General features: G+C 45.5%; 190 protein-coding genes, 5 pseudogenes and 1 riboswitch (1 of these 196 cut by a window edge). Of the genes and pseudogenes, 113 read left to right on the top strand and 82 right to left on the bottom strand.

Annotated features, from left to right (window positions below):
* Positions 1 to 452: the beginning of an OmpA family protein gene (locus ACWYVB_RS07980; RefSeq protein WP_457528635.1), read on the bottom strand. It extends 568 nt beyond the left edge of the window; the window shows 452 of its 1,020 coding nt (coding positions 1-452); the start codon lies at positions 450 to 452; its stop codon lies off the left edge, out of view.
* Between the two features lie 383 nt (positions 453 to 835).
* Between ACWYVB_RS07980 and ACWYVB_RS07975 the strand changes: the two genes are divergently transcribed.
* The 9 genes from ACWYVB_RS07975 (at position 836) to lafA (ending at position 9,071) form a co-directional block, all read left to right on the top strand.
* On the top strand, positions 836 to 1,654 hold the full coding sequence (locus ACWYVB_RS07975) for a FliM/FliN family flagellar motor switch protein (protein WP_005398043.1): 819 nt from the start codon (positions 836 to 838) through the stop codon (positions 1,652 to 1,654).
* Complete coding sequence (gene fliN / locus ACWYVB_RS07970) at positions 1,651 to 2,022, top strand: flagellar motor switch protein FliN (RefSeq protein WP_005398044.1); 372 nt, start codon at positions 1,651 to 1,653, stop codon at positions 2,020 to 2,022. Before ACWYVB_RS07975 ends, fliN begins: the two co-directional genes overlap by 4 nt.
* Before the next feature lie 18 nt (positions 2,023 to 2,040).
* Positions 2,041 to 2,799 carry a flagellar type III secretion system pore protein FliP gene (gene fliP / locus ACWYVB_RS07965; RefSeq protein ID WP_005398045.1) on the top strand — a complete coding sequence of 253 codons (759 nt, stop codon included), beginning with the start codon at positions 2,041 to 2,043 and terminating at the stop codon, positions 2,797 to 2,799.
* A gap of 13 nt (positions 2,800 to 2,812) precedes the next feature.
* Positions 2,813 to 3,082, top strand: coding sequence for a flagellar biosynthesis protein FliQ (gene fliQ, locus ACWYVB_RS07960; RefSeq protein ID WP_005375036.1), 270 nt, complete (start codon positions 2,813 to 2,815; stop codon positions 3,080 to 3,082).
* Positions 3,082 to 3,858 (top strand): flagellar biosynthetic protein FliR, encoded by a 777-nt coding sequence (gene fliR, locus ACWYVB_RS07955; protein ID WP_006741982.1) that lies wholly within the window; start codon positions 3,082 to 3,084, stop codon positions 3,856 to 3,858. Before fliQ ends, fliR begins: the two co-directional genes overlap by 1 nt.
* Positions 3,855 to 4,982, top strand: coding sequence for a flagellar biosynthesis protein FlhB (gene flhB / locus ACWYVB_RS07950; protein WP_006741983.1), 1,128 nt, complete (start codon positions 3,855 to 3,857; stop codon positions 4,980 to 4,982). Before fliR ends, flhB begins: the two co-directional genes overlap by 4 nt.
* Positions 4,983 to 5,013: 31 nt before the next feature.
* Positions 5,014 to 7,104 (top strand): flagellar biosynthesis protein FlhA, encoded by a 2,091-nt coding sequence (flhA, locus tag ACWYVB_RS07945; RefSeq protein ID WP_006741984.1) that lies wholly within the window; start codon positions 5,014 to 5,016, stop codon positions 7,102 to 7,104.
* A 19-nt stretch (positions 7,105 to 7,123) separates the two neighbouring features.
* Complete coding sequence (locus ACWYVB_RS07940; RefSeq protein WP_457528693.1) at positions 7,124 to 7,894, top strand: EAL domain-containing protein; 771 nt, start codon at positions 7,124 to 7,126, stop codon at positions 7,892 to 7,894.
* A 304-nt stretch (positions 7,895 to 8,198) separates the two neighbouring features.
* Positions 8,199 to 9,071, top strand: a complete 873-nt coding sequence (gene lafA / locus ACWYVB_RS07935) for a lateral flagellin LafA (RefSeq protein ID WP_046875749.1) — start codon at positions 8,199 to 8,201, stop codon at positions 9,069 to 9,071.
* Between the two features lie 70 nt (positions 9,072 to 9,141).
* Here lafA and ACWYVB_RS07930 read toward each other — a convergent pair whose 3' ends face one another.
* Positions 9,142 to 9,429 (bottom strand): hypothetical protein, encoded by a 288-nt coding sequence (locus tag ACWYVB_RS07930; protein ID WP_457528630.1) that lies wholly within the window; start codon positions 9,427 to 9,429, stop codon positions 9,142 to 9,144.
* A 416-nt stretch (positions 9,430 to 9,845) separates the two neighbouring features.
* On the opposite strand from ACWYVB_RS07930, the gene fliD reads away from it, so the two are divergent.
* The 9 genes from fliD (at position 9,846) to ACWYVB_RS07885 (ending at position 16,454) form a co-directional block, all read left to right on the top strand.
* Positions 9,846 to 11,183 carry a flagellar filament capping protein FliD gene (gene fliD, locus ACWYVB_RS07925; RefSeq protein WP_457528628.1) on the top strand — a complete coding sequence of 446 codons (1,338 nt, stop codon included), beginning with the start codon at positions 9,846 to 9,848 and terminating at the stop codon, positions 11,181 to 11,183.
* Between the two features lie 20 nt (positions 11,184 to 11,203).
* On the top strand, positions 11,204 to 11,590 hold the full coding sequence (gene fliS / locus ACWYVB_RS07920) for a flagellar export chaperone FliS (protein WP_005398523.1): 387 nt from the start codon (positions 11,204 to 11,206) through the stop codon (positions 11,588 to 11,590).
* A complete protein-coding gene (locus ACWYVB_RS07915; RefSeq protein WP_005398525.1) occupies positions 11,574 to 11,894 on the top strand; it encodes a hypothetical protein in 321 nt (106 codons plus the stop codon). The genes fliS and ACWYVB_RS07915 overlap by 17 nt, the downstream gene beginning before the upstream one ends.
* A complete protein-coding gene (locus ACWYVB_RS07910; protein WP_457528626.1) occupies positions 11,891 to 12,964 on the top strand; it encodes a flagellar hook-length control protein FliK in 1,074 nt (357 codons plus the stop codon). The genes ACWYVB_RS07915 and ACWYVB_RS07910 overlap by 4 nt, the downstream gene beginning before the upstream one ends.
* Positions 12,965 to 12,986: 22 nt before the next feature.
* Positions 12,987 to 13,487, top strand: coding sequence for a flagellar basal body-associated FliL family protein (locus ACWYVB_RS07905; RefSeq protein ID WP_457528624.1), 501 nt, complete (start codon positions 12,987 to 12,989; stop codon positions 13,485 to 13,487).
* A gap of 12 nt (positions 13,488 to 13,499) precedes the next feature.
* On the top strand, positions 13,500 to 14,228 hold the full coding sequence (locus ACWYVB_RS07900) for a FliA/WhiG family RNA polymerase sigma factor (protein WP_005396579.1): 729 nt from the start codon (positions 13,500 to 13,502) through the stop codon (positions 14,226 to 14,228).
* Positions 14,229 to 14,238: 10 nt separating this feature from the next.
* Positions 14,239 to 15,096, top strand: coding sequence for a flagellar motor stator protein MotA (gene motA / locus ACWYVB_RS07895; RefSeq protein WP_005396580.1), 858 nt, complete (start codon positions 14,239 to 14,241; stop codon positions 15,094 to 15,096).
* Positions 15,096 to 16,088: a flagellar motor protein MotB gene (locus ACWYVB_RS07890; protein ID WP_005396581.1), complete on the top strand. Its 993-nt coding sequence runs from the start codon at positions 15,096 to 15,098 to the stop codon at positions 16,086 to 16,088. Before motA ends, ACWYVB_RS07890 begins: the two co-directional genes overlap by 1 nt.
* Before the next feature lie 78 nt (positions 16,089 to 16,166).
* The gene (locus ACWYVB_RS07885) at positions 16,167 to 16,454 is read left to right on the top strand and encodes a hypothetical protein (protein ID WP_031780567.1); all 288 of its coding nucleotides are present in this window, start codon (positions 16,167 to 16,169) and stop codon (positions 16,452 to 16,454) included.
* Here the strand turns inward: ACWYVB_RS07885 and ACWYVB_RS07880 are convergent.
* From ACWYVB_RS07880 to ACWYVB_RS07865, 4 genes are all read right to left on the bottom strand, one after another.
* Positions 16,451 to 16,669 carry a DUF6500 family protein gene (locus tag ACWYVB_RS07880; protein ID WP_225461354.1) on the bottom strand — a complete coding sequence of 73 codons (219 nt, stop codon included), beginning with the start codon at positions 16,667 to 16,669 and terminating at the stop codon, positions 16,451 to 16,453. The genes ACWYVB_RS07885 and ACWYVB_RS07880 overlap by 4 nt on opposite strands.
* 10 nt (positions 16,670 to 16,679) lie before the next feature.
* A complete protein-coding gene (locus tag ACWYVB_RS07875) occupies positions 16,680 to 17,057 on the bottom strand; it encodes a PH domain-containing protein (protein WP_005396583.1) in 378 nt (125 codons plus the stop codon).
* Between the two features lie 118 nt (positions 17,058 to 17,175).
* Positions 17,176 to 17,391 (bottom strand): TIGR02450 family Trp-rich protein, encoded by a 216-nt coding sequence (locus ACWYVB_RS07870; RefSeq protein WP_047009614.1) that lies wholly within the window; start codon positions 17,389 to 17,391, stop codon positions 17,176 to 17,178.
* A 139-nt stretch (positions 17,392 to 17,530) separates the two neighbouring features.
* Positions 17,531 to 18,004, bottom strand: a complete 474-nt coding sequence (locus ACWYVB_RS07865; RefSeq protein WP_457528620.1) for an HPP family protein — start codon at positions 18,002 to 18,004, stop codon at positions 17,531 to 17,533.
* Between the two features lie 98 nt (positions 18,005 to 18,102).
* Between ACWYVB_RS07865 and ACWYVB_RS07860 the strand changes: the two genes are divergently transcribed.
* From ACWYVB_RS07860 to ACWYVB_RS07845, 4 genes are all read left to right on the top strand, one after another.
* Positions 18,103 to 18,648 (top strand): TetR/AcrR family transcriptional regulator, encoded by a 546-nt coding sequence (locus ACWYVB_RS07860; RefSeq protein WP_257897656.1) that lies wholly within the window; start codon positions 18,103 to 18,105, stop codon positions 18,646 to 18,648.
* 104 nt (positions 18,649 to 18,752) lie between these two features.
* Positions 18,753 to 19,217, top strand: coding sequence for a MerR family DNA-binding transcriptional regulator (locus ACWYVB_RS07855; protein WP_257897655.1), 465 nt, complete (start codon positions 18,753 to 18,755; stop codon positions 19,215 to 19,217).
* Positions 19,218 to 19,440: 223 nt separating this feature from the next.
* Positions 19,441 to 20,385: an SDR family oxidoreductase gene (locus tag ACWYVB_RS07850; protein ID WP_457528617.1), complete on the top strand. Its 945-nt coding sequence runs from the start codon at positions 19,441 to 19,443 to the stop codon at positions 20,383 to 20,385.
* Positions 20,386 to 20,409: 24 nt separating this feature from the next.
* Positions 20,410 to 21,492, top strand: coding sequence for a saccharopine dehydrogenase family protein (locus ACWYVB_RS07845; RefSeq protein ID WP_256953149.1), 1,083 nt, complete (start codon positions 20,410 to 20,412; stop codon positions 21,490 to 21,492).
* Positions 21,493 to 21,541: 49 nt separating this feature from the next.
* On the opposite strand, the gene ACWYVB_RS07840 is transcribed toward ACWYVB_RS07845, so the two are convergent.
* Both ACWYVB_RS07840 and ACWYVB_RS07835 read right to left on the bottom strand, forming a co-directional pair.
* Entirely contained in the window at positions 21,542 to 23,965 is a 2,424-nt protein-coding gene (locus ACWYVB_RS07840) for a formate C-acetyltransferase/glycerol dehydratase family glycyl radical enzyme (protein WP_457528615.1), read from the bottom strand.
* A gap of 2 nt (positions 23,966 to 23,967) precedes the next feature.
* Positions 23,968 to 24,897, bottom strand: coding sequence for a glycyl-radical enzyme activating protein (locus tag ACWYVB_RS07835; RefSeq protein ID WP_457528614.1), 930 nt, complete (start codon positions 24,895 to 24,897; stop codon positions 23,968 to 23,970).
* Between the two features lie 214 nt (positions 24,898 to 25,111).
* Here ACWYVB_RS07835 and ACWYVB_RS07830 point away from each other — a divergent pair, with 214 nt between their 5' ends.
* A complete protein-coding gene (locus ACWYVB_RS07830) occupies positions 25,112 to 25,786 on the top strand; it encodes a fructose-6-phosphate aldolase (RefSeq protein WP_025499057.1) in 675 nt (224 codons plus the stop codon).
* A 343-nt stretch (positions 25,787 to 26,129) separates the two neighbouring features.
* Positions 26,130 to 26,642 carry a DUF2799 domain-containing protein gene (locus ACWYVB_RS07825; protein WP_005484189.1) on the top strand — a complete coding sequence of 171 codons (513 nt, stop codon included), beginning with the start codon at positions 26,130 to 26,132 and terminating at the stop codon, positions 26,640 to 26,642.
* A gap of 10 nt (positions 26,643 to 26,652) precedes the next feature.
* Here ACWYVB_RS07825 and ACWYVB_RS07820 read toward each other — a convergent pair.
* Together ACWYVB_RS07820 and ACWYVB_RS07815 are read right to left on the bottom strand one after the other, a co-directional pair.
* Positions 26,653 to 27,072, bottom strand: a pseudogene (locus ACWYVB_RS07820) (GNAT family N-acetyltransferase).
* A gap of 61 nt (positions 27,073 to 27,133) precedes the next feature.
* On the bottom strand, positions 27,134 to 27,604 hold the full coding sequence (locus ACWYVB_RS07815) for a GNAT family N-acetyltransferase (protein WP_005499894.1): 471 nt from the start codon (positions 27,602 to 27,604) through the stop codon (positions 27,134 to 27,136).
* A gap of 132 nt (positions 27,605 to 27,736) precedes the next feature.
* Here ACWYVB_RS07815 and ACWYVB_RS07810 point away from each other — a divergent pair, with 132 nt between their 5' ends.
* The 10 genes from ACWYVB_RS07810 (at position 27,737) to ACWYVB_RS07765 (ending at position 38,935) form a co-directional block, all read left to right on the top strand.
* Entirely contained in the window at positions 27,737 to 28,927 is a 1,191-nt protein-coding gene (locus ACWYVB_RS07810; protein ID WP_301641116.1) for an MFS transporter, read from the top strand.
* The gene (gene yidZ / locus ACWYVB_RS07805) at positions 28,902 to 29,870 is read left to right on the top strand and encodes an HTH-type transcriptional regulator YidZ (RefSeq protein ID WP_045545547.1); all 969 of its coding nucleotides are present in this window, start codon (positions 28,902 to 28,904) and stop codon (positions 29,868 to 29,870) included. Before ACWYVB_RS07810 ends, yidZ begins: the two co-directional genes overlap by 26 nt.
* Before the next feature lie 141 nt (positions 29,871 to 30,011).
* The gene (locus ACWYVB_RS07800; protein WP_457528610.1) at positions 30,012 to 30,881 is read left to right on the top strand and encodes a DMT family transporter; all 870 of its coding nucleotides are present in this window, start codon (positions 30,012 to 30,014) and stop codon (positions 30,879 to 30,881) included.
* A 387-nt stretch (positions 30,882 to 31,268) separates the two neighbouring features.
* Complete coding sequence (locus ACWYVB_RS07795; RefSeq protein ID WP_394625941.1) at positions 31,269 to 33,443, top strand: FUSC family protein; 2,175 nt, start codon at positions 31,269 to 31,271, stop codon at positions 33,441 to 33,443.
* 10 nt (positions 33,444 to 33,453) lie between these two features.
* A complete protein-coding gene (locus tag ACWYVB_RS07790; protein WP_301661380.1) occupies positions 33,454 to 35,097 on the top strand; it encodes a TolC family protein in 1,644 nt (547 codons plus the stop codon).
* Positions 35,097 to 35,300 (top strand): DUF1656 domain-containing protein, encoded by a 204-nt coding sequence (locus ACWYVB_RS07785; RefSeq protein WP_005462724.1) that lies wholly within the window; start codon positions 35,097 to 35,099, stop codon positions 35,298 to 35,300. Before ACWYVB_RS07790 ends, ACWYVB_RS07785 begins: the two co-directional genes overlap by 1 nt.
* Positions 35,301 to 35,312: 12 nt before the next feature.
* Positions 35,313 to 36,203: an efflux RND transporter periplasmic adaptor subunit gene (locus ACWYVB_RS07780; protein ID WP_457528607.1), complete on the top strand. Its 891-nt coding sequence runs from the start codon at positions 35,313 to 35,315 to the stop codon at positions 36,201 to 36,203.
* A gap of 16 nt (positions 36,204 to 36,219) precedes the next feature.
* Positions 36,220 to 36,906 carry a potassium channel family protein gene (locus ACWYVB_RS07775; RefSeq protein WP_168187734.1) on the top strand — a complete coding sequence of 229 codons (687 nt, stop codon included), beginning with the start codon at positions 36,220 to 36,222 and terminating at the stop codon, positions 36,904 to 36,906.
* The gene (locus tag ACWYVB_RS07770; protein WP_005396613.1) at positions 36,899 to 38,047 is read left to right on the top strand and encodes an AI-2E family transporter; all 1,149 of its coding nucleotides are present in this window, start codon (positions 36,899 to 36,901) and stop codon (positions 38,045 to 38,047) included. The genes ACWYVB_RS07775 and ACWYVB_RS07770 overlap by 8 nt, the downstream gene beginning before the upstream one ends.
* Positions 38,048 to 38,263: 216 nt before the next feature.
* Positions 38,264 to 38,935, top strand: a complete 672-nt coding sequence (locus ACWYVB_RS07765; protein ID WP_054866817.1) for a DUF2057 domain-containing protein — start codon at positions 38,264 to 38,266, stop codon at positions 38,933 to 38,935.
* A 134-nt stretch (positions 38,936 to 39,069) separates the two neighbouring features.
* Here the strand turns inward: ACWYVB_RS07765 and ACWYVB_RS07760 are convergent, their stop codons facing one another.
* Positions 39,070 to 39,834 carry a ferredoxin--NADP reductase gene (locus tag ACWYVB_RS07760; RefSeq protein WP_047009626.1) on the bottom strand — a complete coding sequence of 255 codons (765 nt, stop codon included), beginning with the start codon at positions 39,832 to 39,834 and terminating at the stop codon, positions 39,070 to 39,072.
* 210 nt (positions 39,835 to 40,044) lie between these two features.
* Here ACWYVB_RS07760 and ACWYVB_RS07755 point away from each other — a divergent pair, with 210 nt between their 5' ends.
* On the top strand, positions 40,045 to 40,497 hold the full coding sequence (locus tag ACWYVB_RS07755) for an acyl-CoA thioesterase (RefSeq protein ID WP_258658025.1): 453 nt from the start codon (positions 40,045 to 40,047) through the stop codon (positions 40,495 to 40,497).
* Between the two features lie 596 nt (positions 40,498 to 41,093).
* On the opposite strand, the gene ACWYVB_RS07750 is transcribed toward ACWYVB_RS07755, so the two are convergent.
* Positions 41,094 to 41,312 carry a VF530 family protein gene (locus tag ACWYVB_RS07750; RefSeq protein ID WP_005396617.1) on the bottom strand — a complete coding sequence of 73 codons (219 nt, stop codon included), beginning with the start codon at positions 41,310 to 41,312 and terminating at the stop codon, positions 41,094 to 41,096.
* A gap of 150 nt (positions 41,313 to 41,462) precedes the next feature.
* Here ACWYVB_RS07750 and ACWYVB_RS07745 point away from each other — a divergent pair, with 150 nt between their 5' ends.
* On the top strand, positions 41,463 to 42,386 hold the full coding sequence (locus ACWYVB_RS07745; RefSeq protein ID WP_005484216.1) for a LysR family transcriptional regulator: 924 nt from the start codon (positions 41,463 to 41,465) through the stop codon (positions 42,384 to 42,386).
* On the opposite strand, the gene ACWYVB_RS07740 is transcribed toward ACWYVB_RS07745, so the two are convergent.
* Together ACWYVB_RS07740 and ACWYVB_RS07735 are read right to left on the bottom strand one after the other, a co-directional pair.
* Positions 42,383 to 42,673, bottom strand: a complete 291-nt coding sequence (locus ACWYVB_RS07740; RefSeq protein ID WP_021822050.1) for a putative quinol monooxygenase — start codon at positions 42,671 to 42,673, stop codon at positions 42,383 to 42,385. The two genes, ACWYVB_RS07745 and ACWYVB_RS07740, sit on opposite strands and share 4 nt — an antisense overlap.
* Positions 42,674 to 42,742: 69 nt before the next feature.
* Entirely contained in the window at positions 42,743 to 43,396 is a 654-nt protein-coding gene (locus ACWYVB_RS07735; protein WP_005480118.1) for an oxygen-insensitive NAD(P)H-dependent nitroreductase NfsB, read from the bottom strand.
* A 167-nt stretch (positions 43,397 to 43,563) separates the two neighbouring features.
* Between ACWYVB_RS07735 and ACWYVB_RS07730 the strand changes: the two genes are divergently transcribed.
* Positions 43,564 to 45,039, top strand: a complete 1,476-nt coding sequence (locus ACWYVB_RS07730) for a helix-turn-helix transcriptional regulator (RefSeq protein ID WP_457528602.1) — start codon at positions 43,564 to 43,566, stop codon at positions 45,037 to 45,039.
* A 129-nt stretch (positions 45,040 to 45,168) separates the two neighbouring features.
* Positions 45,169 to 47,826 (top strand): alpha-amylase family glycosyl hydrolase, encoded by a 2,658-nt coding sequence (locus tag ACWYVB_RS07725; protein ID WP_457528601.1) that lies wholly within the window; start codon positions 45,169 to 45,171, stop codon positions 47,824 to 47,826.
* A gap of 84 nt (positions 47,827 to 47,910) precedes the next feature.
* On the opposite strand, the gene ACWYVB_RS07720 is transcribed toward ACWYVB_RS07725, so the two are convergent.
* A complete protein-coding gene (locus tag ACWYVB_RS07720; RefSeq protein ID WP_457528599.1) occupies positions 47,911 to 49,068 on the bottom strand; it encodes a D-alanyl-D-alanine carboxypeptidase family protein in 1,158 nt (385 codons plus the stop codon).
* A gap of 210 nt (positions 49,069 to 49,278) precedes the next feature.
* On the opposite strand from ACWYVB_RS07720, the gene ACWYVB_RS07715 reads away from it, so the two are divergent.
* Positions 49,279 to 50,574, top strand: coding sequence for an alpha/beta fold hydrolase (locus ACWYVB_RS07715; RefSeq protein ID WP_457528598.1), 1,296 nt, complete (start codon positions 49,279 to 49,281; stop codon positions 50,572 to 50,574).
* 58 nt (positions 50,575 to 50,632) lie between these two features.
* On the opposite strand, the gene ACWYVB_RS07710 is transcribed toward ACWYVB_RS07715, so the two are convergent.
* Positions 50,633 to 51,124, bottom strand: a complete 492-nt coding sequence (locus ACWYVB_RS07710) for a GNAT family N-acetyltransferase (protein ID WP_104972944.1) — start codon at positions 51,122 to 51,124, stop codon at positions 50,633 to 50,635.
* 323 nt (positions 51,125 to 51,447) lie between these two features.
* Between ACWYVB_RS07710 and trhO the strand changes: the two genes are divergently transcribed.
* Positions 51,448 to 52,428, top strand: a complete 981-nt coding sequence (trhO, locus tag ACWYVB_RS07705) for an oxygen-dependent tRNA uridine(34) hydroxylase TrhO (protein ID WP_085342522.1) — start codon at positions 51,448 to 51,450, stop codon at positions 52,426 to 52,428.
* Positions 52,429 to 52,498: 70 nt separating this feature from the next.
* Here trhO and ACWYVB_RS07700 read toward each other — a convergent pair whose 3' ends face one another.
* Complete coding sequence (locus tag ACWYVB_RS07700) at positions 52,499 to 52,804, bottom strand: DUF6482 family protein (RefSeq protein WP_006740792.1); 306 nt, start codon at positions 52,802 to 52,804, stop codon at positions 52,499 to 52,501.
* Between the two features lie 108 nt (positions 52,805 to 52,912).
* On the opposite strand from ACWYVB_RS07700, the gene ACWYVB_RS07695 reads away from it, so the two are divergent.
* The 3 genes from ACWYVB_RS07695 (at position 52,913) to gbpA (ending at position 56,918) form a co-directional block, all read left to right on the top strand.
* Positions 52,913 to 54,394 carry a cryptochrome/deoxyribodipyrimidine photo-lyase family protein gene (locus ACWYVB_RS07695; protein WP_193447800.1) on the top strand — a complete coding sequence of 494 codons (1,482 nt, stop codon included), beginning with the start codon at positions 52,913 to 52,915 and terminating at the stop codon, positions 54,392 to 54,394.
* Positions 54,395 to 54,474: 80 nt separating this feature from the next.
* Entirely contained in the window at positions 54,475 to 54,975 is a 501-nt protein-coding gene (locus tag ACWYVB_RS07690; RefSeq protein ID WP_317410550.1) for a fasciclin domain-containing protein, read from the top strand.
* 272 nt (positions 54,976 to 55,247) lie between these two features.
* Positions 55,248 to 55,348: riboswitch (cyclic di-GMP riboswitch) on the top strand.
* A gap of 106 nt (positions 55,349 to 55,454) precedes the next feature.
* Entirely contained in the window at positions 55,455 to 56,918 is a 1,464-nt protein-coding gene (gene gbpA / locus ACWYVB_RS07685; protein WP_317410552.1) for an N-acetylglucosamine-binding protein GbpA, read from the top strand.
* Between the two features lie 53 nt (positions 56,919 to 56,971).
* On the opposite strand, the gene ACWYVB_RS07680 is transcribed toward gbpA, so the two are convergent.
* Together ACWYVB_RS07680 and ACWYVB_RS07675 are read right to left on the bottom strand one after the other, a co-directional pair.
* Entirely contained in the window at positions 56,972 to 57,844 is an 873-nt protein-coding gene (locus ACWYVB_RS07680) for a patatin-like phospholipase family protein (RefSeq protein ID WP_317410553.1), read from the bottom strand.
* A gap of 179 nt (positions 57,845 to 58,023) precedes the next feature.
* Entirely contained in the window at positions 58,024 to 58,665 is a 642-nt protein-coding gene (locus ACWYVB_RS07675; protein WP_046875716.1) for a MarC family protein, read from the bottom strand.
* Between the two features lie 195 nt (positions 58,666 to 58,860).
* On the opposite strand from ACWYVB_RS07675, the gene nfsA reads away from it, so the two are divergent.
* Positions 58,861 to 59,583, top strand: a complete 723-nt coding sequence (gene nfsA / locus ACWYVB_RS07670) for an oxygen-insensitive NADPH nitroreductase (RefSeq protein WP_006740796.1) — start codon at positions 58,861 to 58,863, stop codon at positions 59,581 to 59,583.
* A 69-nt stretch (positions 59,584 to 59,652) separates the two neighbouring features.
* Here nfsA and ACWYVB_RS07665 read toward each other — a convergent pair whose 3' ends face one another.
* Positions 59,653 to 60,552 carry a hypothetical protein gene (locus ACWYVB_RS07665; protein ID WP_268978587.1) on the bottom strand — a complete coding sequence of 300 codons (900 nt, stop codon included), beginning with the start codon at positions 60,550 to 60,552 and terminating at the stop codon, positions 59,653 to 59,655.
* Positions 60,553 to 61,010: 458 nt separating this feature from the next.
* Between ACWYVB_RS07665 and ACWYVB_RS07660 the strand changes: the two genes are divergently transcribed.
* The 5 genes from ACWYVB_RS07660 (at position 61,011) to ACWYVB_RS07640 (ending at position 68,259) form a co-directional block, all read left to right on the top strand.
* Complete coding sequence (locus tag ACWYVB_RS07660; protein WP_258662022.1) at positions 61,011 to 62,129, top strand: polysaccharide export protein; 1,119 nt, start codon at positions 61,011 to 61,013, stop codon at positions 62,127 to 62,129.
* Positions 62,130 to 62,259: 130 nt separating this feature from the next.
* A complete protein-coding gene (locus tag ACWYVB_RS07655; protein ID WP_031780663.1) occupies positions 62,260 to 62,700 on the top strand; it encodes an arsenate reductase/protein-tyrosine-phosphatase family protein in 441 nt (146 codons plus the stop codon).
* Positions 62,701 to 62,755: 55 nt separating this feature from the next.
* Positions 62,756 to 64,921 carry a polysaccharide biosynthesis tyrosine autokinase gene (locus tag ACWYVB_RS07650; protein WP_257897633.1) on the top strand — a complete coding sequence of 722 codons (2,166 nt, stop codon included), beginning with the start codon at positions 62,756 to 62,758 and terminating at the stop codon, positions 64,919 to 64,921.
* 365 nt (positions 64,922 to 65,286) lie between these two features.
* Positions 65,287 to 66,552 carry a DUF1835 domain-containing protein gene (locus ACWYVB_RS07645; RefSeq protein WP_182034846.1) on the top strand — a complete coding sequence of 422 codons (1,266 nt, stop codon included), beginning with the start codon at positions 65,287 to 65,289 and terminating at the stop codon, positions 66,550 to 66,552.
* A 402-nt stretch (positions 66,553 to 66,954) separates the two neighbouring features.
* Positions 66,955 to 68,259 (top strand): dicarboxylate/amino acid:cation symporter, encoded by a 1,305-nt coding sequence (locus tag ACWYVB_RS07640; RefSeq protein ID WP_005397791.1) that lies wholly within the window; start codon positions 66,955 to 66,957, stop codon positions 68,257 to 68,259.
* A 104-nt stretch (positions 68,260 to 68,363) separates the two neighbouring features.
* Here ACWYVB_RS07640 and ACWYVB_RS07635 read toward each other — a convergent pair whose 3' ends face one another.
* The 4 genes from ACWYVB_RS07635 to ACWYVB_RS07620 all read right to left on the bottom strand — a co-directional run bounded on the left by ACWYVB_RS07635 (position 68,364) and on the right by ACWYVB_RS07620 (position 71,242).
* Positions 68,364 to 68,738: a YkvA family protein gene (locus ACWYVB_RS07635; protein ID WP_301579159.1), complete on the bottom strand. Its 375-nt coding sequence runs from the start codon at positions 68,736 to 68,738 to the stop codon at positions 68,364 to 68,366.
* 165 nt (positions 68,739 to 68,903) lie between these two features.
* Positions 68,904 to 70,028 (bottom strand): M20 family metallopeptidase, encoded by a 1,125-nt coding sequence (locus ACWYVB_RS07630; protein ID WP_025546037.1) that lies wholly within the window; start codon positions 70,026 to 70,028, stop codon positions 68,904 to 68,906.
* Positions 70,029 to 70,037: 9 nt separating this feature from the next.
* A complete protein-coding gene (locus tag ACWYVB_RS07625; RefSeq protein WP_005458317.1) occupies positions 70,038 to 70,505 on the bottom strand; it encodes a YjiG family protein in 468 nt (155 codons plus the stop codon).
* Positions 70,505 to 71,242: a nucleoside recognition domain-containing protein gene (locus tag ACWYVB_RS07620; RefSeq protein ID WP_317410556.1), complete on the bottom strand. Its 738-nt coding sequence runs from the start codon at positions 71,240 to 71,242 to the stop codon at positions 70,505 to 70,507. The genes ACWYVB_RS07625 and ACWYVB_RS07620 overlap by 1 nt, the downstream gene beginning before the upstream one ends.
* Before the next feature lie 448 nt (positions 71,243 to 71,690).
* On the opposite strand from ACWYVB_RS07620, the gene ACWYVB_RS07615 reads away from it, so the two are divergent.
* Both ACWYVB_RS07615 and ACWYVB_RS07610 read left to right on the top strand, forming a co-directional pair.
* Positions 71,691 to 71,978, top strand: a complete 288-nt coding sequence (locus ACWYVB_RS07615) for a hypothetical protein (protein ID WP_317410657.1) — start codon at positions 71,691 to 71,693, stop codon at positions 71,976 to 71,978.
* A 96-nt stretch (positions 71,979 to 72,074) separates the two neighbouring features.
* A complete protein-coding gene (locus ACWYVB_RS07610; RefSeq protein WP_258665037.1) occupies positions 72,075 to 72,791 on the top strand; it encodes a DsbA family protein in 717 nt (238 codons plus the stop codon).
* Between the two features lie 67 nt (positions 72,792 to 72,858).
* Here the strand turns inward: ACWYVB_RS07610 and ACWYVB_RS07605 are convergent, their stop codons facing one another.
* The 5 genes from ACWYVB_RS07605 to ACWYVB_RS07585 form a co-directional block, all read right to left on the bottom strand.
* Entirely contained in the window at positions 72,859 to 74,919 is a 2,061-nt protein-coding gene (locus tag ACWYVB_RS07605) for an alpha-amylase (protein WP_317410559.1), read from the bottom strand.
* A gap of 180 nt (positions 74,920 to 75,099) precedes the next feature.
* Positions 75,100 to 75,777 (bottom strand): monofunctional biosynthetic peptidoglycan transglycosylase, encoded by a 678-nt coding sequence (gene mtgA, locus ACWYVB_RS07600; protein ID WP_182019579.1) that lies wholly within the window; start codon positions 75,775 to 75,777, stop codon positions 75,100 to 75,102.
* 151 nt (positions 75,778 to 75,928) lie between these two features.
* Positions 75,929 to 78,124: a 1,4-alpha-glucan branching protein GlgB gene (glgB, locus tag ACWYVB_RS07595; protein WP_317410561.1), complete on the bottom strand. Its 2,196-nt coding sequence runs from the start codon at positions 78,122 to 78,124 to the stop codon at positions 75,929 to 75,931.
* Between the two features lie 282 nt (positions 78,125 to 78,406).
* Positions 78,407 to 80,587 carry a 4-alpha-glucanotransferase gene (malQ, locus tag ACWYVB_RS07590; protein WP_257888572.1) on the bottom strand — a complete coding sequence of 727 codons (2,181 nt, stop codon included), beginning with the start codon at positions 80,585 to 80,587 and terminating at the stop codon, positions 78,407 to 78,409.
* A gap of 117 nt (positions 80,588 to 80,704) precedes the next feature.
* The gene (locus ACWYVB_RS07585; RefSeq protein WP_182019584.1) at positions 80,705 to 83,158 is read right to left on the bottom strand and encodes a glycogen/starch/alpha-glucan phosphorylase; all 2,454 of its coding nucleotides are present in this window, start codon (positions 83,156 to 83,158) and stop codon (positions 80,705 to 80,707) included.
* A gap of 735 nt (positions 83,159 to 83,893) precedes the next feature.
* Here ACWYVB_RS07585 and malT point away from each other — a divergent pair.
* From malT to sstT, 7 genes are all read left to right on the top strand, one after another.
* Positions 83,894 to 86,602: an HTH-type transcriptional regulator MalT gene (gene malT / locus ACWYVB_RS07580; protein WP_182019586.1), complete on the top strand. Its 2,709-nt coding sequence runs from the start codon at positions 83,894 to 83,896 to the stop codon at positions 86,600 to 86,602.
* A gap of 580 nt (positions 86,603 to 87,182) precedes the next feature.
* Complete coding sequence (locus ACWYVB_RS07575) at positions 87,183 to 88,100, top strand: polyprenyl-phosphate transporter (protein WP_041853110.1); 918 nt, start codon at positions 87,183 to 87,185, stop codon at positions 88,098 to 88,100.
* 250 nt (positions 88,101 to 88,350) lie between these two features.
* Positions 88,351 to 88,776, top strand: a complete 426-nt coding sequence (locus tag ACWYVB_RS07570; RefSeq protein WP_046875701.1) for a hypothetical protein — start codon at positions 88,351 to 88,353, stop codon at positions 88,774 to 88,776.
* 9 nt (positions 88,777 to 88,785) lie between these two features.
* Entirely contained in the window at positions 88,786 to 89,400 is a 615-nt protein-coding gene (locus ACWYVB_RS07565; RefSeq protein ID WP_006740812.1) for an SCO family protein, read from the top strand.
* Positions 89,390 to 89,698: a PTS transporter subunit EIIB gene (locus tag ACWYVB_RS07560; RefSeq protein ID WP_046875700.1), complete on the top strand. Its 309-nt coding sequence runs from the start codon at positions 89,390 to 89,392 to the stop codon at positions 89,696 to 89,698. Before ACWYVB_RS07565 ends, ACWYVB_RS07560 begins: the two co-directional genes overlap by 11 nt.
* Before the next feature lie 275 nt (positions 89,699 to 89,973).
* Complete coding sequence (gene rsgA, locus ACWYVB_RS07555; RefSeq protein ID WP_046875699.1) at positions 89,974 to 91,050, top strand: ribosome small subunit-dependent GTPase A; 1,077 nt, start codon at positions 89,974 to 89,976, stop codon at positions 91,048 to 91,050.
* 357 nt (positions 91,051 to 91,407) lie between these two features.
* Positions 91,408 to 92,625 carry a serine/threonine transporter SstT gene (sstT, locus tag ACWYVB_RS07550; RefSeq protein ID WP_005396770.1) on the top strand — a complete coding sequence of 406 codons (1,218 nt, stop codon included), beginning with the start codon at positions 91,408 to 91,410 and terminating at the stop codon, positions 92,623 to 92,625.
* A 73-nt stretch (positions 92,626 to 92,698) separates the two neighbouring features.
* Here the strand turns inward: sstT and pdxY are convergent, their stop codons facing one another.
* The 6 genes from pdxY to ACWYVB_RS07520 all read right to left on the bottom strand — a co-directional run bounded on the left by pdxY (position 92,699) and on the right by ACWYVB_RS07520 (position 100,151).
* Positions 92,699 to 93,568 (bottom strand): pyridoxal kinase PdxY, encoded by an 870-nt coding sequence (gene pdxY, locus ACWYVB_RS07545; RefSeq protein ID WP_046875698.1) that lies wholly within the window; start codon positions 93,566 to 93,568, stop codon positions 92,699 to 92,701.
* A 101-nt stretch (positions 93,569 to 93,669) separates the two neighbouring features.
* Positions 93,670 to 93,858 (bottom strand): AbrB/MazE/SpoVT family DNA-binding domain-containing protein, encoded by a 189-nt coding sequence (locus ACWYVB_RS07540; protein WP_005396772.1) that lies wholly within the window; start codon positions 93,856 to 93,858, stop codon positions 93,670 to 93,672.
* A 147-nt stretch (positions 93,859 to 94,005) separates the two neighbouring features.
* On the bottom strand, positions 94,006 to 95,316 hold the full coding sequence (gene potE / locus ACWYVB_RS07535) for a putrescine-ornithine antiporter (protein WP_046875697.1): 1,311 nt from the start codon (positions 95,314 to 95,316) through the stop codon (positions 94,006 to 94,008).
* 61 nt (positions 95,317 to 95,377) lie between these two features.
* The gene (gene speF / locus ACWYVB_RS07530) at positions 95,378 to 97,558 is read right to left on the bottom strand and encodes an ornithine decarboxylase SpeF (protein WP_457528584.1); all 2,181 of its coding nucleotides are present in this window, start codon (positions 97,556 to 97,558) and stop codon (positions 95,378 to 95,380) included.
* 409 nt (positions 97,559 to 97,967) lie between these two features.
* On the bottom strand, positions 97,968 to 98,414 hold the full coding sequence (locus tag ACWYVB_RS07525) for an XRE family transcriptional regulator (RefSeq protein WP_457528582.1): 447 nt from the start codon (positions 98,412 to 98,414) through the stop codon (positions 97,968 to 97,970).
* A gap of 540 nt (positions 98,415 to 98,954) precedes the next feature.
* The gene (locus ACWYVB_RS07520) at positions 98,955 to 100,151 is read right to left on the bottom strand and encodes a tetratricopeptide repeat protein (protein ID WP_046875696.1); all 1,197 of its coding nucleotides are present in this window, start codon (positions 100,149 to 100,151) and stop codon (positions 98,955 to 98,957) included.
* A 546-nt stretch (positions 100,152 to 100,697) separates the two neighbouring features.
* Between ACWYVB_RS07520 and pulA the strand changes: the two genes are divergently transcribed.
* On the top strand, positions 100,698 to 104,687 hold the full coding sequence (gene pulA / locus ACWYVB_RS07515) for a pullulanase-type alpha-1,6-glucosidase (protein WP_457528579.1): 3,990 nt from the start codon (positions 100,698 to 100,700) through the stop codon (positions 104,685 to 104,687).
* Between the two features lie 99 nt (positions 104,688 to 104,786).
* Here pulA and ACWYVB_RS07510 read toward each other — a convergent pair whose 3' ends face one another.
* From ACWYVB_RS07510 to lamB, 5 genes are all read right to left on the bottom strand, one after another.
* Entirely contained in the window at positions 104,787 to 106,403 is a 1,617-nt protein-coding gene (locus ACWYVB_RS07510; protein ID WP_457528578.1) for an endonuclease, read from the bottom strand.
* A 331-nt stretch (positions 106,404 to 106,734) separates the two neighbouring features.
* Entirely contained in the window at positions 106,735 to 108,348 is a 1,614-nt protein-coding gene (locus tag ACWYVB_RS07505; protein WP_457528576.1) for an alpha-amylase family glycosyl hydrolase, read from the bottom strand.
* A 120-nt stretch (positions 108,349 to 108,468) separates the two neighbouring features.
* Positions 108,469 to 108,987, bottom strand: a complete 519-nt coding sequence (locus ACWYVB_RS07500; RefSeq protein ID WP_258622353.1) for a glycosidase — start codon at positions 108,985 to 108,987, stop codon at positions 108,469 to 108,471.
* Positions 108,988 to 109,150: 163 nt separating this feature from the next.
* Positions 109,151 to 109,981, bottom strand: a complete 831-nt coding sequence (locus ACWYVB_RS07495; RefSeq protein ID WP_457528574.1) for a MalM family protein — start codon at positions 109,979 to 109,981, stop codon at positions 109,151 to 109,153.
* Between the two features lie 157 nt (positions 109,982 to 110,138).
* Positions 110,139 to 111,323, bottom strand: coding sequence for a maltoporin LamB (gene lamB / locus ACWYVB_RS07490; RefSeq protein ID WP_182019598.1), 1,185 nt, complete (start codon positions 111,321 to 111,323; stop codon positions 110,139 to 110,141).
* A gap of 446 nt (positions 111,324 to 111,769) precedes the next feature.
* On the opposite strand from lamB, the gene glgX reads away from it, so the two are divergent.
* A complete protein-coding gene (gene glgX, locus ACWYVB_RS07485; RefSeq protein ID WP_457528571.1) occupies positions 111,770 to 113,761 on the top strand; it encodes a glycogen debranching protein GlgX in 1,992 nt (663 codons plus the stop codon).
* A gap of 78 nt (positions 113,762 to 113,839) precedes the next feature.
* Here glgX and ACWYVB_RS07480 read toward each other — a convergent pair whose 3' ends face one another.
* On the bottom strand, positions 113,840 to 115,210 hold the full coding sequence (locus ACWYVB_RS07480; RefSeq protein WP_086047207.1) for an L-serine ammonia-lyase: 1,371 nt from the start codon (positions 115,208 to 115,210) through the stop codon (positions 113,840 to 113,842).
* Positions 115,211 to 115,221: 11 nt separating this feature from the next.
* Positions 115,222 to 116,763, bottom strand: a complete 1,542-nt coding sequence (locus ACWYVB_RS07475; protein WP_457528569.1) for a sodium:solute symporter — start codon at positions 116,761 to 116,763, stop codon at positions 115,222 to 115,224.
* 339 nt (positions 116,764 to 117,102) lie between these two features.
* Between ACWYVB_RS07475 and ACWYVB_RS07470 the strand changes: the two genes are divergently transcribed.
* From ACWYVB_RS07470 to ACWYVB_RS07440, 7 genes are all read left to right on the top strand, one after another.
* Positions 117,103 to 118,398, top strand: coding sequence for an MFS transporter (locus ACWYVB_RS07470; protein ID WP_005374774.1), 1,296 nt, complete (start codon positions 117,103 to 117,105; stop codon positions 118,396 to 118,398).
* Between the two features lie 101 nt (positions 118,399 to 118,499).
* Positions 118,500 to 119,516, top strand: coding sequence for a nuclear transport factor 2 family protein (locus ACWYVB_RS07465; protein ID WP_457528567.1), 1,017 nt, complete (start codon positions 118,500 to 118,502; stop codon positions 119,514 to 119,516).
* A 177-nt stretch (positions 119,517 to 119,693) separates the two neighbouring features.
* Complete coding sequence (locus tag ACWYVB_RS07460) at positions 119,694 to 120,779, top strand: porin (protein WP_457528566.1); 1,086 nt, start codon at positions 119,694 to 119,696, stop codon at positions 120,777 to 120,779.
* Between the two features lie 257 nt (positions 120,780 to 121,036).
* Positions 121,037 to 122,044, top strand: a complete 1,008-nt coding sequence (locus ACWYVB_RS07455; RefSeq protein ID WP_301658926.1) for a LacI family DNA-binding transcriptional regulator — start codon at positions 121,037 to 121,039, stop codon at positions 122,042 to 122,044.
* 147 nt (positions 122,045 to 122,191) lie between these two features.
* Positions 122,192 to 122,836 (top strand): recombinase family protein, encoded by a 645-nt coding sequence (locus ACWYVB_RS07450; protein WP_124008131.1) that lies wholly within the window; start codon positions 122,192 to 122,194, stop codon positions 122,834 to 122,836.
* Positions 122,833 to 124,017, top strand: coding sequence for a multidrug effflux MFS transporter (locus tag ACWYVB_RS07445; protein ID WP_048625450.1), 1,185 nt, complete (start codon positions 122,833 to 122,835; stop codon positions 124,015 to 124,017). The genes ACWYVB_RS07450 and ACWYVB_RS07445 overlap by 4 nt, the downstream gene beginning before the upstream one ends.
* A gap of 79 nt (positions 124,018 to 124,096) precedes the next feature.
* Positions 124,097 to 124,741 (top strand): START domain-containing protein, encoded by a 645-nt coding sequence (locus tag ACWYVB_RS07440; RefSeq protein ID WP_193387711.1) that lies wholly within the window; start codon positions 124,097 to 124,099, stop codon positions 124,739 to 124,741.
* A gap of 16 nt (positions 124,742 to 124,757) precedes the next feature.
* Here ACWYVB_RS07440 and ACWYVB_RS07435 read toward each other — a convergent pair whose 3' ends face one another.
* Positions 124,758 to 124,967: a DUF3955 domain-containing protein gene (locus ACWYVB_RS07435; protein ID WP_005395601.1), complete on the bottom strand. Its 210-nt coding sequence runs from the start codon at positions 124,965 to 124,967 to the stop codon at positions 124,758 to 124,760.
* A gap of 504 nt (positions 124,968 to 125,471) precedes the next feature.
* On the opposite strand from ACWYVB_RS07435, the gene ACWYVB_RS07430 reads away from it, so the two are divergent.
* Complete coding sequence (locus ACWYVB_RS07430; RefSeq protein WP_048625451.1) at positions 125,472 to 127,718, top strand: CehA/McbA family metallohydrolase; 2,247 nt, start codon at positions 125,472 to 125,474, stop codon at positions 127,716 to 127,718.
* A 90-nt stretch (positions 127,719 to 127,808) separates the two neighbouring features.
* Here the strand turns inward: ACWYVB_RS07430 and ACWYVB_RS07425 are convergent, their stop codons facing one another.
* A complete protein-coding gene (locus tag ACWYVB_RS07425; protein WP_457528562.1) occupies positions 127,809 to 129,563 on the bottom strand; it encodes a hypothetical protein in 1,755 nt (584 codons plus the stop codon).
* 428 nt (positions 129,564 to 129,991) lie between these two features.
* Here ACWYVB_RS07425 and ACWYVB_RS07420 point away from each other — a divergent pair, with 428 nt between their 5' ends.
* A complete protein-coding gene (locus ACWYVB_RS07420; RefSeq protein ID WP_005395595.1) occupies positions 129,992 to 130,945 on the top strand; it encodes a M23 family metallopeptidase in 954 nt (317 codons plus the stop codon).
* Positions 130,849 to 131,301 carry a bactofilin family protein gene (locus ACWYVB_RS07415; protein ID WP_080619267.1) on the top strand — a complete coding sequence of 151 codons (453 nt, stop codon included), beginning with the start codon at positions 130,849 to 130,851 and terminating at the stop codon, positions 131,299 to 131,301. The genes ACWYVB_RS07420 and ACWYVB_RS07415 overlap by 97 nt, the downstream gene beginning before the upstream one ends.
* A gap of 88 nt (positions 131,302 to 131,389) precedes the next feature.
* Here ACWYVB_RS07415 and ACWYVB_RS07410 read toward each other — a convergent pair whose 3' ends face one another.
* A complete protein-coding gene (locus ACWYVB_RS07410; RefSeq protein ID WP_457528560.1) occupies positions 131,390 to 134,140 on the bottom strand; it encodes a M16 family metallopeptidase in 2,751 nt (916 codons plus the stop codon).
* 364 nt (positions 134,141 to 134,504) lie between these two features.
* Here ACWYVB_RS07410 and ACWYVB_RS07405 point away from each other — a divergent pair, with 364 nt between their 5' ends.
* Positions 134,505 to 136,391, top strand: coding sequence for a methyl-accepting chemotaxis protein (locus ACWYVB_RS07405; RefSeq protein ID WP_053808230.1), 1,887 nt, complete (start codon positions 134,505 to 134,507; stop codon positions 136,389 to 136,391).
* Positions 136,392 to 136,508: 117 nt separating this feature from the next.
* On the opposite strand, the gene fecE is transcribed toward ACWYVB_RS07405, so the two are convergent.
* The 6 genes from fecE to ACWYVB_RS07375 all read right to left on the bottom strand — a co-directional run bounded on the left by fecE (position 136,509) and on the right by ACWYVB_RS07375 (position 144,598).
* Entirely contained in the window at positions 136,509 to 137,273 is a 765-nt protein-coding gene (gene fecE / locus ACWYVB_RS07400; protein WP_005477430.1) for a Fe(3+) dicitrate ABC transporter ATP-binding protein FecE, read from the bottom strand.
* A gap of 2 nt (positions 137,274 to 137,275) precedes the next feature.
* Positions 137,276 to 138,247 carry a FecCD family ABC transporter permease gene (locus ACWYVB_RS07395; RefSeq protein ID WP_457528558.1) on the bottom strand — a complete coding sequence of 324 codons (972 nt, stop codon included), beginning with the start codon at positions 138,245 to 138,247 and terminating at the stop codon, positions 137,276 to 137,278.
* Positions 138,244 to 139,203, bottom strand: coding sequence for a FecCD family ABC transporter permease (locus ACWYVB_RS07390; protein WP_457528691.1), 960 nt, complete (start codon positions 139,201 to 139,203; stop codon positions 138,244 to 138,246). Before ACWYVB_RS07390 ends, ACWYVB_RS07395 begins: the two co-directional genes overlap by 4 nt.
* A gap of 74 nt (positions 139,204 to 139,277) precedes the next feature.
* Positions 139,278 to 140,201 carry a Fe(3+) dicitrate ABC transporter substrate-binding protein FecB gene (locus tag ACWYVB_RS07385; protein WP_457528556.1) on the bottom strand — a complete coding sequence of 308 codons (924 nt, stop codon included), beginning with the start codon at positions 140,199 to 140,201 and terminating at the stop codon, positions 139,278 to 139,280.
* A 101-nt stretch (positions 140,202 to 140,302) separates the two neighbouring features.
* The gene (gene pvuA, locus ACWYVB_RS07380; RefSeq protein WP_457528554.1) at positions 140,303 to 142,441 is read right to left on the bottom strand and encodes a TonB-dependent siderophore vibrioferrin receptor PvuA; all 2,139 of its coding nucleotides are present in this window, start codon (positions 142,439 to 142,441) and stop codon (positions 140,303 to 140,305) included.
* A gap of 120 nt (positions 142,442 to 142,561) precedes the next feature.
* A complete protein-coding gene (locus ACWYVB_RS07375; RefSeq protein ID WP_301660145.1) occupies positions 142,562 to 144,598 on the bottom strand; it encodes a TonB-dependent receptor in 2,037 nt (678 codons plus the stop codon).
* 250 nt (positions 144,599 to 144,848) lie between these two features.
* Between ACWYVB_RS07375 and ACWYVB_RS07370 the strand changes: the two genes are divergently transcribed.
* From ACWYVB_RS07370 to ACWYVB_RS07350, 5 genes are read left to right on the top strand one after another with little or no spacing between them, the layout of a single operon-like run.
* The gene (locus ACWYVB_RS07370; protein ID WP_301660146.1) at positions 144,849 to 146,060 is read left to right on the top strand and encodes an ATP-grasp domain-containing protein; all 1,212 of its coding nucleotides are present in this window, start codon (positions 144,849 to 144,851) and stop codon (positions 146,058 to 146,060) included.
* Positions 146,057 to 147,889: an IucA/IucC family protein gene (locus tag ACWYVB_RS07365; RefSeq protein ID WP_457528551.1), complete on the top strand. Its 1,833-nt coding sequence runs from the start codon at positions 146,057 to 146,059 to the stop codon at positions 147,887 to 147,889. Before ACWYVB_RS07370 ends, ACWYVB_RS07365 begins: the two co-directional genes overlap by 4 nt.
* A gap of 6 nt (positions 147,890 to 147,895) precedes the next feature.
* A complete protein-coding gene (locus ACWYVB_RS07360) occupies positions 147,896 to 149,101 on the top strand; it encodes an MFS transporter (protein ID WP_253657868.1) in 1,206 nt (401 codons plus the stop codon).
* The gene (locus ACWYVB_RS07355; RefSeq protein ID WP_114322715.1) at positions 149,073 to 150,902 is read left to right on the top strand and encodes an IucA/IucC family protein; all 1,830 of its coding nucleotides are present in this window, start codon (positions 149,073 to 149,075) and stop codon (positions 150,900 to 150,902) included. The genes ACWYVB_RS07360 and ACWYVB_RS07355 overlap by 29 nt, the downstream gene beginning before the upstream one ends.
* Entirely contained in the window at positions 150,895 to 152,097 is a 1,203-nt protein-coding gene (locus ACWYVB_RS07350; RefSeq protein WP_114322714.1) for a type III PLP-dependent enzyme, read from the top strand. The genes ACWYVB_RS07355 and ACWYVB_RS07350 overlap by 8 nt, the downstream gene beginning before the upstream one ends.
* A gap of 73 nt (positions 152,098 to 152,170) precedes the next feature.
* Here ACWYVB_RS07350 and ACWYVB_RS07345 read toward each other — a convergent pair.
* Positions 152,171 to 152,440 (bottom strand): annotated as a pseudogene (locus ACWYVB_RS07345) (ABC transporter substrate-binding protein); the annotation flags it as partial.
* Here ACWYVB_RS07345 and ACWYVB_RS07340 point away from each other — a divergent pair.
* Positions 152,437 to 152,691, top strand: a pseudogene (locus ACWYVB_RS07340) (PTS transporter subunit EIIB); the annotation flags it as partial. The pseudogenes ACWYVB_RS07345 and ACWYVB_RS07340 overlap by 4 nt on opposite strands.
* A 95-nt stretch (positions 152,692 to 152,786) precedes the next feature.
* Here the strand turns inward: ACWYVB_RS07340 and ACWYVB_RS07335 are convergent.
* Positions 152,787 to 153,086 (bottom strand): annotated as a pseudogene (locus ACWYVB_RS07335) (DUF302 domain-containing protein); the annotation flags it as partial.
* Between the two features lie 307 nt (positions 153,087 to 153,393).
* Here ACWYVB_RS07335 and ACWYVB_RS07330 point away from each other — a divergent pair.
* From ACWYVB_RS07330 to ACWYVB_RS07320, 3 genes are all read left to right on the top strand, one after another.
* Positions 153,394 to 155,385, top strand: coding sequence for a U32 family peptidase (locus tag ACWYVB_RS07330; protein ID WP_457528549.1), 1,992 nt, complete (start codon positions 153,394 to 153,396; stop codon positions 155,383 to 155,385).
* Positions 155,386 to 155,537: 152 nt separating this feature from the next.
* Complete coding sequence (locus tag ACWYVB_RS07325) at positions 155,538 to 156,182, top strand: class I SAM-dependent methyltransferase (RefSeq protein WP_053808213.1); 645 nt, start codon at positions 155,538 to 155,540, stop codon at positions 156,180 to 156,182.
* Positions 156,172 to 157,056, top strand: coding sequence for a hypothetical protein (locus tag ACWYVB_RS07320; RefSeq protein WP_395188785.1), 885 nt, complete (start codon positions 156,172 to 156,174; stop codon positions 157,054 to 157,056). The genes ACWYVB_RS07325 and ACWYVB_RS07320 overlap by 11 nt, the downstream gene beginning before the upstream one ends.
* Before the next feature lie 102 nt (positions 157,057 to 157,158).
* Here ACWYVB_RS07320 and ACWYVB_RS07315 read toward each other — a convergent pair whose 3' ends face one another.
* Both ACWYVB_RS07315 and ACWYVB_RS07310 read right to left on the bottom strand, forming a co-directional pair.
* On the bottom strand, positions 157,159 to 158,076 hold the full coding sequence (locus tag ACWYVB_RS07315; RefSeq protein ID WP_457528546.1) for a glycosyltransferase family 2 protein: 918 nt from the start codon (positions 158,074 to 158,076) through the stop codon (positions 157,159 to 157,161).
* A 39-nt stretch (positions 158,077 to 158,115) separates the two neighbouring features.
* Positions 158,116 to 159,837 carry an ArnT family glycosyltransferase gene (locus ACWYVB_RS07310; protein WP_457528544.1) on the bottom strand — a complete coding sequence of 574 codons (1,722 nt, stop codon included), beginning with the start codon at positions 159,835 to 159,837 and terminating at the stop codon, positions 158,116 to 158,118.
* Between the two features lie 304 nt (positions 159,838 to 160,141).
* Between ACWYVB_RS07310 and ACWYVB_RS07305 the strand changes: the two genes are divergently transcribed.
* The 5 genes and pseudogenes from ACWYVB_RS07305 (at position 160,142) to ACWYVB_RS07285 (ending at position 165,613) form a co-directional block, all read left to right on the top strand.
* Positions 160,142 to 160,387: a DUF3297 family protein gene (locus ACWYVB_RS07305; RefSeq protein ID WP_005374689.1), complete on the top strand. Its 246-nt coding sequence runs from the start codon at positions 160,142 to 160,144 to the stop codon at positions 160,385 to 160,387.
* A gap of 226 nt (positions 160,388 to 160,613) precedes the next feature.
* Positions 160,614 to 161,337, top strand: a pseudogene (locus ACWYVB_RS07300) (ABC transporter ATP-binding protein).
* On the top strand, positions 161,324 to 163,834 hold the full coding sequence (locus ACWYVB_RS07295) for an FtsX-like permease family protein (RefSeq protein ID WP_457528541.1): 2,511 nt from the start codon (positions 161,324 to 161,326) through the stop codon (positions 163,832 to 163,834). The pseudogene ACWYVB_RS07300 and the gene ACWYVB_RS07295 overlap by 14 nt, the downstream one beginning before the upstream one ends.
* Positions 163,834 to 164,958, top strand: a complete 1,125-nt coding sequence (locus tag ACWYVB_RS07290) for a lipocalin-like domain-containing protein (RefSeq protein ID WP_457528539.1) — start codon at positions 163,834 to 163,836, stop codon at positions 164,956 to 164,958. The genes ACWYVB_RS07295 and ACWYVB_RS07290 overlap by 1 nt, the downstream gene beginning before the upstream one ends.
* Positions 164,959 to 165,136: 178 nt before the next feature.
* A complete protein-coding gene (locus ACWYVB_RS07285; RefSeq protein ID WP_457528537.1) occupies positions 165,137 to 165,613 on the top strand; it encodes a helix-turn-helix domain-containing protein in 477 nt (158 codons plus the stop codon).
* Positions 165,614 to 165,672: 59 nt separating this feature from the next.
* Here the strand turns inward: ACWYVB_RS07285 and ACWYVB_RS07280 are convergent, their stop codons facing one another.
* Positions 165,673 to 166,095, bottom strand: coding sequence for an organic hydroperoxide resistance protein (locus ACWYVB_RS07280; RefSeq protein WP_005374640.1), 423 nt, complete (start codon positions 166,093 to 166,095; stop codon positions 165,673 to 165,675).
* Positions 166,096 to 166,232: 137 nt separating this feature from the next.
* On the opposite strand from ACWYVB_RS07280, the gene ACWYVB_RS07275 reads away from it, so the two are divergent.
* From ACWYVB_RS07275 to ACWYVB_RS07260, 4 genes are all read left to right on the top strand, one after another.
* Positions 166,233 to 166,691 carry a MarR family winged helix-turn-helix transcriptional regulator gene (locus tag ACWYVB_RS07275; protein WP_005395543.1) on the top strand — a complete coding sequence of 153 codons (459 nt, stop codon included), beginning with the start codon at positions 166,233 to 166,235 and terminating at the stop codon, positions 166,689 to 166,691.
* 303 nt (positions 166,692 to 166,994) lie between these two features.
* Positions 166,995 to 167,552 carry an alkyl hydroperoxide reductase subunit C gene (gene ahpC / locus ACWYVB_RS07270; protein ID WP_005395542.1) on the top strand — a complete coding sequence of 186 codons (558 nt, stop codon included), beginning with the start codon at positions 166,995 to 166,997 and terminating at the stop codon, positions 167,550 to 167,552.
* Positions 167,553 to 167,709: 157 nt separating this feature from the next.
* Positions 167,710 to 169,278 carry an alkyl hydroperoxide reductase subunit F gene (gene ahpF, locus ACWYVB_RS07265; protein WP_457528527.1) on the top strand — a complete coding sequence of 523 codons (1,569 nt, stop codon included), beginning with the start codon at positions 167,710 to 167,712 and terminating at the stop codon, positions 169,276 to 169,278.
* Between the two features lie 923 nt (positions 169,279 to 170,201).
* The gene (locus ACWYVB_RS07260) at positions 170,202 to 170,621 is read left to right on the top strand and encodes a VOC family protein (protein ID WP_457528525.1); all 420 of its coding nucleotides are present in this window, start codon (positions 170,202 to 170,204) and stop codon (positions 170,619 to 170,621) included.
* Positions 170,622 to 170,698: 77 nt separating this feature from the next.
* Here ACWYVB_RS07260 and ACWYVB_RS07255 read toward each other — a convergent pair whose 3' ends face one another.
* Both ACWYVB_RS07255 and ACWYVB_RS07250 read right to left on the bottom strand, forming a co-directional pair.
* Positions 170,699 to 171,238, bottom strand: coding sequence for a CAP domain-containing protein (locus ACWYVB_RS07255; RefSeq protein WP_065764614.1), 540 nt, complete (start codon positions 171,236 to 171,238; stop codon positions 170,699 to 170,701).
* A 127-nt stretch (positions 171,239 to 171,365) separates the two neighbouring features.
* Positions 171,366 to 172,322, bottom strand: a complete 957-nt coding sequence (locus tag ACWYVB_RS07250) for a LysR family transcriptional regulator (protein WP_457528523.1) — start codon at positions 172,320 to 172,322, stop codon at positions 171,366 to 171,368.
* 126 nt (positions 172,323 to 172,448) lie between these two features.
* On the opposite strand from ACWYVB_RS07250, the gene ACWYVB_RS07245 reads away from it, so the two are divergent.
* The 3 genes from ACWYVB_RS07245 (at position 172,449) to ACWYVB_RS07235 (ending at position 174,568) form a co-directional block, all read left to right on the top strand.
* Positions 172,449 to 173,135 carry a DJ-1/PfpI family protein gene (locus ACWYVB_RS07245; RefSeq protein ID WP_046875663.1) on the top strand — a complete coding sequence of 229 codons (687 nt, stop codon included), beginning with the start codon at positions 172,449 to 172,451 and terminating at the stop codon, positions 173,133 to 173,135.
* Between the two features lie 83 nt (positions 173,136 to 173,218).
* Positions 173,219 to 173,704: a sigma-70 family RNA polymerase sigma factor gene (locus ACWYVB_RS07240; protein ID WP_012842407.1), complete on the top strand. Its 486-nt coding sequence runs from the start codon at positions 173,219 to 173,221 to the stop codon at positions 173,702 to 173,704.
* Between the two features lie 168 nt (positions 173,705 to 173,872).
* A complete protein-coding gene (locus tag ACWYVB_RS07235; RefSeq protein ID WP_457528521.1) occupies positions 173,873 to 174,568 on the top strand; it encodes a VC0807 family protein in 696 nt (231 codons plus the stop codon).
* Between the two features lie 73 nt (positions 174,569 to 174,641).
* On the opposite strand, the gene ACWYVB_RS07230 is transcribed toward ACWYVB_RS07235, so the two are convergent.
* Entirely contained in the window at positions 174,642 to 175,634 is a 993-nt protein-coding gene (locus tag ACWYVB_RS07230) for a zinc-dependent alcohol dehydrogenase family protein (protein ID WP_457528519.1), read from the bottom strand.
* A gap of 88 nt (positions 175,635 to 175,722) precedes the next feature.
* Positions 175,723 to 176,538 carry an AraC family transcriptional regulator gene (locus ACWYVB_RS07225; protein WP_085342603.1) on the bottom strand — a complete coding sequence of 272 codons (816 nt, stop codon included), beginning with the start codon at positions 176,536 to 176,538 and terminating at the stop codon, positions 175,723 to 175,725.
* Between the two features lie 111 nt (positions 176,539 to 176,649).
* Here ACWYVB_RS07225 and ACWYVB_RS07220 point away from each other — a divergent pair, with 111 nt between their 5' ends.
* Positions 176,650 to 177,342, top strand: a complete 693-nt coding sequence (locus ACWYVB_RS07220) for an MOSC domain-containing protein (protein ID WP_085342456.1) — start codon at positions 176,650 to 176,652, stop codon at positions 177,340 to 177,342.
* A gap of 51 nt (positions 177,343 to 177,393) precedes the next feature.
* Here ACWYVB_RS07220 and ACWYVB_RS07215 read toward each other — a convergent pair whose 3' ends face one another.
* From ACWYVB_RS07215 to ACWYVB_RS07200, 4 genes are all read right to left on the bottom strand, one after another.
* The gene (locus tag ACWYVB_RS07215) at positions 177,394 to 177,891 is read right to left on the bottom strand and encodes a (R)-mandelonitrile lyase (RefSeq protein WP_085342455.1); all 498 of its coding nucleotides are present in this window, start codon (positions 177,889 to 177,891) and stop codon (positions 177,394 to 177,396) included.
* 42 nt (positions 177,892 to 177,933) lie between these two features.
* Entirely contained in the window at positions 177,934 to 178,599 is a 666-nt protein-coding gene (locus ACWYVB_RS07210) for a carboxymuconolactone decarboxylase family protein (RefSeq protein WP_248380418.1), read from the bottom strand.
* Positions 178,600 to 178,756: 157 nt separating this feature from the next.
* Complete coding sequence (locus ACWYVB_RS07205; protein WP_254048107.1) at positions 178,757 to 179,110, bottom strand: cyclophilin-like fold protein; 354 nt, start codon at positions 179,108 to 179,110, stop codon at positions 178,757 to 178,759.
* Positions 179,111 to 179,260: 150 nt separating this feature from the next.
* Positions 179,261 to 179,710, bottom strand: coding sequence for a cupin domain-containing protein (locus tag ACWYVB_RS07200; protein ID WP_457528516.1), 450 nt, complete (start codon positions 179,708 to 179,710; stop codon positions 179,261 to 179,263).
* A 436-nt stretch (positions 179,711 to 180,146) separates the two neighbouring features.
* Between ACWYVB_RS07200 and ACWYVB_RS07195 the strand changes: the two genes are divergently transcribed.
* A complete protein-coding gene (locus ACWYVB_RS07195) occupies positions 180,147 to 181,070 on the top strand; it encodes an AraC family transcriptional regulator N-terminal domain-containing protein (RefSeq protein WP_457528514.1) in 924 nt (307 codons plus the stop codon).
* Positions 181,071 to 181,200: 130 nt separating this feature from the next.
* Here the strand turns inward: ACWYVB_RS07195 and ACWYVB_RS07190 are convergent, their stop codons facing one another.
* A complete protein-coding gene (locus tag ACWYVB_RS07190) occupies positions 181,201 to 182,202 on the bottom strand; it encodes an arginine deiminase-related protein (RefSeq protein WP_457528512.1) in 1,002 nt (333 codons plus the stop codon).
* Between the two features lie 403 nt (positions 182,203 to 182,605).
* On the opposite strand from ACWYVB_RS07190, the gene ACWYVB_RS07185 reads away from it, so the two are divergent.
* Together ACWYVB_RS07185 and ACWYVB_RS07180 are read left to right on the top strand one after the other, a co-directional pair.
* The gene (locus ACWYVB_RS07185) at positions 182,606 to 184,456 is read left to right on the top strand and encodes an ABC transporter ATP-binding protein (protein ID WP_281190272.1); all 1,851 of its coding nucleotides are present in this window, start codon (positions 182,606 to 182,608) and stop codon (positions 184,454 to 184,456) included.
* Between the two features lie 591 nt (positions 184,457 to 185,047).
* Positions 185,048 to 185,755 (top strand): DUF445 domain-containing protein, encoded by a 708-nt coding sequence (locus tag ACWYVB_RS07180; RefSeq protein WP_005392172.1) that lies wholly within the window; start codon positions 185,048 to 185,050, stop codon positions 185,753 to 185,755.
* A gap of 123 nt (positions 185,756 to 185,878) precedes the next feature.
* Here the strand turns inward: ACWYVB_RS07180 and ACWYVB_RS07175 are convergent, their stop codons facing one another.
* Complete coding sequence (locus tag ACWYVB_RS07175; RefSeq protein ID WP_006740877.1) at positions 185,879 to 186,355, bottom strand: Lrp/AsnC family transcriptional regulator; 477 nt, start codon at positions 186,353 to 186,355, stop codon at positions 185,879 to 185,881.
* Between the two features lie 290 nt (positions 186,356 to 186,645).
* The gene (locus ACWYVB_RS07170; protein WP_012842405.1) at positions 186,646 to 186,894 is read right to left on the bottom strand and encodes a hypothetical protein; all 249 of its coding nucleotides are present in this window, start codon (positions 186,892 to 186,894) and stop codon (positions 186,646 to 186,648) included.
* A gap of 384 nt (positions 186,895 to 187,278) precedes the next feature.
* Between ACWYVB_RS07170 and ACWYVB_RS07165 the strand changes: the two genes are divergently transcribed.
* Positions 187,279 to 187,833 (top strand): GNAT family N-acetyltransferase, encoded by a 555-nt coding sequence (locus tag ACWYVB_RS07165; protein ID WP_317342002.1) that lies wholly within the window; start codon positions 187,279 to 187,281, stop codon positions 187,831 to 187,833.
* A 58-nt stretch (positions 187,834 to 187,891) separates the two neighbouring features.
* Here ACWYVB_RS07165 and ACWYVB_RS07160 read toward each other — a convergent pair whose 3' ends face one another.
* Positions 187,892 to 188,131 carry an RNA recognition motif domain-containing protein gene (locus tag ACWYVB_RS07160; protein ID WP_005392166.1) on the bottom strand — a complete coding sequence of 80 codons (240 nt, stop codon included), beginning with the start codon at positions 188,129 to 188,131 and terminating at the stop codon, positions 187,892 to 187,894.
* 182 nt (positions 188,132 to 188,313) lie between these two features.
* On the opposite strand from ACWYVB_RS07160, the gene ACWYVB_RS07155 reads away from it, so the two are divergent.
* Entirely contained in the window at positions 188,314 to 188,847 is a 534-nt protein-coding gene (locus ACWYVB_RS07155; RefSeq protein WP_006740879.1) for a GNAT family N-acetyltransferase, read from the top strand.
* Positions 188,848 to 188,971: 124 nt separating this feature from the next.
* Here the strand turns inward: ACWYVB_RS07155 and putP are convergent, their stop codons facing one another.
* From putP to ACWYVB_RS07135, 4 genes are all read right to left on the bottom strand, one after another.
* Complete coding sequence (putP, locus tag ACWYVB_RS07150) at positions 188,972 to 190,465, bottom strand: sodium/proline symporter PutP (protein WP_005392162.1); 1,494 nt, start codon at positions 190,463 to 190,465, stop codon at positions 188,972 to 188,974.
* Positions 190,466 to 190,601: 136 nt separating this feature from the next.
* The gene (locus tag ACWYVB_RS07145; protein ID WP_006740880.1) at positions 190,602 to 191,309 is read right to left on the bottom strand and encodes a 1-pyrroline-5-carboxylate dehydrogenase; all 708 of its coding nucleotides are present in this window, start codon (positions 191,307 to 191,309) and stop codon (positions 190,602 to 190,604) included.
* Between the two features lie 11 nt (positions 191,310 to 191,320).
* On the bottom strand, positions 191,321 to 194,452 hold the full coding sequence (gene putA, locus ACWYVB_RS07140) for a bifunctional proline dehydrogenase/L-glutamate gamma-semialdehyde dehydrogenase PutA (RefSeq protein ID WP_457528509.1): 3,132 nt from the start codon (positions 194,450 to 194,452) through the stop codon (positions 191,321 to 191,323).
* Between the two features lie 406 nt (positions 194,453 to 194,858).
* Positions 194,859 to 195,671: an AraC family transcriptional regulator gene (locus ACWYVB_RS07135; RefSeq protein ID WP_005392148.1), complete on the bottom strand. Its 813-nt coding sequence runs from the start codon at positions 195,669 to 195,671 to the stop codon at positions 194,859 to 194,861.
* Between the two features lie 974 nt (positions 195,672 to 196,645).
* On the opposite strand from ACWYVB_RS07135, the gene ACWYVB_RS07130 reads away from it, so the two are divergent.
* Positions 196,646 to 197,365, top strand: coding sequence for a helix-turn-helix transcriptional regulator (locus ACWYVB_RS07130; protein ID WP_005392144.1), 720 nt, complete (start codon positions 196,646 to 196,648; stop codon positions 197,363 to 197,365).
* Positions 197,366 to 197,437: 72 nt separating this feature from the next.
* Here ACWYVB_RS07130 and pdxH read toward each other — a convergent pair whose 3' ends face one another.
* Positions 197,438 to 198,073, bottom strand: a complete 636-nt coding sequence (pdxH, locus tag ACWYVB_RS07125; RefSeq protein ID WP_005392142.1) for a pyridoxamine 5'-phosphate oxidase — start codon at positions 198,071 to 198,073, stop codon at positions 197,438 to 197,440.
* Positions 198,074 to 198,188: 115 nt separating this feature from the next.
* On the opposite strand from pdxH, the gene ACWYVB_RS07120 reads away from it, so the two are divergent.
* The 7 genes from ACWYVB_RS07120 to ACWYVB_RS07090 all read left to right on the top strand — a co-directional run bounded on the left by ACWYVB_RS07120 (position 198,189) and on the right by ACWYVB_RS07090 (position 208,797).
* A complete protein-coding gene (locus ACWYVB_RS07120; protein WP_225461521.1) occupies positions 198,189 to 200,063 on the top strand; it encodes a sensor histidine kinase in 1,875 nt (624 codons plus the stop codon).
* A complete protein-coding gene (locus ACWYVB_RS07115; RefSeq protein WP_457528506.1) occupies positions 200,056 to 201,282 on the top strand; it encodes a sigma-54-dependent transcriptional regulator in 1,227 nt (408 codons plus the stop codon). Before ACWYVB_RS07120 ends, ACWYVB_RS07115 begins: the two co-directional genes overlap by 8 nt.
* A 172-nt stretch (positions 201,283 to 201,454) precedes the next feature.
* Positions 201,455 to 202,846 carry an HlyD family type I secretion periplasmic adaptor subunit gene (locus ACWYVB_RS07110; protein ID WP_203347777.1) on the top strand — a complete coding sequence of 464 codons (1,392 nt, stop codon included), beginning with the start codon at positions 201,455 to 201,457 and terminating at the stop codon, positions 202,844 to 202,846.
* A 114-nt stretch (positions 202,847 to 202,960) separates the two neighbouring features.
* Positions 202,961 to 203,644, top strand: a complete 684-nt coding sequence (locus ACWYVB_RS07105; protein WP_005392134.1) for a transglutaminase-like cysteine peptidase — start codon at positions 202,961 to 202,963, stop codon at positions 203,642 to 203,644.
* 5 nt (positions 203,645 to 203,649) lie between these two features.
* A complete protein-coding gene (locus ACWYVB_RS07100) occupies positions 203,650 to 205,563 on the top strand; it encodes a bifunctional diguanylate cyclase/phosphodiesterase (protein ID WP_031780239.1) in 1,914 nt (637 codons plus the stop codon).
* Between the two features lie 15 nt (positions 205,564 to 205,578).
* On the top strand, positions 205,579 to 207,693 hold the full coding sequence (locus ACWYVB_RS07095) for a type I secretion system permease/ATPase (protein ID WP_006740888.1): 2,115 nt from the start codon (positions 205,579 to 205,581) through the stop codon (positions 207,691 to 207,693).
* 510 nt (positions 207,694 to 208,203) lie between these two features.
* Positions 208,204 to 208,797 carry a mechanosensitive ion channel family protein gene (locus tag ACWYVB_RS07090; protein WP_054866762.1) on the top strand — a complete coding sequence of 198 codons (594 nt, stop codon included), beginning with the start codon at positions 208,204 to 208,206 and terminating at the stop codon, positions 208,795 to 208,797.
* Positions 208,798 to 209,098: 301 nt separating this feature from the next.
* On the opposite strand, the gene ACWYVB_RS07085 is transcribed toward ACWYVB_RS07090, so the two are convergent.
* Positions 209,099 to 209,437 carry a hypothetical protein gene (locus ACWYVB_RS07085; protein ID WP_457528689.1) on the bottom strand — a complete coding sequence of 113 codons (339 nt, stop codon included), beginning with the start codon at positions 209,435 to 209,437 and terminating at the stop codon, positions 209,099 to 209,101.
* Positions 209,438 to 209,668: 231 nt separating this feature from the next.
* Here ACWYVB_RS07085 and ACWYVB_RS07080 point away from each other — a divergent pair, with 231 nt between their 5' ends.
* On the top strand, positions 209,669 to 210,253 hold the full coding sequence (locus ACWYVB_RS07080; protein WP_457528502.1) for a flavodoxin family protein: 585 nt from the start codon (positions 209,669 to 209,671) through the stop codon (positions 210,251 to 210,253).
* A gap of 62 nt (positions 210,254 to 210,315) precedes the next feature.
* Here the strand turns inward: ACWYVB_RS07080 and ACWYVB_RS07075 are convergent, their stop codons facing one another.
* Positions 210,316 to 211,941: an ABC transporter substrate-binding protein gene (locus ACWYVB_RS07075; RefSeq protein WP_457528500.1), complete on the bottom strand. Its 1,626-nt coding sequence runs from the start codon at positions 211,939 to 211,941 to the stop codon at positions 210,316 to 210,318.
* 141 nt (positions 211,942 to 212,082) lie between these two features.
* On the opposite strand from ACWYVB_RS07075, the gene mpaA reads away from it, so the two are divergent.
* Positions 212,083 to 212,793, top strand: a complete 711-nt coding sequence (mpaA, locus tag ACWYVB_RS07070) for a murein tripeptide amidase MpaA (protein ID WP_053808187.1) — start codon at positions 212,083 to 212,085, stop codon at positions 212,791 to 212,793.
* A gap of 19 nt (positions 212,794 to 212,812) precedes the next feature.
* Here the strand turns inward: mpaA and ACWYVB_RS07065 are convergent, their stop codons facing one another.
* The gene (locus ACWYVB_RS07065; RefSeq protein ID WP_248380431.1) at positions 212,813 to 213,664 is read right to left on the bottom strand and encodes a MurR/RpiR family transcriptional regulator; all 852 of its coding nucleotides are present in this window, start codon (positions 213,662 to 213,664) and stop codon (positions 212,813 to 212,815) included.
* Between the two features lie 242 nt (positions 213,665 to 213,906).
* On the opposite strand from ACWYVB_RS07065, the gene murQ reads away from it, so the two are divergent.
* From murQ to ACWYVB_RS07050, 3 genes are all read left to right on the top strand, one after another.
* The gene (gene murQ, locus ACWYVB_RS07060; protein WP_188010499.1) at positions 213,907 to 214,809 is read left to right on the top strand and encodes an N-acetylmuramic acid 6-phosphate etherase; all 903 of its coding nucleotides are present in this window, start codon (positions 213,907 to 213,909) and stop codon (positions 214,807 to 214,809) included.
* A 28-nt stretch (positions 214,810 to 214,837) separates the two neighbouring features.
* On the top strand, positions 214,838 to 216,292 hold the full coding sequence (gene murP, locus ACWYVB_RS07055; protein ID WP_457528497.1) for a PTS N-acetylmuramic acid transporter subunit IIBC: 1,455 nt from the start codon (positions 214,838 to 214,840) through the stop codon (positions 216,290 to 216,292).
* A gap of 148 nt (positions 216,293 to 216,440) precedes the next feature.
* Positions 216,441 to 217,496: a porin gene (locus ACWYVB_RS07050; protein ID WP_408680830.1), complete on the top strand. Its 1,056-nt coding sequence runs from the start codon at positions 216,441 to 216,443 to the stop codon at positions 217,494 to 217,496.
* Between the two features lie 89 nt (positions 217,497 to 217,585).
* Here the strand turns inward: ACWYVB_RS07050 and ACWYVB_RS07045 are convergent, their stop codons facing one another.
* Together ACWYVB_RS07045 and ACWYVB_RS07040 are read right to left on the bottom strand one after the other, a co-directional pair.
* Positions 217,586 to 218,251 carry a Type 1 glutamine amidotransferase-like domain-containing protein gene (locus tag ACWYVB_RS07045; RefSeq protein WP_457528494.1) on the bottom strand — a complete coding sequence of 222 codons (666 nt, stop codon included), beginning with the start codon at positions 218,249 to 218,251 and terminating at the stop codon, positions 217,586 to 217,588.
* A 37-nt stretch (positions 218,252 to 218,288) separates the two neighbouring features.
* The gene (locus tag ACWYVB_RS07040) at positions 218,289 to 219,200 is read right to left on the bottom strand and encodes a LysR family transcriptional regulator (RefSeq protein ID WP_301660167.1); all 912 of its coding nucleotides are present in this window, start codon (positions 219,198 to 219,200) and stop codon (positions 218,289 to 218,291) included.
* A gap of 88 nt (positions 219,201 to 219,288) precedes the next feature.
* Between ACWYVB_RS07040 and catC the strand changes: the two genes are divergently transcribed.
* Positions 219,289 to 219,948, top strand: a complete 660-nt coding sequence (gene catC, locus ACWYVB_RS07035; RefSeq protein ID WP_457528492.1) for a type C chloramphenicol O-acetyltransferase — start codon at positions 219,289 to 219,291, stop codon at positions 219,946 to 219,948.
* A gap of 56 nt (positions 219,949 to 220,004) precedes the next feature.
* Here catC and ACWYVB_RS07030 read toward each other — a convergent pair whose 3' ends face one another.
* The 4 genes from ACWYVB_RS07030 to ACWYVB_RS07015 form a co-directional block, all read right to left on the bottom strand.
* The gene (locus ACWYVB_RS07030) at positions 220,005 to 221,684 is read right to left on the bottom strand and encodes a DUF342 domain-containing protein (protein WP_457528491.1); all 1,680 of its coding nucleotides are present in this window, start codon (positions 221,682 to 221,684) and stop codon (positions 220,005 to 220,007) included.
* A 251-nt stretch (positions 221,685 to 221,935) separates the two neighbouring features.
* Positions 221,936 to 223,963 carry a tRNA(Met) cytidine acetyltransferase TmcA gene (locus ACWYVB_RS07025; protein WP_457528490.1) on the bottom strand — a complete coding sequence of 676 codons (2,028 nt, stop codon included), beginning with the start codon at positions 223,961 to 223,963 and terminating at the stop codon, positions 221,936 to 221,938.
* Between the two features lie 105 nt (positions 223,964 to 224,068).
* Positions 224,069 to 225,043: a ParB/RepB/Spo0J family partition protein gene (locus ACWYVB_RS07020; protein ID WP_006740903.1), complete on the bottom strand. Its 975-nt coding sequence runs from the start codon at positions 225,041 to 225,043 to the stop codon at positions 224,069 to 224,071.
* Between the two features lie 7 nt (positions 225,044 to 225,050).
* Complete coding sequence (locus ACWYVB_RS07015) at positions 225,051 to 226,268, bottom strand: AAA family ATPase (RefSeq protein ID WP_005374503.1); 1,218 nt, start codon at positions 226,266 to 226,268, stop codon at positions 225,051 to 225,053.
* A gap of 1,240 nt (positions 226,269 to 227,508) precedes the next feature.
* On the opposite strand from ACWYVB_RS07015, the gene ACWYVB_RS07010 reads away from it, so the two are divergent.
* Entirely contained in the window at positions 227,509 to 229,479 is a 1,971-nt protein-coding gene (locus ACWYVB_RS07010; protein WP_005392102.1) for a replication initiator protein RctB domain-containing protein, read from the top strand.
* Positions 229,480 to 230,686 lie beyond the last annotated feature (1,207 nt).

Genomic DNA, 230,686 nt, shown 5'->3' with positions numbered 1-230,686 from the left:
ATGAGTTCATCAGCACCTTTGCTGAAGACAAATCGTTGGGATGGCTTAGTAAAATCAAGGGTGGCAAACTCTTTTCTATAAAGCTCACTAGACCAAGGGGCACTTTGACTTATTAGAGCAATCGTTTTCCATTTATTATTTTCATAATGTATATCGGAAATAAAATAATTTTTATTGTTAGGTTCCGAACGGAAATAAAACTTCCCATACAATCTATTTGATTGCAATAAGTTGCACTCAAATAGATTTCCTTTATATATCCATTTTGAAAGATCCATTGGTATTGTTAAGACCTCTCCAGAATATGTTAGTTTAGAAAAAATAAAACTCACAAAAATAAGTGTGTTACAAATTATCAAACGGATAGAGTCCATGTATATCTTACAATTCCATGACCTTATCAATTTAATTAAATATGCCACTAAGCCGTGATAACTGGCATAGCTAATCATGTTAATTACCTATTCTGAATATTGAAACTGGTTACAAAATGCTCACAAGAGCATGGCCAAACCTTTAAAATCAATATTTAAGCTTTAAAAACAATGTTTTATAATTTTATTATCTAAATTAGCCGTTACACCATGAAGATGGTTTTAAAAAGTTAATAACAACTAAAACGCTTAATATTTTTATATTTTCTTATTAAGCAATTTATAAAGGAAACTAACCCTTTTTAAATTTTATTAAAAGATTAAGACTATATGCTCAAGGCAACATGTGAACTAAAGTCACAATCTTAGAGTTTGAAACTAAAAGATCATTAAAATTTCTGTGTAGACTACACGCCATTAAGTTAAAACAGTTTCGATTGTTAAAGCACGGTAAAATATAAATGGAAAATAGAGTTAGCGAGCCTATTTCTGATATTCAACTACTTGATGTAGAATTATTAGGCAAACCTATTCATATCATTCGTGAAAAGCTTGAAGGCTTGATTTCAGAGTCTTGTTCCAGCCTTACGATTGAATTACAAAATTGGCTCAGTACGAGTAAAGTGGAAGCTAGCTTAACCTCTGTAGACTTGCATCGCTTTACACCGATAAAAATGGATAAAGACCAAACGTCAACCTATCAACACCAAGAGGGCGGCATGGTATTTGTTCATGGAGATGCTCACACGTTAATAAAACTGGCGGATCGGTTCTATGGTGCCAGCACTGAGCGTTCAGCAACAACACTGACAGCAAGTGATCTCCGCCTACAAGAGCGAATCAGTCGTATCATTATTGGTTGGCTTGCACCAGGTGAGATGTGGGAAATGGGTGAGTACGAAGCACCCCGAGGGATTGGAATTAACGTGCAATTAAACATCGCGTTTGACGATCACCAAGGCTCAATTCATCTCAAACTAGATAGCCACCTTATTCAAACACTGATCGAGCAGCTTGAACTGCAGCCCGATACTGATTTGTACCAACCATTCTGTCGCTCTTTAGAGGCAACGCCTGTTCGACTGAATGTTGTTTTAAGTAAAAAGAAGATGCCGTTGAGCGACGTTGTTGGCTTACAACCTAACGATATTTTACCAATTGAGCTTCTTAATACGGTTCCAGTCAGCATTGGTAACCAATCTTTATTTACAGGTCGTATTGCTGAGCAAGACGGCCAACTTGTTTTGATCTTTAACCCTGATAAGGAACCGCAGCGATGAGCGAAGCGCCAGAAACGAATGCATTCGACGCAGAAGAATTGAACTTTGACGACTTTCAATTAGAAGACTTTGAAGCTGAAAGTACGCTCCAACAAGAACCAGCAACTGCGGAACGTGATCTTAGCTTTTTCAAAAGTATTCCCGTCACTGTCACGCTGGAAGTTGCAAGCAAAGAAATCCCACTTGGGGACTTAATGAAAGCCGGAGAAGGCACGGTTATCGAACTTGAAAAGCTCAATGGTGAGCCTTTAGACGTAAAGGTAAACGGCTCTCTAATGGGTCACGCTGAAGTCGTCGTTGTTAATGATAAGTACGGACTTCGTCTGATCGATGTACATGACTCTGCATTGAGTGGCGTTGGTCAATAATCTTAGGTAGGCATCACAATGAAAAATCTGAGCGCTTGGCACCGTTGGTTACCTCTTTTGGTACTGGTGTCACTTTTGTTTGCTTTCCCAACCATGGCGGCAGACAACGGCTTAACTATCCTGTCCGTTTCTGATGGCGACACACAGCAAGAATACAGCGTTAAATTGCAAATTCTGTTGTTGATGACGGCGCTCAGTTTTCTTCCAGCATTCATTCTGATGGCAACGAGCTTTACTCGGATTATCGTCGTCCTCGCGATTTTGCGCCAAGCCCTTGGTCTTCAACAAAGTCCTCCTAACCGCGTATTGGTTGGGATTGCTTTGGCATTGACCTTGCTGATCATGCGACCTGTTTGGAGCGATATTCATGAAAATGCATTTCAACCGTATGACAATGGTGAAATCACGCTAATACAAGCGTTCTCTGTAGCAGAGAAACCAGTGAGAGAGTTCATGCTGGCACAAACTCATCAAAGCTCTCTTGAGCAAATGCTGCGCATTGCCAATGAACCACTCGACCAAAACGTTGAAGATATTTCTTTTGCGGTTGTCTTGCCTGCGTTTGTCATCAGTGAACTAAAAACCGCCTTTCAAATTGGCTTTATGCTCTTCATCCCCTTCTTGGTTATCGACTTGGTTGTCGCCAGTGTGCTCATGGCAATGGGTATGATGATGCTATCGCCTTTGATTGTTTCACTCCCTTTTAAACTGGTGGTGTTTGTACTCGTGGATGGCTGGGCAATGACGGTTGGCACATTATCTGCCAGTTTCGGTTAAATAGGAGCATGCTATGACCCCTGAACTAACCGTAACGTTATTTTCCGATGCAGTATGGCTGATCATTTTGATGGTTGCGGTACTGGTTGTTCCTGGCTTAATTGTCGGTTTGTGTATCGCCGTTTTCCAGGCCGCCACACAAATCAACGAGCAAACACTCAGCTTTTTACCACGTTTGCTCGTTACGCTATTGATGGTGATTTTTGCGGGTCATTGGATGCTCCGAAAAATCATGGAACTGTTTGATTTCTTATTCCACAACATACCGGGGATGATTGGCTAATGGCCATCACATTTGCAGAGCTCTCAGCGATACTCGGTCAACTCTGGTGGCCGTTTTTTCGTGTGGGAGCTGTATTTATTTCGATGCCCTTCTTTGGTGATGCAATCATTCCCGTTTGGATCCGTACCTTACTGGCACTTTCGATCGTCGTGATTACCGCACCATTGATGCCACCAATGCCACAAGTCGAATTATTCTCCATGACGTCTCTATTCCTTGCTTTTGAGCAAGCGATTTGGGGCGTGATGTTTGGGCTAATTTTGCACATGCTCTTTAACGTTTTCACCATGCTTGGTCAGGTCGTTTCTCTGCAAATGGGATTGGGTATGGCAATGATGAATGATCCTATCAACGGACTTTCTGTCGCCATTTTGGGCCGCATATTTCTTATATTTTCAACCTTGTTATTTCTCGCGCTAGAAGGACACTTGCTCGTCATTGATATCGTGATTCAAAGTTTTGTCGTGTGGCCGGTCGGTTCTGGCATCACATCGCTTTCTCTGCAAGGCGTTGTAAATATTTTCGGCTGGATGTTTGCCTCTGCTTTAGCACTAGCGTTGCCTGCTATTGTTTCAATGCTCTTAGCCAACATAAGTTTTGGTGTGATGAATCGCGCCGCTCCCTCACTCAACGTGTATGCATTAGGTTTTCCAATGACGATGCTTCTTGGCCTGTTCAGCGTATTAATTTCAGTATCTGGTGTGCCGGGTCGCTACACCGCGCTTGTGCACGACACCATCAGACACTTGAGTAACTTTATGTTGGGGGGCGCATGAGCGATCAATCGTCTCAGGACAAAACTGAAAAAGCCTCGCCGCAGAAAGTAAAAAAAGCACGTCAGGAAGGACAAATTCCTCGTGCAAAAGAGTTTACTACTGCGGTGATATTTCTAGCGGTAGCGCTCTACTTTTACTCTCAGCTCAATAGCATTTGGGAAAGTATGTCAGGTATTTTTCGCTACAACATGATGCTGACGCGAGCCGACCTAGAAAACCCTAAACAGCTTGTCGAGCAATTAGGACAAAGTTTAGCGGTAATCATCGACATGTTATTACCGTTGTTTACCGTCATTATTATCGTGACCTGTGGTAGCAGCCTTGTACTAGGCGGTTGGATGTTCCGTCCGGCGAACGTGATGCCAAAGCTGAGCAAAATTAATCCTTTAAGTGGGATAAAGCGCATTTTTTCGACACGCTCAGTGGTTGAGCTCTTAAAGTCCACGTTCAAAGTAGCCGTGATCTTCGGCATCTTATATGGCTATTTAGACAACCACTTACAGCCTCTGCTAGGTATGCAAAACTTACCTTTAAGCCAAGGCTTTTCCCTGGTGATGTCTATTCTCTTTGAAGGCTTACTGTTGATGGGGTTTGCGTTGTTGTTATTTGGTGTTGTAGACATTCCCTACCAACGTTGGGAGCACCTAAAAGAGCTGCGTATGACCAAACAAGAGCTGAAGGAAGAATTCAAGAACAACGAAGGCCGCCCAGAAGTAAAGCAGCGAATCCGTCAAATTCAACAGCAGTTTGCACGCCGTAAAATCGATAAGATGGTACCAACGGCTGACGTGATCATCACTAACCCAACTCACTACGCTGTCGCTCTGAAGTACGAACCTTCACTTTCTGATGCTCCATTTGTGGTTGCAAAAGGCGTAGACGAAACAGCCATGCACATTCAACGAATCGCCCGAGAAAACAAGGTGGAGATCATCAACTCACCACCGTTGACTCGTTCGATCTATCACACCACAGCGATTGAACAAGCAATCCCAAGCCAACTGTACATTGCCGTGGCACATATTCTTACTTACGTTTTGCAATTGAAAGCCTTCCGTAAAGGTGAAGGAAAAGAGCCAACTCCTTTGCCTCATTTTTCGATTCCAAAACATTTGCAGCACTGATTAACCCGCGTTTATCCAAGGACACGAAAGTATGCTTAACCGGTTAAAACAACTTCAAACATCAACCAAAGGCTACATTGGCATTCCAATTGTCTTGCTAATGATTTTGGCAATGGTGATTTTACCTTTGCCTCCCCTGCTATTGGATGCGTTGTTTACCTTCAATATCGTCTTGGCAATCCTAGTATTGCTGGTCAGCACTACCGCAAAGCGACCATTAGACTTCTCAGTTTTTCCAACGATTTTGTTAGTCGCGACATTATTACGTCTTACACTGAACGTCGCTTCGACACGAATCGTACTCCTAGAAGGACATAATGGGGGGGATGCGGCAGGTAAAGTCATCCAAGCGTTCGGTGAAGTCGTTATTGGCGGTAACTACGTCGTTGGTATGGTGGTGTTTGTTATCTTGATGATCATCAACTTCGTCGTAATTACCAAAGGTGGCGAACGTATCTCTGAGGTGTCAGCGCGCTTTACTTTGGATGCCTTACCGGGCAAACAGATGGCGATTGATGCCGACTTAAATGCCGGTCTTATCGATCAGGAAACCGCTCGATTGCGTCGTAAAGAAGTCGCTAACGAAGCCGATTTCCATGGCTCGATGGACGGTGCCTCAAAGTTTGTGCGAGGCGATGCTATCGCTGGTTTGCTGATTCTGTTTATCAACATCATTGGTGGTATCAGCATCGGCGTCTTTGAGCATGGACTCGCAGCATCTGACGCCTTTAAAACATACGCACTACTTACAATCGGTGATGGCTTAGTCGCTCAAATTCCGTCACTTCTATTGGCAACGGCTGCAGCGATTATCGTTACGCGAATTAATGATAGCGATAATGGCATGTCGGAAACCATGCAAAAACAATTGCTGGCAACCCCAGCGACACTGTTTACCGTCGCAGGTATCATGGCTGTGATAGGCATGGTGCCAGGCATGCCACATTTGGCCTTTTTTGCTTTCGCGGGTGCTTTAGCTTTCGCGGGTTGGCGTCAAACGAAAAAGCCCGTGCAAGACTCCCAAATCGAGGAGGTCGAAGCACTTTCACAAGCCATGCAAGAGGACGATACACCACTTACGTGGGAAGATATTCCTCATGTTCAAACGTTGTCGCTTTCCCTAGGTTACCGTCTCGTTCACCTAGTCAACAAAGAACAAGGTGCACCTTTATCACAGCGTATTCGCGGTGTGCGCCGTAACCTATCTGAACAAGTCGGCTTTTTATTACCAGAGGTGCGTATTCGAGACAACCTAAGCCTTAAACCGAATCAGTATACAATTTCTCTCAATGGCGAAGTGATCGAACAAGGCTTTATCGAGCCAGAACGTTTGATGGCGATTGCAGTCGGAGAAACGTACGGTGAGGTAGATGGTATTTTGGGCAGTGATCCTGCCTACCAATTACCAGCAGTGTGGATTGAACATCAAGACAAAGCGAAAGCGCTGAACATGGGTTATCAAGTGGTCGATGATGGCACGGTCATCGCGACTCATATTAGCAAGATAATGAAAACAAACCTTGCTGAGTTGTTTACGCACGACGATGTTGAAGCCATGACGCAACGTTTGACACAGCAAGCACCGAAGTTAGCCGAAGCCCTAGCCGCGGCACTTAACCCTGCGCAGCAACTCAAAGTATATCGCCAGTTGTTACTAGACCAAGTGCCACTAAAAGATATTCGCACGATTGCTAACACGATGTTGGAATCCGCAGAAAACACTAAAGACCCGATTTTACTGGCATCTGATGTGCGTTGCGCACTAAAACGCACGCTCGTAAACCTGATTGCGGGACAGAAAAACGAATTAAATGTCTATGCTCTCTCTGATGAACTAGAACAAATGCTACTGACTTCGCTACAACAAGCACAATCTTCTGGTACAGTAATGTTAGACAGCTTCCCAATTGAGCCAAATATTCTTGGTCAGTTCCAACAAAACTTGCCACTGATAAGACAACAGCTCAAACAACAGGGATTACCTCCGATTCTTCTCGTTATGCCACAGTTGCGTCCACTTCTGGCTCGTTACGCACGCACATTTACGCAAGGACTGGCAGTATTGTCTTACAACGAAATTCCAGAAAACAAACAAATCAATGTGGTAGGAAACCTTGGTTAATCTTATTTCAACACATGCGATGTACGAACATTTGGTTGGTCTCGCAGTACAACATATCGTCACGGATGACGATCAATTAGTATTTGATGCTTTAAAGCACAATGACATTCAACACGCGTGCCAAGCCATTCGCGAGACTCAATCAGGCGAGGTAGAATTCCAACACCTGACGTTGAGATTTGGCACGCGTGGCGAACAAAGCGTCTATCAATTCGAACTCTCTGAACAAATGCAGTACTGCCTAGATTTGTTCAGCCTTTATCTCGCATTGCGACAAACACAGTTTCAGCTAGAAGCCTTTCACCCCGACTTAATCAGTAACGTCGTCGTGCCGATAAGAATTGACGCATTACTATGGGAACCAGGCATATACTTTCTCGAACAGATGATTCAGTTTCACTCTTGCGCTTTTCAACATGTGATTCCTTCTCTTCAAGCAGACAAAACGCTATGCGCCTATGATAAAGTCTCAGCGCTGATAGAGAAGTTAAAAGAAAACGCCTACTCACTTTGGTTTGAAGTCGCGACATCACAAGTGAACTTCGAACGAGTCGCTGACTTTAGCCCCGATATGATCAAACTATCGGTCACATTAGAGGATAAAGAAGAAAGACATGCTTTCCTACCGATTGCTAAGTTCTTAAGAAAGCACAAATACCCTTGGGTAGCCGGGCGGGTAGCGAGCCAAACAGAGCTAAACCGCTATCGCTTGTTAGGGGCTAATTATTACTTTGGTTATTTCAGTGACATCCCGACCTCCCTCTCTTTTCAATCTTTTGGTGAGGAATGACAGAATCCTAACTATTAATCTTTATAAAACAGCGCGAATTATTCGCGCTGTTTTTTTATTTATAACGAAGAACGACAATATTGATAGATGACTGCTTCCCTGATTAAGTCAGGCTTATTCAGGTTATTTGATGTTATATCTGTATTTTCATGGAATACAAGTCACTAAAAATCATCAATTTTGATCTTTTTTAGGAATTTTTTAATTTTCAAATTAATCATTAAAGCTGACCGACCGCCTCTAGTTAGTGACTAGGGAATATCCCGAGGCCTGAAAGATATAGTGACTAACTAAGGAGACTAAGATGGCTTTATCAATGCACACTAACTACGCATCGCTTGTAACTCAAAACACTCTGAACAACACAAGCGGCCTTCTAAACACTGCGATGGAGCGTCTAAGCACGGGTTACCGCATCAACTCAGCAGCAGATGACGCTGCGGGTCTACAAATTGCTACTCGTCTTGAATCTCAAACTCGTGGCATGAACGTAGCGATGCGTAACGCACAGGACGGCATCTCTATGATGCAAACTGCGGAAGGCGCAATGGATGAGATGACAAACATCACATACCGTATGAACGACCTTGCAACACAAGCTTCAAACGGCTCTCTATCTGCAAACGACCGTACAGCACTAAACGCAGAATACCAACAACTAGGTTCAGAACTTGCTAACATCATGTCTTCTACTAGCTTTGGTGGTAACAAGCTTCTATTAGATGGTGCTGGTCAATTTGAGCAAGCTGCTGTTACTTTCCAAATCGGTACGCAAGCTGGTGAACAACTATCAGTCGACGTTTCTGGTCAAGTTCAAGCAATCAACACTGCTGTTGGTACTGCTGGTGCCCTAGCAGTAGGTGACCTAACGTCTGCAGCAAACGCGCAAACTGCAATGACAGCACTAACTGGTGCGACTGGTGAAGCTGGTCTTCTAGGTGCAATCGGTACTGCACGTTCTGCGTTAGGTGCAAACATCAACCGTCTAGAGCACACAATGACTAACCTAGGTAACATGGTTGAAAACACTTCTGCAGCGAAAGGCCGTATCACAGATGCAGACTTCGCAGTTGAATCTTCAAACATGACTAAGAACCAAATGCTAATGCAAGCTGGTACGACCGTTCTTTCTAAGACTAGTCAGCTTCCTGGTATGGCAATGTCACTACTACGCTAATTATTTAGTTAATAGTGCGCTCAATTTAAATCGTCCTAATGATAAAGCCTTCCCGCGGAAGGCTTTATTTTTATTTACGAATATAAATAGCGCTAGTATTACCAGTCAGGTGCTCTGGAATTCGAAAGCCTATTTTTAACATTATATTGTGTAGTATTTTATTAAATAGTTCTAGCTCTACAGGTTCAACTCTGTTTTCTAATTGGCTAAGTCTAAGCTCCGGGAATTTAGACATTGCTTCCTGTTGAATACTAGCGATTTCATCAGAATTAATACTCTGTTTGCTAAGTAGCTTTGTGCTAATAAAACCCTCATATGCACGAGCACATTTCATTAATCGTAAAGCAAATTCATTCATAACAGACATTCTTTTTAAGTGGTGGTCTAATTAATACAAGATCACTTGCATATGTAACCTCTTCAAAATAATACCAAAACACAATTAAAATACCGTATCAGAATTATCTGAATTGAATAGAGGGAAACACTTAATACAACTACGTCCTATTCAGCTCACCCTATCTAACATCATAACTACAATTAAATATTTTCTGCCTCTAGGTCGCCTTTTCTATTAGGGAAAAGTAATTATCCCTTTAGAGGAATGCGGAATATCCAAGGTGGAAACATAGCTTCCTCTCAACAAAAAACATCAACTTAAGTTATTGTTTTGTAAAAACTTAAACATACGGCACGCATCTTGCGATGAAAAGTTAAACCAGACTTAAAAGAACACTATTTAAGTCGACTAAATATGAGAGAGGGAGCGACCTCATGAGTTCGTTAGATCCAATCACTATGGCAACGCAGTTCGCCACTTTAGATGTTCAACCATTCCAACAGCGCTATCAGCTACAAACGAACAAGTATCAGGCTCAACTTTCCGCATTAGGCAAAGTTGAAACCGCGCTACGAGACTTTCGTACTGCAATCAATGAGATGAATAGCAATACAAACAGTATTGTTAAGAACAGCGCTACGCTGTCTCAAGAAGGCAACTTTACAGCCAGTGCAGATGCCAAGGCTCTTACAGGAAATTACCAAATCTTCGTAGAGCAAGTAGCAACTTCACATCAAGTTTCAACCGGCATGCCCGCAGACCTTGAAGCAACAACGGAGATTCCAACAACCGGCTCACTTGAGTTCACTATAAACGGTGAATCAATGACGCTGGATTTATCAACCGTCGATAGTGACGGAGACGGAGTCGCTACCGTTAGCGACCTTGCAAGCGCAATCAACAACAATGTGGATAATCCTGGCGTCAGCGCAACACTAGTTCGCTCAAACGGTCAAACACATTTTATGCTATCGAGCACAGAAACTGGTGTTGCCAATAAAATCAACGTATCAGCCTCTGGTACAGGTCAAGCGTGGTTTGAAGATGCATTCACTAACCTAAACCAAATTAGCGCCCCGCAAGATGCCGTTATGTGGTTGGGATCTAAAGACTCAGGTCTCGAACTGACGAACGCAAGCAACACTTTTGAAGGCGTAATTGACGGTGTTGATATTACGGTCTCAAAAGCGCAGTCAGCAGGCGACGCACCTATTAGCTTGAAGGTCGGTGCGGATAGTGAGGGAACAAAAGAGCAATTGGATAAGTTTGTTGAAGCATATAACACTCTTATTGGCGCAATGAACCAACACACCCAAATAGGTGGTGAAGACAAAAAACGCGGCGTATTGGCAAGCGACCCTACACTGCGCTCTATTGAAAGCCAATTAACAAGCTTAGTCCGAGGTGAGCATGGCGGCATGCGTTTAAGCGAGATCGGTATCAGTCTAGATCGCAACGGCAAAATGAAAGTTGACCAAGAAAAGTTTAAAAACGCACAACAAAACAACAGTGCTGGTTTAGAAGCAATCTTTAATGGTGATGGTGCGTTACTTGATTCCATTGATGACATGGTGGAACCGTTTTTGAAGTTTTCATCAGGTACTTTCAAATCTAGAAAAGACGCTTTGCAAGCAAATCTAGACCGAGTCGAAGATAAACAGACCACATTAGAGCGCAAGTACGAGATGTCGTACAACCGCTACCTAAAACAATTCACTCAAATGAACTCAATTATGACCCAAATGAGCCAAACCATGACAATGTTTGGCTAAGCCTTTAGGAGAAAAAACTCATGCTTATGGACTCTGGCTATGACTCGTACCAGCAAGTAGACCTCAACGCGCAAGCGGCAGCAGCAAATCCACACCAATTAGTCATTATGTTGATCGATGGCTTACTTGATGAAGTTGAACGTATTCGTGGCCATTTGGCTGCGAATCGCTTGGCTGAGAAAGGTAACGGAATCAACAAATGCATGAACATCTTGATTGGGCTCACAAGCGCTCTAGATGATGAGAATGGTGGCGAAATTGCTGAAAACTTACGCCAGCTGTATGACTTCTGCCAAGTTGAGCTTTATTACGCCAGCGTGCAGAACGATGCGAATCGCTTGGTTAATGTCGAGCGTGTAATGGGTAACATTCGTGAAGGTTGGATGAATTTTGGACAACAAGCATAAAGTGTCGCCAGAGCGATTTCGTCATTTATCTCAGCTCATCCAATTCGCTACAAAAACAGCAGATTGGCATGCGCTTAAGCGCTATGACTTGCAGTTGCGAGAGCTATTGATCAGTCACAAACCTTTTTTGAAGGATCCTAAGCTTGCACCTGAAATTCAACGTGCCAAAACCGTTCATGCAGATGCATTCGCTAGATTAGAAAAGTCGAAGAACGAGTTAGAAAAAGAGATGAATATGGTCAATGACCATCAAGAGCGCGCTATGGCCTATCAATTAGCGATGACCATGGAGCTAACTCAATGATCGTATCTCCTTCAACTCAAATATCCGGCAATTCATCACCTGGCCATGAAGGCAACATAAAACAAGCAAGAGCTGTACACGGTTTTTCTCATAACCCTATGTCTGAGCATCGCCAGTATGACGGCCAAGGTTTCGCCTCAGCTTCAACCGTGCCGAGTTTTCATCTTACCGCTCCAGCTTTGGACAGCGAAGAAAAGGCGCATGCTCGTGGTTCGGATACTGACGAACACTCGGCTTCTGAAGCAGATGCTCACCTGACAAGTACACTGGGTTCAACAGAATCACCTGATCTTGCTATGCAAGCTCAGGCTCTAACCCAGAGTATGCTCACTATGGCCGAAAAGCAGCCGGGTCAGTTCGGAAAAACTCCGCCTTTAGCGGTAGCTAACGACGTTAAGTCTACAACACAAGACTCAAATAACGCCTTGCTAAACACCTCTCCAAAGCAACAAGAGGTGCAACAAAGCCAACCGATGTCATCGAACTCGCGTCTATCAATCTCCAGTGCCGACTTTCAGACCCTATTGAGTCAACCAGCTCAAGGGCAACCAACGGCCTCACCACTCCAAGGACAAACACCAACACCACAAGCCCCGAACACCGCCGTTGCCACGAGTCATATTCAAACTCAAGGCTCTGAGTGGGCGGATGTGCGCGTTGACACCAGTGCTGGGAAATGGGGAGAGCAAATGATGCAAGTTCTGCATGACCGTGTGACTCTTCAAGCGCAACAAAATGTACAAGAAGCCAAAATCCGCCTCGACCCACCGGATTTAGGTAAGCTGGATTTACTTGTACGTGTTGAAGGCGACCGACTAAGCGTGCACATCAATGCCAATGCAGCCGCAACACGAGAAGCTTTAATGCAAGTGTCTGAGCGTCTACGCACAGAACTGCAAGAGCAGAACTTCGTCCATGTCGATGTCAACGTGGGCTCTGATCAAAGCCAGAGTCGCAATGACCAACATACAAATGAAGAAGACGCCACTATTTTCGCAGCACGAGAATCTGGTGCATTCCAAACTACAACAACAAACTATTCAGAACACTGGCTGAACACTCAAGCCTAGTTAATCCTCGAGGAAAAAGGTTATGACCAAACAACAAATGATCGCCCTGTTTATCGCCATGATCATCACCAGCTCCCTCGTTTCGGCCGCCACGATTATGGGCGGAATCTGGTACTTAAACAAACACGCTCAAGAGTCACCTGACTCTGGTTCCTTGATCGATGATTCTCCATTGTCATTTTTAGTCACAGAAGAACCAACAAGCAAAGGTCCTAGCTTCCATCCTTTAGACAAAGTCGTTTTAACCGTGAAAGGTAAAAAACAGACTCACTTTGTCATGCTAGAACTAGCAATTGAAACACGCCGTCCTGAGCGCATCAAAGACATTGATGAGTACATGCCAATGGTACAAAACTCATTATTAAAATTGTTTAGCGACAAAACATTTGATGAGTTACAGCAAGCGGGTGCCATCGATATTCTGCAAAACGAAGTAAAACAAACGCTTTTACTGGCTTTTGCTAAGACAGACATCGTTCGCGAAATCGACGATGTTTTGTTGACTAAATATGTTGTGCAATAACGGAGCACAACCATGTTAGACATGAATATACAAGACACCTATACCACAGAAGAGGAAGTGACGACGCCATCACGCCCAATTGACGAAAATGCACTGCTGCAACGTCATCAAGTTATGGTGAAACGCGTCGTTAACCAGCTACGTGTTCATGCCACTTCTCACTGTAGTATTGAAGATATGCAGCAAATTGGCCTTATCGCTCTAGTTGAAGCTGGACGCCGATACGGCGATGTTGACGATCCTCATTTCCCTGCCTTTGCCGTGTGTCGCGTTCGAGGTGCAATTTTAGACGAATTACGCCGGTTAGATTGGCGCTCACGTAAAACTCGCCAACAGGCTCACGAACTCAACGACGTGACTCGAGATCTCACACGCTCTTTAGGTCGGATGCCTACGGATGCAGAAATCATCCAAGCCTTGGGGACGAATGAGCAGGACTATTACAACCGCCAAAATGCCGCCCTTGCGGGAGAGATGCAAAGCCTTGACCAACTGATGGAAAGCAGTGGTGATAGCTATATTGGCGGGCAATATGATGGCATGGAACATGAGCATATTCGTCGCAGTTTAGATAGCGCTTTAGGCAAATTGCCGAAGCGTGATCAATTGCTGCTTACTCTGTTCTATCAACATGAACTCAACTTACACGAAATAGCTCTGGTATTGGATCTGACACCACCTCGTATATGTCAGCTTCACAAACAAGCGCTGAAACAACTCAACCAATTAATGTCCTCTTAGGAGTCACAAGATGCAAAAGTTTTTTGGAGTCCTCACTATCCTGGTGTGCGTCTTCGGTGGATACATGTGGGCCGGCGGTAACTTAGGCGCTATCTGGCAACCAGCCGAATTCCTTATCATCATTGGCGCTGCTGCTGGTTCTTTGATCATCGGTAACCCACCTCACGTACTGAAAGAAATGCGTCGCCAAGTGCCTGCGACCATCAAAGGCCCGACAGAAGAGCATGAGTACTACATGGAATTAATGGCGCTGCTCAATAACTTGCTCGAGACAGCGCGCAACCGTGGTTATAAGTTTCTCGACTCTCACATTGAGTCGCCAGAACAGAGCTCTATGTTTCTCGCTTACCCGACGATTGCTGAGGATCATCGCCTAATTTCTTTCATTACTGATAATTTACGTTTAATGGCAATGGGACAAATGTCGCCTCATGAATTAGAGGGACTGCTAGAGCAAGAAATTGAAGCTATCCAAAACGAAATGCTTTTGCCTTCACGCTCACTACAGCGTACAGCAGAAGCACTACCTGGCTTCGGTATTCTTGCAGCAGTTGGTGGCATCATTATCACCATGCAGGCCATTGATGGCTCAATCGCTATGATTGGTTATCACGTTGCAGCAGCTCTCGTAGGTACATTCATTGGTATTTTCGGTTGTTACTGTGGTTTAGACCCACTAAGTAACGCCATGGCTCAGCGAGTAAAACGTAATATGACTGCTTTTGAATGCGTACGCGCAACCTTGGTTGCCTACGTAGCGAAGAAGCCGACATTGCTCGCCATTGACGCTGGTCGTAAACATATTCAGCTAGACATCAAACCAACATTCAACCAAATGGAGAAGTGGTTAGCTGAACAGGAGGGATAATGCAAAAACAAGAGCATGTAGTGTTCAAACGTGCCAAAGCACACAGCCATGATGAACCTCATGGCGGCGCGTGGAAAGTCGCGTTTGCTGACTTCATGATCGCCCTAATGGCGCTGTTTCTTGTGCTTTGGGTTATGCAGGTGGTAGACAAAGAAGAGCGTAAAGCAATTGTCGCCCACTTACATAGCTCAAGCGTATTCGACAAGAGTTACGGTAATCCATTTGATACTTCACAAAGTATCTCTCCTATTGACTTGGCACAGGACTCTTCTGTGCCAAGTAAACACAATTCCAACCACGTGGTAAGCTCATACTTTCGAGGTGACGGCGATGGGCCAGAAATCGACTCGTTGATTCCTGGTAACTTCGATACTCAGGAGCAACTTGCAGCGTTGGCGAAAGTCATTGAACGAATGACCGCTCAGATTAACGCACAAGGAAATGTCAACGTCACCGTGACCCCACAAGGCCTACGTATCGTCCTTCAAGATGATTACAAACAGCATATGTTCAGTCGTGGTGGCGCAGAGCTGACCCCTTTCTTCGAAGACTTATTACTTGCACTTGCGCCTGTATTTCAGCGTGTGAACAACCCACTGATCATCAGCGGACATACGGATGCGATTCCATTTAAAAAACGCTTTGGTCGTCAATCAAACTGGGCGCTATCTGCATCTCGAGCTGATGTCGCAAGAAATACGCTGGTTGAAGGTGGCATGCCGGATGATCGCGTCATGCAGGTCACAGGCATGTCGGATAGAGCACTGCTTAACCCTGATGAACCAGATTCAAGCGAAAACCGCCGTATCGAGCTGTTCGTTTTAACGACGCCAGCAGCCAAAGTACTCGAAACTCTTTTTGGTAACCACCAAGAAAGTGAACTGCAAAAAGCGAAAGATAAAGCCGAATTTAACCAACCAGTCATTCGACAAGAAGTCATCAATTACTCGGGTGATACGGCCACCAACGAAGTAAATATTCAAGAATTATAACCTCAAAAGGTCACCTCGCCTGATGGTGACCTTTCTAACTGAAACCTCTGTTACTGTGACTTTTTAGTTGAGTTCTATATGCACATAACACCTTCCGAAAACAAAAAACGCGATCTGTTGAAGAAAGCCTTTTTATGGTTAATTGTCTTCGACTACCTTTTATTGGCGTTTTTCTTAACTCAGCTGTCCAGTTTAACGCTTAACAGTGGGACCATGATTAGTATGCTGCTCGTCGTCTACAACGTCTTACTCGTTTCTCTGTGCTTTCAAAGAACCAATAAACAGGACTCTTATATTATCTACCCTGTTTTATCCGCGACGTTGTTGGCATTTGTCTGCTTTCTTTATTTCTTTTTTTTAATTTAGATACCAGACTCCACCATTGATTTGATTTTTACTGCTTTTTCGAAGTGGTCGAGCCGATGGGTCTGAATCCACCACGTAGCCGCCTCCATCAACCGTTCTGGATCATCATTTTTGTTGGCGAAAAACGCATAAAATGAGAGCCCAACCTGCTCACCTTTGCTTTCGATCTTTTTTTCACAGACCTCTATTATTTTGTCTCTCAATGAAGCTCTCATTTCTATTCCCTTACGCTAGTACATACTCACTAACCATACGGTTGAAAGAAATCAGATCAAACGAACCTTTAATTTCAAAACGTACTCTTCCCACCTCACTCATGAAGAACTCAATTTCACAATCTAAGTCAAAAGTACCAGACGTCTCGATAGAAAATGCATTGATCTTGCTATAAGGCAGCGACGTGTAATCCACTTTTGAGCCCGTAATCCCTTGCACATTCGCCGCAATCACTCGCTTGTTGGTAAACACCACTTGGTCGCGAACCGTTTTAAAGCCCGCAAATACCGACTCGCCATCAATAAGAAACTTGTGAAAATCTTCCCTAACTTTTGATACCTCAATGGGTTTAAGCTTAAACACTGATGAATTGTCGAAATCGATCATAGTCATTCCTTTTTAGTTGATAGCGAACAAACTCAACGTAGCAGATACACAGACCGTTGCCTATCAGTTAAGTATCATCTTTCGATTTCAAACCCAGAAAAAAATTCAACAAAGTGCGTTACTTCCACCCTTGCCGCCATAGCTCTGGGTCTTTCAGATCTTGCCAGTTCATCTCTTGCTCACGTTTACTCATAACGGCTTCAATAACACATTTCACAACATTGCCTTCTTCATCCAGCTCCATTTCTGTTACGACAAAGTGCTTCTCTTTATTTTTAGGTGACGTCGCCGTCCATTTGCTGTGCAATAGCTTCTTGGGATGAATTTTATTCATAGTGGTATACCAATTTAACTAACACCTTTATGTATACGACTGAATACCAAGAGAGAATCAGATTTTATTTTTAAGCATCCACGCAAAGAAAAAGCCGCAAAAGAGGTCATCCCCTAATGCGGCCTTACTTGCAACCCTATTAGGTCTTTTGACCGTTCAAACGAGGGTTTAAGTACTGACTCTGTAGCAACTGCAACGCCTTACCAACCAGCACAATCACCACCGCGCCGATCAGTACTGGCGTGAACAGAAAGCTCCACCCCTGCCCAGATGCCATGATCAAGATAGGATTTGCACCCGCAGGTGGATGCGTTGTCTTCGTAATCAGCATCGCTGACACACCTAACCCAGTCGCAATCGCAAGGGTGATTGGCGTGATCTCAACGTATTGGCTAAACGCAATACCGATATATGCCGTAATGAAGTGACCAATGATCACGTTTTTTGGTTGAGCGAGAGGGCTGCTAGGCACCCCAAACACCAACACCGCAGTAGCACCAAATGGCGCCATGAGAAGTACAACCTCAGTAAGAGATACCTCGGCGTAAGACAACACACCAATAGCCAATGTCGCACCAAGCCCCGCGACCAACGATAAAATTAAATTATTCATAAACACCTCAAAGTAGACCGAATTGTCTACAAATTAAAATAGACAAACCTGTCTACCTTTGTCAATATGTGTTTGTAGAACTTTTTGAGGACGTAGTTATGAACAAAAAGAAACAGTTATTGATCGATACCGCGTTGTCGCTGTTTTACAAACAGGGCATCAACTCCATTGGCATCAATGAAGTCCTTAAAGTATCTGGCGTGGCTAAACGCACGCTGTACAGCCATTTTGAAAGCAAAGAAGCGCTCATCCTTGCCGCACTAGAACAACGCCACCAAATCTTCATGGCGTGGCTAGAGGAGAAACTGTCACCAGCACTATCGAGTACAGACGTGATCGACCAGTTGTTTACCGCGCTTAACGGCTGGTTTCATGGTTCTGAGGAAAAATTGGGCGAGTTTCGCGGCTGTTTTTTCATCAACACGTCCGCCGAATTCAGTGACGACAGCGGCGAGATTGCAACGTATTGCCGCCACCATAAACAACAGGTTCGTGAGCTAATTCAACGCTATCTCAAATCAGACAACACATCATTACTCGATGCCATTTGCATCATGAAAGAAGGTGCCATTACCACCGCTTACATGACAAAAGAGTACGACGACGTCACAAAGAAATGCGTAGAAATTTTGCGCAGACTGTAACCGCAACTGTAAGAAAGCAAGCAACGAATCGACCGAGATCCAAACTGGCAAGAATGTTCAGAAATGGTAAGGTTATTTTATCCACCTAATGAGACACGCTTGATATGAAAATTGGCGAACTGGCGCAAAAAACGGGCCTTGCTCCCTCGCGTATTCGATTTTACGAGCGCATCGGGCTGCTAAAAACCGTGACCCGTAAAGCCAACGGGTACCGCGAGTATCCGCAAGAAGCACTAATGATTCTGGACATAATCACAACGGGTCAGCAAGCTGGCTTCAGTTTGGATGAACTAAGTGCGTTACTGCCATCCGACCTTTCTAACTGGGATCATCATCAGTTGTTGACAACCTTGCAGCAAAAAGTCCAAGAGCTAGACGAACTTGAACGAAAAATTGCGCAGAGTAAAAGCAAGTTAAAAGAAGTACTTAAAGAGATTGAAGCTAAGCCAGATGACATGGACTGTGCAATGAATGCAAAACGCGTCATGTCTCAGCTTGGTCAAACGATTCTGACCAAAGAAAACCCTTCAAATAAAAATAAAGCCGTCACCAAAGCAAAGCAACGTTAACAAGCGAAGCTTTACTCTTGATGTTGAGTTAAAGATTCGCAAGTTCCCTACCTGCCACTAAATTGAGTTTGTCAAAACCATTCGCTCTTAGCTCAGGTCTGCCATCTCCTTATTTCTATATTCAATAAAAATTAATCTGATTTATCTTCAAAATGCGGGTTGACCTTAAACCTAACTTTAATCTTAGGATGAATATCAAAGCAACACAGCAGGAGATTGGTGAATGCAAACGATATTGGGTGCAAGTGGGCAAATTGGCCGTGAGCTGGCATTAAGCCTAAAACGAGACTTTACGAGCGACATCCGATTGGTGAGCCGCAATCCACATCGAGTCAACGAGACGGATCAACTGGTAAAAGCGGACTTGCTCGACGCGAAACAAACATCAGATGCCGTAAAAGGTTCTAGTATCGTTTACCTTACTGCAGGGCTACCAATGGATACCCAACTGTGGGTGGAACAGTGGCCAACAATGATACGTAATGTCATCGCCGCATGTAAAACTCATCAAGCAAAGCTTGTTTACTTTGATAATACCTACATGTACCCGCAAACGGATACGCCTCAACAAGAAGATGCGCCATTTCAGCCCAATGGAGAAAAAGGTCGAATTCGTGCGGTCATTACTGACATGCTGCTAGAATCGATGAATAAAGGAGAAATCGAAGCCGTTATCTGTCGCGCTCCGGAATTTTACGGGCCGGGAAAAACGCAAAGCATCACTAATTCCGCCATTATCGATAATCTACTTAACCAAAAGAGCGCAAAAGTGTTTTTACGTGATGACACCAAACGCAGCTTAATTTATACGCCAGACGCAAGCCGAGCCATGGCGCTAATTGGGAATACGCCCGATGCTTACGGACAAACTTGGCATTTGCCTTGCGATGATCGTCGACTGACGTATCGGGAGTTTATCGCTGTTGCGGCAAAGGTTTTTAACGTTCAGCCGAAATACAAAGTCATCAAGCGCTGGCAATTGTGGCTAGCTGGGCGATTTAATCAAACCATTCGAGATGCAGCCGAGCTTTTGCCTCGCTACGAATCTGACAACCTTTTTGTTTCAGATAAGTTTCAGACTCGTTTTCCAGATTTTCAAATCACCACATTCGAACAAGGCTTGACCACAATTCAACAAGAAAAAGCCAATGACCAGAAACCTCTTTAAGCAGGCATTGATAGGAGCTTTTTGATGAAAGATAACACACCGGCACCATCCCCAGATCGTTGGATCATCTACGGAGCCAATGGTTATACAGGCGAGCTGATTGCGAGAGAGGCCGTAAAACGGGGTCACCACCCAATCCTTGCAGGTAGAAGTTTAGAGAAAGTACAAAGCCTAGCGGCTGAACTAGGGCTGCAAAGTCTTGCTTTTTCTCTTGAGGATAAAAGCAGCGCGGTCCAACATATTTCGGGTTCATCACTGGTATTAAACTGCGCAGGACCCTTTTCTTCGACGGCAAAACCGATGATGAAAGCGTGCCTAGAAGCAGGCGCACATTATCTCGATATTACAGGTGAGATCTCTGTATTTGAGTTTGCACAAACGCTGCAATCACAAGCAAAGGAAGCTGGTGTCGTATTGTGCTCCGGTGTTGGTTTTGATGTTATTCCAACGGATTGCATTGCAGCCACATTGAAAGCTGCGCTACCAGATGCAACACACTTGTCTCTCGGTTTTGACTCTCGCTCTGGTTTTTCTCCGGGCACGGCGAAAACGTCTGTCGAAGGTTTGGCTCAAGGCGGTAAAGTGCGGCTTAACGGAAAAATCACCACCGTTCCGCTAGCGTATAAAGTTCGCAACATTGATTTTGGTGACGGTGAAAAACTTGCTATGACCATTCCGTGGGGCGATGTTTCAACCGCCTATTACACCACGGGGATTGAGAATATTGATGTTTTTATTCCCGGATCGCCGAACATGATAAAAAACGCTAAACGAGCGAATTGGGTTCGCCCTCTTCTCGGCATAACCTGGGTACAAAACCTCATAAAAAGCCGTATTGAAAGAACCGTAAAAGGACCGAATGAGGAGCAAAGAAACCAATTACCCACATATGTGTGGGGTAAAGCAAGCAACAAACTCGGACAAAGCAAAACAGCACGAGTACAAACGGCCAATGGCTACAGCTTAACCGTAACGGGATCTCTGGCGATTGCAGAACACCTGCTACATACAAAGCCTGAAGCCGGTGTATACACACCCTCTAAGCTCATGGGCTCCAGTTTTGTGTCGCAGCTTCCCGGTTCTAGTGACATAACCATTGAAGAGTAAACCAAAAGGCACCAATCGGTGCCTTCTGCATTAACCGGGGTTGAGACCATCACAACTCGTGTTCGGTACGGGCGATGATGTCATCCTGCGCGTCTGGTGACAGCGCGGTAAAGAAGGCTGAATAGCCCGCAACTCGTACGACAAGGTCACGATATTGCTCAGGGTTCTTCTTCGCTGCCAGCAAGGTTTCACGAGAGACGATGTTGTACTGCACGTGCCAACCTTTATGGTGATTAAAGAAGGTGCGAATCAACATTGAAAGCTTGAGCTTATCTCCTTCTGAAGCGACAGCCGCTGGGCTTAACTTCTGGTTAAGCAGCACACCACCCAAGATTTTATTGGCTTGAATTTTACCGACTGAGTTGTACACCGCCGTTGGTCCCAAACGGTCAGAGCCCGATGCTGGACTTGCGCCTTCCGCCAGTGGCGTTTTCGCTTTTCGACCATCTGGTGTTGCCATCGTGGATGCGCCAAATGGCACGTTGGCAGAGATGCTCGATGTTCCCGCGTAGTAGCCACCACCAATTGGTCCGCGCCCATGACGTGTGTTGACAAATTGCGCCAACTCATCGATATAAACTTGGTAAGCATCGGCCAGCAGTTGGTCGACATAATCGTCGTCATTGCCGTATTTTGGCGCGAAGTTGATTAAGCGTTGGCGAAGTTGTTCGTTCTCAATACCATCGAAGTCTTCTTCTAATGCTTTTGCCAATTCCGTTTGGCTGATTTGTGCTTCTTCAAACACCAAATGTTTGATCGCCGCCAAACTGTTACCTAAATTGGCGATGCCCACTTGCAGGCCAGATACCCAATCGTATTTCGCTCCGCCTTCTTTTACTGTTTTACCACGCGCCAAACAGTCATCCACCAGCGATGAGCAGAAAATATCTTGCGCTTGCTGCTCAAGCACACTGTCGACTACGGTATCGATCTCAATCGATTTACGTGTGTAGTAGCGAATTTGCTTCGCCCAAGAAGCGGTGACTTGATCAAAACTCTCGAAGTTGCCTTTTGACAACGACTTATCATGCGGCAAGAAGGCTTTACCCGTCGTTGCATCCACACCTTCGTTAAGCGCAGCCAGTAAAATACGCGCAAAATTAATAAAGCTCATGCCCGTGCAACGGTAACCCCATTTGCCTGGAACAGCGGTTTCAATACAGCCAATAGACGCGTAGTTGTAAGCGTCTTCTTTATCAACGCCAAGCTTGATGAACTCTGGAATGACAATTTCATCGTTGTTGAATGCAGGCATACCGAATCCGCATTTGATCACTTCAATACAGCCCATCAAGAACGCTTGATTCAGACCTTCATGATAGCGAACACTCAAGTTCGGCTGTGTGGAACGTAGCTGACCGCAAGACTCTAAAATCGCCCAAGATAGCGGGTTTACGGCGTCTTCAGGTTCTCCATTCTCATTCAGCTTTTGGCCACCGATACAGACATTTTGATACAGAGGAGAACCTGCCGATGCTTTTGAGTGCGCGCCAGAGCGAATCTTGTTTACTTCAAGCAATTTCAACCAACAGCTTTGCAATAACTCAAGGGCGAACGCTTTGTTCATCGCACCACTTTCAAGATCACGCACATAGTAGTCGTTTAGGAACTGGTCCATCCGACCGAATGAAACAGAGTGGCCATTCGATTCAATTTGCAACATCAACTGCACAAAATAGCTCAGTTGCAGAGCTTGCCAGAAGTTGGTTGGCGCATGGAAAGCCACATGACGACAGTTTTCTGCGATTGTCTCCAGTTCCGCTTTCCTCTCTGGTCGAGTTTCGTTTTGTGCCATTTCCAGAGCGAGATCGGCGTAACTCACAATGTGCTCCTGAATCGCAAGCAAGACAATTTCGACGGACTTATAAAACTGCTCTTTCTTCAACCCTTCATACGTCGACACGTCGTTATTAGCGCGATGCTGACGAACCTCATCCAGCAGACCGTTCATACCGATCTTCAGGATTTTTTCGTTATCCACTGCAAGGTGCGCGTCGCCCGAAGTCATGTTGCCCTCGGCTTTAATGATGGTGCTGGCTAAGATCTCTTGCTGCTCGTCGGTAAAGAGTCCATAGCAGCGATCTTGAACCGTTTTACCACGCCAGTATGGCGTAATGGCGTGAATGCTTTGTTTGTCTTCTTCACTTACCGCAAAACCAGCCCCAGGTCGGTCGGCCAGTTCGTCGATTTCCGCTTCAATCCAACGCACCGTGTATTCAGGGAAGATCGGCGCAGCGCGTACTTTGCTCGCTTGGTTACCGACAATCAGCTCGTCGTGCTTAATCCAAATGGTACGAGTGCGTAAGTGCTCTTGTAACGCCAACGCTCGTTGCACAATCACAGGTTTGTCTTCATTTGCCTGATACGCTCGAGTATAAGCCTCTGCGCGCTCAGTACAGATAGGCGGCGTTACGATGTTGACCAGTGCCGATTTGTGGGCTTTGATTCGCTCTGGAAGGGTATGTAGGTCCATGGTTAACCTCTAACAATCACGTTAAGTTGAGTATGTTCGCTTGCGTATTGCATTGCGTTTTCTAGCAGTTCTGGATTATTTAATGGTTTGTCAGAACACTCGTAAGGCATATCGAGCAAACGGTATTTATTGATGCCGAGGGTGTGATACGGCAACAAGTGAAGTTCTTGACAGCTTTCTAATGAAGCTGCGAAATCAATGATCGCTTTGAGATCATCAATGGTGTCATTGAAGCCCGGCACAACCGGCACGCGAATCACAATGCGTTTGGCAATTGGTGCCAATTTTCTAAAATTGTCTTTGATGCGTTTTAACGATCCCTTCGCCCAGCAGAGAAACTTTTCTTCGTCGGTGTGTTTAAGATCCGCTAACCAGCAATCAATATATGGCGCGACTTTTTCTACGTTTTTCCACGGAACATGCATGCACGACTCCACCGCCGTAGACACGTGGTTTTGATGCAAACGTTCGGCAAGTTCTGCCACAAGATTTGGCTGCATCAGCGGCTCGCCACCAGAAAACGTCACGCCACCTTGGCTTTGATCGTAAAAAGGCTTGTCTTTCATCAACACTTCAAACAAGTCGTCCGATTTCGCCGCTTCTCCACATATGCTGAGCGCTTGTGTTGGACATACGTTTCGCAGCGCTATGATCTGCGCTTCGCTCATGGCTTTTCGATTGATGATGATTTGATCGTCAATGCGTCGGATACCATCGCTCGCCATGTCGCCGTTTACGGTTTGTTTATAAGCCGACACACAAAGCTGGCAGTCCGCCATACAACTGCGCTCATCAAACAGCAGAGAGTGCTTTTCACTGCGGCTTTCTGGGTTTTGGCACCAAGGACAGGACAGACTGCATCCCTTCAGAAACAGAATGGTGCGAATACCATCACCATCGTGGGTCGAGAACCTCTGAATATTGAAATACATTGCTGTCCGCCTCTTGGTTTGCTCTTCTACTTTTCACGCTTTTCTTTTGTTGAAAGCTTCATTTGATAATGAAATATTGGCACTTAACTTTCACTTTGTGAAATTATTATAGCTTCAATTGAAATTACAATTGATCAAAATCAAGATCTCAGCGGATTGTCAGATCTATAGTGATCACATCATCAAAACGAAGATTTTGTATAAGGTAGAACCCATGATCGAACTCTATTTAGATACTGCTGACGTGGCAGAAGTAAAACGCTTTAACCAATGCCTACCTCTGAAAGGGGTAACCACAAATCCAAGTATTTTGGCGAAGTCAAAACAAGGCTTGAACCAAACCTTAGCTGGCATGCAAGAAGCGTTAGGGGGCACACCCCGTTTCCATGCTCAAGTGGTGAGCACAACTGTAGAAGGCATGGTGGAAGAAGCGCGCCAAATCCATGAATTACCTTATGATATGGTCGTCAAAGTGCCAGCAACCGAAACAGGCCTATCGGCAATTAAGTTAATGAAAAAAGAGGGAATTCAAGTACTCGCCACTGCTATTTACTCTGCTCAGCAAGGTTTCCTTGCGGCATTGTGCGGCGCTGACTATCTTGCGCCTTATGTGAACCGTATTGATGCGATGAACGGAAACGGTGTAGAAGTGGTCGCAGACCTGCAATTGCTACTGGATCAAAACCAACTGCCTACTAAAATTTTGGCAGCGAGTTTTAAAAATACCCAACAAGCGATGGAAGTGATGAAGTTAGGCATTGAAGCGATCACCTTGCCTGTCGATGTGGCCGCGCAGATGTTTTCTCATCCATCAGTTCAGCCGGCTGTCGATCAATTTGATAAAGACTGGAAATCCGCATTTGGCAACAAACTTTCATTTGAAAGTTAAGCATAAAATTATCGAAAGTCCCGTTCCTCCTCGATCGAGGGGCTTTTGATATGGGAATCTCTGAGAAAAAGTAACATTCGCGCAGGCAACTGTTTATAGATACGGCTTACGAAGAGATTCCCACCTCACTAATCTCGCCTCTACCTTCACGCAAACTACTCTATTCGTAACATCACTACTGACGAACAACGCTCGTTCCACAAGCAAAAAATTTTTGCTTCAAGCCGACAAACTCACAATCGCAACGCATCAATAAGTCGGTAATTATTAATTTTATCTATTGGAAATGAACACTGTTCATTTATAATCAGCGAACCTAACGCAGTAACAAGGAATCCACTTCATGAAACGCATTGCGCTTCTCTTTGCCATGTTTGCATTACTTTCTGGTTGTAGCAGCATGTCGCCAGAACAATGCCAAACCGCAGATTGGTATCGCGTCGGCTACCAAGATGGCCGCTCAGGCAACAACCCAAACATTTTGTACGAATACATTAAAGACTGTCGCGAAGCAGGCGTAACGCCAAATCACGTTGAGTGGCAAGACGGTTTTGATAAAGGCACCATTCTTTACTGTTCGCCAGACAATGGTTACACGGTGGGTGTAGAAGGAAAAACCTACTATGGCGTTTGCTCTAACGATCTTTTCCTTAAAAACTATCAGTTAGGCCATCAAGAATATCAGCGTCAACAACGCATTAATGCGTTAGATGCGGAGATATCACGCCTTGATCATCAATTGGATGCAAACTTAGATAAAGACAACGCGAAGCGTATTAGAGAGAGAAGAAAACAACTGGCGCGTGAGCGTGCATCACTCATCTCGCCAGGAGCTAATTACTACTTTAACTTTTAGTCACGATGGGCTACAACGTTAGGGTCATAAAGCGGCTGTTTGGATCAGGTTGATAGTCGCCAAACGGCTCGCAGTGCGCGAAGCCATGTTTTTCATATAGGCGATGCGCGGGTTCAAAAAATGCCATCGACCCAGTTTCCAAACTTAGACGTTGTATCCCCTGATGTTTCGCTTGCTCAATCACGTGATTGAGTAAGCGGGATGCCACGCCCTGTTTTCTCGCCGACGGCGTCGTACGCATCGATTTCAACTCTGCGTGACCATCTTCTAGTTAGCTCATTGCCACACATCCCAATAGCTGCTCACCATCCCAACCCGTCCAAAACGTGATTGAAGGCAACTTCAACTTGCTTACATCTAACGCATGCACGCTCTCTGGTGGCGATGTAGCGTACATGTCCTGTAAATGCTCTTCCAACAACGCAATCACCTGCGGCCGTTATAAATTGTCGATTTCAATTCTCATATTTCCATCCTTGGTGTTTTTCTAGTTAAAGCGGTTGTCTCATAATGTGCTGCGGTCCAACGGGGCCGCCGTGGTAAAGCTCATTGGTATCTTCAAACCCTGATTTTAAGTAACACTGATAAGCGGGTATGTTGCGGCAATTCACGGTGAGATAAAGCGCATCAAACTCGGGATAATGGCGTTTGGCGAAATCGGCAAACTGTTGAATGGCTTGCTTGGCGATGCCTTTGCCTTGATGACGGTGATCCACCAGCAAAGCACGCACGCCTAAACTGTTTTTCGGGCAAAAATCGTATTTCTCGCTGTAAGCTGCATCAAATAGAAAAAAGCCAACCACATCATCGTCCGCCAGAATCAGATGCGGAAGCTCTGTGGGTTCAAGACGTGTAAGCATTTCACCCACATCCGCGACCGTAAACTGCGATTGCTCTTCTAGCACGCTAAGTTCGCAAGTTTGTTCATGTCGCTCAGGCGAATACTTTTCAATGGTAATCATAATCTTCCTTGTTGTTTTTATGCTCAATTCATACAGGGTATGTCGTAAATAGAAATACCTAGTGTCGTATTTCCCACTCGCAGGCAAACGTTTAGCACTCTATTATCCTCGCCATTCGATAGAGAGGTTTCCATGTCCCGTTTTTTACTTTGTAGTTTTGCACTCGTTTTACTCTACCCTACTGCCATTGATTTGTATCTTGTTGGTTTGCCTCAAATTGCGTCAGATCTCAACGCCAGTGAATCTCAGTTGCATATTGCGTTTTCGATCTATTTAGCTGGCATGGCTACCACCATGTTATTCGCGGGGAAAATTGCAGACTCTGTGGGACGAAAGCCTGTTGCCGTCGTCGGCGCGATGATCTTCGTGCTCGCGTCTTTTCTCGGCGGGATGGCTGAGCAACCAAACACTTTTTTGATTGCTCGCTTTTGCCAAGGCATCGGAGCTGGATCTTGCTATGTCGTCGCATTCGCGATTTTACGCGACACGTTAGACGATGAACGCCGCGCGAAAGTATTGTCGATGCTCAATGGCATCACCTGTATCATTCCAGTGATCGCCCCCGTGATTGGTCACTTGATTATGCTGAAGTTTCCTTGGCCAAGTTTGTTTACCACAATGGCAGGAATGGGCATTCTCGTCAGTGTATTGGCCATTTTTGTTCTCAAGGAATCACTACCCAGCCAACAAGGTGAAGAACAGACAACGCCAGAGAGCCATCAAGAGACTTTCTTCGAGCGATTTTTTATCAGTAGGCTGATCATTACTGCACTTGGAGTGATCACCATTCTGACCTTTGTTAACGCTTCACCAATTGTCGTGATGAGCATGCTTGGTTTTGATCGCGGTGGCTATTCTTCCATCATGGCAGGGACTGCGACGATCAGTATGTTGATTTCGTTCTCGGCGCCATTGGCATTGGGGATTTTTAAACAGCGAACCTTAATGATCACCTCTCAAGTATTGCTCGCTTGTGCAGGCATCGTGCTCAGTGCTGCCCATTTCCATGATGGGCAATCTCATTACTATGTATTCGGACTTGGGCTGATTTGCGCTGGTTTCGCTTGTGGCTTTGGCGTGGCCATGAGCCAAGCGCTCAGCCCATTCTCTCAACAAGCTGGCGTGGCGAGCTCACTACTGGGCATTGCTCAAGTTTGTAGTTCAGCGTTCTATATTTGGTTTATGGGTTTCATCGGCGTTAGTGCTCTGAATATGTTGGTGTTTATCTTAGTGTTAGGTAGCGTAATCAGCCTTGCTCTAATACTATTGATTCCAAAGCCTGTTCACGATACCCATTATGAAGAAATCCCTAGCGCGACTTGATTTAAACTTATTGTTCACTCTGCAATTATTGCTGCAAGAACAAAGCGTCTCGAAAGCCTCGAAAAAGCTGAACGTTACGCCCTCTACCGTAAGTAAGTCGCTCAACAAACTTCGTCATTGGTTCGATGATCCTTTGTTTGTCAAAACACCTAAAGGTCTTGCGCCAACGCCTTTGGCGCAAAGCATGGAGCAAGATCTAGCAGAATGGCTGCAAATTGGCAGCCAGATTGCAGAAAAACGCAGCGATATTACGCCTAAAGGAGTGCGTTTTGATATCACGATTGAGTCGCCATTAGTGCTCACGGTGCTGGACAGGCTCATCGTCGCTATCCACCAGCGATACCCTGAAGCGAAAGTAAAAACCAGTAACTGGGATTACGATTCACTCGACGCCATCATTCGAGGCGAGGCGGATATCGGTTTTACCGGCCGAGAAAGTCACCCGAGATCGAAAGAGTCGTTGGATCTTCTGCCATATTTCTTGGATTTTGAGATTCTATTTTATGACCTGCCGATGGTGTATTTACATAAAAATCATCCGGCATTACAGCAAGAGTGGAATCTCGAGACCTTTCTGAGCTACCAACACATCAATATTGTTTGGGAAAAAAGTGAAACTTGGGCGTTGGATGAAGTGTTAACGGAACTAGGGCTACAGCGCTCTATCGGGCTGACGATGTCCAACTTTGAGCAATCCCTTTTTATGGCAGCGCAGCCGACGCATGGCATGATCACCACCGCGCCGCACTATTGCAAAAGCTACACAGAAAAGCTGCATCTCGATTTGGTGTGCTTGCCAATTCCGTTAGACCAAACTCAACAAGACAAGTTACTGATTCCATTTACCATGATTTGGCATAAACGCAATGCGTACAATCCCAAATTGCTATGGTTGAAAAACACCATCAAGTCATTGTACGAACAACCATCCCTACCACAGTAACACTCAGGCTAAGGTCAGGTTTTCTTTGGTGATTTTTGATGGTTTTCTCGCTCTGACAGCTATAACTAATCACTTTATCAACTAATGAAAAAGGTCGTTTGACGCTACACTCAATCCATATTTCTGCGTTAAGGGGCAAGGATGTCGACCTTTTTACTCACTGCTATTACGATGCTGGCGTTCGCCGCCAATTCATTATTGTGCCGACTTGCATTGGCCGAAGGGTTAATTGATGCAGGAAGCTTCACTCTCGTCCGATTGATATCTGGCGCGTTTACCTTAATCGCATTGCTTGTCGTGAGAGGTCAGTGGAAAACCGATCGGCCAACTTCTCGCTTTCGCTTTTTTGCTGGCATGGCGTTATTTGGTTACGCTGCCCTTTTCTCTTTCGCGTACTTACAACTGGCGACAGGAACCGGTGCTTTGCTTTTGTTTGGTGCCGTACAACTGACGTTACTGGCAATCTATTGGTGGCAAGGTGAGCGCTTTCAGTTTCTCGAAATCATCGGTATCGGTCTTTCGATTGTTGGCTTTGTTTGGTTAATGATGCCATCAGCCACTCGCCCCGATATCAGTTCTGCACTTCTCATGTTGATTTCTGGCGTTTGTTGGGCTGCGTTTACTGCGCTCGGCAAACAAGCGCCTTCTCCAAGTAGTGGCATCACGTGGGGATTTATCGCTGCATCTATAATTGGCATACTGCTATCGCCGTTGATGCTGTCCTCAATCCATCTCTCTCTGAGTGGAATCTTGCTCGCTATCACGTCTGGCGCCATTGCATCTGGCCTTGGTTATACGCTTTGGTATCAAGTAATGCGTAAGCTCTCTTTACTTCAGGCCGCCGTCAGCCAACTTTCCGTGCCAGCCATTGCTTTGCTGCTAGGTACCGTCGTACTCCACGAGCCTCTGTCACTACACACTATTTTAACCAGTGGCATCATTCTTGGTGGTATCGCTTTGGTTTTTTTATCTCGATCCAAAAAAGCAAGCGAACAATCGGCAAGCCGATAAAAAATAATAACTTTCCCTCTCAAATACCCATTCATCATCTATGCTTTTTAAAGCAGCAAAGCTCATTGCAGATGGTACGAGTGGCCTGCTTTAGTATCAGGCGAAGGATATAAGGTGAGAATTGGCTCACACAACACGACGTTTTTGTTTCAAAAGTGAGAATCGTCACAGATCGCGATTTTGCTCGTTTAGGCGTTTCGTCAATAACGCCAAGGGCTAGCGCGAGATCGAGCCAAATACGTACTTTGTGTTTTGACAAAGGGTTTACAAAGCACACTTTTTCACCCGCTATATTCCGCCCCCCGAATTTATTCAGAACAAGATTCTGATTATTCATATAAGAAATTCATCAACTTATAACGATAAGCCTGAGCAAACTTTGACACTATTAACGACAAAATAAAATTCGCTATTAAAGTATCGCTTAGCCTGACTCTGGCTTATCTGATCCCGTTTGCCATGGGTTGGCCGCAAGCATCGACGGCCGCAACCACAGTGATGCTGATTGCATCCACAGGCAGTCGTCGTGAATCACTCGCAAAAGGTACCTTACGCGTGTTCGGTACGTTGGTTGGCGCCGTCGTTGGCTTGTTACTGGTGGGGTTGTTTGCTCAAGACCGCTTGCTGTACATGCTGAGCGTGTCGGTTGTGGTCTCTTTCATTTTTTACTTCCGTAATGCCTATCAAAAAGATCCAACGCTACTCATGCTGACCGGTGTGATGACGCTGATGATGTCCAATGGCGGTGACGCAGAAGGTGCATTTCTTTATGGCGTTGACCGCGCTTATATGACGGTGTTTGGGGTGGTGGTTTACACACTCGTGGGGACTTTCTTATTCCCGACCAAAACAGAACAAAACCTAAGACAGCTCATCGAACAACTCAACCAAGCACAACGCGCGCTGTTCACCGCTATCTTGCAAAATTTCGAGCAAAAATCGGCAGGGCAAGTCTCTCCTCAAGAAGAGGGAGAAGAAAATCCAGAAGCAGAAGAGCCACAACCTAGCGTGGATTCTCTTATCGAACAGATGTTTGCCGCCCAAAATGCGCTCGAACAGCGTTTTGCCACAGTCAGTGTGGAATGCAGCGACGTGTCGGCCTACATGAAAGAGTGGCGCTTGGCGGTTCATTTGAACAAGCAAGTAACGCAACAATTGACCGTTGCGGCGCACAGCCACTTTAGCCACCAGCAAGACCGTGAAAGCATCAGCAACTTTGATCAAGCCGTGGCGGAAATTGACGCGCTATTTGATACCTGCCAACAAGTCTGGGACGAAAAAGAGCCCGCTTTTCGTGCTCAAGAGTTCAAAGTCGAATACAACCAGGCGTTGCTTGAAGACGCGGCGCACCTAGAGAAAGGCTCTGCGCTTATGCTGGGGCACCTCTTGGGGCTCATGCATCAAAACTTGTCGCGTTTAGCGGAGAGCATTAGCTGCATTGACTCTGTGACGAACAATGTCTCCTTTGACGTGCCGCTGCCGAAACCGAAAGGCAAGTTTCTATGGTGGGACGCAGAAAACTTTAAAACCGCGGTCAAAACCTTTGTCACTTATTGGGTTGCTGGACTGATTTGGATTTATTTCAATCCACCAGGCGGCTATTCGTTCGTGGTCTTCTCGACCATGTTTATGTCTTTGCTGTCGTTCGTGCCTGTGCACCCAATTTTGTTGCTTGTGCTGTTCACTTTCGGCTTCTTGTTCGCGGTGCCTTCTTACGTCTTCATTCTTCCGCAATTGGATCTCGGGTTAGAACTTGGCCTGTTCATCTTTATCTACACCTTTATCGGCTTTTATCTGTTTAACGGGCCAGTGACGATTTTCTACATGGTGGGCTTGTTTGTTCTCGGTTTAGACAACAACATGTTCTATCACTTCGGGATCCTCATGACGATCATGCTGTTGTTCTACATGGTGGTGTTCATGATTATTTTCGCGCACTACTTCCCGTTTAGCTCACGACCAGAACACCTCTTTTTGACCATAAAAGAACGCTACTTCCGACATACCCGAGAGCTGTTCACTACCTATCAACAGCAGTCTAGCTCGGTTATTACGCCGCTCAAACGGGCCTTGCACTTGGTGACGCTCAATGTCTCATCGAAAAAGCTCAAAGTCTGGGGTTCGAAAATCAACCACAAACACTTTGACAAAACCACGCCAGAAGCGATTGGCGCGTTTAGCAAAGCGTGTGATGTACTCAGTAATCACATCAACATCTTAATGGCCGCCGAGAAAAAGTTGATGACCAATCCGCTGATTACTCAGCTTCGCCAACAACACCGCGATTCCATCATTCCTTTGATGGCGGGCGCTTTAGCCAGCCATCAAGCAACACAAGAACTCGATTCCGTATTCGACCAATACAGTCAGGATTACCAATCATTCGAAGATAAACTGGAAGATTTTTTTAGTGAGTTAGATTTATCTGACTACGCTTATTCAGAGATAGCCGGTTTTTATATCTTGCTGAATTTAAAACGGAACGTGTTCGAAGCAATCAAGCATTGCAAGCAAACCTACGAGGATATCGATTGGGTGAACTTACAACAGAAGCGTTTTTAAAGGTGGGGATATGATGCTTCCAAAACTAACCAAACCAAGCCTCGCCATACTTTCTTTGCTCGGACTCAGTGCGTGTACCGCTGTGGGGCCAGACTATGTTCATCCAAAGCAGGCGCCAATGCCAAGTGACTGGTCGGTGCAAAAAGCAGCCAAAGATACGCAGCAATCCGAGCAACAGCTACAACAATGGTGGCAGCAATTTAATGACTCAACTCTCAATCAGCTGGTTGAGTTGGCGAGCAAACAAAACCTCGATTTAGAAGCCGCAGGGCTACGAATTGTACAAGCACGTTCATTGCTCGGCATTTCGACCGGCTTGCAATACCCGCAAGTTCAAACCGTGTCAGGAAATCTAGCGCGTGCCTACGTGAATGATCAGGGTGTAAACAACGCCGCTCTGTCGTTTGATGCTGCGTGGGAAATGGATATTTGGGGCAAATACGCTCGTGGCATCGAATCAGCAGAAGCGGGTTATTACGCATCCATCGCGTCGTATCACGACATCATGGTCACCATCACCGCAGAAGTGGCGCGTAACTACATTAACTATCGCACGTTCCAAGAGCGCATTTTGCTGTCTCGTCGCAACATCGAAATTCAAGAGCGTGTCGTCCGCATTACACAGGTTCAGTTCGACTCTGGCAACGTTACAGAATTGGACGTTCAACAGGCGAAAAACCAACTCTATACTACCAAAGCGGCATTACCGAGTCTCGAAGTCGCGATGAAACAATCACGTACCGCGTTGGCGTTATTGCTAGGTGCATTACCGGAAGAAGTAGACGAGCTGCTGCAATCAGATGGAATGCATAAGCAAATTGCTGACTACGAAAAACAGTTCAAATCGACAGGCAGAAAATCGGCGTTATCGGGCACCGACGAGCGCTCCATTGTGCCGCGTCCACCGCTGTTGGATACCCAAGTGGATGCGAACTTAGTGATACGCCGTCCGGATTTACAAGTCTCTGAGATGCAAGCTCGCGCGCAGAGTGCGCAAATTGGCGTGGCGGAAACCGCTCTTTACCCAAGCTTTTCACTATTCGGTTCCATCGGTATCGACAGTACGGTTCCCGATGGCAGCAGTTTCAGTTTTAGCGATTCACTCACCATGGTGGTCGGCCCAACGTTCAGTTGGAATATTTTCCAATACGGACGCGTGAAAAATAACATTCGTTTCGAAGATGCTCGCTTCCAAGAAACGCTGACGAACTACAACAAAAAAGTGCTGCAAGCCGTTAATGAAGTGACCAATGCAATCGAAGCGTATGACCTGTATTTGCAGCAAAAAGATTTACGTTTGCAATCAGTCAACTCTTCCATTCGTGCATTCAACATCTCCATGACGCAGTACGAAAATGGCCAAATCTCTTTTGAACGTCTGCTCAACTCGGTAGAGAAAATGACCCGTGCAGAAGACAGCTACGCAACGATCAAAGGGAACGTCGCGAACCAAGTTGTCGCGCTCTACAAAGCCCTAGGTGGAGGCTGGCAAACCCAAACAGGCAAACCCTTCCTCAGTGAATCTATTGCCAAGCAAATGACAGAACGAACTGACTGGGATGGTTATTTAAATGAAGAAAACCGCGTATTGCCGCCTTTGCGCCTCGAAACTCCGGATGAGACCAGTGATGAGAACAAAACGGAGGATCTCTAATGCCTCATGAACTCTCTTGGGGAGACATTTACTTTTCTCCCACGTTACTGGTGCTCTTTCTCGCCGTCACGGCAACGTGGATAACGGTGATGATATTGAACAAGACACGTCTGTCTCGCTTCATTGCTTTTCCGTCTCTGACGTTTATTGCCATCATGGTCGGTTATGTGGTGGCCATCGACAGCTTTTATATTCAATTTTAGGTGCCAAACAAGATGAAAAAACTATTCGTAATCGCACTCAATCTTGTCATTCTTGGTGGCGCAGCTTGGCTCGGCTATCAAAAATTTGAAGAGTATTTTAATAACCCTTGGACACGCGACGGCCAAGTGCGCGCCAACGTCATCAAAGTAGCTCCTCGTGTATCAGGCCCAATTGTAAATGTTGCGGTGCAAGACAACCAAGAAGTGAAAACAGGCGATTTACTGTTTGAAATCGACCCTGCGACTTACGAAGTTGCTTTGTCTCAAGCCGAAGTGGCACTAGAACGCGCCATTGTTAGCTCTCGCGGTAAAAAAATCGAATACGACCGCCTTAAAGATATTCGCGCGAAAGACCGCGGCGCGGTTTCTCACAAGGATCTGATTCGTCGTGAAATCGCTTACGAAGAATCGCTACTGCAAATCAAATCTGCAGAAGAGCAATTAAAATCAGCGCGCCTTAACCTCAGCTTTACCAAAGTTTATGCGACCGTCGATGGTTTTGTGTCTAACCTCGATATTCGAAACGGTACGCAAGCGGTCGCAAACCAGCCACTGCTGGCGCTGATCGACAAGAACAGTTTCTGGGTGTTTGGTTTCTTCCGTGAAAACCAACTCGCGCAAATCGAACCGGGTAGCCAAGCACGTGTCACTTTGATGTCTCACCCAGACACGCCAATTGACGCAACGGTTGACTCTATCGGTTGGGGTATTGCGCCGAAAGACGGCACGGTCGGCTACAACCTTCTTCCAAACGTGAACCCTGTATTTCAGTGGATTCGCTTGGCACAACGTATTCCGGTGCGAATCTCAATCCAAGAACTTCCAGAAGATGTTGCTCTTCGATTCGGGCTTTCTGCGTCCATCATGGTGATGAAAGATTCATCGGCAGAAAATGAACAGTAACTAAGTGAGAAGAACCATGGTCATTGGTAAAAAACTCAAAAACATTAATGAAGAAAACAATTTCTTCTATCTAACTTTAGCGCTGGTGATTTTGTTGCTAGGGAGTGCGATGGCACAAGTGGTGGGTGAAGGGACTATTGAACACATACTACAGGCGTTCACGGTTCTCACGTTCATTGTCTGTTTTGCCAGCCTTCGCTTCGACAAAATGTGGTCTCGTTTCCTCTATACCCTGTTTGGCGTTTGGGTTTTTGTGATTGTGATCAAGACCGTTTTCAACATCCGAGAGATGAATGTAGTGATGCTTGCCCTCACCTTCGCGTTCTTTTTCGGCACTTTTAAATCCATCGCAAGGCAGATTCTTTTCACTGGCCACGTCAATAGCAACAAAGTCATTGGCTCAGTCGCGCTTTTCTTGCTGCTTGGTCTGATGTGGGCAATTGCCTATCTCATTCTTCTAGAGTTCTCGCCAACCTCATTCACTGGGATGGAAGCCATTTCTTGGGGGCAGAATTTCTCTAATGCGGCGTATTTTAGTTTCGTCACCTTAACCACGCTTGGTTATGGCGATATCAGCCCTCTAACGCCATTGGCTCAAGTCGTGGTGTATTTAGAGGCCATTACAGGTGTGTTCTATATGGCGATTGTTGTTTCAAGTCTCGTCAGTTCTAACATTGATCATCAGGTAAACAAAAATGGATAAACAATCGGTAAAAATCGACAGTAAGCTTTTCATCAGTAATATGGTGGAGTCAGCAATACGCATTGGCTTGATCTTCGTCTTGCTGATGTTTACGTACGACATCATCAAACCCTTCATTCTTCCCGTTATTTGGGGTGCAATTATAGCCGTCGCTTTAATGCCACTTACAAAAAAGCTGGAGCGTGCATATGGCGGTCGCAGAGGCCTGGCAGCCACGACGATTGCTTTACTTGGTATTGCACTCTTAGTCACACCACTTGTTATGGTGTCAGGCTCCATTGTAGATGGTGCAACGCATGCGCTTGAAGTATTGCAAAACGGACAAGTGAAGATCCCAGGTCCAAAACCTTCCGTTGCGGATTGGCCTGTCGTAGGTGATAAGCTCTATGAGGTGTGGACCCTATTCGCGACTAACCTTGAACAAGCGATTCAAACCTTTATGCCGCAGATAAAGTCCGCGCTCACTTCTTTGCTAGGCACACTTGGCGGTGTATTGGGCAGTTTACTGCTTTCAATCTTGTCACTTGCGATTGCAGCAGGTTTTATGACGTACTCTGAATCTGCAGCATCAGGGCTAAGAACCATCGCTATTCGTACCGCTGGTGAAAACGCTAAAAGCTGGACCACGCTTATCGCAGCAACCATTAAAAGCGTACTGCTTGGCGTAGTCGGTGTGGCGGCGATTCAAGCGCTACTGATCGGTGCTGGTTTCTTTGTATTTGGCGTTCCGGCAGCTGGTTTGCTCACTCTGATTCTGATGATCTTGTGTATCGCTCAGCTACCAGCGCTGCTTGCCGTACTACCAGTGATTGGCTTCATGTACATGACTCAAGATACAACGACAGCCACCATGTTTACTGTCTGGGTAGTAGTTGCAGCTCTTTCTGAAAACCTGTTCAAACCAATGTTAATGGGACGTGGCGTCGACGTGCCAATGCCTGTGATTCTGCTCGGTGCCATCGGTGGTATGCTTTTCTACGGCATCGTTGGTCTGTTCTTAGGTGCCGTTATCCTGGCGATTTGGTATGAGTTATTTGTTTGGTGGTTGAGCATTGAGAAAGCACAACAGCAAGAAGAAATGGCAGAACAACAAGACGCTTCTGATGACCAATCGGAGCCTGGACACGGTGCAGGCATATAATAAATCAATAAGTTAGAAAGAAATTTAATCTATAATTTATGATATCAAACCGCTCTATTGCAGCGGTTTGATTCTATTTGGATCACAGTTTCCCCGTAATAAATGCGATAAAAATGACGTTCTTGTTAAATTTTCATACTTCTTACACTTGGGAGTTGCAATCGGGCAATGAACGATGCACTCTCGATGACCACTAATTTGCTTAGGATAAAAACAATGAAATTGATCAAGCCTTTAACTTGTGCGCTTGCTCTCGCAATGAGTGGCATGGCATTCGCAGATGTAACCGTGAGTGTTCCTGACAACGTTTCAGTATTAGCGGCTAACGGTGAAAAAGCAGACCTTTCGGGTGGTTTTTTCGCCTCGGAAAGAACACTAACGTTACCTGATGGCGTTAACCAAGTCGTATTTCGCTTCGCCCCTTACTTTAACCAAGGCAATGACCGTTTAAGTGTTGAAAGCGATGTTATCGTTACACGATTTGACGCTGCCAATGCCGAGCTGACGCTACAAATGCCAGAATACCGCAACCTTCGCGACGCGGAAGAAAAGATCAAGGACTTAGATTGGAAACTGGTTGATGATTCAGGCAACACCGTCGCTGTTGAGCAAGACAAATTGATCAAACCGGGTATGCAAATCGGTCGTGATTACGTGCGTGAAGTGGAAAGCTACAACAAAACAGGTGGCGTTGCTGCTATCGCTGTTGCTGGTGCAGCCGTTGCTCAACCAGTCACACTACCAGCAAAGATTCCTGAAGATATGAAACAAGCGAGAGCGACTGCGGTTAAATCAGATTCGACAGCAGAAGAGATGCTGCACTTCTGGTACCAAAAAGCAGACGCAGAAACCAAAGCTCGCTTTAAAGCGTACGTTAATCAACAATAAGTCTGATTAACTCTATCGATATTAAAAAAGCCACTTCATGTGGCTTTTTTGATCGAACAAGCTAGGACGCTTGAGCGACTTTGTTATTGGTGATCATCATGTCTTCAATATGGTTATATCAATTTAACCAAACGCTACCAGTAACGCTCATAGATGATATTGCCTCCTGTTTTAGGACGATACTTTTCCAACCCAAGCCCTTGTAAGACTGGCAAGGTATCTTTGATCATCTGCGGGTTCCCACACATCATGACAAAACTACTTTGAGCAGAGAATGGCACATCAGCAGCGTTGGACAGTCTACCCGATTCGATGAGTTCGGGAATTCGACCTTGTAACTGACCATCCACCACTTCCCTACTGACTATCGGGATGTACTTTAATCTGCCTTCATATCGTTGCTGTAGTTGCTCAATCAGATATTTATAGACCAGATCTTTTTCGTAGCGAACCGCATGAACAAGCACAATTCGCTCATTATGAGGTGGTAAGTTTATATCATCCAGTAGCGATAAAAACGGTCCAATACCTGTACCTGTAGATAGCAGCCACAGATCATGAGCCTGTTTAGGAATAGAGTCGTGGATTAAGTCACCATGTGCGGTCTCACCAACATAAATACTATCACCAGATTTAAGCTTTTGGAGCCTTGGGGAAAGTTGTCCTTGAGGGTCGGCTACTATTAGGAACTCCAACCAATCGAACTGTTCGCTTGGCGCATTAACCACAGAATAAGCACGGCTGATCGGCTTGCCCTCATCATCTAGCAAAGCAAGCTTGGTGAACTGGCCGGCTTTAAAGGTAAGAGGCGCGCCTGAGACCCTTAAACTGAACAGCTCGCCAGTCCAGTCAATGCGTTTTTCCACCTTGGCTAGATTGAAACCTTTCAGCTCAGTCATGAGACACCTCCTATTTGGTTACTCTTAGTTAAACTTACGCCTTCAACTCGATTATGTAAAGTTTCTAGTTTACATAATAAGATTGCCATTTCATTTCACATTTTAAAAACAATTTTATTACATATTAAATGATTACATCTAGAATAAATGCTCAAAGTGATAAGTCGCGTCGCAATTTGTGGCAATGCAGATAAAAAAGGAGCACTAAAAATGGACACACTGTTAAAAGACTTTCCCGTTATCACAGAGATCAAAGTCGCATGGGGTGAAATGGATGCTCTGCAACACGTCAATAACGTGGTCTATTTTCGCTACTTCGAGACGGCGCGTTTAGATTACTTCAACAAAATTAATCTGCTAGTCGACCTGCAAACCTCGCAAATTGGGCCAGTACTGAGCGAGACGCAATGCCGCTACAAGCTTCCTGTCACTTACCCAGACACGTTATTAGTCGGCTCGCGCGTGATCGACATGCAAGAAGATCGCATCACGATGGAATACCAAGTGCTGAGTAAGAAGTGGGGTAAGATTGCGACCATCGCGACCGCTATTGGTGTGATGTTTGATTTTAAGAACAACGTAAAAGCGGCGATTCCAGACCACGTTCGCCAGTCGATTTTAGACTTGGAAGGAACTGTGGGTAGCACGCATCATTTAGAGTAGCAAGAAACAAGAGATTAAAGGCGAGGTTACCGACAGCGATTCTTCATCGCTGTCGGGAATAACGTATGGCTAATCTTCTAGACTACGCGATAAGAAAACTAGCGTCATTCTAGCGAGCCAAAGCGAGACTAAGAATCTACTTACCGCTTGCTGCAGACCCTAGAGCGATGAATAAACTCAATACAATCTGAGAGTAGATTCTGAATCACGCTCGTTCCTCGCTGTTCAGAATGACGGTTCGAGTTTAGCTCTGACCTCTATAAAACCATCTAAAAAGCTATTCCAGACAAGCCTAAGTGACCATCCGGAATCTCTCCTTAAATGTAACAGCAGAGCGACTCTTCCAGCCTACGCGATAAGAAAAGCACGTCATTCTAGCGAGCCAAAGTGAGACTAAGAATCTACCTACCGCTTGCTGCGAGCCCATAGAGCTATAAATAGACTCAATACAATCCTGAGGGTAGATTCTGAATCACGCTTTAAACGTAACAACAGAGCGACTCTTCTAACCTACGCGATAAGAAAAACTGCGTCATTCTAGCGAGCCATAGCGAGACTAAGAATCTACTTACGGCTAGCTGCAGGCCATAGAGCGATTAGCAAAACGTCTCGATATACAGCGCTTCGACTTTGTCTCTTGCCCATTGCGTTTTACGCAAAAACTTCAGAGAAGATTTGATCGACGGATCTTTCTTAAAACAGTTCACTCGAACGCGCTCATACAGGCCATTCCAACCAAAGTGTTCAACAAGTCGGGTGACGATTTTTTCTAAACTCAACCCATGCAGAGGGTTATTCGGCTGTTCGTTGCTCATGTTGTTGATCCAGTAGCGATGTAAGTGGCGGGCTAATCTAACTCAAAGTGACCACTTAACCTAATGTTTTCACCTTCAAAGGCGTTTAGCTTGAATTACTTTGCTCATCTCCCCTATAGTAGCTCAAACTTCACAAACATCCTTTTCACGATGAAAGCCCTCAACGACCTCAATATTTTTGTCGAAACAGCGCGCCAAGGCAGCTTTTCAAAAGCCGCTAACAGCATGGACATGACACCTGCTGCCATTAGCGCATCGATTAAGCGTCTTGAAGGGCAAATCGGTTTCCCGCTGTTTGTGCGTTCTACCCGAAGCCTGCGTTTAACCTCAGAGGGCGAACTGTTTTTAGACAAAACCACGCAAGCGTTAGCAACATTGCAAGAGGGGTTGGATCAGATCTCAAGTGCGCGTGGCGAGTTATCTGGTCAACTGCACATTACTGCGCCCTCCGATTTTGGTCGCAATATGTTGCTCGATTGGGTGGATGAGTTCATCGATCTCTACCCAAATGTTTCCATCAAACTAGAGCTGTCCGATAGCTTGACGGATATGTACACCAAGCCTGTCGATATTGCGATTCGCTACGGCGAGCCGGCCGACTCCAATCTGGTCGTGTTGGCTTTGTGTGGGTCAAACGAGCGGATCTTATGTGCATCGCCAGAGTACGTCGCCACACATCCAGAACTCACCTCTCCTGCCGATTTAACGCAACACAACTGTTTGTGCTATATGGTCGCGGATTCGGTCTACAACAAATGGACGCTCACGCGTGACGGCGAGAAAGAACAAGTCGTGGTCAGCGGTAACTTGATGAGCAACGATAGTGACTTGCCACATCGGTTAGCGATCAAAGGCAAAGGCATTGCGAATAAATCGTTGATGGACATCAGCCGAGACTTAATCGAGGGAAGATTGGTGCGAGTGTTACCAGAGTGGGATTGCGGCCCAGTACCGCTCTACATGGTGTGCGCCGATCGTCGCTTACTGACGCCAACGATTCGGACTTTCCGCGACTTTATCCAACAAAAATGCTGCCAGCAACGCGCCAACGTGCTGGCAACCTTCTGTCATTAGGCGATAAATCGAAGAGGACGAATCTGGGTATATTCAACCCAATCGTTCTCTTCCAATGTTTCAAGAAACGTCGCCATGTGCGGGCTTTGCAAATGCTTATCCAAGGCCTCTTGCGATGCCCAAATTTCTTGGAACATAAATAGGCCTTCAACTTTTTCGTCGAGATACAACTCGTATTGGCAACAGCCTTCTTCTTTGCGAGTTGGCTCTAGCAAACCAGCAAGCAAATTCACCACCTGATCCTTACTGTCTGGATAGGCTTTCACTTCTGCAACTAAGTGGATCATCGTTTTTTCACTCTTTTGCGATTTATATATTGATTACAGGGTTCTACGTCACCTGTAAGTAAGCTCGAATTAGATCTCGGTGAATACGGTTTCTGCGTCCCAGCGAGACTTTGGCGTTTTCGCGTTGAAGTCATCTTCCGCGTGGTAGCCAAGCGGCACGATCACAACGCTGGTGTAACCTTTTTCACGCAAGCCAAATTCTTCATCCAGCACTTTTGGATCAAACCCTTCAATTGGCACTGCATCGATTTCTAGCGTCGAAGCACCCAACAGCAACGTACCCACGTTGAGGTAAACTTGTTTCTCCATCCAATGGTTTGCATCTTTCAGATCAAAACGGTGCATGTTTACAAAGTAGCTACGCCCACCGCGCACAGCCGCTTTCGCTTCTTCAGTTGGGAATCGGCCATCTTTTTCTTCTTGCGCCATTAGCGCTTCAATGTAGTCGTTATCAATGCCTGTTTTCGCACAAAACACCAATACGTGAGAAGCGTTGAGAATCTTCGCCGCGTTAAACGCGTAGTTCTCTTGCGCCGCTTTAGCGATGCGCTGTTTGCCTTCTTCTGTGCTTGCCAGAATGAAATGCCAAGGTTGAGAGTTCACACTCGATGGACTAAAACGAATCAGCTCTTTAACTGCATCGATTTTTTCTTGAGGTAGCTTGCGCGTTGGGTCAAACACTTTCGTTGAGTAACGAGATTTTGCAGCTTGTACGATATCCATGAGGTTCTCCAATTAATGAATTTAAGCTGTGTAACAGCATAACCTCATGAGATAAAGGGAAAAACCGATTTCGATTAAAAACATTTTCAAAATAAATTTGAAAATAAAACGATAAGAAAGGCTTTGAGCGTTCTCACTGAACTTCTTCATCCTTTCAGCAATAATGCATGTTTGCTCGCAACCGAACTCAACTCATGCTGCCTCAAGATAACGTTATTACATCCTTTCTGTGCAAAAAGCTCGGTCACAATCATCTGCGAATTGCCGGCGAATATTGGCACATTGAGAAGTTGGTTGCCTTGCAATGCATGATGTTGAAAGAAGCGCCTAACCTCCAAGAAGGGCTGCTTTGGTGGAGTAAAAGTGTCTCATTATTCGACCGCCGTTTGTACGTCACATTGCAACATGGTGATGCCCAAATCCATCTGCAAGTCGAATGCAGAACGGGCGATATGCCAAATTGGGCGGAGTCGGTATTTGGCTTGCTCAAAATGCAGTTGGAAATGCTTGAGTTAAGCGAATCAATACAGGTACAGGTACAGGTACAAGTTCACGCCAACAATCCACTCGCGGCCGATATTTTTCTAGAGGAAACGCGAGATTCTAAAACGAGTTCAAGCGTGTTTGAACTGGTGAAACATGTTTATTTGCTGCTTTCCCACCAACCAATTGAACAACCCGAATTGCTGAGTGTTTTGAACGCCTTGTTCATCAAAAACAGTAATTACGCGCTCAAGTTAGAGCAAGCGGCAAGGCAACTGGGCGTCTCCAAACGCACCTTGCAACGTCGACTGCAAGAAAAGCAAATGAGCTACTCTCAATGCGTTGATTTCGCTAAAAGAAAGCAAGCACTCACTTTGCTTGCCGACACTCAACTCACAACGCAGCAAATCGCCTATCAACTCGGTTATGAAGAACCATCGAACTTTCACCGCACTTTTCGTCGTTGGTATCCGTTTTCACCCATGCAGTATCGCCAACAATGTTTGGATAACCGAACTCAGCTAAATCAGCAACCGATCCGCTTGTACTACGCCAAAGCCAATACCTTCGACGATAACCACATCGACCAACCTGTCGGCAAAATCTGGATGGAAGTGGACAATATTGCGTTTGAAAAAGTGGTCTCGGTAGAATGCCGTGACCGTGATGGCGCATGGCGGCGCTACCCCGCCTTCTTCGAGCGTTTTTTAAGTCATGGCACCGAACTCTGGGCAACGACCGAACTTCCGGTGGCGCATCCCCTGACCTTTCGCCTGTGTTATGAAGTCGATGGGGAGCGTTACATTGAGAATAACCACCAGCGTGATTATGTGGTCTCTAAGGGGCTTTTAATTGGCGCAACGGAATATATTGTCCCGACTCGGCAGCTTATTAATATTGGGGCGCAATACACGCTCTTTATCGAACTGGCATGCCGACTTGAAAACGTTGCGAGGATTGACTGTTACGTCGATGATGACCCCACACCTCACACAATGCGCTTGACCCAACACTCGCTACATTATGCTTGTTGGGTGCTGCAATTATCGCTCATTCAAACTGCAAAGCAGTGCCGTTTCCGCCTTTATGATGAATCCGGTAACGAGCTCGCGAAAGAGCATTACCCGATACAATATCCTATTGTGCAACCGCTCAATTAAAACTGTCGGTCAGATCAAAATCGTCTCTTCGTGACATCATTTCACGTCTTTTTTGGCGTGAAATGACACTCTCAATTTCAAACCTTTGCTTTATCGTTTCTGCATTGCTGCATAACGGAGGCAAAAACCGTGTTTGAAACTCTACCTAACCCAATGAATAAAATAAAAATACTTCCTTTCGCGATCGCTCTTGCCCTTTCTGGCTGTGGAAGCGACGAAACCACACCAATCGATACAGGCAGCCACGTGGCATCTCCTGATTGGCAAGATCAAATCATTTACTTCCTGATGATCGACCGTTTTAACGACGGCGACAGCGCTCTTAATGATCAAGGGCAAAACGAGTTCGATCCGACGTCGGATAAAAAATTCAGCGGCGGCGACCTCGTTGGTGTGAGCGATAAGTTAAGCTACATCGAAGATCTCGGTGCCACATCGATCTGGATTACTCCGCCAGTTGCAAACCAATGGTGGGATGCAGAGCAAAACTACGGCGGCTACCACGGGTACTGGGCGCGCGATTTCCAAAAAGTGGATGAACACTTTGGTGACATGGAAAGCTACCAAGCGTTAGCACGCGAAGTGCATGCGCGTAGCATGTTCTTAATTCAGGACATCGTGACCAACCATGTAGGCAACTTCTTTACCTACGATGATCCTTACAGTTATGATCCAAGCCTACCTTGCCAAGGCTTCCGTTTGATTAAAAATGCACTACCCGCCGGACAAGAGCTGCCGTACCCACTCAACATGAACGAGTGTAAAACAGACGGCACAGGCAGCTACCACTGGACGCCAACCATCACCGACCACAACGATCCGGTACAAGAAAAAACCTGGCAGCTCTCTGATTTGGATGACCTTAATACGTCCGACCCTGAAGTACGCGCTTATCTAAAAGAGAGCTACCGAAAATGGATTCGCGAAGTCGGCGTCGACGGGTTCCGTATCGATACGGTGAAGTTTGTTGAACACGATTTCTGGAACGATTTCCTACACGCCGACGATGGTGTGATGACGCAAGCGGTTGATACCGGTCGTGACAACTTCCTCACTTTTGGTGAAGTATTCGAAACATCTACGCCATACAACACCGAAGGCGAAGAGAAGATGCTGACTTACATCGGTGAAAGTGGCTCGCCGAAACAGCTAACCTCGGTACTGAACTTCCCATTGCAAGCGACCATGACGCGCGTATTTGCATCAGGGCAACCGACCGACTATTTACGTTTCCGTCTTGAGAAAATGATGGAGATGTTCCCGAATCCATACATCATGCCGAACTTCATTGATAATCACGACATGCCGCGTTTTCTGTCGCAAGGTAGCGTCAATGATATGAAACAAGCACTGATCACCATGATGAGCGTACCGGGTATTCCTGTGATTTACCAAGGTACAGAGCAAGCAATGTCAGCAGCGCGCGATGCGATGTTCGCCGGAGGGTATCGTGAAGATGGCAACTACGTAGACTCGTTCGACCAAAACAGTGAGATGTACTTGTTTATTCAAGAACTTGCCAAGCTACGCACTGAAAACAAAGTCATGACACGTGGCGAAATGAAAGTGATTGGCAGCGATAAAGCGGGCGCGGGCGTCTTCGCCTTTACCCGAACGTTGGATAACGACGAAGTCTTGGTTATGATGAATACATCCAACTCGCCAATGTTGATGAACCAACTCGATGTAGAGCAAGTTGGTGGCACCGTCTTCCAACAACAAATCATGTCTAACTGGGCAGAAGCTCCAGAACAGTTAATCGCAGATGAAAATGGTCACGTAACCCTTGAGTTGCCAGCCAAGTCAGCAGTGATTTACTCAAAAACAAGCAGCAATCAATCTGTAGATATCCCAGACCTCAATATCCGACTTGCTCAAGATTGGGAAGGACAAACCATCACAGGTGATATTGTTATCGCGGGTAGTGCGAACGCCAACGAGAAGTTGAACCTCGTCGTCGATGGTAACTTGGAAACAGCGCAAGCCATTACTGTAGGCGATGATGGTCAGTTTAGCGTCACGCTGTCGACTCGTCACTTTGCAATTGGCGAACAACAGCACCGCTTCGCGATTTATTCCACCGAGAAAAAAGCAGGCATCGAGGACGTGAATTTTGTTTCGAACCTAAGCTGGTCAAACACGCCGGATGACACCATTGATGATGCTGGTGATGCGCAAGACGGCACAGGCGGTCCTAACGGTAACTACTCGCTACCAACTGATCCAACGTTCGACAAAGACAGCAGCCAGCTCGCGATCAATAAAGCAGAAGTGTTTACCGTTGGCAGTAACGTACGTTTGACCTTCACCATGGACAAAATCACCGACACTTGGTTGCCACCAAACGGCTTCGACCACGTGGGTTTCACCATCTTTATTGATTTACCGGAAGAAGCCGCAACTAACTTGTCTGAGCTACCGAAGATCAACGCTTCTATGCCAAGCGGAACCTGGAGTCGTAATGCGGTTGTTTTTGGCTGGCAAAGCTCGATTTACAACACCAAAGGAGCAAATGCGACGACATGGGGAGAAGCGGTCACGCCAGCACCAACAGTGACAGTAGACAAAGCCAATAACACTATTTCGATGGACTTTGCGAGTGACGCGCTGGGTCGACCTGATTCACTGGATGGCATTCGATTCTATGTGACAACTTGGGACTTGGATGGATTGTCTGCCACTTACCGTCCACTAGAACAAAACAAAGGCCCTTGGAACTTCTCCGGTGGCGCATCGGATGAGAGCAAGATTTGGGATGACTTACCAATCATCACCTTGTCTGAATAAACCGTTAAATAAGACACCGTCCAGCGTTTAGCTGGGCGGCCATCAACAAAAGAATGCAGAAAGACACTTCTGCTCGTTTTTATTCTAGTTAAAGAACGATTTCACCCACAGCACCAGACTGTCCCAAAGCTGACCGAACCACGAGCCCTCTTCTACCGCTTGGCTGCTGACCAGGGGATAACTCGCCACGGTACTGTCATCGCTTTTCCAAACGACCTTACCAATTTCATCTCCTTGCGCGAGCGGCGCAATCAACGGTTCATTTAACACCACACTCTTATCAAGCCCAGCCGTCATAGAACGAGGCAGAGTGAGATAGGCATCTTTGGCGAAGATCGCCTCAACTTGATTGTCATTTCCCTTCCAAACGCGAACTTTAGACTCAACCTGCCCTTGTTTGGCAACTTGTTTGGTGTCATAAAAACGAAAACCATAACTGAGTAAATTCTTGGATTGGCTCGTTCGAGCCTGTTTACTTGGCGTGCCCATCACTACCGAAATCAACCGCATTTTCCCTTCTTTGGCGGAGCTCACCAAACTGTATCCCGCATTGCTGGTGTAACCGGTTTTGCCCCCGTCGACATCAATGGAATTGTCCCACAGTAATTTATTGCGGTTGTACTGCGTAATGTCGTTCCACTTGAAGACTTTCTCACTATATAGCGCATACACAGCGGGAACGTCGTTGATGATCGACTGCATGAGTTTTGCCATATCGTTGGGTGAGGTTTGGATGCCTTCACTATCGAGACCATGGGAGTTTACAAAATAAGTGTCTTGCAGCCCTAACTTCTCAGCCCAACCATTCATCAAGGCGACAAAGCCGCGTTCACTGCCAGCAACGTGCTCAGCCAGTGCAACGCACGCGTCATTACCCGATTGGATGATCACGCCGCGCATTAAGTTCGCAACACTAATTTCATCTTTCGGTTTGATGAACATTTTAGAAGAACCGGGAAACTTGGCCGACCACGCGTTTTCGCTCACGGTGACAACATCATCCCATTTTAAACGCCCCGCTTCGATTTCTTGTCCAACGACGTAAGCGGTCATCAACTTGGTTAAACTAGCCGGAGCAAGGCCTGCTCGCCCGTTATGCTCGGCAATAATGGCACCGGATTGAAAGTCCATTAATACGTAGCCTTTTGCCTGTAACTGAGGTGGGTTGGGCGTAACAACGGCAAAAGTAGGTACGCTTATTAAACAAGTCACAATTGTCCATCGAGCCAGTGACACTTTCATCCGACTTCCTCCATGCTCTTACTTTGTCGCAACTCTATTGAGCATAGCTCACTCAACCAGTTGCACCAGTCGCTAATCGTTTCATTTTCTTGAACTTACATTGATTTGACCAAGGTATAGAACTGACGAAGCGATTTGGAAATAGCATTGGTTCTTCACGCCATTCGCAGTAAAGTAGCGCTACCCCTCAATAAGGAAATAAAGATAACAATGAACGCTCAATCATTTATCGACGCAGGATTGCATTACACTCCCCACAGTTTTACCGTTCCTCTGGATTACCAAGACGTGAGTAAAGGCACCATTGAAGTCTTCGCTCGTGCGGTTTGCCTAGTTGGCGATGAAGAATCGACCAAACCTTGGTTGGTTTACTTTCAGGGCGGGCCAGGCTTTCCCTCTCCGCGTCAAAACGGCAATAACGGCTGGGTAAAACGCGCGCTGCAAGAGTACCGAGTTTTGCTTCTCGACCAGCGCGGTACGGGCAATAGTTCGGTGATTAATCATCAGACTCTGGCTCATTTCACGCCGCAGAAGCAGGCCGAGTACTTGAGCCACTTCCGAGCGGATAACATCGTGCGCGACGCGGAGTACATTCGTGAGCAATTTGGCGTCGAAAAATGGGCGATCTTAGGTCAAAGCTTTGGGGGGTTTTGCTCCCTCACCTATTTGTCTTTGTTCCCAGACAGCTTGCTGCAAAGCTACATTACGGGTGGCGTGCCATCAGTCTCGCGTCATGCCGACGATGTGTATGAAGCCACCTTCAAACGCACCATGGAGAAAAACCAAGCGTTCTTCCAACAATTTCCCAATGCACAGCAACTTTGCCAAAACATTGCCAATCACTTATTGGAGCAAGAAGAGTTTCTGCCAAATGGTCAGCGTTTTACTGTCGAACAGTTCCAACAAATTGGGATTAACTTTGGTGTCAGTGATACCTTCTTGCCAACTTATTACTGGCTAGAAAGTGCCTTGATTGAAGTGAACGGTAAGCCTCAGCTTCGTTATGAATTCCTCAACGACATGCTGGCGCAGCAAAACTTCCAGACCAACCCGATTTACGCCATTTTGCATGAATCGATTTATTGCCAAGGCTTTGCGTCGAATTGGAGTGCTCACCGTGTTCGCCAAAGCCGTTCAGAGTTTAATTATGAACCTGGCAAGCCATTTTACTTTACGGGGGAAATGGTCTTCCCATGGATGTTCGATCAATACGTCAACCTCAAGCCACTAAAAGATGCCGCTGAAATATTGGCCGCGAAAGAAGATTGGACTGCGCTGTACGATCAAACACAACTGGCTCAAAACAAAGTGCCTGTCAGTTGCGCCGTTTACGCCGATGATATGTTTGTGGAAATGGATATCAGCCGAGAAACGCTCGCGTTAATCCCAAACTCAAAAGCGTGGATCACTAACGAGTACGAGCACAACGGTTTACGTGCCGACGGTGAGCGCGTTTTAGATAAGTTAATTGCGATGGGGAATCAAACCGCCGCTAATTTGAAATAAATACTATAAAAACGCCTCTTCTAGAGGTAAGAGGCGTTTCATTCCTACCATCTTGTTTTTACGAATCTCTTACGCGCTTGGTCATACGTTTCGTCATCACCCGGTAGCCCATTTTATGATAGAAATCCTCACCTTCATGGTTAAATGACGCCACGGTTAAGCCGATTTCTTCTATTCCTTGAGCACACAAATCACTTTCCATCTTGTCCATCAGCGATAAACCTATTCCTAGGTTTCGATGGCTCTCTGAAACAATAAGCTCATTAATAAAGCCAACGCGTTTTTCTGGTGAAATCAGCGACTGAACGTTACGAACCGAGCCAGAGATAAAACCGACGACCTTTCTTTGCGAACAAGCAATAAAAGCGCTCACGCTCCCGTCAAAATACTTTTCGAAGGTCCCATATGATTCTCTTAGTTGCGCCAATTCCTTGGGTGGACGATAGAAGTTCGGTTCAGCTTCATAGTGCGATGTATCGAGTTCAACGAGTAATTGTTTGAGCAAGGGAGCATCTTCTTCCCTCAGCCGCCTGATATAAAACTGCTGCATGTCCTTTCCTTGCCAACTGATACGATTATTATTTTGTAGCTCTTGCGCACAACTTTAATGAAGAGCCGAAGAAGGAATCACAGTACAAATTTAAACCAAAAGTGTCGAGTTCAACTTACCTTGTTCTCTACAATTTATGCTTATAATTTGAACACATAGCGATTTTACCCGCGTGACGCTTTGCCGCATCAAAACACCGCTACATCCTGCCTAGCCATAATATCCGCATAATTTGTCCGTATTTCCGACTAATTTAGTCAGGTATACTTCGTGCCGCTAAAATTTTAAGGTCGTTGACCACCTGTATTTTTAAAGGAAACCTCATGAGTCAGTATGTAGTTTGTGCGCTGTACAAGTTTGTTGAGCTGAATAACTATCAAGAACTACGCGAGCCATTACTTGCGTTGATGGAAAAACACCATATTCGCGGGACATTACTGCTGGCAAGTGAAGGCATCAACGGCACTGTTGCCTCTGATCGTGCAGGTATTGATACGCTACTGGAGTGGCTAAACAACGAGCCTCGTTTGACAGGCACCGTATACAAAGAGTCGTACTCTGAGACCCAGCCATTCAATCGCACCAAAGTGAAACTGAAAAAAGAGATCGTAACATTAGGTGTTGAAGGCATCGACCCTCGCCACGTAGTGGGTACTTACGTGAAACCTCAAGAGTGGAACGATCTTATTGCTGATCCTGAAGTGTTTGTTGTCGATACACGTAATGATTACGAAATCGAGATCGGCACATTCAAAGGCGCTGTAAACCCAAATACTGAAACCTTTCGTGAATTCCCAGACTATGTAAAAGAAAACATGGACCCGGAAAAGCATAAGAAAGTGGCGATGTTCTGTACCGGTGGTATCCGCTGTGAGAAATCAACTGCTTACATGAAAGAACAGGGCTTTGATGAGGTCTACCACTTAGAAGGCGGCATTCTTAAATATCTTGAAGAAGTTCCTCAAGAAGAGAGCATGTGGGAAGGTGACTGCTACGTTTTCGATGGCCGTGTTGCAGTAAATCACCAGCTAGAAAAAGCAGATTACGATTTATGTAACGCTTGTCGTCTACCGATCACTGAAGAAGACAAACAGTCAGAATTGTTCGAGCAAGGCGTGAGCTGCCCGAAATGTCACGGCACACACTCAGAAGAACAAATTGCTCGATTCCGCGAACGTGAAAAACAAATTGTTCTTGCAGAACAACGAGGCGAGCAGCATGTTGGTGGCGAAAGTGCCAAGCAAAGAGAAGCTCGACGTGCCGCTAAGTACGCACAAAAAGAAGCTCAGCGCAAACAAGACTAAGCTCAACTCTAATTCTATTTTAAGCGAGCTGCCGTAAGGTGGCTCGCTTTTACTATGCACCAACACTCTTTCAATACAATTTTGTATCCCTCACCAAAACCTCTAGTTGATTGTCTCTTTTGCCTTCGGGTAGCCCCACCATCTCATCATAAGCACTTTGATGTACTAAAACCTGCTTATTTGCTTTGATATTCTTGCACTTCTTTTGCATCTCGATAAGGGAATGAGCCCTCAAAAAGATACCGTTGTCATCAGTGATGAATTGCGCTTTCCCATCAACTACGACAGATGCTTGATACAATGCGAGATCAAGCGAGTGAATGATCAATTTATCTACGTAGAAGAACTTTTCTAACTTACTCAGTGGTATCGACATATCTCACCTCCTTGTGAGCAACCTCTACGTTTTAATGAACAAAACCGATCATTAGGTGAGGTCTCTTCGGATCATTTGCGTACAACATCGGAAACAAAGAGGATTCCGATGCAAACAATTAATGTCGTGTGGTTAAAACGAGATTTAAGACTGACTGACCACCAGCCCTTAACACAAGCATTGTCGTCAAAGCACCCAACGGTACTTTTATATATTGTTGAACCGTTGCTGTTAAACAACCCTCACTATTCTGAGCGTCACTGGCGATTTGTTTGGCAATCATTGCAAGACATGAATGAGATGCTCAAAGCCTATGGACACCGCATCACGGTTCTGTTTGGCGATGCCTTAGCATGTTTTCAATCAATTCAAATGCAATATCAAATCAACGCTGTGTTTTCTCATCAGGAAATAGGGCTCAACTGCACATTTGAACGCGATAAGCAAATTGCCGACTGGCTGCATGAGCAGAACATCACGTGGTTTGAGTTCGAGCACGGTGCTGTTATTAGAGGAGCAAAAGACCGGCAGGGTTGGGACAAACATTGGGATTTGGTCATGAGAGCCTCCATAAGCCCTCTTGATCTGCAAACCAACTTGTTGCATTCATTGGATGCAGAATCTCTCGGCTACGCGTTTTCGCCACCGTCATCTTGGTTAACAAAATGCAAAGGAATGCAAACGGGAGGAAGCCAACTCGCTTGGAAAACACTGGAGGACTTTTTCAATCGTCGAGGTCGTGATTACTATCGAAGCATTTCTAGTCCCACAGCCTCTCGTACAGCCTGTACTCGCCTTTCTCCATACCTCGCTTGGGGTAATATATCCTTGCGTGAAGTTTATCAATACCTATTGAAACACTGGCAAGTAGCTGGGTTTCGTCGCAGCTTAATTGCGTTGTCTTCACGGCTGCATTGGCACTGTCACTTCATCCAAAAATTCGAGTCGGAATACGACATGGAGTTTTACTGTGTTAACCGGGCTTACGAACCGTTGATTAAACAAAGTAGCACTTTCGATGAAGAAAAGTTAGTAGCATGGAAATCTGGATATACAGGCATACCTTTGATCGATGCCTGTATGCGCTGTTTGCATCAGACTGGCTATATAAACTTTCGCATGCGTGCCATGCTGGTTAGTTTTCTCACTCATCACATGAACATGGATTGGCGAACTGGCGTGACGCATTTAGCGCAACTATTCCTCGACTTTGAGCCTGGTATTCATTACCCACAATTCCAAATGCAAGCCGGGGTAACTGGGACCAATACAATCCGGATTTACAACCCGGTTAAGCAAGCCCAAGAACATGACCCTGATGGCGCATTCATCTATAAATGGGTGCCTGAATTGCAAATGGTCCCCACCCCACTATTGTTCGAGCCCTGGAAAATGACACAGATGGAAACCGTCATGTACCACTTGAAACCGGATAGCCGTTACCTAGCGCCTATTGTCGACCTAAATAGCGCAGCTAAAGACGCAAGGGAGCGTCTATGGGCATGGCGCAAACGGGCCGATGTAAAACAAGAAGGCAAACGAATTTTAACGCGACACGTGAGACCATCGAAAGAAAGCAGGGCTCGTTGATCATCTCTTCATTTAGATGCGTACAAACAAAGACATTCTCTAGGGAAACCGTTGTACCCTCAACTCGTAAGGAACACATTATGTTTAAACGTATCTTGGTTATCACGGCTACATTGATGGCGACTTTATCTTTTATGCTTCCCGTCAAGGCTCATGAGCATGGCATGATGAAGGCTGATATTGTCGACGTTGCCACTGAAAACGGCTCTTTCAATACACTTGTCGCTGCAGTGAAAGCGGCTGATCTAGTCGATACACTCAAAGGAGAAGGCCCATTTACTGTTTTTGCACCAACGGATGACGCTTTTGCAAAACTGCCTGACGGTACAATCGATATGCTCTTAATGCCGGAAAACAAAGACAAGTTAGTATCCATTTTGAGTTATCACGTCGTCCCAGGGAAAGTAATGGCTGCCGATGTTGTTAAGCTGGACAAAGCGACTACGGTTCAGGGGCAAGACGTGATGATTAAAACCATGGGTGATAAAGTCATGGTCAACGATGCAAATGTAATGGCAACCGATGTGAAAGCTAAAAACGGCATCATTCATGTTATTGATACCGTCATTATGCCTAAATAAAATGATTCAGAGGGCGGTATATTCCGCCCTTTAAACGGTGCGTCTTCTATCCTTAATACTGCCCCTTCCCACCTTCAACCCAACAACTAGCAAACCATTCACTCCAACTATAAAAAAGACAAAAACAACATCAAAACCAATACCTTAGAAACAAAAAAGCACAATATCAATGAGGTTGGCGTACCGTTACCTTTCAATTTGAGAACATGATTCCATGTCAGTGTCGTTTACTTTTCCACATGTAAATTCTTGAGCTAAATTTTGGCTGCTCAATCACATTTCGGCAAACCATTCGAAAGGGTGGGACGCAAAGCTTCCGGTCTGCCAGCATTCCATCATCAAAAGTAATGCTCATGATAGCGGGGTTGCCATGTTGCAACACTACATTATCCAAATGTATGGATTCATGCAGCGTTGCTTCGTGCTCAGCATGCGCCGAGGTGTGACATTAATTTGTCAGCCATAACAGAGGACATGTGATGAAATCCTTTCCAACCAAATCCGTACTTACGTTAGCACTTGCAAGCATTAGCTCAGGTGCTGCGGCTCACGGCTACGTATCAGAAACCAATGATGGTGTCGCTGCAAGTCGCGCGGCACTATGTAAGTATCCAACACCTGATACTAACGAAAAAAATAATAACTGCGGTGCTATTCAATACGAGCCACAAAGTGTTGAAGGTCCTGATGGTTTTCCACAAATAGGGCCTCGCGATGGAAAAATAGCAAGTGCCGAAACCGCTCTAGCTGCCGCTCTTGATGAACAAACTGTCGACCGCTGGGTGAAACGTCCTATTCAATCAGGTACACAGACTTTTGAATGGACATTTACAGCCAACCATGTGACGCGTGACTGGAAATATTACATCACCAAACCTGATTGGAACCCAAATGCCTCACTATCACGCGACTCGTTTGATCTGACTCCTTTCTGTGTAGTCGATGGCAATATGGTTCAACCTCCAAAACAGGTGAGCCATCAATGTAATGTGCCTACGCGAGAGGGGTATCACGTCATTCTGGCGGTATGGGATGTTGGCGACACAGCGGCTTCATTTTATAACGTGATCGATGTGAAATTTGATGGTGACAGTCCAGTCATTCCAGATTGGACGCAAGGCGGTCAAATTATTCCGACGATGGATTTAAATGTTGGAGATTCGGTTTATACACGCGTATTTGATCAGGCGGGTGAAAACATAGCTTATCGAACCGAGCTAGAAATTACCGATGCAGTCATGGGCAAAGCGAAAAATTGGTCTTACGCTCTAGCAACGAAGATCAACCAAGAGCAAACTAAACTGCAAGCTGGACAGTATGCCGAGGATAAATTCACTCCTGTTTATGGTACTAACCCGGTGTATCTGCAAGCTAATAGCGGCCTTGAGCGTGTAGAAATCGGCTACAAGATAGAAACTCCCGCTCCAGAGTACTCACTCACAGTAGATGGCTTAGCAGACGAATATATTATTGAGTCAACACCGACGACGTTGGATCTGACACTCACTGCTGAAGGCGATTTAAACGCAGAACTCACCGTGTACAATCACCACCGTGAGCCACTTGCAAGCTGGGCAGATGAAATGAAAGACGGTTCGGTGGAGGCTGTATCGCTCGCTTTAACCAAATCAGAGCCTGGTCACCATATGCTCGTGACTCGTATTAAAGACAAAGATGGCAACTTGGTGGATCAGCAAACGCTCGACTTTCACTTAAAAGAAGAGTCAGTAACGCCACCACCATCTGGCGAGTACGATTTTGTCTTTCCTGAAGGGCTATCTAGCTACACGGCGGGCACAAAAGTGCTTGCAAGCGACGGTGCCATTTACCAATGTAAACCTTTCCCATACTCTGGTTACTGTGTACAGTGGAAAGAAAGCGCAAACCAATACGAACCAGGAACTGGTTCACACTGGGAAATGGCTTGGGATAAAGTCAACTAAATCGCCCTTTGAACGTTAAGTAAAAAGAGCCTCGCTATGAGGCTCTTTCATTATCAAACGCAAAAATGGCAGTTTTCCCGATCTAAACCGTGAACACCTGACAAATTGGCCAAATGAGCCCGCCCTTCAATCAGCCCCATTTCATAACCTTCCAATAGAACGGTTTGTCGCATTGATAAGCGCTGAACAGGAAAATTATCTGGTGGTGCAATCACTCTGACATGCGTTCCCGGTGGAGGGTTACGAATAAATTCCAACGATTGATTGTAGTTATCTGCACGTCTTAACATCGCGTCCGCCATTTTAGGATGTTCGGCAAATAACTTCTTCATCAGCCATGTGGTTTTTACTGGCTTCTTGGCATAATTTAGCGGGTGAGAAAGCACAACGGTTATGTCTCGAGCTCCGCGACGATAAGCCTCACGCACCGGGATGGAATCTGCCACCCCGCCATCGGTATAGCAGCCTCCAGAAAAGCAAGGGGTATGCTTGTATGCAATGGGTAACGCTGTTGTCGCTTCAATCGCATGGTGAAAATTATCACGCGTCACGCGATAATAATCTGCCTGTCCTGTATCTACATTCGTCGTCGCTGCCAGAAAAGGAATGCCATCAAACAGTTTATTTTCATCGACGGGATACAAACGATTAGACTCTTCAAACAGCCACTTCACATCAATGAGGTCCCCACCTTTAACGAATCGAGTCGGATCAAAAAAGCGTTTACTCGTTGCCAGCTTAGTAATGACATTAATGCTGCGATGCGGATAGTCGGTCAAATAACCAATCAAGTTTGATGCGCCAGCAGATACACCGATGGCAAAGTCAAACGGTTTATAACTTTGCTCTAAAAACGCATCTAGCACTCCGCTTGCGAAGACACCTCGCATCGCGCCACCTTCCACTACAATTGCTTTTGTTGCCATATTTCCCCCATTATTCTTGCCAAAAGAGTAATGAAATTCGTGCAATCAAAACAATTGAATATTCTTATTATTGAAATAGGTGAAGTCTATTTATTTCTTTCTTAGAAAGTGAAAACTAAAGTTCAAAAAATCCACACCAGCTAGAAATGTAGGTGTGGATTTAGACGAGATGGAGACGCCTATGAGAAAACAGTTTTATAGGCTTCGCCCGCGCCATCAATAAACATTTGAGTACCAATAACCGCTAGGATTAAGCCCATCATTTTCGTCACGACGTTCAGAGCACTCGGTCCAACTGCTTTGACCAATTTGTCTCCAAATAAAAACAGTATATAGGTAATAACACACAACACAGCAAAAGAAACGATGGTAATGATGGTTTGATCAAAACCACCCGCCGTAGCAAAGTTCATCGCGGTAGCAATCGTTCCAGGCCCTGCTAATATCGGCATTGCAAGTGGAGAAACGGCAATGCTCAACGCCGCCTGCTGCTGCGCTGGAGAATACGCTTTCTCTTTAGTTTTCTGATGCGTCGAATCACCTTGAAGCATATTAAAACCGATCAAAAACACCAAGATACCGCCCGTTATTCGCAAGGCGTACAGCGTGATACCAAACAAATCAAAAATTAATTTACCGGCGATCGAAAATATCGCAATGATGACAAATGCAATAAAAACCGAACGAAGCGCCATGGAACGTACGGTTTCCCTATCCTCATCAGCCGTTAAACTCAAAAAGATAGGAATATTGGCGATGGGGTTCATGATCGCAAAGAAGCCCATAAACACCGTGACTGTATGAACGATGAGTTCTTTCATATTTTCCACTGCAGTTAAATTGTTGATTCTAAAAACAGTATATACGCTCTCAAGCAGAACGAGTGATGTATTCTCTATTCATCTTCACACTTATGCGCTAAGCATTGTTTTTCTTTTGAGATAGTTTACCGACTCATCAAATATCGCTAAGGTGAGGCTTCAGCCTTTACATGTAACAGGGGATGTTAAGTCACCATGAACAGTACGATACAAACAATTCTCAATCACCGCTCAATTCGAAAGTTCACCTCGCAACCTATTGAAAGCGAACAATTAGAAACGATTCTACAAGCTGGCCTTGCGGCGTCTTCATCAAGTATGTTGCAAGTCGTCTCAATTATCCGCGTGACCGATAAAGAAAAGCGTACGCTATTGGCACAATATGCGGGGAATCAAGGGTACGTTGAAAGCGCTGCTGAGTTTTTGGTGTTTTGCATTGATTACCAGCGCCACGCAAGTATCAATCCTGATGTGCAAGCTGATTTCACCGAGTTAACACTTATCGGTGCTGTTGATTCTGGCATCATGGCACAAAACTGCTTACTTGCGGCAGAGTCTATGGGACTAGGAGGCGTGTATATTGGTGGCTTACGAAACAATGCTCAAAAAGTCGACGAGTTACTAGGCTTACCTAAAAATACAGCCATTTTATTTGGTATGTGTCTTGGTCATCCAGATCAAGCCCCTGAAGTTAAGCCACGTCTACCTGCTCATGTCGTGGTGCATGAGAATCAATATCAAGACCTAAATTTGGATGATATTCAGGCTTATGACCAAACCATGCAAAACTACTATGCAAACCGTTCGAGCAATCAAAAACAAAGCACTTGGTCACAAGAAGTCACCAGTAAACTAGCTGGCGAATCACGTCCGCACATCCTGCCTTACTTAAACAGTAAAGGACTCACTAAAAGGTGATGACCACAGTACGATAGGATCAAAAAAGGCCTCTGAAGAGGCCTTTAGAATTTATCAGCAAAAACTCGCTTAGTTACCGCCTGTCGCGCCAGTACCATCGCCTGGTTGTGGTTCTGGTTTAATTGGCTTACCAGGTTTCGCTTCAGGAATGGTAGGAACAGTTGGTTTAATTTGATCTACAGGTTTACCTTCAGCGATATCTTTTTCAACCTGCTCAACAACGTTCTTTGTATCTTCTTCAGAAATCTCTACGTAAATCACGTCATCAGAACCCGCACTAGCTTTAGGGTAATGTGGATTTTTCGCAATCACTTCTTCGGTAATCGATTTTGCAGCAACTGCTACAGCTTCAGGTGCAGCTGTTGGGTTTGCTTTAATGATATCCGATACAACGTTCGCTGTAGCAACTAACTTCGTAGCAAGTGCACTATTACCGCCTTCACCTTGAAGATCTTCAACTACTGACTCTGTATCACGAAGGATTTCATCAACCGTTTTACCACTTGCATTGATATCAATACCTAAGTTCTCGAATACTTTTTCGGCGATATCAGAAGAGTAAACCTCACCTTCTTTCAAAGAGTTAGAAACCAAAGTCGTAAATGGAGAGCCTGTTACTAATGAATCCGCCTGCGCTAAGCCTTGAGGGATTTTGTAGTCAGATGTAATAGGTTTGCCATTTGATGCGTCTTTACTCTCATCAGTATGCGTCAATACGAAAGCACAGTCACCTGGCGCATTTACGACATTGATATTTTCAAAACGCGCTTCACCAACCATACCTTCATAGTTTGTTGTATTTTCAATCGCGTCGTATGTTTCACCACCACATACAGCTTGAACCTTCATGCCGATAACAGCTGGGTCATAAGCCTGAACCGAGTATCTTTTTACCTCAGGGTCGCTGTCACTACCACAACCTGCTAGTAGGACTGCTGCCACACTTGCCGTTAAAAGTTTGATTTTCAAAATTAGCTCCAATATTTGTTGTTATATCCGACCGCAACAGGAAGCATAACGGCAGTTGCATATGGTGTAAATAGTATACATACAACTTTGGCATGAGTTTTTTCACATTCCCGCCTGTTTACTTGTGCAAAACCATGCATTCATCTCAATAACGTTAAATAGACACAATTTTGTCATGTATTCGTCAGTATTTTTTTAAGTATCTTGTTGCCTTTATTGCAACCAGATGGATAATAGTTGACTATTTTTTGTGGGTCAGATTTTTACACCTTCATTAATGAAACTAAGAGCTCTAAGTCGCTAGCAGCCATTTGGAGTGTTTATTACACAAATAATTCTGAATGGACTCGCTTTCTAAAGGCTTAAAACTGCAGTAAATCGTCAACATTGATGAAATGCAGTTCAATTAGAATGAACCAATTTCAGTCGGCAAACTTTCTTTCGGTAGTTATAAACCAATGAACACATTTAATAAATTTTTGGGGATATCAGTACTTCCTATCCTTCTTACAGGGTGTACTCTGCCTGGTAGCCACCTTTCGGTCAGTGACAAAACAGTAATGAGCACTGAATCGAGTGATATAGAATCGCAGGTTACGGTTTATCCTTTAACTTTGGAGCGAGTGACCTCTTTAAATTCAATAGATCCTTTTTCAAAGCCAAATCCAAAGTTAGATATTGAAATCGCCAAGTATGAATACGAAGTAGGACCTGGCGATATCTTAAATATTACTATTTGGGACCACCCAGAGCTCACGATCCCAGCTGGCTCATATCGTAGTTCAGCCGAAGCAGGTAACTGGGTGCACTCAGATGGCACGATCTTCTACCCTTACATTGGCGTTGTACACGTTGAAGGTAAAAACGTTCGCCAAATTCGTGCAGACATTGCCAACCGTCTTGCAAAATACATTGAGAGCCCACAAGTCGATGTAAGCGTTGCAGCTTTTCGTTCTAAAAAGACTTATGTGACTGGCGAAGTGAACAAGCCAGGGCAACAACCAATCACAAACATTCCTCTTACACTTCTTGATGCCGTAAATAGAGCAGGCGGACTGGCAGCCGAAGCCGATTGGCGTAATGCAACACTGACGCGAAACGGTGTGGTTGAAAATGTCTCTTTATACGCTCTGATGCAACAAGGCGACTTAACTCAAAACCGTCTTCTAAAGCCAGGTGATATTGTTCATATTCCCCGTAACGATGCGCAAAAAGTATTTGTTATGGGCGAAGTTAACGATCCGAAGCTACTCAAAATTGATCGCAGCGGTATGAGCCTTACTGAAGCTCTAAGTAGCGTTGGTGGTATTAATGAAATCTCCGCCGATGCTACTGGCGTCTTCGTCATCAGACGTTCAAAAGAAGAAGCTAAAATGGCGGACATTTATCAGTTGGATGTTTCTGATGCTTCTGCTTTGGTGATTGGAACAGAGTTTGATCTCAACCCATACGACATAGTCTATGTAACAGCCGCGCCTGTTAGCCGTTGGAACCGCGTTATTGCTCAACTTGTTCCAACCATTTCCGGCTTTAACGAATTAACCGAAGGTGTACTACGAGTACGCACTTGGCCGTAAAAACGACGTGCCGCAAGAAAGTTATCTCTTGCGGCATGCATTCAATAGTTACGTAGCTCAATTGTGCAATATAAAGAAGCAAGCAATTCAGTTGGGATCATAGGCATACAATTTAAAGTAGGGTAAGCATTTGTTTTCTAATATTCTTGTCGTCTGTGTAGGTAATATTTGCCGCTCTCCAACAGGAGAGCGGCTTTTGCAGTCTTTACTACCAAACAAACATGTCGCGTCAGCGGGAATCGCGGTGGATAAAAGTCATTTAACAGGAAAAGCTGCTGATGATATGGCAACCACCATCGCGAATGAACATGGCGTAAGCTTAGATGGACACGAAGCACGACAATTAACACCTGAGCTTTGCGCTCAATACGATCTGATATTGGTTATGGAAAAAGGTCATTTAGAAGCCTTAACCAAAGTCGCTCCTGAGGCACGAGGCAAAACGATGCTGTTTGGACAATGGATAAGTGAAAAAAACATTCCTGATCCATACAGACAAAGTAGAGAAGCCTTCGAACATGCTTATACGCTTATAGAAAAAGCAGCAAAAGCGTGGTCTCAAAAACTATAAGCCGCAAGGCTAAATAAATAAACGCCAATGGCAAGGTATTTAAGAAGTTAAAGTAATGACAACACAAACTATTAAGCAATCACGTCAAGCCGACGATGAGATCGACTTGGGAAAGTTATTTGGGATCATTCTTGATGCCAAATGGCTCATTCTATGTACCGTAGTCCTATTTTCAATTATAGGCGTCGGCGTTGCCATTCTATCAACACCTATCTACAAAGCTGACGCTCTTATCCAAATTGAAAGTAAGAGCTCCGGTGGTATTTCAGCGATGGTTGGTGATATGGGAGAGCTGTTTTCAGCAGAGTCATCAGCGACAACAGAAATTGAGATCATTAAATCTCGTATGATTTTGGGTGGTACAGTTGATAAGTTCAACTTAACCACGGTCGTCTCTCCGAATTACATGCCTATCATCGGTAAGGGCTTAGCTCGACTGCAAGGCGAACAAATCAGTCTGAGCGTTTCACGATTTAATACCCCTTCTTACGCAGTTGGAATTCCTCTAACTCTCGAAGTTATTGATTCTGAAAAACAGACGTTCAAACTTATAGAAGATGACAATAACGTCATTTTAGAAGGTAAGGTTGGCGAGCTCATTGAAAAGAACGGCTATCAATTCTTAGCTACAGAAATGATAGCGCAAGACGGCGCATCGTTTACCGTGAGTAAAGTCAGCAAATTAGATGCAATCAATGCACTGCAACAAAACTTATCGATTAGCGAACGTGGTAAGCAAACCGGGATTATTTCTTTAAGCTTCTCTGGTGAAGATCGCGCTAAGATTCAAGCTATCTTGAACGACATTAGCCAGAACTACTTCTTGCAAAACGTTCAAAGAAACTCAGCAGAGGCAGAGCAAAGTCTCGAGTTCTTGAAAGGCCACCTTCCAGACATCAAAACAAAACTGACCGCTTCTGAAGACGTTTTAAATCGATTCCGTCAAGAAAATGAATCTATCGACTTAGGCCTTGAAGCTCAATCAACGCTGAAAGTGATGGTTGAATTAGAAGCGCAGTTAAATGAGCTTACATTCAAAGAGAGTGAAATCAGCCAGCGCTTTACACAAGATCACCCGGCTTATAAGTCTCTGCTTGATAAACGTGAGACGCTACTCAAAGAGAAAGAGCGTCTTAATAAACAAGTTCAAAAGTTACCGAAAACACAGCGTGAAGTTCTACGCATGACGCGCGATGTAGAAGTAAACCAACAAATCTACATCCAGCTATTGAACAAGGTTCAAGAGCTCAACATCATTAAAGCAGGAACCGTTGGCAACGTTCGAATCTTAGATAACGCTCAATCGTTCTCTAAGCCAATCAAGCCGAAAAAAGCGCTTATCGTTGTGCTAGCAACACTGCTTGGCGGCATGACAGGCGTGGCTTTCGTATTAATTCGTGCGGCATTCCACCGTGGTGTAGAAACACCAGATCAAATTGAGCAGATTGGTATGCCTGTTTACGCTAGCGTTCCAAAATCTATTCAACAACTGGAATTTGCAAACAAGCTTAAACGAAACAAAGGCAGCAACGATGAGCTAGTCCTTCTTGCTGAAGCTAACCCGGCCGATCTTTCCATCGAGGCCCTGCGTAGTCTTCGTACTAGCCTGCACTTTGCGATGATGGAAGCGAAGAACAATGTTCTTATGATTTCAGGTCCAGCACCATCTATCGGTAAAACGTTCGTATCGACAAACTTTGCAGCCGTCGCTGCGAAAACAGGTCAGAAAGTACTGCTTATCGATGCGGATATGCGTAAAGGTTATTTGCAGCAATGTTTTGGTTTACGTTGGGATAACGGTCTTTCTGATTATTTGAGCGGCAAGACATCCCATAGCAATATCATTAAATCAACATCCATCGACAATCTAGATGTGGTTACTCGTGGCCAAGTACCACCAAACCCGTCAGAGCTTTTGATGCATCCTCGCTTTAAGAGCTTTGTTGACGAAATGTCGGCGCAGTACGATCTTGTGATCATCGATACGCCGCCTGTACTCGCGGTTACCGACCCAAGCATTGTTGGTGCAATCGCAGGAACAACACTGATGGTAGCTCGTTTTGATCAAACGACTTTGAAGGAAATTGAAGTCGCACAAGGCCGCTTTGAACAATCCGGCGTGGAAGTAAAAGGCGTAATTCTAAACGCCGTAGAGAAGAAAGCGTCAAACTCATACGGATATGGTTACGGTTACTATAACTACGCTTACAAGAGCGAGTAATTAATATCTACATGTATTACAAAGCCCTGCTAGACCTAGCAGGGCTTTTTTATTACTGGATCCTGTAATGCATATCTACTAGAAAACGGATGGTCGTTAACATCTACATAGGCATTGGCTGTCAAACTATTCAGCACTTCTTTAATGGGGCTGATATTTTGTGATGCGGCTCTCTCATGAATGGTTGCATGATGGATTGTGAAACTCTACTATCAGTCTGCTCACGCCTAAAGCCCCCAACACTCGCGGAAAGAACTTGGTTCACGGCAACTCTTCTACCCTGCTCTGTGTAGCAGGCACAATCTGTTTTTACCTTCTTTTAGCTTCTATTTAGGCGAGTGTGGAAGAGATAAGAAAGGTGAAAAATGAACTCTACAAATAGCTTCTTAATCAACATTAACCAACAAAAATCCGTTGCTAAAAAAAGGCTCAAAGCTATACGTCAACACGATGATGAGATGTTGGATCGAGTTAAGCGATTTCACTCCAAACCAGAATCATTAGCTCCCAATACAATTCAATTAGCTGACGTTCAACATTCGCTAGCCAGAGAATTAGGTTTACCAAGTTGGAGTAAATTAAAAGCGCATGTCGAAGAGTTAGAAGCTCACAAAGACGCCATCAAAAAACACTTCCCTCCTCTTGATAGCGAGCTAAAAACGCTCCATGTCCGCTGTGGGCATGATATTCAGCAACGGCTTAAAGACAGCGGATTCGAGGGAACATTTTTAGCCCTAATAGATCCGCTTTGTATTGGCCCCATACCAGCAACACCACAAAACTTCCTTGCCATTCGTGCCCAATATGTCGTAGAGACTCTGCTGCCCGTGATGAAGCGTGAAGATTCAGTGCAGGATATTGTCAAATTTGAGCAAGCTAATATTGATACGCTGCTCAGTGATACATTTGAACGAATCGTCTTTTGGGTCGAACATGACAGCTATGACCAATTAATGCTGCTTCGTGCCCTAACCTTGTTAGAGAATGTAGAAAACAAGGTGATAGAGATCATTGAGTTGAACCAGTTCCCTGGCACTGAGCGATTCATGGGTTTGGGGCAGTTGCCTAAAGAGGCTATTCGCGCTTGTTGGCAATACCGTAAACCCGTGACAGCCAAATTATTCAGTCAGGCTAAACATTCCTGGCACGCTGTCACATCACCGACACCCATCTCTATGGTTAATTTGATCGAGCAGCATGATCTAGATTGCTTACCCAATATGCTCAACGTGCTAATACGCCATATGCAAGAGTTACCTCATTTACAAACAGGATTAAGCTTGACTCAGCAGATTGCATTAAAGGTCCTAAGTTCTCAAAATCATTCAATTCTCATCAAAGATTGGTTTGAGCAATATCAACAATGTGAACCTCTACCTTACCTGGGCGATGTGATGTTTTACGCCTTACTCCTCCCTCTAGCACAATGTCAAAAGCCTTTAATCACGATTGAGTCACGTGAAAGGGACTGGTGGGAACAGAGCGTCCATATCACTGAGGCTGGTCAGCATTGTTTGGAAGGCTTCATGCTAGCGAAGCAATGCTATTGGGTTGGGGGTATTAGCAATACCAATCAGAATTATTGGAGTTGGGATCACCTCCAATTATCTACATTGACCAACCATCATTGATTCAGCGGATAGGTAACATAAGCAGGGGCATAGACGGCTCGTTAGCCCCTTGTGTTCAGCCCAATACAAAAACAGTCAAAAAGAGACGGCTTCTAGCCTGAATAAAATCTAGATAGTTATGCAAGAGCAACATTCCTTAGAGATAATATGCACTCCATTTACTACTAAAAATAAATGTAAACACTCCTTCTTATCGGTTGTATGTTCGATAAAAGTGTTAAAATACAAACTTTTCGACCAGTCAAATAGTTAAGGTTTGGTTAAAACTCTATTTTTATTAGTGATAAAGTTCACATCTATTAACCATTTAGAGGATTATTCTTTCGTATTTTCTCACTCCACTGCTACTCTGCTCGCCGCTTTGAAGTGAACTCAAGGTGCATAACTATAAGGAGTGTTCTCATGAATACCAAGAAACCGATGTCGCTAACCAGCCGCGTAATTTTGGGTATGGTAGCGGGTATCTTGACAGGATTTGCAATTCGCACACTTTTTGCCGGCAACGGATTTGTCGACGCATACATTGTTAATGGATTATTTGAAGTTGGTGGACAGATCTTCGTCGCCAGCTTAAAAATGCTCGTAGTCCCTCTAGTGTTTGTTTCACTAGTTTGTGGTACTAGCTCCCTCAAAGACCTTTCTACACTGGGTCGCATGGGTGGTAAAACCCTCGCTTTCTACGTTACAACAACGGCTATCGCGATTACGCTTGCTCTAACTATGGGTACTCTGTTCCAGCCAGGTGCTGGCGCTGACCTAACCGCAGCAAGTTCATTCAAATCAGCAGAAGCACCATCTTTGGGTCAGGTGATCATCGATATGTTCCCAACCAACCCTATCAGTGCGATGGCTGAAGGTAAAACCCTGCAAGTTATTGTGTTTGCGGTGCTATTTGGTATCGCGATCAGCGCAGCAGGCAAACCTGGTGAACGTATTGCAGCGTTCTTCTCTGATCTGAATGAAGTGATCATGAAACTGGTAGCGATTTTGATGAACTTAGCGCCTTATGGTGTGTTCTTCTTAATGGCGAAGCTATTTACTGGTCTTGGTCTGGGCGCAATCGTCAATCTGGCAGAGTACTTCTTAGTACTGGCGGGTACGCTTGTCCTGCACGGCCTAGTCACTTACAGCTTAATGTTAAAAGGTTTCACTGGTCTAAATCCAATTACGTTCCTACGTAAGATGGAAGATGCGATCATGTTTGCTTTCTCGACCGCATCATCAAACGCGACGATTCCAGTGACAATGGAAACGGCTAAGCACCGTATGGGGGTTGAGAACCGCGTATCATCGTTCACAGTACCACTTGGTGCAACCGTGAACATGGACGGCACGGCGATCATGCAAGGTGTAGCAACCGCCTTTATTGCTCAAGCCTTCAATATTGATTTAACTATGGGCGATTACCTAATGGTAATCATGACAGCTACATTAGCATCTATCGGTACTGCGGGTGTCCCTGGTGTTGGCCTTGTAATGCTAGCCATGGTATTGAATCAAGTTGGTCTGCCTCTTGAAGGTATCGCGCTCATCATGGGTGTTGACCGTCTTCTTGATATGATTCGTACCGCGGTAAACATCACTGGTGACAGTGCAGTAACCGTCATTGTCGCAAAATCAGAAGGCGCATTGGATGAAGCTCGCTTCAACGATCCAATGGCAGGCGTAGCCGAAGAAGAAGTGCACCTGAAACGTGCTGACGCCTAAATCGTTCTACGATTACCATTCTGAAATTATATAGTCCTGTCTAAAAGAAAGCCCCGATGGAAACATCGGGGCTTTTGTTTTCTCCGCGTCTAGAAACGCTCTTTCTAATCTGCCATCGAATTCAGTTTTTCTCTAGCTTGTGCTTCGTGTTCTTCAGTAATGGCATTGCCGACTGAGTTAGCGGCTAAGGTAAGCGCTGCCATGTCATCGGTAAAGCCGACGCCTGCTAACACATCTGGCACCATATCAGTTGGTAATACAAAGTAAGCCAACGCGCCACCTAAAATCGCCTTATGGCGAACGGCGGTGTTGGAATCTGTCATCGCGAGCCATGATTTGATACCCATAACGGCAATTTCTTCACCCGCTTTCTTAACCGACCCTTTCATTTTGCGCCAGAATGTTTTCTCATCTGGCGCTTGCATCGTTTGATCTTTGGCGTCTTTCGGCGCCGATTTTACAGACATTGTTGTGCTCATCGTTGCCTCCGAAATTTATGACTGTGGCCAACATATTAATAAATCGAACCTGAACGCAAGATTAATAACAAGAAATGATAGTAAAGTGAAACAAAAACACAGATAGAAAAATCCCCAAACCGAAGTCTGGGGATCGTGATGTTGGTAACTAAGTTGTCGAGTGCGCTACTGAGCTATCTTCTCCAGTACACGCATCAGCATTTTGATACGTGGTTCGATAGACTCAAGCAATAAATACTCTTGATCGCTATGGAAACCTGCACCGATAGGTCCTAGACCATCCAAAGTTGGAACGCCAAGAATTGCCGTATTGTTTGCATCAGAGCCGCCACCCACTTCTTTCCAGTTGATGTCGATAGACAGTTCACTTGCTGCTTCTTCAACTAATGCCATCAAGCTTTCAGTTTGCGCGCTTGGCACCATAGAAGGTTTGTAAGCTTCACGAACCAACTCGATGCTAACGCCATCAACGAATGGTGTTTCCAGCATGCCGTTTAGCTTGCTATCGACATCATCGTATTCTTCATTACTCCAGAAACGCACATCCACGATCGCTTCAGCGTGCTCAGGGACGATGTTTGCGCCGTTACCGCCAGACACAATACCCACGTTTAATGTGGTGCCAGATTCGAAGTTCGTCATAGCATTGATTGCGAGAATCCAGTTCGCCATCTCGGTAATTGCACTGCGGCCATTTTCTGGCTCGTTGCCAGCGTGGGCTGCAATGCCATTAAACGTGATTTTGTAACGCGCCATGCCTTTGCGCGCTTTGACTAAACCTCCGTCTGCGCGTGCTGCTTCTGCCACCAATACGTTTTTCGCGTTTTTTGCAACAGATTGAATCCAGTCGACCGAATCTAACGATCCGGTTTCTTCGTCTGGGTTCATGCAGATACAAATCGACAGTTTATCCAACACCGCTTGGTCGAGGTTACGCATCGCGTACACAATATTCAGCAAGCCAGATTTCATATCCGACACACCCGGACCGTACGCTTTGTCAGCGTCTTGAGACATAGGACGTAATCCGGCGGTGCCGACAGGGAACACGGTATCCATGTGACCAATCAGCATCACGTCAACTTGCTCAGCCTCAGGCTTGTTTCGAACTTCAAGACCGATACCCGCTCTGCCACAGTCGATGCGTTTTACGCTCCAACCTGACATCGCTTGGTACTTCTCTTCAAATTGAGAAGCGATGAACTCAATGCCATCAGTGGTGTACGTACCACAATCGACATTGATGAGAGGACGAAGTTCTTCGAGATATTCATTGAGAGAAAACTGCATGATTGCCCCCTAAACAAACAAGTTCATGACTAGCATTGCGCCAAATGCGTTCAATACGGAAATCGCAATCATAATTGGGATATAACGACCTTCAGTACCGATAGGTCCCATAATTCGACCCATGTACTGAACCTGTGAGCCCATTAGATAAATTGCAGGTGCAAGAATCGCGATGTGCGTTCCGTTCAAGATGCCTTGGTCAAACAATGTGATAACCACGCCAACTGCGCCGCCCATCGACATCCAAGCACCAATCAGCACCGCAGCCGCTTCACCTGGCAAACCAAAAACTGCCATTACTGGAGAAAATACCGAGCCCATCAAATCCAACGCGCCAGTAATCTGCAACGCTTTAATGATGACAAACGCCATAAGAACGTTAGGCACAGTTGATGTTGTCGCAATAACCCAGCCTTTTTTAGCGCCTTCAACGAAAATATCTGTCACCATCGGCTTACTTACTTTTACGTCACTCATTACGCCGTCTCCTCTTTTAAGTTCTCAGATTTGTTTTGCTCTTGCTTGTCTTCTTTACCTTCTGTGATGTTCAGGTAGATACGGAATAAGTTCGCACCCACAATTTTAAACAAGAACATCACCACAACCGCCAAACCAATAGAAGACGTTACGGCAAGCGAGCCATCCGCCATCGTCAGCGTAAACAGCACCGCACCTGAGGAAAAAAAGTTAACAATGGTGGCACCAGCGGTGAACTGGAACATAGTGAACACATCGGTTTCGCGTTTGGTAAGATGGCCTTCATCTTTAAGCTGACGAGTCATCGCCGCACCTGCATCGGTACTTTGCAGCGAAGCGATAAGAGCCAAACCAGAATTACCCGGAATACCCATAATTGGACGAAGAAGCGGCGTTAACAGTTTGCGTGCTGCTTCTAGTGCGCCATAGTGCTCAAGTACATTGATCATACCCAATGCGAACATAACGGTAGGAATCAAAGTAAGTGCAAAAATGAAACCGTCACGTGCACCGCTACCACCAGTACCACGAAGCGACGTTGTTGCAACTTGCACACCGTCAGCCGTTTCGGTGACACCATAAGCCACCTTGCCGAAAGAGCCATTCAACGTGGTGAAATCAAATACGCCATACCATTCGTTCGATTGCATGAGACCAGAAAAGAAGACGACCGCAAACGCCAGTGCAACGTAGCACCCCAGCGTAACCTCGCGCTCGGTTTGAACAGGATTTTTCATAACATTACCTACACATGTGGGACAGGACACATATGTTTACCCGAATAATGTGCTAGAGAGATGATCAAAATCAATCCGCCTGCCGAACATTCTGGCGACTCAGTTATGAAGTTTTGTTTTATGATTTTAATCACATTTGAAAGATAATAAAAATTTGTGCTAACAATTAGGTATATTAATCTATATCGATACCTCAGGACCTCTTCATCAATCCGAGCAATGATTCCAACGAATATTGCTTTCTACAACATTCATGACGTACTTCATACTTTGGCATTGAGGCGATATCGATTAACTCGAAAGTAACATTCCATAATGAAATTTAGGTTAGGATTGTCCGGTCATATGCAAACGGCATAAACCAGAATCAACAGGACTAGGCAGCCCATTGTTACGCTCACAACCTAAAATAGCCAAGTGGACACTCGCCCTCGTGTTTTGGGTGGTGATGGTATGTTTAAGCCAAAACTCCGGCTTCTCGAAAAGCTGCCCTAAGGCTCACCAAATACAGAGTCAGCAAGATGAAAGCGTGAATTTATCACCATCTTGCGACCTTTCAGAGAAGCTGGTTCAAGCGTACCAACACCAGTTTGATCATATTCTTATTCCATTTTTTCTGTTTGCTTTGATTGTGGCGCTGCCGATGGCATCCACAGCAATTCATTATCTGGAATACACAGAACCGATACCGGAAAAGTGTCGGGTTCACCTAAAACTTTGTGTGTTTAGAGAATAAACCTAGCAAGGCGAGAGACCTTCTCGCCTGACTTTTGTACGTATTTTATTCACTTCACATAACAAACAACGAAATCTAAAAGTTTTAGGAAATATTATGACATTCACTCGTACACTTTTGACGTTAATGATGGCTATCGTACCTGCCGTATCTTTCGCATCAGAAAAGACCGCAGAACAAAAGCTAGAGGAAGTTACTCAGATACTAAAAGAGAATCCTCAAATTCTTGATTCATTACACCAAAACCTTCAAGAGTACATTGCGTATCAACAGTCATTTGGAGATACCTTGAAGGAGGTTCGTCACTATCTAAGTGATGGCAAACATTCCTCTTTTGGTGCTGAAAACCCTGAGTTAACCATTATTAACGTAACGGACTACAGTTGCCCTTTTTGTAAACGTTTAGAAGGAGAACTGGTCAAAGTTGGCAAAGAATATCCGCAGATAAAAGTGCTTAACCTCAATGTCTCTTTTAAAGAACAATACGAGAAAAACGGCTACAACTCGGCAAGTTACGCATTAAATGTTTGGCAAAACCAGCGAGATAAGTACGAACAAGTGCATGCGTTATTGGTGAAAAAACCGGGCGCACATGATGCACGTTCGTTAAAGCAAATCGCGAAGAAAACGGGGACAGAAGCGCAGCTTGTCGACGACAAAGAGACCAAAGCGCTGCTTGATAAAAACTATCAGTATTTCACGCAACTTGGTTTACGCGGCACGCCTGCGTTGATCATTAATGATCAAGTCATTCCTGGCTATGTGCCGTTTGACGAGCTAGAAAAAGTCATCGACCAAGAACTGGCGAACTAAAACAACAAAGCCCTTCCTTGATAACTCAAGGAAGGGCTTTTTATTTATCGACATAAAGAGCGTTTAGTTACTTATCGCGCCCAACAAACGCCACGACGACTTTGTCATTGCCAAGCGAACGAGAGAACACATACGCGCCTTCTTGTTCAATCACTCGATGCTGACCTGCGCCAATGGCAGGGTGTGCTTGACGGAACTGACCAAGGGTTTGCCAATGTTTGAGCAGCGCTTGCTTCTCATCCGATAGTTTCCAAACCATGTCTGAACGTGTGCCTTGGTGGAAATCATCCGCGTAAGGGCCAATGTTACGACCTACTTCATCACCATAATAAACCTGAACCGCACCTGGGCTAAGAAGCAATGCGTTCGCCGCGTTACGTTGCATGCCGTAATCTTTAAAACGTGAGAAAAACAACTCCGTATCGTGAGAAGACATGTAACTGACTGGGTTGAAGTCTTTCTCGTTCGCGATAGTTTCCGCATAGCTTTGGTAAGTGTCTGCCATTTGGCTAAAGCACGCCGCGCCTTTGTCTAGCTTCTTCTGCATATCGAAGTTGATCAACGCGTCAAAACCATCATCGAAATAAGGGCTGCGATACGCGGTGTGTCCCCAGACTTCGCCCATCATCCAGAACGGCTGACCTGATTTGCCATTTTCTTTACGCCACTGCTCAAGACTGCTTGATGCCTCTTCTTTCAAGCGTTTCCAAACTTCACCTTCGACGTGTTTCACCGTATCGACGCGATAACCATCAATGCCGAAGCGTTTCACCCAGTCAGTTTGCCACTCAATCAAGTAATCCGAGACGGTGTAATTGTCACGCGCCTTTACGCGAGTACCAGGGTTATCTAATAGCCACTGAGCTGGTTTTACAGCTTTGCCTTGTTCAGTGATAAAGTCAGGCAGCCCCGCCAATGACATGGTGATGTCGCTACTGCCCGGAGCTGGGTAACCTGGCAAGCCGGTTCTTACCCAATCGCCGCCCCACCATTTAGCCCAGTTCGGACTCTGATAATCAATATTCTGGTGATAGCTATGCCAATTTTCACCCGCTTTTGGTTGCCAGTCGCGCCATTTCTTGGGCAGATCGGCATTAGGCTTTAACACATCGATACCGTCGAACTGTAGATCCGCCAATGTTGAGTAACCAGAATGGTTGATAACCGCATCCATCAAGACTTTGAGGCCTCGTTTGTGCGCCTCTTCCACCAGCGTTTTTAAATCTTCTTCGTTACCGAAGTTCTCATCAATCTTGGTGAAATCGCGCGTCCAGTAGCCGTGGTATGCATAAAACGGAAATGAACCACTATCGCCACCACCGACAAAGCCGTGCACTTGCTCAACGATTGGCGACAACCAAATCGCGTCTGTACCTAAGCTCTTAATGTAATCCAGTTTCTCAATCACGCCTTTAAGGTCACCGCCGTGGAAAGTACCTATCTCTTCTTTGCCGTCTTTTTTGCGACCATAACTGTTGTCGTTACTTGCGTCTGCGTTGTTGAAACGGTCAACCATCACGAAGTAAATGTTCGCGTTTCGGTAATCAAATAGCACCGCTTCTTTGGTTTTCTGTACAGGCTCTAAAAGCACTATGCCGCCAGAGTCTTTGCTTGGCGTCAGCGATACTTGCTGATCTTTTACTTCGACCATTTGACCAGAATAGGCATCACGCAACTTGGTACCATCTGGGAAGCTATCACCCAACGCAATGGTGACTTCTCCGCCTTGGTAAACCTCACATTGCACTTGTGGAATTGGGCGTTTGAACTCACTCTTGGCGGCTTTCTTAGGTTCACGCTTAAAACGCAGTGTTTTCGCTTCTGCATCAAAAGCAAAAGAGTAATCGCCGGTAAAGCGGATTTTTAATGGCAGCTCCGTTGGCTTACCGCAGTTCAGCGCAAGAGGTTTGTTGAACTTCACTTTCTGACCATCGGGTGCAACGCAGTCACCTTCAACGCCCGTGATTTTTAGCGTGTATCCGTCTTTGGTTAGAGGCACAACCAAAGGCTGTTCTGCACTTAATGGGAAGTCACGGCTGTTGGTCGTGGTAGAAATGGTGATGTTAGGCTCGGCGATGGCACTTGCCGACGCAAGCAGTAAAGTAGTGGTAATCAGGTTCAGTTTCATCGTTCAGTCCATTGGTAGCACATGGTAACCATGCACATTTATTAGTTTTATTCACACTAATTGTGCCTAGATAAGAAACTGAACACATCATTCTAACTGCCTACGCCCCAAAGGGTGTGACGCTTCACATTTTATTGATATAGGGGCGTAGTTCTATTTAAACACAATGGATTTAGGAACTTAAAGTTGCACGCTGCCAAGATTGCTCATTTGATTCATTGCCCATCTTGTGCGGCGAGCAGTGTAATCACTTTGTGGATAGACTTTGATTCGATATGGGTTTGGCAACACCACGGCTAAACGCGCTGCTTGCCACTTCGAGAGTTGCTTTGCACTGACACCAAAATAATTCTGCGCCGCCGCTTCAGCACCGTAAATACCGGGACCAAATTCAGCCACATTTAGATACACTTCGAGAATGCGCTCTTTACTCCACATCAGCTCCATCAGCAAAGCAAAGTAAAGCTCGTAAGCCTTGCGAGCGTAGGAGCGAGAAGGAAACAAAAACACATTTTTCGCAGCTTGTTGGGTAATCGTGCTCGCGCCTCTCGACGGGCCATTGTCACCTGCTTCAGCAATCACGTCGAATAGCGATTCGAAGTCCAATCCATAGTGATGAGGGAATTTTTGGTCTTCGGTCGCAATCACCGCTAACTGCATATTTTTTGAAATACGCGACAAGGGTACCCATTCGTGTTGGCTGCTATTTGGATAGTTCTTTGGTGGCGCAACAATGCGGCTTAACTTCCATCCCCATATTGGCGGATCGACATATTTCACCACACCAATCAAAACGACTGGGGCGATCAGTAATATCAACACCATTTTAAATAGAAATGACTTAAGCCTTTTCAACATGTGTGGCTCCCCAATGCATTAGCGATTGATGATAAACAAACCAGCGAGCTTGCCTGATTCAATCAGGAACAACAAGTTTTCGAGGTAAAAAATAGGTCAAAAAAAGCCCGATTTACATTGTAAAACGGGCTTAGAATTTGATTAGGTTGAATTATTTGTTCAGCTTGTAGAACACGGTTGAAAGAGGTGGTAAACGAAGCTCAAGTGATTGAGGCAGTGATTCACTTTCGACTTTTTCCGTTTTCACACTGGTCTGCACTTTAAAATCGCTGCCGCCGTATTTGCTGTCGTCCGTGTTCAGCAGTAGTTCGTATTGACCTGCATTTGGAACACCTAAACGAAAACGCTCGTGTGGTACGGGCGTAAAGTTGGTGATGATCAGAATGCGCTCACCATCTTTACTGATACGCTCGTGCGCTAGGATGCTCGCATCCGCTTCGTCTTGTAGACGCCACTCAAAACCAGCAGGAACACAATCTTGATCGTGCATCGCCGCTTCATTTCGGTACAAGTGGTTCAAATCGCGCATCAGCTTTTGAACGCCTTGATGACGTTCGTATTCCAGCAAGAACCATTGCAACTGATCATCGTGGTTCCACTCCGCCGTTTGGCCGATTTCCGCGCCCATGAAGTTCAGCTTTTTGCCCGGTTGACCATACATATAACCGTAGTATGCACGTAGGTTTGCGGTTTGCTGCCATTCATCACCTGGCATCTTGTTATGGATAGAGCCTTTTCCGTACACCACCTCATCGTGAGAGAGAGACAAGACGTAGTTTTCGCTGTGCGCATAAACCAGCGGGAATGTGATGGTATTGTGGTGGTATTTGCGGTGAACAGGATCTTCTTTGATGTATGAAAGACTGTCGTGCATCCACCCCATATTCCACTTGAAGCCAAAACCTAAACCACCCATAAAGGTTGGCGCAGACACCCCCGGAAACGCCGTTGACTCTTCCGCAATCGTCATCGCATTCGGGAAGTGCTTGTACACTTCTTCGTTCATCCATTTTAAGGTTGCGATTGCGTCGTAGTTTTCGTTGCCACCGTCGACGTTCGGTACCCACTGATCGTGGCTACGTGAATAATCGAGATAGAGCATCGACGCGACAGCGTCCACGCGAATGCCATCAATATGGAATTGTTCAAACCAGTACAGCGCGTTCGATACAAGGAAGCGACGCACATGTTCACGGCCTAAATCGTAGATGTATGAGTTCCAATCTTGGTGCCAACCGCGACGCGGATCCGGGTCGTGGAACAGAGGCGTACCATCAAAGTTCGCTAAGCCATGATCATCCGATGGGAAATGCGCCGGAACCCAATCCAGCACTACACCGATACCAGCTTGGTGACACGCATCCACGAAGAATTTGAAATCATCAGGTGAGCCAAAACGGCTGGTTGGCGCAAACAAGCCAACGGGTTGATAGCCCCATGAACCATAGAATGGATGCTCAGACACAGGCATCAGCTCAACGTGGGTGTAGCCCATATCCACAAGGTATGGAACCAACTGCTCCGCGAGTTCGCGGTAGTTGAGGAAATCGCCTTTCTCGTTGCGCTTCCATGACCCAGCATGCAGCTCATAAAACGATAACGCTTCATCACGCTTTTGCGTCACTGCGCGGTTTTGCCATTTCGCATCTTGCCATTGGTAACGCTTGTGATCGTAAGTAATGGACGCGAACGATGGGTACTGCTCAGAGTAAAAACCCCAAGGGTCTTGTTTGTGTGGCAGCCCTTCCCCATTTGGCCCTTTGAGCTCAAATTTGTACTGAACGCCTTCTTCTAAGCCAGGAATGAACAAACCCCAAATGCCATAATCTAAACGTTGCATTGGGTGACGACGACCGTCCCATTGGTTGAAGCACCCCACAAGGCTAACAGCCGATGCATGCGGTGCGTAGACAAGGAAGCGAACACCGGAGATGTTTTCACCGCCACGTTCTAGCGTGACAAAGTGTGCGCCCATATAGTGATACATGTCTTTGGGCGTATGCAGATGCTCGTACTCTTGGTAAATATTGTGGTACTGGTACGGGTCATCAATAATTTGTTCAACACCATTCCAATCGACCGCCAAACGGTAGTGGGTCAGGTGTAAATCGCGTTGCTCTTTTAAGATGAAACCGCTGTCACCATCACGCTCAAGCACCACGCGAGGTTCGCCATTAACAAGCAGTTCAACCTTGTTTGCGCCCGGCATCCACACTCGCAGCGATCCTTCGCCATCATCAATGAATGGCCCCAACGCCGAAAATGGGTCTGAGTAAGCCGCCTCAGCAAGCAGTTCATATGCGCGTTCGTGTTGTTTCTTTATTTTCTTGGTTTTGGTGGTTTTCAAATCTTTCTCCCTAGAGCCAATATCCTTTTCAAGACCAGAAATCTGAATCAAACATCGGTTTCTCCACAGCCAACGTTGTGAACTCACAAAAGACTTCGCTTAAAACATGTATGCATCAAGCGATGTCAAAAACAAAAAATGCCCGCTATTGTCGCGGGCATAATAACGGTACTTCATCCTAACGGATTGTGTTTTCGGAATGAGTGACCTAGACGGAACTTTCGTACCTCTGAGCTAACAAAATTGGTAATCCGCTCATTCATCTACGTCACTCTACGCATCTTATTTGCTCGCCTGTGCGCGAACTTCAGTGAGGCGTTTAGAAATGCGATTCACATCTTCACGGCTGAAGATTTCATCTAGGTTCATCGACAGCTTACGACGCCAGTTTGGATACTCATCCACCGTGCCAGGAATGTTGACCGGTTGATCCATTTCTAGCCAGTCTTCAAGCTGAACGCTAAGCAATGCAGAGTCACCCGCTGCTACGTGCAGTTGCAGCGCTTCGCTTAGGTACGAGTCCATCGGTACGTACTGAGCATCATGACCAATGCCTTCTGGCAAATAGCCGTGCCAACGAACGCTGTCTAAGATGCCTTGCTTGCACTTCAAGCGATCAGCAAATAATCCTTCCAACTGTTTTTCATCTGGGTAAAGGCCAATCTCACGACCCATTTTCAAATCATCGCAGTGCCAGAAACCACGCAGGGTTGGCATGTCATGCGTACACAGTGCCGCCATCGATTGCTCTGCGTAGTGCTTCGGAGAAATGAACCCACCGTCTTCTTTCGAAGTTTCGAAGAAGAATACTTTGTATGAGTGCACACCTGCATCGCGTAGGATATCGACGATTTCATCTGGCACAGTACCCAAGTCTTCACCAATCACTGAACACTGATGACGGTGTGACTCAAGCGCTAGGATTGCGAGCATGTCTTCCACTGGGTAGTACAGATACGCACCTTCTGTCGCCTTCTCACCTTTTGGAATCCACCATAAACGAAGTAGACCAAGTACGTGGTCGATACGCAATGCACCACAGTGCTTCATGTTGGCACGTAACAACTTGATGTATGCGTCGTAGCCAGTCGCTTCTAAAACTTGAGGGTTAAGCGGTGGCAGACCCCAGTTTTGACCCAGAGGACCAAGTACATCCGGCGGCGCACCGATACTTGCGTCTAACACTAAGTTACCGTCGTCGGCCCAAGTTTCACTGCCTGAGTCGGCAACACCGACAGCAAGGTCACGGTACAAGCCCACAGCCATGCCTTTTTCTTCTGCCAGTGACTGCGCTTCTTTGATTTGATCGTCTGCGATCCACTGTAGGTACATGTACAAGTGAACGCGGTCTTGGTTGTCTTTGATGTATTTCTGAGTACCGGCTGCGTCGAATGTGCGGTATTTCTCAGGGAATACAGGCCAACCCCACATGTTTGAATCTTCTGCGTGTAAATCAGCATGAAGCGCATCGAATGCAGCTTGGTGTAACAAGCTGTCGCCACCTTTTTCTACAAAGTCCAAGAATGCACGAGCGCGGTCGGTGTTTTTGTCTAAATGGCGAGCTTTAAACTCACTAAACAGCAGCGGAAGAACGCTCATTTTCAGTTGCGAAACTTCTGTGTAGTTCACCCAATGAGAGTCACGTGCTTTTTGTAGACGCTGTTGAAACTCTGCACTGCCAACACGTTGCTGAGCTTCAGCACTCAGTGCGAATTCAGGTACAGAACTTACGTCGATGTACATGATATTCAACCAACGACGAGAAGACGGGCTGTATGGGCTCGCGCCTTCTGGGTTCGCTGGGAACAGTGAGTGAATCGGGTTCAAACCAATGAAGTCACCGCCACGAGAAGCGATATCGCTCACCAACTGTTTTAGGTCACCAAAATCACCGATACCCCAGTTGTGCTGAGTACGCAGTGTGTAAAGCTGGATACTAGGACCCCATAGCTTTTTATGTTGGTTTAGATCGTCTTGTTTGAAACACGCTTTCGGCGTGATGATCAATGACATCTCGTAAGGCGTTTTACGACGCTTACGGCTGACAATCAATTTGTGATAACCCCAAGCCAAGTTCCTTGGCAATGCAAACACTAGAGGGCCACCCTCAGCACGCTCATCACGAACAATTTGGGACTGAAGATAGCCTTCAAGTACCTCTCCTTGTTCTGTTTCTAAACGCCAGCTGAATTCACTCTCACGAGCACTCGTACCTAGGTTTAGTTCCACTTCGACTGGTTCGCCGTCGCGTAAAACAAGAACAGGGGCTAGTACGTCTTTTTTATGTTTCTTTTCAGCAGAAGCCAATAGTTTTTCATCGCTGCTAGTATCGTAGCCAAGCGAAGCGAGCAAGCGGCGTAGCGTCTCCTCAGACACTTTTGCCTCATCTCCCCAAGCACTGACATAGCTATCAGCCAATCTCGCCATTTCCGCGACTTTCTTTAATGCTGTTTGTTCTTTCATCGCTTTCTCCGAAGGTAATACCAACACCTTCCATGTAGGGTTTTATTGTTATCAATAACTTCTTTTGGAAAATGACCAAAGGTAGCGCTTGGCTACCTTGGTCTTAACTCTGTTCTATTAACGGTGAACCGCTTTTAGTTTCCAGATGTTGTTCACATAGTCGCGAATTGAGCGATCTGAGGTGAACTTGCCGACAAGGGCGGTATTAAGAATGGCTTTCTTCGCCCAACCAGCTTGGTCTTTGTATTGTTCGCTCATGTCTTCGTGCGCTTTCACGTAAGATGCGAAGTCCGCAAGACATAAGTACGGGTCACCGCCGTCTAGTAGGCTGTCGTACGTTGCACGCAGTAAGCCTGGTTGACCTGGAGTGAATTCTTCACCCAGTAGTAGGTCCATAGACGCTTTGAGTAGGTGATCCGCATTGTAGTAATCAAATGGGTTGTAACCTTGAGCTTTCAGCGCTTTCACACCTTCAACGTCTAGACCGAAGATGTAGATGTTCTCATCGCCTACTTCTTCACGAATCTCAACGTTAGCACCATCCATCGTACCGATCGTTAGGGCACCGTTAAGCGCCATCTTCATGTTACCAGTACCTGATGCTTCTTTACCCGCAAGTGAAATTTGTTGTGATACGTCCGCCGCAGGAATAATAATTTCAGCCATGCTCACACGGTAATCAGGAATGAAGACCACTTTCAGCTTGTTGCCGATGCGAGGGTCGTTGTTCACTTTCTCAGCAATCTTGTTAATAGCGAAAATGATTTCTTTCGCTAGGTGGTAACCCGGTGCCGCTTTCGCTGCGAAGAACACAACGCGAGGCACACATTCGAAGCCTGGTTCGTTAATAATGCGATGGTACAGAGACAGTACGTGTAGAAGGTCTAAGTGCTGACGCTTGTACTCGTGCAGACGCTTGATTTGAACATCGAAGATCGCATTAGTATCGAGTTCGATACCCATGTTCTCTTTCACCCAGTTAGCTAGGCGTTCTTTGTTCTCTTTCTTCACTGCCATGAATTCTTTCTGGAATTTCTCGTCAGTGGCGTACTTAGCGATGCCTTCTAGTTGCTCTAGTTTCGCTGGCCATTCTGGACCGACTTTCTCTGTGATTAGCTTAGAAAGACCTGGGTTACAGAACTTCAACCAACGACGTGGCGTAATACCGTTCGTTACGTTGTGTAGACGTGTTGGGTACATTTCGTGGAACTCTGGGAATAGGTCTTTCTTAACCAATTCAGAGTGAAGTGCCGCTACACCGTTTACTGCGTAAGAGCCAATTACACATAGGTTTGCCATGCGAACCATGCGGTGGAAACCTTCTTCGATGATAGAAAGCTTCTGTTGTTTCGCGATATCACCCGGCCACATTGCACGTACGTCTTGTAGGAAGCGGTGGTTGATCTCGTAAATGATCTCCATGTGACGTGGTAGTAGGTGCTGAATTAGCGACTCTGGCCATGTCTCTAGTGCTTCTGGAAGTAGCGTGTGGTTTGTGTACGCGAATGTTTGAGAGCTGATTTCCCAAGCCGCTTCCCAAGTTAGACCTTTTTCGTCCATCAGGATGCGCATTAGCTCAGGAATCGCAATCGTTGGGTGCGTATCGTTAAGCTGGATAGTCTCTTGCTTCGGTAGATCCGCTAGCGAGTAGCCAGCTGCTTCGTGGCGACGTAGGATGTCACGTACAGACGCAGCTGAGTGGAAGTACTGTTGCATTAGACGCAGTGTTTTACCTTTCTCGTGGTTGTCGTTCGGGTAAAGCACTTTAGTGATGTTGCCCGCGTCGATCAGTGCGTGCTGCGCTTCGAAGTAGTCACCGTTGTTAAAACTTGCTAGCGAGAATGGTGCAATTGCCTGACATTCCCAAAGACGTAGCGGGTAAACCGTGTCTGATTCGTAACCCACGATTGGTAGATCCCAAGGCATTGCTCTTACAGACATGCCAGGAACCCATTTGCGAACTTCTTTACCGTTCTCGTTAACCACTTCAACGTGACCGTAGAAACCGATCTCTTGTGCAAGTTCTGGACGAGCAATTTCCCAAGGGTAGCCTTCTACACCACGCCATGCGTCAGGTGCTTCTTGCTGGCGACCATCTTTAAAAGACTGTTTGAACAAACCGTATTCGTAGTGCAAGCCGTAACCGACGGTTGGGAATTCTTGTGCCGCACATGAATCCATGAAACATGCCGCTAGACGACCAAGACCACCGTTACCCAATGATGGGTCACGTTCTTCTTCTAGCAGGTCAGTTAGGTTGTAACCCAGTTCAGCCATTGCTTCTGTTACTTGTTCGTACAGACCCATGCTGATTAGGTTGTTACCCGTCAAACGACCGATAAGGAACTCTAGAGAAAGGTAGTTAACGCTCTTCGCACTTTTAATGCGTGGATCTTCTTCAGTAGCAAGCAAATCTAAAGTAGTGAACTCAGCCAGTGCATGACCCATTGCTAGGTACCAAGCGCGGCTGTCTGCGTTTTCAATCGTGTGAGCGTAAGTTACAGATAGGTGTTTCTTTACGCTTTCTTGGAACGACTTCTTGTCAAATTGTTTTTGTTGAGTAGGTTTCATTACGAAATTCTCATGTCTTTTGGTAATTCATCTGCCATACATCGTGCATTTACCTCTGTGAATAAACATCCTCCTAATTCTCCTCCTTTGAAGGAGGAGGGCTGAGGGCGTAGAGGGGGTACTATTGCTAGGTTAGTGATCCAAATCTCAACAAAGTGAACTTTGCTCCAGTTCTTAGTGATTTTGATCACAATGGAATATGAGAAAGGTTAAAACCCGTTTATGACGCTTTTTATAGCCCGCTCATCTGATGATGTGAAAATTGCAATATTGGTCACATTAACTTGGTTAACATGGAAAGATTTTTCATAATCGATGTGCAACGAGATCTTAATACACTCGACACAAAAGATATTTAAGTGACGAGAATCACAAATAAAGGGCGTAGTTGATGGTAAATCCATCAACCCTTGAGAATTAGGAAGTGGATCAAAGTAACGGACATTTCTGATGTCGTAACATCCCACACGGCTCACAGGATTGTACGCTTTTTATACAAACTAGAATTAGGTGGTGTGAGTTATTTCTAGTTTTCGCTAGCTTTTATATCTAAGTGACCGTATGGAATGGTTTTTCAGACGGATGCAAGCCCCAACAAGAGGCGACATCAACCGGCATTCAAGCAGTTTTTGATGCTGATGGCATCATTCAGTAAGACGAAGCTTTCGAGGGGGCCTTACTGAAATGATCACGTCGCAATCACTTGGGTATACATAAATAAGGACATAATTACTAATGTGGATTCCATCTAAGCTTACTCGACCAGGACGCCTGCACAATGCCATCGTGCGCCCACGAGTGTTGGACTTACTACAGCAAGCGTCTTACTACAAATTGGTTTTATTCCGCTCCCCAGCAGGTTACGGAAAAACCACCATGGCAGCGCAGTGGCTATCCGATAAACCAAACGTCGGTTGGTACAGCATTGATGACAGCGATAACGACGGCTTTCGCTTTGTAAATTACCTGCTTCAAGCATTAAACAAAGCCACCAACTTCAGTTGCTCTAACGCACAAAAACTGGCGGAAAAACGCCAGATCTCTTCTCTACGTTCTTTATTCAGCGAAGTATTCGCGGAAATGGCTGATTTTCATCAAGAGTGCTACGTGGTGCTTGATGACTATCACTTGATCACCAACGATGAAATTCATGAATCCATGCGTTTCTTCTTAAAACACATGCCAGACAACCTCACCGTTGTGGTAACAAGTCGTGCAGCGCCGCCTCTGGGTACTGCAAACTTACGTGTTCGTGATTTAATGATCGAAATCGGTAACGAGATGTTGGCGTTCGATACCGAAGAAACAACTCGCTTCTTTAATCAACGTATTGCCGATGGCATCGACGAAGACATGGCAAACAGCCTCAGAACCTATGTGGAAGGTTGGCCATCGGCGATGCAGTTGATCGCGTTGCAAGCGCAACATCAAAACCGTACATTGGCACAAACCGTAGAGTCGGTATCTCAGTTCAATCACGCGCATTTGTGGGATTATCTGGTCGAAGAAGTATTTGACCTACTCGATCACGAAACTCGTCATTTCTTGATGCAAGTTTCCGTGCTTGACCACTTCAATGATGAGTTGGTGTTTGCCCTCACCCAACGCGAAGATGCACTTGGTTTGATCGAATCATTAAACCGCTACGGCTTATTCATCTACCCACTCGAAGGGGAGCAAAACTGGTTCCGATTCCATAACTTATTTGGCGAGTTTTTGTCTCATGAGCGCCAAGCGCGTATTCCTCAGCAAGAAAAAGATCTCCACCGCAATGCAGCTGTTGCCTGGTTACAACAAAAAGCACCGCACCAAGCGATTCACCATGCACAAAAATCGAACGATAAAGACTTGGTGGTAGAAATTCTAAACGAATTCGGCTGGAAGATATTTAACCAAGGCGAGCTCAGCACACTGGAAAACTCAATTAATAAGTTGGATGCTGAGCTTCTGTTCAGCCACCCAAAACTTACGATGCTCCGAGCTTGGTTGGCTCAAAGTCAGCACCGTTATAACCAAGTAGGCCACCTGCTTGAAGAAGCGGAAGATGAGCATAAAAAGCGTAACATTGAGTTAGATATTCATTATCAAGGTCAAGCAAACGCGCTGCTTGCTCAAGTGGCTATCAACAGCAACCAGCCAGAGAAAGCACTCGAATTAGCGGAGCTAGCACTTAGCCAACTTGATAACACGATTTACCGTAGCCGCATTGTGGCAACTTCGGTTGTTGGCGAAGTTAACCACGTGCTAGGTAAACTCGACCGCGCGTTACCGATGATGCAACAAACCGAGAAACTGGCTCGTCAGTACCAAGTTTACCACCAAGCGTTATGGGCGATTTTACAACAAAGCGAGATTTTGATTGCGCAAGGTTACGTACAAGCCGCCTTTGAGCTGCAAGATTCCGCATTCCGTTTGATTGAAGATCAGCAACTTCAACATGTTCCTCTGCACGAGTTTTTGCTGCGTATTCGTGCGCAAGTGCTTTGGTGCTGGAACCGACTTGATGAAGCAGAAGAATGTGCCTACCGAGGTCTACAAATTCTCGAAAACCATTCGCCAAGTAAGCACTTACACAGCTACTCGATGCTGGCGCGTATTGCGGTTGGCCGTGGCGAGCTAGACAAAGCCGGTAAATTCATTGAGCACATTCAACACTTGATGAAGCAGTCGACTTACCACGTAGATTGGACAGCAAACGCCTCACTATCGTTGATCCTGTTTTGGCAAGCGCGCGGGAATACCGATGCAATGCAAGAATGGCTCAACACTGCAGTTCGTCCTGAATCGGCATGCAACCACTTTTCACAATTGCAATGGCGCAACATTGCACGAGCGCACATCAACTTAGGTCAATATACCGAAGCGCGCGCAGCATTGGATTTCCTCCAAAGTGAAGCTCGTCGAACCAACCTGATCACAGATACTAATCGCAACTTAGTGGTCGAAGCGGTGTTTGCTGCTCGTCAAAAAGACGAAGAGCAAGCAAAAGCTTTGCTAAAAGAAGCGTTAGTGATGACAAACCAGACGGGGATGGTAGGTAATTTCCTCATTGATGGCGCCACCATTGGCGGGCTACTGGAGAAGTTAAGCCTACGCCATGAGCTAGGCGATCTAGAACGTCACCGCGCTCAACAATTGATGAAGGATATTTCGTCCAATCAGCGCAGCCGCTCTATTCACTTTGATGAAGACTTCATTGAGAAGCTGGTAAACCACCCTAACGTACCGGAACTGGTTCGCACAAGCCCACTGACTCAACGTGAGTGGCAGGTGCTTGGTTTGATTTATTCTGGTTTCAGTAATGAGCAAATCGCGCAAGAGCTTGATGTGGCAGGCACCACGATTAAAACCCACATTCGCAACTTGTACCAAAAGCTCAATATCGCCAATCGTAAAGAGGCCATTGTGACAGCTGAAAATTTACTCCAGTTGATGGGGTACTGATCAGCTCAAGAAAACAGATTAAAACCTAAAGTGAAATACAAGGGGTTGGCGTGATGCGTCAGCCCTTTTTTATGAGTCTAGAACGAGGGAAGTGCAATTTGCAAAGCACGTAAGTAACGTTGTTCATATAAAAAAATAGCCAACCGCAATAATCGCGATTGGCTTATATTTAGTGTGAACAAATTGTATTCACTAACAACGTCAGTTGGCTAGGTGACCCTCGGCTTAAGAAGGGTCGAGCAGTATTATGCATTAATCATGCCAAAATGCAAAGACTTATTTTTGGGCACAGGATCTCATATAAAGTGAATTTGTCTATATAAAATATAGCAAAACGCAAATTTAATTATCAAATTTCATTTGCATAATGCAACAAACGTGGCCATTGATAGTACAGTTAATCATCTCAATAATGTAAACCAAATATTAAGATATCGTTGTATTTGAATCACCTCATAACCTGTAACAAAAATAAGCAATTACTTGGATATAAAACCCAGTAGCTACAGCACTATTTCATACTTTTTTCGTCGCAATGTTTGTATACTCTGTGCCATCGAAACGACTTAGCATTAGAGCAATGAACTACTTAATTACTTTCTTCAAAGGAATCGCCATGGGCGCAGCAGATGTTGTTCCTGGCGTATCAGGCGGCACCATCGCGTTTATCACCGGCATTTACGATACGCTGCTTGAGAGCATTCGACGCATTAACCCATCACTTTTCTCTATTTGGCGAAAAAAAGGGGTTAAAGCCGCCTTTAATCACATCAACGGTTTCTTCCTTATCGCTCTGTTTGCCGGTATTTTCACCAGCATTGCTACGCTAGCAAAGTTGATCACTTGGCTTCTTGACACACACCCGATCCCACTTTGGTCATTTTTCTTTGGTCTGATTTTGGTATCGGTCTATCACATTATTCGTCAGGTTGAGCAACGTGATCTTATCCGTTTTGTGACTCTACTTGTTGGTGTCGGGTTTGCTTACAGCATCACCGTGCTTAAACCTCTGCACATGGAACCAACGGCCATTAACACCTTATTCGCTGGTGCTATCGCGATTTGTGCGATGATCTTGCCGGGTATCTCTGGCAGTTTTATTTTGCTGCTGATTGGCATGTATGCTCCTGTATTAGCCGCAGTGAAAGGTTTTCAAGTCGATACATTAGCGCTATTTTTGTCTGGCTGCGTGATCGGTTTACTGTCCTTCTCTCACTTATTGTCGTGGTTACTACGCAAGTTCCGTGATTTCACCCTGATGTTTTTGACTGGATTAATGATTGGTACGTTGCCAAAGATTTGGCCATGGAAAGAAACTATCACTTGGCGCACCAATTCAAAGGGTGAGCAAGTGCCCTTGCTACAGCACAACCTATCACCATTTGAATTTGAACACGTGACGTCACAACCTTCTCAGTTAGTGCTTGCCGTTGTGATGATGCTTGCTGCCATTGCGCTGGTTTTGAGTCTCGAAAAGTTCGCAGATTCAGACAAGTAACTGCGGTATCAAATAAATACGGAATCAACAAACAATAACGGAGCCAATTGGCTTCGTTTTTGTTTGTTGGCTAAGAGAAAATCATCGCAATTGAAAATCTTTATAGGCTGATTCAACAGCCCCTAAGCCGCGCGGTTATTTTGCTCTCTGTCATCGAGGCACAACGCACAATTTATCTAGGCCACGAGTTGGCTAATGACGCTTCTGTGCTACGATGCAGGTAATGTTAAGTGATAAATGCTGAACCTTAATGAAAGTGTTACAAATCGCCGCTGTTTCAGCCGCACTGGTTGCGGGATTTTATGCCCCGACTTTACTAAAAAGCTTTTCTTCATCCACTCCGATCAAACCGATAGATGAGTATTGCTTTCTCTCTACTGCCTCGTGCGTTCAAGAGAATGTTACGATGACGCTCAACGCAGATACTGCTCAACCCTTGGTCCCTACTACTCTGAATGTTGAGTGGCACACAAGCGATGCTGAGCAACTCGTCCTAAGCCTTTCAGGAAGAGAAATGGAGATGGGAGAACCCAAGTTTTTACTGAAGCAAGTCACTCCCGGTCAATATCAAGGTGACATCATTCTGCCGGTTTGCACTCAAGACGCCATGACCTGGGTTGGTGAACTCAGTGATGGAGAGAGTACCGTTTACCCTGCTATAAAAATGCAAAGATAAGGAATCGTTATGAGCCGCAATTGGTCCCTATTTCTCGTAGTTGCTTTCGCCCTCGGGTTTGGCGTAAAAAGCTATTTAGATAATCAGAAAACGAAGCCAGAGCAAGTGGATAGTTCCACGTCTCAACAAACGGTATTGTTTGGGGAAAATAACCAAGCCGTCAATATCTTCGATGTGAATGACCCTCGTATTCGAGTCGTCTATTTTGGTTTTACTCGCTGCCCGGATGTTTGCCCAACTTCGCTTGCTATGCTAGCAGGAGCCCTAAATCAGATCGATGAAGCGCAAAAAGCGCAACTGCGCCCAATGTTCATTTCTTTAGATCCAGAGCGTGATGAGGCCGATGCCTCGGCGAAATATGCCCATTACTTCCATCCAATGATTGAAGGCCTATCGGCACCGCTTGATGTAACCACACCTCTGGCACACAACTATGGCGTAATTTTCCGCAAGACAGAATTGGAAGGCTCGGAGCTCAAATACACGCTTGATCACAGCTCTTACTTTTACTTCTTGAAGCCGGATGGCACGTTAATCACCAAGGTACCGCATACACTCTCGCCGGCACCGATTGTTGAAGCCATTTCAAAACTGACGACTGAAGGCTCTTCAAATGACAGTTAAGTCAGTGCTGAAACAGTTTTTCAGTTTCCTAACTCAAACCAACCCCAATGTCGAACAAGACGTCGATACGATCATTGACGCCATTGGGGGGATAGAAAACCTGCTAGAAACTGGAGCATGCGCGACTCGGCTGCGTCTTACCCTTAGAACGACGTCCATCATCGATAAAAATGCACTCAAAAATCATGGCGCGCATGGCGTCGTGATACTGGATGAGCGTCATGTCCAAATCATATACGGCTTAAAAGCCAACACGTATTCGCAGATAATGGAAGAGCGCATCAACAAACAAAGCTAATATTTTCGCAGTATAGCTACCCTCTAAGAAAAAGGGCGGCTATACTCTCTTGGCTTAATTAATTCACTTACTTATTAACCAACGAAGAGGACACATGATGATTGTATTGAATAACACTAACTGGGCATCGCAAGGGTAACCCTAACCGCACCAATTACGTGGCATAGCCACAACTCCCCTTCTCTGCCCGGTCTTCACCGGGGTCAACTCTATCCGAATTAGACCCTAATGCGATTTGTATTAAGGCGCTATTTTGCGTCTGGGATAATTCAACAATGAATCAAACACATACTTTTTGTGACACGTTAATTTCAACTTCAAACCCACTAAAACGATTGGGTTGGAAACCATTTTTTCAGCAACAACTGACACTAGACGATTACGACGACACTATCTTTGCACGTGTGATTGCGCATCACCGAAGTGGTTACCTATTGGCGACAGAAACGGGGCAAGTCCACCTCAATGCCCACCACTCTCTACCCAATATGACCGTCGGAGACTGGGTTATCTTAAATGACGATCAGCAATTTGTTCGCTTACTGGATCGCTTGAGCCTCTTTAGCCGCAAAGCAGCAGGTAGCAAAGTGGCAGAGCAACTCATCGCCGCAAATGTGGATACCGTTTTTATCGTCTGTTCCCTTAACGACGACTTCAATTTAAGTCGTATTGAACGCTATCTCGCCTTGGCTCATGAAGCCGAAGTCGAACCCGTCATCGTGCTTTCCAAAGCCGATTTGTGTGACAATACTGATGAACTAAAAAGCCAAGTACAGAAGCTCGACCCTCTATTAGTCATAGAGACAGTCAACGGCTTAGAAACAGAGAGTGCTTCTAAACTCATGAGCTGGTGCGAAGAAGGACAAACCGTCGCTTTTATCGGTTCTTCAGGCGTTGGCAAATCAACTCTTGTGAATGCATTACTCGGGCAGCAAGAACAGGCGACTGGACATATTCGTGAAGACGATAGCAAAGGGCGACATACAACCACATCGCGCTCTATCCATCTATTACCTGATGGCGGCATCTTGATTGATACTCCGGGAATGCGCGAGCTTCAACTAGCAGACTGCGAACTGGGCGTCAGTGAGGCATTTTCTGACATTGAGGGGCTCGCTCAACGTTGTCGCTTTGGTGATTGCCAGCATCAAACTGAGCCGGGTTGTGCAGTTCAAGCTGCGATTGAAAATGGCACACTGGAGGTTCGTCGTTTCAATAACTATCAAAAACTATTGCGAGAACAAGCCTTTAACGGCGCGACTTTGGCAGAGCAACGAGCTCAAAGTCGACAGTTCGGGAAACTCACTCGAAATGCCATGAGTGATAAGCGCAGGCGCCAACAAAGTTATTGATTTGTTACGTTTGAGTTGTCAATAAAATCAAAGGAGACGAAAGTCTCCTTTTTAACAACTTTATTAAAAACCATTACTCATAACTAATGATAATTTTCAACATAAAAATCTTATTTAAATAACATTGAGTAAACATTTAATCCAAAAACAAACTAAAACTAGACACAAAATATTACCAAGCTAAGATATGTGATATTCAGCAAGAAAATGGCTGAATTTATAAAAACAGGATAATTGATAATCATGTGTCTTAGTGACCAGAAGCAATGCTCACCCCTTGCAATACAAGGGCATTATCGCCGTGTAATGATGGACTATTGCCCTGCTCGCTCTGGCATAAAATTGCAGGAATGATGTATGCAACACAACAGCCTCGTTGCCCGATTTGCTCGTGGTAACCTCGTCGTCCAGATCCTTGTCGGTATTGTCTTTGGTATTTTGCTCGCCACAATTTCCCCAAGCCATGCCGAAAGTGCAGGATTAATTGGTAGCCTTTTTGTTGGTGCTCTTAAAGCGATCGCGCCAATCCTTGTGTTTATTTTGGTTGCCGCTTCAATTGCGAACCAAAAGAAAAACCAGCACACGTACATGCGTCCAATCGTTGTACTGTACCTGATGGGTACGTTCTTCGCGGCTCTATCAGCAGTGGTTCTAAGCTTCCTTTTCCCGACCAATTTAACGCTTGTCACCGGCGCTGAAGGTGCAACGCCGCCTCAAGGTATTGCTGAAATTCTACGCACACTGTTGTTTAAACTGGTCGACAACCCAGTAAACGCACTGGTAGAAGCAAACTACATCGGCATTCTTGCTTGGGGTGTGGGTCTGGGTCTTGCGCTACACCACGCATCTGCAACAACGAAAGCCGTGTTTGAAGATCTCAGCCACAGCGTGTCTCACATTGTTCGCTTTATCATTCGTCTTGCACCATTTGGTATCTTTGGTCTGGTTGCTTCAACGTTCGCAACAACAGGCTTTAGCGCACTAGCAAGCTACGCACACCTTCTGGCGGTGCTTCTTGGCGCTATGATGATCATCGCACTCGTTGTAAACCCGGCGATCGTGTTCGTTAAAACTAAGCAAAACCCTTACCCACTTGTATTCCGTTGCCTACGTGAAAGTGGTGTAACCGCGTTCTTCACTCGTTCAAGTGCGGCGAATATCCCAGTAAACATGGCGCTATGTGAGAAGCTAAAACTGGACGAAGATACGTACTCAGTATCTATCCCACTAGGTGCGACCATTAACATGGCTGGTGCTGCAATCACTATCACAACGCTAACGCTTGCAGCTGTGCACACTATGGGTATTGAAGTTGATCTACTGACTGCGCTACTGCTAAGTATTGTGGCTGCGGTTTCTGCATGTGGCGCATCAGGTGTTGCAGGTGGCTCGCTACTACTTATCCCACTTGCGTGTGGTCTGTTTGGTATCTCAAACGACGTAGCAATGCAGGTTGTAGCGGTTGGCTTCATCATCGGCGTGATTCAAGACTCTGCTGAAACAGCACTAAACAGTTCAACAGACGTTGTCTTCACAGCAGCAGTTTGTAAATCAGAACAGCAAAAAGCTCAGTAAGACTGACAGAATAAATAGAAAGGGGAGCCGATGATGGCTCCCCTTTTTTTATATACTAATTATTTGCGCTCAATTACGCGGTGGCCAGAGCCACCTCTTCAATTGAGAAATGCTTACTTGGCTCAACAAACTCTTGCTGTGCCGCGATAGTTTGCAGCTCCCACTCCCCGGCATGGTAAGTGGCGCTTAATACCCCGTAACACGCGTCATGGCAGTGTTGGAAAGCTTGTTTAGGAGACCAACCCTTCAATAATCCAGCGGTGAAGATAGCCGAGATAAGATCACCCACACCCACAGGTTGTTTGACAAACTCAAACTGAGGGCGCTTCGCTAAGTAAATGCCTTCTTGCGTTGCCAGTAACATGTTGAAGCAGCCATTCTCTAGGCAGTAAAGGTGCTTCACTAGCACTATTTTTGGACCTTTCGCTAGTGCACGTTGGCATGCCGTGATCGCATCGTCTAACGAGTGGATTTCCATCTCTGCAAATTGGCTTAGCTCGAACTGGTTAGGCACGATCACATCTGCCATTGGCATCAGACGGTTTAACAAGTTTTCTGCAATACCCGGCGCCACAATACAGCCTTTGTCTGGCGCGCCCATCACAGGGTCGCAAACATAAAGTGCCTTCGGGTTCGCTTGCTTCACCTTCGTCACGGTTTCTTCGACAGCAAGGCACTGCTCTGCGCTGCCTTGGTAGCCCGTCAACACCGCTTGGCACTTTTCCAATGCACCGATGTTACTAAGACCACGAACTAACTCGCTGATGTCTTCAGCCGCAAACGCTCGCCCAGTCCAGCCTTCTTGATACTGCGTGTGGTTAGAAAATTGAACGGTATGAATCGGCCATACTTCGAAGCCCATGCGTTGCATTGGGAAAACGGCACTGCTGTTACCAGCATGACCAAAAGAAACATGAGATTGTATAGAGAGGATACCTTGCATAGTACCTTACCTCTTATTGTTGTTATCGATAGTTCAAAGACAGCGGCAAGCGCCAGTTTTGCGAAACCAGTAGTGTATCCGACAAACCAAGATTCTCTAACTCAATTCTCGTTAACTTCTTCAGAGTAAGTTGGAGCGCTGGTTTTCAACACCATCTTCTTGATTTCCATTTTGTCTTTATTCAGTGCGATTTCTAGGGTATCTCCTTCCCTTATCCCGAGTTGAGTCAGGATTACGCTTGGAATGACTACGGCGGTATCGTCACCGATTTTAACAGGTTGACTTATCATCTTTCGTCCTCCAAATGTCGAAAATGAGTTTTCACATCATTGGATATTTATTCCCAAGAGCCTTGTTCTGACTTGGGCTTGGCATAAGCGCCTAAAAACAAAGAGCCTTCCACACCGCGTTTGGGAAGGCTCTTTCATTATTATTTTTTAATTTGCTAAAGGCTCATGCTTGGCAGCAATCAGACCGTAAGCACTCCAGCCTAGGAAGGTGACGATTGAGCCCCACATCATCGCTTCGTAGCCAGAACCATATAGCGCGTAGAAGCTGTATAGAGAACCAATCAGAGCGATAATGTTGGTGGTTTTCATCTCGCGCTCTGGCACGTGCGCCACTTGCTGCATGATGAAAATTGCGCCCATACATAGGATGTAAGGAATTACGTTCGTTACTACCGCTAGGTTAACCAGCGCTTCGAACTGCTCGTTCAGCGTTGGAGAAATAGTCATTAAAGACAGCACCGATTGGATAACCGTGATGGCCACCATACCTTTGATTGGCGTACCACGTTTGTCCACTTGAGAGAACAATTTAGGGAAGAAGCCCGCATCAGAAGATGATTTGAACACTGACGCGATAGTGAACTGCCAACCTAATAGAGAACCCGCACAAGCCATTACCGCCATACCAGCAACCGCTTTACCTGCTGCTGAGCCAAGCATCACAGACCATACGGTTGAGAATGGTGCGGTAGAAGCGGCAAGCTCAGAGTTTGCAACGATACCAGAACAGATGTTTGTCGATACAATGTAAACCACCGCAGCAATCAACGTACCGCCCAATACTGCGATTGGTACATTCTTCTCTGGGTTTTCTACCGCTTCTGAGTTCGCACAGGCCGATTCAAGACCAAGAAACGCCCATAGTGTCATGGCAATAGAAGCACTCACAGCTTCACCAAATGGTAGGTGGTGTGGGTTCCAAGCTTCTATGTACATGGTTGGGTTAAACCAGAACCAACCAACAATACCTAGCGAACATACCGGTAGGATCACACCCCATACCGTGAAGGTACCGATTTGACCTGTGATTTTCGCACCACCGAAGTTAGCGAAAGTACAAATCCAAAGAATGGCGATGGTGTACAAACAGGTTTCGACCGGAGATAGGGTCACTTCAAAAAATGCGGAGCCGTAACCCACACAGGTAATCGCGATCGCAATATTCGCAATAAGGAGCGACAAACCGTAAGTCCAGCCCGCCATAAACGCACCCGATTTACCGAATGCGTAAGACGCGTAACCGTTCATACCGCCGTCACGTTTACTAAAGCGACCACATTTTGCAAACACATAAGCCAACGCCAAAGAGCCCGCTGCCGTGATCAGCCAAGACAACACAGAAATGGTGCCCACTTGCGCCAGTTTACTTGGCAGCATGATAATACCGGAGCCAGCCATATTGATGAACGTCAGAATGGTTAACTGCACCACCGACATTTTTTTAGTTTCAGTACTCATAAATTATTCTCCACGAATAAGCGGTTCGCACCGACGCCGGAGCGTGGTGCGAACGGGTAGATTAATCTTTTAGGACATAGCAATGTGCGGTAGTGCGACCGTCGACATCTTCAAGGTACACACCTTGAATTTCTGGCGCGAAGCCTGGGAATCGGTTGATGCCTTCTTCTAGAGATAAGAAGTAATCCACCACCTGTTGAGTCCAGATTTCACCAGTGATCACACAGATAATGCCTGGAGGGTAAGGCAGTGCACCTTCGGCGGCTACGCGGCCGACGGCCTCTTTAAGTGGTAGGTAATCGCATTCACCGCGGAAGTATTTACGTGTTGCCACGTCTGGTTTGTGAACCATTTGTGGGAAGTATTCACTGCGGAACATCGCTTTTTGTAGCTGTTTCACGTTCAGCTCTTTGTACATGTCATGCATTTCCTGACATAGCTGACGGATGGTGTAACCACGGTAGCGCTCTTTGTTCGCTTCGTAGACGCCTGGTAGCACGATACTGAGAGGTGCATCATCACGAATGAATTTTTCAAATCGGTTGATTTGCGCGACAAGGTGACGGATCTTACCCATATCTTCTGCAGGAGTGAGTAGGAACAAGATGGAGTTCAAGTCACACTTCTCAGGAATGATGCCGTTTTCGCGAAGGAAGTTCGCCAATAGCGTTGCCGGAATACCGAAATCAGCGTAGCTGCCGTCTTCGGCAATGCCTGCCGTGGTTAGCAACAATTTACATGGGTCAACAAAGTATTGACCTTCGCCATAACCTTCAAACTTGTGCCAGTTTGCATCTGGCTCGAACATGAAGAACTTCTTGTTGGTCGCGATCACATCAGTGTCGTAACTGCCCCAAGGTTGACCTTCAATTTCATTTGGAATGAACGGACGAATTAACTCACAACTTTTGAGAATTTCTTTACGCGCTTCGATACCTGTCTTAACTGCGTCGCTCCATAAACGTAAGCCTGCTTCACCATCGTGGATCTTCGCGTTCACATCCAATGCAGCAAACAACGCATAGAACGGAGATGTCGATGCGTGCATCATAAACGCGTTGTTAAAGCGTTTGTGATTGCAGTAACGAGCTTGGCCTTTGATATGGCGGTCTTTTTTGTGGATTTGCGACGTTTGAGAGAAGCCAGCTTGTTGCTTGTGAACTGACTGAGTCACGATCACACCCGCATCTTCTGGTTTCAGATCCAGTAGCAGTGGCGAACAATCTTTCATCATAGGGATGAACTGCTCGTAGCCTACCCATGCCGAGTCAAACAAGATGTAGTCACAAAGGTGGCCAATCTTATCCATGACGTAACGAGCATTATAAATTGTACCGTCGTAAGTCCCCAACTGGATGATGGCCAGGCGGAACGGACGTTCATCTCGTGCACGCTCTGGAGATACTTTCGCGATTTGAGCACGAATATACTCTTCATCGAAACAGTGCTCATCCATACCACCAATGAAGCCCCAAGGGTTACGCGCCGTTTCTAGATAAACTGGCATACCACCCGCTTGGATTAACGCGCCGTGGTGATTCGACTTGTGGTTATTGCGGTCGAACAATACCAAATCACCTTCAGTTACTAGCGCATTACACACCACTTTATTTGAAGCAGAAGTACCGTTAAGTACGAAGTAAGTTTTGTCAGCGTTAAATACTTTTGCAGCGTGTGCTTGCGCTTGGTGTGCAGAACCTTCGTGGATCAGTAAGTCACCTAAGTCCACGTCCGCGTTACACAAGTCGCTACGGAATAGGCTTTCGCCAAAGAAATCGTAGAATTGTTTACCAGCAGGGTGTTTTTTGAAGAACTGACCACCTTGGTGCCCTGGACAGTCAAACGCCGAGTTACCCATCTCAACGTAGTGCGTTAATTGCTTGAAGAAAGGAGGGAGCAGACGACACTCATATTTAGTCACGGCTTCATTAATTTGACGGCAGTAGTAATCGATAGATTGTCTTTCTAAATCAATAACCCCTGTTAACCAAACGTAATCTTCTGCCGAAACTGGAGTTTCATCGGTCACTAAGAAAACAGGAATTCCGTACCCTGTTTCCGAAATCATTCTGTGCAGACCCGCTTTAATGTCTGCTGACGTAATAATAGCTGCACCAACGTCGGTTAATTCAACTTGTTCTAAAGGCAGTAAGTGACGGTTAAATTGTTCATCTAAAGATTCAGCTAATAAGCTAAAGTCTTCAGGCATGTAATTACTAACACCTATAATTAAACGTTTCATTTGAAATATCTCTTTTTTGTTCTTTAAAAATGACAAGGACAGATATTACAAACGAAATATTTATTTAAAATTCAAATTACAAATTTCGTGATTAAATTTTCATATTTAAAAGACTTATTTTATCGAATTAAAATTTAGAGACTTTCATCACTTTCCAATTTCTATCTCAATGATATTGAAACGCACCTAAAAGGAAAGATCCTTCAATAATTATGTGACAACGCCCATTATTAAAAAGAAGGTTATTATAATAAAATAAAGTTTTGAGATTTACATCACTATATAATAAGTTAAATTATATTATTGCAGTTTAAAACACCTCGCTTTTAACCAAATTTAAACACATAATAAAAGAGCCATCAACACATGTATTGATGGCTCTTTACTTTGGATATAAAGAAAAAACAACTTAATTGAATAAATGACTATCTAGCTTGACTCCACCATTCGACCATTGCTGATAACGCTTTACAGACATGCCTGACGAGTACATGGTATGTTTACAATCCATACACTCAACAAAATACAGCCCACTCATTCCTGCCATAACGTGCAGCCTTCGGCTATCGCAGCGCTTGCAGGACAGGCGCTTTACTTTGGTGTTGACGTCAATACGCCAAGCAAAGTTTAACGTTTCGTGAGAGCATAAAGCGTCAACAGCACTATCTTTAAAAGGATGCTCACTAAGTAAATAATTAATGGCGTAATCGTACACCGGGGGGATTGAAGATTTTCCACTTTCAATATTACTTATCTTAGCAACGGAAACGCCTAATAAAGAAGCGAACTCAGCCTTACTGTACTCTAAGATAAATCTTGAAGAGATGAATTTATCTGCACTAATGATTCTCAACATACACAAATCTCTAATAGAAATAAAAACAGAGCAAACTAATTCGCTCCATTTCTGCTGAAACATGTAATGAAAAAGTTACTTCCTAGTGTAATTCTGCATATTATCTATGCTATTTTATTTTGCACGTCATCTTGCGCCTAATTAATTATAAAATCAATAATCCATGCCTAAATATAAAAACACAATTTAAGATTTATAATACAATTTTTAATTTACATTATTAGATAAAGTAATGAATACTATTCACCTATTACTCTGGGCATCAAGTATTGCTCTTCAATCATTATTACTATCAATTGAAGAGACTTGATTTGAGCCCAACAGGAGAAGTAGATAAAGAGGGAAATCCCTCTATTTGAAGATAAACATATCCCATCTTAGCGAAGCACTAAAAATGTGTTGAAAAATCGAATAAATAGTATGCAGCCCAGTAAATGAATCGCTTAGATAAGTTTACAGTCTGTAATTGTGATCGACAGAGATACTGAGACAGAAAGGCAAAAGAAAAGCCTCAATTATGAGGCTTATGGATAAGATAAATTATGGTTGAAGGAAATTCTGCGTGAAATCGAGCGCCTCTTTAGAGAGCTTTTTTTCGGTGGACGATGTGGTTGTCTGTCCCTCCGTCGTTGCGGTCGTCATGTCAGGCTGGAAGTTCGGCGCCGATGCTTCATCCCATGCGTTAGCATCGTCTTTATTTTCGTCACTCAACACCGCGTTAAGCTCCTCCTCTGCAGGAAAATACGCTTCGCGTTTGTACACCTTGTTCAGCGCCCGAATAATGGAATGCTTTCTCACCATCCCTGACGCAAGCTTTCTTTGCAACGGTTTCGCTATGGATTGCAATCCAACGACGACATCAACACCAATATTGGTTGCCACTTCGTCACGCAACGTACGCGCTGGCTGATACCCCATATTGGCAGCAAGAAACAACCAAACATAAGCAATCGCATTGCCTGTTTTACCTTTGTCCTTCCACGCTTCGCCAGCATGATACATCGCCTCGGCGCTACCACCTTCTGCGGCTCTTTCAAGCCAATAGCAGCCTTTGACCATGCTTTTTTCTGTACCAACACCATTTAGGTAACATAAGCCAACTTGGATCTTTCCGTCCGCACTGTCTTTTTCAGCCGCTTTCATAAACCAATAAAGCGCATCTGCACTGCGCCCTGCACTATTGTCTGGTGAAAGTTGCCATTCACCCATGTAAAGCATGGCATCAATGCAGCCTTCTTCGGCTGCAGTTTCAATCAGTTGGTTACCTTTGGGAATATTTTTTTCCGTTCCGCGACCAAAAACCAACGCTTTGCCTGTCGCAAATTTCGCTTCGGTATCCCCTTCCATTCCGGCAATGGCGGTACGCCAAAAGTTTGCCTGCTCTTTTAAAATCACATCTTCACGCATGCGCTCACTCAAGCGAACAATACCGTACATTCCCGTCACGTTGTCCAACTTAGCGGCTTTATCATACCAATACAGCGCTTGACGAATGTTGTCCTTCTCGGCTTCTTTCGCTAGAAATAAAATGGTGGGGATATGCCCGGTTTCTGCTTTGAACTCACGCTCTTTACGCTCTTGCTCTCGCGCTTTTTGCATCGCCTTTCGATAAGCGGCTTCGCGAGCTTTCCTCTCTGCCTCGAGTCTCTGTTTCCGCATCGACAACGAGATCATCCACACAAATATCAGGACGAGTGAAAGGCCAGTTGCCGCAATGGCAATGCCCATACTACTCATAAATAGCCTCTTTTGGTTTCAGGGCCCAATTCATCTCCCTCTCAGGGAAATATTAAGATTACGCGCCGACATAACGCCGACTACCTTCATTATATAACGACCACTTAGCGAAAATCTGAAGCTTGCCAAGACTTAATGGCGGTATTTTATTCAATATCAATGCAACTTATTTTTAATTAAAAAATATCACTGCGATTTTTATAGAACTTAATCACGGTTTTGGGGCTGAGATATTCTCCTCCCCTATCATCCCCCCTTGCTCCTCCTATAAAAATTTACATTTTAATGATGTGCAGAAGCTCTCACTATGCGTCTGTTTTATTATTTAATTTGTGAACAAAATCGACTGTGACAGAAAATTTTCACTTGTAAAAAACTTAACTGCCTGCTCTCACATTTTGCTGATGATTCAGTGTATTAGCATCTAGTTGAACATTTCCTTTTTCGGCATCTGCCTTTCTAGCGTGTGCGAAACCTTCTTGATGACTGAGTCAGCGAAGGCAGCGCGCAGCTCAATATCAATTCAATAACAATGGATTTGTAAACGTGGACAATAAGACATTTAAATTATCAACAATTGCCAAAACCGTACTGCCTTTGATTTCCGTCGCAGTCATCAGCGGTTGTGGTAGTGATAGCACGAACGAAGATACGACGAACCCAGACTCAGGCTTGTACCCTGCGGGAGAGAACGAGGTCGTCATTTATTACAAACGCGATGTGGCGTCCGCTTCAACGGCCAGCGACTACGAAGGTTGGGGCTTGCACCTGTGGAACGGTGAGGGCTGTACCAGCACAGATTTAGACGCAATGGGCATTCCTGGCACAGGAACGGATTGGTCGGCACCGCATCCATTCGATGGCATCAACGACACCTACGGTGCTTACTACGTACTGAAAGTGAACCCAGATGCCTCTGACCCACACGAATGCATGAACTTCATTCTGCACAAAGGTGATGAGAAAGCATTCGGCAGTGCAAACTCAAAAGTGGAGCTGACGAAAATCGGCGAATCTAAAGGGTTGTTTGGCTTCCACGGCAGCAGTGAGCTTTACTACGAGCCAATCGAAGAACGCCCTGTTGATATTGATGGTCAAAAAGCGCATTGGCTAGATGCCAACACCATCGCGTGGGAAGCGGCGGCCAATGCGGATTCCATGAAGCTGTTCTACAGCCTCAGCAACGACATTAAAATGGATGAAGACAAGCAAATCTCCGGTGGCACGGCGGTTGAGTTGACGAAAGCAGGTGATTTATCTGATGGTCTGAAATCACGCTTCCGTCACCTTGCTAGCCTCCAAGCTGCAGGCATTGATGTCGATGACGCGACTCTACGCACGATCCTGAAATCACAAATCGTTATGGTAGCTTACAACGCAAATGGTGACGTCATTTCTGCAACTGAAGTGCAAAAGCCGGGCGTTCTCGATGCAGTATTTGCCGATTCCAAGGCAGGTAACGCGATTGGTCAAGAACTCGGCGCAATTGTGGAAGGCGGTGCCGCAACCTTCAAACTATGGGCACCAACTGCCCAAGATGTTGATCTGATAATCTACGATGAAAACTTAGCAGAAGAAGCGACCGTTGCCATGACGGAAGACCCAGCAACAGGTATCTGGGTTTCTGAGGCACAAAGCAACGTTGTCAACAAATACTATCGCTACCAAGTTAAGGTATACCACCCAACAACTGGCGTCGTTGAAACGCGTTTGGTAACAGACCCATATTCAATGAGCTTGTCTAAGAACTCACGATACTCGCAAGTGGTTGATTTAGATGATCCAAGCTTAATGCCTCAAGATTGGAAAAACTACGCACGCCCAACGGTTAAAAAAGACGAAGACCACGTCCTTTACGAGTCACACATTCGTGATTTCAGCTTTAACGACAGCAAAGGCACACCAAGTCTTGATGGCAAATATCTGGCGCTTACAGAACCTGAGCGTGAGTCTGTATCTCACTTACAAGCTTTAAAAGATGCTGGCCTAACAACGCTACATATCCTGCCAGCATTTGATATTGCAACCGTGGATGAAGACGCTGACAAACGAGTCGATATCACCGACACCGTGGGTAAACTTTGTGGCATCAAGCCAGAAGCCTCCATTTGTGAGACCGAAGATGACGGCAAAGTGATTGAAGAGGTATTAAATAGCTACGACCCAACAACGGGCAAAGCACAAGCGTTGATGAACGATCTTCGCATGCTAGACAGCTTCAACTGGGGTTACGACCCATACCACTACACTGTACCAGAAGGCAGTTATGCGACCGATCCTAACGGGTCTAAACGTATCCTTGAGTTCCGCGAAATGGTGCAAGCGACGCATAAAATGGATCTGAAACTGGTCATGGACGTCGTGTACAACCACACGAATGCATCTGGTGTGAACGAAAAATCAGTACTGGATAAGATTGTCCCTGGGTACTACCACCGCCTAAACGTCAACACTGGCGGCGTAGAAAACTCAACCTGTTGTGATAACACCGCCACCGAAAACCTAATGATGGGTAAACTGATGGTTGACTCATTGATGGTGTGGGCGGATGACTATAAAGTCGATGGTTTCCGTTTTGACCTTATGGGCCACCAGCCGAAAGATGTCATGGTTTACGCACTTGAAAAAGTCCGTGAAATTGATCCGAATACTTTATTCTACGGCGAAGGCTGGGACTTCGGTGAAGTCGCGCAAAACGCTCGCTTCGATCAAGCAACACAAGTCAACATGGCGGGGACAGAAATCGGTACTTTCTCTGATCGTCTGCGTGACGCAGTTCGTGGCGGAAGCCCGTTTGATGGCGGTGTAGATTCAGAAGGTAAGCACCCACTTCGCTTCAACCAAGGCTTTGGTAACGCTGCTTACCCGAACGAAGAAACCAAAACTGACGCAGAATCTGTGAATGGCCGTCTACACAACCAAGATCTGGTTCGTCTAGGTATGGCTGGTAACTTAGCTGACTACGTCCTTCTGGATTACAAAGGCGAAACCAAACTTGGTAAGAATGTTGATTACAATGGTGCTCCAGCAGGCTACACAAAAGTGCCATCAGAGAACATTTCCTACGTGTCTAAGCACGATAACCAAACGCTGTGGGACAACAACGCTTACAAGATTGCGACAGGTACTTCATCTGCTGAGCGAGCACGAATGCAGTCTGTATCACTATCAACGGTGATGCTAGGTCAAGGTATTCCGTTCATTCACATGGGTTCTGAGCTATTGCGCTCTAAGTCAATGCAGCGTGACTCGTACGATTCTGGTGACTGGTTCAACCGTGTATTCTTCGATGGAAGCGACAATAACTGGAACGTTGGTCTACCACGTGAAGACAAAGACGGTGCAAACTGGGAGTTGATCAAAACCATCGTCGGTGACAGCACGGCGAAACCAGACTCAACGGACATCGAGCTGACGAAGCAACAATTCCTAGAGCTACTAAAAATCCGCAGTACAAGCGAACTGTTCCGCTTAGACACCGCGCAAGAAGTGATGAATCGTGTTGATTTCCGCAACGTGGGCCAAGACCAAGTAGAAGGCTTGATTGTGATGTCTATCGACGATGGCACATCAGCAGGTGCCGATTTGGATTCGAACTACGATGCAATCGTGGCCGTTGTGAACTCAACATCAACTGAAAAATCTTTCAAAGTTGCTGGCGCAACTGGTTTCGAGCTGCATGAAGTTCAACAAAACTCTGCGGATGACATCGTGAAAGGTGCAAGCTTCGCCAATGAAACGTTCACAGTTCCAGCACTGACAACAGCGGTATTCGTACAGCCACAAGACGGCGCGCAAGGTGCAGGCCTACCAGTAAACACGGACAATAAAGACGTATCGAGCATTCCTCCTTACGGCGAAACTGTGGTTTACGTCAAAGGCACCATGAACGAGTGGTCAGATAGCAGTGACTGGGCGATGACCTTTATTGGCAATGGCATGTACTCTGTAACTGGCGTTCTTGAAGCTGGTGAACACGAGTTCAAATTTGCGGATTCAGGATGGGCAAATCCAAACATCGGTTGTGATGCTGCGGATTTGGCTTCTGGCTCACTAGACTTAGGCTCTGCGGGAAACTGTACGTTGTCTGTCGCTGAAACTGGTAAGTACAACTTCACTCTGAACGCGTTACATGTTCAAGATGAAAGCGTAGAAAAACCTGTCGTTTCAGTAACGAAGTCAGCAGATGCACCAACGTTCGGTGAAACAGCACTTTACCTACGTGGCACTATCACCACATGGGATACTCCAGCGCAAGACTCCACTGCGAAGTTCAGCTATGTAGCAAATGACGTTTACTCGCTAGACATTGACCTAGCGGCGGGCAACTACGAGATGAAAGTTGCGAGCGCAGACTGGGCAGCAGACACCAACTTCGGTGGCGAAGGCAGTGTTGAGCTTGGTAAAGCGCTAACGATGGAAGTCGGTGGCGGTAGTGCAAACCTCAAAATTGCGATTGCAGAAGCGGGAAATTACAACTTCCACTTCAACGCGGCTGACAAGTCGGCGCCAATCGTGACGGTAACGAAAAACTAGTTTCATTTAAAAACATCCGTAATGAAAAAGGGGAAGCATCGCGCTTCCCCTTTGTTTTGTTGGCGTCACTAAATGGTGGATACCAAAATCAAGAAGGTGTTAGTTTCCCCAAATCTGTTCAACAAACTCAGGGTGATCAATGAATGGATTACGATTGCCCTGAAACTCAAACACTTGTTGATTGCGGTTTTGTTCTTTTTCACTAACCGGATCATTTTTGTGCCAACGTTTCAGCATGTTTAACATCCAAGGTTCAAAAACCGTTGAACTTGAACCATCAAGGACAGCATCCGCATTACTTGAGTTACCTTCCCAGTTACCTACAACATTTTCATAGCGGGTTGCCATGTAGAAATAGGCACGAGCAAAGTCGCCTTTGAACTCATCGATCGGCTCAAACACCGTACCGGAATAACCTAGGCTAGTACTTGCTTGACCAAGTTTAGAACCATTACTAGACACGTACGTCGCGGTGGCAACTTCACCAAATGGCCAGTTACTGCGCTTCGCATTCACATAGCCATCGGTCGCAAACAAATGGTGACCATCTGAGTTCATCGGCTCAACTTTGCCGCCAAACCAGCTTTTCGGGAACGAGTGTTCACGGTTGTAGCAATCCCCTTCTTGGCTATATTGACCACATTGGTCTGTCACTTTCGTGAAGCTGATAGCATCACTGCCCGCAGGTTTCTCTGAATACATATCGAGAATAGAGCCATCATTTTCGTAATAGCGATCAATATCAGCATCTTTTACCAAGGTCCACACCGCAGAATAACCTCGGCTAGTGTGGTTGTTGATGATGTTAAACAGCGCCGTTTTTAGAGCGTAGCCCGTCTTGCCAGACGCCGCTTGGTAGTAACCATCAACTACTGGTGGGGTCGTGGTTGAGTCACCTAACGTAAAGTCAGTGGTTTCGCTTTTCGCAAATTCAGCGCCAGAGGCAAGTGTATTATCCCCCACCTTCAACGCGTAAGACCCCGAACCATTGCCACAGCAAATGCCGTCGCCATAGCTGTCTTGAATCGTAAATTGGTAGCTACCATCGGCTAAACACATGGTCTTTTCAACAGTGGTTGACGACTCATACCCCTGACCAGAGAAAAGCACTTGCGCTTGGCTATTTTTCAACTCCCAGCTAGTTTCTGAGCCATAGTTGTCCGTCGTGAGTGTAAGAACCACTTCATGATCGCTACAATTTTCTACAGGAGGTTGTGTACTTGTCTCGGTCGGTTGAAAATTATCGACGTAGACAACTTCTGAGCCATCAAAACCGGCCTCATCGTAAAAACGCAGACCGACGTTGATGGTCTTGTTCGAGCTCGCTGTGTAGTTGTGCGCCAGCTCTTGCCACTGGTTTACCTGCTGCGGATCTGAGTAATTGTGATAACCATCAACCACCAGACGTGCTTTTACATTTCCTTCGGTGTGATAAACCGAGACAGAAAACGGATAGGTTTTCCCTTGCTCCACATTAATGGTTTGCAAAAGGTCAGTGTTGCTTTGGGTACCTGTATTCACGACGACTTGAGCAGCCAGGCCGCCCGATTTGATTTGTTCGCTGCTTGGCGACACCGCGATGCCAGCGTCAATCACTGACCACTGCGTAGGCGCACTGCCATTCCATTGTTCAAAGTCACCATTGAGAATTTGGCTATATGCAAGCGGAGAGCTAATAACAGCAAGAAGACAGAGGGGTTTCGTTATGGATTTCATTATACTTTTCCATTAGTTATGTAAATCCCAAACACGATAAACATATTAGTAAGGCATAAGTAATCCTTCGGTCACACTTTTACGTTGCACAAGTGTTAATTTACTTTTTAATGTGCAGCTTATCTCACAAATATCTACCGGCTGAAAACAAACGCCAATGCAAAAAGCGAAGCGACCTGTTGGCCACATCGTTGGAAAACCATTAAGGGAAAAGTAAAACGGACGGAAAAAAGCCAAGTGTGCGCCTATGGGGGTCAGCAACAACACTTGGCTTGTTTATAAGAAAGCTTGTGGTCAGCTCAACTGGTGAGCATCAATTCTGGATAATTCCTTAAGGTTTTACCGCAAAGAATCGCCCTTGTAATGGCGACATCAGAATCTGATATTGACCATTGCTCGAAGTAATTTTTTCATTCGTGAGCAAATCCACCAACTCACCAGTACCAACACTCTCCTGAGTAAGAGTGACGCTTCTAGCGCTCTCTAAGGTATTTAGCGCAAACAAGACTTTGTCCGAACCAGATTGTTTCAAGTCCACATAACTGCCGTTACTCGCAACTAAATTCGTGCGTGACCCCTGATACAATGCTGGGTGCGCACTGCGCATCGTCATCAGCGATTTCACGTAAGCTTTGAGATCGGCTTGGTTTGCATCAAGCGTCGCCGTCACGCCTTCAATTTTCGCACTGCTGCGCGCAACGTGATCATCGCACAAACCTTGAATGGCACAGATGTTGTTGTCTTCTTTTGCGGCAAAACCATCCACTTGATCCCCGATTTCATCACCGTAGTACAACGTGATTGGCCCGGTGTACGCCGCTTGGAAAGCAAACGCGGCTTTATGGCGTAACCAATATTCTGCATCATTCACATCCGCCAAGTTTCCGCGCTGTAACAAGTCACCAAAGCGCACTAAATCATGGTTGCCGATCATCAAATTCGGCTGCGCATGTGTTGGATATTGGTTGTGTGTGCTGTAACCGTTGTCTAGCCAATCCACACCGCGACCACCCACGCCGCTCTCATTCACGGCCAAAGTTTCAACGATGCGATAGCGCATAGGAAAATCAAATGCAGAGCACAGTGCCGGATCGCTGTTCGATCCATACGCCTCATTCGCGATCTCAGACTCCCCTTTCCAAATCTCTGCCACCATGTAACCCAACGGATTCACTTGTTCACCTTTGCTATTGGTGTACGTCACACTTTGTGAGGCTTCATCGACAGCTTTACGAAGTTGTGTCCAAGCGTCTGTCGGAACTTGATAGGCTTGATCTAAACGCCAGCCGTCAATCTTGAGTTCTTTGATCCAATACGTTGCTACCTCTTTGTAGAAATCGAGACTGGCCGGGTAATCAACGGGATTGTTTGAGCCAGAAGGCAACAAGCCGGAAGGTGAGGGTTTGATCAAGCCATCTTTGTGATGACCAAATACGCCATCAAAAAACACGTATAAACCGCGTTTGTGTGCTTCTTCAACTAGAGTTTTCGCGGTCGCTAAATCACCAAATTTTGGGTCGATCTTAAAGTAATCTGTAGCAAAATAGCCCGTGGCATCCAAACGATCGGCCCAGTGATCTTGTCCTGCGATCGCTTCAGACTCAAAAACTGGCGTCAACCAAATCGCGTTCATCCCTAAATCTTGGATGTAATCAAGTGAATCAATCACCCCTTGCAAATCGCCATTATGATGACTGGTGCCATAGCCCGTACCGTGACCAATGCTTGCATCGCCATCCACAAAACTCTCGACCATGATTTGATAAGTACGAAGTTGGTTACTTTGCGCCATGACATTGGCTTGGCAAGCATAACTGGTATCCGGTAGCGGAGTGCTGCTATTAGTATCGCCACCACCAGAAGAATTACACGCAGATAAAGCACCAATCACACTTAACGCAAGCAGCGATCGATACAGGCGATGGTTACGTCGGACGTTACGCATTTTACTCTCCCTAACTTACTCAAATTAAGTAAAAACATTTGAGTAATAAAATTAACCCCAACATGCTTCCCATGTAGGGGTTAATAAATAAAAATAGATTTTAAATAACTGAATGGAATATTATTGGCACTTATTAACCATAATTGAATAAGGTGAGCCATCATCTTTAAATTCTAAACTCCAAAGATATTTACCAGGCTCTTTAATTTCTAGTTTTGTATCTGTACCGTAACCACCGTAAGTCAGTTCATTTAATTGTCCTACCGATAGTTTTTTACCTTTGGCAGTGAACTGCGGTTTCCATTGTTCAGCGGCATACTGCATTTTGTAATTACCTGAAACCTCATCGGTAATCACTTGATATACATTATTCCCCTTATAGGTCAGCTTGCGCTCGGCAGTGTGCTTCCAATCTGCATTTGGGAAACTACCTACAACAAAAATGTCTTTAGACAATGGGCCTGATTCTGCCGAATCCGGCAAACTACAATTTGTCATCATATCAATCTGAGTGCTCGTAAATGCAACCGCATTATGTACTTCATCTTGGGTTGTATTTTCTGATGATGTGGACGAGCAAGCAGACAAGATAGACACAGCAGCTAACGTACATGCTGTATTTATAATTAATTTTTTCACGTTATATCCTTATTTTTATTATACCAAGTACTAATTAAATTAGAACATATATATTATGACTCTAAGTAAAATAAACTTTAAATAGAAATAATATAATGTGTGAAAAAGATAACTAAATGCGCAATAAAAAAGCCGACTATCTTAGCCGGCTTTTTGAAATTACCTATTTGCTATTCACTGCTTTTACAAATACTTCTTGCGCACCTTCAATTCCTAACGCTTTTGCTTCATCAAGTAAGCTCAGAGCTTTAGGGATATCATCTGCTTTTACCGCCGCTTTAATTGCGTTGTGGTAGTAAGTTTGTGTTTCAGGCTGTACTGATTCAACCGCCTTGACCGCAACTGGAGCCGCTGTTGGTCCACTACTTGATGTTCCGATTGAGAAGAAACTCACACGGTCAATCGAGACTTCAATCTTACCTGTATCACTGTTTGGAATTGGAATATCTTTTACTTCTGGCAAGTAATTGCCTCGTCCCTCTGCATCCAATCGCGCAGGGTGAATCACATCCGTAAATCCACCTAGATCCGATTGTTCAGTGTAAACAATTAGGTAAACAGAATCTAAACCCACTGGTGGGAAGAAGTCTTTTTCAGCGACTAGACGGTTTCCAAGATGAAGACGAGGTTTTGTGTACTCAAACTCCGCTTTGCCGTAGTTTTCAATTTCTTTACCGTTTTTATCTACGATAATCGCTCTTGGTACGAAAGCAGTGTCTTCGATAAAACTAGTGATTTTAATGGCAAACTCGCCACGGTCAGCAGGCAACTCAAACACCGCAACACGGCTGTCGATATCTTTGTATTTCAGCACTTGGCTCTGAGTAGTGATATCTACAATTGCAGAACTAGGAAGCTTCATTTTTACAGCTTGAAGCTCAGAGATAACATCAACTTGCTGTGCTTGAGCAACTTGAACTTGTTCGATTACTTCAGTGGATTGACAGCCAGCAAGCGCGACACATCCACTTAACATAAGGGCACGGAAGTACATACTTTTTCCTTCTAGTTATTTTTCTAAAGGTTTTTTGCACTAAAGCATCTTAGAGTGACTTTGGTGAAACGTCTAACTTTTCGAAAACCCTTAGAAAAATAGCCGACAGATGTCGGCTATTTGACTAGGACTGCTAGATAACTAAGAGATTACTCGATTACCACCAAGCTTCAGCTTGGATACCGAATACGAAGTCTGAGTCACCTTTATCACCGAAAGTAGTGCCTTCTTCATCAGTGATGTAAGAACCGTATACGCGTAGCTCTGGACGTGCCCAGAAGCTGTCACCCATTGCCCAAGCTTGAGCAACTGTAAATTTATGACCGCCAAAGTCTTCGCCTTTCTCGTTTTCACCAGCATTGTAACCTGCTTCGAAAACAGTACGCATTGTGTCGTTCCACTTGTACATTGGACGAACTACAACAGAGAACTGATCTGAATCACCTTGACCACCACTGTAACCGATGTCAGAACCTGCTAGGTAAGCTAGTTGGTGACCCATTTCCCAGCTTTCGCCCAAGTTCATTACACCCCAGTTGATCAAGCGATAACCTGTTGCGTCGTTTTGAAGGCCAGAACGGTCGTAGTATGCACCAGCCCCCCAGAAGTTAGCAGCTTGAACACCGTAACCTGCTGTACCGTATTGAAGAACAGTTTGGTTGAAACCGTTGCTTAGACCTTGGTGAACGATTGCTGTAGCAAGAATGCCGTCATCACCATCAACTGATTTGTCATCTTTTTCAGTAGAAAAGTTGTACGCAGCTGCTAGTTCAAGTGTTGCGTTTTCCCACAGACCGATATTTGCTAGACGAGCATCAAAAATGTAGCCGCTACCGTTGTCATCTTCCCCATCTTGGATAAGAGCAAGAGATAGTTTTTGGTTACCTACTGAAAGGTTTTCGATACCACCACCAGTACCAGAAGTGTTTAAGAAGTAGAAGTCAGTGATGTGGATATCTTTACGTTGGTAGTAAGTTTTACCAGCCCACATGGTTGCGTCTTTATCAGAAGCAATCAGACCTTTCGCTTTAACTGCGAATTGCGCAACGTTGAAATCGCCATCTTCCCAGCCAGCTGCTCCGTCGTTACCTTGAGCAATCATAGACTCAATACGCCAAGTTTGGTCGCCAGTTTTAAGGTCTTCAGCAAGGCCGATCTCGTAGTAGTTGTCGTTTTCGTTACCTAGACGACCAATACCATTCTTCATGAAAGACACATCAGCTTCACCGTTGCCACTAATACCAGTACCAGCGCGCATGTAACCATTAAAGTCCACTGCGAAAGCAGAACCAGCAGCTAAAGTTGCAGCAACAGCCGCTGCAATTATACTTACTTTTTTCATTCTTAACTCCATTAAGGGTATTTATAATTCTGTCTTCCCTGCTCACTCTTTTAGGTGAATATAGGCAGTAAAAACACACCTAAAGAAAGAGAGGTAAGATGGGAACGAATCCCCGTTTGTTTCAACAGTTATGAGATTACCCGAGGCGTACAAGGATGACTTCCTCCGCCCCAAACTAATTTAGGGGGGATGAGAAGGGAGTAGAAAATTTACCGAATGGTGTTTTTTCGAGTCAGATCACCAATCTAGGGAGGAATTAGTAAGTTTATTCGGTTTTGAGCCGCTACAAAGTGATAGCCATTTCATATTTTTGACTCTAAGCCGTCACATAAAGTAATTAAATTACATGAATATTTTTATATTTAGGGTGGTTGACCTTAGTAAGACAAAGTTTTTAACTTATAGTTTCCTAAAGGTAGCAATAAATATTAAATAAAGTATCTCCGATGACACGACTTCTCTCTCGCCCATACCCCTTGGGTGCAACTGTAAATAAAGAAGGTTGTAACTTCTCTATTCACGCACCAGGGAATAAAGACATAAAACTCGCCCTGTTTGCAGACGATGGCAGTTACGCGCTTCATGATTTACCGAATGAATACGCTGGCATACGTCATACTTTTATTCCGGATATTAAGCCGGGGCAAAAATACGGTTACCTTGTCTCCCACAAGGAAGAGCCACTATTAATTTCTGACCCTTACGCAAAGTCAATTGATAAGGCCCTCCACTACCACCCTCCCTACTCTCCAGCCAAAAGTTTCGATATGCCGAAGTGCATCGTTATCGAAGATAATTTTGACTGGCAAGATACGGATCATCCGCGTATACCAAGAGAAGAGATGGTGTTGTTTGAGACACACGTCAAAGGGCTTACCCAACTTCACCCAGAAGTTGAGGACAAGCTGAAGGGGCGCTATTTAGGTCTTGCATCACCTAAAATGCTGGCCTTTTATGAACAGCAAAACATCAACACGCTGCAATTGCTACCTGTCGCAGCGTGTATGCATGAGCCTCACCTACTAGAGATGGAAAAGGTCAATTATTGGGGATACAACCCTTATCTCTTTATGGTACCCGATCCGCGCTACGCAGAAAAAGACGCCGTCACAGAGCTCAAAACAACGATTCGAGAACTGCACAAAAACGGCATCGAAGTGATTCTCGACGTGGTTTACAACCACACCGCAGAGGGTGGTGAAGGGCCTACAATTTTCAACCTGAAAGCGCTCGATTCCCGTTTTTACATCAAACATGGCAACCACTTCGCAAATTACACTGGCTGCGGAAACACGGTCGATCTCACCTATCAACCCGCTTTAAACCTTGTGATGGATACATTGCGCTACTGGGTTAGCGAATTTAAAATCGATGGCTTCCGTTTTGACTTGGCTGCAACGTTAGGTCGACAGGGCGATGATTACAACCCAGAAGCAGCTTTCTTTAAAGCCGTCGCGCAAGACCCAATTTTGCGTGAAACCAAATTGATTGCCGAACCTTGGGATATTGGTCCAAATGGCTACCAAGTGGGTAACTTTCCATTTGGTTGGAACGAGTGTAATGACAAACTGCGTGATATTTCCCGCAGTTTTTGGCGCGGTGATCAAGGCTATTTAAAAGAGTTTGCCACTCGATTAATGGGCTCTCGTGATATTTATAGTGCAGCGAACTGGCCATACAAACTCACGGTGAATTACATCACGTATCACGATGGCTTCACACTGCAAGATTTAGTGTCTTACAAGCATAAACACAATGAAGCTAATGGCGAAGAAAATCGCGACGGCCACGGTGACAATCGCTCAGAAAACTACGGTGTCGAAGGCGAGACGGAAAATCTGATGATCATCGCCACGCGTGAGAAGCAAAAACGCAACCTTATTGCCAGCTTGCTGTTTGCTTTTGGAATCCCACACATCCTCACTGCTGACGTGCTGTCTCACACCCAAGGCGGTAACAATAATGCCTATTGCCAAGATAACGAAACCAGTTGGCTTAACTGGGGAGAAACGGAGCGTAAGCAACATTTCAAAGCATGGATGTCACAAATGGTCGCCAACCGAAATCAATACATGGTGCCATTTATCCGAGCTTTCAGTGGCGAAAACCGCAATAACAACCGCATTTTCTGGCGCCGAACAGACGGTCGCTTAATGGAGCATGATGATTGGAACCGTTTAAGCTCTGTCGCACTTCACCTTGGCATCGGTAAAGAAGGACAAGAGCTGGTCTATCTCATCAACCAAACTAACGCTACAGCGCGCTTTAAGCTCCCCAATGAGCGAAAGCAAGAATGGGTAACGATCTGCGACACAAACGTACGTAACCTTAACCCAGGGCATGTTGAAGGCGAGGTTTTGCTATCACCTACTTCGATGGTGATTTTGCACTATCAACCAAACCAACGCACACCAAAAGGTGAGCAAACGCATAGCTAAGTTATAAACGTTCCAAAAAAGGAAAGCCGATGCATCTCAGTGCTTCGGCTTTTTTGTTGGTTAGATTTGCCTAACTCATTATTCGCAAGGCGGTGCTAGGTGAATCAAAGCCAATCCACCTAGTGACGTTTCGCGGTATTTCTTGTTCATGTCCTTGCCCGTTTGGTACATGGTTTCAATCACCTTATCCAATGAGATCAAACATTTACTATTGCGCTTTAATGCCATACGAGATGCATTGATCGCTTTCATTGCACCCATCGCATTACGCTCAATACACGGAACTTGCACTAAGCCCCCAATTGGGTCACAAGTCATGCCTAGTGAGTGCTCCATGGCAATCTCGGCCGCAATACAAATTTGTTCATTGCTACCACCACGCAGCGCCGTCAAGCCAGCTGCCGCCATGGAAGAAGACACGCCAACTTCGCCCTGACAACCCACTTCGGCACCCGAGATAGACGCATTAGTTTTGTACAAAATGCCAATCGCACCGGATACAGCAAGGAAGTCTTTAAGCTGTTTAGTATCGAGCTCTTTGATGAAACGATGGTAGTACATCAATACCGCAGGAATCACACCCGCCGCACCATTGGTTGGTGACGTTACGACTTGTCCACCAGCGGCGTTTTCTTCACTCACAGAAAAAGCAAACAGGTTAATCCAATCCATGATTTCCATTGGATCGTTTTCGATTGCTGCATTTGCTTCAAGCTTCTTCAACAAGTTTGGCGCACGGCGGGTCACGTTCAAGCCACCATCCAAGATACCTTCTGTCTCAAAACCGCGCTCCATGCAACGCGTCATCACACGCCAGATCTGTTCTGCGCGTTGATTGATGGCTTCCATATCCTGAAACGCTTGTTCGTTTTTCAGAATCATGCCGCCAAGGCTCATGCCGTTCTTCTCTGCCTGTGCCAACATTTCGTCCGCACTGGAGAATGGAAACTCAACTTCTACGGGAGCAGTCGCACTGCCATTTTGCAGTTCATCCGCCGTTGCGATGAAACCACCACCGATAGAGTAGTAAGTTTCAAACCCAACCTGATTGCCATGCGCATCGAGCGCAGTAATCGTCATGCCATTCTCATGCAGAGGAAGATTCTCTTCATGGAACAACATATCCGTTTTGTAGTTGAATTCGATTTCATGACGGCCATCGACAGACATCATGCCCTCTTCAATCGCCTTGCGCATCGCTTTGTTCGCAGAAGCGATTTTGATGGTATCTGGTTTGTTACCCAACAGACCCAAAATCGTTGCACGGTCAGTATGGTGACCAATCCCTGTTAACGAGAGTGAGCCGTATAAATCGACTTGAATACGAACCACTTTTGCCAAGTTCGATTCAATCAAACGAGTGAAGTGGTAGCCCGCGATCATTGGGCCATTGGTGTGAGAGCTAGAAGGGCCCACACCAATCTTGTAAATATCAAAGATGGACAGCATAAACTTACCTATTACGACAATGCAGCATAAAGCCAATCAGGGAGAACCATACAAGCGGCGATGGTCGCCACAGCGAACACCAAAAGCCCGTAATGGCTTGCGGTTGGCTTTGCAAAAAGATGTTTTTGATTATTAATAAAGATTTGTTGTTCGGCAGTCACAGCGCCCCAACGACGACTCACTAACACACCAAACAAAAGGAAGACGAACGTACCAATTGGCGCGAACCACGGCCAAGCCACGTCGAGATACATCGCAGTAAACACCGCAATCACACTCATGATACTGCCAACGATCACGCCTTTTTCGTTGGCTTTCGCCCAGAATAAGCCAAGCACGAATGACCCCAGGCGGATACCAACGAAGATAGAAGTCAGACTAGCGATGGTTTTGAGTACCGATTCATTCGATACCGCCAGTAGCGCTGGCACTACCACCATGGCCGCAGCGAGCAAACTCATCTTTCTTGCGACTTTTTCGTAGTGCTCATCATCGGCACTCTTGCGAACGAAACGCTTGTAGATATCGAACGTCGCGACGGTCGCCATCGAGTTGTAGGTCGAGTCCAAGGTCGACATTGCGGCCGCTGCCAATGCGGAAATGATCAAACCAACGACGGTTGGGTTAGTGTGGTTGAAAACGAAATCCAAAATCACTTCGTTGCTGTTTTCAAACGATTGATCTTGATAGAAAACACTTAGAAGCACACCGAGTACCGCGAAGAATAAGTACACGAAAAACGCACCGTAACCACACAACAACATTGACTTCTGCGCCGTCTTTTCACATCTCGTCGCTAACGTGCGTTGGATGATCAATTGGTTGGTGCCGTACACACTCAAATGCAAAAAGCTCACGGCAACCACACCTGCCCAGAGTGTAGTATCTACGCCTAAATCAAAGTCTAAATTGATGATATTCAGGTGATCACGAGAAAGGTAATCTGCCGCATTAATCTCTGTCATTAGAATGGCAAAGATAGCGATGCTGCCCGCAACCAATACTGCAGATTGCAACATATCGGTCCAGATAACCGTGGAAATCCCGCCCGCATAGGTATAGCAAGCGGTGAAAATACTAATGTAGATAATAGCTTCAGAAATACTGATAGGCAGAACTTGCACTAAGATCAGCGCCACAGCATACAAAATCACCCCCGCAGAGATACATTGAACCACGATGAACACAATCGAGTTGATGGTTCTTGCATACACCCCAAAGCGGTGCTCAAGGTATTCATAAATCGAAGTCAGGCCCAGCTTATAGAAGACAGGCACAAAGAAAATGACGGTGAAAAAGATAACGATGGGATAGTTAAGGTGAATACTCATCGCTTCCATGCCAGAGCTATAAACCCAACCAGGCATCCCTACAAACGTCATCGCACTAATGTAAGTCGCAAGTATCGAAACACCCGCCGTAAACCAGCCAAATTGCTTTCCACCCGTGGAAAAGTCGCCACCATTGCTGTAGCGCTTATTCACTAAATAGCTGATTAGTATAGTGATTAACGCGTATAACGCAATCACCACAAAACTTGAGTACGTAACCATTTCAGGGTTTCCATAATTCTGGGTGCTAATTATTTGTGCTTGGATATTACTTTAAAAAAGCATATCTAAACGATAATCCCGCCATAACTGTGACTATAATCACCAATATAGACGGTTATATATTCAAAACTGCCAAAAAGACCGATTTAATGAGACTCCCATCACTAAAAATCACTAATTGGGTACGCATTCATTTTAAAATTGATATTGATCACGGATCTAATGACCTTAAAAAAACTATGATTCACCACGACACGAAATCGAAGATGATCCCAATAAGATCGTGTTCTTTAAGTTTGAATAGCAACAAATCCTAAGTGAAATAGAGGTTTATCGGTCATGAATGCCAAAAGACACATGAGCGAAGTTCCTATGATTCAAAGGGTAGCTGCCTATCTAGCGATACTGGTTGGTTACTTTTTTTATTGTTATAACTTTGTAATTATTGACTACGTACGCCCATACATTGTTGAAGCGTATGATGGTATTAGCCTGTCAGACACTGCCCAGTTCTATACATGGCAGTCGGTTGGTGCACTCATCGGTGCATTGAGCTGTGCTTGGTTCGCAACAAAATTTGGTAAGAAATCCACTCTTATTACCATCACAGCCCTAAACGGTGGCGCAACGATCATCAATATGATGTTCACCGACTACACAACATGGGCAGCGATGCGTTTCATCATTGGTTTGTCACTGGGTGGTTACTTCACCGTGGCAGTAAGCCTAATGATCGGCCTATTTACGCCAACGGTACGTGGTAAGTTGACGGCATTCGCGTCTTCTATGTTCTCTGTAGCACTGATGGTAATGGGTGCGTATGCAGCATTTATTGCAAGCATCGATGCACCTTGGGAAAGCCTAATGCTTGTTGGTGGTATCCCACCATTGGCAGCAGCTGTTGTCATGATCTTTGTACTACCTAGCGACAGCAAAGTGATCGCTTACGGTGAAGAAGAGCAAGCAAAAGCGGAAGAATCAGATGCACCAGCGAAAAAAGGCTCTTGGGGCGAAATGCTAAGCAAGCCTTACCGTAAGATCACACTAACGTGTCTATTACTGGCTGGCCTTAACTTCTACGGTTTCCAATTCTTTGGTGGCTTCGTAACCACTTACCTACGTGATGTACGTATGTTCGACGGTGCAACCATCGGTCTCATCTTCTCTATCTCAGCATTTGGTTCACTGTTTGGTGCGTGGTTCTGGGGTTGGGTAGCTGATAAATTCGGTCGTAAGGTGAACGCATTTGGCTTCATCCTAGCGGGCATCATGGTTTCAATCTTCTTTGTTGCACCTGGCGACATGGTGATTGGCGGCCTAAATATGCTGGCTCTACTTGGTCTGATTTACAACTTCGGTCTGTCTTCTTCAGCGGTATGGGGTGGTTACTTCTCAGAACTGTTCCCAGCACACCTACGTAGCTACGGCGCGGCGCTATTCCACGGCGGTCGTATCCTCGGTATGTGGGCACCAATGGTACTTATCTTCATCCAAGAACGTACCGACCTACAAACCGCAATGTGGGGTTCACCAATCGTATGGATCCTTGCTGGTCTTCTATGGCTATCACTGCCAGAGACACTAAAAGGCGGCGTGTTTGATAAGAGCAAAAAAGCCGAAGCAGCAAAAGCGTAACTGAATTTCAAAAACTCCGGCTGGCTCCCCGGCCGGATGAAAAAACTTAATTTCGAGTCCTGTTCCCAAAGCCGACTCGACAGCAAATAAGAGAGTTTATTATGTCTAAATATCAAGAAGCGAAACGCGTTGTACGTGAATACTTCAGCGCAATGGAAAACGCAACTCACGAGAACGTGGCAGAAGTACTAAAAGCACACACTTCAGAAGATTACCTATGGCGTGGTGTTTACCCATTCCGTGAGCAACATGGCGCTCAAGCAGCGGCTGACGTTTTCTGGGCTCCTTTGATGAAATCAATGACTCGCATGCAGCGTCGTCAAGACATCTTCATCGGTGGTGAGAACGAAGTAACATCAGGTGAAATCTGGGTAATGAGCATGGGTCATTTCATGGGTCTATTCGACGCTGAATACCTAGGCATGCGCCCAACTGGCAAAATCATGAACATCCGTTACGCAGAATTCAACTGTGTTGAAAACGGCAAGATCACTAAGACGGGCCTATTCCTAGACCTTCTAGGTGCAATGGACCAAGCGGGTTGTTACCCACTACCACCATCAACAGGTAAGCACTTCGTGTACCCTGGTCCTCGTAACCACGACGGCCTACTATTCGAAGACGCAGCACCAGAAGAAGGCGTAGCAACACTAGCACTAGTAAACAAGATGGTTGATGACCTATCTGCACTAAACGACAGCGGCGCTATGGGTTGCCCACCAGAAGTTCTTGAGAAGAGCTGGTCTAAAGACATGATCTGGTACGGTCCATGTGGTATCGGTGCGTCTTACACAATCCCTCGTTACCAACAGCAGCACCAATTGCCGTTCCGTAACAACCTGAAAGACAAGAAGTTTAACGGCCACGTATGTCGTTTCGCAGAAGGTAACTTCTCTTGTTTCTTCGGCTGGCCAAACCTATCTAACACGCCAATCGGTGGTTTCCTAGGTATGACAGGTGGTGAAGTACGCGCAGACATGCAAGTGGTTGACGTTTACTACCGTGACGGCGACAAGCTATCTGAGAACTGGGTACTGATCGACCTTCCTTACTGGCTAAAACAGCAAGGTCTAGACGTGTTCGAGCGTACTCAACAGATCCTAAACCCTTCTCTATAAGAAGTCCTAGGGGCGGATTGTCAACCCGCCTTTATGTTGCCTGAATCCCCTCTCGGTTCAGGCGACATGCTCCCAACTCGTGCCTCAAGGATGGGGCACAACCTCAAGATAGAACCCTTATTCACAACGGGCATGAACGCACGGTGGCTTTCTGCGCCCTGAATAATGAGATTGATAATGAAAAAGTCGACCTTTTCTACAGTGATTTTAGCAGCGCTTACTTCTAGCTCAGCCTTTGCTGCACACACTTTTGTTAATGACGCTGGCGACAGCCTAACCATCGATGGCCGTTTCGATCTTCGCTACCAAGACCGTGGCGGTGATGATAACGGAGAATGGAACAGCGGCAGCTCACGTTTCGGTTTGAAAGGCCAAATGGGTCTTGATAACGGCTGGACTGGTTTCGGTCACGCGGAATGGGGCTACAACTCTGGCGCGAACGGCGACAACATTTACGACCGCTTACTATACGCAGGTGTCGATCACGAAAAATACGGCAAGATTGCTGCAGGTACTAAGCAGTGGTCTACCTTCTACGACGTAGCATGGTACACCGATTTAGGTCGTGTATTCGGTACTCGTGGCTCCGGTGTTTACAACCTAGCTGACTGGGGTATCGCATCCGGTGCAGGTCGTGCAGAAAACTCAGTTACGTACCGTAATTCAATTAATGAAAAAGTGAGCTACGGCTTTACTTACCAAACCACGCGTGAAGATGTTGCTCTAGCAAGCAATGCGACAGCCTCATTGAAAAACGGCATGGGTGCGTCTATCACTTACAAACCCGTTGATGGCGTAACACTTGGTGCGGCTTACCATCAAAATGAAGTTACGGATCTGGATGCAAGCGTGGTTGGCGTAGAAAACGGCGACAACATGCGCATCATGCTATTGGGCGCGAACTACAGCAACGGTGGCTTCTACGCGGGTGCGACTTTCCACGTTGGCGAAAACTGGGAAGCAGCGAGCCAAGGTGGTACGGACGTAATGTTCGATACCCTAGGTGGCGAAATCTACACTTACTACCACTTCGACAACGGCCTACGCCCAACGTTGAACTACAACTACATGGAAGATCGCGGTGACGAGACACAAGGTTACGAGCGTAACTTGCTGATTCCTGGTCTTGAATACCACTTCCAGAAGAACAAATTCCTAGTTTGGACTGAATACCAGTTCGACCTAGGTAAAGATCAGTACGATGGCAGCAAATTCGAAAACCGTGATGATCAATTCGCGGCAGGTATTCGCTACTACTTCTGATAACCACGAGATAAGTTATTCCGGTTACGTAACTTATTCGATTTAGTGGAAATGGGAAATAAGAGCAAGCCTTACCTTTCTTGGGTAAGGCTTTTTTCGTATGCAAAACATGAAATGTGACTTGGGTACTACCCAAATTGCGCCACCAAAGACAATCCAATCCTTTATTTGCCTAAATCTTACTTATTTCTCTTTATGAGTACGTACCTATTTGTGTTAACCTAGTCACAGTTAAACTGACTTATGAATCAACTCACATGAATCCTGCAAAACAAACCGTAACATCGAAGGACGTTGCCAAACTGGCTGGCGTTTCTCAATCTACTGTATCGCGTGTGTTTGTTCCGGGCAGCTCAGTGTCAGAGAAGACCAAGCAAAAGGTCTTTGAAGCTGCGAAAGCCCTAAACTACCGTCCAAATGCTTTTGCACGTAGCTTGACCACCAACGAATCTAAGTTGATCGGTTTGGTATTCCCCGATGCGGATTACCCTATCCACATGAAAACACTCCAATTGATTTCAAGTGAATTGCAGAAGCAAGGCTACTCAGCAGTGTTGATTCCATGGCAAGTGGATGATGAAGACAACCACTCAATCCCGAACATCTTCCAATACCGTGTAGATGGTGTCATTGCCGCTTCCGCTACCTTCAACAAATCACTGTATGAAGAGTGTGAAGAGTTCAATATCCCTATCGTTCAGTATGCACGCGTCGTAGAAGGCACTAAGAGCAGTTACGTTATCAGTGACAACTACGAAGCTGGCCAACAAGCCGCGCAACTTCTGCACAAAAGTGGCGTGAAGAATGCGGTTTACCTGACGGGTGAAGTGCCAACCTTTACCAACGACGAGCGCCAAATCGGCTTCTGCTCTGAATTTGAAGACCTAACTAGTAATACGCCACGCATCGTTGAAGCCACTTATGATTACGCTAGCTCACTCGACAAAATCCGCGAAATACTCGCTGATAAAAACCGACCAGAAGCCGTGTTCTGTGCGACCGACAACCTTGCAATGGCTGTTATGGATATTGCGCGTATCGAATGCGGATTGAGTATCCCGCAAGACTTACAAGTCATTGGTTTCGACAATATTCCGCAGACAGAGTGGTTGAGTTATCAGTTAACCACATTCCGCCAAGATTTTCGTCGTCTCGCTCGCGAATGCGTGAAGATCATTGTTGATCAAATCAATACTAAAAACGGTAGCTTGGTCAAAATGATGGTACCAGTGAAACTAATCGAGCGGCAGACAACGAAAGCTTGAATGACTAAAGCCAACCATTCGGTTGGCTTTTTTATTTGCTTTTGCTCAACCTCAATGGTCCATTTAGTGTTGTAAGCATTAATGAACCTCTGTATATTTATGAGCCATTACAGCATATGAACCAAACTTAAAAGGCGTATAGTCCATATGGCTACTTATCTTTACACACGTTACTCGCCAAAGAATCGAGCTTATCAAGAGCACCTTAATACTCTAAAAGCTTTTGCGCCCGAAGCTCAGCATTTTGAGGATAAGGTTCGTGGTTGCATGCCTCCAACCGAGAGAGAGGCATTCTTACAACTGCTCGATTCCGTCAGAGCAGGTGATACGATTGTGCTCTGGTGGCTAACGGCATTTGGTCGAGATTTTAGTCAGGCGTTAAATACAATCAAAGTGTTACTAGCAAAAGGGGTCACACTGAAAACCGTTTGTGAACCACTCACATTTGAACCGGATTCTGTTCAAACTCAAACGCTACTCACCGTGTTATCTGGATATGGAAAAGTGCAGACTGAACATCGCCTGTTTGCCGCAGAGCAAGGACGGCAAGCCATTAAAGATCAACCAGATTTGTGGAAACAGAAATTTCGCGGACGCCCAGCAGACAAAACTAAACACCAACAGATCGCAACGTTGCTGTTAGAAGGCTATACGTTGAAGAGTGTTTCGGAGCAGTGTGATGTCAGCCTATCTACCGTAAAACGCGTCAAATCTAAGTTAAATGAAGTGGATGATGAAGGCTGCCTCAGAACACGAAAGCAAAGAGGTTATTCTGATGGTGATCCATCATGAGTCGCCCAATCAACTTTCGCACTATCTTACTCGCCTGTCTTATTATCAGTGTTGGCCAATTGAGCATGGGGCTTGTTATGCCCTCTTTGCCATGGATCGCAAAAGACTTTTCTATCTCCCTTGATCAAGCCCAACTGCTCGTGAGTATTTACTTACTCGGTTTTGGTCCCTCTCAGTTCATTTACGGTCCGGTATCGGATGCTTTGGGTCGAAAAAAAGTGCTGCTGACGGGCTTGCTCATCGCGATGTCTGGTCTATTAATGATCATTTTCCTCAGTGACACCTTCACAGGCATGGTGATGGGGCGTTTTCTACAAGGCTTAGGAACTGGGTGCTGCGCGGTACTTGCGAGAGCATCGACTCGAGATAGATTTAGCGGTGATGAGCTCCCTGTCGCCATGTCTTATATCGCTATGGCAGCTTCGATCACGCCACTCATTGCGCCTGTGATTGGCGGCTTTATCAACTTCCACTTTGGTTGGAGTATGGTGTTCATTTCACTGTTAGGTTATGTCTCACTCGCTTGGGTAATCATCGCCTTTAAGTTTACAGAAACCATTGCAAAACGATCTGTTATTCCGTCACCACGCAACATGCTTTTCCAGTATCGAGACTTGGTGACGTCACGTTACTTTATGAGTTTTGCCAGCATCAGTTGGTTAAACTTCAGCCTGATGATAACGACCGTGTCCGTGATGCCATTTATCATGCAAGACCAAATTGGCATGACATCCGATCAATACGCAATGTGGGCACTCATTCCCGCTTTAGGTATGTTAGGCGGTACCACGATTTGTAACCGAGTAAGGCCAATTATCGGCAACAAAAGAATGCTACTTTGTAGTCCATTCTTGCATCTCAGTGCTGCAATATGGTTGTTCTTCTGCCCGGTAGAACCGCTGTATTTAATGTTGGGGCAACTATTAATGATCTTAGGTAACGGCATTGCCCTACCTTGCGCGCAAGCCATGGTAATGCAACCCTACAAAAAGCAGGCTGGTGCTGCAGCAGCCATGTCTGGAGGTGGACAAATGATCGTATCCTCATTGGTCAGCTTAACATTGGTACAGCTTGGTTTAAGCCAAGCCTGGCATCTATCAATCGTTATTGTGGTGTTTGCAGCCATAACGCTAACCAATATTCAACGAGGTTTTGGAGCAGATCAACCTTCAGAACAGTAACGAAAAGACTGACTATTGTCCTTATAATTAAGAACACATCGTATAAGCTTTAACTAAGGATAAGTTGGCGGGTACTAACATGATGTTGCATTTACGAATTGGCGCGCTACTACTCGCCACTTTTATATCCGCTGGCACCGCCGCGAAAGCCAACGAGTACTGGCAATTTGATAGTGACGATAACGGAATCACTATCTACTCTCGAGAGCATACCGGCGGTTTAGTTGAGATTCGTGCTCGGATGTTCACACCCACCAGCTATGGCGCATTTTTAACGCTATTAGAAGATAGTGACAATATCCCGAACTGGATTGACAATGCCAGTCATAGCCGGGTTTTAAATCAAATATCAGCCACCGAAAACATCGTTTATACCCGATTTACGGCGCCATGGCCTGCAAAAAATCGTGATATGCTCACCTACTCTAAATATTGGGTCGATGAACTTGGGTTCACGATAAAAATCAAAAGCGCACCAGACTCATATCTTGCTGAACAAAAGGGCTATGTTCGCATTCGTTCGGTTGATGCAACTTGGGAATTACAAAAGCTCACTAATGGCACGACACTCATTGACTACAAAGCGTTTGCTGACCCCGGAGGCCTTTTGCCAAACTGGCTAATCAACAAACTATCAAAACAAAGTGCACGAGCAACATTTAGTAACCTAAGAAAAGAGTTACCAAAATATCAGCAATACTCCCATCCTCAGATAAAGGAGTAAACTTCACGTTTGCTCTTTAATTACGATTACGGTGTTTGAAAAAAGTGCCCACAAAAGAGGCGAAGGCTAACCCTAAAAAGAGCCAAAACAAAGGGATAAACCCAAATGACTCTACTAATAAGCCATTTTCATCTACGTAAGAGCCCTGAGCGTGGTACGCAATTAAACATGTCACACCGCTCAAAAATAAAACTACGCTCAGTTTATATTTACGAATAAACCCCATCTAAACCTCAAGCAATCAATTGATATGTCTTCGACATATTGCCACCGTATATAGTTCACTCAAAAAACATATTGTCTCTATGTTTGCTCCAATCTTTATTAGAGGTCTTTAGCCAGAGATAAGATAAAAACCCAAACAAAAAGAATAAAAAGTCAAATTGAACTCAAAATATTATATGCATTCTCAGAACTATCTTGACCTTTTTTCTCACATATACAGTGTAATTGTTATCATTTTGTTTGCTCAATGCTGCCAAAAATCGTTCACACCTCTCCCAAGATAATTAGTGTTCTAAATATTTTTATTACTCTATACAAAAACGAATCAAACAACAAAAGACCTTTAAAATCAAAACTTAAGATTCAGAAATCAATTGTAAAACAATAATAGAAACGAGTTGACCTCTTCATTTCTTTCGCTTTTTTAATTGAACGTCTAATCAAGTTAACGCACAATGCCATCGACAACTCACATAATAAATCATGAAAAAAAGGAAGTGTCTTCATGCATAATTTTTCAAAAAGTGCAGTGGCAACTTTAATCTCTGGCCTTTTGCTTGGAACTTCAGCGAATGCGGGAGTGAGTATCACACAAGGAAAGACCACGATCCCCGATGGCGAAGCTACACACGCTCAAGACATTACCGTTCAAAACGAACATGTCGCCTTCGCTCTCGCTGTTGAATCCGCACCACCATGGGGCGTACCGCGAGGAACATTGGTCGATTTGGCAGCAGTAAAGAATGGCAAAGTAGACCTTGACCGGGTTGCCTTTGCTGACTTCATTCCTAACAGCTGGTCCGCATGGCCGAATGATCGCAAATCCATTGAAATTATCGAAGACAGCGACAATAAAGCGGTCATTAAAGTGAGCCGCAACTTCGATAACGTTGATATCACAACATGGTATACACTCGCTTCTGGATCTGACTCAATTGCGCTTAAAACGGTCATGACCAACCAAGGTAAAAAAGATCTCGCGTTAGAATCAGGGCACACCATTTGGCCAGACACTGGCTACCAATTTGCCGTGCCGGGATTGGAAGGGAAAGAAGAATCCATGGCCGACAATGCCCTCGCCGATCGCATGGTCGCTTATGATCGAGACTGGGCCTTTGCACTTCATGCTCCTTATTTTGATCGCGTCAAATACAATGGTCGTGATATGTACCTAGGGCATACCTTGAAAGCAGGTGAAAGCCGCACTTTCCAATCCCGATTACAAGTGGTTCCAAATGGAGACATGGCCCCCATTGTCAAGGCAGAAGCTGACCGACTAGGACAAGCGACAGGCACCATCAACGGCCAATTACGCGCAGATAATGGTCGTGTTCCTGAAGATGCTATCGTGATGATCGAAAAAGAAGGACAACCCTATGCCTGGACATTGGCCAAAGATGGCCAGTACAGCATGGCGCTGCCTGAGGGTGAGTACCAAATCTACGGCACAGCGACTGGTCACGCAAACAGCGAGCTGCAATCGATTCAAGTGGCGAGAAATAGCGAGCAAACACTCGATTTTACGTCTCTAAAACGCCCAGCAACTCTCTCACTTCAAGTTGAAGAGGCAACATCAGGTCTGGCCAAAGATGCGAGAATCACCATCCTTGAAGGTCAAGCGCCACCGGTTGAATTTTTGGGTAAACGCACCTTCTTTACCGATCTGCTGCCTGCAGGTCATGCCGAGCTAAAACTGGCACCCGGTCAATACAAATTAGGTATCAACTCTGGTGGAGGCTTTACAGCTAAAACCCAAACATTAGACGTAACCCTAACGTCAGGTAAAACGACGAAGCAACGAGTAGAAGTGCCTCAAGTGACGTTTCCTAACCGTCAGCATTGGTATGGCGCAGATTTACACCATCATGGCAACGTGTTGGAAGGCGTTACTCCGCCAGAAATTGTTGTGCGCGCTCAATTGGCAACGGATCTTGATCTGACTTTCATTAGCGATCATGACTCAACCATTAACCACCAGAAGTTTGCAGAACTATCTGCGAAACGTGGCGTGCCTTTTATTCCGTCGATCGAAGTTTCGCCATCATGGGGACATATGAATCCATTTCCTATCGATAATGGCGCCGAGCTAAAGGTCGATCCTGGCACTGCTGACGTTCACACGTTACTTAACGCCGTACATGAGATGGGGGCTGAAGTCGTACCGATGAACCATCCATACAACGATTATGGCTACTTTACGAATATCGCTAAAAATGCAGTCCCTGGTGGTAAAACGGATCGCTTCGACCTTATGGAGCTTAATACGCGCGTAGACAATGAACCAACGTTGAAGAAAGCGCATAAACTCTGGGACCTGGGTGAAGCAATGTACTTTACAGCGGGAACCGACACCCACGATGCGTGGAACCAACTCACGGGGCAGATTCGAATGATGGCAAGAGTCGATGGAGAGCTAACGCCGTCGAAGTTTGCGCAAGCACTTAAAGCCGGCCATGGCTACGCAACACAAGGCCCTATTCTTTATCCGCAAAACATTATGTTTGGTGAAACAGCAACAGCTGGCGATACGTGGGATATCCACGTCGTTGCAGCCGATGGTCTAAAAGAAATTCGATTGATCGGTAAAGGCGGCAAAGTGCTGAATACCCTGACGATTAACCCGAAAGTTGATACTCAACGCATAGAGCTGTCGCTACCTATACCTAGCGATGCAGAGGGATGGATAAGTTTAGAAGTCGAAGATAAAGACGGCAGCACGGCCTGGAGTAACCCTGTTTGGTTGCAGTCATAGTCTTGATGAATGTCCGACTCGATGGTAAACAAACCTGAGTTCGACGATGAAATAAAGGCGGCACAGTGCCGCCTTTTTCTACTCGATGTTTTACTGCTGTGCAACCGTCACGGGTTTGGTCGCACCACGGTAATCAAACTCAAAACCAATACCTTGATCTGTTACATCCATCGTCATACCACCAACAAGCTCACCTTGTAAGCTTTTCATAACATCATCAGGTAACGGCTCACCAGTCACGGCTGACGCACTTTCCAACACTTCCAAAATGCGTTCTGAATCGAAGTCAAAACTGAACAAGCCATTTGGAGAAAGTGGTTGTGCCATCACTTCTTTGCTCGCGTCTTCGGCATTCTCACCACTGTAGAGCGTAAAATGGTTTTCGTTTAAGCGAGCAAACACATCCATCTTCAAGCCTGTATGCATTTCTAGCAGGTCACTGACATTAACAGGCTGGTTATCCGGCTGAATTTGTAATTGAGCAAGTTCAGGGACAAACATTTGCGCGGTTTGAATCAGCATCATTGGATCATTGGCAGATAGAGATAACATACCATCTAGCTGGCTAAATACTTCACCGTGCTGAGCATTAGTGTCAACGTGGATATCAAACATTTGCAGGCTTAATCCTTTCAGGCCGTTAACCATGCCGGAGCCCATGCTCACAGCTGCGGCTGGGTTTTGGCCACCCATCTCTTGCTGCATTTGTGTCAATAAAGAACATTGGTACTGAGGCTGAGTCAAGTCGCTCCAAATCTGACCAATCGATGGCGCTAGCGTATTAATGTCTAAACCAAGCGCCATGCTAAAGAAGCTCTTATCATTGTTCGATTCTGCCAAAACGCCACGAATCGACTTAAGCGCATCTAGAATCACTTTATTTTTCGATTCAACAACAAAAGCACCTTTAATGAATGCCTGCTCGCCTTTCAACTTGTATTCCGCAAATGCGACGGATTGAGGCCAGTTTTCTGCAACTTGAGTAAGTTCTGTATGACAAGCTGGTGAGCGCATCTCCTGAATAGTCGGCTCAGGATCAATGGCATCCAGCATGCTGACTTGACGCGCAAAGATATTGCCATCTTTCGTCGTCAAACCTTTAACCAATTCACGGTGGTCAAAGTAACCGAAAGAGTTATTGTTTTCGCCGTATTTAGCCTGCAACGCCGCTAGGCGTCCACTCTCCGCAATGTTTTGACTTGGTGACTCAAGTCCCAATGCCATTTTAAGCGGGTTTTGAACACCCAGTTGCGGAATATCAACCGTTAACGTAAGTACGTTGTCAACCACGGCAACAACCAAGCCAATGCCATCTTGCGGGTCAACCGAATCTGTCATCTCGTAACGACGAAACTCAACTTCACCGAGTTTAACCAGCTCGTGCTTAGCACCGCTCATCTGCTCTTCGTGATCCAATGTTTTCCATAACGCGGCAGGGTCTTCAATCTTCAATTTGTACACTGGTACCATACCGATTGTGTACAACACAGGATTAATGTTTTCTCCGGTACCTAAGTAGGCTTTTAACGTTTCTGGCGATGCAGCGCTCTCCAGATATCCATCAAACAAGTTAACGGCAAACTGTTGCTGTGGAGAAAGTGGTTCATCGGCAAAAAGTTCAGCAATCGAGCCTTGGTTAGCCGTGCCAAATGCATTCATGTATTTATAATGATTAAAAGGTTCCGTCTGATACGTCACCATAAGCGAATCCGCAGGAACTTGCGAAAGTAGTGAGCCTGAATCACTCGAGGTAGTATTATTTTGGTACAGGTAGCCAGCGCCCCCTGCAGCTGCGACCACTGCTGTAGCCAATAGTAGTTTTTTCACGACCAACTCCGTTGTCATAGTTATGTGTTCCTAAGCGAAATATCACGCTTAGGTTTAAAGCCTTTGAATAGCACTTTTATATCGACCGCTATCATAAACAAGTTATCGATATAATGAATGTCGGTTTGATAAATTATCCAACATTTATAAGGTAAACCGTGAAGTAAGTTGAATTGCGTGAGGATGCTATTGGCAATATTCACAATCTAATTTCTCGGATAACCACCTTATAAATCAAAATCTTCAGTTCAATAAAGCGATTTGGAGTAACTACGACCAAAAGCACTAGGATATTAAATCTTTATTGAGTCTTTTATCTAATATCTGAAAACGCCTCACGGCCTGACACTTCTTTCCAATTTGCCTCTAGCGGTCCCCGTTCGTTTTCCTTACATTCCCATTAACTCAGTGACGAGACGTATACCAGATACGAGCAGTAGAAGACGATGAAAGACCAGTTGACGATCTCTATATCAACCATCAATGGCTCCAGACATTGGTACTTCAGTAAAAGGATGCAACGCAATCTAAAGACGTTTTTATGCTTTTTTGTCATTGCTCTGGCCGCAACCGCGATCTTAATTCATCACTTGTACACTCGCGTTGATAATGCCGCGTTAAAACAAGCTGAATTGACAGAACATTCGCGCACTATGGGTGAAGAGCTCAGCACACTGAAAGCATTAAAATCCGAGCTGGAAAGTGATCTCTCAGAGCGAGAAGAGCGAGTACAACTTGTTTCGGAGCGTTTGGGAGAGTTAGAGAAAGTCCTTGGAGTTGGAGAACATACTACCACGGATAATTTGGATGCCCGACTTGATGCGGCGGCGATTACGTCGAACGTTCGCATGGTGTTGTTAAACCAAATACCAAGCGGGTCTCCGGTCGGTAAAGCGCGGCTCTCTTCTCGCTTCGGTAAGCGCATTCATCCGGTGACAAAAGTCGCTAAGATGCATCGCGGGCTCGATTTTGCCGTGAATACCGGTACTAAGGTTTATGCCCCAGCAGATGGGGTTGTGGAAGTCACCCGCCGCAGCAATAAAGGCTCTGGTAACTTCCTCAGGCTGCAACATTCTTTCGGTTTTTCGAGTTCTTATTCGCACTTGAAAAAGTTCAAAGTAAAAAGCGGTCAGTTCGTCAAAAAAGGGCAACTGATTGCAATTTCCGGCAACAGTGGGCTCTCTTCTGGCCCTCACCTTCACTACGAGGTGCGTTTTGTTGGGCGAGCACTGAATCCGAAGCCATTTGTCGATTGGAGCCTCAATGATTTCGAAGACATTTTTACTAAGGAGCGAAGAATACGATGGGAATCTTTAATCAAAACCGTGGAACAACGAGTAGCTCAGCAGCTTCAACTCTCATCGCCAAAGGCTGTGCTGTTAGCGGAGAACTCAAAGTAGAAAACGATGTCCAGATTGATGGCATCGTCGATGGTCAAATTAATGTAGAAGGCACTCTCGTCGTTGCAGAAAGCGGCCGAGTAAACGGTGAGATCTACGCTAAACAACTGATCATCAATGGCATGATGGATGGTAACTGTCACGCAGAACACATTCAAGTACTTGCCAAGGGACGTGTAAGTGGGAGGATCTGGAGTAATAACCTCAGCATCGAACCTGGTGGTAAATTCTTTGGTGAGGCGGCCGAATTACCTGAAAAAGAAGTGGTGACACTGAAAGGAAAGGCTCAAGAAAACGCCAGCACGAAAGAAAACAATACCAACAATGAAAAGCGACCTGCGCGTAAATCAGCGTAAACTCTTTGGTTAAAGTGCATAAAAAAGACGGCTTTCACGCCGTCTTTTTTATTACTAGAGACAAGAGCTTCGTCAGAAGCTACAGTGATTATTCGGCCGGGTTTAAAATCATCACCGAGCGCTTTGCTTGTGGACCAAAAGCCGCTCTCGCATGCGCTTTCACTTCTTCTAATGTCACACTCTTAGCCGCTTTTTCAACGTCAAGTAACACATCGACGCCGTAATCATGCACCAAGTAGCGTGTATACGACCATGCGCGCTGAGCAGGGTTATCATCTAATCCTTGCATCGCTACCGCCAATTGCTTCGCTGCCGTATCCACTTCTTTTTGCGTGATGTTCGAAGCTAAGTCATCAAACATTTTGCCTAACTTGCTATCTAAAACTGCCACGTCTTCGGGCTCAACTTGAGATTCCAAGAGCCAATCAGAGATTGGTTCGCGATCTTGCGTCACAGTGTAAATATTTGGGCTGTAATCGAGACTAGACTCTTCTCGCACAATATCCAAGACACGCGCATTACTGATACGTTGCAAAATATCTTCGATAACCGTATCCCTTGCCGTACGTTGGTAATCGTTCGTGTTAGTCAAACGCATTACATACAACGATGAAGGTTCATGCCCATCCGCAACGACTGTTCGCGCCGGCACGTCGGTGTTGAACGCAACATGGTAATCAATCGAACGACCCGGTTTCATCTCGATGGAGGCCACATACTTACGCAAGAGTGGCGTAATTTCTTCCGGCTCGACATTTGCCACAATGACCATCTTAAAACCATCATTGGTTTTGAAAAGTTGCTCATGCACCGCCAGTATTTGCTCGGAAGTCACTTGTTCAACATCGTCACTGGACACTATACGATGACGACTACCCGGCAAATAAGAATTACCGTTTGCTTTCTGAATCAGTTTTCCCATCGGCGATTCAAAAAAAGCGCCACTCTGCTGTTTAAACTCTTGCTTTGCTGCCGCCATCTGGCGCTCGTCGACTTTAATCTCCGTCGCTAGGTTGTATAGTCCATTCAACGCGTAAGTTAAATGCGTTGTTGGCGCGGTAATTTGTGAACCGTGACTGGTCGCATCAAGAATCGCGCTAAGCGCAATGTTATTTTTGCGTAAGTAACTGTCTAACTCTGAACCAGAAAATGCCCCTAACCCACTGCGTATCGCCGTCGTTGCGGCGATTTCATACGCAGCATATAACGCTGGATCAACGGCGGCTTTACCGCCTTGGCTCGCATAGTAAATATAAGCTCGACCACCCGCTTTGGCATCTTTTTGGAACCACACTTCGACACCGTTTGATAGCGTATAAACTTGAAAGCCACCCGCTTCCTGACGCATGCTGGTGATGGTACCTTCTTGAGTAGGCTGTAAGAATCCATCCACTTTGTCATACATCTCTAACGGTTTTTCGCCCGTTTGGAGGTAGGCACTGTATAGATCGGTAAATACATCATTGAACTGAGCTGACGTTTCACTTTTCCCTAACCCAATCACAAAGATTGGTTGCTCAGACAACAAGGCATTCAATTGCGTGTTAATGCTCTCTAGGTTCTCGTTGTTGATGAATTCAGACAAACTCTGGGCGTAACTCTCTTTTGATTGACTCACACTGCCTTGGTCAATTTGGAAAACACGCGCTTCTGCGTAGCTGTTTGGCTTACGCTGACTCCAATCTGAATCAATATTTGCAAGTTCACCTTGCCAATTTGACATGATGCTCTCTAACTCAGATTGAGTCGCACCATAATCTCTCAGTGACGCCAACGTGCTGATGAAAGTTTGATGCATTTGTTCACGACGCTCAGGCGAAAACGAAATACCTGCCGACATCATGCGCTGGTAGTTGGAGTAGTAAGGCTGGGCATAAGCATACTGAAAAGGTTCAGCGGCATCATTAAGTACACGAATCAGACGTTGTTGAATTAGCTGTGTTGCGACTTCATCACGCCACACTTGATGCTGTTGTTCAATCGTAGTGCTGCCACTTAGACCACGCTCAATCACTAAATGAAGGCTTGGTGATTCCATCGTGTTACTTGGCAAGATTCGGTTTTGGTTATTCACTCGAATATCGCGGCGCTTCTCTATTACGGTATCCGAGGTGCTTTCCCAGTTCGAGAATTTGTTTTTGATAATATTGGACAGTGAATCCACGTCGATATTACCGGTCACAATCAACTCGGCATGTTGTGGTTGGTACCACTTGTCGTAAAACGCTTTTAGCTTGCTTGATGAGGCATTTTGAATCGCTTCGCGAGTACCAATTGGGTCGTGTTCACCATACATAGTGCCTTCAATCGACGCTTGATAAGCATGCATAGAAAAGGACTTATCATCCGGGTTAGCACGTCGCCATTCACCAAGGATCACCCCTTTTTCTTTCTCTACTTGTTCAGGAGCAAACTTAAGTCCGTTTCCGATATCTCTCATCCACTTCAGGGCATCTTCCAGCTTTGTATTATTGGCAAGATCAAGTTGGTAAGAAGTTTGCTGATAAGTGGTAAAGGCGTTGATATCGGCACCAAAGCTACCACCAGATTGCTCGAAAAGTTTAACAACGTCGTTGCCGGTAAAATGCGTGCTGCCATTAAACGCCATGTGCTCAACAAAGTGAGCGTAACCTTTTTGATTGGTTTCTTCTTGGAATGAGCCGACATTCAGAACCAAACGGACCGATACTTCTTGGTCTTTTGTTGGGTAAAGATGGTATTTCATACCGTTCGATAACTGGTCGATATGCCAGTTGGCGTCAGGCTGAATCGGCGTCGATTGTTGTGTCAGAGCACACCCTGACAGTAATAACGCGGGGACTAACAATATACTGCGCATAACTATTGCCCATAACAATGATTAAGCCGATTAATATAATCCTCGTTCGATGACCTTCACATTTTTAATGGATTATTTACTACTCAAACGTGATGTAAATCACCTTTTAATGAAATAAATTATCATTTACAAAAATAGACAAATCCTTACTTTACAAATAGATAAATAACACAGCTTAAAAGCCTTTTTCTTATTTGATGTAAAACTCAAAATCGCGACATGGAGTCAGTATTTATTTTGAGCAATAAAATATAATTATTGAACAGATTCGAATCTGACTTTCTGCTGCATATTCAACGGCTCGGTGAGTCCTGATGAGAATAAAAACACAACAACTATTATTCAAAGATCTATTATTCGCTTTATGTTCAAAAATCTATCATTAAAAAACAAACTGGCAATCTCTGCCAGTGCTGCCATCATTCTCGGGGGAGTGCTGGTAGAAGGGCTGTCTTTTCGAGATTCATTAAACAGGCTGGATGTCGAAGTCGCGCAACGACTAGAAAGCACCAGCGCATCTTACAATCAATACGTAAAGGACTGGTTACTCTCAAAAGAGCGAGCACTGACGTCACTCTCTTCCGATTCAGAGAAGCGTTCTCTGGTTACGCACTTGAAACAAGTCCGAGACTCTGGCGCGTTTGATAACGTCTTTCTCGCTTACCCAGACGGCTCACAAGACAACGCTAATGGGGTGGTTTTGCCACCAGGTAATAACGACCCTCGCAAATGGGGTTGGTACACCAACGCCATTGCCAATCCATCGAAAGTCTTTATGGATAACCCAACCGTCGCAGCGGCCACGGGGGCCAACGTCGTGTCGCTTGGTAAAGCCCTGCAACTACATGGTCAAACCGTCGTTCTGGGTGCTGACGTCGAGATCGGTGATATTCTGAACAGCCTCAACCAAGTGATCCTACCGGGTGAAGGCTACATGTTTATTGCCAATGAACAGGGCAATATTTTCACCCATAACGACGGTAAGCTGCTGAATCAACCTGTTAGCAAGCTGGGCCTAAACAACAGCGATATTACCTCTGCCGCACGTTCCGGCACAGAGCGTCGTGTCTCGATTAACAACACCGAATATGTGGTTTACGCGCGCCATATTGAGGGCACCAAACTCACAACGGTCACAGTGTTAGATCAAAACTCGTTGGTTGCCCCACTTTACGATGCTGTTTGGGATCAAATCATCGCAACCACCATCGTCGTCGTTATCTGTGTAGCTTTGTTTAATCTGCTATGTAACATCTTGTTCCGTCCGCTCTACAACGTTTCGAATGCGCTTGCACAAATCGCCAACGGTAGCGGCGACCTAACTCAACGCATCAAAGTAGAAAACCGTGACGAAGTTGGTGAACTGGCTGAAAACTTCAACCAGTTCGTTGAAAGTTTGCAGCAACTTATTGGTCACATTCGTCACCAAGCGGAAGAACTGAGCCAACAATCGGAGCTGAGCACGACTCGCGCGAATCAGTCGGTTTCTGATCTGAACCATCAGCAACAAGAAATTACTATGGTGGCGACCGCTGTGACCGAAATGGCATCGGCAACGCAAGAGATTGCAGCGCATGCAGAGCAGACGGCCAAAGCCGCACAAGACTCTTCAGCGAGCACACAAAATGGTCATGAACTGGTGATCAACTCCAAATCGTCCATCAACAATTTGTCTTCTGAAGTCAACCAAGCGAGCGTTGTCATCGGCGAGCTCAACCAGCACGCGCAAGACATCTCTACAGTACTATCAACGATTCGAGACATCGCAGAGCAAACCAACCTACTTGCTCTCAATGCGGCGATTGAAGCGGCGCGTGCAGGTGAACAAGGTCGCGGTTTTGCCGTTGTTGCAGACGAGGTTCGCGTGCTATCACAACGCACACACACCTCAACCGAAGAGATTCGCTCGACGATCGAGACTTTGCAACAGACCACACAACGCGCTGTGACCATCATGGATACAAGCTCTCAACTTGCCCAAGGATCAGTGGAAGATGCCGATCGCGCAGCACTGGCTCTGGATGAAATCAACGCGGCCGTTGCGTTGATCAGCGATATGGCAACGCAAATCGCGACCGCAGCCGAAGAGCAAACGCACGTAACCAATGAAATCACACAAAACGTTACGTCAATTAAAGATGTGACTGATCACTTGGTGGTTGGTGCCGAAGAATCGATGAATCAATCTGCTGAGCTGAAATCACAAGCTGAGGATCTCAACTCGAAAGTAGCGACGTTTAAACTGGCTTAAACGCCACGTTAGGAACGCACTTAAAAACAACAAACCCCGCTAGCAAATGTATAACTAGCGGGGTTTATTTTTATGGCTCGACGTTTTTATTGCAGATAGCTTTCGAAAGACGTAAACCTACACCGCCACACACATCGGCGTACCTGAGATTGGGTCGTTAAATACTCTCGCTTGTAAATCAAACACCGATGCCAACATGCCCTCTGTTAGTACCTCTTGCGGCGTTCCCTGAGTGACTAACTGACCTTTTTCCAACACCACCAAATGATCACAGTAACGGCAAGCTTGGTTTAGATCGTGCAGCACTACCACCACTGTTTTGCCTTTGTCGTTCATCTGCCTCATGAGTTTCATCAGCTCAACTTGGTGAGAGAGATCCAAGTAAGTGGTGGGCTCATCAAGCATCACTACGTCGGTATCTTGCGCCATTACCATCGCAATCCACGCCCTTTGCCTTTGACCGCCAGACAACGATTCAACTGGCTTGTCAGCAAACTCAATCACTCCAGTATCTTGCATTGCTTGCTCGACCAACGCTTTATCTTGCTGACTTAACCGCCCCCAGTGAGAGAGATAAGGCGAGCGGCCATATTCGACCAGTTTTCTGACTGTAATACCTTCAGGGCTGACAAGAATCTGCGGCAGTAAAGACAACGAACGCGCCAAGCGTTTATCGCCGTAGTTGCTTAGCGGTTTATCGTCATACAACACTTCGCCAGAAGCTGGTTTATTGATGCGTACCAAGGTTTTTAATAGTGTCGACTTACCGCAACCATTTGGGCCAACAAGCGCGGTAATTTTACCTTGAGGAATCGACAAAGAGAGATCCGGAATGATGGTCTGTTTGCCGTACGCGACGGATAAATTCTGCGTTCGTAACATGCTTACCAACCTCGATAACGATACAAAAGAAAAATGAAATATGGTGCGCCAATAACAGAAGTCAGCACACCCGCTGGCAGCTCAATTGGTGGCTGTAAGCCTCTCGCTAGACCATCGGCGCAAATCACCAACAGCGCGCCAAGGGTTGCAGAAGCAGGAATCAATAACTTGTGATTGTGGCCAAACAGCAAACGCGCAAGATGCGGCGCAAGCAGGCCAACAAAGCTGATCGTGCCTGCCACAGACACACTGATGCTCGCCAATAGCACGGCAGCAATCAACGCAAGAGTTTGGATCTGTCTTGGTTTCGTGCCAAGTGTAGTGGCGCTTTCTTCTCCCAGTCCCATCACATCTAACCGCCATGCCAGCCAAAACGCCAATGGTAGTAGCAGCAATAAAGCACTCCAAATAAACGGCACTTGTTGCCAGTTTCGTCCCCACAAACTGCCGGTTAGCCATACCATCGCCGTGTTGATTTCGATAGGGTGCACAATCAGAAGAAAATCGATACCGCTGGCTAAAAATGCGCTGACAGCAACACCAATCAGCGCCAAACGTGCTGGTGTTGGTTTCGACCAGTAAGCCAGCACAGCAATAAAGCCAGCAGCAAGCAAGCCTCCCGCCATGGCGACCATCGGCAACATTGCCACTGGCGCATTCGGATACAGCACCAACCAAGCGGTAGCCGCCAGTCCTGCTCCGGCGCTTATCCCCATTAAATCTGGTGAGGCAAGTGGATTACGGATGACGCCTTGCACTAAAACGCCTGACAGCCCCAACCCAGCGCCCACGCCAATGGCGAGCAACATTCTCGGCAGTCGATATTGGTGAATCACAAAGTCCGAATCAGAGAAAGAAAACAGCAATGCAAAAACCTGTTGAGCCGATAAATTCGCCGCGCCAACAAACAACGTGAGAGAAGACGCAATCAGCAACAATCCAAGTAATGCAAACAGTTTGGTTTGATTCATCATGATGATTTCCTCATTGCAATCACGATAAAGCAAGGTGTGCCCAACAGTGCGGTAATCACGCCCACCGGCGTTTCGGCCGGAAAGGCAATCGCTCGTGATAAAGCATCTGACCACGTCACCAATGCCGCGCCACACAAGGCGGAAACCGGAATGAGAATGTGATAGTTGTGACCAACAATCGGGCGTACCAAGTGCGGCACTAACAACCCGACAAAGCCAATTGGCCCTGCAATAGCTACGCTAGTACCTGCCAACAGCACAACCGCTAAACCACTGATTAATCGCGTAAGACGAATGTTACCACCCAACCCGACAGCAACTTCGTCCCCTAGCGCGAGTAAATTTAAGTTCCGCGCTAATCCCATAGCGAGCACCAAACCTAAAGTCGCAAAAGGCCACAGTTGCTGCCACTGCTGAGAATCTACCGCAGAGAGTGAACCCGTTAACCAATGCAACACGCTGTAAGCCATGTCATCTGCCAAAATTACCGACGCACGAGTTAACCCTATCAATAGCGCACTGATGGCAATGCCCGCTAGCACTAAACGCAATGAGTGAGAACGCGCGGAGAAAAAACCGCCCAACAACATGACCGCACCACCACTTAGTAGCGCGCCGAGTACTGCGTTGATGATTGGGTTCAATTGACTAAAGAATGGTACGCCGATGGACGCCAAGGCCATAAAACACGCCGCACCGGCATTAATGCCGAGAATGGATGGCGACGCCAAAGGGTTACGAGTTAATCCTTGCATCAGCACTCCGGATACCGCAAGCGAAGCGCCAATTAATAACCCAGCATAGGCACGAGGCGCACGCAGCGTCGCGAGGATTTGATGCAGCATATTGCCCTCATCAAACGCAAACCAATAGCTTGTCAGATCATTAACGCTCAAAGAAAAGTTGGACCAGCCAATCATTGAGGCTGCATAGCCTGAGAGCGTACACAACGCCATAGCACAGACAAACAAGCTCGCTTTCCAATGCGATTTGCTAACCGAAGACGCGCTTTCCGAGCTTATCGCCGCACTCATGAGCGCTCCAATAACGCTTCAAGATTGCGGGCAATTTCTTCCGCAGCCAACATGCCGCGATTTAACGACCACAGTTCAGGAGAAACCTCAACAAGTTGCTGTTTTTTCGCAGCAGTTAGCAACCAAAACAATGGGTTTTTGCGCCACTCATCCACAATATTTGGTTGAGAGTAAAGTCCAACTAACAACCAATCAGGGTTGGTTTTTAGTAAAAGTTCGAAACTGGTTGGGATATACGCTTTTTGCTCAGATGGAGCCAGCGGGCTTTGGATGCCCAGCGTACTCAAAACGCCCCCAGCGTAAGAAACCGGGCTATGCAGCCACATCCCTTTGTCAGAAACCACACCAAACTGAATGGTTTCTTGTGTCGCAAAATGCTGTTTGAACTCCGCCATTGTCTGTTTGTGCTGCTCAATTCGTTGTGTCATTTTCGCTTGTTTGCCAATTGCCACGCCGATTTTGTGTGCGGATTCGAGATTTTCTTGATATGTCTCACCACGGCTTTTTAACAGCAAAGTTGGCGCAATTCGCTGCAAATCTTGATAAATCGCGCGATGACGTTCTGCATCAGCAATGATCAAATCCGGCTTGAGCACCGCAATCGCCTCTAAACTCGGTTGCGAGCGCATGCCGACCGATTGCCAAGGCTCAACCTTGGCACGAACAGCAGGAATGACTCGTGTGGCATCGTTGTCATCGGCGACGCCTACAGGTGAGACATCGACTGCCGCTAATGCATCGACAAACGAAAATTCTAAAACCACAATACGTTGAGGTATCGCTTCTAGCTCAAACGTGCCTTGCTCATCTTGCACGCTACGCACCTGAGCACTTGCGGAAAATGACATAAAAACTGAGCTCAACAGCATCAGCAAAACGGTTGAAAAGTGTTTGATCGTAAATTGTTTTTTATTTTTCATCTTGCTTTTTTCCAGTGCTAAGAGTTTTCCATTACCTAAGATCGGCAAAGTCGCCAAGGTAAATTGGCGACTTTTCTTTTCAAACTCGGTGAACGAAACGCTTAAAACTGATAGTTCAGATCCAGTGTATAAGAGCGTCCCGGAGCTGGGTACCGACCAACAGGGCTTGTATCAATCCCGCGGAAGTAATACTCCTCGTCAAACAAGTTGTTCACCGCAACATTCATGCGTAACTTGCCTTTGTCGTCTTTGTATAAATCCGTCCCCAAGTTGAAATTCCACACCATGTAAGATGGTACTTTACCCGTTGCGCCTGTTGCATCTTCGGCACTGGTGTTGGCGTTATCGGTATACGAATCACTGAAGTAGAAGCCCGATAGCGTGGTGTCCATGCCGTAAAATGCGTAGGTTGCATCCCAACCAAGCTGATGCTTAGAGGTGTAAGGCAGTTGATTACCTTTATTCGCGCCTTCTTCTTCAAGCGTAGCGTCTAGATAGTTGTAGCTTGCGCCTAAACTCAGTGCAGGTAGTGCTTCAGGCACGTAACGAGCAGAAAGCTCTATGCCTTGGTGAAGTGTTTTTCCGATGTTATCGAAGGTCTGCGTTGAGCTTTGCCATTGCAATTGATCTTCAAAGTCGATGCGATAAAGTGCAGCGTTAAAGCTGGTCGCATCTTGGGTGTAACGCGCGCCGACTTCGTAGTTCCAAGCCAGTTCGCTACCTTCTTCACCCAAGCCTCGGATGTAGGCAATTTGTGGCGCACGAAGTGATTTTTGCGCGTTCGCATACGTTATCCATTGATCAGTCACGTTATATGCCACCGTCAAACCCGGCAACCATTCGGTCACCGTGTTGTCTGCCGTTTGCTTTTTACCACGATCGGTAAACGTCATTCGAACCGACTCAACACGCAACCCAGGCGTTACCTTCAATGTATCATTGAACAAACCAATTTCGTTGCTAACGTATCCAGCAAACGCGTCCGTATCTAAATGCCAATCACGCGGAACGCTGGTTGCACCACCGGCGATTGGAGTCTGAGTGAGTTTGTAGTCAATGTCTTCGTTAACATAACGGGTACCCACGATCCAGTTTTGAGTAACGGATTTACCTTCGCCAAAGTACATCGCCATTTTTGGCTCTATGCCGTACACGGTAAATTCACGTGGAGAGGTACGAACGTCCGTCGCTGGCAAAGCCGGATCCGCCCAATGGCCACCCGCGCTGTTAAAGCCCCACTTGAAAAGACGCTCTGACTTATGGCCAAACGTTAGCACTTCTAGCTCGGCACTGTCGGCAAATGGCAAATCGTGGATGTACTTAACACTCCAGCGCGTCGACTTACCTTCATAATCATCGTAAGGACGTTTCGATTGGTGACGATCTTGCTCGTAATCTTGTGGCGAAAGTGCGCCCGGCATTTGCGTTTCAGCATCGTAACGTTGCAGGAATGCTTGAATCTCTTGAGTGTCACTCAATAGCCACTGTGCTTTAGCTTGAAAGTTCTTCACGTCCGTATCGGAATGTTCACGGAAGCTTTCACCTTTTAGGAAGTTACCTTCCAACTGCAGTGCAAATGTGTCGCTTAACCAGCCGCCCGTGCGTAGGTAAAAATCATTCAACGGCGCATCACCGCCATCAAACACGGTAAGGCGGTTACTGATTTCAGTTTGCCACGTGTGTGGAATCGGTTTGGTCACTAAGTTGATCACACCACCGACGTTGTTTGGGCCGTACTGTACTGCGGCACCACCGCGTACAATGTCAATACGATCAAGCATCGACAGTGTTGCTGGGAAGATAGACTGACCAGTGTGACCATATGGCGCAAGTGTTAGCGGTACACCATCCATCAAGAACTGAGCATGACCGCTACGGCTTGCTTTCAAACCACGTACGGAAATGTTAGGCAATACGCCCGTTCCGCTTTCATCCTGAACTTTAATACCCGGCACGCGCTGTAGCGCGTTATCAATCGAGCCTGCGGCGGTTTTCTCGATTTGATCGCGGGTAATGACGGTACGAGCACCTGGGTACTCTTTGACGTCTTCAATTTCAGATTTACCAATCACGCTACCAGTGACAACGACGGTTTCCATCGCGGTAGTTTGTTCTTTTTTAGCAGGAGCGGCAACCGCGCTCATGGATGTGGCAGAAGCGATTGCAATCGCAAGCACACTGTAAGTGGTAGACAAACCAGCACGTACACGCACTTTACCATCCAAATTCTGGTAAGACATTAAGATCTCCTTTGCGAGAAATTGAGCCTCGGGCAGAATACATCCCGTAAGCTCTCGGGGCTAAACATCCTCAATATGAGGTAAAAGTTGGCTAACAGGCGCTAACTACGCACAACAAGCCTAGAACTGATATCCATAGCTGAGCATGAACTCGGCTGGTGCGCCGTAGCCAATCTGGTTTAAGCCAGACGTGCCGTTTGTTGCGCCAAGAATGTATTTCTCATCCAAAATGTTGTAAGCGTTCGCTTGGATTTTGTGACGACCAGTGGTGTACGCCGCCATCAAATCCACCGTTGTGTAATCGCCAAGTGCGACGGCTTCGTCGTTACCTGCGTAACGGTCGCCCACGTATTTCACACCACCGCCTAAACGCCAGTTGTCATCCAATTGGTAAGTGCTCCAAAGAGAGAACAAGTGGTCTGATACATCGTTCGGCTTTTTGCCTGTGGCTTTGTCTTCCGCATCCAAATAGCTGTAACCCACAGAGATGTCCCACTGTTTGGTGATTTGACCGCGAGCCTCTAATTCAATGCCTTGGTGACGCACTTCAATTTTATCGATCACATCGCCGTCTACGTTAGTTTGTGGCTGCTCTTGATCAATCTGGAACAGTGCCGCATTCAACATTAATGCGTTATCCAGCAGGTACGCTTTCGCCCCCACTTCTTTTAAGTCGGTATGGAAGAATTCCGCCAACTTTGGATTGATGTAGATGCCTGCGTACGGCAACTGCCAAGAGCGCGCTAAACTGGCGTAAACGGAGGTGTCGTAATTGATGCGGTATACCAAACCAGCGCGGTAGCTGACTTTGTCATCGTCCAATTTTTCCTTACCTGAACCCGCTTTTTGTTGTTCGAGTTCCATCGAGTCGTAACGCACATTACCGATCACAGAAAGGTCGCCCCACGTGTACACATCTTGTACGTACACACCCGTGGTTGTGGTGGTATTGTCACGGAATGGTTTGAAGCCCGGATCGGGTGTTGGGCCAACGACTGGGTCGTAGATATTTTGCGGAGGAAGCGTTTTGTCACTTGCCAACGTTAGGTCGATATCGATCTGGTTGAAATCTGCACCCACCATCAATTGATTGTCACTGGTTTCCCAAACCAACTCAGATTGTAAAGTGGTCGTAGTACGAGGGTCGTAGCCAAAGTTATTCACGGTTTGAGACACTTCATTGCCCGTCACTTTGCCCTGACGCGTGCCTTTTTGCTCAAGTTCGATATGGTTGAACGCCGCTCGGTTGTTCCATACCCATTGATCATTCAGACGCCATTCGTAATCCACCGCAATACGGAGACTGTCTGACTCCTGATAGTCGTTTGTACCGCCAAAGTAAGTGCTTACTGGCAAATCAACTGGCTTGCCATTTTTTGATGGCACACCACGATATGGCACTAGTTCTTGATGGGCGTATTCCACGTCAATATCAATGGTGTGACCATCCGCTGGTAACACACGAATGGTCGGTGCAATGAAGAAGTCGTTTGAATCAACATGATCAACGTACGAGTCGGCTTGACGGTATTCCAAGTTAATACGCCCGTTGACCTTATCTGTAAACGCCATTGAGCTGTCGACCTGACCGACATACTGGTTGTTGCTGCCTACACTGCCGTTTACGTGAGTAAAATTCTCACCGTTAGCGCGTTTCGTCACCAAGTTGATGATGCCCCCAGCCGAGCCACGGCCATACAATGCGCCCGCAGGGCCTTTCACAATTTCAACGCGTTCAACGTTCGCTAAGCTGCGGTAAGACTGCAACGTACCGTCATCTCGCAAGCCATCACGGTACATATCGTTGAGTGAATCAAAACCACGGATCATAAACTGATCGCGGCTGCCTTCGCCCAAGGTGTTATTGACCCCGGCTACCCCATCTAGCGCATCCACTAAGCGCACCGCGCCTCGGTCTTGCATTTCTGTTTTCGTTACTACGGATACCGCTTGTGGCACATCAAGCCATTCCACATCGGTTTTGGTGCCTGATTGAGGCATGTATTCAGCATAACCTTCGTACTGATGCCCGAAGACTTGAATCGTTTCAGTTGCTGATGAGGTTGAGTTCGTCTCTTCTGAAGCCACTGCGCTTGGTGCTACTAGTGAAGAACCAATCGCGACCGCCAAGGGGGTCAGGGTCAATAATTTATTCATTCCATAATTCCGTTTAGTTGTTATAAAGCCAACGGATGGAAATAAGAACAAATATTATTTCTATTTGCAATATTAATTTTATGCTCTATATTTATTTACCCTAAAAACACAACTAACAACAAAAAAAACCAAACATAATAACAATAAACACTAAAACTTCTGCCCTCCGTCTCGCGAGAGGCACATTGGAAGACGACCGTGAGCGACTTTATCAACGTTAGAAGAAAATGTTAGAAAATTAGGAAAGCTCATGAAATCTACGATGATTATCGTAAGTCATGTCGTTAACGATGCAGTCACTCACGGCTTCGTGCCTGCAGCTAAAGCGATGGACCTTCACGTAGTTCTTATCACCGACCATAAGCTCAGCCATTTAGAGTTGGCGAGTCGTGATAGTCACTTTAATCCGGATACCATTCTAGAATGTGATGTCTTCAACCCATTAGAACTCATCGAAACCATCACGGAGCATGAATTAAAGCCAGACGCTATTTTCAGCAATAGTGATCACTTACAAACTTCCACCGCCATCTGCGCGCAATTTTTTGGCCTCCCATCCAAAGATTGGTCTGTCACGTTAAAGGCCAAAAACAAACACTTAACTCGACAAGTGTTAAATGAAAAAGCCCTACCCAACATACAAAGCTGTTTGCTGCACCGCCATTCGAATGTGGCATTAGGCATGGCCTTTCCTGTCGTGGCAAAACCCAAAGAAGGCGTGGCAAGTTTAGATGTGCAGCGCTGTGACTCCCAAAGCGAGCTCGACGTATACTGCGATGCGTTTTGGCAAAAACACCCAAACGCCGCCATTCTGGTGGAGCATTTCCTTCAAGGGCCGTTGGTTACGCTAGAAACTTTAGGAGATGGTGAGCGCCTTATCGCCGTGGGCGGCTTTGATGTGTCGCTCTCAGAGCCGCCTTACTTTATCGAAACGGCCGCAGACTGGAACGGACCAAACGGCATTGTTCACCGAGAAGCTTGCGTGGCTCAACTGAAAGCGTTTGGCGTTGGTTTTGGTGTTTGCCACAGCGAATTTATTATCACTGAAAACGGCCCAGTCCTAGTGGAAATTAACTACCGCAGCATTGGAGATGGTCGCGAATTCTTGCTCAACAATCTCGCTCACTTCGGTTGGTTTAGCACGATTTTAGGTCTGCATTTAGGCCGAAGATTGGACGGCGATTACCAAATTCATGGTTCAGCGCACGTGCACTACGTAGTTGCGGAACACAGTGGTGTGATTGATGGAGATTCGACGTCGTTCATCCAACACGATGACGATATCATCACCCAGCAACAGGTACTAAAAACCGCTGGAGAACACTTCCAACAGAGTTATTCCAATAAGGATTATCTCGCCCGAATTTCGATTGTCTCACCATCAGGGCGAAACCTCGACCAAGCGCTGCAGAACGCGCTTAGCAATTTCGATCTAGCTCCGACTCGTGAGGTGGCAGCATGAATGACAACGCTTTGTATCTAACGCAACGATTGATCGACACTTGCTTACGCGAAGGCATGTTTGGCATTTTGTCGAAGGCCAAGTTCAGTAGCGACGCGCCAAAAGGGGGAATTGTTCCTCAAGACGAGCAAGTCTGGCTGATATTTGCCAACTCTGATTTCACGTTGTATTTACCTGTTGCGCCAACGTATTACATGCAGCACTGGCGCTACGGTCACTCCAATGACGAAACACCACAAGGTTGGTGGGTGGAGAAAAATGGCCAATTCGAGCATCAACAACATTACAAAGAGTGGATTGCACTACTAACGACACTGGCGCATGAGAGCTCTCACGAATTATTGGCGGGATACCTTCAAGAACTGGAATGTGCAGAGAAACACAAAGCGCTGTGTGACCAAGCGTTTCATCATCACGCAGACCACATTTCTCAACCAATATCCGAGCTTGGTTCCTGGCATAAAAAGCTGCTGCTAGCCGACCAGATCGCTTCTTACCTTGACCATCCGTACTATCCAACTGCGCGTGCGAAGTTTGGTCTGAGCGATGAAGACCTTGCTAAGTACGCGCCCGAGTTCGCACAAAGCTTTGCTCTGCATTGGATTGCGATTGAAAAATCACTGGTGACATTAACCAGCGAACAACCTGATTGCTGGCCAACAATGGATCAAGTGGGGCTTCCTGCTGATTTTGCACTGAGCCACGTACTGTTCCCTGCGCATCCGCTAACCCTTCGCTCTTTAGAAGCCTTACCCGAAGGCATGATAGAAGCGCCGTTTACGTGCCTAGACGTGACGCCAACGCTTTCCGTTCGTACTGTGGTCGTCAACGACGCGCCGCACATTCACATCAAAGTTCCGCTGATCATGCGATCGCTAGGCACGAAAAACATTCGCTTAATCAAGCCTTCAACACTGTATGACGGCCACTGGTTTGAACGTCTACTCAGCCACCTTGAACAAACGGACGCAGACTTAAACACTCGCTTGTTCCATTGCAACGAAAAGCACGGTGGGCACGTCGGCGAGGATAAAACCTTGGCGTACATCGTACGTGAGTACCCACTTACTCATTGCGAAGATAAAGCGTTAGTTCCGGTTGCAGCACTGGCTAGCCCAATGCCTGACGGTCGCTTGTTTTTAGAACATTTGGCGGAGCAGTACTATCAACAAGATACGCTGGCTTGGTTCCAAGATTACGTCGACCTATTATGCCAAGTGCACCTCACCTTGTGGCTTCGTTATGGCATCGCATTGGAGTCCAACCAACAAAACGCCATCGTTGCATTTGATCAACAGGGCAAAATGACGCTCGCGATGAAAGACAACGACGCGGCGCGAATTTGGCCAGAGCGCTTCCACTTTGCAACAGAGCATGCTGCCCAAAAACACGGCGCAAAACTACTTCCAGTGGATTGCGATGAACTGCTCGACCAACGCATCAAAGTCGACAATGAATTGGCGCTCGGTCAGATGTTTACCACCATCACATTACAACTGGATATTGCAGCGATTGTAGAAGCCATGGCAGCGAAGGGCATTGCCTCTTCAGCATCGCTTTACGCCATCGTGGCCAAAAGCATTGCAGAGCAACTCAACCGATTGGAAGGCGAAGGGTTAGAAACAAAACTGGCACGCGAGTTACTGCAAGAGGCGCCTGATTTGTACGCCAAGTACTTGTTGAGCTCTGGCAGTTTGCTCTCGAAAGAGGCCTCCGGCGCGAGTGACATCAATAAGTTCTATGGTTTGTCGGCTCCGAACTTCTTGCTGCTTTCTAGCGAAGAAGCGCAACGCGCCTACTTAGAAGCCATCAAAAAAAGCGTACGTTAAACGATTATGACCAAACTCATCTACAGTGTGTTGTTGTGCCACTTTATCGCTGCGTTTGCCGCGTTAGGTATGCCGCTATTTCTACCCGTCGTGTTGCCAACGTTAGGCGCAAGCATTGATGCGGACTGGGCAGGGGTATTGTTTATCCTACCCACGTTTTGTACTGCGTTGGCGGCACGATTTTGGGGCAGCTTTGCCGATCGCTATGGTCGCCGCCGCTCACTCTTGCGTGCGCAACTTGGCCTTGCAGCAGGGTTTGCGCTGTGCGGCTTGGCAGACAACCTCGCCATGTTTGTGTTTGGTCTTATTGTTCAAGGAACCTTTGGCGGCACCATGGCCGCCTCAAACAGCTACTTATCTAGTCAAATTAAAGAAGCCAAAACACTCGGCAAGTCACTCAATAAAACCCAACTATCTGCTCGCTTGGCGCTGATCGTTGCGCCCATTGGGCTCGGCTGGAGCTTGTCCGAAACCAACCCGCTCAACGCGTACCTGTGGTTATGCATTTTGCCTTTAATTGCGATGGGCATCACACTAACACTGCCAGCGGATAAACCCGCCGAACAAAACCTCGAAAAGCCAAACTCAGAATCTCAGCAAGAACAACCTGTTGCAAAGAAAAACGCAATGCATGCCATTCGTTGGATCTTCTTTGCTCAGTTCGGGTTTGCGTTTTCCATGGTGGTGACCTTTCCTTATTTCTCGCCGTTTGTGCAGCAATATGGCATCACTAACCACGCATGGATCGGTTTTTTGTACGCACTGCCGCATGGCGTCTATCTGTTGCTGGCAGGCAAAATCCACGTGTTGTCAGATGGGCTGAATCGCCATCAACCGCTGCGCACGTTGTGGCTCGGGTTTGCATTGCTTGCCGTGAGCTCTGCCTTGCATTTGATTGCGTCCGAAACCGCACTCATTGCTGCGAGAATTGTCTTCGGCATCGCGATGGTGTGTTGTTATCACGGATTGCATCAGCATCTTGCGAGCAATCTGGATCGCAAACTCAGTGGCAAAGTATTTTCTCGCTTTGATGCCATGTCCAAATGGGGTGGCGTGGCGGCGGGATTTTGCGCTTCTTTCATTTCTAGCTTGGGGCTACTTGAGGTTCCTTTCCTACTTTCTGCGATAGTCAGCGTAATCACCTTGATCGCGCTGGTTCTCCATTCAAAATTTGGAAATCAACATGTTACAAACTCAATCTTCTCAGACTAGCGAATTACGCGCGCATGATGTGCAGCTCAATCGGGAGAAGGCCCAACTCAACACGATAATGGGTGTTCTTAATTGTTACTTACGTGAATTTGCACTGCCGAATCAACAAGTAGAATGGCACTACCAATCGACATCGCTCCCCCAAACGTTAAAGCGCAACTATTCCGCAAAACAACGGGTAGCCGTTCATCTGTCTCAACAAAATGGCCTGCTGGTTTTACCGATTCACTACGCGAGCAAACTGGGCAAAATCAAATTGGCAGAACTGCCTTGGGCAAAAATGCCGGGATCTGGTTGGGCGAAATTGGATGCCACGCAAACTCTTACGCTTTTGCTTAACTATCTCAAGCAGGTGTTGGCGATCCCGTTTAACCATGAGCTGATCGAACAACTGGAAAATAGCGTGCTGGTTACCGAGCAGTTTCTCAACGTCGCACCCAAATCGCATCACAACGAATTTATCGCTTCGGAACAATCTCTGATTTGGGGGCATACTTTCCATCCGACCCCAAAAAGTCGTTCGGGCGTCACCATGGATGATCTCTTGGCGTTTTCTCCAGAAGTCTGCGCGCAAGTCCCGCTGTACTGGTTTGAAGTGGATACATCGTTACTTGATGTGCTGAGTTCCGACGGAGACGCTAACCCTGCGCAACGCATGCTACAACAGCTCGCGCCACAACACGCCACCAGCAACGGGAAGACCCTCTACCCTTGTCATCCTTGGGAAAGCTACACCATTTTGAGCAACCCAAGCGTGAAGCGTGCCATTGAACAAGGCAAGATCACGCCACTAGGTTTAGGTGGTGAAAAGATGCAGCCGACCTCTTCAGTTCGTACCCTCTACCATCCAGACATGGACTGGTTTGCGAAATTCTCCATCAACGTACGATTAACCAATTGCGTGCGCAAAAACGCGTGGTACGAACTCGACAGCGCCGTGCAGCTCACGTCGATTCTCAAACCGATTCGAGAAAACGAACAGCTGCACAACCCCGTATTTAAAGTGATGACGGAGCCTTACGCCACCACGTTGAATCTAGAAAGTGTCGCTGAGCGCAATTGGGACGACAACACCAAAGCGCGCGAATCGTTTGGGATTTTATACCGCGAAAATTTCTCGCTGAGCGAAGTCGATATCTTAAAACCAACCCTCGCTGGCGCTCTGTTTGCTTACGACAAAAACGGCAACAGTTGCATTGCTCAACGCCTTAAAAACAAAGCGCGTACAACGCAAAATCGCTATTCCGACATCGCGACACTGTGGTTTGAACGCTATTTGCATTGCCTAATTCCGGGGGTGTTTAACTACTACTTCAAACACGGGGTGGCGTTTGAGCCGCATTTGCAAAACACCTTGATTGGCTTTGAGCAAGAGATGCCGTGTTGTGTTTGGATTCGTGATTTGGAAGGAACCAAGTTACTGCCGGAGTTTTGGCCAGCAGAAACATTAACTGACTTGTCTGAACGCGCGCGACAATCGGTTTACTACAGTCGCGAACAAGGCTGGAATCGCATCGGATACTGCACCTTTATCAACAACATCAGCGAAGCGATTTTCTTCATCGCAGAAGGTGATGAGCCACTAGAGCAAACGCTGTGGAATGCGGTGCAAAGTGCCATTGTGCGTTGGCAATCAGTGAATGGAAAACAGCCGGAACTAGAAGCGTTGCTGAATGGCGGTCACTTCCCAAGCAAAAATAATTTCACCACGCGTTTGATGCAAAAAGCCGATAAGGAGTCGGGCTATACCCAAGTCGCCGCGCCTTGGCAGCAACACGAAAAAGGAGCGCAACATGTCTAATTCACTCTCCCTACCGACACGCGTTAGCCAGCAAGTTCACACGCTCGCACAGCAGCAAAATCAACCCTTGTGCGCGTACGTGTATGACCTAAACGCCTTAGAAGAACACATCAAACAACTGCGTCACGTTTTGCCGAAAAATGTCGAGCTATTTTACGCAGCCAAAGCCAATCCATCGGGCCCGATTCTCAAAACGCTCGCGCCGTATGTCGATGGTTTTGAAGCGGCATCTGGCGGGGAGTTGGCACACCTCCACCAGCAGCAACTCGATAAGCCATTGATCTTCGGTGGCCCAGGAAAAATGCCAAGTGAATTGCAACAAGCGATTGAGCTGGATGTTGATGCAATTCATGTCGAAAGCCTCACCGAGCTGCAACGCATTGGAGCAATAACCGAGCGCCTCAACCGCCCTGCTTCGATCTTTTTGCGTATGAACATTGATATTGGCGACATCACGCTCAGCAAGTTGGCGATGGGCGGCAAGCCGACTCCTTTTGGTTTGGACGAGTCCGAACTGAGCAATGCTTTGATGTTGCTACGCGATTTCCCGCAAGTGTCACTGAAAGGTTTCCATTTTCACTTGATGTCGCATCAGCTCGATGTTGAACGTCACTTAGCGTTAATGCAGCGCTATTTCCAAGTCGTGAAGGCGTGGCAACAAAAGTTTGAACTCGGTGAGCTGATGATCAACTTGGGTGGAGGCATGGGGATTAACTACCAAAACCCTGAGCAACACTTTCCGTGGATGGAGTTTTGCGACAAGTTGGAATTCCTGATCGCTAAAGAGCAAGTGCAAGACTGGACACTGCGTTTTGAATGCGGACGTTTCATCACGGCGGCATGCGGTTATTACGTGATGGAAGTGCTCGATATTAAGCAAAATCTTGGCGAAAACTTTGTCATCGCACGCGGGGGAACTCACCACTTCCGCACGCCAGCAGCGCAGAGCCATGATCATCCATTCGTCATCCTGAAAAGCAAGCAACACCATGAGATTTCTCATCCAATTCAGCATGCACAAGCAACTTTTGTCGGCCAGCTTTGTACGCCCAAAGATGTGCTGGCACGCAATCAACACGTCGCCCACGTCGATATTGGTGATTATGTTGTGTTTACCTTAGCGGGCGCCTATGCGTGGAACATCTCCCATCAAAACTTCTTGATGCATGAACCGCCGATCTTCCACTATTTCTAAACGGCATACTTCGCTTTATTCAAGCCCCAATCATTGGGGCTTTTTTACTCCACTCGGCACAAATTCATTGCCATTAACCGCTTTGCGAAATAGCAATAATGCGTTTTATCAGCTCGTCGGGTTCCATCTTGGGATTGCGGTAAAAACGGAAGATTTCCGAGTTTATCGCTTGCTGAGCAACCGGATTGACCGCCATCGAATCAATCATACTCGGCACAGCGAGGTTGTGTTTAACGCCGTAGTGAAAGTCTTGATATGACTGGACCTGACACGGATTAAAATCGCTGATGTCGATATCAGTACGTACCGGAATCGAGCCTTTTACCTTATTGAACTTAGATTGCCGGACAACCTGATGAAATTGCGGTGGATGTAGTAGCTGCATTGGGCGGCAAAGCCAACATCAAGTCAGTCGATGCGTGTATTACTCGTCTGCGTGTCTCGGTGAAAGACATTGCCAACGTTGATGTTGCTAAGCTAAAAGCACTTGGCGCGCGAGATGTATTAGTGATTGGCGACAGTTTACAAGCGATTTTCGGTACGCAGTCTGACTCAATTAAGTCAGAAGTGCACAGCGTACTCGCCACCTCCTGATCTTACCTCCCCCAATATAGGTAAGATTTGCCAACCTCCTTGTGAGGTTGGCTTTTTCGTTTTCGGAGTAAAAAAAGCGAAGCCAATAACCAGCCCTACTTCGCCGCCGCGTTGGTTAAATTGCCCAACACGCCGCTGATTTTGTTCAATACCTCGTCACAGCCTTCAATATGATGGCGCTGCTTTAAATACATAGGATCGTTGTAAGCTAACCACGTTTTACCTTCAGCATCTTCATACACCAACACTTTTTGGGGTAAATCGAGCGCCACTTCCTGCGCACAGATCATCAGTGGTGTGCCCACTTTAGGGTTCCCAAACACGATAACTTCGGTTGGTCGCAAAGTCATATCGACTTTCACGGCGTTCTCTTGATGGTTAATGCGTGCTCGCAACGGTTACCACACCCTCCCCAGCCAATGCACTCAATGACGTCAACGCCACGACCAACCCGATGATTACTTTTTTCATTTGTCGTCCCTTCCTCTCTATCTGAGTCGAAAACTGTAACTATATAAAAACCAAGTGTAGGAAAACTATAGAAGTCAGATTCCGCTATCGCGAATTGCACTCTACCCACTCAAGAGTCGACCGTGTAACACGGATTAATTGATTCAGATTAATAAAGCGTTAACTAGCTGAGCATCAAAAGCGTGAAATACGTAACATTTGCAGCCTATTTTAGTAAGAAAGAGAAAAGTAGTGACACGCGATCAATTTGAGTTATTAGCACCCGGTGGTGATTTAGATTCCATCAAAGCCGCCATTGCCGCTGGCGCCGATGCAATTTACTGTGGGCTCGACCGCTTCAATGCTCGTAACCGAGCGACCAACCTCACCTTAGATAACTTAAATGGCGTGTTAACGTTGGCCCATCAGCACAGCTGTAAGATTTTCCTAACGTTGAATGTGCTGATTTTAGAAAGTGAAATTCCAGCGATTGTTCGCTTACTCAGCCAACTGAACACCACCAAAATCGATGGCGTGATCGTGCAAGATCTCGGTCTGGCCTACATTCTCAAACATCACTTTCCCGATTTGGATGTGCACGCTTCAACGCAATTAAACACGCATAACGAAGGCCAGATCCTCTTTCTCAACCAGCTCACCGCAAGCCGAGTAAACTTATCTCGCGAACTTAACATCGATGAAATAAAACATCTGGCGCAATTTGGTCGCGAGCACAACGTAATGATGGAAGTGTTTGTCCACGGCTCATACTGCATCGGATTCTCCGGAATTTGCTATATCAGTTCCGCTCGCAATGGCGCATCAGGAAACCGTGGACGCTGCAGTCAACCTTGTCGCGAACAGTACGAAACGACCAAAACGGGCAACAACTACCCACTCAATATGAAAGACAATTCCGCCTTTGGGGACTTGAAAGCGCTTGCCGATGCTGGCGTGTATTCATTAAAAGTGGAAGGACGAATCAAGAAATCGCACTACGTCTATACCGTGGTCGACAATTGGCGTCAGCAAATCGATCGCTTGTGCGAGGGTTTGGAACTCTCTGAAGACACCACCGAGTTATACACGGTGTTCAACCGAGATTTCTCCAACGCATTTTTGCAAGGTGATTTCGGCAAGGCGATGTACATCGACAACCCGCGCGACCACGCTGTAAAGCATTTTTCGAAGGTTTATCAATGCCCGTCTGCTGATGATGTGCAAGCGGTGAAAAAGAAACTCTACGACGACAAAACCGCGATCATTGAGAAAGTGGCAGAGCAAACTAAGTCGTTCGATGTCGCTTCGACACAAGTATCCGGCAGCAGCTTGAAAGGGTCGATTGATGTGCCAACTCTGCCAGCGTTACCTCAACCAGAACCTCGCCAAGGTGCGCCAAAATTATCGGTTCTGATCTCGTCAGCACAAGAAGCCATGCTGTGCGAATACCACGACATTGATGTTTACTATCAATTGCCAATGGGATTGTCTGGCGAACTGAGCGCGATGATTGAGTTGTTCCAAGCCAACCCAATGCTCAAACCTTGGTTCCCAGCCATTTTGATTGGCGAAGACTACCACGCCGCGCGCGTATTTTTGGAAACCATCCAACCTGAGTTGTTGATCACCAACAACTCAGGCGTCGGCATGATCGCAAAAGAGCTCGGCTTAGGCTGGGTGGCAGGCCCACAAATGAACACGGTGAACTCATACGCGTTTAAATGCCTTCAAGACGAGTTCGCGGCAAGTGGCGCGTTTGTTTCTAACGAGCTGAATATGAAGCAGATGCGCCATATCAAGCGTCCGAAAAACATGCGCAGCTTCTACAGCATTTATCATCCAAATACCCTACTCACGAGCCGCCAATGTTTGTTCCAACAAACCGAAGGATGCCGTAAGGTGAAGGTCAACAAAGGTTGTTTGAAACGCTGTGATAAACGCACGTCTATCATCAACTTAAAAGACAATCCTTACGTGGTGCAAAAACAGAAAGGCAGCCACAATTCGATCTACAGCGAACACAACGTCTTAAACCTGCAAGTGCTGCACGATCTGCCTCAATTATTTACCGATGTGTTGATCGATCTGCGTGATATCCAGACCGAAACGACAGTCTCAGCAAGCAAACCTGAGTTGATTGACGCGTTCTTAGCTCTACTTGAAGAACACAGCGAACAAACCGTCCAAACGCTGAATGCCATGATTAAACCAACAGCCAACGCGCAGTATTTAAAGGGGTTGTAGAATTTTTCTAACGAGGCAAACAAAACAATAAATTATCCTACACTCTACTAGAGGGAAGCGTAACGCTTTGTAAGTCAGATGGTTGGCTGAAGAACATAGTTCATCAATAGAAGAACTTCCTGGCCATTTGAGATAATTTATTTGAGTACGCCATGAAAATATCTAAAGGTATCGAAGAGCAGGGGATCCCTGTCGGAAACTATTACGACAAATACAATACTCAGAACCCCATCGCCAGAAAAATGATGAGCAATTTCGATCATCATTTATCGCAACTGGTTGATATGGTCACACCAAAGTCGATACACGAAATCGGCTGCGGAGAAGGAGTCTGGGCACTTAAATGGCATCAACAAGGGATCCGTGTGAAAGGGAGTGACTTCTCCCAACAAGTGATTCAACTAGCAAGAGACAATGCCCAAGCACACAACTTGGAAGACATTTTGTTTGAACAAAAAAGTGTGTATGACGTTGCTAGAAAGACTGATTCTGCTGACCTTGTTGTTTGTTGTGAGGTCTTGGAACACCTGGAGCATCCCGAGCAAGCACTAGCAACATTGCAAGATCTCGATACTGACTATTACATTTTTAGTGTGCCAAGAGAGCCGTTGTGGTGTGCGTTAAACATGGCAAGAGGTAAATATTTAAACAGTTGGGGCAATACTCCCGGACATATCCAACACTGGTCCAAGAATGCCTTTCTGACTTTACTCAATCAACACTTTGAGATTCTCGAAGTACGCTCTCCCATTCCTTGGACCATGGTTTTATGCCAGCGTGTGAATCATGAAACATAATAAGAGTAAATTCATATTACGCTGGGTTGGGCGAATCATTACTATTTTTTCCATAGCCTTTGTATTAATCAAGCTCTCTACATACTCGCAGCAACTAAATATTCAGGATATTCCCTCTTACTCCTATCTGGTATTTATTTTTTGCATAGGCCTCTACGCCTTTGGCAATTATGTTCTTTCTATGGCGTGGCGACTTTTAGTCGCGAACAGTGAATATACTTTGTCTGCATCAACTGCCATTTGGGTGTTTGGCGGATCTCAAATTGCTAAGTATCTGCCTGGAAACATTTTCCAATTCGCTAGCCGACAAGTAATTGGCGTACAACACGGAATTAAAAATAATGTATTACTGAAATCGACCTTATGGGAAATAGGGTTGATGGGTATTGCGGCTGGTTCGTTTGGCGTCTTTCTGCTGAATGAGTACTTCCCTAATTTAATGGGGTACGAGATGACTTTATTCGCTGGACTTATCGTGATCACCGGATCAATATTAAGCTTGATAGCCAGTCGCAATTACCTAAAAGCTTGTGGGCTTTATCTCTGCTTTTTTTTGGTATCGGGCGGCATTTTCTCACTCATATTTTTTACGCTAAACGACAATCTAACTCCAACTTTAGAGACATTTTTACAAACATCTTGTTACTTCATCATCGCATGGTTAATAGGGTTTGCCACCCCAGGCTCTCCTGCGGGGTTGGGTGTCCGAGAGGCTGTTTTAATCACACTTCTAGATTCGCCGAGTATTGAAGATACACTCTTAGTTGCCGTCCTTGTTTCCAGAATCGTCACGGTTCTAGGGGATATGTTGTTCTTCGCTATCTCGAGTTTATTTAGGCCTAAGCAAGCCGTATCAAATAACTCACTTCTTTAAAGTATCGAGGTAACTCGCTATTACTCTCCAGATCGTTTTCGCTTGGTTTCAAACTGATAAGTGGGCAACTTTTCCTGATGCTCCAGCTTTTCTTCCAATACCTCATCGGTGCAATACTTTTTCGGTCAGCTTTCGATTGAACCCTATTAGATCGGCCACCAACCCCATCAATAAAGTGATGAAACCCAAGATAAGTAGCGTTGACCCCAAGACCAATGACTGAATATGGCCATCTCCCGCTCCATTTAAAAAGAAATACAGGAATCGCATAATGGGAATCACACCGCAAATCATCGCCACAGAGCCAATAAACAAAAACACTTGCAGAGGTCGGTACATGGTATAAACCCTGACCAAGGTAGAGAGCGACATTTTTAGAAACTGCGGAATGCTCTTAAACAGACGGGACTCTCGCGTTTTTTCATTAGTTCGGATTGGCACCGAAACCACACCAATCCTTTTTGCACTTGCTTGAATCAACATTTCTATTGTGTAGCTAAAATCCGATACGATATTAAGTTGTTGTGCCGCACTTCTCGATATTGCGCGAAAACCACTCACAGCATCTTTAACATCCAATCCCGTCGCTTTGGCAATAATAAAGCTCCCCGACACTTGTAAACATCGTTTAAATACAGAGAAATGTGTATTGCTATACCCTCCTCGGTCACCAACAACAATTTCTGCTTTGTGCTCGATAATAGGCTTAACCAAGTGCGGAATATCGGCCCCATTATATTGATTATCGCCATCGGTGTTCACAATGATATCAGCATGAAGACGAAGGCACTCCTCAATCCCTCTTCGAAATGAGTAAGCAAGCCCCTTATTGCCCTGGTTAGTAATAATGTGCTCAACACCACACTTGCGTGCGACTTCTGAAGTACCATCCGTAGAACCATCATCGATGATTAGAATCTCTATCTTAGCGATACCATCAACGCGCTTTGGTATTGAGCGAATAACATCAGCAATATTGTCCGCTTCGTTAAAGCACGGAATTTGAACAATTAACTTCATGCTTGCTCCTCATGTTCTGAATCAACATTACTGTGCGTATTAGAAGCCGGTAAATAACCTCTGCTTCTCTTCAAGATTGCGAGGTCGGTACAGGTTATCTCCCCAACGCAGAACGACTTTACCTGGCTCTTTCGACGCTAATTCATAGACACCCCGCACCAAGTATCGAGCTTGACCAGCCAACCAAACCTTGCCATTAATCATAAGACTATTGCTAGCTTCAAGCGTATATACGCCCTCGATGTTCACCATAACTTCCCGACTAAGAGAGTTGGGCGTCAGTTCAAACGTCTTTCCCGCAACATACAGGTGCGACCAATGATGAATGTAGTTCTGCCTTAACGCTTGAATATCTTGCCTTAATAGCCCTTTATCGGTTTTGTCAGGGCCAAACACATCTAAATAGTGCGAATTAACCAGTACAAAAGCCGGATTGTCTTGCTCTATAGCATTGCGAATAACGGGGATGTTTCTCGCAATATAATCTTCGTAACCCCACGTACTCATGAAAAAACCTTGTTTTGAAAAAGTCGGAACCATGGAGCATCGATCAATATAAGCAACAGGCTGAGGAAAGATTTTATGTATTTCATCAAGAAACTGACGCTGGTAGGCCAAGTTGCTTTTTATCGGTAAAACAAAACCATTCACCACAATGGATACCGCAAGCAAGCAGGGAACAATAAAATTAAAAAATTGTGCAACTCTTGCGTTAGTGAAATTCTGGATACCAACCCAAGCCACAGCAAACAAAGCACTCACTGGAGCAAGCATAAAAGCGTAATAGTATGGGAAAGCGTTGCGATAAAAGAGCAAAGTGAAGAGTAATAAACTTAGGCACAAAAACTTAATCGATGACTCACGGCTTAATAGCTTTTGCGAAAAACACGCATAAACAGCAGTACCAATACCAATGAAAAGAGCTAACCAATACCATGAGTTCGTCGAAACTGAATGAACAAAGTAAAACAATCGAGGAAAAAGCTCGCGCTGGTTTAGTGTCTTATCCGCAGCACCGAACATCGTTCCTGCATCACCAACCGAACTCGCTCCATGTATAGAGAAGTAATGCCAACTGTATAGCATCGCAAAGGCAACCAGTATTGCGACTCCATACATGAGAACTTGCCTAAAATAACGCTTACGATTTCGCGACCAATAAAGCGAGGTTAAAACTATGCCTATAAAAGTCGGGATATACAGAGCGGTCTTTAAAGTGACGAGCAAGGCGACAGCCGTAAGGACACCAGCAAGAATGGATACACGCCAAGAAAATGTTGCACTAAACACATAATACAGCGCCGCCATGATCATACATGTCGCGATAGGATCAGTACGAAAACTGGCCCCCATACGAACATTATAAACAAAAGAAAAATAGGCAAGCACCGCAAAAAGTGCCGCCGATTTGCTGCAGTACAATCGACATAACTTGTATAGATAAAATCCCGTGAGTAATTGAAAGAACACCATAACGACTCTCGCCACAATGATCTGGTCAACATCGTTATCTGATACACCACTCAGCCAAGTAAAGAAGTGAATGTGAAAGGTTTGGAAACTATTAATCACCTCGCCGTTAATAAACCGATGCACAAAAGATAGGTAATAAAACTCGTCCCAATTTACTTCGTAATTAAACGCAACAAAAAACCGAGCGATTACAGCCACTACGATTAGAATACAAAGAAAAATAGAAGTGCTAGAGGTAGTATATCTATCCGATAAATGACGTTTATTAACCTGTTCAACAGTCTCCATTCACCCTTCCTTGTTAATCGTTTCTCGACTAGTGGCATGCTCTGAGACATTAAGTTGTATGAATAAGGTTAGAACTGCCAGTAATGAGTATAGTCATGATTCAAAACCAAATAAGGGGTGGCAGGAGAAGTTTCGAGAGCAAAACACCTTTGAGCAACGAGACCGTGTTTTTATTCCACACTTTGAAAGCGGGAAACTTTGCATTATTTCAAAAGGCTTTAGTATTAAGTCTCTCAACATATCTTGAACACACACAGTGCACTGACTACAATGGCGCACTTTTTACGGAATTTAGGTCACAAACATGACAGATACAGCTAAACCAGCTCTACCAGATCGCCTAGCAGGTAACCCACGTAGCCCATTCTTCATCAAAGAATGCTTCGAGCACCAAATCGGTATTCGTATCAACGGCCAAGAGCGTACTGACGTAGAAGAATACTGCATCAGCGAAGGTTGGGTAAAAATTGCTTCTCCTAAAGCAAAAGACCGTTTCGGTAACCCAATGCTAATCAAACTTAAAGGCGAAGTTGAAGCGTACTACGTGTAAGCTGACCACGCTGAATTTCTTTGAAAGCTCGAGTCTGACTCGGGCTTTTTTAATGCCTGTCATATCCCTTCCTCATTTAATCTCTTCCCTCTTCTTTTCAGTACAAGTTATTAAGAAATCGATGTAAATCGCTGTTTTTATCTGATTGTTGTCTAAAGTTTCTAAAGGACTAACTGCAATAGCGATTGCCAAAAGAAACGACACCTTTTGATTGTAGGGAGAGGAAATGGAAAGCCCACTTGTCACACTCAAACACGCCAGCAAAAGCTTTGTTGATGGCAAAGAGACACATCGCGTGTTGAAAGGAGTCGATTTCACCCTGAATTCAGGAGCGAGTGTCGCACTGACGGGGGCGAGTGGCAGCGGCAAAAGTACCTTACTCAATATCATCGCTGGCTTTGAGCCGCTTTCCGAAGGTGAGTTGTGGTTAGATGGCGATAACACGGTGGCTTGGAAAGACCCACAATGGAGCCGATTTCGCCATCAAAATCGGGGTTATTTTTCAGCAATTCAACCTCTTAACACCTCTTAACGTAAAGAAAAACATCGCCTTTCCTCTCAATTTGAATCAACAGAGATGGAATGACTGGTGCGATTATCTGGTCGAAACGTTAGGCATCAGCCAGCTTCTCGACAGGCATGTTTCTGCTCTTTCAGGCGGTCAACAACAACGCGTCGCGATTGCACGAGCACTTGCCCACAAACCCAAACTTCTGCTTGCCGATGAACCCACAGGAAACCTAGACCAAAAAGCAGGGTTAGAAGTGATGAAACTACTCAGTGAAATCACCTCCCAAGGCAATACGGCAGTACTGTTAGTCACCCACAGCCCTGACTGCGCTGAGTTCATGCAAACCCAGTTACGTTTAAAGGATGGGCGTTTGGAAAATAATCAGTTGCATGGCGGTCATCACCAAAACAAACATGAGCTTCGCCATGAAGCAAGCTAAGCTATCAAACACCAGATTTACTCATACTCGACTCGCCCTGAATCTGTTTGCGGCGCACTATCGGCAGGCACCACTGCAAGCCGCCGCAATTCTGATAGGTATCGTGCTGGCTGTGACCTTGTTTGTTGCAGTGCAAGCCATCAACCTCAATGCCAAGCGCAGTTATGCTGAGTCTACCGAGCAGCTTAGCGCACAAGCTCAGAACTTAATTATTCCACCAGCAGGGCAAAACTATCTGCCCGAATCGCTCTACTTCACCCTTAGACAAAATGGGCTCAGTGCAACACTACCTGTAATTGAAGGGCGAGTGAGAGACGAACAAGGGCGTCGCTGGTCAGTACAAGGTAGCGAGTTAATTGCCGCCATCTCTTCACGTTCGCGCTATTCATCAGAAAACCAACAGAACGTGTCTTTGTTCGACAGTGCTTTGCCTTTACCTGAGCTTTTGGCTGGCAAGCCCATCGTGATGATGAGCCAATCTCAACATCAAAACTTAGGAGAGGTAGAAACCCTAACTCTGGACGACATTCCAACCCAAGTGGTGGTGCTACCAGACGAATGGCAGTTAGGTAGCCGAATGTTGATGGACATTGGCTTTGCCCAGCAACTGCTCAATAAACAAGGACAGCTCAGTTACATTGCGGTTTTCCATTCGGGTGATAAAGGGCATAAAGACACGCAAGCAAATTGGCAAAGCATCATTGGTGAGCAAGGACAATGGATTTCCAATAATCAAACTACAGACCTTGGTTCGCTGACCGATAGCTTTCACCTCAATCTCACCGCAATGAGCTTACTTGCCTTTTTAGTCGGGCTGTTCATTGCCTACAACGGCGTAAAGTACAGCTTGCTGAAACGCAATCGACTGTTAGTACAGATTCAACAGGCGGGTGTTGCGCCGAGCATTGTGTTCTCTGCGCTGTTAGTTGAACTCACTATTCTCGTTACCATCGGCTCTTCCCTCGGTTTTGTATTGGGCATGCAGCTTAGCCACTGGTTACATCCGACCGTGGCACTGACTTTAGAACAACTTTATGGCGCGACACTTCTGCCCGGAACTTGGCAGTGGCAATGGTGGGCGCAAGCACTGCTGCTCACGTTAGCCGCAACCCTGTTGGCGTTTTGGCAGCACTTTAAACAGCGAGTGCGCCAGCCGCTCTCTTCTCATGGTGGATTTTATCAAGCGCCTGAAGCCTCTAACGAAAACCAATTGTTCGTGATAGGTGCCGCGTTGACGACTCTCGCACTCGCAGGGTTATGGCTGAGTGAGCATCACCGCTTCACCATGGCATGGCTCGGCGTGCTTGTGGTGTCGATTCCTTTGTATCTACCCAAAACACTCAGCGTCTTAGCCAATTGGTGTGAAAAGCGCACCAGTTCTGGTTTGATGCAATATCTGTTTGCTGAGTTGCGCGAGCTGATTTCTCCGCTTTCTCTCGCCATGATGGCACTGCTACTCGCCGTTACAGCCAATATGGGGATGAATACCTTAGTTGGTAGCTTTGAGTCCACCTTAAAACAGTGGTTAGAACAAAGGCTACACGCCGATATTTACGTCAGCCCTGCGCAAGGAGAAATCGCAGATGTAGAGCGCGCATTAGGACAGTTCGACAAGGTTGAGACCGTCTACAAGCAATACTACGTCGACGATAACCTGCAAGGGTTACCGATTTTGCTTGGCACAAAAGACAAAGACACCTTAGAACAAACCATGGTGTTCAAATCGCACTTGGAGAACTTCTGGCAACGCTTTTACCGAGGTGAACTGGTCGCCATCAGTGAACCTACTGCGGTCAAACTGGGTTTATCACTGGGTAGCGAACTCACACTTGATGCCATTCCAAATAAGAACCTGCTTGTGGGCGCGATATTCCATGATTACGGCTCACCCAATGGTGAAGTGTTATTGGCACCAAAATTATGGCAAGAGAGCGGATTTACCGACCTGCCGACAAGCCTTGGCATTAAAGTCTCGGGGGACCCACAAATCGTCTACGAGCAACTGCGCGAGCAATTGAATCTGCATCCAAGTCAGCTCTACGATCAGGCGCAAATCAAATCCATCGCGTTGGATATATTTTCGCAGACCTTCGCCATTACGCGCGCGCTCAACGGCGTGACCTTGATGGTCGCCGTGATTGGTTTGTTCAGTGCTTGTTTTATGTTGCTCGACGCGCGCAAAGCCGCCATTGCAAGGCTGTATGCACTTGGCGTCAGCCGTCGTAAATTAATGACCATGGTGGTCGGACAGATCGTCGCTCTGGTCAGTTTTACTCTGGTTATCGCCCTACCTTTAGGAGCCATGGTGGGTTATGTACTGACAGACATCGTCACCTTGCGCGCTTTTGGTTGGAGCTTAAATTATCTGTGGAATTGGAGTGATGCCCTCAGCATTGCGGCGATCACCATCTTGGTGGCGGTGATTGCCACCTTGATCCCGCTGTGGCGATTGGTCAGTAAGCCTGTCGTGTCCAGTTTGCAAAGCGAGGTGTTGTGATGGTTCGATTAGCAAGCAAACTTACTCTGTTCATAGGTAGTCTATTCCTATTTGGATGTGAAGATCCCCAACAAAAAAATATGAGCACACAAAATATGGGCACGTTGCTGGGCAGTGGAGATACGCAAAGCGAGAGCAACCTATTCACACCCGTAGAAAAAGGGATTGAACTCACCTTCCCGGCAGACCATCAAGCACACCCGGATTTTCGTCATGAATGGTGGTACTTAACCGCTAACTTAATTGATGAAGACGGCAACCCACTTGGTGTTCAATGGACACAATTTCGCTTTGCTGCTGCGCCGCCAACGGGCGAAGATGACGTGAAGAAAACCGAGTGGCAAGCTCAGCAAATCTACATGGCGCACAGCGCGGTCACTACAACGGATAAACACTACGCCGATGAAAAGTGGTCACGTGACCAAGCCTCTCTAGCAGGTGTTGATACTTCACCATTTCGAGTTTATCTCGATGATTGGCAGTGGACCTCTTCAACCAACGACCTCTTCCCTGCCACATTGAAGGCGAACTCCGAACAGTTTGGCTATTCGCTGACGCTTAACAGCAGTGCGCCTTATCAAAAGCAAGGCGAGCAAGGTTACAGCACCAAAAGCGCCGATGGTCAGGTGGCTTCGTACTACTACAGCCAACCGTTTATTGATGTCTCCGGTGAAGTCACTATCGACGGAGAAACCCATCAAGTGTCGGGTAAAGGTTGGATAGACCGAGAGTGGAGCTCGCAATTCTTACTCGACTCACAACAAGGCTGGGACTGGTTTGCTCTAAGGTTGAGTGACGAGACCAGCTTGGTAGTGTTCCAATTGCGGGATTCCAAAACAGGACAAGCCAGTTACTCCAGCGCAAGGCTGATGCAGCAAGATGGATCTGGCATCGCTATCCCACAAAAAGACATTCAGTTAGAGGCGACCAAGCAAACAGAAATCCAAGGGCGAAAGTATCCAATCCAGTGGCAAGTGTCGATTCCAAATCAGCAAATTGAGCTTACCGTTTCTGCTCTCAACCCGAACGCGAAAATGCCGCTTTCTGTGCCTTATTGGGAAGGCCCAGTGCGTATTGAGGGCTCTCATTCAGGGACAGGTTATATGGAGCTGACGGGATATTAAGCGCTCTGAACAGATTTCAATTACCGTTGAGAAGCCATCTTAAGAACCCTCTCCTACCCGCAACAGAATGCGTCACAATCAGAAATAAATGACTACGACGCATTTATTCGATACTAGCCTTGAATCCTTGCTTCGTTGCGGTACGCTTTGAGCAAATCAAACAAGGGTGGCCCCTCTCATGCGTGTCGATTATCACCAACGACTCGTTCCTGTTATTCGCTATCTGGAACAGCACTTTAACGATCCTCTCAATTTGCTCGAAGTGGCAGCGCTAGCCAACCTCTCTCCCTATCATTTTCACCGTACCTTCAAGGCGGTACAAGGCGAAACATTAGCCGACTTCATCCGACGTTTACGGCTAGAGGCGGCAGCAGACGACCTTTTCAAATCAAAGCAACCAGTGCTGAACATCGCGTTAGAGGATACCGAAGTACCAAAAGGCATTGAGCTGCAAGACTTCCCCGGCGGTCAATATGCGGTGATGCGCCAGCAAATTACCGAATTCAGCCAATACCCTAAAGCATGGGATGATTTGATGAGCAAAGTGGTTGAATCTGGTATTGAAAACGACTGCCGACCTTGCTTCGAACTTTATCATAGCTACGATCCACAAACGCACCATGCAGACGTCAGCTTCTGCACTGCTATCAAATAATCGAAAAAAGCCTGCACGTTCGCAGGCTTTCCTTCTATTAGAAATAATGTCTAAATCGATTAGATCGCTTCGCCATTTACTGTAACAGCAACATCAATATTGCCACGAACGGCGTTTGAGTATGGGCAAACTTGATGTGCGATGCGCGTTAGTTCTAATGCTTGTTCTTGTGGCATATCTAGCTCTACCGCTAAGCTCACTGTTAGTGCAAAGCCTCCATTATCGTTCGGACCAATGCCCACTTCCGCTGTTACGGGTGCACTTTTCAGGTTTACTTTACCTTCACGTGCTACGTGCAGAATCGCGTTAGAAAAACATGCTGAATAGCCCGCTGCGAAAAGCTGCTCAGGGTTAGTTGCTGCACCTGTGCCGCCCATTTCCTTCGGGTATGACAGCTCTAGATCGAGAAGACCGTCATCTGTTTTTACTTGACCATTACGACCAGCCAAAGCGGTAGCTTGAGTTTTGTATAGAGTAGTCATGCGAGTGTCCTTCTTAATTTAAGTTGTACACAATTTAATTGCTTGCAATCTTATATCGAAGTAAAGATCGTTTGCAACTATATTGTGCACAATTTATTTTATTACTCTCTTTCTCTGTGAGCAGGTAGGCAACGCCAATGAGCCAGTGTTACACCGACAACACCATGACCAACGACGATAAACTCTTACTCGAAAACCAAGTTTGCTTCCCGCTCTATAGTGCAGCAAATGCGGTGATCCGAGCTTACCGCCCTTTGCTGGACGAGCTTGATCTGACTTATTCGCAATACTTAGTGATGATGGTGTTGTGGGAGAAAGACGGTGCCAGCGTTAAAGAACTGGGCTCGCAACTGCATTTGGATTCAGGCACGCTCACGCCGCTGCTTAAACGATTAGAAACAAAAGGCTATGTAGAACGTGGTCGCAGTGACACCGATGAGCGCGTACGCGTACTCAACCTTACAGAGCAAGGTCGTGACCTCAAAGAGCAAGCCAAGTCAGTGCCAAACGCCATGATGTGTAAAATCACGTTAGAGCTGGATGAAATGATCATGCTGAAGAAGTTGTGCGGCAAGGTGCTCGACAATCTGAACTAAGAAATAAAAGCATCAGCTTCCCCACTTCCTATTAGAAAGAGCCTGCCGAGATGCAGGTTCTTTCGATCTTAGCCAGACGATCTCTTAAAGGTCATCATCAGTATTCTCTATTACCACTTGGCCTTCCTCTTCAATAAAACCTATCAAAGCAAACTCACTTATATCGGGTTTCCCTATTAAGAAAGATAGGAAATGACTATCAATAGGATAGTTACAAGCGATTTTCCTTAAACACGTTCCAATGCGAATATACTTTCCGAAAGCAAGAACTGCTCACCCTAAAACATTCTGAGGAAAGTAAAAATGATTAATACAAAGATCAAACCATTTGCAGCTACAGCATACAAAAACGGCGAATTCGTTGAAGTAACAGAACAAGATGTTCTAGGCAAATGGGCTGTATTCTTCTTCTACCCAGCAGACTTCACATTCGTATGTCCGACAGAACTAGGTGACCTAGCAGACCACTACGAAGAGCTACAAAAACGCGGCGTTGAAGTGTACTCAGTATCAACAGACACACACTTCACTCACAAAGCTTGGCACGATAGCTCAGAAACCATCGGCAAGATCCAGTACTACATGCTTGGCGACCAAACAGGCAACATCACAAACAACTTCGGTGTGATGCGTGAAGGTCAAGGTCTTGCAGACCGTGCAACGTTCCTAATAGACCCAGAAGGTACTATCCAAGCAATGGAAATCACTGCTGAAGGTATCGGTCGTGACGCAGAAGACCTACTACGCAAAGTGAAAGCAGCTCAGTACGTAGCAGCACACCCAGGCGAAGTTTGCCCAGCAAAATGGAAAGAAGGCGAAGAGACGCTAGCTCCTTCTCTAGACCTAGTAGGCAAAATCTAAGCCACTGAATTTAAGCTCAATTTGACATGCTAATTGACGCTTAACTTAGAGAGCATTCCAGGTTAGATACCTTGACGACCTTCTGCCTGGTTTGCTCTCTCCCTACTGATTTTATCCAGAGTAACCACTCTTTTGTTTATTTAAGGTAACAACAACTATGTTAGACCAAGCGATCCAACAACAACTCAAACAATATCTGGCTAATGTAAAAGAAGACGTTCGTCTAGTGGTTAGTCTAGATGAAAGCAAAGCATCGAATGACATTCTGTCTCTGGCGAACCAAATCGCAGAGATGAGCGACTTTATCACCGTTGAACGTGACGACAACGCAAGCGCACGTAAACCAGTGATGACGGTGACGAACCCAGTAAAAGGCACAGCACTTCGCTTTGCTGGCCTACCAATGGGTCACGAATTTACCTCTCTGGTATTGGCATTACTGCACTCTGGTGGTCACCCAATCAAACTAGATCCAGAAGTGATTGAACAAATCGCGGCGCTAGATAAAGAATTGGATGTTGAAGTGTTCATTTCACTGTCGTGCCAAAACTGTCCAGACGTTGTTCAAGCGTTCAACATGATGGCGGCGATCAACCCGAAAGTGAAAGCAACCATGATCGATGGTGCACTATTCCAAGATGAAGTGAAACAACGTGACATCATGGCAGTACCAAGCGTATTCGTGAACGGTGAGCTATTCGGACAAGGCCGTATGTCTCTGACTGAAATCCTAAACAAAGTGGATGACGGCGCGAGCGAGAAAGCAGCCAAAGCACTGAGCGAAAAAGACCCATACGACGTGCTAGTTGTCGGCGGTGGCCCTGGTGGTAGTGCAGCAGCACTATACGCAGCGCGTAAAGGTATTCGCACTGGCGTTGTCGCTAAACGCTTCGGTGGTCAGGTGATGGACACCATGGCAATCGAGAACTTTATCTCGGTAAAACGTACTGAAGGTCCAAAACTGGCAACTGACCTAGCAGAACACCTAAAAGAATATGACGTAGACGTTGTGACTGAGCAACAAGCGCAAAAACTGATGGGCGCAGCGCACACAGATGATGGCTTGATTCACATCCAACTTGAAAGCGGTGCAACGCTGAAAAGTAAGAGTGTCATCCTAAGCCCTGGTGCACGCTGGCGTGAAATGAACGTTCCGGGTGAGCAAGAGTACCGCAACAAAGGCGTCGCGTACTGCCCACACTGTGACGGCCCGCTATTCAAAGGCAAGAAAACCGCGGTTATCGGTGGTGGTAACTCAGGCATCGAAGCGGCTATCGACCTTGCTGGTATCGTAGAACACGTAACGGTTCTTGAATTCGCAGACGTACTTCGCGCAGACCAAGTGCTTATCGACAAAGCGAACTCACTACCAAACGTAGACATCATCACGATGGCGCAAACTACTGAAGTTGTGGGTGACGGTACTCGCGTAACAAGCTTGAAGTACAAAGACCGCAACACAGATGAAATCAAAGAGATTGAACTGTCAGGTATCTTTGTTCAAATCGGTCTAGTACCAAACACAGAATGGCTGAAAGATTCAGAAGTAGCGCTTTCTGAGCGCGGCGAAATTGAAGTTGGTAGCCGTGGTGAAACCAGCCTAGAAGGTGTCTTCGCAGCCGGTGACGCTACGACGGTTCCTTACAAACAGATCATCATTGCGATGGGTGAGGGTGCAAAAGCAAGCTTAGGCGCATTTGACTACCTAATCCGTAAGCAAGGTTAATCTCCAATTTCTTGAGCACAAAGCGTACGGTGCGGTGTTTTCTTCCCCTGAAAACCAATCGGGGCACCGTGACAGCGATGAGTAACAAGAAATAAAAGCAAAAAACCTAGAAGCCCAAAGACTTTGCCAGCAGGTACTAACTGCTGGCTTTTTTGGTTTTGGAGAGGGGTGTAAGCACATCCTCCAGCACTCCGAGTTCAAACTGGAGGGAATGGCTCTACAATCACGGATAATTCAATTCACACCACCAGCATCACAACGCGCTGCAAATAGATTCTGAATACTCGCTTAGGCTCCTTCAGAATGACGCTGTTCGTTAAGCGCTCTCTTCACGTCATTCCCGCGAACCTAGGTGAGACTGGGAATCTACTCACCACAAGCTTGAACGAAAGAAATTCACACACATACACGTGAAGCATCAACGGTTAGAGAGTTCATGAACATGATCCTCCTCTCAACCTCAAACCACCAACCCCACCTAACCTTCGCTTGTATCAAACTCTAAAGATCTCAATACTCCGGGCTCAAAGGGGAGGGACTGGTTCTGCAATCGTGGACAGTTAACTTCACACCGCTAGCATCACAACACGCTGCGAATAGATTCTGAATACTCGCTTAGGCTCCTTCAGAATGACACTGTTCGTGTAGCGCTCTCTTCGCGTCATTCCCGCGAACCTAGGTGAGACTGGGAATCTACTCACCACAAACTCGCTCGAAAATGATTAGCACGAACAAAAGATGAAAGAGGGTTGCAAGCACCTAACCCAACTCGCAGATTCAAAGTACCACCCCACCGAATCTCTCCATGTATCAAGATCCAAAGATATCAACCCTAAAAAATTTTAAAAAAGCCCTTTACCTCGACTTAACTTGAGGTTTTAGCATGTTCATCGTTGGCTAGGAAATGAAAAAAGGAGCACATCATGATCCAACTAGAACATATTAATTTAGTCGTGAAAAACATCCCTGAAATGCTGAAGTTTTATCAAACTGCATTTCCACATTGGTACGTGCGTGATGAGGGGAAAGGCGAATGGAGTGGTAAGCCAAGAAACTGGCTACATTTTGGCGACGAGTATCAATACATTGCGATGAGTGACCACGGTGAAGGTGAGAACCGTGAGTTGGGCGGCCACCAAGTTGGACTAGCGCATTTTGCTTATGTGACCAACAACGTCGATGCCATCACAAAAAGACTGACCGATGCAGGTTATCCGATTGCCCAACCTGGGGCTGATGAGCTATATCGCAAGAATGTGTATTTTGTTGACCCTGCAGGTTTTGAGATCGAATTCGTTGAATACCTGACGGATGATCCAAAACTTCGTAACCTGACAAGCTAAAAGAGACGTAAATAATAAAACGCCAGCAGATGGTGACTACTGGCGTTTTGGTTTATCTATCAGGTTTCTTTATCGCATTAGCGCTGTTTGGCAAAAACCTGAGTCCAGTAATACCCGTAGCTTGCCGAGTGATTTTCGACAAGCGACGCGCCCATCTGATCAAAATCCGCACTCATGATATTGAGGCAGTGACCTTCGCTCGATAACCAAGCATTAACGACGGCGTTAATGGAACTTTGCCCTACGGCGACATTCTCACCAATGGCGCTCCAAGCATAGCCCGTTGCGTTGACTCGATCTGACATATTGCTGCCGTCAGAGCCTGTGTGACTCATGAAATCGCTGTTCGCCATATCGCTTGAGTGTCGATAAGCGGCGCTTTCCAAATCGTAGCTCCAAGTCAGGGCCCCAACAGGTGGCATGGTGGTTGCGCCACACTGTTGTGTAGTAGAGCGAGCGCTGTTGACCGCTGCAAGCATCTGCTCGGCAAATGTGCCCTGTGACGATGTGGAACCTGTGTTTTGAGAGCCGTTTTCTACAGGTGCTGACGACTCCCCATCGCCGCCACATGCGCTGAGAAGTAGGGCCAAAGCAGGCACTAAGATCTTAGTTGGCATTGTCTTTCCTTTATGAGTGACGAAGAGCAAACTGCGCTTGTCGATAATAACGCCCAATAACCTAACAAAAACCCATAAAAGCACCATATGGCTTGGAGTGTTTTAACCAAAGACTCACATGAAGTTTTCAATCTCCTTGGTTCGGTTGGTAAATCGGCAACGTTTCAGCCCACGTATGGAATGGCGTTTCATCCATATCCTGTATCGCTTGGGTGATAAAATCGATGAACACCCTCACTCGAGCAGGCACATATTCCCGGTTAGCATAGAGAAGATACACGCCATTTCCTGCTTGGCGCATACTCGGAAATATCGGCACTAAACGCCCCGCTTTGAGCCAATCTCTCGCGATAAAGTGAGGAATCTGAGTTAACCCTAAGCCTTCTGCGCAAAGCTCTGCCATGGATTCGCCGTCGTTTACAATAAAATTTCTCTCGGGGTTATACTCACTTGCACCGTCTGGTTCTGGCATCCGAATCGGCAACAGTTTCCCCGTTTGTTTAAAACGAAAACGAACCCAAGAATGGTCATTGAATACATCCGGGCCACTCGGAACACCATGGCGCGCTAAATAATCCTGACTGCCACAAATAATAAAATCGATAGGACTCAGCTGGCGCACAATCAACTGGCTGTCCTGAACGACACCAGATCTAATCGACACATCAATCCCTTGTTCAATAATATCAACGTAGGCGTCATCGTAATGAATATCGATAGTGATACTGGGGTAGCGGCGACAAAACTCTTTTAACCAAGGGCGAATGTAAAGGCGACCGTAAGAGACCGGCACATTAATCTTAAGCAGTCCTGAAAGCGCATCATTGTGGCTTTTTAATGAATCCTCACACGCCGTCAGTTCGTCCAGTACAAACCTAGCGGTATTTGCGTATCGACGACCGGCTTCTGTCAGACGGATCTGTCGGGTAGAACGCTGGAAAAGCTGTATTCCCAAGTCGCTTTCAAGACGATGGATGGCCTTACTCACCGTAGAAGGGTCTGTGCCATACGCTTTGGCGGCCGCAGCAAAACTGCCACCTTCTAAAGTGGCAATAAAAAATCGTAGGGACCGTATCTTATCCATAAAACTCGTGCATTCCATTCGTGAACTTTATTCACTTTAGTAAAGACAAAGTGGCTCTTCAATCACCAATCAGCCCAAATATAATGAATCTCAATAACTTGATGCTCTGTTAGCGAGGAAAAAACAATGGGTAAAAATGGATTAAAGAATGCACTACAACTATTGATAGCGACCTTAGTTCTATTCTTTGGGATGCTTCAAACGGCACATGCGGCGGATAAACGCATTGGCATTCTGGTTTATGACGGCGTATTGACCTCTGATGTTACTGCGCCTTTAGAGGTCTTTGGTGTCGCAAGTCGGCTGACTTGGTTTAGTGATTATGAAGTGCTCACTATTTCCGTCTCTGAGCAGAAAACCATCACCACTGAAGAGGGATTAAAAATTGGTGTGGATGCTTGGATTGGCGATCAGCCGGAGCTCGACGTGCTGGTTTTAACATCCAGCTACGACATGGATGCGCTAATCGAAAACAAGGATCTCATTCACTTTATTCAAACCACATCAAAGGCGGCAGATTGGATGGCAAGTAATTGCTCTGGTGCGTATCTATTGGCCGAGGCTGGCCTGTTAAACGGTAAGAAAGCGACGACATGGGCAGGAGGTGAAAACGGATTACAAAAAGACTATCCAGCAGTTGATGTACAGGTCGACCAGAATTTTGTTGTTGATGAGGGTGTCATCACCTCAAACGGAAGCCTAGTTAGCTATCAAGCCGCCCTTAAATTGCTGCATCTCATGACTTCAGAATCTAAAGCTCAAGAAGTCGCAGACGCCCTTCAATACTCACGTTTTTCTACCCAGCCATTTTAAGCGGGCAAGAATGAAACCGCAGGTAACCTTTGAGCTTCAGAGGTTACCTTGCTACTCAGCTCTACACTTCTGATCTTAATGCTATGGAAAAACACAAACGATACGAAGCACTGACGAAGGAGCGATACCAAGATATCTATCGTCTCGCATATTGGCTATGCAAAGATCATCACCTTGCTGAAGATTTGGCGCAAGACACCTTCCTGAAAGCGTGGCGATTCTTTGATAACTTAAATGATCCCAATGCCGCGAAGCCTTGGCTCATCACCATTTTGCGTCGTGAGAATGCTCGGCGCTTTGATAAAAAGCAGTACGATTTTGTCGATATTGATGAGTGTGTAATACAGGCAAAAACCTACCCTGGCAGTGACCACGACATGGCACAAGATTGGCTTCAAAAACAAATGATGATTCTCGAACCCAAATACCGAGAGCCATTGGTCTTAAAACTCGTAGTCGGGTTTAATCATAATGAAATTGCTCAAGTATTAGAGCTTAATCACAACACCGTGGCGACTCGATTATTCAGAGCACGCAATCAGATCATTGCGCAGAGGGAGCGCGATTAAGACACAAAAAAAGTAGTCAATCATGTCAACTAACTGGCTATGCTCCGGTCTATTTCATAAGTCGTTACACAACTCGGCGCTTTAACGCTTTACATCAAGCGCGACTAGATGAACACTTCTCGTCAAAGTACAATAACAGCCGACATAGAGTAGAGTCAGTAAAACATTATGAGTAACACAACGGCGAAAAAGCCGAATCCCCTATTCGAGATTCTTTTTAACGTATTCATCCCTTCCTTTATCTTGATGAAGTTTAGCGGCGATGAACACCTAGGAACAGCAATGGCGCTGGTTGTCGCTTTGCTATTTCCTATCATTTACGGCGGTATGGACCTTGTCCGGAACAAGAAATTTAACTTTATTTCTGCACTTGGCTTTATCAGTGTTTTATTAACTGGCGGCATTGGCTTGTTAGAGCTTGATACACGTTGGCTAGCCTTGAAAGAAGCCCTGATCCCTGGCCTGATCGGTTTAGCGGTTTTGGGCTCAACGTTTACCCGTTACCCACTGATGCAGAAGTTAGTACTGAATGACACGGTATTAAATTTATCGCTGATTAACGAACGCTTGAAAGAGAACGGTCAATCAGAGGCATTTGAACGTTGTCTAATGTCATCAAACTATCTGTTTGCGAGTACTTTTGCGTTCTCATCCGCGATGAACTACTTCCTTGCGACTTGGATCGTGACCAGTCCTTCGGGCACGGCTGCCTTTAATGAAGAGTTGGGTAAGATGGCGCTTTACAGCTACCCGATGATTGCAATTCCAAGCATGTTAATGATGTTCGGTATTTTTTATTACATTTGGCGTCAAGTACGTACGATGACATCGCTCGAAACAGAACAAATTTTCCATCTAAAATAGTCCCATCATTACAAATAACCCATCAAAAAAGGGAGGATTTTATCCTCCCTTTTCTCAACAGACTCACTGTAATTCATAGCGTCAAAATGATTTTTCCTGACACTGCCGATGAGCGTTGCTCAACCATTTCAATCGCAGTTTGAAAATCCTCTAGTGGCAGCTCAGACGCTACATTTAACTTTATATCGTTGGCGATAAAGTGGTCTAACATTTCAGCGAATACCGCTTTTCTCCCGCCTTTACCTATCGACTCTTCCCAATATCGCAAAAAGAAGGTGCTAAAGTCGATGTTGTTGGTCTTCATCGATTCAAAAAACGCCGGCGTATAAGGCGCCAACGACAACGTTCCGTAGTTGATGTATTGACCGTTTTCTTTCAAGGTACGAATGAGATACGTGCCAGCCTCACCACCTATCGCATCCAAAGCGGCCGTTGGTTGTGGCAGTTTGCGCGTTTGCAGTTGCACGTGTAAGTCTTGCTTCGCGTCCAACACTGGAATCGTATCGTACGGATACTCGTCTGGCTTTGAAGTGACAGCAATCAGTGTAAAACTCAGTGAATGGGCGAGCTGGGCAAATATCTTACCGATCGCCGAACCCGCCGCATTGATGATCACCACATCCTCTTTGTTCAACTTAGCTACTTTCGTGGTGATAACCCACGCGGTTAGCGCGTTGATATACAACTGGCAGGCATAGCCGTTATCCAAACTCTCAGGTAGCGGAAAAAGATTCTCGGGCGAAGCATCGATGTAGTATTGCCAAGTACCACTCATCGCCACCAACACTTTTTGCCCAACTTGAAGGCCAGTTTGACCGACTGCACTGACTTCCACCACACGCCCAACCGCTTCAAATCCCGGCACGCGAGGTGGTACGTGAACGCGGCGGTATTGCCCAACACCATAAATGGAAAGCAAGTCACTTGGGTTAATGTTTGTAGCTTCGAGCCTCACCCGAATCTTGCCCTGAACAAGCGGTTTGAGGGGCTCTTTTTCCAACGACAGCGACGTTTTGGGCTGACCAAAACAGAATTGATTCACTCGAGTATTTATCGTTGGTGCCATTGTTATTCATACCATGTAATTGAAATTCAAAAAGGAAGTTTCGCGACTTCTACTCAAAAGCATTAAGTGAAGTCGAAGCTCTGTATTTCTACCTGCGCGATGCGCCGTTCACTCTAAACTGTTGTGGCGTCATATCAAAATAGGCTTTAAATGCTTTGATGTAGGATGAGTCGTTTTGATAACCCACTAGGTCTGCAATGGCTTGGATTGGCAACGATTCATCTAACAAAGAAAGCGAGTAAATCAGCCGAATTTGTTGCCGCCAAAGCAGAAATGAAGTGTTGAATTCCTTGGCGAACAACCGTGATAAAGTGCGCTCAGACGCCCCAATTTTCTCCCCCCACTCTTTTAGCGAACAGCTCAACGCGGGCTCGTCAGTCAGTTGCTCGAAAATCAGTTTTAGTCGGCGATCTTGTGGCAGTAATAACTGAAATGTCTGCACGTTGCTTTTCAAAATTTGATCATGCAACACCGCCAGCAAATGCAGTACTTCTTCGTGGCTTGTCTCATTTTCACACTGTCTGCGGATCTCTTGTAAAAGCTCATTTAAAAACGGCGTTAGAGCAATGGTTCTCACTTGTGGCTCGTACATTGCGCCAAACGCAGGGTTAAGGTAAATGCCAACAAAGATCGTGTTACTCAGAGCAATCGACTCGTGTTGAACACCCGCAGGAACAAATAACGCAGAAGTGTGCGGAACCAAATGCTGATAATGCTCCGTTTGTGTTTGCAATAACCCTTTGATAGGAAAGATGATTTGATGCCAAGTGTGTTGGTGCAGCGCATCAATGTAACCTTTTGGCATGTCGATGGTTTTCACCAAAACAGGAGAATGGGGATTAGCGACCATCATCTCATTGGAGGTCATGACGCCTGACTTCGAATCAATTTGGCGAGTTAGCATCGTTGATTGTCTTTTCATCCCTATTCCGACACAAGTTCACTAGGCTATCATGCTCCGCATCGCGAATGAAGGTAAACACTTTATCTCTCATTCCAATAATAAGGAGGTTACATGAAGAAAATCGGCGTCGTAAAAGCTGTGCTAGCAGGGAAAACTGTCCCTTATGCTCATGGAGCGCAAAGCGCAATCAACAAACAAGTGTTGCCCGAGCGCCAGCACGCAACAGAGCTTGGTTTTACCAGTGATGAGCAAGGCGATCCACGCTTTCATGGTGGGATTCAAAAAGCGCTTCATATTTACCCAAGCGAGCACTACCCAATCTGGCAACAAGAATTAGGCGAAAGAACAATTTTCCAATCCGCTGGCGGCTTTGGCGAAAACATCAGCTCCGAGGGCGTCACCGAATCCACGATTTGCTTGAAAGATAAAATTCGCATCGGCTCAACACTACTGGAAGTATCGCAAGGTCGCATGCCTTGTTGGAAACTTAACGTACGCTTTGACCAACACGACATGGCGAGAAGACTGCAAGATACGCTTCGAACAGGCTGGTATTTCCGAGTGTTGGAGGAAGGTGATATCGGTGCAGGTGACAAGATTATTCTGTGTGAAAGACCTTATCCAGAATGGCCACTGGCTCGCATCATGGGGGCGGTTTTCACTGGCAGTTTAGATAGAAAAGAACTCACTCAGCTGTCTGAGCTGCCGTTAGTCGAGTCTTGGGGCCAGTTGGTCGAGCGCCGCCTAGAAACTGGCGAAGTCGAGGATTGGGAAATGCGCTTGGTTGGCCCAACAAGACAATAAAAAACGCAGAGTAAAAGCTCTGCGCTCACTATAAAAACGTGGCCTTAGTTATTACTGTCCTGCTGCATACTGACCATCGGTGACTTGCTCTTTCCAGATAACGTTTTCACCGTCTTTTGACGCCGTAACCACTAGGTGAGTCATTGGCGCATTTGGTGTTGCACCGTGCCAATGGTCGATACCAGGCGGACACCAAACACTATCACCAGAAGCAAATCGAATTACATGCCCATCACGCGTTCCTGTAAGTGCGGTACCGGAAGTGACGATCATGTGTTGTCCTGCAGGGTGAGTATGCCAAGCGGTTCGAGCTCCTGCATCAAAAGTGACATAGGCGGCGCTGTAGTTTGCAACTTCGTTTTCAGGAAACAACATCTCGACGTTAACTTTCCCGGTAAATAGGTTTTCAGGTCCTTGAAACGATTTCTGATCAGCAGAGCGATAAACTTGCTGCGAAGATGAGTTACCATCGGCTGCTTGAGCGATTGGAAGCATAAATCCCGTCGACAACAGCACAGACCAAATAAACAATGATGATTTATTTTTCATAAACGAATTCCTTTCTAATTGATATGATTGGCCAAATAATATTTATTTTTCCAAAACTGTTTTTAGGACCGATTGAGCATTGTTCGACACACTTTCACCACAGCACTCACTTAATACAACAATAAATTCCTCTAACTCTTGAATAGAAACATTGTTATTCATACTGATATTATAGTGAGCTGCTAATTGGCTATTAACACCGTTCATATTTGCTAATGCTGCAATCGTAGCAATTTCACGCTCTTTCCAAGTGAGCACATCGCGTTCAAAAATATCACCAAACAAATGTGCTTTTAGGTATTCATCAATTTGCGGAGAAAAATCGAATAGCGCGCCTTTTACTTCTGCACCAACAAGTTGTGTTTGGTTTTCAGCGCCAAATTCTAAGCTGGTTTTATCGTTAGGTAACGCGCTTGATTCTCGCCCTAAGATATCGGTAATACCTCGGCTTTTACGTTCCTCCAACACCGTCATAAATGTTGCTAGTCCATTCAAACTGCGCGGAAATCCAGCATACGCGTACAACTGAGCCAGCACTTCTTTTGTCTCGTTGACCGTTAGGCCTGCGTCTAACCCATCATTAAGGCTTTGTGTTAGTTTTTCTATTTCACCACTCGCAGTAAAAGCAGAAATAGGAATAATAGCTCGCTCTTTATCACTGAATATTTCTGATGCTGAAGCGATATTCGTTGTGCATAGCGTTGTCATAGTGAGCACCAATATTAATATTGATTTAACAGATTTGTTTAATGATTTCATATCAAAATTCCATTATGTAACGGTGTTCTAATCCATAGAAGTTCTAGAAATATATTTATTAGAGTTCTGATTTCTACATTAATAATTCACATTGTTAACTGGGTCATTAATTTACTTTTTCGATCGTGACACGGTTTGTTTCTTTCGAAATAAAGCAATGAATCCCATCATCGATTTGACCTAATTTAATTAACCCAGACGCGTAACCAAAGTCTTTATAAAAGATAACTAAATTTCCCCAAGGGGCGTAATAAGAGATGTCACCCGCTTTTGATTGAGTTCCAGAAGGTGCGCCTTCGCGAGTTAGCTTATTCGGTAAGTAAGCAATTTTCTCTGTATTTGCGTAGTCTTGTAGATCTAATGTAAGAGGCAATTGACGAACAAAATCGTCTGTACTCGCACTGCTCTTCAATGTGCCTAAAACACTGCAATCATCGAAAATAAAACGAATTTTCACCATATTTTCCTCCAATCCAGCGCTATTAACTTCTGCGTTTACAATGCAGGGGAACATACAGGCACTACTCACCAAAACGCATCTCACCCACTGATTGAAACGGTATGCCTGTCTCATCGAGATTCCCTTTTCTCACTGAAAACTTAGCTCGGGCTACTTTAGTTTCATGTACTCTTGATCAGAGACTGGTTCGCACCATTCATTACTTGCGCCTTCAGCCGGTATTTCTATTGCTACATGTGAGAACCAACTGTCTTTAGCTGCGCCATGCCAATGCTTAGTACCTGGCGCGATATGCACGACATCACCAACATTCAACTCTTGTGCTGGTTGGCCAAATTCCTGATACCAACCTCGCCCTCCTGTCGCTAACAGAATCTGCCCACCTTCATGATGAATATGCCAAAAATTGCGACACCCTGGTTCAAACGTTACGTTCGCCACGATAAGACCAGGCTGATGGAGCAACGCCAGATAACTCGTACCGGTAAAGTAATCCGCATACGCTTCATTCTTTTCACCAAACTCGAAAATGCCTCGACCTTGAAATACACCGGCTTGCAGTACGTCAGGGATTTGAGTATTGCTTTTGTTATTCATCATGACTCCAAATAGTGTTCTTGAGTGCTTACAACTCACCAAACCATGGGTTCACTGTATTGCGCTTTGATAGATGACCGTTAGCCTATTCATTGCTAATACTTGCCCAATATTCCAAACCAATACAAAAGACAACCATACTTGAGACCGGTTAGAAAAAACGGAATAAAAACTCATCTATACATAAGTAGTTGACTATTAAATAATAAAATTCATGACAGACAATTAACCCGCTCAAAAACCAACCAGAAAGATCACTCTCTGATCGCTTAACCTCGAAATAGACACTTGCCCAATATTCTTTACTTAAAGAAATGAACTGTTATAACTATGCTTAATCAAGTCGCTTAGTTGACTCCGAAAAAGCGTTAACTACAAAGGCAGAAATCGCATGCCGTTAACCCCGAACCTGAGGCCAACCAGAGGAGAGCACTGACTTATGCAAGAGGTATCGTCAAACACTTCGTCAACCCTGGCCAGTGCAATAGAAAAGCTTGCCAAGCACATTGAGAAATGGGCAAATGGCGCGAACCAATATGACACAGAAATTCCAGGATTAAGGTTCAGTCGCTGGGCAACCCCAACACCACCGACAAGCTACACCCATAACCCAAGTATTTGCTTAATTGCTCAAGGGAGAAAGCGCGTGTTGTTGGGTGAAGATAGCTTTGTTTACGATGCGAACCACTTTTTGATCTCCTCTGTCGACTTGCCGATTATCGCCAATATCATTGAAGCCAGTGAAGATAAACCTTATTTAGGGGTGATTATGGAGCTGGATCTGACTGAAATATCTCAACTTATTGTCGATAGTGAGCTGACGTTTAATCAAAGCAAAGAAGCACAAAAAGGCATAGCGGTTGGAGAGTTGTCGGAGCCATTACTTGACGCCTTTCTGCGTTTAATAGAGCTGCTGGATGAAGGACAAAGCATCAAAATTTTAGCGCCGATCATTAAACGAGAGATTTTTTATCGACTGTTAATCACCGAACAGGGCGCTCGTCTTAATCAAATCGTAACTGCAGGAAGTCACAGCCATCAAATCGCGAAGGCCATTGATTGGTTGAAGAATAATTTCGTAAAGCCGTTAAGTGTCAGCGAGTTAGCCGCCTACAGTGGCATGAGTAAATCGGCGTTTTATACCCACTTTCGTTCTATGACATCCATGACTCCACTGCAATTTCAAAAGAAATTAAGACTCAGCGAAGCTCGGCGTTTAATGCTGACAGAAAACCTCGATGCCATGGCGACTACGTTTAAAGTGGGTTACGAAAGCCCTTCTCAATTTAGCCGTGAATACAGCCGTTTATTTGGTGCGCCACCATCCAAAGACATCAAGTCTTTGCGCGAGAGTATGGGTTAAGCTCGGAATATCCTAGGAAGAAGCTAGAAAGTGAAACCGTCAGCCTCGTACTGCCTCGAGGCTAACGGTTTTATTATTTGGGAGAGAATGAACGTCACCTGCATTTGCAAGCAAAACTGCGCAATATTGTTTATAACACCGCTTGTCGACTAGGCAAAAATACCTCACCCAACATACAGCGAACCGAGCCACCACCAATAGATTCTATGGTAGAAACATCGAATGGCAGCAATTTACCGTGCGTCGCAAGTTGATTTCTTTGTGCAGGAGAGAAAGCATCGTATGCCGATTGCGACATCGCAATGACTTTGTCTCCATTGATGGTTTCCAACTGAAGAATGTTGCCGCAGAAGTGGTTCATTTGCTCAATCGAAATAGAGATCACTTGTTTATCTTTAGCGAGAGATTTCATCACAAAACGACGCTCAAATTCTGGGATCACTTCGTCACAAATCACGCAGAACTGCTCACCCACAGCCATCATCACGTTGGTATGGTAAATAGGCGCACCAGATGGCAAACGAGTTTGGAAAGAGATCACTCGTTCATAGCCAATACGATCGGCGTAATCTTCTAAAACCAGACGATCACAACGTTGTGAAAGTGCGGCATAGACCGTTTTATTTAAGTGGTCAAAGACCATCACACCCGTGCTTTCTAAATACGCTTGCTCATCAAGATATTCAGTTAGGCTGCTACGTCGATGAACTTCTCGCCCAGCTTGCGCTAGTGCCGCCACAAGCGCATCGGGACGCACTTCTTTTTGACGGTTTTCACAGGCCATTGGAAAGGTGTACAACGTGCCATCTGGCGTAGTGCTAAACCAGTTGTTTGGAAATACCGCGTCTGGCGTCGCAACATCTGAAGCCGGATAATCAAACTCAACAACTTGAACGCCCTCTTGACGCAGCGTTGCTACCATACTCGCGAACTCGGCCATCACTCTACGCGAGACTTCTTCTTGGCTGAGTGACACTTTATGTTGGAACTCATTATCTTGTGCGGTTTCTTCATTAAAACGAAACTCTTTCGGTGGCACCATCACTACGCAGTTTGCGGTTTGGCGCTGAGCACTTTGCGTGCTTTCTTTTTTCCCATTAGCAAATTGGGTCACTGATTCGTGTAATAGCATCCAATACATTCCTTATCACTAGAATGAGGAGATTGTAAATTTATTGTTAACTTCAGTTTTGCTGTTTTCACAATTAATTTAATTATCTAGAAGTAATTTTCACTGAACTTAGCTTATTTCTCCCGAAATTTTATTGTCACTATGCAGGTTTAAGGTTTTATGGCATCGCGATGAACATGCGAAGAATTCATCATAAGAATCAGAACCATAGACAACCACACCCATAACCAACTAGTTACATTTAAAACACAATCGGTTAGACTATTTTTTCGCCCCTCTCGTCAATCCGTCTGCTTTCTCGAGGAGCAGCCAAAAACCCTTATACACGCGACTTCGTCCAAAGCTGCGTGAATCGATGGATTTAGCCACCCCAAATGGCACTGTTTTAACTTTAGGATGAGTTATGTTTAAACGATTTGAAGGCTTTACAGAGCCGTTCCCCAAATCTACACCAGATCAGCCTCCTTCAGGGATGCTCGCTTTTTTACGTTATTATACCCGCGGCTACGAAAAGCCTTTGATCATCATGTCTTTGATGGCCACGATTGTTGCTGTCGTTGAAGTTATGTTGTTTGGCGCGATGGGACAATTGGTTGATTGGTTGTCTACCAGCAATCCAGAAACGTTCTTGCAAGACAATAAAGCAGATTTAATTTTCTACGGAACCTTATTGTTGGTTGTCATGCCCATTTTGGTGATCGTGTATTCGTTGCTCGTTCACCAAACATTATTGGGCAACTATCCAATGTCTATCCGCTGGCTTGCACACCGGTATTTGCTCAATCAAAGCTTAAACTTCTATCAAGATGATTTTGCAGGCCGAGTTGCAACTAAAGTCATGCAAACGTCACTAGCTGTGCGCGAAACCGTCATGAAAGCTATGGATGTGTTTGTTTATGTTACGGTTTACTTCACAAGCATGATAATTATGTTAGCGACGGCAGACTGGCGTTTGATGATCCCAATGATCGTCTGGCTGCTCGCTTACATCGCTATCCAAATCTATTTTGTCCCTAAGCTCAAAGATGTCGCTTCAGCGCAAGCCGATGCACGTTCGACAATGACCGGACGCATCGTCGACAGCTATACCAATATTCAAACGGTCAAACTGTTTTCCCATAGCCAGCGCGAAACCCAATATGCTGAGCAAGGCATGAAGGGATTTTTGAATACGGTCTATCGTCAAATGCGCCTAGTGACCGGCTTCGACGTTGCTGTAGAGATCTCAAACTATATTTTGGTGTTTTCCGTTGCTGCTTTATCGATTTACCTGTGGTTGGATAGCGCAATCAGCGTTGGCGCGATTGCGATTGCTGTTAGCCTTGCATTACGCGTAAATGGTATGTCGATGTGGATCATGTGGGAAGTTGGCGCCCTCTTTGAAAATATGGGAACCGTAGTCGATGGAATGAAAACGCTCTCTAAGCCAATTGATATTAAAGATAAACCAGACGCAAAAGACTTAGTTGTCACTGAAGGTGGCATTCACTTTGATAACGTCAGCTTCCATTACGGTGAGAAAAAAGGCGTGATTAGCCACCTCGATCTCAACATCAAACCAGGAGAGAAAGTAGGCTTGGTTGGGCGCTCCGGCGCCGGAAAATCGACTTTGGTGAACTTGTTACTCCGTTTCCACGATGTCGAAGACGGCAGCATTAAGATCGATGGACAGAACATCTCAGAAGTCACACAAGACTCTTTGCGTTCAAAGATCGGTATGGTGACCCAAGATACTTCTCTGCTGCACCGCTCTATTCGCGACAATATTTTGTATGGCAACCCAGATGCGACAGAAGAAGATTTGCTGAAAGCCACTAAGCAAGCGCATGCCCATGAGTTTATTGAAACTCTGACCGACCCATTTGGTAATGTCGGATACGATGCGCAAGTTGGTGAACGTGGTGTGAAACTGTCTGGCGGCCAACGTCAGCGTATCGCAATATCTCGTGTGCTACTCAAAGATGCACCATTGTTGGTACTGGATGAAGCAACATCGGCTCTGGATTCAGAAGTCGAAGCAGCCATCCAGGAAAGCTTGAATGAGTTAATGCAAGGAAAAACCGTTATTGCGATTGCGCACCGATTGTCGACCATAGCACAAATGGATCGCCTCATCGTGCTAGATAAAGGCAGTATTGTTGAGCAAGGTTCTCACCAAGAGCTCATCGCGAACAACGGTATTTATGCCCAGCTTTGGGCGCATCAAACTGGCGGATTTATCGCTGAAGAGTTAGAAAATCAACACGTTTCTTAATTAGCGAGAAACCCAATAAAAACGGCGCATGAAGCGCCGTTTTTCATTTTTATTAATAAACCTATACTCATATAGCCATTATAGTTTCTCATATATGAAACACCCTCCATGATAAAGCTCACATTTTTTCTGCTAATATACCGCCTCGTTGCGTATCCATTGCAATGAACACAATACAGAGTTTTGAGCCGTCTTCATTTGTCATTTCACTTTTTGAGAAACAGCTATACTCAATAGATGGCTTAGTTATTAGATTAACAATAAGGTAATTAGCTTATGTGTAAATGTGGTTCAATGCAGATCGTACAACTCAAACCAAGTTGGGCTGACAAGCTATTCGGCTACTCAGAAAGATGGAAATGCCAACTTTGTTGTAAGATCTACCGCATCTAAAATTAAAAATAGAATCTTAGTTTTTCTAAGAAAAAGCAGTGGCCCGACAGTAATTGTCGGGTTTTGTTTTTCTGTACATCCATTTTTATCCCTTCGCAACACGGTCACTCATCACGGCAAAACCTAGCATCTCAATGTGACTTAGGTATAGAATCAGGCCCACTTATTTATTCCGATATTCACATATAACTGGTCACTATGAACAAAAGTTTGCTAACGAATGTCCTCGCTATCGCTTTGATGGCTGGAGGTCATCAATTACAAAACGACTACCTTTGGTATGCGGGACTGTTTGCGTTCTCAGGCGCCATCACTAACTGGCTTGCCATCCACATGCTGTTTGAAAAAGTGCCTGGATTATACGGTTCTGGCGTGATCCCCGCGCGATTTGAAGAGTTTAAACTGGCTATCAAAAACTTGATGATGGAGCAGTTCTTTACCGAAGCGAACATCGATCGATTCTTGAACAAAGAAATGGCGGGCGGTGTAAACATCGATCTTCAACCTGTGATTGAGAAAGTGGATTTAAACCCAGCGTTTGACTCTTTGGTAGAAGTGATCGAAGGCTCTCAATTTGGCGGCATGCTAGCGATGTTTGGCGGCGCGGAGGCATTACAACCTATGCGGCAGCCTTTCGTCGAAAAGATGCAAGAATCCATTATTGAGTTGAGCAAGAGCGATAACATCAAAGAAGCACTGAAAGAGCAGTTCGAGTCTCCTGCTATGATGGATGAAATAAAGCAGAACATTGAAGGCATCATTGATCAGCGCTTGAGCGAATTAACACCCGCACTAGTCAAAGAAATGGTGCAAAAAATGATTAAAGAACACCTTGGCTGGCTAGTCGTTTGGGGCGGTGTTTTTGGCGGTTTAATTGGCGTTATCAGCACCTTTATCGGCGCATAGTCGCTCACCGATTTATCAAAAAGGAGCTTCGGCTCCTTTTTGATCTTGAAAAAGTAATCCGCCAAGTCACGTTAAATAATATGCTCAACGCATAAGCGCTGTAGTCATAGACATCAGCCTCGCCTAACCAAGGAGCTCCGGGTTCACGCCAAATCCTGTTTTATGTTCTTCAATTACCACTTCACTGCGAGTCTGGATTACGCCCGGAAGCGTGCCTAACTTACTCGACATAAACTCCTGATACGCTTTCATGCTCTTAACACGAACCTTTATCATGGTATCGAAGTCCCCAGAGAGCGAATAACACTCTTCAATTTCCGGCATCAATTCGACGGCTTTCGCAAACTTTTCAAAAATGGAAAAACTGGTTTGGTCTAAGCGAATATGGATGAATACTTGCACATCCAACCCTAATTTTTCCGCATTCAGCTCAGCATGGTAGCCATTGATATACCCCTCTTTTTCTAGCCGCTTCACGCGGTCAGAACATGGCGAGGTCGTTAAGTTGATCTGCTTTGCGAGTTCAACAACTGGAATTCTGCCTCTTGAATGAAGCACTCTCAAAATGTGTAAATCAATCCGGTCCAATTGGTAACTCATTAACCACATCCTTGTAACCACTCAGGAAGCATCACATTAATCGTTGCTTAAACAATTGCAAACCATCAAATGCACAGCATGTGAAATTCAGCAGAGAATAATTAGAAAATAACTAAGGAAGGAAAGGGCTGCGATTACTGCCGCTCTCTCCATAACCGAGTATGAAGAACAAAAGTAATCTAGCGGCTCCCGTAGAGTCGCAAATTTGAAAGCGTGTGATACGCCTTTATAGATCTGGCGTGCGGGACAAGCCGCCCTGTTTAGCTATTAATCATAGCTATCGCTCTGAATTAGAGAGCTGCCGACGTATGCCTGGTAGGATGAGGAATCACTTCTCCAATTGCACGATGATTACAGCATCGGCAGTAGTATTGTGGTTCCATCTCGTAGTAGTGTTCACCTGATACAAATTTCGCCATCAGCTGTGTAAAACTCACCACTTTACCTGTCAACGAATCAACGGGCTGTGGCTCGCAACGCTTCATGATCACTTTATGTTGCGTTGATTTTCTACAAGCTGCGCAATATATATCCGGCATTTCTCTTCTCCCTGTTTTTCAGTACTACTGACAATTGACATATTTTGTTCAAAATAATTCCACAATAAAAAAGCCCCTTTAATTTTTTGTGTCCTATCTTCAAAAAATTGGACGAAAGTATCAAAAAATTGAGACATTGGTCAGACCTCAACTTTTGTACCATTATTATGAACGAACGCACTTATGTGTGTAATAATACGACACATCACACATAAGCAATTGTTGCTACTCGCTATTTCAATCTGCAATGAACAGTTCTATGGCGTTTTAAATATGGCTTTCACTCACATTTCCTATTCAGGCATTACTTGGTTGTTTAAACATGCCTGATTTACAGTGTGAATCTGCAATTTCCACGATACTGACGCATCTCAAGGACGCACGATGACGCTTCAACCAACACTCACGACACAAAGGCTTATTCTTCGCCCATTTCATCCGACAGACAGCGAAAAAGTCGCACGACTCGCAGGAGACAAGAGCATTGCAGATATGACGGCAAATATTCCTCATCCCTATGAAGAGCCGATGGCACAAGTTTGGATTAAGAGCCATGTTGGCCTATATCACCAACGTAGTGGGGTCATATATGCCATTACTCAACGTCAAGACGATGCGTTAATTGGTGCTGTTAGTCTGCTAAACATCTCCGAGGGAGTCGGCACATTAGGGTATTGGCTTGGCGTCGATTATTGGGGGAATGGGTTGGCTCAAGAAGCGTCAATGGCTTTAATTCAATTCGCCAGACCACATTTTGAGTTATCGGGCCTAAAAGCGATGCACTTGGTCGAAAACAGACAATCCCAATCAGTCATTCAAAAATTGGGCATGACGTATATCGACAATCACATCATCAAAATGCAGGGAAAAGAACGAGAAGTCTGTGTATACCAACAAATATTTTCGCCTCAAGTAACCGTAGCGACCTCTCAAAATTAAGGCACTAAAAAACCAGCCTCTCAGCTGGTTTTATCTTTCACCTTGAAAGGCATAAATACTAGTCTTGTGCGACTTTCACACGAATCTTGCTCTTGTGTACTGAAGACAGGTTTAGTGCCTCCAACGCCGCAACGGCTTCGGCTTCATCCGGCATGATCACAAAACCAAACCCTTTTGATAAACCCGTTTCTTGATCAAGCACGACGGTGCAAAGCTCAACTTTGCCGTAGTTTGAGAACAGAGTACGGATGTCTTGCTCTGTCGTCTCACGAGCTAAGTTTCTTACTAGAAGTTTCATATTAAACCATTTTATGTTTATAACGCCTCAATTCTCTCAGCTTCTCCCTTACAAACCAAGTGAATAATGTTCTTGCGAAGGCTAGATGTCTCTAAGTGTTTCTGTTTAAATGATTTTTAGTGATAACGCTCTGAATCCTGCATTACGAGACGATTGGAGTATAAAAGCCTAGGAGATTCGACATGGAAACCAAACGTTTAAAGCTCATCCCAGCTTGCTTGGAACGTGCAGAAGAAGCACATCAGGCCGTTGTTCGTAGCCAAAAAACGCTTGAAGTTTACCTGCCATGGGTACCTCACGTGCTCACTTTAGAAGCGATGATTGCAGGAACAGAGAAAGCCATCGCAAACTTTGAAAACTTCGAAGAAGAGTTACGCTACTACCTAATCGACAAGGAAAGCGATCGTTTACTCGGCGCCATTGGGTTAATGATCCATGATCAAGAGATACCGGCATTTGAAATTGGCTATTGGCTTGATGATCGCGCGGTAGGCTACGGTTATATCTCTGAGGCGGTAGCGGCGATTGAAAACTATGCATTCGAAGCGTTGGACGCGAAAAGAATCGCGATTTTAGCCGATGCGAACAACCGCAAAAGTCGTGCGGTTGCTGAGCGCTGTGGGTATGAGTTTGAAGGTGAGCTACGCAATGCTCGGCGTGCGCCTTCTGGCGAGCTGAGTAACACCGTTATTTACGCCAAAGTTCGTCGTGACTAACACACTCACAAAGAATAAAGCGACGTGACAGTCTGGCCTCAAGCAATCACCATTAACGTTTATTAAGTTCAGATAAAACAAAGCCCGCTGTATAAGCGGGCTTTGTGTTCGTAAAAGGAAGTAATTAGTCTAGTTCAACTAGTTTCTTCTCGTACGATTGATGTTGGTCTAATACGTCTTGCGCTGCACCGCCTGTCGCTTTGCTGATAACAACGATAGCAAGCGTAGAGAAGATGATGCCCGGTACGATTTCGTACACATCAAACCAACCGCCAGTTAGCTGCTTCCAAACTACGATAGTGATACCACCAACAAGGATACCTGCTAGTGCGCCGTTACGGTTCATACCGCTCCAGTAAAGGCTAAGTACAACCGCAGGACCAAATGCAGCACCGAAGCCAGCCCAAGCGTAAGAAACAAGACCAAGTACTGAACTATCTGGTGTCATTGCTAGGAATAGCGCAACAAGCGAAATCACGATAACGCCGATACGGCCAATCATTACGATTTCTTCAGAAGAGGCTTCTGGCTTGAATACTTGCTTGTAGAAATCTTCTGCAAGCGCTGAAGATGAAACAAGAAGCTGTGAGTCTGCTGTACTCATTACCGCCGCTAGGATTGCTGCTAACAACATACCCGCAACGACAGGGTGGAATACTGCGTTAACCAATAACATGAAGATCTTCTCGCCATCTTCTAGTTGAGTGCCCGGATGACCCGTAACCCAAACCAGACCGACAAGACCAACAAGCATTGCACCAACCATAGATAGTGCAGTCCAAATCACAGCGATACGACGTGCAGTCGTTAGATCTTTGTTTGAACGAGACGCTTTAAAACGCGCTAGGATGTGTGGCTGACCAAAGTAACCAAGACCCCATGCCGCTAAAGAGATGATAGCAATCGCAGACAGTGGTTCGCCTTTGGCGTCATTCCATAGCGTTGCAAGTTCTGGGTTGATGTCATGCAGATCAGAAGTTAGCTGACCTAGACCACCGTCCATAACAGCAACAGGAACAATCATTAGCGCAGCGGCCATTAGCAGACCTTGCACTAAGTCAGTCCAAGATACCGCAAGGAAACCACCGAATAGTGTGTAAGAAACCACACACACCGTACCGATGATAACAGCGTAAGTGTAATCTAGACCGAATACCGTCTCAAACAGTTTGCCCCCTGCGACCAAACCTGAGCTGGTGTAGAAAAGGAAAAATAGAAGAATGAAAAACGCAGAGATTGTCTGGATCAGTTTCGACTTATCGTTGAAGCGACGTGACAGGAACTCTGGCAACGTTAACGCGTCAGTTTGGATACTGTAGGTACGTAGGCGTTTTGCACTGATGAGCCAGTTTGCCCATGTACCAAGAAGTAGACCGCCGGCTAACCAGAAGGCCTCGATACCCGCAGCGTACGCATAGCCAGGCAAGCCTAGCAGCAACCAGCCACTCATATCTGAAGCACCTGCAGATAATGCAGCAGGCCACGGACCTAGGCTACGGCCACCTAGGAAGTAATCAGATGAATTGGAAGTCCTCTTATACGCGTAAACGCCAATAGCAACCATAATCAGTAAATACGCCACAAAAGTGGACGTGATAGCAAAGCTATTTTCTATCATTAGATAGTCCTCGTTATAATTATTTCCTTCCTTGCCTGCCCTGATATTTTACCGTCTCAGCAATACATCAGAGTATAAGAAACCAATCTGGACCGGCTCTCAGTCCAGTTACTCCAGATTGGTATCACAAGTCAGGTTAGTGAGTTTCGTTCCCCAACTCGAGTAGAGTCGCGTTACCACCCACCGCGGTAATATTTATCGTTCGAGTGCGCTCGGTAATGAAGCGCAACGAGAGATGAGGATCATGAGCCAATTTCGGTGACTCTAAATCCGTTTCAGAAACTAAGCCGACGATTGCACCGTCACGCTTAGCTAGTTGAAGATTGAGCGCATGCTCAACCTGTGAACGCCCAACATAACCCACACTACGTACATCGCTCTCAAGCAACGGGGCAGACGCATCGTACGCAACAACCTGGACTAAGTTAGATGGGAAGTTTGCCAACGCTACAGCTTGCTTAACCAGTTGGTTTAGCTCTGCATTGTCACTGCAAACGACCACACTGTTGCCTGCAATTAAGGCACAGGTGATCATCGCAAAAGCACTGTATAACGCATTATCAGCAGGCTCGATGTTGTTTTCACAAATCACCAAAGCCACACCGCGTCCTGCGGCATACAGTTCGTTAGTTTCCCCTGTAGGGCCAACTAACTGGTGAGTTTCTGCAAGAAGAGTTGATGCTTGTTGCAAGTGGTAAGAAACCACTTTGGCAACGGTAGACTGCTGCCCTTCTAATGCAGATTTAAATGCCAGAACATGCTCGCATTTGTAATCAAAATCAGTCAGATTCCACTGCTCCCACGCAGAGAATGCATCTTTAAAATAGGTGATCTGATGAACCATAATGCGACTCCTTATGCGTTTTCTGCTTGAGCAAGAAGATGTTGAGTAAAGCGGAATAGGTAGTGTGGACCACCAGCTTTCGGGCCAGTACCCGACAAGCCTTGACCACCAAACGGCTGTACGCCAACCACAGCACCAACTTGGTCTCGGTTGATGTAGCAGTTACCCACTCGAGCGTGTTTCTCAATCCAACGGTACGTGGTTTCGTTACGGCTATGGATACCCATCGTCAAGCCAAAACCCGTCTTGTTGATCTGCGCAACCACGTTCGGTAATTCAGAGGCTTTAAAGCGAACAATGTGCAAGATTGGACCAAATTGTTCTTCTTTCAGCACATCGATGCCCGAGATTTCAAACGCACTTGGTGAGACAAAGTCACCATGCTGGCACGATTCATCCAGCTGTAGCTGAGCGACTTTAGTCTGTGTTTTGCTCATTTGCTCAAGGTGAGCAAGGAGTTTTTGTTTCGCATTGCTGTCGATAACCGGACCAACATCCGTTTTGTGTAGGTAAGGTAAACCAACATGCAGCTCATTCATCGCACCTTGAATCAGGTTGATCATACGGTCTGCTACATCTTCTTGTACAAATAGAACACGAAGGGCAGAACAACGCTGACCGGCAGATGCAAACGCCGAACGAATCACATCACGCACCACCTGCTCTGGCAATGCAGTACTGTCCACGATCATTGCGTTTTGACCACCTGTTTCCGCAATAAACGGAACCGGTTTCGCGCTGCGCTCCGCAAGCGTGACGTTAATGCGTTGCGCAGTTGCCGTTGAACCAGTGAATGCCACACCAGCAATAGCATCATGAGAAGTCAGTGCATGACCAATCTCAGCGCCGCGACCAGTAAGTAACTGAATCACACCAGCAGGGAAGCCAGCATCAAGCATTAATTCAATAGCGCGAGCGGCGATTAAGCTTGTTTGCTCAGCAGGTTTTGCAACCACAGTGTTACCCGCAATCAGTGCTGCCGTTACCTGACCAAGGAAGATAGCCAGAGGGAAGTTCCAAGGGCTGATACACACAAACACACCAAGACCTTCACGGCTAGAAATGCGTTTCACACCGTCAAAACCTTCTAGCTCAAATGGCTGTAGGTTTTGCGCTTGTTTCGCGTAATAACGACAGAAATCCACTGCTTCACGAACTTCATCAATGCTATCGTGAATCGTCTTGCCCGCTTCTTTGTGACAAATCGCCACCAGCTCAGCCAGATTTTCTTCCATTAAGTCAGCAAGCTTTTCTAAACAAGCCGCTTTTTGCTCAACAGGAACACCTTTCCAATCAGAGAAAGCAGTTTGCGCCGCATCAATTGCAGCGGAAACATGATCAAGTGTTGCAAATGCCACCTTGCCGACTTCAATTCGGCGATCGTACGGTGCGGTGATGATCTCAGCCGTATTTTCCTTGATCATGCTTTCGGCAAAACGCTCACCATTGATCATCGGGCCTGCAACCCACTGATTGTCCATGAAGCTTTCTACTTGCGCTTCAAATGGCTTCGCCTCACTGTCGATATCAATGTTGACGCCGTATGAGTTCTTACGCTCAGGGAAGATGTCGGCAGGTAATGGGATCTTGTCGTTGTGTAGCGTGTCAAAACCCGTCAACACATCAACAGGGTGATGAGTCAACTCGTAAATCGGACAACGCGCATCAACCAGACGGTGTACAAACGAGCTGTTTGCGCCATTTTCAAGCAGACGACGAACCAAGTACGGAAGAAGATCAGCATGGCTACCGACAGGAGCGTAAATACGTACTGGCTGACCATACATTTCCATAACATGGTTATACAGTGAATCACCCATACCATGTAGACGCTGGAACTCGTACTCTTTGTGCTCAGCCATAACGGCGATTGCCGTCACCGTGTGAGCATTGTGGCTTGCAAATTGCGGATAGATATTACCGCGAACACCTTCGCTAAGTAGGAAACGAGCACAAGCTAGGTACGCAACGTCCGTCGCTTCTTTGCGAGTGTATACCGGGTAATTAGCGTAACCCGCTTGTTGAGACCACTTGATTTCGCTGTCCCAGTACGCGCCTTTAACCAAACGCAGCGGAATAAGGTCACCCTGCTCTTTTGCGAGTGCGTTTAGCCACACCAAGACTGGTAGAGCACGTTTTGAGTAGGCTTGAATAACCAAACCAAACTTGCCCCAACCTTTCACAAGATCGCTACGGTACACTTTCTCAAATAGCTTCAGAGAAAGCTCAAGACGATCCGCTTCTTCTGCATCGATTGTGATTGCAACGTCGACTTCAATTGCACGTTTCAATAGCTGCATTAGTGAGTCATACAACTCTGTCATTACACGTTCTTCATTTGCGACTTCGTAGCGCGGATGTAATGCAGAAAGCTTGATGGAAATCGAAGGCGCAGGACTGGTGTCATTGCCGTAAGTCTCTCGACCTACCGCTTCGATCGCCATTAGGTAATCTTTGAAGTACTTGTTCGCGTCCGCTGTAGTTAACGCCGCCTCACCTAACATATCAAATGAGTAGGTGAAACCTTTGTCGCGCATTGGGCGACCGTTCTTTTGCGCTTCTTCTATCGTACGACCACGAACAAACTGGTGACCCATAATCTTCATTGCCTGATACATGGCTTTACGAATCACAGGCTCAGAGAATTTATTTACCAGACGGTTTACAGCCTGACCTGGGCTCTGGGTGCCTTGCTCACCAAGACCAACCACTTTACCTGTTAGCATGAGGCCCCATGTTGATGCGTTAACAAACACAGAGTCAGAGTTTTTCAGGTGAGATTTCCAGTCTGCGACGCTCAACTTATCTTTAATCAAAGAATCTGCTGTCGCGGCATCTGGGATGCGCATTAATGCTTCTGCAAGACACATCAGCAAGATACCTTCTTGAGTATCTAAGCTGTATTCCAACAATAGAGCATCAATCATCTGGATTGACTTCTTATCGGCACGAATGGCTTCGATAAGTTGGGTCGTTTGGGTAGTGATCGCCGATTTTTCATCCTCTGTCGGCGTCGCTAGTGGCAATAGTTGCTCTAGCCATTGAGACTCGTCCACCATATACAATGGCGAGATCAGTGACCACAACTTATCAAGCGGCTGCCCGATAAATTCCGGTGTCAACACGTTCGTAGCTGTAAACATGTGTGTTCCTCAATCTCACTCCTCGAAAACCGCTTCGAGGATTATCAATGGCTGGCAGTGTATTTTGAGGCCGATAAGAATACTTGTCAAAAACTACGACATTTTTGCCAAAAACTCGCTTTTATAACAAAACATCCACATAGTCACATTCAAATAGGTAATATTTTGTGTTGTAAATTTTAATTTTTTCATTGCAATCACAACAAAATGTCAAGAATATCAATAAGATTTTTGTGAAGCGTTCGTTCTAAGAGAAAATGTAGGATCAAGTGGCATATCAGTCACACCAAAGGACAGAGAATTTAACAAAACGAGAGATAGGTCACGTGAATAAAACACAAAAAAACCATGCATATTGCATGGCTTTGTTCTGATTGCTGCTAATTTGACCTAAAAATACGCGTTGTTATCCAACTTGTTTTTTATAACGGGATGGCGATATTCCCTGTAAGCGAGTAAAAGTATGAGTAAACGTACTCTGGCTTGAGAAACCAGTGAATTCGGCAATTTGCCCTAAAGAAAGGTGGCCTTGCTCGATTAATTCACGAGCCATGTCGATACGCTTTCCGAGAACATATTGATGAGGTGTAATCCCCATCTGCTCCTTAAACAAGCAATGGAACTGACTTTCCCCAAGAAACACTCGTCCCGCTAACTGAGCCACACTGATCTTATGGCTAAGGTGCTGCTCGATGTAGCGATCAATCGCCTCCAAATCAAAGCGTGACTCTTTTCGGCTAGTCTCAAATGCCGAGATATGGCGCTGCATCAGTGCAATCACAGTGTCGTTGCACGCACGACTTAACAGCAGATCATCCGGATGGTTTCGCATTTCCTGAACCAACATCTGTATCAGCTTCTGAATTTGACCGTCTAACTGAAAGTAGACATGGTCTCTTTCTAGATTATTGATTTTCTGCAGCATTTCAGGATCATCATTTGTCGGTTTTGGCATATTCAGCACCAAAATATCCGATTGATTAATGACGCCACCGAAAGCATGATCAGAGCATGCGGTTACCACACAACCTTGGCCAGGACCGACAAGATTACCTCGTCCACGCACTTCAAATTCGGCTTGTCCTTTTAAACCAATCACGATCTGTGTGTAAGAATGATCATGGCAATCCATATAAGACGGAAGTGTGATCAGTTCTGCTGGCTTAGGCAGCATAATCTCTTGATATGGCAGGGCTTTGGGGTTATCTGAATCACTCATTTTAAACAGTCGTCTTTACACGGTCAGCTTACGTCTTGGCATCATATACCTTCCTTGTTGGGTTGCAACTTTTCCCCAACTCAATCGCACAAGATCAAAACAGCATGATCAAGTTCGTTTACATGATCATAGTTCCGGAACGATGATCATGCGAGGTTAACTTACGGTCAATGAGCAACCAATTTTATTAACAAAAACGGATAGATAGAAGCACCTTACGTATACATAACCAATAGATATAAAGATCCTTGTTACCGAACAATCCGTTATTTGGTAGAACACTGCGGTTCAAAATAGATAAATCGCCTCATAAACAGATCAAAGCCACCTCTTGAAATCAACATAGAGGGATTTCCCCTCTTACTAATATGCTTCTGATTCAATACATTAGTCCTCGAGCTTTAAGATGCATACGATCTAAAGCTCTCGGTATCTCATTGATACCTCTAACTTACTTAGCAGACCCTCGCTAGGTAATTTAGAACCTCTTCTACACGTCGACAAGATTATATCTTGTGTTGCCAGCCCGTCTTCAGGCTGGCTTTTTTTTCGCTTCTCAACAATGAAAACAATGGCATAAGCTGATATTATAGCTTTCGTCTCACTGTCCCTCTCATATGACTTAGGCGCCGTTCTCCCTCTCGATGAGTGATATGAACGCCAACTAAATTACAACTGAGTTGTAGGAAGCATGATCAAGGACGATACGAGTTGTAAGCCGAACATCAGGCGGACATCCGTGAGCGCACATATCTGTAATGAAACAGACCATTTTCCCAATTAAATTCTTCGTTCAATTTCGTTGTTGTTTGTCGCTGTGTGACGAAAATATCGAACACCATGAACTTAATTGGATTGAGCGCCAATCAACGAACGTGTTCTAGCAACGTGACTGCCTACTTGGCAATGTCAATATTAACAACGCAACACAAACGTCTCTGTATTGGTAAAAGCAGTATGTAGTGAGTCCTTTTGTGAATATTTCAGTCGATACCATAGAACAATCCCTCCTTAAACAGCTACCAGGTTGTTGGGGATGCAAAGATAAAGATTCGGTATTCCGCTACGTAAATCAGGAATACGCAGAACTGTTGGGACACACGTCGCCCGAGGAGTGCGTCGGTAAAACTGATTTTGAGATGGCAAGCCCAACCACTGAATGTGCACAAGAATTTCAACGCCAAGATAAACACGTCATCGAAACTGGTGAGTCACTCAAAATTCTTGATATCCATCCTTATCCAGATGGCCGCTGGCGAGCCCATATCTTTACTAAAACACCGTGGCGAGATGACAATGGTAACATCGTAGGGACCATTTTCTACGGAAGAGAACTCACCGACACCGCCGTGATTGAAGTCGGGTATTGGGTTTGTCGTGCAATCAGCACCAACCCTAATCAGCAATCCATCTTTCGTTTCTCTGACTTACAGCCAAAACCAGAGAAGCTCACATGTCGCGAGCAAGAAACGCTTTTCCTCTTGCTCTACGGCAAGAAGCCACAATTCATCTCTCAGGTCATGGGTATATCAACAAAAACCGTTGAAGGTCACGTCGCACGCTTACGTAATAAGTTTGCAGCAAACAGCAAGAACGAACTAATAGATAAAGCCATGGAAGCAGGCTACGGCTCTGTTGTACCCAAAACGCTGCTTAAGCATCAATTATCGGTAGTGTTGAATGGAGAGCGATAATTCGCGCCACTTTCTACCTACAAAAACACCGCCCAAGTGGGCGGTGTTTGTTTATTCATGAGGCACGAGAGTTTATGGCGCAAGACGGTCAATGTCCCAACTTCCATCATGTTGGGAGAAAAGAAAGCGATCATGAAGACGGTGTTCACCACCCTGCCAAAACTCAATACTCTGTGGTTTTACGCGAAAGCCACCCCAGAAGGTTGGAACCGGTATTTCACCCTTAGCAAATTTCTGTTTTAGCTCTAAAAACTTACCTTCTAATACGCCTCGAGCAGAAATACGGCTACTTTGCTTGCTCGCGATTGCGGCTAATTGGCTCTCTTTTGGACGAGAAGTAAAGTATTTCATATTTTCTACGGCGGTGAGCTTTTCCGCCACACCAGTAATATGAACCTGGCGCTCTAACGGATGCCAAGGGAAGTGCAAACTAATATTGCTGTTATGCTCAAGCTGCTGGGCCTTACGACTGCCTAGGTTGGTGTAAAATACGAAGCCATTTTTGTCGACGTTTTTCAATAGAACAATGCGTTGAAACGGCATGCCATTTTCATCAACCGTTGCAACTGTCATCGCCGTCGGGTCCGTTAACCCTGCTTCAACTGCTTGCTCTAGCCACAGATTAAATTGATCAATAGGATCAGCTTTCAAATCTTTACGACGTAGCCCACCTTTGGTGTACTCACGACGAATATCAGCAAGTTCCATCTTTACTCCTTCACTCGTTTTTGTCGATTGTGCTCCCGATACTGAGGAAATACAAGGACATCATTGTGCCTGTTATCGTTGCCGCTCACAGCATCACAGTGTGTCATTTGATACCATGACACAAAAAACCAGTGAGCTGATCGTGAACTTACTCAACCCTAAAGCCCTACGCCATTTTCTATTGCTACTGTGTGCCGTTGGCATTTCAGGGCTTGCGCTTACTCATCATTACGCAACTCAATACCAACATGATCAGTGGCAACAAAAGCTAGAGAGACAAGCAGCGCAAGTGTCGCAAGAAGTCGACTACGAGCTGGCAAAGTTTGAACAGATACCAAACCTATTAAGTCACGATCCGAGATTACTCAAAGCAGTAGAACGCGGAGCGCCCTCTCACGAGCTCAACCTATTGTTAGCAGATTGGTTGAAACAAAGTTTGGCCGATACGATTTACGTTCATGACCGCACAGGGTTGGTCATTGCCTCAAGTAACTTTCAGCAAGAGGATACGTTTGTTGGTTCCAGCTTTAGCTATCGTCCCTATTTTAAAAATGCGCGACGCGGTGAACCTGCTCAATATGTCGGGTTAGGCGTTCGTTCAAATAAACGTGGGTACTTCTTCTCATCTCCGCTTTGGGTAAATGATGAGGTCGTTGGCGTGATCACGGTAAAAGTGAATTTGGAGCAGTTGGAACAGCGTCTTTCGCAAACCACGACGGACGTACTCATCACGGATAAACACAATGTCGTGTTTATGAGCAATTTGCCTAACTGGCGCTATCGTGCACTCTTCCCGCTGTCACCGAGTGCAATAAACGAGCTTACCGAAACGCGTCAGTATGGCGATACCTTACCAGAGTATTTTGGTGAGCTTACCGCGCAAAGTGGCGTCACCGAGTTTGCTGATAATCAATTGCTCCTCTCACCCAATTACCTCGCATACGCGACACATGTATTGGATAAAGGATTTCGCGTCGTTGCCTTGATAAACCACAACACCGTCCTTGCCGCCGTTTTACAGGCTGATATCGTCTTCCTGATTCTATATGCGCTCATTGCGCTGATTGCGTTGGCGTGGTTCCAAACACTCGTGAACAAGGCACGCCTAGCCGACCTTAATGTGAGCCTAGAAGAAAAAGTGGTGCAACGGACACTAGTGCTGAGTGAAGCCAACCAAAAGCTACAACAGACCATCCGCCAATATGAGCAAAGCCAGCAAGAACTCAAACAAACGCAACAAGAGTTGACCCAAGCCGCGAAATTGGCACTGTTGGGCGAGCTGTCTGCCAGTATTAATCATGAGATAAATCAGCCACTTTCCGCACTAAGAACCTATACCGAAAACTCGCAGCGTTTGTTGGCAATGGAAAAATACCCAATGGTCGCCGACAATTTGGGCAAAATGCTGACACTCAATGACACCATTTCGGAAGTGATCGCTCGCTTAAAAGTCTTTACTCGGAAAGCCACGCACGATTCACACAATGAAATCGCGGTACTGCACGACGCAGTGCATACTGCCACCAGCATTTTGAGCAACAAACTCATTAAACAAGGGGTGACATTAAAAGTCCCAGCCATCGATTATAATGTGAAGCTAGCAATTCACAGCGTTGAGTTAGAGCAAGTTCTGATCAATCTCTTCCATAATGCTGCACAAGCGATGGAAAACTACTGCATTGATCCGCAAATATCTATTGCCGTTCAGTGTCATGATGACAGCTGTGACATTCTTGTTTCCGACAACGGGCCCGGCATGTCGGACGAAGCCTTAGCAAAAGTCTTTGACCCATTTTTTACGACTAAGCCAGAGGGCTTAGGATTAGGTTTGACCATCTCCAAACGCATTTTAGAAAGCTATCACGGTTCACTCAGTGCTTATAAACATCAGAACACGGAACAACAAGCAGGAGGCATGACCTTTATCGTGACGCTGCCAATCGCTATCCAAAACCAACGCAACCCAGAAGTGGAAAACAACCATGAATAATCCCGTTTTCTTTGTTGATGATGAACCACATATTCGTGATGCCGTCGCTCAAGCACTGCTTATTGAAGGGATAGACGTCACCTGCTTACCAAACGCCGTGGAAGCCTTGCGCGTTATCGACCCAAATACGCCAGCGATCGTCATCACCGATATCCATATGCCCGTGATGGATGGATTGGAGTTCATGCGAACGTTGCGAAGTAAAAACGATCACTTTCAATTTATCGTACTTACCGGACATGGAGATGTGAAAACCGCGGTAGATGCGATGAAAAGCGGCGCGTACGACTTTCTCGAAAAGCCTTTTTCAACGGAACAACTGATGAAGTCGCTCAATAACGCTGGTGATAAGTTGAATCTATTGCAGGAAAACATCTGGCTTAAGAAAGAGCTCGACATGCAAACTCATGTTGGTCCGAAAATGATTGGTCACAGTAAAGCCATGGTGAGCATTCGTCGCGCTTTGATCAGCGCACCAACGAACCAGCCGATCATTTTTGTTGGTCAAGATGGCACAGGTCGCCGGCTCGCCGCGCAATTTGCCCACGACATACATGCAACGCCAGACAGCGAGTTAATCGCCGCTTCTGGTGAGGATCTCTATGAGCTTTCATTAGAAGCCCTCGATAAAGCCATACATCGCTTGATTGAAGGAAAAAGCCATTGCAGCTTGTACTTACATAGTGCTGAGCATGTCTCATATGAACAATGGCAATGCTTGTTTAACCACCCGAAACTTGAGCGTGTTTTTGGTGCAACAACCCAAGTCGATCCGTCTATCAAAGCCCTAGCTACTCTAATTCACTTGCCGACACTCGATGAAAGAAAAGAAGACATTGGACCTTTATACAAGCACTTTGTACGCCACGCTGCGAGTCGTTACCAACTTCAACCGCCACACATCAGCTTAGAAGAAGTCAAACATCTGACCGATTTAGAATGGCCAGAAAATATTAAGCAGCTACGCCAATTTGCAGAACTTCGCGCGCTCAAGCCAGATACCTTCCGAATGGAAGATTGGAACAGTGAAAAAAGTATCGAAATTCAGAGTATGACTCAGCGCACAGAATACTTTGAATATTGCTTATTATTCGATGCACTACAAAGACACCGAGGCAGACTCAAAGAGGTTCAACTAGAATTACAGGTATCACGCAAAACCTTGTACGACAAACTAAAAAAACATCAGTTGGATAAAACCAAGTTCAAGGCGCAATAGCCATACTCTGACGATATCTTCACTTTTCTTTTGCTAGAGAAGCATTGAAAACGCTCATTCGGAGAGAGAATGGTCTTCGTCTCATATTTTTATTCGCCGAGCATACTGACATGATCGGTTAATAATAATAAGATCAAAAAGATAATCAGCATTTATATAAGCAGGGACTGTGATGAGCCGAGATAACTACAACAAACTCAACAATGAAGAGTTGGATTTTGTTGACGACAAAACTGCAGCATTGCTCCTCAACACCCCCAACAGCGCACGTTTGATGCTCTGGGTGATGGTGTTGTTTTTTATTGCTGCAATAGGCTGGGCGTCTTGGGCTGAAATCGACCAGGTCACTGTTGGTCAGGGAAAAGTCATTCCCTCTTCACAGATTCAAGTTGTCCAAAACTTAGAAGGTGGCTTAGTCAAAGAAATTTTAGTCAAAGAAGGTCAGTTGGTTGAAAAAGGTCAGCAGTTACTCCTTATCGATGACACTCGCTTTCGCTCTGATTTTCGTGAGCGTGAACAACAAGTTGCCAACCTAACTGCGTCTGTGCTGCAACTCTCAGCTTCAATCAACAGTGTTGCCGTGAATCGTGATTTTGAAACGGAAAACTGGCGCCAAAGCGTAGTACTCGATTATGGCAAACTGACCTTTCCACCAATTTTAGAAGAAACTCAGCCGAAACTCACTCAGCGCCAGAAAGCAGAGTACCGCGAAGATTTAGACAATTTACGCAACCAACTTTCGGTGATTGACCAACAAGTTCAGCAAAAGCAGCAGGACTTAGTAGAGATTGAAGCGCGAGTAAGGAACTTACGTCAAAGCTATCAATATGCGAAGAAAGAATTAGACATCACCAAACCGTTGGCTGATGAAGGTGTTGTGCCTCGTATTGAATTACTCAAGTTACAACGCCAAGTCAACGACACCCGCCGCGAAATGACTTCCAGTGAGCTCAAAATCCCGGTATTAAAGTCAGCAATTCGAGAATCCATGCTTAATCGCATTGATGTTGCGCTCAAATTCCGCTCTGAACAGCAAGAGAAACTCAACAGCGCCCAAGACCAGTTATCTGCCTTGGTTGAATCAGCAGTGGGTTTAGAAGATAGAGTCAATCGAACCGTTGTGAACTCGCCAGTAACAGGCAAAATCAAAACGCTGAACATCAACACCGTTGGGGGTGTTATCCAGCCAGGCATGGATATCGTCGAAATTGTACCAACTGAAGATACGTTATTAGTAGAAGCGAAAATTGCGCCCAAAGACATTGCATTTTTGCGCCCAGACCTACACGCCATCGTGAAGTTTACGGCTTACGACTTCACTAAGTACGGCGGCTTAGAGGGTGAATTGGAGCACATCAGCGCAGATACAACCCAAGATGAAGAAGGAAATAGCTTTTACATCGTTCGTGTCCGCACCGATAAAACGAATTTTGGTCAAGATGCAGATTTACCAATCATTCCAGGAATGACGGCATCGGTCGATATCATCACAGGGAAGCGAACCGTTTTGGAATATCTACTTAAACCGATTTTAAGTGCCAAAACGAACGCCTTGAAGGAGTAAATCACACCAAGGTACTCACAACGGCGAGTATTGAGCGATAAGTGATTAAATAAAAAGCACTTGTTTCTCACTGACGAACCCTTTAGAAGAGTATACTTGTGATATGAGTCGAATATGCGATCCAATTTGAAGCGTAAAGTTACATTATTAATCAGTTTAAGTTGTTTTTCGTTCCAAATTGGTGCGTTAAGCAGTAAAGAACAACAATGGGTCAATACGGTCACAGCGGTGTACGGCGAACGTGCGGGATTGCGCGTAAATACATGGCGAAAAAACCTCGACTTATTTAAACAATTAGAGACACATGAACAGCTCGCTGGCGTCAACGACTTTTTTAACCAGCTGTATTTTGTTGACGACATAAAACTGTGGGGAAAGACAGATTATTGGGCTACGCCACTCGAATTTTTAGGGAGTAATGCAGGGGATTGTGAGGATTTCACCATCGCCAAGTACTTCTCGTTACTCGAGCTAGGAATACCAGATTCTAAGATGCGTTTGATCTACGTAAAAGCCATCGAACTGAATCAGTTTCACATGGTATTAGCTTACTACCCAACCCCAAGCTCTGAGCCGCTCATTCTCGACAATATCAACCCTGATATTGTCCGAGCCTCTAAACGTAGCGACTTGCTACCGATATACAGTTTTAATGGTACAAACCTGTGGTTGATGAAGTCTTCTGCTAGCACTGGAGAGCTGGCAGGGAAAGCATCACGGTTGAGCCTTTGGAATGACTTACGCTCGCGCGAACGTAAGTTGCAGTTAAATAAACCTAAAATTAACTATGACGAGTGAGAAACATGACCCTATATAAGAAGCTTGTAGTGGGAATGGTTACGGTCTTTATACTCTTGTTGGCATCAGTATTCGTAATCCAATTCAACACGACTCGAGACAGCTTGGAACAACAGCAACGTTCAGAGGTCAACAACACCATTAACACCGTAGGTTTGGCATTGGCTCCTTACCTTAAAGACAAAGATAAAGTCGCGGTAGAATCCGTGATTAATGCTCTGTTTGACGGCAGCACCTACTCGGTTGTTCGCCTGACCGCTTTAGATTCTGACTACCAAATCGTGCGCACTTACCCGGTAAAACCAAGTACGGTGCCACAATGGTTTATCGACATGAATCTATTCAAAGCCATTCACGATAAGCGCGTAGTAACCAGTGGTTGGATGCAACTTGCTGAAGTGGAAATCATTAGCCACCCAGGAGCAGCTTACGAGCAGCTCTGGCAAGGCTTTATTGGTTTGTTATCTGCATTCAGTGTCATTTTCCTGGCTGGTTTAATTGCGATTTCGTACATCCTCCGTCGCTCACTAAAACCATTAGCGGCCATCGTGAAGAAAATGCATGAAATCGCTAATAACCAATTTGGTGAACCACTTGCTCGTCCAAGAACTAAAGATCTGATCGCGGTGGTAGATGGCATTAACATGATGTCTGCTCAAATTGAGCTGTCATTCAAAGAACAAGCGAAAGAGGCACAACGACTGCGTGCTCAAGCTTACCTCGACCCTATCTCCAAACTGGGTAATCGCTCGTTCTACATCAACCAAATAGACCAATGGTTGGCAGAGCAAACGCAAGGGGGTATCGCGCTACTCCATGCAGAATACATTGGTGACATTTACGAGACAAAAGACTACCAACGCGCCGATGCCCACGTAAAAGAGCTGTCTCAACGTCTGAAAAACACCATTGATGTGCCGGGAGCTACCATTGCACGCCTATCTAGTGATGAATTTGGCCTGCTTTTCCCACACATGGATGAAAGCGAACTACGCATTTTGGCGGACAGCATCGTGAACTGCGTTAACGGGTTGAACACTGATCCAACCGGCCTAGCCAAACCAAAAGCAGCCTTAGGTGTTGCGCATAGTAAAGACCAAAAAACGCGCTCTGAAATCTTATCTATGGTGGATAATGCGCTCTCGAAAGCCAAAGCTCAACCAGACAAAGCTTACGGCTTTATCGGCAGTGACACACCTTCTAACTTAATGGGTAAACAGCAGTGGAAAGCGCTGGTTGAAGAAGCGATTCATAGCGATTGGGTTAAATTCCGCTTCCAAGCAGCGAAGAACACTTGGGGTAAAGTGTTCCATAACGAAGTGTTCTCAAGCATCGAAAAAGAGGGCGAAACGTTCCGTGCCAACCAATATTTATTCGCACTAGAGCAGCTAGACGCCACCAATATTTTCGACCAATACGTTATTGAGTCGATGATTAAGATGCTGGAAAGTGGCGAGCTAACCGATCCTGTCGCGATCAATATTGCGCAAAGCAGCTTGTCTCAGCCATCGTTCATTCGCTGGACCACCAGCATGTTGGAAAAACACGCCAAAGTGGCCTCTAAGCTACACTTTGAAATTCCAGAAGAGTGTTTTATTGATCAGCCTCACCACACGGCGCTGTTATGTAATGCCATTCGCCAATCCGGGGCTGAGTTTGGCGTAGATAACTATGGACGTAACTTCCAGTCATTGGAGTACATCCAAGAGTTCCGCCCTAACTATGTGAAGCTTGATTACCTATTCACACACAACTTACACGACGAAAAACAGAAATTCACGCTAACGTCGATTTCTCGTACTGCCCATAACCTAGGCATTACGACTATCGCGTCGCGTATTGAAACTCAAATCCAGTTGGACTTCCTCACCGAGCATTTTGTTGAGGTATTCCAAGGATTCATCGTCGACAAGGAATAAAAAGGTTTACCACAGATGAAAGACCCTTTACTGAATTCGCTCATCTACGTTAGCCGTTACTATGGGTTAGCTAACTCGCCAGAAGCGCTGGTCAATGGCCTTCCGCTTTCAGACGGCAAGCTAACTCCATTTTTGCTACCAAGAGCAGCGGAAAGGGCCGGATTGGTTGCCAAGGAAAACCGTGCAGAGCTGGAGAACATCTCCAGCCTGATTCTGCCGGCAATCTTAGTTCTTAAAGGCGGTGACTCATGCGTTCTCAACAGCATTAACGCGGAGACACGCGAAGCCGAAGTCACCACCTTAGAAAGTGGAATGGTGCCAATCTCCATTCCATTAGAAGACCTACTTGAGCAGTACACTGGTCGCTACTTTTTAGTTAAAAAGCAATTCCGTTTCGATGAGCGCTCTCCCGAGGTGCTCAAAACCAACGAAGGTCACTGGTTTTGGTCAACCTTGTGGCAGTCAAAACGTATCTACCGCGATGTTTTAATCGCCTCACTTCTCATCAACCTCTTTGCCGTTGCCGCCCCGCTGTTCACTCGTTTGGTGTACGACAAAGTGGTACCGAATCTCGCGTTTGAAACCTTATGGGTATTGGCAAGCGGCATCTTTGTTGTCTTTCTATTCGATTTCATACTCAAATCGTTGAGAAACTACTTTATTGATGTCGCAGGAAAGAAGTCTGACATTCTGATTTCCTCCAAGCTGTTCAGCAAAGTGATGGGCATCCGAATGGAGTCCAAGCCGCCTTCGGTCGGCGCATTCGCTCGCCATCTTCAAGAGTTTGAATCTATTCGAGAATTCTTCACGTCTGCAACCGTCAGTGCCCTAATTGACCTGCCTTTTGCCATTCTGTTCTTGGTGATTATATGGCTAATGGCTGGCGATCTTGTGTATGTTCCAATGGTCGGCGTGGTCATTTTGATTGTTCATTCACTGCTGATTCAAGGACCGCTGCGTCGCTCTATAGAGGAAGGGTCACGCTTAGCATCGCAAAAATACGCCAACTTAATTGAGAGTCTAGCGGGGCTAGAAACCGTAAAAATGCTCAGCGCGCAAAGCCAATTCCAATACCGTTGGGAAGAAGCGGTGGCGCACATGGCGAACTGGAACATCAAAAGCCGCCGCATTACCGACAGCATCCAGAATGCGGCTGGCTTCGTACAGCAAAGTAGTAACGTTGGGATGATCATTCTCGGCGTTTATCTGATTGCAGAGGGCGAGCTCACTATGGGTGGCTTAATCGCCGCAACCATGTTGAGTGGTCGCGCCATAGGGCCTTTGGTTCAGTTGTCTTTGCTCTCAACGCGCTACAACCAGGCGAAGTCTTCTATGACGATTATCAATCAAGTCATGGAAATGCCGGATGAGCAAGAAGAAGGGAAACGCTACATCCATCGCCCAATCATCCAAGGTAAGATTGAAATTGATCGCGTAACGTTTCATTACCCAGACTCTCCTGTCGCGTCTATACGTAACATTTCTCTCACGATAAATCCTGGAGAAAAAGTCGCGATAATCGGTCGAATTGGTTCGGGTAAGACAACGTTAGAGCGCTTGATCATGGGCTTGTATAAGCCAACAGAGGGACACGTACGTATAGATGATACTGATATCGCACAGCTTCACCACGTTGATGTTCGACGTAACATCGGCTGTGTGCCTCAAGATTCGAATCTATTCTTCGGTTCGATTCGCGACAATATTACCTTGGGTCGTCCACTAACGGATGACCGAGACGTGCTTGATGCAGCAAACCGTGCAGGCGTGACCGCATTTACACAATCGGATCCAGCTGGTTTAGAACGTCAAGTAGGTGAAGGTGGTGCGATGCTTTCTGGTGGTCAACGTCAAGCCGTCACGATCGCTCGTGCATTTTTGGGCCGTCCTCCCGTCCTACTCATGGATGAACCGACCAGCGCGATGGATAACCGCTCTGAAATGCATATTAAGCACCAGCTATCTCAGCTCAAACCTAGCGAAACATTGATACTGATTACGCATAAAACGTCGATGCTCGACATCGTTGATCGAGTAATTGTGATGGAGAAAGGCAGCATCATTGCTGATGGTCCTAAAGCGCAAGTGCTGAATGACTTGAAACAAGGCAAAGTACGTGCGGTTAGCTAACCGAAATTAGCATTTACAAAAGAGAAAGGCCCCGTTTGACTCATGTTTAACGGGGCTTATTTTATTGAGAATCCAAGATAGTTAAGCTCTTCAAGCGCTATCCAAACGAACACTAGCCCCACAATCACGACCAACATCATAATCGCCTTTTCATCTTCTTCCATTTGATAGATATCCTAGCAAGCCATTTCACTCAACACGTCTTAGGTTATCAGGACAAAAATCATATTCAGCACGTTTATACGCTCCTAGCCTCATACAATACCGGATATGAGATACAGCTCAAACATTAAACACTTTAAAACCGCATCAACTTTGGTTGAATATATGCGGTGAGCGCAAACAGAAGCAAAGCTCTGCACACTATTGATAAAACTCTACAACTCTCCGTAGGCTCTAGGGCGAAGTTCCTAGGTAGAGAGACGAAAAATGGAGAGAGAAAATTTGTGATTACTTACATCAGAAAATCAGCTATAACAGCGGTTTTCTTAATATCGTCGAGTTGAAGAAATGAATGATTGGATCCATCTAGATCAAGTGAGCCAGTATTTCACCGCAGGCTCTCTCGGGTACAAAGTCTTAATGGGCATTATTGTCCTGATTGCTTATCGCATTCTGAAGAGAATCGTCAATCGAGCCATTTTAAACTTAGCGACCTCAAAAGGTGTAAAAAAGGCCCGCCTGAGTTTTATTCAGCGTTGTTTTAACGTCGTGCTTTTATTTTTAACCGCGTCTGTTTTTGCCATTATCACCGGGATTGGCTATGGCGATGTGTCATTGTTCCTATCGTCCATTTTTGCCGTATTGGGTGTGGCGTTTATTGCGCAGTGGTCAATTCTGAGCAACATCACTGCCAGCTTTTTGATCTTTTTTGTCTTCCCATACCGAGTGGGTGACCGAATTAAAGTCGTAGACAAAGATGAAGACATCTGCGGTGAGATTCAAGAAATCAGCATGTTTCACGTGTTAATTAAGCACGACAACGGTAACTTGATCACTTACCCAAACAACCAGATTTTGCAAAAAGCGGTACTAAAGCTGGCGAAAAACAAGCCAGAGCCAAGTAAAGCAAAATCTCGGATTTATACTCGCAGAAAGAAATAACCCACTAAAAAGCCGATGTAGATACATCGGCTTTTTAATATCACTTGGTAGTCACAAATAACCCAAAGTTAATGGAGAACAACAGTGAAGAGACAAAACGTATAAACTGAAAGGTCACCGCTGTATTCTTTCATGATAAACACATGACACATCGCCGAAACCAAAAGCGCCACTTTAACCAAAGTAAGCTTCTTCTTTACGAACCTTAAATAAATACAAAAAATAGAGATGGTGCAAGCAAAGAAAAAATCGTCACTAGTTCCATCTTCCTTAAAATACAAGGACATGGTTTTAGTTAAGCTTATATTTTTAGCTTCATTATGAGCCACCCACTAATATTTAGCGAGATAAGGGCAGAAAAGAGGTAAAAAACAAGACTGACCGAAACAAAAAGTAGTGCATGCACTTTTTCTTCTAAGCTCTCTGGATGAACATTCATATCCACATCAACCACCCCCGCTATAAAGTGTGCAAATACCGTGGAAGAGGCTGTAGAAAGGCCTCCTACCATAATGATAATAATCCCTCGTCTTAAGAAACGATGAAATGTACTTTTCCCGCCTTGGATCAGGTCTGAGTTTACATATTTTAATCTATTTTTCCGCCTATTAATCATCACTAGCATCGGTACCTTTATCATTGTTTCCAAGAGAGTTTTCTACATCTTTAAGATCTTCCTTTAACGCTTTTATACACGACATTCATCGTCGTTGCATTCACTGTAGTTATGCCGTCGACTTACCCTATAAGAAAGCTCTTTAGATACCAATTCGTACTTTATCTATCTCAAATCTCTTCTTGACCTCAACTTAGCTTGAGGTTTTAGCCTTAGTCGCACGATTAAAAATCAACAATGAAAAAAGGAACCATTGTGTCCAAAATTGCGATTATTTATTTCTCTAAAACCGACTTTACTGGTCAGCTTGCTCGCGCGATTGCCGCAGGTGTTGAACAACAAGGCATTAAGCAGCAAGATGAATGTGAAATCCTCTCTCACCGAATTGAAGGCAGTGAGATTATTGAGGGACGTTTTGTGAACCCTAAACTAATGGATGAACTTGCTGAGTGTGATGCGATTATCTTTGGCTCACCGACCTATATGGGCGGTGTAGCAGCGCAGTTTAAAGCATTTGCAGATGCAAGCAGTGAATCTTGGTATTACCAAAAATGGGCGAGCAAAATCGCGGCTGGCTTTACCAGTGGTGGGGCAATGAATGGCGACCAATCTTGCACATTACAATATCTACAAACGCTCGCTAACCAACACGGCATGATGTGGGTCGGGTTGGATAAGATCAGCAATTCTGGGGAGCAAAACCTGAATCGTTATGGTGTACAAGGTGGTATTGTTGCACAAGGTGGTGAAGGTGGTCAGTTGCATGCTTCTGATGTTGCAACGGCGGAGTATCTTGGCAAACGAGTCGCAATGCTAGTGGACAAGCTCTCCGCTCGCTAACAATAAACAGAAGCCCCGTAAGACACATCTTCGGGGCTTCTGTTTATCGCTTGTTTTGAGCGCTACTTCTTGATGTAGAGATCTTTCGAGTAGATGCGCCCTTCTACGTTATTCTTTGCAAAGCCACCCACGGTTGGACGAACCAAACGTGCTTGCATGTAGTAATAGATTGGCGCGATAGGCATATCTGTCGCCAGCAAATGTTCAGCTTGATCGTAAAATCCTTGGCGCGCTTTCTCATTAGTTGCAGCCAATGCACTGTTCATCGCGTTGTCGTACGCTGCATTGCTGTAACGTGCAAAGTTACCCGAAGAACCTGAGCGAAGTAAGCTCAGGAAAGTAGACGCTTCATTGTAATCACCGCACCAGGAAGCACGCATCACATCGAAATTGCCTTGTTTACGCGCCACTAAGTACGACTTCCACTCTTGGTTTTCTAACTCCACGTTTGCACCGAGATTTTTTTGTAGCATCGACGCTATCGCAACCGCGATCGATTTGTTTGCCTCACTGGTGTTGTACAGCAATTTAAAATCGAGCGGCTTGTCTTTGCTGTAACCCGCTTCTTTTAACAACTGACGCGCTTTCTCGTCACGTTGTTGCTGACTCCACTTACTGTATTCAGGCGGCGTCGCATCAAACCCGGCGGTGTACTGATGCGCAAAGGTATAAGCAGGAAGGTTGCCCACTTGCGTGACACCATTCGTAATCACATCACGCATGATGGAGTACGACACCGCTTGACGCACTCGCGCATCATCAAATGGCGGACGAGTGGTATTGAACGCGTAGTAATACGTGCACAGTAATGGCACCACCGTGTAAGCCTGCTTATAATCTTGTTTAAGCTTCTGCGCCATATGAGTCGGCACATCTGACGTGATATCCAGCTCTCCTGCCGCATAACGATTGATCGACGCGTTTTGGTTTTCAAACGGAATGTAAGTCACTCTGTTTAGATGCGTATCTGCGCTGTCCCAGTAACTTGGACTCTTAACCAGTTCAATGCGCTCATTCACGACCCACTTATCCAATGTGAATGCACCGTTGCTAACAAATTGGTCTGGATCGCTCCACGGCTTGTCGCGGTTTTCCACTGTCGCTTGATGCACTGGCATCATGGACGTGTGCCCAGTCATAGCAACAAAGTACGGCACTTGACTGTCCAACTCAAAACGTAGGGTGTATTTATCCACTGCCTTGATACCGAGATCGTCCAAAGGCTTTTTGCCCTCTGCTACATCGGTGATGTTTTTGATCTTGGTGAGTTTGAGATACCAAACATTTGGAGAAGCGGTTTTCGGATCCACCGCTCGGCGCAGTGAATAGACAAAATCATCCGCTGTCACAGGCTCGCCATTCGACCATTTCGCGTCTTTGCGCAAGTGAAAAGTAAAGGTTTGGTTGTCGTTGGTTTCCCATGATTCTGCCACACCGGGAATGATGTTTCCGTCACGATCTTGAATCACAAGCCCTTCAAATAAGTCACGAATCACATGCATTTCTGGCAGACCTTCGGCTTTCGCTGGGTCAAGCGTCGCCGCCTCTGCGTCATTCGCACGTACTAAATGCTGTTCTGCGGCAAGTTGAATGCCTTTAGGTAAGGTCTCCGCAGCAACCGATGTAGCAAGAAAAGGGGTGAATAAAGAGGAAATCAGCAACGCCGTTGAATGTTTTTTAAAATCCATATCGTTTTTCGTTCTCCTAACGCGTCTTGTGAAGCAAGTGCCACAATTAACATTTCAACCGTTGACGAGTTTAAACGGTTCGGTTTAGCTAGGTTTAATTAGCTTAGATATTGATACTACTTCATCAATCAGGAGATTACGGTGAGTCTAATTCCAAGAACGGAAAGAGCGGCATTTTTAATTCGGCCAACAATATACGGTCAATCCGTGCTTGGTGCGCCATTACTGTATTTTCCGGCACAAGTCGAAAGTGCTTCGCGAGGTTTGATTTTAGCAGGCACTCACGGGGATGAGACGGCCTCGATTGCAGGTTTGTCCTGCGCGCTAAGAAGCTTGCCTGCTGAAAACTTACGACATGATGTGATTCTGTCACTGAATCCGGACGGCAACCAGCTAGGCACACGCGCAAATGCAAACCAAGTGGACCTCAATCGCGCGTTTCCAACCCAAAATTGGACTGAGCATGGCACAGTGTATCGATGGAGTTCTCACACACCCGTTCGAGACGTAAAAGTGAAAACTGGCACTAAAAACCAGCTAGAGCCAGAAGTTAGCGCATTAATTAACTTGATTGAACTGCGCAAGCCAAAGTTTGTGGTGTCGTTTCATGAACCGCTTGCGTTTGTAGATGATCCCAAACATTCCGACCTTGCCAAATGGCTCGGCGAGCAGTTCCAGCTGCCAATCGTAGACGATGTCGACTACGAAACACCCGGCTCATTCGGCACTTGGTGTAGTGAACGTGATTTACCTTGCATCACGTTGGAGTTACCGGCAATTTCTGCCGATCTCACCATTGAAAAACATCTCTCCGCTTTTATTGCTTTGCTGAGGCACGATCCGGATCTTTAGTCCACTGTTGAACAAGCGATCATGTGAGGATCTGCTTGATATCAGTACTGATATCGCTGATCAACTGACGGGCACTGTCGTCTCTTTGCTGAACCAAGATGATAAACAGCAAATCGGTGATCACGTTTTGCGCGGTGCGTGAAGCAATGGATGAGCTGCGATGTTCCGTTTCATTGGCAATCGTATCAAACGTAATATCGGCAATACCGCGCAAGCGGCTTCTCCCAGGAGCAGATAACGCAATCACCTTCGCGCCCTGCTCTTTTGCCGCTTCTGCCGCGACGAGAATTTCTTTGCGCTCACCCGAAAACGAGATTGCGATCTGAACATCTTCTGGAGAGAGCGTGCGGGCAACAGCAATCTGCACGTGGCTGTCTTGTTCAGAAAGCGCCGTAATACCAAGTTTAAGCAGTTTAAAGCTTAAATCCTTCGCGGTCAGTGCAGAGCCCCCAATCCCGACCACTTGCACTCGACGCGCTTCACTCAACCATTTCACCGCTTGGTGACACGCTTCATAAGACAGCGCATTGGTGGTTTGAAACATAGCATCTGTTTTTGCTCTCACCAGCTTTTGTGAAATAACCGCGATGGGATCGTCTGCCAAAATATCACTGTGCAGCGGTGTCGACTGCATCGCATGCTTACGGCCAATCTCTTCATTCAGAGCTAACTTAAACTCGCTGTAGCCTTTAAAGCCGATACGCTGAGTAAATTTCACAATGCTCGATTGACTCACTTTTACTTGCGCCGCAAGTTCTTGGCTAGTGAGCAGCGCGGCCTTTTCTGCGTTTTCAACAATCCAATCGCCGACCAAACGACCACTTTGCGAAAGCTGAGTACGCCTCGCGACTATCTTATTGACAACTGACACAACAAAAACCTCAAAAAATTTAAATAAATTATTCCAAAACAAAAATAATTGGAGTTTGATTTAACTACATGATTATTCTAACCAAGCCAGTTTATACCGGATGTAATGGACGTATATTTTCTCTCATTATTCCAAATTTCGCCTACACAAAGAATAACCTCAAGTGTGATTTTTATCACCAAAACAGAATATTTTATTCCATAGAATCGCCCTCAGATTGAACATTACGAAGAGTGTAAAACATGAAAATTGATTTAAGCCGATTGGTGACAGAAAGCCGTAATCCAGCCAGTGCAGAGATTGATACGCTTTCGACCATCGAGATGCTGCAAGTCATTAATGAAGAGGATCAAAAAGTCGCGCTCGCGGTCAAAGCGGTACTACCACAAATTGCAAAGACGGTTGATGCAATTACCCAAGCGTTCGCCAATGGTGGCCGTTTGGTTTACATGGGAGCTGGCACATCAGGCCGCTTAGGAATTCTTGATGCGAGCGAGTGTCCTCCAACCTACGGTACGCATCCAGATATGGTGATTGGCTTAATTGCTGGTGGACACCAAGCGATTTTGAAAGCGGTAGAAAACGCCGAAGACGACGTGAAAATGGGTCAAGACGACTTAAAAGCGCTTCACCTCACCAAGCATGACGTGGTTGTAGGCATAGCTGCAAGTGGCCGCACGCCTTATGTGCTAGGTGGTTTGGAGTACGCTAAATCCATCGGAGCTACGACCGCATCTATCGCCTGTAATCCAGAATGTGCCATGGCAAAAGCGGCCGACATCGCGATTCTGCCGATTGTTGGCGCAGAGGTCGTTACTGGATCTTCTCGCATGAAAGCCGGCACCGCACAAAAACTGGTGTTAAACATGCTCACGACAGGCGCAATGATTCGTAGCGGTAAGGTATTTGGTAACTTAATGGTGGATGTAGAGGCCACCAACGCCAAGCTCATCCAACGCCAAACCAACATTGTTGTAGAAGCAACTGGCGCATCAAAAGAAGAAGCAGAGCGAGCATTAAATGCCTGCGCTCGCCACTGCAAAACTGCCATCTTAATGATTTTGGCCGATTTGGATGCCGAACAAGCCAAATCACGCCTCGCCGCGCACAACGGTTTTATTCGCGCAGCACTAAATAATAACTAAATAATCCGAGTTCTGAAGGATAGACCCTATGGCAAAAATAACTTCAAACACAGTATCGCAGTTGCTGTCCGCAGTGGGTGGCAGCAGCAACGTAAGCAAATGTGGTAACTGTATGACGCGTTTGCGTTTATCGCTCGCCAACAATGGTTTGGCTGATCAGTCAGTTATCAAGCAGATTCCCGGCGTAATGGGTGTGGTGGAAAGCGATGAGCAGTTTCAGATCATTCTCGGTCCCGGAAAAGCTCAACAAGCGGCTGAGATGATGAATCAATTGATCGACAGCTTAACCTCTGGTGACAGTGAAGAACCAGATATGCCGCAACAAGATCTTTCTGCCGTCGCGGCCGAGCAGAAAAAACAGATGAAGAGTAAGCAAACCAGTGCGGTTCAGCGTTTTTTAAGCAAGTTTGCTACCATCTTTACGCCGTTGATCCCTGGCTTTATTGCCGCTGGTTTGTTGCTAGGTTTTGCGACGTTATTGGAACAGATGTTTGTTCTCGACCAGACACCAAGCCAGTTTATGTTGGATTTGATCGCCTACATGAAAGTCTTTGGTAAGGGTCTGTTTGCTTTCTTAAGTATTCTGATTGGTTACAACGCGCAGCAAGCGTTTGGCGGCTCTGGTGTTAATGGTGCTATTCTCGCCTCTTTGTTTGTGCTGGGTTACAACCCAGAGGCTACATCCGGCATTTACTCTGGCATGAACGAGTTTTTTGGCTTTGCGATTGATCCACGCGGCAACATTATCGGCGTACTTTTGGCAGCGATCATCGGTGCGCAAGTCGAGCGTAAGGTTCGTCAATACATGCCTGATGATCTGGACATGATCTTAACGTCCGTTATCACTCTATTGATCATGGGTGCGGTAACCTTCTTGATCATCATGCCGATCGGTGGTGAGCTATTTAAAGGGATGTCTTGGTTGTTCCTCAACTTGAACGATAACCCATTAGGCGCTGCAATCTTGGCAGGTTTGTTCTTAATTTCTGTGGTATTTGGCATCCACCAGGGTTTTGTTCCAGTGTACTTCGCATTGATGGAAGCACAGGGCTTTAACTCGCTGTTTCCTATCCTGGCGATGGCTGGTGGCGGTCAGGTTGGCGCGTCAATGGCGCTGTATTTCAAAGCCAAAAAAGACGCTCTACTGCGTATTCAAGTTAAAGGCGCTATTATTCCTGGACTTCTAGGTATTGGCGAACCATTGATTTACGGCGTGACATTACCACGCGTAAAACCATTCGTTACCGCTTGTATTGGTGGCGCTGCGGGCGGCTTCTTTATCGGCTTAGTTTCTTACCTTGGCTTGCCAGTTGGTCTTAATACGGTGTTTGGCCCGTCCGGTATCGTGGCGATTCCTCTCATGACATCAGAAAATGGCATCTTCCCGGGCATGATGGTGTTTGTTGCTGGCCTGCTTATCTCTTACATCGTTGGCTTCCTCGCGACTTACTTCTTTGGCAGCAAAGACGTCGATTTAAGCTAAATCATTCTTCCCCTATAGGAATGGACTAGCTCGCGCCCTTGGCAAACAAGGGCGCACCCTCTCTCTACTTCACGACAATTTTTCTTATTCCGCTACTCGGAAGGGGCTTTGTCGTACCTAAAACAATAGAAATGAAAGGTCGTTAATCATGAAAAAGCACATTTTGACTCTACTTATCCCAACATTGATGGCATCAAACGCAATGGCAGCGCAGCTGTATCAAGCGGAAGATGGGTCAGTTTTAAATATTTACTCTCGTCTTGGTTTCAATGTCACCAGTAAAAATGATGAGCACGGCGATACAAATGGCGAGTTTGATGGCCGTATTGGTTTAAACGGTTCACAAACCATCAACGAGTACGCGTCGATCATCGGCCAAGCGCAATACCAAGTGGGTGCTGCTGAATACGCAAACCAAGTAAACGACAAACCGTCTCTGACCGCACGTTATGTATGGGCGGGGATTGATGCGAAAGATTATGGTCGCATTACTGGTGGTCGCGTGGCATCTGGATTGATTATGTTTACCGACATTGGTGATGTGTTCGCCTCTTCCGATGTTTCTATGGCGCGCCAAGCGAATAAAGTCGACAAAACCGCGACGCAAGTTTTCCGTCAAGATGGCACGCTGCAATACCAAAACAGCCTAGGTAATTTCGATTTTTCTGTCGCGTACATTTTAGGAAACAACACTTCTGAACTCGACTACGGTTACAACACTGCACTGCGTTATACGCTAGATATGGGGAATTTGGGTACCTTGGCACCAGTGGTGGCGATGCAGAAAAATAAAGGTGATGCACGTGAAAGCAACGACACCGATTACACATTCTGGGGCGCAGGTACGCGTTACTACCTAGGTGATTTGATGTTGGGTGCGTTGTACTCGGAAGATGAACTAGAGGGCTATTACTCACAAACCAGCACCGATAAAGTGATGGAATTGACGGCGGTTTACAGTGTAAATGACAAATGGGCACTGCGTGCTGGTTATCGTTCTTTAGAAAACAGTGATGGTGACGAGCTAGAGCTGAAAGATACAACGCTAGAAGTGCAATACAAACTGACGCCTCGTTCTTCTATCTACACAAACTACGTTGATCGTAACGGCTCGCGTGGCTACAGTAATGGACAAGAAGTCTCGTTTGGCGGTGCGCACGCAGACGAAAGCTACTACCACTTAGGTCTGCGTTACGAGCTGTAAGCACGATACTTAATGTAAGTTAGCTGAATCCATGAGCTTCTTCTGTGTCCGGTCAGTAGTTATTGCCTTTAATGCTGATTTGAAGAAGCTCACCCTCGTAATATTTTTTCTTCGTTACCTGTTTTGACCAACACGCCTGCATCAGGAAAGCTGGTGACAGTAGCTAACAATTTTCCATCAACAAAGTGCAATGCCGCATAATCGTGAATGCCATAACAAGTGATGCTCGGTTGAGAACGAGCAAAGGCTTGGAAAACCTCGAACTTCTCACCTACATGAGAAAAATGCGCCGCAGCCAAACCGTCAATTAATCCAAGACAACGCATAACTTGGTATGCTTCGGGATCACTGTCTGTCACCGCAAACTCAAACCAACAAATTGCACCAGCGCTCATGCCACAAATGATGATGCCTTGTTCATAGCACTGCTTGAGTATTCTATCGATTCCCCATTCGCGCCAAATGGCCAACATCGAACGCGTATTACCGCCACCGACGTAAATGATGTCTTGTTCAAATAGCGTTTCTTTCCAACCAGCTTCAAACTTAAACAGCGGAAAATGGGTCACGTTTTCACTAAGCTTCGCATCGTAAAAACGTTCAATCACTTCATCGGCGTCTCCCGTGGCTGTCGGTAGAAAACAAATGTTTGGATTCTCCTTACCAGACAAAGACAAAATGTATTGATCGAGCGGGCTCGGATTCTCTCCCATCATCCAGCCACCACCACCAATCGCAATACAGTGTTTTCGCATTCCTTTGCTTCCTCTATTGTTACTAAGTTTGCTGTCGCTATTCGCCGACAGAATATATGTTCCTAAAGTGATCAATGAACGCTCGCGTTCTTCTTGGTAAGTGCTCACGTTTTGGGTAAAGCAGATAAAGCGGCAAAATCGCATCCGTTTGCCAATCTGGCAGCAAACTCACGAGTTGTTCTTTTTGTGCAGGTTCGAGTTCGGCCAGCGCAAATTCATCTAACATGGCAACACCACAACCAGCCAAAGTAGCATCCAACATGGACCGGACAAGATTAAAACTCAGCGTACTTTCTAACCCAATACTGCACTGCTGCTGAGTTTGCTTATGCGTAAACATCCATTTATCTAACACCAAGTCACGACTTTTATAAAGGATGTGCTCCAAGTCGCAAAGCTCCTCTGGCGTACTTACATTTGGTTTATCAGCTAAATAAGAGCGATGAGCGATCGGTTTACAGTGTAAAGTGCGTAGCTGATGGCCGACGTATCCCTCTGGAGGAGTATCGGTAAAGTAGAATGCGATATCAAACCCAGCCTCAATCAAGTCGAGAGGTGTCTCTGTGAAGATCACTTCGACGCTCACTTGTGGATGTTGCAATCGAAACTCTATCAATGTTTGGCTGAGTAACGCGGCTCCGAAAGAAGCAGACGCCGCTATTCTCAATTTTCCCGATACGATCTCGTTTGCCATGACTTGCTCATTGATCTGCTCAGCGCCTTCGAGCAGTTGCTTTACCTGCTGATAAAACCGCAAACCATCGTAGGTCAAATTAAACTGGCGCGTAGTTCGCTGAATAAGCTGCACCGACAATATGTCTTCAAGCTGTTTAAGTTGCCGACTTACATGCGCATTCGAACAATTCAGTCGCTTTGCTGCGCCAGCAATACTTCGCTCCTCGCACAAAGCGACGTAAAGTGGTACGTAGCTGAGCCATTTTATTTCCATACAGTAACTCTGAATCTCTAAAATCAAACTACTGGAAATAATAGAAAGCCTCTAAACTCTGTACAACCTAAATTTGAAAGGATGAGTTGTGAGTGTTTTCGACACGTGGTTAAAAGGTCAAATCATTAAAGATCACATCACTAATCCCAATATCATCGTTGGCGATTACAGCTATTACTCGGGCTTCTATCATCAAAAAAGCTTCGAAGAGCAAGCGGTACGCTACTTGTTGGGTGACCCCGTCACACTTCAAGAATGGCAAAGTAGGGAACCCGATAGCATCGACAAATTAATCATTGGCAAGTTTTGTTCCATCGCTTCTGGAGCCACCTTCATGATGGCAGGAAATCAAGGTCATCGCATTGACTGGATTTCGACCTTCCCCTTCTCTCCTGAAGAATTTGGAGAAGGCGTACAAGACGGTTTCGAGCGTGCCGGAGACACGGTGGTGGGGAACGATGTTTGGATTGGCAGTGAGGCGATGATCATGCCCGGAGTAAACATCGGCGATGGAGCCGTCATCGGAGCACGCGCCCTAGTGACGAAAGACATCCAACCTTATTCGGTGGTGGTTGGAAACAACCAAGTCGTACGTCAACGATTCAGCGATAAAGAGATTGAAACTCTACTCAATATCCAATGGTGGAACTGGCCAATAGAACAAATTAAACAAGCAATGAAAGTAATGTGTAGCAGCCAAGTCGGTGCGCTTGCGGACTACTATCAAGAGCACATTGTCGATTTTTAGTTAAACAAAAGCCCACACATCTTGTTTCGACATGTGGGCTCAGTAAGTAAGAAAGCTTAAACCGCAGCGACGTCCTCTTCTTCCAAGTTCGCCGAGACTTGAATTTCGTATTGATTGAAACGGAACGAACAACCGCCATGAGTACGCTTTGTCGTTACTTGCTCGTCGCCAAACTGCACCGTCACACGAGTGAAGACACGCTCTTTGGCTTCGACAATATTTTCTTCTAACGCGACTTCAAAGTCATGTTCCGTTTGTTCTAACTTTTGCTTTATCGCTTCAAGCTGCTCGTTGTTTTGTGTTTTCATCACATCAATCTGAGCTTGTTCTTCGTTGGTACGTTCGGCTTTAGGACGTTTCTTAAATTCGAGCTCTTTACGAATCACATCCATCGTTCCTTCTTGAGCACGTTTGTATCGATCTGTGAGCTCTGCTAATCGCTCCTTAAATGCAGAATATCGCGCGAACGCTTCTACCTTAGTGGCGGTGTCGCCTTCTACGCCCAATTGTAAACACACCACTTTGTCACCGACTTTTGCATCCCCGCCGCTGAGCGTACCGTTCCTACCGTTCGCATCCAGCACCGTCAGATTGCGCCCACAAACAATATCGTTATTCATGCTGTGCACCGCCAACTCAATATCTTCGCCGGCTTGCAAATCACAATATTGGGCGTAGCTGGCACGAATCGAACCTTTGGCTTTGACGTGACAACTCTTTGGCTGACCATCACTCACGGTGTGGCCAATGATCCCTTTACCGACTTGGATGTCGTCTTGTGCTTGTACGTCAGCCGATTCAATGAAGCCGCCTACAGTAATAGAGCCCGTCGCTTTAACAATCATTCCGGATTCAATGTTGCCACCGATAATCACATTCCCTTTGAATTTCACGTGACCTGTATTCACGCCAACGCTATTGAGACAGAGTGCGTTATCAACTTCAATGGTTTTGTCTTTAATTAGAGGCGTACCGGATACCGATGCAATCAATAGGTTTGGGTCGTGCTTGCTTATCTCGGTGCCCTTGCCTGGCTTCATTGGGCTGTCTTTCCCGGCTTGTGGAGGAATCACTCGCCCTTGAACAGTAAAACCTGGCGTACCTTTGGTCGCAGGCGTGCGGCGCATCACCTCATCGCCTACGTCAACCGCGATAGTTTCACCGAGGTTACGTAAATCAATTTTGTCGCTAGCAGATTGGCCGTCTTTGGGTTTGAGGATGCGTTTGGTGATGTCTTTAACGAGAGGAGTAAAAAGAGCGTCTTTGCCTTTGATAGGTTGCTTACCAACCGCTACAGGTTGAGAAAAAGTTTCGCCTGGTTTGAGCTGAGTGCTGACAACCAACACTTTCTTCAAAGCCAGTTTGTTGATGCCTTTCGAAACTCGCGCTTGAGCAAGGGCTTGAACAATCTCGGGGCCACGTAAACCTCGGCCTCCGTACGCGCCGACAACGTTCATACTGGCGAGCATGTCATTATTCGATAATTCAACCTCAACTTGCGCGTTGCGTTTTTCCGCAATGACGATGCCTTCGTAGGCCTCGGCTTTACGTTCTTTGGCGCAGTTAATGAATCTCACGACTTCCCCCTCAACAACAAACATCTTTTCAGCGTTCATTGCGACGAGCTGCTCGTTTAATTCATTTTGATTTAGCTCACCACCGAGGTCCACTTCTCCCGGAAGACGGGCTATCACCTTGGTCTTATCTTCAGATAACTCAAGACACAGCTTCCACATACCCTTACCACTTTGCTTCCCATCAACACTTTCAGTCTACCCAAATCCGTTTTCTGAACAAACCTCGCATTTCTTATTATAGGGCTCACGTCACTAAAGAAAGTAATCCATCAATAACGGTTAAACAGATATTAAGAAAGCATTTCGATTTAACCTAAAGCTCAATCAAAATACACGCTGAAATAAAAAGGAGCTGGATTTACAGTGTAAAATCAGCTCCTAATAATTTCATTTACAGTGTAAATTTCCCTTTAGTGTTTACAGTGTAAATCGTTCCAAATGTGCTTTACTTCGTCCCTTAGCTGCTGCTCAACTTGCTTTCTTCCAGGTAGCCCAAATTGCTGAGCACATTCAGTCCAACTACGGTTAAGAAAAAGCTTACTGATCATCAAGTCGGAAGCGGAGTTCAAACCTAAGTTAAGTAACCACTGCTGAAGCCAAGCAGACACGGACTCATAACTGTTACCACCATCAGCATAGCATTCAATTAGTAATAACTTAGCGGGATGAAGTGGACTCATTCCCAAAGGTTGCGGTAATAGAGCTCGAAAAATTGAGGCTTCTAATTTTGGATAGACGTCAGCCACATTGTTAGACAACATTTCTTCAAATAGCGCCTGAGATTCATCGACCCAAGCCGTCTGTTTGGAATCACAAGCTTTGACCATCAAGACTGAATAACAACCGCTAGCAGCATCGCGCATTGACCCTAAGCGAATTGCACGGAAGTTCGATTGTCGCCAGAAATAGACCAACTCTTCCGTCGCACCGAAACTCGTGGATAAGTAAGCAATGTGTTTAGCCGCCATTTGCTCAAGTTGCTGCAGCATTTTTTGACCGATGCCTCTTCCTTGCAATGCCGGATTAACAGCAATTCTCATGACTCGCAGCGTCGATAGCTTCGCAACATTGGGGAATCCAAGGTGGTTTGCAATCGTAACTGGGGCTAAGTGTCCTTTAGGACGACGCTTACCAAGCTGAATTTCTTCAACCAATTCGGCGTCAAGCCCACCCTCTTCGACCGCTAATATTACCCCCACAACCGCATTATCTTGCTTAGCAAAATAGAGCTGACTGTTGTCGTCTTGCAAAAGGTGAATCAAATCATTCGGCGAGGTCTGATAATGAGCATTAACCAAAAGAGCGAAGCACTCACGTAGCAAACTAGGCTGCGATATCAAATCGTCCTTATCGGCTTTAGAAAGGGAAATTGAGTCGACCTGGTTAAGTTGATGGTGCGTTAACTCCGCATCCAACAAAAACGCGTCATAGAGCCATGATTCGAGCGCATCATTCATGCTCCAGCGGATGGGCTGTGTCATGTGCCATGTTTTCATTCCCGAACGCTGTTTCTGAAGCCAATCAACAAATTTAATCGTAAAGCCCCGGCCACAACCTTCATAACCGTGAATAGTCGTAGAAAAAACGAGTCGATGATAATGTTCGGTAATGCTTTTAAGCATAGGAACTGGAATTGCAGCCGCTTCATCGACAAGTAACAAATCACATTCAGGTCGGCTCGATAGAAGTTCGTCAGGAGCAATGAATTGAATGGCTCCCTGCCCTGATTCTAATCTGTCCTTCCTAATACGCTGCGCATTAGGAAGTAACCGCAAAGCATGTTGGTAAACAGGCTCAACAGCTTTTATAGATGGTGCCGTAATTAAGATTCTAAATGGCTTCTGCTGTAATAAGTTCGCACAAGCAATACCAAGTGCGCTTGTTTTTCCACGCCCACGATCAGCGGTCAAAATTAATGGTCGCTTTCGATGTCCTGTCACCACCTTTTCAATTAGAGAAATGGCATGTTCTTGTTCCGTGTAGTGGCTTACTTTTTCTGCTTGCTTGATGTCTGGAGCCGTTGGCAATGGTTTGTCTTGCTCAATAACAACGAGCTTCTCCCATTGTTTGTGCATCCATTGCTGAGCAAAGTTCGGAGTTTGTCGCGGCTCAGTAATGATAATAAGAAGGCCACCGCCAACCAATGTGCCAAGCGCGGCGGTAAAGCTATTTGCGTCAAAACCATTTCGAGCATCAAACAATAGAACGTCACACTCTCTGCCTAACAACATGTGCCCTTGTTTAGGCGAAACACTGTATGCGTTCTCCAAACCAAAATCGCCGACACAAAACCAACGTTGATACATCTGTGTTTTATGGAACTCTGACACCAATGCATCTTGCCAAGAAGACTCGCCTTGAATGACGATGCCGAATCTTTGGAAAGATTGGTGAGCTTGTAGTTGAAGTGATGAAAGGAAATCAGATTGTGTCTGCATTTTGTCTATCCAACGTTGAACTGACGCAATGGTATCACATCTTTAATTTGACGCTTCTCAGATATAAAAAAACCGCCCGGAGGCGGTTGATTCAATCATCTTTTGTTATTGCAGCTTGTTTTGCACAAAGGCAAGAATCTCTTCCATCAAGCTGTCGTCAACTTTCTTCAAGTTCAACGCCAGACTGCTACCTTTTCGGCTGTAGCTTGCTCGACCTTTTACTAAGTCGACTTTTTCGGTCTTCTTGCCAGGTTTTGCTGGTGCAAGCTCAGCAATCCAGTTTTCGATGCTTTCCGTGACTTCTTTTGTCAGACGAGCAACGCCTTGAGCTGTGCTTCGCTGCCATAAAAAGCCTTCGCTAGAGCGACACTTATCTAACAGCTCTTGCTGCTGCTCTGGCGTCAACGTTGAAAACTGTTTGTGCAGTTTCACAATAGTTGGACGACCAAGATCGCCGACATTGGGATACGCTTGAAGCAGTTCTAACGGTAATGCCGCCGCTTTTAAAGCGCCACTTACTAACGCTTCACTACACTGGAACATTTTCGCCAATGCTTTCTGATCTTCAGCTTCACCACTATCTAGTTTAGCCTGCATCTCTTTACCTTTTTCGTACAAAGAGAGCGGCTTGTGAGCATTTGCCACATCAGACAAAAACTTAGCATGGTCAGTATTGATGTTGTCAGCAACATAAACCAAAAAATCTTGTTCAGCGAGGATACAAGACATGCGACGACGGCTACCATCTAAAACTTCAATCTTGCCATCTTTAGTTCTACGACCCACAGCTGGATATTGTTGGCCACGCTCTTTGAGTGTGACTAAAACATCAGATAAAGCATGTTCGTTTAAGAACGATTGCTCACGAGCGTTATCAACAAACACCGTTGTTTCTGTCGCGACTTTCTCTGCAGGAATACGAACAAGTTCAAACTGAACAATATTTTCACCTGCGACAGCTAGCTCAATCGTTTGAGCTTTTTCTTTTGCCGCGGTTTGCGCCTCTTGTGGAGTCACAACACGACGTTTATTCGTTTTGCCAAATAATTTCGCGTTTAATTCAGACGTTTTCAAAGCCATTTACTTATTACCCCTGATTCAATGACGGCCAATTAGAATGCAGCACACGCTCTAATTCCAGTGCGCTTTTATGAACAGCGTCTTGTGCGGTGGCTAGCGTCTTCTTACCGCCTTCAAAATCGCTTACTGTCAGATCAAATACTGTGCTGTAGGTATCGGCACAGGTTTCAAACGCACGGCTACGAGGGATAGTAGCCATCATAACTTGGTCACCTAGAAGATAGTTCATTTCAGTTAAAACAGAAACTTGCTTCTTATTGTCGTCCTCAAACATGGTTGGCATCAAGCGAACAAACTCAAGACCATTCCAGTCTTCCGGAAACATTTCATATACCGTAGGCAAATGCTGGAAGAAGTTTACTGTTGAAGCCCAGTCCAGACGCTTAGCCGCACAAGGGATTAACAAAGCATTTGATGCATACATCGCATTCCATACTAGTGGGTCAACGTGTGGGCCGGTATCAATCATGATGATATCGAAGTCATCAGCAATTTTATCAATCAGTTGCTCTTTTAGCAGACGAACGATATCGAGTGATGGGTCTTCAGATAGCGTTTGCCATGCTTCAGCATTAAACATTGCGTCTTCTGGAAACGCTGAAATCGACTTTAAGTTCGGGTATTGCGTTGGCAGCAATACGTTTTTACGCAAAAATTCACTGTCAATTTCTACACCATCAGGCACATTACCCAACATAATGTCTACAGCAGAATAGATATTGTCATGCTCTGCCATGCTGATTTGTGGGTTGAGGAATAAACGTAGCGAGCCTTGTGGGTCTAAGTCGATTAAACAAATACGGTAGCGTTTATCCAAATTTAGCGCTAAACATGCCGCTAAATGGACCGCTGTCATTGATTTGCCTGTACCACCCTTCTGGTTCTGCACGTTAATAATCCAAGGTTTGTTACCTGAATTCTTCTTACGCTCATGAAATTTAGGCACTTCAGCCGCATCCATAAGCATATGTGCTTCTTCTAACGTAATTGAATAATGATTTGCGTTATTTTTAGTAAATTGATGACCAGCCGCTTCCATCTTACCAATCGCGTCATCGAGCTTACGACGAGTTAAACCTGAACGGGTTTCCATCATCGCCTTAGACATTGGTGGGAAGTAGTTATCGCTTCGCTCTTCTAAAACAATTTCAATACGGTCAGCTTGAACCTGCTGAGTCAGCTCCGCCAACTCAAGAAGGTTTTCAATCGTTTTTTCTCTTTTCATGCCAAATTCCGTTGGAAGGATTTATGCTTGCAATTGTACAGCAGTAAAGACCAAAAACAACAAAAAGGTGCACGAACATTTTGAATAACCATCACATAAAAAAACACTCAAATCGACGCTTTTATGATTTATGGTAAAAAACATAACTATTTTTAATTAAATAATCTTAGAATAAATGGACACCTTAAACTTAAAATTAAAAGTGTTACAGCGTCACTCATTTACAATGTAAATCAATTTTCTACCGGAACGATTATATTCTTAAGCTAAATTACGGATTATGTTAGGCCAACCTAATTTAAACAAAAAATAGAAAGCAATCTTTCAAAATGAACGCTAATAACAACCTTGATCATGTATCCGAGCCAAAAAGGGCAGTTCAAGTGATGTTCCTATGGAAGTATGATCAAGGTATGCTTATGATCATGCTTCCATGATAAAACACAAATACGAAAGCATGATCATGGAAAAATAGAGTAGACGAGGGTGTAAACACGCGGATTAAATAAGATCCATCAATCGGAAATATGATCAAGCTATAGAATCTCTCGGAAGCATGAGTTTTTGTCTCTAATTTACGGTTGAATGCAGTCAGAATGGGGGATGGAGAAGAAATTAGTGGATAGAGAAGCCGGAACAATGAAATTGTTCAAGTTACTATGATAAATCTTACTCTTATGATCATGCTTCCTAAGAATAGTCCGAAACTAGGTTTTACTGCGGAATAAGAGCTACTTGGATGCATTTTCATCACATGAGTAATTTATCATCAATATTGTCTCCAGAACGATAGCTATCTCAGCTCTTGATCATCGATCCGAGTATCAATAACATCGACAATGCTCAATAAAATTCTCATTAAGATCATTATTAAACACAGCATCTGTGGATAACCTGTAAAAACATCATGATCATCGTTTCATGACTCTTTTGATCATCTTTTCATAAACTTAATGATCATGCTTACGAGCAAATGTGATCATGCTTTCAGGCTATTGTTGATCATAGTTTCAGAATTAACATGATCATAGTTCCGACATGCATGAAAAAAATCACTTTATAGAACATGCACTTAGCGGCAAAACGATAGCCAGATCATTAGATCATATAATCAATTAAGATCAGATTAATCAAAAAGATCAGTTATTTAAAAAACAATCTTTTTTCTTTATTTATGATCTGTTTTTCTTTATTCTTCGGAACCATAGCACAACTACGGCTAGTGTGATCTGGATCTAAAATGACGGCTGATGAAAAAATTCTGATTAAAGCACCTAGAAGCCATAAGGATGGCCATCTTTTTGAGGTACATGAATCCTCTGCAGATTGGGTAGAGCAGTACCAACATTTCAAAGGGGTGACCAAAAGCATCTTAGAGTTGCTTAATCTGATCTCATTGCGAGGTTTCAGCAGCAAAGATGGATTGGTTTCAACCACAGAGATTGTGGAAGCGACGGACGGACAACTCACTCGTGCAGCTCTGCAACAACGCTTACGTGCAGCAGTAAACATTGGTTTGTTTACTCAAACTCCAGTGCGGTTTGAAGAAGGACTTGCTGGTAAGACGATGTTACATAAGTTTGTTAATCCTAATCAGCTTATTTCAGTGTTGGGTGCAACAAGTCTTGTTACAGACAAAGTACGCCAAAACGAAAAGCAAAAACGTTCAAAAGCATTGGCTCAAACCCAAGTGAACAAGCGTTTGTTGAATGAACATGGGTTGAATACCCCTCCAACGATGAAAGATGAAGCCGATCAATTTGTCGTGTCTCCAACGAATTGGGCTGGGATCATTGACCAAGCACTTGCACCACCAAGAACTCGAAAAAGTTATCAGAAATCCATGGTGTCGATCTCTGGCACCAAAGCGGTTATTGAAACGCGATCATCCAAAAATATCATGACTGTGGATGATCTGATGACCTTGTTTGCTCTGTTCACGTTGACCGTGCAATACCATGATCATCACAAAGATCAGTATCAACTCGACGCAGCACACGTGCCGAACAAGACGCCGTTATACATTACTGATATTTTGTCGCTTCGAGGCAAAAAAGACAGTGGTCCAGCACGTGATTCTATTCGCGACAGCATTGATCGTATTGAGTTTACCGATTTCCAGCTGCATGAACTTACTGGTCGTTGGCTAAGTGAAAACATGCCAGAAGGATTCAAAAGTGATCGTTTTCGTTTTCTTGCTCGAACCATCACTGCGTCTGAAGAAGCGCCTGTAGAGGGAAGCGATGGTGAAATTCGTATCAAGCCAAACTTGTACATTTTGGTTTGGGAGCCTTCGTTTTATGAAGAACTATTAACGCGTGATTATTTCTTCTTGTTCCCACCAGAGATCTTGAAGCAACATACTTTGGTATTCCAACTGTATTCTTTCTTCCGTAGCCGCATGGTGCGTCGTCATACTGACTGCATGCTGCTGAGTGAATTAAACCAGAAGCTGGCACGTAACATCGAATGGCGACGATTCTCGATGGATTTGATCCGAGAGCTGAAGCGTTTATCGGATGGTAAGGGAACGGATGAGCTGTTTGTGGTGAATTTGTGGGGTTATCACCTGACGATCGAAACTATGATCGAGAATGACAAAGTGATGGACTACCAGATCGATATTAAATGCGATGTGGAAGAAGTCTTACGTTATTCACGTGCGCGAACAACCAACGCAGGAAAGCGTAACATGGCGCCTACGCTGCCAAACCCACTTCGTAATGAGATGGTTACCCGACAACAGCTTGAAGAGCTCTCAGGCATCATAGACGGCGAATTTGAGCCTATCCAACGCAAAGCGCCATCTCCAAGAGGGAATTTAGGCCGCCGCGTGAAGCAAAGAAAACACCTGGTAGAGATCAATGCAGACGAGATCACCATTACTTTATCTAAATATACCTCACCAGAGGCTCTAGAACGCAGTATAACGGCTTTATCTGCGATGACAGGGCACTCGTATGCCTCAATCAAAGAAGAGTGTTCTGATTACATAGAGAAGCTTGATTGGCTAAGGGTAGGGGATGAGCCAATTCCTTATGAGACATTAAGCAAAACCGTCGAGCTGTTTAACACTCAAAATGATATTAAGCATCTTACCATTGAGCGCTTGATTGCTGGATTAGCGGTACGTCGGAAGGTGTGCCGTCAAATCTTCGATGGCCATATGGATGAAATGGTATTCCGCGCTCTGGATGAAATGGCGATTTAAAAGCGTTGCTTGATACACATCAAGCAATAGGCGTGGCGTATTGATTTGAAATGTAACAATGTCTTTCGATGATAAAAAACAGACTTAACTCTAACAAATCACTGACATTAGGAGCCAAGCCTGAGACTACTATTTATCACGAATAGACAACCTTTTGTCCTTTCTGATGATTAATAGATTGGCTCATATTGTTACATTCATTCTGAATAGACTTCGCGAGTTTCTCCTCAGGAAACTCGCTTTTTTTTATTTCTGCATTTCCAATTAACACAAAAACCAACTTTTGCTATTGTATATAAAACTTTTTGTAATCTAGAATATTTATTTAAGAAAAAAATAAGATTATTACTTCAAATGAGTTAAGTGAAAAATAGAATGACAATAGCCAATAAATACTCGTTACACCTTCTAAAAGTAAACTTATAACTTAAGGTGAAGCTTACTATCAAATAGTGGATAATAAATCTCTTAAAATATAGCTATTAGTATAAATATATCAATGTGGCTAAGTATGTTTTAGTTAGATAAAATGATTTTATTACAAAAATAAAAAGAAAATATTAAGAGTTGGTATTGGTTCTCTTTATATAATTGAATTTTTAATGCTCCTAAAAATAAGAATTAACCTAAAAAGTATGTGATAATTACACATAATAATTTCACTTTTCATGTAAACGAGTCTAAGGTGGATGAAAACACATAATCTTGTCTATATCGATATTTATATATCGTTGATTCGAGTTATACAAATGAAAGCTTAGGCCTGTAAAACTAAAAATGTTATTGAAGACCATTAGAGAATGGAAATTGACCTTCTATACTGTAAATAAAGTGATAATTTAAAAAATTAGCTAGCTTGTAATTATTATACTTCCTTTTCAATAAGCCCCTATCTTAGAGGATCTTTGTACTTTGTAGGCGAACTATTAGGCTTTTTAGAAAAATAAATTCATTACTGAATGAGATTGTATCATTTAGTAATGAAACTAGTGGATATGAGTCTGTTTTTTTAATTATAAACCTAATATGTGCAATCAGTGAGTGTGAAATGAGTTTTAAACTATTTATTATTTCATTCTCCTGACTTTTTATTGACAAAAGTAATAGTATTTGAGGTATCATATGTCTTGTATACCGAATCAACTTGAAGATGCTGGCTTGAGAACCTGAAAATTATCATTAATTCGAGATGTCAAAGAGCCTGCGA

It is taken from the genome of Vibrio sp. JZG10, from assembly GCF_054064075.1.
The sequence above is the reverse complement of the archived record's forward strand: the minus strand, read 5'-3'. Positions and strand labels throughout refer to the sequence as shown.

Excerpts from the sequence above, each read along its gene's own strand:
- ACWYVB_RS07975 (WP_005398043.1), top strand. The coding sequence starts at position 836 with ATGGAAAATAGAGTTAGCGAGCCTATTTCTGATATTCAACTACTTGAT.
- fliN (WP_005398044.1), top strand. The coding sequence starts at position 1,651 with ATGAGCGAAGCGCCAGAAACGAATGCATTCGACGCAGAAGAATTGAAC.
- fliP (WP_005398045.1), top strand. The coding sequence starts at position 2,041 with ATGAAAAATCTGAGCGCTTGGCACCGTTGGTTACCTCTTTTGGTACTG.
- fliQ (WP_005375036.1), top strand. The coding sequence starts at position 2,813 with ATGACCCCTGAACTAACCGTAACGTTATTTTCCGATGCAGTATGGCTG.
- fliR (WP_006741982.1), top strand. The coding sequence starts at position 3,082 with ATGGCCATCACATTTGCAGAGCTCTCAGCGATACTCGGTCAACTCTGG.
- flhB (WP_006741983.1), top strand. The coding sequence starts at position 3,855 with ATGAGCGATCAATCGTCTCAGGACAAAACTGAAAAAGCCTCGCCGCAG.
- flhA (WP_006741984.1), top strand. The coding sequence starts at position 5,014 with ATGCTTAACCGGTTAAAACAACTTCAAACATCAACCAAAGGCTACATT.
- ACWYVB_RS07940 (WP_457528693.1), top strand. The coding sequence starts at position 7,124 with ATGTACGAACATTTGGTTGGTCTCGCAGTACAACATATCGTCACGGAT.
- lafA (WP_046875749.1), top strand. The coding sequence starts at position 8,199 with ATGGCTTTATCAATGCACACTAACTACGCATCGCTTGTAACTCAAAAC.
- ACWYVB_RS07930 (WP_457528630.1), bottom strand. The coding sequence starts at position 9,429 with ATGAATGAATTTGCTTTACGATTAATGAAATGTGCTCGTGCATATGAG.
- fliD (WP_457528628.1), top strand. The coding sequence starts at position 9,846 with ATGAGTTCGTTAGATCCAATCACTATGGCAACGCAGTTCGCCACTTTA.
- fliS (WP_005398523.1), top strand. The coding sequence starts at position 11,204 with ATGCTTATGGACTCTGGCTATGACTCGTACCAGCAAGTAGACCTCAAC.
- ACWYVB_RS07910 (WP_457528626.1), top strand. The coding sequence starts at position 11,891 with ATGATCGTATCTCCTTCAACTCAAATATCCGGCAATTCATCACCTGGC.
- ACWYVB_RS07905 (WP_457528624.1), top strand. The coding sequence starts at position 12,987 with ATGACCAAACAACAAATGATCGCCCTGTTTATCGCCATGATCATCACC.
- ACWYVB_RS07900 (WP_005396579.1), top strand. The coding sequence starts at position 13,500 with ATGTTAGACATGAATATACAAGACACCTATACCACAGAAGAGGAAGTG.
- motA (WP_005396580.1), top strand. The coding sequence starts at position 14,239 with ATGCAAAAGTTTTTTGGAGTCCTCACTATCCTGGTGTGCGTCTTCGGT.
- ACWYVB_RS07890 (WP_005396581.1), top strand. The coding sequence starts at position 15,096 with ATGCAAAAACAAGAGCATGTAGTGTTCAAACGTGCCAAAGCACACAGC.
- ACWYVB_RS07885 (WP_031780567.1), top strand. The coding sequence starts at position 16,167 with ATGCACATAACACCTTCCGAAAACAAAAAACGCGATCTGTTGAAGAAA.
- ACWYVB_RS07880 (WP_225461354.1), bottom strand. The coding sequence starts at position 16,669 with ATGAGAGCTTCATTGAGAGACAAAATAATAGAGGTCTGTGAAAAAAAG.
- ACWYVB_RS07875 (WP_005396583.1), bottom strand. The coding sequence starts at position 17,057 with ATGATCGATTTCGACAATTCATCAGTGTTTAAGCTTAAACCCATTGAG.
- ACWYVB_RS07870 (WP_047009614.1), bottom strand. The coding sequence starts at position 17,391 with ATGAATAAAATTCATCCCAAGAAGCTATTGCACAGCAAATGGACGGCG.
- ACWYVB_RS07865 (WP_457528620.1), bottom strand. The coding sequence starts at position 18,004 with ATGAATAATTTAATTTTATCGTTGGTCGCGGGGCTTGGTGCGACATTG.
- ACWYVB_RS07860 (WP_257897656.1), top strand. The coding sequence starts at position 18,103 with ATGAACAAAAAGAAACAGTTATTGATCGATACCGCGTTGTCGCTGTTT.
- ACWYVB_RS07855 (WP_257897655.1), top strand. The coding sequence starts at position 18,753 with ATGAAAATTGGCGAACTGGCGCAAAAAACGGGCCTTGCTCCCTCGCGT.
- ACWYVB_RS07850 (WP_457528617.1), top strand. The coding sequence starts at position 19,441 with ATGCAAACGATATTGGGTGCAAGTGGGCAAATTGGCCGTGAGCTGGCA.
- ACWYVB_RS07845 (WP_256953149.1), top strand. The coding sequence starts at position 20,410 with ATGAAAGATAACACACCGGCACCATCCCCAGATCGTTGGATCATCTAC.
- ACWYVB_RS07840 (WP_457528615.1), bottom strand. The coding sequence starts at position 23,965 with ATGGACCTACATACCCTTCCAGAGCGAATCAAAGCCCACAAATCGGCA.
- ACWYVB_RS07835 (WP_457528614.1), bottom strand. The coding sequence starts at position 24,897 with ATGTATTTCAATATTCAGAGGTTCTCGACCCACGATGGTGATGGTATT.
- ACWYVB_RS07830 (WP_025499057.1), top strand. The coding sequence starts at position 25,112 with ATGATCGAACTCTATTTAGATACTGCTGACGTGGCAGAAGTAAAACGC.
- ACWYVB_RS07825 (WP_005484189.1), top strand. The coding sequence starts at position 26,130 with ATGAAACGCATTGCGCTTCTCTTTGCCATGTTTGCATTACTTTCTGGT.
- ACWYVB_RS07815 (WP_005499894.1), bottom strand. The coding sequence starts at position 27,604 with ATGATTACCATTGAAAAGTATTCGCCTGAGCGACATGAACAAACTTGC.
- ACWYVB_RS07810 (WP_301641116.1), top strand. The coding sequence starts at position 27,737 with ATGTCCCGTTTTTTACTTTGTAGTTTTGCACTCGTTTTACTCTACCCT.
- yidZ (WP_045545547.1), top strand. The coding sequence starts at position 28,902 with ATGAAGAAATCCCTAGCGCGACTTGATTTAAACTTATTGTTCACTCTG.
- ACWYVB_RS07800 (WP_457528610.1), top strand. The coding sequence starts at position 30,012 with ATGTCGACCTTTTTACTCACTGCTATTACGATGCTGGCGTTCGCCGCC.
- ACWYVB_RS07790 (WP_301661380.1), top strand. The coding sequence starts at position 33,454 with ATGATGCTTCCAAAACTAACCAAACCAAGCCTCGCCATACTTTCTTTG.
- ACWYVB_RS07785 (WP_005462724.1), top strand. The coding sequence starts at position 35,097 with ATGCCTCATGAACTCTCTTGGGGAGACATTTACTTTTCTCCCACGTTA.
- ACWYVB_RS07780 (WP_457528607.1), top strand. The coding sequence starts at position 35,313 with ATGAAAAAACTATTCGTAATCGCACTCAATCTTGTCATTCTTGGTGGC.
- ACWYVB_RS07775 (WP_168187734.1), top strand. The coding sequence starts at position 36,220 with ATGGTCATTGGTAAAAAACTCAAAAACATTAATGAAGAAAACAATTTC.
- ACWYVB_RS07770 (WP_005396613.1), top strand. The coding sequence starts at position 36,899 with ATGGATAAACAATCGGTAAAAATCGACAGTAAGCTTTTCATCAGTAAT.
- ACWYVB_RS07765 (WP_054866817.1), top strand. The coding sequence starts at position 38,264 with ATGAAATTGATCAAGCCTTTAACTTGTGCGCTTGCTCTCGCAATGAGT.
- ACWYVB_RS07760 (WP_047009626.1), bottom strand. The coding sequence starts at position 39,834 with ATGACTGAGCTGAAAGGTTTCAATCTAGCCAAGGTGGAAAAACGCATT.
- ACWYVB_RS07755 (WP_258658025.1), top strand. The coding sequence starts at position 40,045 with ATGGACACACTGTTAAAAGACTTTCCCGTTATCACAGAGATCAAAGTC.
- ACWYVB_RS07750 (WP_005396617.1), bottom strand. The coding sequence starts at position 41,312 with ATGAGCAACGAACAGCCGAATAACCCTCTGCATGGGTTGAGTTTAGAA.
- ACWYVB_RS07745 (WP_005484216.1), top strand. The coding sequence starts at position 41,463 with ATGAAAGCCCTCAACGACCTCAATATTTTTGTCGAAACAGCGCGCCAA.
- ACWYVB_RS07740 (WP_021822050.1), bottom strand. The coding sequence starts at position 42,673 with ATGATCCACTTAGTTGCAGAAGTGAAAGCCTATCCAGACAGTAAGGAT.
- ACWYVB_RS07735 (WP_005480118.1), bottom strand. The coding sequence starts at position 43,396 with ATGGATATCGTACAAGCTGCAAAATCTCGTTACTCAACGAAAGTGTTT.
- ACWYVB_RS07730 (WP_457528602.1), top strand. The coding sequence starts at position 43,564 with ATGTTTGCTCGCAACCGAACTCAACTCATGCTGCCTCAAGATAACGTT.
- ACWYVB_RS07720 (WP_457528599.1), bottom strand. The coding sequence starts at position 49,068 with ATGAAAGTGTCACTGGCTCGATGGACAATTGTGACTTGTTTAATAAGC.
- ACWYVB_RS07715 (WP_457528598.1), top strand. The coding sequence starts at position 49,279 with ATGAACGCTCAATCATTTATCGACGCAGGATTGCATTACACTCCCCAC.
- ACWYVB_RS07710 (WP_104972944.1), bottom strand. The coding sequence starts at position 51,124 with ATGCAGCAGTTTTATATCAGGCGGCTGAGGGAAGAAGATGCTCCCTTG.
- trhO (WP_085342522.1), top strand. The coding sequence starts at position 51,448 with ATGAGTCAGTATGTAGTTTGTGCGCTGTACAAGTTTGTTGAGCTGAAT.
- ACWYVB_RS07700 (WP_006740792.1), bottom strand. The coding sequence starts at position 52,804 with ATGTCGATACCACTGAGTAAGTTAGAAAAGTTCTTCTACGTAGATAAA.
- ACWYVB_RS07695 (WP_193447800.1), top strand. The coding sequence starts at position 52,913 with ATGCAAACAATTAATGTCGTGTGGTTAAAACGAGATTTAAGACTGACT.
- ACWYVB_RS07690 (WP_317410550.1), top strand. The coding sequence starts at position 54,475 with ATGTTTAAACGTATCTTGGTTATCACGGCTACATTGATGGCGACTTTA.
- gbpA (WP_317410552.1), top strand. The coding sequence starts at position 55,455 with ATGAAATCCTTTCCAACCAAATCCGTACTTACGTTAGCACTTGCAAGC.
- ACWYVB_RS07680 (WP_317410553.1), bottom strand. The coding sequence starts at position 57,844 with ATGGCAACAAAAGCAATTGTAGTGGAAGGTGGCGCGATGCGAGGTGTC.
- ACWYVB_RS07675 (WP_046875716.1), bottom strand. The coding sequence starts at position 58,665 with ATGAAAGAACTCATCGTTCATACAGTCACGGTGTTTATGGGCTTCTTT.
- nfsA (WP_006740796.1), top strand. The coding sequence starts at position 58,861 with ATGAACAGTACGATACAAACAATTCTCAATCACCGCTCAATTCGAAAG.
- ACWYVB_RS07660 (WP_258662022.1), top strand. The coding sequence starts at position 61,011 with ATGAACACATTTAATAAATTTTTGGGGATATCAGTACTTCCTATCCTT.
- ACWYVB_RS07650 (WP_257897633.1), top strand. The coding sequence starts at position 62,756 with ATGACAACACAAACTATTAAGCAATCACGTCAAGCCGACGATGAGATC.
- ACWYVB_RS07645 (WP_182034846.1), top strand. The coding sequence starts at position 65,287 with ATGAACTCTACAAATAGCTTCTTAATCAACATTAACCAACAAAAATCC.
- ACWYVB_RS07640 (WP_005397791.1), top strand. The coding sequence starts at position 66,955 with ATGAATACCAAGAAACCGATGTCGCTAACCAGCCGCGTAATTTTGGGT.
- ACWYVB_RS07635 (WP_301579159.1), bottom strand. The coding sequence starts at position 68,738 with ATGAGCACAACAATGTCTGTAAAATCGGCGCCGAAAGACGCCAAAGAT.
- ACWYVB_RS07630 (WP_025546037.1), bottom strand. The coding sequence starts at position 70,028 with ATGCAGTTTTCTCTCAATGAATATCTCGAAGAACTTCGTCCTCTCATC.
- ACWYVB_RS07625 (WP_005458317.1), bottom strand. The coding sequence starts at position 70,505 with ATGAGTGACGTAAAAGTAAGTAAGCCGATGGTGACAGATATTTTCGTT.
- ACWYVB_RS07620 (WP_317410556.1), bottom strand. The coding sequence starts at position 71,242 with ATGAAAAATCCTGTTCAAACCGAGCGCGAGGTTACGCTGGGGTGCTAC.
- ACWYVB_RS07615 (WP_317410657.1), top strand. The coding sequence starts at position 71,691 with ATGGTATGTTTAAGCCAAAACTCCGGCTTCTCGAAAAGCTGCCCTAAG.
- ACWYVB_RS07610 (WP_258665037.1), top strand. The coding sequence starts at position 72,075 with ATGACATTCACTCGTACACTTTTGACGTTAATGATGGCTATCGTACCT.
- ACWYVB_RS07605 (WP_317410559.1), bottom strand. The coding sequence starts at position 74,919 with ATGAAACTGAACCTGATTACCACTACTTTACTGCTTGCGTCGGCAAGT.
- mtgA (WP_182019579.1), bottom strand. The coding sequence starts at position 75,777 with ATGTTGAAAAGGCTTAAGTCATTTCTATTTAAAATGGTGTTGATATTA.
- malQ (WP_257888572.1), bottom strand. The coding sequence starts at position 80,587 with ATGAAAGAACAAACAGCATTAAAGAAAGTCGCGGAAATGGCGAGATTG.
- ACWYVB_RS07585 (WP_182019584.1), bottom strand. The coding sequence starts at position 83,158 with ATGAAACCTACTCAACAAAAACAATTTGACAAGAAGTCGTTCCAAGAA.
- malT (WP_182019586.1), top strand. The coding sequence starts at position 83,894 with ATGTGGATTCCATCTAAGCTTACTCGACCAGGACGCCTGCACAATGCC.
- ACWYVB_RS07575 (WP_041853110.1), top strand. The coding sequence starts at position 87,183 with ATGAACTACTTAATTACTTTCTTCAAAGGAATCGCCATGGGCGCAGCA.
- ACWYVB_RS07570 (WP_046875701.1), top strand. The coding sequence starts at position 88,351 with ATGAAAGTGTTACAAATCGCCGCTGTTTCAGCCGCACTGGTTGCGGGA.
- ACWYVB_RS07565 (WP_006740812.1), top strand. The coding sequence starts at position 88,786 with ATGAGCCGCAATTGGTCCCTATTTCTCGTAGTTGCTTTCGCCCTCGGG.
- ACWYVB_RS07560 (WP_046875700.1), top strand. The coding sequence starts at position 89,390 with ATGACAGTTAAGTCAGTGCTGAAACAGTTTTTCAGTTTCCTAACTCAA.
- rsgA (WP_046875699.1), top strand. The coding sequence starts at position 89,974 with ATGAATCAAACACATACTTTTTGTGACACGTTAATTTCAACTTCAAAC.
- sstT (WP_005396770.1), top strand. The coding sequence starts at position 91,408 with ATGCAACACAACAGCCTCGTTGCCCGATTTGCTCGTGGTAACCTCGTC.
- pdxY (WP_046875698.1), bottom strand. The coding sequence starts at position 93,568 with ATGCAAGGTATCCTCTCTATACAATCTCATGTTTCTTTTGGTCATGCT.
- ACWYVB_RS07540 (WP_005396772.1), bottom strand. The coding sequence starts at position 93,858 with ATGATAAGTCAACCTGTTAAAATCGGTGACGATACCGCCGTAGTCATT.
- potE (WP_046875697.1), bottom strand. The coding sequence starts at position 95,316 with ATGAGTACTGAAACTAAAAAAATGTCGGTGGTGCAGTTAACCATTCTG.
- speF (WP_457528584.1), bottom strand. The coding sequence starts at position 97,558 with ATGAAACGTTTAATTATAGGTGTTAGTAATTACATGCCTGAAGACTTT.
- ACWYVB_RS07525 (WP_457528582.1), bottom strand. The coding sequence starts at position 98,414 with ATGTTGAGAATCATTAGTGCAGATAAATTCATCTCTTCAAGATTTATC.
- ACWYVB_RS07520 (WP_046875696.1), bottom strand. The coding sequence starts at position 100,151 with ATGAGTAGTATGGGCATTGCCATTGCGGCAACTGGCCTTTCACTCGTC.
- ACWYVB_RS07510 (WP_457528578.1), bottom strand. The coding sequence starts at position 106,403 with ATGAAATCCATAACGAAACCCCTCTGTCTTCTTGCTGTTATTAGCTCT.
- ACWYVB_RS07505 (WP_457528576.1), bottom strand. The coding sequence starts at position 108,348 with ATGCGTAACGTCCGACGTAACCATCGCCTGTATCGATCGCTGCTTGCG.
- ACWYVB_RS07495 (WP_457528574.1), bottom strand. The coding sequence starts at position 109,981 with ATGTACTTCCGTGCCCTTATGTTAAGTGGATGTGTCGCGCTTGCTGGC.
- lamB (WP_182019598.1), bottom strand. The coding sequence starts at position 111,323 with ATGAAAAAAGTAAGTATAATTGCAGCGGCTGTTGCTGCAACTTTAGCT.
- glgX (WP_457528571.1), top strand. The coding sequence starts at position 111,770 with ATGACACGACTTCTCTCTCGCCCATACCCCTTGGGTGCAACTGTAAAT.
- ACWYVB_RS07480 (WP_086047207.1), bottom strand. The coding sequence starts at position 115,210 with ATGCTGTCCATCTTTGATATTTACAAGATTGGTGTGGGCCCTTCTAGC.
- ACWYVB_RS07475 (WP_457528569.1), bottom strand. The coding sequence starts at position 116,763 with ATGGTTACGTACTCAAGTTTTGTGGTGATTGCGTTATACGCGTTAATC.
- ACWYVB_RS07470 (WP_005374774.1), top strand. The coding sequence starts at position 117,103 with ATGAATGCCAAAAGACACATGAGCGAAGTTCCTATGATTCAAAGGGTA.
- ACWYVB_RS07465 (WP_457528567.1), top strand. The coding sequence starts at position 118,500 with ATGTCTAAATATCAAGAAGCGAAACGCGTTGTACGTGAATACTTCAGC.
- ACWYVB_RS07460 (WP_457528566.1), top strand. The coding sequence starts at position 119,694 with ATGAAAAAGTCGACCTTTTCTACAGTGATTTTAGCAGCGCTTACTTCT.
- ACWYVB_RS07455 (WP_301658926.1), top strand. The coding sequence starts at position 121,037 with ATGAATCCTGCAAAACAAACCGTAACATCGAAGGACGTTGCCAAACTG.
- ACWYVB_RS07450 (WP_124008131.1), top strand. The coding sequence starts at position 122,192 with ATGGCTACTTATCTTTACACACGTTACTCGCCAAAGAATCGAGCTTAT.
- ACWYVB_RS07445 (WP_048625450.1), top strand. The coding sequence starts at position 122,833 with ATGAGTCGCCCAATCAACTTTCGCACTATCTTACTCGCCTGTCTTATT.
- ACWYVB_RS07440 (WP_193387711.1), top strand. The coding sequence starts at position 124,097 with ATGATGTTGCATTTACGAATTGGCGCGCTACTACTCGCCACTTTTATA.
- ACWYVB_RS07435 (WP_005395601.1), bottom strand. The coding sequence starts at position 124,967 with ATGGGGTTTATTCGTAAATATAAACTGAGCGTAGTTTTATTTTTGAGC.
- ACWYVB_RS07430 (WP_048625451.1), top strand. The coding sequence starts at position 125,472 with ATGCATAATTTTTCAAAAAGTGCAGTGGCAACTTTAATCTCTGGCCTT.
- ACWYVB_RS07425 (WP_457528562.1), bottom strand. The coding sequence starts at position 129,563 with ATGACAACGGAGTTGGTCGTGAAAAAACTACTATTGGCTACAGCAGTG.
- ACWYVB_RS07420 (WP_005395595.1), top strand. The coding sequence starts at position 129,992 with ATGAAAGACCAGTTGACGATCTCTATATCAACCATCAATGGCTCCAGA.
- ACWYVB_RS07415 (WP_080619267.1), top strand. The coding sequence starts at position 130,849 with ATGGGAATCTTTAATCAAAACCGTGGAACAACGAGTAGCTCAGCAGCT.
- ACWYVB_RS07410 (WP_457528560.1), bottom strand. The coding sequence starts at position 134,140 with ATGCGCAGTATATTGTTAGTCCCCGCGTTATTACTGTCAGGGTGTGCT.
- ACWYVB_RS07405 (WP_053808230.1), top strand. The coding sequence starts at position 134,505 with ATGTTCAAAAATCTATCATTAAAAAACAAACTGGCAATCTCTGCCAGT.
- fecE (WP_005477430.1), bottom strand. The coding sequence starts at position 137,273 with ATGTTACGAACGCAGAATTTATCCGTCGCGTACGGCAAACAGACCATC.
- ACWYVB_RS07395 (WP_457528558.1), bottom strand. The coding sequence starts at position 138,247 with ATGATGAATCAAACCAAACTGTTTGCATTACTTGGATTGTTGCTGATT.
- ACWYVB_RS07390 (WP_457528691.1), bottom strand. The coding sequence starts at position 139,203 with ATGGCGTTGTGTACGCTCTCAGGCTATGCAGCCTCAATGATTGGCTGG.
- ACWYVB_RS07385 (WP_457528556.1), bottom strand. The coding sequence starts at position 140,201 with ATGAAAAATAAAAAACAATTTACGATCAAACACTTTTCAACCGTTTTG.
- pvuA (WP_457528554.1), bottom strand. The coding sequence starts at position 142,441 with ATGTCTTACCAGAATTTGGATGGTAAAGTGCGTGTACGTGCTGGTTTG.
- ACWYVB_RS07375 (WP_301660145.1), bottom strand. The coding sequence starts at position 144,598 with ATGAATAAATTATTGACCCTGACCCCCTTGGCGGTCGCGATTGGTTCT.
- ACWYVB_RS07370 (WP_301660146.1), top strand. The coding sequence starts at position 144,849 with ATGAAATCTACGATGATTATCGTAAGTCATGTCGTTAACGATGCAGTC.
- ACWYVB_RS07365 (WP_457528551.1), top strand. The coding sequence starts at position 146,057 with ATGAATGACAACGCTTTGTATCTAACGCAACGATTGATCGACACTTGC.
- ACWYVB_RS07360 (WP_253657868.1), top strand. The coding sequence starts at position 147,896 with ATGACCAAACTCATCTACAGTGTGTTGTTGTGCCACTTTATCGCTGCG.
- ACWYVB_RS07355 (WP_114322715.1), top strand. The coding sequence starts at position 149,073 with ATGTTACAAACTCAATCTTCTCAGACTAGCGAATTACGCGCGCATGAT.
- ACWYVB_RS07350 (WP_114322714.1), top strand. The coding sequence starts at position 150,895 with ATGTCTAATTCACTCTCCCTACCGACACGCGTTAGCCAGCAAGTTCAC.
- ACWYVB_RS07325 (WP_053808213.1), top strand. The coding sequence starts at position 155,538 with ATGAAAATATCTAAAGGTATCGAAGAGCAGGGGATCCCTGTCGGAAAC.
- ACWYVB_RS07320 (WP_395188785.1), top strand. The coding sequence starts at position 156,172 with ATGAAACATAATAAGAGTAAATTCATATTACGCTGGGTTGGGCGAATC.
- ACWYVB_RS07315 (WP_457528546.1), bottom strand. The coding sequence starts at position 158,076 with ATGAAGTTAATTGTTCAAATTCCGTGCTTTAACGAAGCGGACAATATT.
- ACWYVB_RS07310 (WP_457528544.1), bottom strand. The coding sequence starts at position 159,837 with ATGGAGACTGTTGAACAGGTTAATAAACGTCATTTATCGGATAGATAT.
- ACWYVB_RS07305 (WP_005374689.1), top strand. The coding sequence starts at position 160,142 with ATGACAGATACAGCTAAACCAGCTCTACCAGATCGCCTAGCAGGTAAC.
- ACWYVB_RS07295 (WP_457528541.1), top strand. The coding sequence starts at position 161,324 with ATGAAGCAAGCTAAGCTATCAAACACCAGATTTACTCATACTCGACTC.
- ACWYVB_RS07290 (WP_457528539.1), top strand. The coding sequence starts at position 163,834 with ATGGTTCGATTAGCAAGCAAACTTACTCTGTTCATAGGTAGTCTATTC.
- ACWYVB_RS07285 (WP_457528537.1), top strand. The coding sequence starts at position 165,137 with ATGCGTGTCGATTATCACCAACGACTCGTTCCTGTTATTCGCTATCTG.
- ACWYVB_RS07280 (WP_005374640.1), bottom strand. The coding sequence starts at position 166,095 with ATGACTACTCTATACAAAACTCAAGCTACCGCTTTGGCTGGTCGTAAT.
- ACWYVB_RS07275 (WP_005395543.1), top strand. The coding sequence starts at position 166,233 with ATGAGCCAGTGTTACACCGACAACACCATGACCAACGACGATAAACTC.
- ahpC (WP_005395542.1), top strand. The coding sequence starts at position 166,995 with ATGATTAATACAAAGATCAAACCATTTGCAGCTACAGCATACAAAAAC.
- ahpF (WP_457528527.1), top strand. The coding sequence starts at position 167,710 with ATGTTAGACCAAGCGATCCAACAACAACTCAAACAATATCTGGCTAAT.
- ACWYVB_RS07260 (WP_457528525.1), top strand. The coding sequence starts at position 170,202 with ATGATCCAACTAGAACATATTAATTTAGTCGTGAAAAACATCCCTGAA.
- ACWYVB_RS07255 (WP_065764614.1), bottom strand. The coding sequence starts at position 171,238 with ATGCCAACTAAGATCTTAGTGCCTGCTTTGGCCCTACTTCTCAGCGCA.
- ACWYVB_RS07250 (WP_457528523.1), bottom strand. The coding sequence starts at position 172,322 with ATGGATAAGATACGGTCCCTACGATTTTTTATTGCCACTTTAGAAGGT.
- ACWYVB_RS07245 (WP_046875663.1), top strand. The coding sequence starts at position 172,449 with ATGGGTAAAAATGGATTAAAGAATGCACTACAACTATTGATAGCGACC.
- ACWYVB_RS07240 (WP_012842407.1), top strand. The coding sequence starts at position 173,219 with ATGGAAAAACACAAACGATACGAAGCACTGACGAAGGAGCGATACCAA.
- ACWYVB_RS07235 (WP_457528521.1), top strand. The coding sequence starts at position 173,873 with ATGAGTAACACAACGGCGAAAAAGCCGAATCCCCTATTCGAGATTCTT.
- ACWYVB_RS07230 (WP_457528519.1), bottom strand. The coding sequence starts at position 175,634 with ATGGCACCAACGATAAATACTCGAGTGAATCAATTCTGTTTTGGTCAG.
- ACWYVB_RS07225 (WP_085342603.1), bottom strand. The coding sequence starts at position 176,538 with ATGCTAACTCGCCAAATTGATTCGAAGTCAGGCGTCATGACCTCCAAT.
- ACWYVB_RS07220 (WP_085342456.1), top strand. The coding sequence starts at position 176,650 with ATGAAGAAAATCGGCGTCGTAAAAGCTGTGCTAGCAGGGAAAACTGTC.
- ACWYVB_RS07215 (WP_085342455.1), bottom strand. The coding sequence starts at position 177,891 with ATGAAAAATAAATCATCATTGTTTATTTGGTCTGTGCTGTTGTCGACG.
- ACWYVB_RS07210 (WP_248380418.1), bottom strand. The coding sequence starts at position 178,599 with ATGACAACGCTATGCACAACGAATATCGCTTCAGCATCAGAAATATTC.
- ACWYVB_RS07205 (WP_254048107.1), bottom strand. The coding sequence starts at position 179,110 with ATGGTGAAAATTCGTTTTATTTTCGATGATTGCAGTGTTTTAGGCACA.
- ACWYVB_RS07200 (WP_457528516.1), bottom strand. The coding sequence starts at position 179,710 with ATGATGAATAACAAAAGCAATACTCAAATCCCTGACGTACTGCAAGCC.
- ACWYVB_RS07195 (WP_457528514.1), top strand. The coding sequence starts at position 180,147 with ATGCAAGAGGTATCGTCAAACACTTCGTCAACCCTGGCCAGTGCAATA.
- ACWYVB_RS07190 (WP_457528512.1), bottom strand. The coding sequence starts at position 182,202 with ATGCTATTACACGAATCAGTGACCCAATTTGCTAATGGGAAAAAAGAA.
- ACWYVB_RS07185 (WP_281190272.1), top strand. The coding sequence starts at position 182,606 with ATGTTTAAACGATTTGAAGGCTTTACAGAGCCGTTCCCCAAATCTACA.
- ACWYVB_RS07180 (WP_005392172.1), top strand. The coding sequence starts at position 185,048 with ATGAACAAAAGTTTGCTAACGAATGTCCTCGCTATCGCTTTGATGGCT.
- ACWYVB_RS07175 (WP_006740877.1), bottom strand. The coding sequence starts at position 186,355 with ATGAGTTACCAATTGGACCGGATTGATTTACACATTTTGAGAGTGCTT.
- ACWYVB_RS07170 (WP_012842405.1), bottom strand. The coding sequence starts at position 186,894 with ATGCCGGATATATATTGCGCAGCTTGTAGAAAATCAACGCAACATAAA.
- ACWYVB_RS07165 (WP_317342002.1), top strand. The coding sequence starts at position 187,279 with ATGACGCTTCAACCAACACTCACGACACAAAGGCTTATTCTTCGCCCA.
- ACWYVB_RS07160 (WP_005392166.1), bottom strand. The coding sequence starts at position 188,131 with ATGAAACTTCTAGTAAGAAACTTAGCTCGTGAGACGACAGAGCAAGAC.
- ACWYVB_RS07155 (WP_006740879.1), top strand. The coding sequence starts at position 188,314 with ATGGAAACCAAACGTTTAAAGCTCATCCCAGCTTGCTTGGAACGTGCA.
- putP (WP_005392162.1), bottom strand. The coding sequence starts at position 190,465 with ATGATAGAAAATAGCTTTGCTATCACGTCCACTTTTGTGGCGTATTTA.
- ACWYVB_RS07145 (WP_006740880.1), bottom strand. The coding sequence starts at position 191,309 with ATGGTTCATCAGATCACCTATTTTAAAGATGCATTCTCTGCGTGGGAG.
- putA (WP_457528509.1), bottom strand. The coding sequence starts at position 194,452 with ATGTTTACAGCTACGAACGTGTTGACACCGGAATTTATCGGGCAGCCG.
- ACWYVB_RS07135 (WP_005392148.1), bottom strand. The coding sequence starts at position 195,671 with ATGAGTGATTCAGATAACCCCAAAGCCCTGCCATATCAAGAGATTATG.
- pdxH (WP_005392142.1), bottom strand. The coding sequence starts at position 198,073 with ATGGAACTTGCTGATATTCGTCGTGAGTACACCAAAGGTGGGCTACGT.
- ACWYVB_RS07120 (WP_225461521.1), top strand. The coding sequence starts at position 198,189 with ATGACACAAAAAACCAGTGAGCTGATCGTGAACTTACTCAACCCTAAA.
- ACWYVB_RS07115 (WP_457528506.1), top strand. The coding sequence starts at position 200,056 with ATGAATAATCCCGTTTTCTTTGTTGATGATGAACCACATATTCGTGAT.
- ACWYVB_RS07110 (WP_203347777.1), top strand. The coding sequence starts at position 201,455 with ATGAGCCGAGATAACTACAACAAACTCAACAATGAAGAGTTGGATTTT.
- ACWYVB_RS07105 (WP_005392134.1), top strand. The coding sequence starts at position 202,961 with ATGCGATCCAATTTGAAGCGTAAAGTTACATTATTAATCAGTTTAAGT.
- ACWYVB_RS07100 (WP_031780239.1), top strand. The coding sequence starts at position 203,650 with ATGACCCTATATAAGAAGCTTGTAGTGGGAATGGTTACGGTCTTTATA.
- ACWYVB_RS07095 (WP_006740888.1), top strand. The coding sequence starts at position 205,579 with ATGAAAGACCCTTTACTGAATTCGCTCATCTACGTTAGCCGTTACTAT.
- ACWYVB_RS07090 (WP_054866762.1), top strand. The coding sequence starts at position 208,204 with ATGAATGATTGGATCCATCTAGATCAAGTGAGCCAGTATTTCACCGCA.
- ACWYVB_RS07085 (WP_457528689.1), bottom strand. The coding sequence starts at position 209,437 with ATGATAAAGGTACCGATGCTAGTGATGATTAATAGGCGGAAAAATAGA.
- ACWYVB_RS07075 (WP_457528500.1), bottom strand. The coding sequence starts at position 211,941 with ATGGATTTTAAAAAACATTCAACGGCGTTGCTGATTTCCTCTTTATTC.
- murQ (WP_188010499.1), top strand. The coding sequence starts at position 213,907 with ATGAAAATTGATTTAAGCCGATTGGTGACAGAAAGCCGTAATCCAGCC.
- murP (WP_457528497.1), top strand. The coding sequence starts at position 214,838 with ATGGCAAAAATAACTTCAAACACAGTATCGCAGTTGCTGTCCGCAGTG.
- ACWYVB_RS07050 (WP_408680830.1), top strand. The coding sequence starts at position 216,441 with ATGAAAAAGCACATTTTGACTCTACTTATCCCAACATTGATGGCATCA.
- ACWYVB_RS07045 (WP_457528494.1), bottom strand. The coding sequence starts at position 218,251 with ATGCGAAAACACTGTATTGCGATTGGTGGTGGTGGCTGGATGATGGGA.
- ACWYVB_RS07040 (WP_301660167.1), bottom strand. The coding sequence starts at position 219,200 with ATGGAAATAAAATGGCTCAGCTACGTACCACTTTACGTCGCTTTGTGC.
- ACWYVB_RS07030 (WP_457528491.1), bottom strand. The coding sequence starts at position 221,684 with ATGTGGAAGCTGTGTCTTGAGTTATCTGAAGATAAGACCAAGGTGATA.
- ACWYVB_RS07025 (WP_457528490.1), bottom strand. The coding sequence starts at position 223,963 with ATGCAGACACAATCTGATTTCCTTTCATCACTTCAACTACAAGCTCAC.
- ACWYVB_RS07020 (WP_006740903.1), bottom strand. The coding sequence starts at position 225,043 with ATGGCTTTGAAAACGTCTGAATTAAACGCGAAATTATTTGGCAAAACG.
- ACWYVB_RS07015 (WP_005374503.1), bottom strand. The coding sequence starts at position 226,268 with ATGAAAAGAGAAAAAACGATTGAAAACCTTCTTGAGTTGGCGGAGCTG.
- ACWYVB_RS07010 (WP_005392102.1), top strand. The coding sequence starts at position 227,509 with ATGACGGCTGATGAAAAAATTCTGATTAAAGCACCTAGAAGCCATAAG.